The sequence below is a fragment of the Streptomyces sp. NC-S4 genome, assembly GCF_054353315.1.
On the sequence record NZ_CM135937.1, the window covers coordinates 7,705,534 to 7,933,312 of the forward strand.

Sequence of the window (227,779 nt, forward strand, 5' to 3'; positions counted from 1 at the left end):
CGGGAGGAGGTCGGCCTCGGAGACGACGCCGACGACGTGGCCTTCGCCTTCGACCACAGGGGCGGCGCTCACCTTCCACCGTTCCATGGCGGTGGCGATCTCCTTGAATCCGGCGTCGGGGCTGAAGGCGATGACCTTCTTGGTCATGACGTCGTTGACGGTGTACGGAGTTGAGGTCATGGCAGCGTCCTCGTCGCGGGCGGGTGGGGAAGTCGAGAAAGTGGAGGCGCGGCTCTCGGCGCCTCCTTCCCCAGCGGACTCCACACCGTGTTCATGCCGTGCCTCCAGCCCTTTCCCCCTCAGGTTGACTGCTGCGGTACGGGCTTCGGGAGGGCCTGGCGGCACACATCCCGAGGGCCGACCGGTCCCGGTCACCGCACGAGGACGCCCTCTCCCGAGCGGGGTACGACAGCCGTCCAGCCCAGTTCGCGGTCGATGCGGTCGCGCAGGGTTTGCGCCGCCGACTCCTCCCCGTGGACGAGGTAGGTGGTGTGCGGGGCGGGGGCGCCGCGCAGCCAGTCGATGATCTGGCCGGCGTCGGCGTGGGCGGAGAAGTGGGGTACGTCGGCGACCTCGGCGCGGACGGGCACGTACTCGCCGAACATCTTGAGGGTCCGGGCGCCGTCGACGAGGTCGCGGGCGCGGGTGCCGGCGGCGGCGAAGCCGACGATGACGACCGCGTTGCGGGGGTCGGGCAGGATGCGGTGGAGGTGGTGCAGGACCCGTCCGCCGGTTGCCATGCCGGCCGAGGAGACGATGATCGCGGGGCCGGTGCTGTTGTTGATGTCGATGGATTCCTGGACGCTGCGGGCGGCCAGGAAGGGGTCCGGGCTGATGGCGGCCTCGCCCTGGGCGAGGGCCTCGGGCCGCAGCTCGGGGGAGTGGCTGCGCAGGGCTTCGCGGTAGACGTCGAGGGCGGCGAGTGCCATGGGGCTGTCGACGTAGACGGGGACGTGTCGGGGGAGCGTGCCGTCGCGCCGCAGGCCGGCGAGCTCGTGCAGGACGACCTCGGTGCGGTCGATGGCGAAGGCCGGGATGACGACGGTGCCACCGCGCGAGAGCGCTCGGGAGATGACGGCGGCGAACTCCCGCTGAGCCGCTGCGCTGTCGTGGCTGCGGTCGCCGTAGGTGGATTCCATGAGGAGGACGTCGGCGCCGGAGAACGGGTCCGGCGGCAGCAGGAGGGGGTGGCCGGGGCGGCCGAGGTCTCCGCTGACCGCGAGGGTGTGGCCGTCCTCCAGGGTGAGGCGGGCCCATGCGGAGCCGAGGATGTGGCCGCCGTGGTGGAGCCTCAGCAGGGTGCCGCCCATGATCTCGACCTCGGCTCCCGTCTCCACAGGGTCGAAGAACTTCACGGTCTGGTCGACGTCGTTGTCGTCGTAGAGGGGCTTGGCGGGCTGGTGCTTGGACCAGCCGTGGTCGTTGGCGTGCTGGGCCGCTTCCATCTGGAGCCGGGCGCTGTCGCGGAGGACGATCTCGGCGAGACGGGCCGTGTGGGCGCTGGTCAGGATCGGGCCGCGGAAGCCGTGCCGGACCAGGCGGGGAAGGTAGCCGCAGTGGTCGAGGTGCGCGTGGGTGACGACGACCGCGTGGATGTCCTTGGCGTCGCAGGCGAGCTTTTGCCAATTGCGCCGTCGCAGGTCCGCGAAACCCTGGAAGAGCCCGCAGTCGACGAGGACCCGGACGTGGTCGCTCTCGACCAGGAACTTGCTGCCGGTGACCGTTCGCACACCGCCCAGGAACCGCAGCAGCGCAGGGCGTGAGGTCGGGGCGGCAGGGGTGCTCGGGGCTGTCTCGGTCATGACCAGCCCTCCTTCGGGTCAGGGTCCGGCCGTGGCCTTCACCATCCACTCTGGACCCCGCGGCCGGGAGGGGCCCGGCAGGCCTCCGGCTGGGGGCCGTCCGGCCCATACGTGCGGCCTGCCGGTGACGTTCCGCCGTGTCGCGTGGCGGTGTGCGTGGGGTTCGGAGACTGTGGATGTACCGGCGTCGGAAGGTGAACGCGATGGACAGGCAGGATGGGGCTCCAAAGATCGTGGTGGGAGTCGACGGTTCGCCGTCCTCCCGGGCCGCGCTTCGTTGGGCGGTCCGGTACGCAGGCCTCGTGGGCGGGAAGGTGGAGGCCGTCGCGGCGTGGGACGTGCCCGGTGCCGCTTCGTGGTCGGCCCCCGCGGTGGACACGGTGTTCGACGAGGAGGAGGCCGAGCGAGGCCTGGTCGAGGAGGTCCGTACGGTCCTCGGCGAGGAGGGCGGGTCCCTGGTGCACCAGCGCTTGGTGCGAGGCAATGCGACCGAAGTCCTGGTGGATGCAGCCGAGGGCGCCGACATGCTGGTCGTGGGCAGCCGGGGCCGGGGCGGCTTCCGCAGGGCCCTGCTCGGTTCCGTGAGTGTTCAGGTGGCGCTCCATGCTTCCTGCCCGGTGACGATCATCCGGCCTGACGTACCCGTCGAATGATCTCCGGGCGGACGTGCCGAGCGCGGGTTGTTTCGCGCACGCCTGTCGGGACCTCGGCCAGGTCGCGGGCGCCCTTCACCGGAAGACCGGGCCGGCGAGGCGAACCGTCTCGGTGACGCCGGCGCAACACCGGTCGGCGCAAGCCGCTGCGGCTACGCCTGTCCGGCACGGCCCTCGGCATGGGCCCGGACGGCCCCGCTGCGGGGCCGTTCGGCCCGTGCACGCCGCCGTCCAAGAAGTCAGGCTGGAGGTACCGACACCTGACGAGACGGAAAGGGAAGGGCGGCATCATGAAGGCACTCGTCTTCCACGGGCCCGGACAGACCTCCTGGCAGGACGTTCCGGACCCGAGCATCAAGGACGCCGCCGATGCGGTGGTCCGCGTCGACGCGGTCACCATCTGCGGTACCGACCTGCACATCATCAAGGGCGACGTTCCCGAGGTGACCCCGGGCCGGATCCTGGGCCACGAAGCCGTCGGCACCGTCGTCGAGACCGGTGGCGATGTCCGCAGCGTCCGCCCCGGCGACCGGGTGCTGATCTCCTGCATCTCCTCCTGCGGCCGCTGTCGGTTCTGCCGGGAAGGCCACTACGGCCAGTGCCGCGGAGGCGGCGGCTGGGTCCTGGGCCACACCATCGACGGCACGCAGGCCGAATACGTCCGCGTCCCCTTCGCCGACCTCTCCGTCCACCCGCTGCCCAGCGCCGTCGACAGCTATGACGCCGTGCTGCTCGCCGACATCTTCCCCACCTCCTACGAGGTGGGCGTCCTGAACGGCAAGGTGCAGCCCGGCGACACGGTGGTCGTGGTCGGTGTCGGCCCCATCGGCCTGGCCGCCATCGCCACCGCCCGGCTCTACAGCCCCGGCCGGATCATCGCCGTCGACCTCGCCGACTCCCGGCTGGCCGCCGCCCGTGAACTGGGCGCGGACGCGACGGCACGTGCGGACGAGCAGCCCGAGCGGCTGGTCGAGGACCTGACCGACGGGCTCGGCGCCGACGTCGTCATGGAGGCGGTCGGCGTGCCGGAAGCCTTCGAGATGTGCACGCGGATGGTCCGCCCCGGCGGCCACGTCGCCAACATCGGCGTCCACGGCAAGCCGGCCACCCTCCACCTCGAAGACCTCTGGATCAAGGACGTCACCCTCACCACCGGCCTCGTCGACACCTACTCGACACCGATGCTGCTGAAGATGATGGCCGCCGGCCGCCTCCCCGCGACCTCGCTGATCACCCATCGCTTCGAGCTCGGGCAGATGGAGGAGGCGTACGACGTCTTCTCCCGGGCAGCCGAGACCGGAGCCCTGAAGGTGGCGTTGGGCGGCCCCCAGCACAACACCCTGACCGTGCAGACCCCGGGGAAGTGACCGTCATGCCCAGCACGGCACCGAAGCCCGCACAGGAAGTCGGACACACCGACCTGGGCCGGCGCATCGCCGCCCGGCGCGCACAGCTCGGTCTCACCCGCGAGCAGGTGGGCGATCGCTGCGGGGCGGACGCCTCGTACATCGCCTACCTGGAGGAGCGGGCCGCCAACCCCGGCAGGGGTTCTCTGGCACGGCTCGCCGACGCGCTGGGGACCACCGTCGCGGAACTGACCGGCGCCACCACCGATCAACCGCCGGGCCGGGGGACCGCCTGGCTGGACACCGAACTCGTGGAGCTCAGTGAGGCCGAGTGCCGCCGACTGCTCTCGACACACGGCATCGGCCGCGTCGCGGTTTTCACCGCCGAGGGACCCGCGATCTTCCCGGTCAACTACGTCGTCGCCGGGGACGACATCGCCTTCCGGACCTCCGGCGAGGCGTTGCTCGCCCGCGCCGCCGGCTCCGAGGTAGCCTTCGAAGTCGACCACATCGACGACGCGATGAAGCAGGGCTGGAGCGTGATGGCCGTCGGCGAAGTCGCCGGGGTCACCGACGGCGACGCCCTGCAGCGCCTGGACGCCCTCGCACGCTCGCTGCCCTGGGCGGGCGGCCACCGTACGCACTGGATGTCGATCACCCCTGTCCGGGTCACCGGCCGGCGCGTGGCCCGTCAGTGAAACGGGTCCGGGCCGTCGTCTTCGACACCGACGGCGTCCTGCTCGATTCCGCGGTGCTCCACGCGGCCGCTTGGAAGACCGCCTTCGACGGCTGCCTGGAGGTATGGGCCGCGGATGGGATGGATGGCACGACGCGGCAGCCCTTCGACGCCGATCGTGAATACCGGGATCTGGTCGACGGAAAATCCCGTGACGACGGGGCCCGCGCCTTCCTGGGCGCCCGGGGGATCGATCTGCCGCCGGGCGAGCGCGGGGACACGCCTGGCTGCGGCACGGTCCGGGCGGTCGCCGCGCTGAAGGAGCAGATCTTCACTCAGAACCTCCGCTCCCGTGCCATCGACGCGTTCTCCGACGTCCACCCGGCCCTCAACGAACTGAAGGCCCAAGGCGTGCGGTACGCGGCGGTCTCAGCGTCCCGGCACGCCCGTGTGCTGCTGAAGTCCGCGGCCCTCGCGAGTCTCTTCGACGCCCTCGTGGACGGCGAGGACGCGGCACGACTCGGCCTGGCCGGCAAGCCCGATCCCGCGCTCTTCCTCGAAGCGGCCGCGCGTCTGGGCAGCGTCCCCGAGGACACGGCGGTCGTGGAGGACGCGATCGCCGGGGTCGAGGCCGGCATCAGGGGACGCTTCGGCCTGGTCGTCGGCATCGACAGGTCGCCCGATGCGCACAGGGCCGACGCCCTGCGCGCAGGAGGCGCGAACCTCGTGCTGGCCGACCTGGCTGCTCTGCCCGCCGTACTTCGCGGGCAGGTGCCATGACGAACTCCTGGGCCCGGGAGTTCGGCAGGTACGACCAGGGCCCGCCCGGGGTGGGTACCGGGTGGGCCCGCTGAGTGCCGACGAGGGCCGAACGGTCCCCGCACGGCCCCATGAGACCCATGTGAACGGCTCCCTTCCGCGGGAGCGTGAAGGCAGACACCCGAAGGGTGCCCGCAGGAGGCCGGAAGGCCGGCGCACGATGCCGGGTGCCCGGATCGAGCAGAGATGCAGCGCCTTCCGCGCGGAGCAGACTGAGAGTACGGAAGAAGGACCACTCGGAGCTCCGCGGCGGATCCGTCCGGCCGGAGCGGTCGGTGACGAGTGGGAACGGAGAGTCGTCATGGCGCAGAAAAGAGTGCTCGTGGCCTACGGCAGCAAGCACGGAGCGACGGCCGGTATCGCCTCACAGATCGGCCGGACCCTCCGGGAGGACGGTCTCGATGCCACCGTGCTTCCCGCCGACGACGTGAAGGACGTGAGGGGATACGACGCCGTGGTGCTGGGCGGTGCCCTCTACGCCGGTCACTGGAGCGGCAAGGCCAAGCGTTGCGCGGAACGCAACGCCGACTACCTCAAGCACCGGCCTGTCTGGCTGTTCAGCAGTGGCCCGGTCGACAGCAGCGCGGAGCAGCACGAGATCCCGCCCGTGCCCGCCGTGGCCCGGGAGATGGAGCGCATCGGGGCGCGTGAGCACCGGACCTTCGGCGGCAGCATCACCTCGGGCACGCCGGGCTTGATCGCCCGGGCCATGGTCCGGGCGGGCAAGGGCGGCGACTTCCGCAATCCGGAGCAGATCCAGAGCTGGGCCCATCACATCAGTGCCGAACTCGCCGCTGCCCACTGAGCGGCTCGGCACCGTTACAGCGCGGAGGTGTGGCATGTTCCACCGAAGCTCGTCCGGTCCAGGGCGCAGGCGTCATGCTCAGGCCAACCCGCTCCGGCGGGCGACGGATCGTACGCGCAGCCGCTGGATCGCCGCTTTCGTGCTCTCGTGCGTTCTCGCCGTGGTCTGTGGGGTCGAGGTGGGACTGACCGCTGTGGACAACGGACTGCGCGCGGCCGCGGAGCAGGCACGGCACCGCCACCTCGTGAAAGCGACCACGATCGGCGAGCCCGCGCCTCACTCCTCGACCCGGGCGGGCGCGGTCACGACGACAGCGCGTGCGCAGTGGGAGTTTCCCTCGGGAACCCGCCACGCCTCCGCCCTTCCCGTCCTGGCAGGGACACCCGTGGGACGCACCGTCACTCTGTGGGTCGACGACAACGGTGCGGTGGCCTCAGCTCCCCGAACCGGGGCCGCAGCGGCGTCGGACGCAGTCGCGGCCGGAGCGGGCAGCGCGGCCCTGATCGCACTCGCGAGCGCCGGGGTCGTCCTCCTGCGGCTTCGCCGCCTCGAGGCACGCAACCTCGCGGAGTGGGAGCACGGATGGGAACGCGTCGAACCGGGCTGGTCCGGCCGACTGCGGCATGGTCGGGAGGCCGGTGATGACTGAGGCGCCCTCACGCCCGAAGGCCGCCGAGCCGGGCCCACAGGCCGGCGGCGCCCTCGACCCTTTGGAGCCCCTGCCGCTGTTGCGTCGCGAACTGGGAACGGGGGAGAGGGGGCTCTCCGATCGTGAGGCGGCGCGTCGCCTGGCCGTGTACGGCCCGAACGAGGTGCGCCGCAAGGCGCGCACGTCGCTGGGACGTGAACTCGTCCGCCAGCTGGTCCATCCCCTCGCCCTGCTGCTGTGGGCGGCGGCTGCCATGGCCTTCGTCGCGGACATCGCCGTACTCGGCTGGGCGATCGTCGCCGTCATCCTCCTCAACGCGGGTTTCGCCCTGCTCCAGGAGCGCCAGGCCGAGCAGGCAGTGGAGACCCTCGCGCACTATCTGCCGACCCATGCCACGGTGATCCGGAACGGTCGGCAGGAGACCGCCGAGGCACGCGACCTCGTGCCCGGCGATCTCATCGTCCTCGACGAAGGCGACAAGATCCCGGCCGACGCCCGGCTGACCGAAGGGGGCATCGAGGCGGATCTGTCGATGCTCACCGGAGAGTCGGCCCCGGCCGACCGCGTGGCCGGCCCGGGCCTCGTCGGTGCCCCGATGATCCAGGAGCCGAACCTGGTATTCAGCGGCACCACCTGCACCGGAGGCCAGGCCCAGGCCATCGTGTTCGCCACCGGCGACCACACCGAGATCGGCCGCATCGCCGCCCTGAGCCAGCGCACCCACCGCGACCCCAGCCCGCTGGAACAGCAGGTCAAGAAGGTCGCCTGGCTCATCGCCGCCGTGGCTGTCGCGATGGGGGCCGTGTTCCTCGTCATCGGCGTCGCAGTGGGCCTGCCGCTGACCGACTCCCTGATGTTCGCCATCGGCCTGCTCGTCGCCAACGTACCCGAGGGCCTGCTGCCCACCATCACGCTCGCCCTGGCCGTCGGCGTACGGGTCCTCGCCCGGCAAGGCGCCGTCATCAAACGGCTCAGCGCCGTCGAGACGCTCGGATCCACCAACGTCATCTGCACGGACAAGACCGGCACCCTGACCCGGAACCGGATGCGGCTCCAGGGAACCTGGACACCGTCGAACGGCACGGACAGCGGTCCGTGGACGGGCGAGCTGTTGCGTGCAAGCTCCCTGTGCACGACGGTCGCCCGGGAGGAGAACGGCCAACTGCACGGGGATCCCACGGAGGTCGCCCTGGTCGAAGGGTCCGCCGCCCATGCGGCGCCGGTCGACCTCGAAGCCAGGGATGCGGGGCGACGGGCCCAGTTCCGGTTCGACCCGCGGCTGCGCCGGATGTCCGTGATCCAGGACGACGGCGCGCGGGGCCTCCGCGTCATCGTGAAGGGTGCGCCCGAGGCGGTGCTGAGTCGCCTCACGGACGGTACGGCATCGGCCGCTGACGCGGCGGAGAGGCTCGCCCGGGACGGGATGCGCGTCCTCGCGGTCGCGGAGCGTGAACTGCCGGCCGGGTCCTTGCCGCCGGGCAGCCGGGAAGACGCGGAGCAGGGTCTGCGGCTCCTCGGCCTCGTCGGGCTGTACGACCCTCCGCGTCCGGAGGTCGCGGCCGCCGTCCGGCGCTGTCACGAAGCCGGGCTGAGGGTGCACATCGTCACCGGCGACAACGGAGCCACCGCTGCCGCCGTCGCCGGCGAGGTCGGCATCGGCGTACCGCACCTGCACGTCGTGGCGCAGTCCGAGTCCATCAACGATCACGAGCTCGACCACCTGCTCACCCTGCCGGACACGGAGGTCGTCTTCGCGCGCTCCTCACCGGAGACCAAGCTGAAGGTGGCGGATGCCCTGCGCGCCCATGGGCAGATCGTCGCCATGACCGGAGACGGGGTCAACGACGCCCCTGCTCTGCACCGGGCCCACATCGGTGTGGCGATGGGTCTCTCCGGCACGGACGTGGCCCGCGAGGCGTCCACCATGGTGCTGACCGACGACAACTTCGCCACCATCGTCACCGCGATCGAATCCGGCCGCCGTGTCTACGACAACGTTCGCAAGTTCATCGTCTACATCTTCGCCCACGCCCCGGCCGAGATCGTCCCGTTCCTGGTGTTCGCCCTGTCGGCGGGTACGGTCCCGCTGCCGCTGACCGTGATGCAGATCCTCGCCATCGACCTCGGAACCGAAACCCTGCCCGCCCTCGCCCTCGGCCGGGAGAGGGCCGAGCCCGGTGTCATGAGCCGCCCGCCGAGGCCGAGCACGCAGGGTGTCATCTCCCGCGACATGCTCGTCCGCAGCTGGGGCTATCTGGGCATGGTCTCCCCGGCGCTGGTCATGACCGCCTTCTTCTACGTCCTGTGGCGCGCGGGCTGGCACCCGGGGGACGCGACCGGCCCGGGCAGCCCGCTTCACCACGCCTACGTCACCGCGACGACCGCCACCTTCGCGGGCATCGTCACCTGTCAGGTCGGCACCGCCATTGCCGCCCGCACCGACCATGCCGCCCTCCGCGACATCGGTTTCTTCACCAACCCCCTGCTCCTGGCCGGCATCGCGTTCGAACTCGTCTTCACCGCGGCGCTCGTCTACGTGCCGCCGCTGCAGGGCATCTTCGGGACGGCCGCACTGCCCCTCGACGCCGTCGCCCTCATAGCGGTCTTCCCCGTGCTCGTCTGGGGCACCGACGAACTGCGGCGCCGGGCGCGTCGAAACCGCCTCCACACCTCTCACCGACACCGGGAGACCCACCATGTCGCACACCGCTGAATGGAAGGTCCGGCTCTTCCTGTTCGAAGAGGACCGCACGACCAAGGCCCGACTGGAACTGGACACCGGCACCACCAGGATCACCGGGCACGGCACCGCTCGCTGCAACCCGCAGGACAGCGACGTTCCCGAGATCGGCGACGAACTCGCCGTCGCCCGGGCCATGGAGGACCTGGCCCTGCAGATGAAGCGCACCGCGTACGGCGACATCGGTGCCGTCGGAGCGGGGACACGCCCGCAGGACTCGCTCAAGCCGTATACCGGGTGGCTGGACGCCGCCGCCTCATAGCCAGCCTGACCATGTCGCCGCCGTCGGACGACGTCGAGGAATTCCGCGACCGCTCTGCGGGGAACCGGATCCGGGCGAGCAGCCACGGGTCGAGACCGTCGGGAAGGAGCTCCGCGACCGCGGCACGGCCCGCTGACGACGCGGGGGACGACGCTTTCGGGGTCCAAGCGCTGTACGGACGCGGGACGGTTCCCGTCTGTCTGTGCTGTCGGCCTCAGTCGTGAGCGACGACGGCGACCGGCGAGGTTGCGTGATGCATCACGGCGTGGGTGATGGGGCCGATGTGGGCGCCGACCGGGGTGCGCCGGATGCGTCGGCCGACCACGACGAGGGCCGCCTCCCGAGCGGCATCGAGGATCTGGTCCGCGGGCCGGCCGACGACGGCGCGCGCGTCGATGCTCACCGTCGGGAACTTCTCACGCCATGGGGCCAGCATGTCGTCCAGCGCCGCGGTGATGCCGTGCTGGATCTCCTCGTTGATCCCGGGCTCGAGTACGGGTGAGTAGCTCATGATCGGCGGTGGCGACCATCCGTTGATGACGACCAGCGGGCATCCGCGGTGCGAAGCCTCCTCGAAGGCGAACGCGAGGAGGCCGTTACACGGGTGCTGAATGTCCACCCCGGCCACGACCGGTCCACGATCCCGGCCTCCGTCGGGCGGGTTCCCCTCACGATCGACGGACCGTACGAGGACGACCGGTCGCTCCGTTGCCGCGATGACGTTCGTCCCGACGGACCCGACGAGGAATCCGGCGACGGAGCCCAAGCCGCGCGTGCCGAGCACCAGCATGTCGGAATCCTTGGCGGCGGACGCGAGAGCGAGGTCGGGCAGTCCACCGACCCGGCGCGTGGTGATCTCCAGCGACGGATGGTCGAGGCGGACCACTTCGGACGTCCTGTGCAGGACCTCCGTGGCCCAGCGTCTGCGTTCCTCCGTGGTGGTGACGGGTAGCGGCGGATTCTCCAGCCATTCCTCGGCATGGACGAGGTCCAGGGAGGCTCCCCGCAGCTCCGCCTCGCGGCCGGCCCAGCGGGCGGCGGCGGTGCTCTCGGGCTTTCCGTCCAGGCCCACGGTGATGCGGTGCGGCATGTGTCCTGCTCCTTCTGATCGAGTACCCGGCTCTCCTTACAGGCTCGACCCGACGGCGCCGGATCGCGACGGGCCGAGCGGCCCCTCGGGCGGCCCCACTCGACGTCCGGCGAGGACGCCACCGGCGAGGTGGCGTGGCGGTCCACGGCGTGTTCCTCGCAGGTCCGGGTGTGCGGTGTCCGAGGGCTCGGTAGCGAGCGAGGCCGGGCGTCAGCGGCCGGGTGCGCTGTCGTCGACCGCGTATCCGAGGTGCTGCGTCACCTGCACCACTCCGTCAACGGTGCGGCACAGCCTTTCGATCACCGGGACCAGGCTCTTGAACTGCACGGAACCGTGCAGTTCGACCCGGCCGTCGGCTACCTGGACGGTGATCGCGTCGAGGTCCTGGCGCAGAGTGCGGTCGAGTACATCGCCGATGATCTCCTGGCGGATGGTGTCGTCGTCGCGTAGGAAGATCTTCAGTAGATCGCGCCGGCTGACGATGCCCACCAGCTTGTCCGCCGCGTCGACGACCAGAAGTCGTTTGACACCTTGTGCCTCCATGAGCCGGGCCGCTTCGGCAACGGTCCAGTCCGGCCCGGCGCACACGGCGGGAGCCGACATGAGTTCCTCGGCCCGCGTGGCCTCCGCCTTCTCGTGCTCCAGAGCGTCAGTCACGGGCAGCGAGCGGAAGAAGTCCCCCTGATCTGCCGACTTCGGCAGGAGGTCTCCTTCAGATACGACGCCCAGGGGATGTCCTGCGTCGTCGACGACGGCGACGGCCGACACCTGGTGTTCGGTGAGGGTGCGGACGATGTCCTTGAACGGCGCGCCGCCCGGCACCGTCACGACCTCGCGGGTCATCAGCTCGCCTACTTCTCGGTGTTTCACGGTCTACTCCTACCGTCCTGCGGCCCTGTGGATGTCGACCGACATGTCGTCGTCTTCGAACATGAGCCGATTGACCACGTCCACACGCCCCCGGAGTGGATCGGCTCCGGTGCCCTTCATCCGGACACGCCGACGTCCAGCGTGGCCGTGACATCGACGACGCCCGGCACGGTGCGTGCGACACGTACCACCATGTCCCGGGTGGCGGAATCGGGAACGGTGCCGCGGAGGTAGACGATCCCGTTCGCCACGTGGACATAGACCTCGGCGGATCCGGTCGGCAGGAGGTACGCAGTGAGCAGCTCGCGCAGTTCGGTTCCGATGTCTTCATCCGGCCGGAGGTAGATCTTGAGCAGATCGCCCCGGCTGACGACGCCGACGAGGTGGTTGTCGCCGTCGACCACGGGCAGTCGCTTGAGGTGGCCGCGGGCCATGAGGCGGGCAGCACCGGCGATGGTGGCGTCCTTGGTCACGGTCACCGCAGGTACGGTCATCAGCTGCCCGGCGGTGACGGCGCGGGACTCGTCCATGCCCTGCGCCTTCAGCAGCAGGTCGGCCTCGGAGACCACGCCCGCGACGCGTCCGTCCGCGGACAGCACGGGCAGGGCGCTGATGCGCCACTCCCGCATGGTCTCCACGATGTCCTTGAACTGGGCTCCGGTGTCGACGGAGATGGCGGCACCGGTCATGACGTCGTCGACGGTGCGCGGAGACTTCATGACTCCTCCGGGAGCAGTGGTCGGTATCGGCCTCTTCGAATCTGCGGGCCGACAGGGAGTAGGGACCAGGTCATCCGTCGTGCAGCCGAGTGTCTGCTCCACGCCGACAGCGCCGTTGCTCCTTGTCCGGGACCGGACATCAGGCGTGGGCGATGACGGCGGCCGGCGCGGGACAGTGATGCAGAACGGCGTGTGCCACCGAGCCCAGATGCGCGCCCAGCGGCGAACGGCGTGTCCGCCGCCCCACCACCACGAGGTCCGCGCCGGCCGCCTCCCGGACGAGTTCGCGACCGGCTGACCCCATGTACGCGCGCGTGGTGACGTCCACCGAGGGGAACTTGTGCCGCCACGGCAGCAGCATGTCATCGAGCATCCGCGTGACACTCGCACCGATCTCCCGCTCGTTCTCCGGGTCGAAGAAGGGGGCGTACTCGTAGGCGGCCGGGAGCTTCCACCCGTGGACGGCGCGCAGGGGGCAGCCTCGGATCGAGGCCTCTTCGAAGGCGAAGGACAGGACGTGGTCCGCGGCCTCGTGGATGTCGACACCCACGACGATCCCGCCCCGCGCGTCGGGGACCGGCCGGTCCGGCCCGTCCGCCCGCACCAGAACCACGGGTGTCTCCGTGGCGATCACGGTCGACAGGCCGACCGAGCCGATGAGGAATCCGGCCAGGCCGCCGATCCCCCTGGAGCCGAGGACGAGCAACCCGGCATCCAGGGCGTCGGCCGCGAGAACAGCGGCCGGCCGGCCGGAAAGGCATCGAGTGGTGATCTCCGTACGCGGATGGCGGCTCCGCTGCTCCTGTGCTGCTTCGGCGAGTGCCTCGTCTGCCCACCGGTCGGCCTTCTCGCGGCCCGTCCGGGGGATCGCAGGGGCCACAGGCCAGTCGACGGCGTGGACCAAGCGAAGCGGAACGTTCCGTAGAGCGGCCTCCTGGCCGCCCCAGCGCGCTGCTGCCCGGCCTTCGGGCGAACCGTCGACGCCGACGATCACGTGGTGTCCCATGGCATGCCCTCTCCGTGTCACACGGTTGCGTGTGCTGTACCTCCAGAGTCACCCGGATCCGGGGACGGGACAGACCGTGTGTCCCCGCCCAGGCCTCGCCCGTCACCACGGCATGGTCTGGGTCGTTCGGGTCGGCGGGGCGAGCAACGAATCGTCGATGCGGCCGGTGACGCTGGACGCGACCGCCACCACTCCGTCCAGGCGTTCGACCAGACGGACCAGGACCGGAACCTGGCTCTGCCTGTCCACCGCGCCGGACAGCGTGACGACCCCGTCCAGGACGTGCACCTCGACCGAGTCGGCGCGCACGTCGAAGACGTCGCGGAGGACCTCATCGATCACCCGGCGCCGGATTTCGGCGTCGGGACGCAGGAAGAGCCGAAGCAGGTCACGCCGAGTGACTATCCCGACGAGCCGGTCCTCCTCGTCCACGACGGGAAGGCGTTCCACGTTCCGGCGTGTCATGAGGCGTGCGGCGTCGGCCGCGGTCTCTTCCGCGTGGACGGTCACCGCCGGGGTGGACATCACCTCGCCCGCCGTGACTTCGGCGATGGAGGAGGCCTCGGAGTGCGGGGCGACAGGGGTTCCCTGTCTGATCAGGAGATCACTTTCGGAGACGACGCCGACCACCCGGTCCTCGTCGTCGACCACGGGCAGTCCGCTGACGTCGTGCTGTGCGAGCAGTTTCGCGACATCCTTGAAGGAGGTGGCCGACACCACGGCGACAACCTCGTCCGTCATCAGGTCTCCCACCTTGATGTGCTTCATGGAGGTACCTCCCGCCCTCTCGCGCCGCCCGGGGCAGTGCCGCCGCCCGGGGATTCAGGGTCAAGCTTCCGCTGCATCCGGCGACGGCGAGGAGGGCCGAACGGACCTCCGCGGGGACCGTTCGGGTCGGCTTCGGGCGACCATCGGCGTCGGGAGGGCCCGATGGGGACTTTCGGCCCCGAACGTGGCCCTGACCGGCCCTCCATGTGAGGGCAGCCGGGGTGACAGCGTGGTATCTGCCCTTACCGGCTCGGCGAGGAGAAACCATGGAAGGGACCATCCGGAACCCGGACAACAGCTCGGTCGTCGTGGGGGTCGACGGCTCCGACTCCGCGCGCACGGCAGCGATGTGGGCCGCTGCCGAGGCCGTACGCCGTGACCGTCCGCTGCACATCGTGTACGGGGCCGACACCGACGCGCGAATCATCTACATGTCGGCCGAGTCCGTCGAACAGGTCCGGCACGCCGGTCGCGTGTTGCTCGACGAAACGGCGGAGGCGGTCAGAGCCGAGTTTCCGAGCGCGCACGTCACCACGGAATTCAGCCGGAGCGATCCGGTGACGGCTTTGCACAGAGCCGCCGCCCTGCACGGCACCATCGTGGTGGGCAACCGGGGCCGGGGCGGCTTCGGCTCCCTCATGCTCGGCTCGGTAGGCCTCAAGACCGCGGCGGGTGCCCGAACTCCGATGATCGTGGTCCGGGGAGCCGGGCAAGCCGGCGAGGCAGGGGTCGTCGTTGTCGGCGTGAGGGACGAGCACGACCTCGGATGCGCGCAGTACGCCGCACGTGAGGCGGAGCTGCGCAAGGCGTCGCTGCGGCTGCTGCACGTCTGGAACATGCTGCAGTCCGTCGGGGGCGTCGTGACGATGCTCGACAGCATCGAGGACATCGCCGACAAGCACGTCGAGAAACTGAAAGCCGTCACGGAGCAGATCCGCGACGACCACCCCGACCTCACCGTCCAGGCGGACGCGGAGAAGAGCGTGTCCGTGGCAGGCGTCCTCGTCGAGGCGTCACACCATGCGGACCTGCTCGTCATGGGCGGCCGCCGCTCGCCCGGATACATCGGCCCCACGCTCGGGCGGGTCACCCACACCCTGGTCCACCACGCACACTGCCCCGTGCTTCTGGTTCCCCGGCACGGTCAAGAGCTCCGGAGCGAGTCGTGAACGGGAGGACCGGCACAGGACGGGACGTGGTTGTCGGCATCGACCCGGCCAGGGACTGGCGTCTGGCCCTCGCCTGGGCCGCCGACGAGGCCCAGCGGCGCAGGCTGACCCTGCACCTGGTCGTCGCAGTGCCCCCGCAGCACGACACCCAGCACGTCGATGACACACCCCACCGGATCGCCCTGAGCCAGGCCGGCGCAGAGACATTGGAAGAAGCCCTGAACTGGGCGCGGGAGCGCCATCCCGAGCTCGGAGCTTCCGGCGACCTGCTGGGAGGAACGCCGGCAGCTGTGATCGGCATGCTGTCGCGAGAAGCACGCATGGTCGTGCTCGGTTCACGCCACCTGAGCCGGACGGCCGAGTTCTTCAGCGCCGGCTCCCTGGTCGTCCCCGTGGCGGCCCAGGCCGACTGTCCGGTGGTGGTGGTCGGCGACGCCGAGCACGTCAGCCAACAGCCGCCCTACGTGGTCGTGGGGGTCGATGGCAGCGAATCGTCGAAGGCGGCGCTCGCCTTCGCCTACGAGGAAGCAGACCTCCGGGGCGCCGAGCTGCGCGCCATCTCGGTCTTCCAGCCGCCGGTATTCCTGCTGCACGACGAGGAGGTCGCCCTCCAGGCGCAGCGACGGCTGCTGGCCGAAACCACCGCCGGCTGGCAGTCGAAGTACCCGGATGTCGCCATCCGGCACGAGATTCCCATCGGGCATCCCGTGGAAGAACTGGCGAAGGCCGCCGAGCACGCCCTTGCCGTGGTCGTGGGCCGCCGTGGCCGCGGCGGTTACAGCGGCATGCACCTCGGCTCCGTCGTCCACGGGCTCCTGCACCGGGCCCATTGCCCGGTCATCACCGTCCCCACCCTGTGACGGCGGTCGTGTCCGGTCCTCCGGTTCAAGCGGAGCGAACAGCGATCTCGGCCCCGCCAGGGCTGACCGCGGCCGAGGCCGACCGTCGGCTCGCCCAGCAGGGCCGCAACGAGGTGGCTCCGGCCGAGCCCGTGCCCGTGTACGCCCGGGTGCTGGCCCAGCTCCGGGATCCCCTGATCATGGTGCTCCTGGGCGCGGGCCTGCTGACCGTAGCCATCGGGGACTACCCGGACGCCGTGGTCATCGGCCTCGTGATCGTGTTCAACACGACCGTCGGCGTCGCCCAGGAGGTCCGGGCCGACCACGCGGTGGCCGCCCTCTCGGCGATGTCGGCACCCGGCGCCCGGGTGCTGCGCGACGGTGCGGCGCGGGATCTGCCTTCGACGCTCGTCGTTCGGGGGGACGTTCTGCTCCTCGCCGAGGGCGACATCGTGGCGGCGGACGCACAGCTCACGCAGGCGGCCGCCCTGCTGGTCGACGAATCGATGCTGACCGGCGAGTCCGTTCCGGTGGACAAGGCGCCCGATTCGCGCCTGAGCGCGGGAACGGTCGTGGTGCGGGGGAGGGGCGTGGCGACCGTCACGGCCACCGGCACAGCCAGCGCGCTGGGCCGGATCGCCGCCCTGCTGGAAGGGGACCGGCAGGCGACACCGCTGCAACGCCGCCTCGCCTCGCTCGGCCGTATCCTCGCCGCGGTCATCCTGGCGCTCTGCGTGCTGTTCTTCGCCCTCGGCCTCCTCCGCGGGCTGCCGCTGTCCACCATGGCCGTGACGGCCATCAGCCTCGCCGTGGCCGCTGTCCCCGAGTCCCTGCCCGCTGTCGTGACCCTCGCTCTGGCCCTGGGCGCCCGCCGCATGGCGGCCCGGCACGCCCTCGTCCGCCGGCTGCCGGCGGTGGAGACGCTCGGTTCGGTCAGTGTGCTGGCCACCGACAAGACCGGCACCCTCACCGAGGGCCGCATGGTCGTCCAGCACGTCTGGACACCCAGCACCGAAGCGGACTTCTTCGGAGTGGGCTACGAGCCGCACGGCGACGTACGGATCGACGGCCATCCCCCTACAGCGGACGAACTCGTGCCGATACGGGAGCTGCTCACCGCAGCGGCCCTGTGCAATGACGCGAGCCTGAGTCCGCCTTCCTCGCCGGGCACGGATGCCGACCGGTGGAGGGCCGTCGGCGATCCCATGGAAGCAGCCCTTCTGGCCGCGGCCGCCAAAGCGGGGTGCGCGGACCCGGCGGACCTGCGTCGGACTCATCCCCGGACGCAGGAAGCCCCGTTCGACAGCCTGCGCAAACGCATGGCCACCGTCCACCGGACGCCGGCCGGAACCGCCCTGACATGTCTCAAGGGCGCGCCGGAAGCCGTTCTCGACTCCGCGGTCCTCGCCGACCGTACCGATCTGCTCCTCGGCGCCCGTCAACAGGCGGCCCTGCTGGCGGGCCGTGGCTACCGGGTGCTCGCCGTGGCGGCGACCGAGCGCAGCCAGGAGCCGGAGAGCACGGCCGTGGCGGAGACCGGCCTGCGGCTGCTGGGCCTCGTCGCCATGAGTGACCCTCCGAAGGCGAGAGCCGCCTCCACCCTGGCAGCCTGCCGCGAAGCGGGAATCACCCCGGTCCTCATCACCGGGGACCATCCCGCGACGGCGCACGCGATCGCCGCCCGGGTCGGCCTCGTGGGGAAGGACGACACGACCGAGGTGGTCAGCGGCCCGGACCTGTCAGCGGGCCGGGTGGAGGACCTCACGGCCGTCCGGGTCTTCGCCCGCACCGACCCCGAGCAGAAACTGGACATCGTCGCCGCCTGGCGAGCCCGGGGCGCCGTCACCGCGATGACCGGTGACGGCGTCAACGACGGGCCCGCACTCCGGCAGGCCGACATCGGGGTCGCCATGGGCGCGCGGGGCACGGAGGTGGCACGGCAGGCGGCGGACCTGGTCCTCACCGACGACGAGCTGTCGACGGTGGTCTCCGCGGTCGAGGAGGGCCGGCGGGTCTACGACAACATCCGGCGGTTCCTCGTCTACGGGCTGGCCGGAGGCACGGCGGAGATCCTCGTCATGCTGATCGGCCCGCTGGTCGGCCTGCCCCTGCCCCTGCGGGCGGGACAGATCCTCTGGATCAACCTGCTGACCCACGGCCTCACCGGCGTGGCGATGGGCGCCGAGCCGGCCGCCCCCGAAGCCATGCACCGCCCGCCCCGCCCGCCGGGACAGCACATCCTGGGCGCCGGGGCCTGGCAGCGGCTCCTCCTCCTCGCGGTGATCGTGACCGCGACGTCCCTGGGCGCCGGAGCCGCCGCGCGGATCTGGGGGCTCCCGTGGCAGAGCGTGCTCTTCCTCGCCCTGCTCGGTGCGCAGCTCGGCATCGCCCTGGGGCTGCGGGCCAGGGTGTTCACCAGGCAGAACCTCTTCCTGCCCGCGTCCGTCATCGCCGCCGCCCTGCTGGCGGCGGCAGCCCTGTACACCCCGCTCCTCCAGTCGATCCTGGAGACCGAGCCACTCGGATGGTCCGGAATCGCCCTCGCGATGGCGTCTGCCGTCATCGGATTCGTGGCGGCACGATGCCTGCGGAGTGCCTTCAGGAGGAAGGCGTGATCACCGGGAAGCGCACGGCGGAGAGCGAGTGACCAGAGGGGGCGGCACCGATCAGGCGTCGGCGCCGACCGCACCCTCGAGTGCCATCCGGACGTCGTCCCGCCGGAACTCCTCCTCGGGAAGGAGACCGGCTTCGGACCCCGTTGCCGACGGCAGACCCGAGGGCCGGGTCGGCGTCCATCTCTCTTCTCAGCATGTCGGGCGATCTGCGGGGCGGAGGGCCGACCGGACCAGAACGCCGCCCCGTCCGGCCCCTGCCCGGACGTGCCGCGGGAACGGACGCTGGTTCCAGCGGGATCCCACGGCTTGACTTCCGTGACGGGTGCCCGCACGGGAAGCGGGTGAAGCCATGTACTGGAACGGACACGGAATGGGTGGATGGGGCTGGTTCGCCATGTCCTTCGGCTCGGTACTCCTGATACTGCTGATCATCGCGATCGTGTTCCTCGTCCTGCAGGGCGCCGGGCGCGGCGCCGTGGGCCGCCCGGATCCCCCGGCGCCCTCTGCCGAGCAGCTCCTCGCCGAACGGTTCGCTCTCGGAGAGATCGATGACGAGGAGTACGAACGGCGGCTGACAGCACTGCGCAGACACCGCCCGGGCTGGGCCGGCCGGTAGAGCGGCCGGCCCGGGGCCCGCGACGCGGTCAGTAGGGCCAGGACCAGTTCACGATCTCCGGGAGGTCGCTGCCATGGGCGCGGATCCAGTCGTGGTGGCGGATCCGCTGGTCGGCCATGGTCTGCCGCAGGGCCGCGGCGCTTCCGGCCAGGCCGGGGACGCGGTCGATCACGTCCATGACCAGGCGGTAGCGGTCGAGGTCGTTGCGCACCACCATGTCGAAGGGCGTGGTGGTGGTGCCCGACTCCTTGTAGCCGCGGACGTGCAGGTGCGGGTGGCCGTTCCGGCGGTAGGCGAGCCGGTGGATCAGCCACGGGTAGCCGTGGTAGGCGAAGATCACGGGTGTGTCGGCGGTGAACAAGGAGTCGTACTCGATGTCCGTCATCCCGTGCGGGTGCTCCTCCCGGGGCATCAGCCGTGCGATGTCGACGACGTTGACGACCCGGACCGCCAGCGACGGCAGGTGCTCGCGCAGCAGGGCCGCCGCGGCGAGGATCTCCTGGGTCGGAACGTCGCCCGCGCAGGCCAGCACCACGTCGGGCTCGCGCGTGCCGTCGTCCGTCCCCGCCCAGTCCCAGATGCCGGCGCCGCGGGCACAGTGGGTCCGGGCTTCGTCCATCGGCAGCCAGTCGAAGCAGGGCTGTTTGCCCGCGACGATCACGTTCACCTGGTCCCGGCTGCGCAGGACGTGGTCGGCCACCGCGAGGAGGGTGTTCGCGTCGGGCGGGAAATAGGCCCGGACGACCTCCGGACTCTTGTTCAGCACGTGGTCGACGAAACCGGGGTCCTGGTGGGAGAAGCCGTTGTGGTCCTGGCGCCAGACGTGAGAGGTCAGCAGGTAGTTGAGGGAGGCGATCGGCGCCCGCCACGGAAGCTCGCGCGCCGTCCGCAGCCACTTCACGTGCTGGGCGACCATCGAGTCGACGATGTGCGCGAAGGCCTCGTACGTGGAGAAGAGCCCGTGCCGGCCGGTCAGCAGGTACCCCTCCAGCCAGCCCTGGCAGGTGTGCTCGGAGAGGATCTCCATCACCCGCCCGCCGCGCGCCAGATGCACGTCGGTGGGCTCGGTCTCCTCCTGCCACGCCTTGCCCGTGACGTCGAAGAGGTCGTCGAGCCGGTTGGAAGCGGTCTCGTCCGGGCCGACGACGCGGAAGTCCCGCCTCTCCTCGGTCTCCCTCATCACGTCCGTCAGCAGGGCACCCAGTACCCGGGTGGGTTCGTGGAGCGAGCCGCCGGGCTTGTCCACCGCGACCGCGTGGGCATCGAGGTCCGGCAGCGGGAGCGGACGCAGCAGCCGCCCGCCGTTGGCGTGCGCGGTCGCGCCGAGGCGCAGGTCACCGGGCGGTACGCAGGCCAGGAGCTGCTCCTTGGGGCGCCCCTCGGCGTCGAAGAGCTCCTGTGGCCGGTACGAACGCAGCCACCGCTCCAGCATCTGCAGGTGCTCGGGGTTCTCCCGTACGCCGGCGAGCGGCACCTGGTGCGCCCGCCAGGTGCCCTCGACGGGGTTGCCGTCCACGGTGGCCGGGCCGGTCCAGCCCTTGGGGGTCCGCAGGACGATCGCGGGCCACGGCCGGCGGGTGAAGCCACCCTTGCCGATCCGAGCCTCGCGCCGGATCTCGGAGATCAGGTCCATGGCCCGGTCCATCGCCCTGGCCATGGCCTGGTGCACGCTGAGGGGATCGCTGCCCGTGACGTAGAGCGGCTCGTGGCCGTAGCCGCGCAGCAGGGAATCCAGCTCCGCCTCGGGGATGCGGGACAGGACGGTGGGGTTGGCGATCTTGTAGCCGTTGAGATGCAGGATCGGCAGGACCGAGCCGTCGCGCACCGGGTCGAGGAACTTGTTCGAGTGCCAGGAGGCCGCGAGGGGTCCCGTCTCGGCTTCGCCGTCGCCGATGACGCACGTGACGAGCAGGTCGGGGTTGTCGAAGGCGGCGCCGTAGGCGTGCGCGAGGGAGTAGCCGAGTTCGCCGCCCTCGTGGATCGACCCCGGGGTCTCGGGCGCCACATGGCTGGGGACCCCACCCGGGAAGGAGAACTGCCGGAACAGCTTCCGCATGCCCTCGCCGTCCAGGCCGATGTCCGGGTACGTCTCGGTGTACGTGCCCTCCAGCCAGGAGTTGGCCAGTACGGCGGGACCTCCGTGCCCCGGTCCCCAGACGCACAGGGCCTCCTGGCCCCGTTCCCTGATCACCCGGTTGAGGTGGGTGTACACGAGGTTGAGGCCGGGCGAGGTGCCCCAGTGACCGAGAAGGCGTGGCTTGATGTGTTCGGGCCGCAGCGGTTCGGTCAGCAGCGGGTTGTCCATCAGGTAGATCTGCCCGGCGGACAGGTAGTTGGCGGCGCGCCAGTGGGCGTCGAGCTCGGCGATCGGGTACTGCGTCATCTCCGCTCCTTCGTGCGACAGACCGAGAGGTACGTCGACTGAGCCGACACCCTCACGGTGCTCTTCGCGGAAGTCGACCGGCAGGGGAGGGTGGGCCCTCGCGGAGGGACCACCGGCCCCTTCTGGCAGTGCCGCGGCGAGGACGAGACTGAAGTCCGACGGGCGCCAGTGTCCCGATCCGCCGCCGGATCCGCGCACTGACCACGCCCGTCGAGCCGGGGCAGTACGGAGAACAGACCAGTGACCGAGACCCTGGTGGTGGGGACCGGCGGATCCCCGGAGCGGCCTCCCGGCAGTCGACCGGGCGTGGCTCTCCCACCCGGGTGGCGCCCGCGTGGCGGGCGGCATTGCTCAGCATCGGCATGGGCCGCGAGCCGCGAGCCGCGAGCCGCGTTCCGGGGCGAGGCCGCGGTCCTCGTCCGTTCCCCCACCGGCACGCGACCCGGGTACGCCGGGGCGCCGGGGGTGCCGTCGAGAGGCCGACACGGGTGGACCCGGCCGGCATCGTCTTCACGTCCGTCCGCACTCGTGGTTCGCGCCATCGCCCCCGGAGCGGGTCGGTGGACGCGCCCGCGCCGTGGCCCTGCGGCACGGGCTCCGGTGTGAGCGGTCAGGAGCGGTTGGCGTTCGACGGGCCGAAGAACTCGATCTCCGCGATGGCGACCTGCTTGTCGGCGGAGGTCGTGTGCGACGACTCGATGGTGAAGCGGACCTTCGTGACTTCACCGGCCGGGAACGGAATCCGCTGGCCGCCCGCCCCCTGGTCCAGGGTCAGCCGGCGCGTGGTGACCTTGCCGTCCTTCCCGGTGGTCGTCGCCGTGACGCGATGCGGAAGGGCCGACTCGCCCGTCTTGTCGGCCCGCGCGGAGACGCCCGGGGTGACGATCAGGTCCAGCAACCGGGTCGGCTCGCTGAAGGTGGCCTCGATCCACTCGCCTTGGCCGGACTGCGAGACACCGGGCCCCCACCAGGTGTTGCTGCGCTTGTCGAAGACGAGCTCCGGCTGGTGGCCGGGATACGAGCGGGAGGCCGCGATCCGGTCCGGGGCGACCGGAGCCCGCTTGGCGAAGTGGTCCCGGGTGGCCTGGATACCGGCGGGCAGGTACACGAAGCCGAGGATCGCCAGGGTGACGGCGACGGCGAGGGCGATCCAGGTGCCGATGCGGTCGAAGACACGGCGCAGTCGGGGGCGGTCGCCCGCCCAGGGGGTCTCGCGGTGCCGCCCGTCGAAAAGACGGCGCCACCACGGCGCCCGTCCGGGTGCGGTGGCCTCGCCGGTTTCGGCCAGAGGCATCGCGCACCGCACGCAGTAGTGGCGGTCGGCACGGTTGGGCGTCGAGCACCACGGGCACGGCGGGCCGCCGTCCACGCCGGGCTGCTGTCCGGGGGCTCGTACGGCGGGCCGCTCGGTGTCCGGTCGGCCGGGCAGGACCGGCGCGGCGGCGGCCGGAGCGGGGCTCGGCGCGTCCGTGTCCGCCACGGGCACCAGGAGGGAGCGGGCCCGGTCGGACATGGTGTCGCTCAGCGGGTGCGCGGCCGGTGCGGCGGGCGCGTGTCCGGCGGGCGCGGACGCGGTCGGCGCGGCCCCGCTCGGCGCGGCCCCGCTCCGTGCGTCGTCCTGCGGCGACGGGACGTCCCGGCGCGCCGGACCCGCCGACTCCGCGCCCGCCGACTCCGCGCCCGGCGACTCGGCGCGTCCCGGCGCGCCGGCCGTTCCCGGGCCTTCCGGACTCGTGGCAGTCCCCGGGCCGACCGTCCCCCGCGAACCTCCGGATCCCGGCGCCGCCCCGCCCGAACGGGCGGCGTCGGCCGGGCCCGCAGGCGTGCCGGCGGGCGCGGTTCCGGCCGGCCGTGCAGCCTCGTGCGGCGGCCCCGCGCCGTCGGCGGCGGGTCCGTGCAGGTGCGACGACGAGTCGGCGGGCCGCGCGGCGCGGGTGGCGCTCCGGTCCCAGCCGAGCACGGCGCCGCACGCGTCGCAGAAGGACTGGCCCGGTTCCGCGCGTGTTCCGCACTCGGGGCAGTTCTGCGTGGTCATGTCTTCGGAATCCTTTCGGTGGCGGTCACCTCGACCGTGTACGGCATGTGGGCGGGGCGGGCGGCGGCGACGAGGGAGTCCAGGCGGTGGGTGTCGGCCGGAGTCGGTTCGGGCAGCCGGAGGGTGACGTGCAGTCGGGGGCGCGGGGCGCCGGGGAAGGGGCCGAGCGGGCGGGCGTTCCAGTCGGCGCCGCCGCTCTCGGTGATCTCGGGTGCGACGCCGAAGGCGAGCCGTACCGCCTCCGCGAGGCCACGTCGGGTGCCGCGGACCCGGTGCAGCGCGACGGCGGCCGCGACGGCGGCCCGCAACCTGGGATCGGGCTCGCCGCCGTCGGTCTCGGCGCCCACCCAGGTGCCGAGCCACCGTGCGAAGTCGCCCGGGGCCAGCGCCGGGTCGAAATAGCTGTCCAGGCAGTCCAGGACGTTGAGGATGGGCGCGAGGACCTCGTCCAGGCCGCCGACGAACCGCTGTGCCAGGTCGTCGTCGGCGAAGACGGCGGGGAGCATCGCGCCCAGCGGGAGCGAGGAGCCCAGTCCGTCGACGGAGCCCCGGTAGGAAGCGGCCGTCATCCGTCGTCCCCGATCACCCGGACGCGATGGTCGAAGGAGAAGACCAGCGAGGGCCGCTCCAGGTCGATGCGGTCGGTCGCGTCGCCGCGCCTGCCGGTGAGGGGGTCGGCGGGGTGCAGGACGACCTGGTCGACGAGTTCCACTCCGGGCACCCGCTGCAGGACCGCGAACAGTTCGCCGGTCTGGACGGGCCGGCCGAAGGGCCAGCCCCGGCCGTCCGCGCCGCCGGTCAGCGGGTCGAGGTGGCGGTAGAGCGCGTCGTGGGCCCGGCGGCGCACCCGGTCGGTGTCTACGCCGCGGAACGCGTGCACCGTGGCGACGACGGTGACGCCCTGGTAGTACGGCGGGCCGACGGCCAGCCGGGTGCCGATGAGCCGGCGCTCGTCCAGGTGCCGGGTGATCCGGCGGAGCAGGTCGTCGCCGGGCACGAGCTGCTCGAAGCGCAGCCGCCCGCCCGGATCGGGGACGGCCTGGGGCACGACGAGGACGCGGACCGCGTAGGCGCCGTGCTCGCCCTCCTCGCCCTCCAGGCAGGTGATGCGCGCGGTTTCCGGCGCGGCGCGCCGGGCGAGTTCCTCGTAGTCGCGCAGGGTGACGGCGCGGTCCTGGGCGCGGAGCGTGATCGGCGCCCGCAGCTTGGCCTCCGCCACCGTCTCGCCGTCGACACCACCTTGTGCCGCCTCGCGGTTGACGACCTCGGCCACGTACGGGATGGAGGTGCGCAGCACCTGGACGGCGCCGCGCGCCACGTTGCCGCCGCGTCCGCCGCCGCTGCGGTAGCGGTGTGCGCGGATCACGGAGCCCTTGGGGGCGACCGCCCCGTACTGGCGCAGCGTCCCGTCCGGTTCGCGGACGGCCGGGCCGAAAGCGATCTCACCGGTGGCGCCGTCCAGGGTGACGTGGCGGTCGCCGGGCCGGGACGCGGCGAAGTGCGGGACCACCCGCCAGTCCTGCCAGCCGTCGTCGTCGGCGGTCTGCAGGAGCAGCGGCGGTTCGTCGGCGACGACCGGGGCGTGGGTGAGACGCAGCCGCTGGCCGGGCAGCCCGGTGGCTTCGCCGAGGGCCTCGTCGTGGACGGTCTCGGCGTGCACCGCACGGGTGGTGCCGCCGATGGTGTACGCATCGACGGAGCGGATGCTCGGCGAGGCGGTGTAGAACGGCTGGCCCGGCAGCGGGTCGGTGACACGGCAGCGGACCCAGCCGGCCTCCCGCCCGCCGTTGCGTGAGAGCACGTGGCCGCCGGGCAGGTGCAGGACGACGTCGCCGGGGCGGTTGAGACCGCCGGTGCCGTCCCGGTCCACCTCGCACGGCTGCCAGCCGTCCTCGGTCCACGCCTCCCACAGCAGGGGCGGCTGGCGCGGATCGACACCGACGCCGTCGACGCGGCTGTCGAGCTCCAGGGCGAGCGCGCAGTGCGGAGCGGCCGCGGTCAGGCCGATGAGCATGCAGTCGCCGGGGTTCGGGGCCTCGGCGAAGCACAGTACGTCCTTGCCCTCGGCGAGTTCCGTGGTGCGGTCAGCGACGGGCTGCCCGCGGTGCTGCACCACCACGTGGGACATTGCGCACGGGACGACGGCCAGGTCGCGCTCGGTGGCGAAGACGACGGCCTCCTCCCGTTCGGTGCGCAGCGTGGCGACCTCGGTACCGGCCGGGACCAGGACCACGTCCTCCTGGGGCGCGGACAGCCAGAAGGTGACGTCCGTGCGCGCCGCGGAGGGCGGGAAGAGGGTGATGCCGACCAGGTCGAGGAAGGCGAGGTGGTTCTTCTCCGGGACGCGGTTGAGCCGGTACACGATCTGGTCCGCCATGTGAGCGACCGTCTCGACGAGCGTGACGCCGGGGTCGGAGACGTTGTGGTCGGTCCACTCCGGGGCGCGCTGGCGGATGTAGCGCTTGGCGTCGTCGACGAACTGCTGGAAGCGCCGGTCGTCGAGGTTGGGGGAGGGCAGGGACATCAGCGGTCGCTTTCCGAGGAGCCCGGCGAGCCCGGCTCGTCGTGGGAGGGGATGACGTAGAAGGGGAAGACGAGGCTGCGCGGGTTGTTCGTCCCGCGGATGGAGTACCGGACGTCGATGAACAGGACGCTCTGGTCGGCTCCGGTGGAGACCTCGACGTCGTGGACCTCGATCCGGGGTTCCCAGCGGTCCAGGCTCACGTACACCTCGTGCTGGATCCGTCCCGCGGTCTGCTCGTTGACCGGGGCGAAGACGAGGTCGTGGATCGCGCAGCCGAACTCCGGGCGCATCGGCCGCTCGCCCGGGGCGGTGGCCAGCACGAGCCGGATGGCCTCCTCGACCTCGCGCTCACCACTGACCAGGGCGATGCCCCCGGTGGGTCCGATGCGCAGGGGGAACGCCCAGCCGGAGCCGACGAACTGTTGGGCCATCAGGGGCCACCTGTCTTCTGGTCATCCGAAGGGGTACTTGATGTTGTTGACGTAGAGGAGACCCATGAGGTCGACCTTGATGGCGCGGATGCCGACGTTGGCGATGGAGTTGACCTGGACCGTGCCGCCGGAGGTGATCATGGTGGCGCCCACGGCCTTGAGGCTGAGCGCGCCCATCGCGTCGATGCTGACGGCGCCCGCGAGCGACTTCAGGTTGACGATGCCGCGGCCCTGGATGTCGAGGAGGCCCCCGCTCTTGATGGTGAGCCGGCGCCGGGCACTGAGCGTCAGGTCGGTCCCGGCTTCGATCGACACCGAGCGGCCGCCCTTGATGGTCACCGACCCCTTGCTGTCGACGGTGATCTCCGTCTCGGTGCGGTCGAGGTCGATGGTCAGCCGGTCGTCACCGCTGGCGATGCGCACGCCCTGCTTGCGCCTGCCGGTCCGCTGGCTGAGCAGGTCGACGCGGTTGCCCTGCCGGTCGGACAGCGTGTGCCGGGCGGCCTTCCGCTTCAGTCCGTCGTGCAGGGGCACATCGTCGATCCGGGTCGGCAGGTCCCGGCCGTTGTAGAGTCCGCCGATCACGAACGGGTGGTCCAGCGCGCCCCGGTCGAAGGCGACCAGCACCTCGTCCCCCACGTCCATCGGGAACACGCCGCCGCCGCCCACCCCGCCGGACTGCACGCTGCGGGCCCAGTCGCTCACGTATGTGTCGTCCAGCCACGGGAACTGGAGCTTGACCCGTCCCTGCTTCAGCGGGTCCTGCACGTCGGTGACGATGGCGTTCGCGACGCCGGGCAGCCGGGTGGCGCCGGCGGCGTCCGCCCCGCCGCCCCCGCCCGCCGCCAGCCCGTAGAGGGAGCGCCACTGCCGTCCGCTGACCGTGATCCACGACTCGTAGTGCTTGCCGTCGCCGAAGACGTGCCGCACGGAAGTGACGGTGTACTTGCCCTCGAAGGGCTTGCCCACGTCGCCGAGGGCCACGGGCACGCCCGGCCTGAGCTCGGGATTGCCGTACACCGCGACTTCCAGCTCGGCGAACGACGAGGTGACGTCGGCGGCCAGGGCCCTGGCGGCCTGCTGGACCTCGTCCTGCCGGTCGTACGGGACGGCGGTCTCGACGAGCTGCGCGGGCGCGAACTTCCCGGCCGCCTGGCCAGGGGTGAGGCCGATGGAGATGCCCGGGTCGGTCGTGGCCGGGGCCGTCTCGACGATCTTCTTCTTGGTGGTCACGTTCCAGCCGCGCGATTGGACCGTTGCGACCTGGTCCGCGGCGGTGACCGCCGCCCGCAACCGGAGGATGTCGTGGCCGGCCTTGAGCACGAACGGGCTCTTGTCGCCGTCGGTCCGCGGGGACGGCGCGCCGGCCGACGGCGTCGGCGTGACGAAGCGGAACTTCCCCTTGGCATCCAGGGACATCACCATGCCGTTCTCGTCGGCGAGCCGGGAGAGGAAGTCCCAGTCGGTGACGTTGGGCTGGCTGATGAACCCGTACGCGCCCTTCGTCGACTGGATCCGGCCGATCGGCACGCCGTCCAGGGCGGCGAGCTTGCGGGCGATGTCCGAGGCCTTCTGGTTGCGGTAGGCGGCGACGCGGCGCCGGCGCATCATCCGGTGCCCGAGGTCGTAGCCGCGGATCACGGTGAAGCTCCCGGTGCCGTCGTAGTCGGCCTCCAGCGCGGTGACCTCGCCGGTCAGCAGCGGCTTGCCGCCGCCCTGGCCGTCGGAGATCGGCGTCAGGACCACCCTCGTGCCGAAGGTGACGCCGAGCCTGCCGAGGACCAGGCGGTACGGGTCGCGGAAGGTCAGCCGGAACGCGGCGGGAACGCCGACGCCCTGGTCTACCCAGCCCTCGACGAGCAGCGGGGCGATGTCGTCGGGGAGCTTCGCGGAACCGATCCGCACCTGCATGATGCTGGAGAAGGCGGGCTGCACCATCAGCGCGACACCTCCTCGGGTGCGGGAAGCACCAGTTCGGTGCCCGACGGCAGCCGGGACGGGTCGTCGATGCCGTTGATCTCGGCGATCGCCCGCCAGACGGTGGCCGTGCCGTACTCTCGCCACGCCAGGGACTGCAGCGAGTCGCCGGCCACGACACGGTGCACGCGCTGCGCGGTGAGCGCGCCGGACGTCGGGTTCTGGCCCTTGGTCTTCCCCGGGATCTCCACCAGGTGCACCTGACAGGTGGCACGGATCGGCACGCCCGTGGTGCCGAAGAGGCTGTACGACGCCTCGACGGAGCTCACGTACGCGACGAAGCGGGCCGTGGAGAACGACCCCCACTCGAACACCACCCACGGTGGCGACGGCTGGTCGGCGGCGATGCTCTTCGCCGTCACCTCGCAGCAGTCCAGCAGCGATTCGACCTTCTTCAGCACCGTGTTGGCGGTCGGCGCGGTCGACGAGTCCAGGAAGATCTCCAAGGTCATCTCGCGCGGCTCGGCTCCCATGAACTCCGGCTTGGAGCCGTCGCGCACGGCCATCGTCGGCGTTGCCTTCCACTGCGCGCGCTGGCTCAGGGACAACTGCGCCGGATTGAACTCGAAGCCGAACGTCCGCATCAGCGCCCCGGGCGTCGTGCTCGTCCCGACCGGCGGCTCGTGGATCGCCAGCGTCGCGCGCACCAGGCTCTTGCCGGCGCCCCTGCTGCTCGTGGCCATGGGTGTGCCTCCCTTCCGCTCCGTCGCGCCGTCAGTCCGTGAACCCGTGGTGGGCGATCTCCAGGACCTCGGTGGCCACGGCGGGGCTCGCGGGATCGAGGACGGGGCCCTGCCAGCTCACGGGCAGGACGTCGATGAGCCCCCAGCGGGCCACCAGCGACCCGTCGGCCCGCAGCGCCGCGATCTGGGCGGTGGGCCGCTTGATCCCCGTCTGGACCGACGAGATCCACTTGGCGACCTTCGAGGTGTCCGGGGTGAGCGGCCGGGTGAGCCGGATGGTGGGGAAGGTGACCCGGGTGGGCAGCTGCCACACGAAGCCGTTGTTACCGCCTTCCTGGCGGTGCTCGACCTCCACCCGCGACGACAGGCCTTCGCATCCGTTGAAGAAACCGAGGCTCTCGCCGTCGATGGTGAGGGTGAACCAGATGGTGGACCCGGGGTCCTGGCGAGGCATTGGAGGGGGCCTTTCTGTCGTTCTGCGGTGGTGGCGCGCGGTGACCGGGGTTCCGTCAGGCGCGCGGATCGCGGAGTCTGCCGATCCGTTCGCGGTCCATGCGCAGTTCGGTACGGACGAGGCGGGTGACCCGGCCGATGATCCGGTGCACCAGCTCGTCCAGCTGGAAGTCGGTCAGATCGCGAGGATCGAACGCGCCGGGGGGAATCGCGGTGTATTCGGGCGGCGGGTCCTCGGCGGAGACCGCCGTGCCGGAGACCGCCGTGCCGGAGGCCGCCGTGCCGGAGGCCGCCGTGCCGGAGACCGCCGTGCCGGAGGCCGGGCTGCCGCCGGGCGGCTCGTACGGTGGCGGCGGTTCGGCCGACGGGGCCGGCGGGGAGGGCTGCGACGACGGCCGGAGGTGCCCCAGCGTCTGGGCCACTCCGGCAGACGCGGAGGCGGCGAGCGCACCGATGGCCCGACCGGAGCCGGAGCCGGAGCCGAAGGAGGGGAAGCGCTGGACCGTGGGCCCGGCGGGAGCGGAACCCCCGGACGGTGCCCCGGCCGCCGGGCCCGCGGGCAACGCCGGAGCCGCGGCCGCGGGCGGCGGGCGCAGCGGAGCCACGGGCAGCGCAACGCGCGCCGTGGCGTCGGCGCCGGGCACGGGGCGCCGGCGGAGTGGAACACCCCGTGCCGGGAAGGCCCGTTGGATGGGAGGAACATCGGCCGTACGCGCAGGTGCGGGCTCAGGCGCGGAAGCGCCGGTACGGGGACCGGGGTGCTCCGGCCCGGCGCCCGGTGCCGTCGGGGCGGCCGCGCCGCCGAGCGGCGCTCCCAGCGGGGAGCGTGGTGAAGCGGAGGGTGCCGGGGACGACATGGAACCGGGTGCCGGGCGCGACGGGGCCGGCGATGACGCGGCTCCGGGAACGGGGGTGCCCGGGGCCGCCAGAGGCGCTCCGAGCCCCGCACGGGGAGCCGCGACACTGCGCTGCACCGGGACCGCGAGTGTCGAGCCGGTGGAGACACGGGGTCGGGGTGCAGGTCCGGGGCCCGTGGCGGCAGATCCGCGCCGTACCTCCGTACGGCCGGGGGCCGACGGAGGCACGGCCGCGGGCGGGCGGGGCGCTCCGGGGCCGGTGGCGAGGGGTCCGCCCTGTGATTCCGGACGGCCGGGAACCGACGGGGGCATGGCTGCGGATTCCCGGCGCACGACGGGCGCGGGCGGGCGGAGCGGTGCGGAGTCGGTGGCGAGGGGTCCGTGCTGTGGCTCCGCAGGGCCCGGGGTCGACGGAGTTACGGTCCCGGGGACGAGGTCGACGACGGGCGCGGGCGGGGTCGTGGAGCGTTGCACCGGGGGCGTCGCAGTACTGCGCCGGGCAACGGGGAGACCGGCGACCGGCGAGGCTGCGGCCGTGGGAGTCCGAACGGAGGCGTCCGGAGACGGTGGAACGGGCTGGGTGGTCGCAATCTCCGGAACGGGCGTCGGAGTTGGTGCGTCCGGCCGCGGCGCGGCCTGCGGAGTCGGTCGGGGTGCCCCCGAGGAGCCCGTCCTCGGCGCGTCGCCCGACGGGCCGTGGTCGGCCGCCGGGGCACCGCGCCGGGTGTGCGTGTGGGGCTGGACGGCAGGCCGGGCAGCCGTGCCGTCGGGTACGGCAGAGGCGCGGGGACCGTCGTCAGGAGCGGACGATGCCATTCCGGGCGCCGTCACCGCTCGCTGAACGGAGGTACCGAACCCGGAGGCGGCTGTTGTCAGCGCCCGCGCGGAGCCGGGGGTGCTGGTCGCGGGTGACCCGGCGTCGGACGGGTTCGTGTCGGCTCCCCCGGACTTCGCCGGTTCGCGCCGCGGGGAGCTGTCGGGTGTGTCCGTACGCGGCACGCTCGCGGTGGGTACGGCTCGCTGGACGGGTGCGCCGGTCGAGGGTGGTGGAGTGGCCGCCGCTGGTGTGGGGGCGGGGCTGTCGGTCGAGGGTGACCCGGACGGGGACGGGTGTGCGTCCGTTGCCCTGGGCTTCGCCACGTCGCGCTGTGGGGCGCTGCCGGGCGCGTGCGTGGGCGGCGTCTTCGCGGCGGGTACCGCTTGCTGGACGGGCGTACCGATTCCGGACCTGGCCGTGGTGACCGCCCGCGCGGGGCCGGGGGTGTTGGTCGTGGGCGACCCGGCGTTGGACGGGTTTCGAACCGCCTCGTTGGGCTTCGCCACGTCGGGCTGCGGGGCGCTGCCGGGCGCGCCCGTGCGCGGCGCCTGCGCGGGCGGCAGCGGACGCCTCACCGCGGGCGCCGGCTCGAACGGCGGTGCGCCCGATTCGCCCGGCACGTGGGTACGCGGCGCGGAATCCTCGGGACGGTGCACCGCGGCTCGCCGTATCGGTGCGCCAAGCCCCGTACGCCTGGCGGCCGGAGGCCGGGGAGGGGTGTCCCCGCCCCGACCGTCCTGCGAGGACGTGGGAACCGCAGCCCGCTGCTCAGCAGCCGGTGCGGAGTTCGGGGCAGCGGAGGCGGACGGGCCGGGGCCGTCCCGGTCGCCATCCGCATCCGCATGCGCATCCGCAGGCAGGGACGCCGGGACGGCAGGAGCGGTCCGGTGCGCCGCCGGCAGGACCCGCGGGCCGGTCGTGGGCGCAGCCGGAGCCTTTGTCAGGGGCTGCCGCGCCCGAACCGAAGAAGCAGGTGGCACGGGCTTCACCTGGACACCGCGACGCGCCGTGCCCGCCGGTGCCGACGTCGAGTCCGGTGCCGACAGGGGTGGCTGAGTACCCGTCCGCGAGGGCCGGTCGGCACGCGCGCGCTGCACGGGAGGCACCGCAGGCGCCCGGGTCACGGGTACCGCAGGTACGGACGCGGCAGGCCGGGCTCCCGCGCGTATCGAGGGCATCCCGGTCGCCGCGGGGGACTGCATGCCGGTCCGGATCGCCCGGAGCGGTGCCACCGGCATGCCGGACGAACGGCCCGACGGCAGGTCCGGAGCGGGCCGTTCGAGCCCCGAGACCCGACGGGCGGACCCGGTAGGCGTGCCCGACAACAGGCCGAGCCCCGCTGCCGGGTTCAGGACCGCGGGGGAGGACGCCCGCGTGAACGACGGGTCCTGCCAGGTCGTCAGTCGCCCGCCGAACCCGTTGTCCGCGACGCCTGCCGGGCCGGTGCCCGCCGTACGCCGCAGCGGCGGAAGGCCGGCCCATGCGGCGACGGCCACCGGGGGCGCGGGTGCCACGGGTGCCGGGGAGCCGTGGGACGCGGCAGCGACGGCGTCACCGCGCCGCCCCCGCAGCCGGTCCAGGAATGCCACCTGCTCAGCCCTCCGTCGCGCCGCGCGTCACGAGGGACGCGATCTGCTCGGTGTACCGACGCCGGTCCTGGTGCTCCAGGTCCAGGATCGTGTCCGGGCCCCAGTGGAAGTGGTAGGCGACGTACGCGATCTCCTCGTGCAGCCGGTCGGTCGCGTACGTCACGATTCCCCCAGGCGGCTCCCGCCGAGTTCCACCTCGAAGGGCTCGGAGCAGTGCGGGCACTGCACGGCCGCGCGGGTGTGGCCCTCTGCGTTGATCTGGCGGTAGAAGTCCTGGAGGAACGCCAGGTCGGACGCGAACATGTTCTCCACGATCCCGTCGTGCACCATCGGGAGCGCGCCCAGCCGGGTGATGACCCGGCCGAGCAGCACCACCGAGAGGTACGCCGGGTTCTCCTGCACGCGCACGTCCCGCAGCGGGACCAGCTCGTCGCGCGCCGTGGACAGCCGCATGACACCGTCACGGTGCACGGTGCCCGCGTCGTCGACGTATCCGCGCGGCAGCTCGAAGGGGAACTCGGTGCGCAGCGACTGGCGCGGCGCCGGGTCGGCCGGAAGGCCGGCGGGTGCGTGGTCCGCCCCGGCGGCGGGGGCCGGGAGGGGGAGGTCCGCCCCCGCCGCCGCGGTCCGGGGAACCGCGGAACCCGGAGCCCTGGCAGCCGAACGACGCATTATTCGATGACCAGTTCTTCGAACACGATGGTGACGGACTCGGTCAGCGCCGCCGCCTCGCCGGCCTTCACCGTGCTCGTCTCGATCTTGCTGCACCAGGCGTTGCGCAGGTTGTAGCGCTTCACCGGGTTGTCCTGGTAGTCCATCATGATGATGGAGGCGTTCTTGCGGGCGGTGCTCATCTGGCCGCGGATCGAGTCGTTGATCCACTGGGTGAACGACGTCGACTGGGTCATGCCCCGCACGACCGTGCACTGTCCGTTCTTCTTCACGCCCGGCAGCAGCGCCACCTCTGCCCGGCCCTGCGAGCTGTTCTGCTGGTAGGTGATCACGTCCTGTTCGAGGGTGAGACCGCTGACCTCGGCGAGGTACTCGACCATCACCCCGTCGATCTGGAGGCCGAAGTTGTGTGACGTGAGGGCGTCACCCGGCTGGAGACTCATGTGTTCGCTGTCCTTCTGAAAGGGAGGAGGGGGCAGGGGGAGGCCGGGGGCGGAGGCGGGCCCCGGGCCCGATTACTCCTCCAGCTCGCCGTTGCCGCTGGAGAACTGGGCCAGCCGGAAGATCACGAACTCGGCGGGCTTGACCGGCGCGATGCCGATCTCGCAGATGACCCGGCCGAGATCGACCGACTCCGGCGGGTTCGTCTCCTCGTCACACTTGACGTAGTACGCCTGCTCGGGGCTCTGCCCGAACAGGGCGCCGCCCCGCCACTCGTTGACCAGGAACGCGGAGACGTTGCGGCGGATGCGCGCCCAGAGGTTGTGGTCGTTCGGCTCGAACACCACCCACTGGGTGCCGATCAGGATCGACTCCTCCAGGTAGTTGAAGTACCGGCGGATGTTCAGGTAGCGCCAGGCGGGGTCGGAGGAGAGGGTGCGGGCGCCCCAGATGCGGATGCCGCGGCCGGGGAAGGCCCGGATGCAGTTCACGCCGATCGGGTTGAGCAGGTCCTGCTCGCCGCGGGTGATCTGGAGTTCGAGGTCGACGGCGCCGCGGACGACCTCGTTGGCCGGGGCCTTGTGCACACCGCGCTCGGAGTCGTTGCGGGCCCAGACGCCGGCGACGTGCCCGCTCGGCGGAACCAGGCGCGACTGCCCGGTCGCCGGGTCGAAGGACTTGATCCAGGGGTAGTACAACGCGGCGTACTTGGAGTCGTAGTTCGCCGTCTCCTGGCGCCAGACCCGGATGTCGCGGGCGTTCAGGCCGGGCGGTGGGTCGATGATCGCGACCCGGTCGCCCATCAGCTCGCAGTGGGCGATCAGCCCGAGCTGGACCGCCTTCACGGCGTCCAGGTCGATCGCGCCACGCTGGTACGCGGCCATCAGGTCGGGCACGGCGACCATGGAGATCTCGTCGACGGCCTCCAGGCCGCCGAAGCCCGTGCGGTCGGCGGAATCGCCCAGGTACTGCGCCGGGCCGGGGTGAGACTCCTCGGTACGGGCGGCCGGGTCGCCGGGCGTCGAGGACGCGGGCGGCGGCACCGGCAGTACCACGGTCTGGTTCTCCGGGCGGGCCGGCTGCGCGCCCGGCGCGGCCTCGGTCACGGCGATGAGCTTGGAACGCTCCTTGACCTGCGTGACCACGTAGGCGCGGCTGCCCTTCTTCGCGGTCACGTCGAAGGTCTCCACCGGCTCGTCGCCGTCCTTGACGATCAGCTTGAAGCGTTCGGCGGGCCCGTCGCCCTCGGCGTCGGCGACCTCGACGGACAACGCGCCGCCGCGGCCCTCCGCGGTGACGGCCACGGTGAAGGCACCGAGCCGGCGGGGCTCGGGGGCGGGCAGCGCGGACGGGGCGGCAGCACCGGTGACCGCAGTGGGCGCGGAGGTTCGCCCCCGGCCGGAGGCGTCCTCGGCGGAGCCGCCGACGCGCACGACATACGCCGCCGAACCGCCGTTGTTGAAGAACCCGTAGACGGAGTGGGCGAGGTAGTGGCCGTCGGTGAAGTCGCCGAAGGCCGCGACGTACTGGGTCCAGTTGGTCACCAGCGTCGGCTCGTTCAGAGGGCCGGTCGACGCCAGGCCGACGAAGGCGGCCACGGACGTGCCGACTCCTTCGATGGGGCGCGAACCGCTGGCCACCTCCTCGACGTAGACGCCGGGCGACAGATAGGACGGCATGCTCTGCTCTCCTCCGGTACGAGACAGGACATCCCCACTGTGGCGCCCGCGTCGCGCCCGCCGGAACGTCCCCCGGTACCCGACCGGGGGCACCGCCGCTGCCCCCGCAGCTGCCCGCAGGGGCAGGCCCCGGCTCACCCGGCGACGGGCCGGGCCGCGCGGGCCGGCCCGATTGCCCCCAGGTCTGCCCCCGCGACTCCTGACCACCGGCGGCGGCGCGGTTAGCGTGCCGGAGGTGAGCCTCTGGACTTCCCTGGAACCCGCCTCCGTCACCGTCGACCCCGGCAGCATTGCGCGCGTGCGCCTGCGCCTGCGCAACACCGGCGACGTGGTGGACGAATACCATTTCGAGCCTGTCGGCGACGTGGCGCCCTGGACGACGGTGGAACCGGCGACCTTGCGGTTGTACCCGGGCACCACCGGGACGGTCGAGCTGACGTTCGCGCCCCCACGGACCCCCGATGCCGCGGCGGGGCCCAACCCGTACGCCGTCCGGATCACGCCGACCGAGCACCCCGACGCCGTGACCGTGCCGGAGGGGAACCTGACGATCACCCCGTTCACCGAGGTGCGCGCGGAACTCGTACCACCGACCGTCAAGGGCCGCTTCCGCGGGCGTCCGAAACTCGCGGTCGACAACCTCGGCAACACCAAGGTGACGGCATCGGTCACGGGCAGCGACAACGGAGACCAGCTCACGTACGAGATCCGCCCCGGGAACGTCCAGATCGAGCCGGGGCGAGCGGCGTTCGTCGACACGACCCTGCGGTCCCGGCAGATCATCTGGTTCGGCTCGAAGGAGGAGCGGCCCTACACGCTCGCCGTGCGCCGCTCCGGCATCGAGCCGTTGGAGGTCGAGGGGACGTACGTCCAGCGCGGCTTCCTCCCCCGCTGGCTGGCCACGTTCTTCGGGCTCTTCCTGGCCATGGCCATCGCCTCCGTGATGATCTGGATCGCATACAAGCCGCAGGTCCGCAGCCAGGCCACCGAGGCGACCGAACAGGCGGGCGCCGTCCTCCCGGCCACCCCGTCCCTCTCCCCACCGCCCCCGCCGTCGCCGTCGCCCAGCGCCGACAGCGCCGAACCCGCACCGGCGAAGTCCGAGAAGCCCAAGGAGGAGGGCGGCGGGGGAGGGCAGTCCCAGAAGCCCGCCGGGCCGCCGCCCGTGGTGCCGGCCGAGAAGGTGCTGCTGCGCAATGCCGCCACCCGGCGGTGCGCCGAACTGCCGGGCCGCGACAAGGGCCAGATCAACATGGCGGTCCAGCAGAGCGACTGCGACGGCACCGACGCGGACAACCAGCTCTGGAACCTGGAGGTGAAGTACCCCAAGCTCGGCCCCGGCGGCAAGCCGCTCTTCCAGATCCGCAACGTCAAGGACCAGTTCTGCATGGACCTCGGCGAGTACGGCGCCCGGCCCGTGGGCACGGGCATCGGCGAGTTCCACTGCGACGGAACCACCGCGGACAACCAGCTGTGGTGGATCGACAAGCAGGACAGCGGCGACTACTGGATCCGCAACTACGCCAGCAACAGCAGGTGCCTCAACGTGAACGGCGGGGCCAACGTCGGGGACCGGCTGAACATCTCCGACTGCACCAACACCGGCAACCAGGAGTGGAAGATCGTCCACCCCAAGACCGACTGACGCCCGCGGCGCCCGGCCCGCTCACCGGGCCGGGTGACCGGGTCACCAGCCGCCCTCGCCCGGTACCAGCCGCCCCGCCTTGCGGTACTCCCGTCGGGCGCCCTCCAGGAGGTCGTCCGACGTCACCTCGCCGCCGCGCCCGGCGGCGCGATAGGCGGCGGTGACCACCGCACTGCGGATGGACCCGCCCGCCAGCTCGAAGTCCCGGGCCAGTGGGGCCGCGTCGATGCCGTCGGCGGACGGCACGTGCGCCAGCCCGTGCCGCCACAGCGCGAGGCGCTGCCCGGCGTCCGGGAACGGGAAGTCGACCACCAGGTCCAGCCGCCGTGTGAACGCCTCGTCGATGTTCGCGCGCAGGTTCGTGGTCAGCAGCGCGATGCCGCTGAACGACTCCAGCCGCTGGAGCAGGTAGGCGCTCTCCAGATTGGCGTAGCGGTCGTGCGCGCCCCTGACTTCGGAGCGTTTGCCGAAGACGGCGTCGGCCTCGTCGAAGAGCAGCACCGCGTCGGTGCGGTCCGCCTCCGTGAAGATCCCCTCCAGGTTCTTCTCCGTCTCACCCACGTACTTGTCCACGACCGAGGACAGCTGGACCACGTACAGGTCGAGCCCGAGGTCGGCCGCGACGACCTCCGCCGACAGCGTCTTGCCGGTGCCCGACTCCCCGGCGAACAGGCCGAGGACGCCCCGGCCGCGCCCGCCGCCCGCGCTGAGCCGCCAGTCGCCCAGCACGCGGTCGCGGTGGCGGGCCCGCAGGGCAAGCTCGCGCAGCTGCCCGAGGGGCCCTTCGGGCAGCACCAGGTCCCCCCAGTCCACGGCAGGCCGGATGCGGCGGGTACGGCTCTCCAGCCCCGAGACGGACTGGCGGCGCGCGGCGCGCCGCACGTGGGCGGCGGTGACCGGACCCCCGTCGAAAGCGGCCAGTTCGCGTGCGGCCTGCGCGGCCCGCCGCACGCGGTCCCCGCCGAGGCGGTACGGGGCCACCGTCGCGGCCAGGTCGAAGCCGGCGCCGTCCGCGCCCAGCGCGGCCAGCCAGGCGGCCGTCCCACCGTCCCGGCGGGCCGGCGCCTCCAGGACCAGGGGGTCCTCGGGGCACCAGTGGGGGTCGTAGGGACGGGGATCGGCCAGCAGCACGGTCACGTCCGGCGCCGCGGCAAGCGCCCGCACCAGCGGGCCGGGCCGCTCGGGCAGCGCGGGGACGACGACTGCCCGGCCGCTGAGGCGCGCCTCGCGCAGCAACTCGGCCACGCGCTCACCCGGCACGGCGCAGCACAGCGCGTCCAGGCCCGCGGCGCGCAGGGCGGTGGCGTACGCGGCCAGGCCGTCGCCCTCACGGTGTTCCCGCAGGTAGACGGTGGCGGTACCGGACTCCAGAAGGGTCGCGAGCCTGTGGGCGAACGGCTCGGCGGCCGGGTCGGGGGGCAGCGGCTCCGGCATCGGGCGCAGGAGGCCGAGCAGTGCGGTGTCCGGCGTGTCGTCGCCGAGGAGATGCCCGATGAGTCGGTCGGGCACGCGCAGTGAACGCGTCAGAAAGGGGCGTTCGGGATCCTCGACCTCCAGCAGACCGAGAGCCGCGAGGGGTGCGCCGGCGTGCAGCCGGGCCCGGGCCGGGGCGGAGTGCGCGGGCACCCCGCACAGGTCGAGGGCGAGGCCGACGGTGGCCCGGCGCCTGCTCACGTCGTCGTTGAGGTAGCCGTACAGCGGTTCGAAAGTTCGGTCGACGTCGGGTGCGAGCGCGGTGAGCACGACGGCGACGTCGAGTTCGGTGAGGCCCGCCCGCGCGGCCAGCCGGGCCAGCCGGTCGGCACGGCCGGTCGCGCCGTCGGTTCCGGTGCCGGCCCCGGTGGTTCCGATGGCGGCGGCGGTATCGGAACCCGCTGCGTCGTCCGTCACCGCCGGCCAGGCGCGCAGGAGGTGGCGCACCGCGCCGTCGGACAGGTACAGGCCACGCAGGGGATCGTCGGCCGTGGGATCTCCGGCGGCCCGCCGTTCGACGAGTTCGGACACCCGCGCGCGCAGCCCGCCGAGACGGACGAGCAGGGCTCGGGCGGGGTCGTCGACGGCATCCTGCGGCGCCCCGGTGCCCGCGGTCTCCGGATCCGGCGCCGAGACGACGTACCGGGCGCTCACGGCGCGTCCGGGCGGCGGGCGACCCCCTGGCGGGAAGCCGCGTTCTCGTCGGAAGCCGCCTTCTCGTCGGAGGCCGCGTCCTTGCGGGCGGCCCGAGCCGCTCGGGCGGCCGCCACCTGGTGCGGACGGTGCGAACGGCCCTCGGACACCGCCGGGTCGCCGTCCACACCACTCACCCGGACCATCGCGCCCTCGGTGACGGGAGGCCCCGCGTCGTACTCCGGGAAGGCCGGGAAGGGCGCGGTCACCACCAGGTCGAGGGACGGCTTCAGCTCACCGCCGAGCGCGGACCAGATCTCGGCGAGCGACCGCGATTCCGTCTGGATGCCCGCCACCGTCAGCGGTACGGACAGATTCAGCGCCCGCAGGGAACCGGGCAGTTCGTCCGGCGGCAGCACCTCGCGGGGCAGTAGCGTCGCGAGCACGGCGGACAGCAGCCGGTGCTCGTCCTGCGGTGTCTTCGTCCACGCGGTCACCAGGTACGACAGCCGGAACCAGCGCGGTGGCTGACTCCGCCGCACGACCACGTCGCGCTCGTCCCGTACCGCCACGTGGCCGCGCTGGCGCCGGGCCACGTCCTCGCGGATGTCGTACAGATAGGTGTTGACCACGGGGGCGTTGCGCCGGGCCGCCCAGTCGCGGGTCGGTGCCTCGAAGGACACCTCGATGCCCGACCCCGTCAACGCCCCACCGCCGAGCAGGCCCTTGAGTACCTCGTCCACCTCGTGGATCACACCTGCGCTCCCGCCCTGCCCGCACGGCCGTTCCCGCCCGGCCCGCCGTCCACCGCCGATCGTCACCCGGGAGGCCCTGCGGGCCGCAGAGCCACCGGGGCCGACCGCCGGGCAGTCCTCCCTGCCCCCGCGGACACGCCCCGCCGCCTTCGGTTGCCCGGACGGTCAGATGTAGCCTTCCCGAAGGGCAAAAGCCACGGCGTGCGCCCGATTGCGCAGCTGAAGCCGCGTGGTGAGGCCGTGCATGACGTTCTTGACGGTCCGTTCGGAGTAGGCGAGCTTGCCCGCGATCTCACCGGTGTCGAAGCCCTCGGAGACCAGGCGCAGTACGTCCACCTCACGCGACGTCAACCCGAAGGCCGGCATGTCGGTCCGGCCCGCCGTGCCCCGGTGCAGCGTGGCCACCTGCTGGATGAGCCGGCCGAGCAGATCGGCGGGCAGGTCGCCTTCACCGCGGGACGCGGCCAGTACCGCTTGCACCAGCCGCTCGGCAGTGGCCTCGTGACGCCAGACGATCGCGCCGACACCGCACTCCACCACGTCCAGCAGCTCGCTCTCCCGGATCGCGCCCACCACGAGCACGGCACGAGCCCCCTCGCTGCGCACGATCCGGCGCAGCCGGACCAGAGCCGCCTCGTCGAGCGCGTCCACGACGAGCACGGCCACCGTGCCCGGGCCGGACTCCTCGCGCAGCTCGACCTCCGGGTGTCTGCGCAACTGGCCGGCCGCGCCCTCACGGCTGATGGGGTCGGTGGCGGACACCGTCACGGGGACGCGCCGGTCCACGGGGCCGGCGGTCCGGACCGTGATGTTCCGGCCCGTGGTGGGAGAGGACGTGCCGGGAGAGGACGTGGTCGTGGTGCGGGGTGAGCTGAGCAACCGATTCCCCTGTTCAACGGCCCGCCGCGGAGTGCGGGGCGGTGGCGGATGAGCTTCAACCCTTCTGCGGCCGCCGCAGGGACCGCAATCGTGGAGGACCACGAGCCGTACCACGAGGCCGTGCCGGAGACCACCACGAGATCGGCCGCCCCCACGCACGCCACCGCAGTTCACAGCGGATCCCGACAGCACCGGGGCAGCTCCGGGGGGACCGCAGTGAGGTACGCCACTTCAGACCACGCCGACGCGGATTCCGCCATCTCACCCGGCGTGAAAGCACACCTTCCACCAGAGGAGCCACTGATGACCGGACCGCTGCTCGAACGCGAAGCGACCCGGGCGCTGCTCGCGGCAGAGGCGGAGCGGTCCCGCTCCGGTTCAGGCCGCCTGGTACTGCTCCAGGGAGCCTCCGGCACCGGCCGCACCTCCATGCTGGAGACCGCCGTCCGGGACGCCGAGGATCTGGGCCTGCGGGTACTGTGGGCCCGCTGCTCGCCGGAGGACACCGGGGCGCCGTTCTCCGCGGTGCTGCAACTCTGCGACTCGGTACGGGACTTCGCCGACGACGCACCCGACGGCGACGACCGGGGGAGCGCGGCCCGGCAGTGGCAGCTGCTGCGTGCCTGCGCGGCCGAGGGCCCGCTCCTGCTCGCGGTCGACGACGTCCATCTCGCCGATGCCGCGTCACGCCGCTGGCTGCGGGAAGTGGCTCGCCGCATCGACCGATTACCGGTCCTGATCGTGGTGAGCGAACGCAGCCAGTACGACATCGAGGCCCGGCCCGCCGGCCTCGCGCAGTCCCTGCCCGCGTCCCTCGTCCGAACCCACACGATCGAGCCGCTCGGCGACGAGGCCGCCACGGAGCTCGTCCGGGCCGCCTTCCCGGCGGCCGGACCCCACTGGACGGCCGAGTGCGTACGGGCGGGCGCCGGCAGCCCGATGCTGCTCCACGCGCTGCTCGACGACCTCGGGGGCGCGCGGGCGCCCGGGCCCGCAGCGACGGCGGCGGTCCCGCCCGTGCCGGACACCTGCGCCGCGCTGTATCCCGGGAGCTATCCGGCAGCGGTTTCGTGGTGGCTGAACAGCGCGGGCGCGGCGACGGCCGAGGTGGCCCGCTGCCTGGCAGCACTGGAGGAGGCCTGGCCCCGGCAGACACCCGAGGCGGGCGGGACGCGGGAAGCGCCAGGAAGCCGCACCGGACGCGGCGCTGGCGTCCGGGTGGGCACGGACGTGGCCGGCGTACTCGCCGAAGCGGCCGGGGCGGATCCCGCACGGGCCGCCGGCTGGCTCACCGCGATGACCCGCATCGGACTCCTGCGCCCGGACCCGGCCGGCCTGCCCCGCTTCGCCCACCGGCTGCTGCGGGACGCCGTACTGACCGGCTGGCCGGCGTCACGACGCGAGGCGGCGCACCGGGTGGCGGCAGAGACGATGCTGCGACGCGGCGAACGGGCAGAGGCGGTTGCCGCCCATCTGCTGCGCACGCGGGGCGTCGGACTGCCCTGGGCACTGCGCGTGCTGCGCGACGCGGCGACGGCCGCGGTGCACGACGCCCGCCCCGGCGACGCCGCAGGCTATCTGCGCCGTGCCCTGGACGAACCGCTCTCCGACGACCGGCGCCAGCAACTGCTGACCGAGCTGGGTTCGCTGGAGTACGCCTCGGCCGACGGCGCGGTGGCCATCGCACGTCTTGCGGAGGCACAGCACCTGCCGGCCGCTCCCCGTGACCGGGTGCGCGCGGCCGTTGCCCTGGGCACGGCCCTGGTCGGCCGCGGCGAGGTCACCACGGCTCTGGAGGTACTGCGGCGGACGGAGAACAGCCTGGACGGACATCCGGGACTCACCCGGACCGTGCAGACCGCCACCGCGCTCCTGGCCGACTCCGACCTCGCGACTCGTCAGGAGACCTACCGCAGGCTCTGTGAGAGCGGCGTACACGCGCCGGAACTCGTCGGCACCGCCAGCCGTGCCCTGCTGGTCCGCTACGAGGCGACGGCCGGACTGATCTCGGCCGGCGAAGCCATGACCCGCGTACGGGCCCTGCTCGCACAGCCCTCCGACCCGCTGGCCGAGCCGTTCCTGCTGGGCACCGCGGCGGCGGTCGCCGAGTGGGCCGACGAACTCGACGAGGCCGAGCGGCTCGTGGACCGCGGTCTGGTCGGCCAGCACCCGGCCCTGCTCCACCCCATGGAGCACGCGCTGCTCAACACCCGCGCCGACATCGCCGCGGCACGCGGTGACGTCGCCCGGCTGATCGCCGTGCGCGACGACGGCGCGGCCGTCGGCGCACGCGCCCACGGCGGTCCCTCCAACCGGGACGCCCACGTGCTGATGGCACTCGTCCACACGGGGCGCTTCGTGGAGGCCGCACGGCTCGCCGACGCCTTCGACCTGAGCCGGGCCCCGGAATCATGGGAGCTGAACCGGTTCCTCTACGCGAGGGGAGTGCAACGCCTGGCCGCCGGCGATCCGGCGGGCGCGCTCCACGACTTCCTGGAGTGCGGCCGCCGCCAGACCGCCCGCGAGGTACTCAGCCCGGTCGTCACGCCGTGGCGGACGGCGGTCGCCCAGTGCCGCCTTGCGCTCGGTGGTGGTCAGGAGGCCTTGGCCCTGGCCACCGAGGAGCTGCGGCTGGCCCGGGTGTGGAACACTCCGCGCACCGTGGGGCGCGCTCTGCGCGTCCTCGGTACGGTGACCGGCGGCCGCCGCGGACTGCACCTCGCCGAGGAGGCGGTCGAGGTCCTCAGGGACGCTCCCGCCGACGCCGGCATGGAACTGGTGGAGGCCCTGATCGCCCAGGGCCGCCAGTTCCTCGCCGCCGGCGAACGCGGACAGGCCCGGGACCGGCTGCGCGAGGCGGCAGACCTGGCCGAACGCAAGGGCGGCCTGCGGCTGCTCACCCTGGCCGAACAGGCCCTCCGGGAGGGCGGCGTGCGGGTCCCTGCCGCGGCGCGGACCGGCTCGGGGGCCCTGACCGGCAGCGAGCGCCGCATCGCCGAACTGGCCGCGGCGGGGCGGACGAACACCGAGATCGCGGACCTCCTGCACCTGGCCCGCCGCACCGTGGAGACTCATCTGACGAGCACCTACCGGAAACTGGGCATACGCCGAAGGTCGGAACTGCCCGCCACCTTGTCCCGTACCCGCCCCCCGGCCGCCGGTGGCCGGGAACCGTCCTGAGGGCGACCGGGTGTCGCAGGACGGCCTGCCGGGACGCGCCCGCTCACCCCCGCCCGTGGGGCTCCTTCTCGCGGGGACGGCGACGGCGTCTCACTTCTTGCCTCGCAAGGCTCGCAGGAGCGACTGCGTCCTGCTCATGCCGGGACCGCCGTCGAGTTGGTTCTCACTCTCGGGGGTGACCCAGCCCAGCGCCTTCCAGAACTCGAGGGCCTCCGGCGGGAACAGGTGCTGGAACTCCTCCGCTTGGAGGGCCGTGTCGGGTGCCTCGGGGGTGCTGTGCTCCTGTTCCATGACACCCTGATGCCGGCCGGTGTACTGCCTCAGGAACTTCTCCATGTAGGCGGGACCCGAGATGTCGGAGGCCAGGCCCGCGAGATCCCCTTCGACGGTCTTGGAGCCGTACTTCTCCTTCAGATTGGTGAAATGCTGCGGCAGGTTCCTGAGGATTTCCTCCATGAACTCCGACTCGGGCGCCAGGATGAAGTTGTTGCCCAGAACTCCCGCGCCGTAGCGCGCGGTGGCCGCCTCGCTGAGGTCCTCGGCGGTCGGATCCTGATCCGTGTCCGCACGGCCCAACGCGGTGTTCACGCTCTTCTTGTTCCTCAGCCGCGGGGCGAGCAGGGGAACTTCCTCGCTGTGCATCAGCACCTCGGGCGCCGACCTGAGCTGTACGGTGCCCGGTGCGACGTCGACGTCCATGTACACCCCGCCATATTTCTTCATCACGGTGTAGCGCAAGATGTCGGAGGCAAGATTGTGGGCGCCCTTCTTCTTGGCCTCCTTGTAGATCTGGTAATTTTCCTCGCCCGCGTTCTCCTTCACCAGCTTGTCGCTGTCGGCGCGGATCTTCAGACGGTTGCCGAAGATCTTCTCGAGAGCCTTTGCCCTCGAACTGCTCGCATCGGTCCACAGGGTCAGCGTCCAATCGCTGTCCTCGGCGTTTTCCTTCCACGCGTTCAGGTTGGCCACGACGGCATCGCCGGGCTTGCCGCCCAGCCAGATGAAGTGCAGGTTCCGCGGCACGGGGACGCGGCGCGCCGATCGCGGCCTGTCGGCCCCGCCCCACACCTGCTGAACGAGGTCGGCCTCAGCGGCGAAGCCCCGGCCGCTCAGGCGGTTGAGCAGCAGTCGGTAGATGTCCGACCGGTCCGTGGCCGCCAAGTGGCGCACGTATCCCACGAGCCGATCGTGGTCACCCGAGTAGAGCTCGGTGTTTTCGTGGTCGCGCAGTTGGAGGCTCTCGCCCCGTGCCGACTCGACGGTCTCCTGTTCCCCGGGACGCTCTTCCGTCGCCGTCGCCTCCCCGGAGGCCCGCTGCACCACCGTAGCGACGTGCGGCTCTCGCGCCGGGATCCGCCCGGTCGCGACCCGTTGCACGGACGCCGGCCCGCTCATGTGCTGCTCGTGGCCGCTGCCCCCCGGGCCGTGTCGATGCAGGTCGCCGGGCAGCGGCCGGTTCCCGCGCTGGGCGGGCGAAGGCTCGGCCATGGCCCGGTCGGACGCGGTCTCCGCGAAACGTTCGCCCCGGTCACGGGGGTGCGAGATGGCAAGTCCGGCACCGTTGTCCGTACCCAAAGCCGGTTGCGGGTCGATCGTGTGGGCCAGCTCGTGCGCCCAGTCCTTCTTGCTCATCGAACCGCCGTCGACGATGTGCCCGCCGGCGGCGAACGCCTTGGCATCGATCAGAGCAGCCGCTTTGCGCGCGAGGGTCCCGTCGTGGACCTGCACGGCACTGAAGTCCGCCCCGTCGTAGCGTGTTTCCATCTCCTGCCGCAGAGACGGCTCCAGGGGATGCGACGGCGATCGCAGGGCTTCGTCCACGGCCGCCCGCTGCACTTGCGCATGGTCGACGGTCTCGTCCGGAGCGGGCCCGGCCGAAGCTCCTCCTCCCCCTGCGGAAGCGACTCGCTGCAGATGCTTCAGCCAGTGAGAGTTCAGGCCGACAGGCTGGCCGGCGCGGGACGGCCCTGGCGCCCTCCGGCCGACCTGCCCGGCATCCTTCTCGTGCGCACGCACGCGGCACACTCCTTCGCGCGAGGGGATTCTGCCAGCCTGATTGTCCTCGCTGCAGTGCAGTGACACGAAGGCCTCACGGGTGCAGACCTGTTGCCCTCGGGAACCGTTCGTTCGGGCAACAGGACCGCCTCCACACGTCGCGAACGCCCGGTCACCGGCCGCGCGACCGCATCAGGGCCCGGCGGCACCGGCCTCTTCGGCACGCAGCCATTTCTGCACGGCTGCGTTTCCCGCAGTGTGCTGGAGGAGTCTCAGGCGCGCCAAGGTGCCGCTCTCGGGGGCAGACCGCGCGAGCTTCCTGACCGTGCGCCTTGGCGCCTCCGCGGTTCCCTCCTGCTGGTTGCCCTCCATCCGTCCTCTCCGTCGATGACCCGACCGCGTCCCACCATCCACGCTTTGCTATCACGAGATGGCGCCGAGCAGGACCGGACCGGTTCCGTCGTGGCATGAACGGCAGGAGCAAGGATGGGTGACCGGGCCGCGGAAGCGGACCGCCCTTGGACGCGCCGGCCCACGTTCGGCACGGCGTGACCCACGACGCGCCCCTGCCGCACCGCCTCCGGCGCCGCTGGCAGACGGTCCTTCTCGAGCGGAAAGTCGGCACGTCCTCGACTGACGGACCCGTTTGCTGTCCCGGTCAGGTGCGTCGTGCTGGTCCACCGGGCACGAGGGCAGGGCGGGTGAGCGGACCGAGGCCCACCGGCTTCCAGGCCGACGCCACGGTCGTCCCGACCTCGGTGGGCAGGGGCGACCGGGTCTTCTGCGACAAGCTCAACCACGCCGGCATCATCGACGGCTGCCGACTGGTCGAAGCGCGCGGCGCGCACGTGCGCCACTTCGGGCACAACGACACCGAGGACCTGCGCTCGGGCGAGGTCCTCGCGGCGTTCGTCGACGAACCACCCGGCGGAAGCAGCGGTTCCAGCAGAGCGGACCGGACCTCGACGCCGCACACCTCGCCGGGCACCGCGTACTTCAAGGAGCCCGCAGCCTCGTACGTGCCGGCTGATCGAGCCGCATGGCGGTCTGCTTCTCGACAGGACCCCGTGTGATCCGGGGTTCGGACCGACCGGTGCGGCGAGTCCGGTTCATGCGAGATCGATCGGCCCGATGCCTGCCCGGGGGGTGGGTGGGGGAGGACACGCCGGTCAGAGCCATCCCGTGGCCGCACCAGCGGCCACGGGCAGGCACAGGAGCACGGTCGGACCGCCGCCGGGGGCGTCCTCCGCCCTGAGCGTGCCGTGCATGGCCTCGGTGAGCACCCGGGCCGGAGCGAGGCCGGGGCCGAGACCGGCGGTGTTGTCGCGGTCTCCGAGGCGCCACCACCCGCTCCCGGGCCTCCCGGACGTCCCCGATGCCGTGCTCGGCGCGCTACTTGTGGAGGGTCGTCCACCTGCCCGGCCTTGGGCCTTCCGGGCGGGAGGTCCGGCCGCGCCCCGGCCGCCGGACCGGCCTCGTGCGTGGTCGTCACGCTCAGAACTTCTCGGGGAAGAACAACGCCAGGACCAGGTACCCGACGAGGCTGACCGCGACGACGATGCCTACGACGTTCTCCGTGCTCACCCGTACACCGACTCCCCTGTGCGTCCTCGACCTCACCAGCGAACATCAACGGAACGCTGAACGAAGCGGTCCATACGGCTTCCTGACGCCGGTCGGCCGGGACTTTGACGGTGCGTTGACGCCGCTCCATCGACGGGGTGCCGTGGGCGGTGGTGGCGCGCGTATGACGAGGGTGCTGGTGGTGGACGACGAACCGCAGCTCGCGCGTTTGCTGGTCATCAATCCGAACGCGCGGAAGTACGACGTGGACTGCGCGCAGGACGGGGCCGCGGCCCTGGACGCCGTGGCCGCCCGCAGCCCGGACGTGGTCCTGCTCGACCTCGGGCTGCCCGACATGGACGGGATCGATGTGATCAGGCACCTGCGTGGATGGTCGCAGCTGCCCGTGGTGGTGGTCTCCGCCCGCCACGGCTCCGAGGCGAAGATCCGGGCGCTGGACGCCGGCGCGGACGACTACGTCACCAAGCCCTTCAGCATGGACGAACTCCTGGCCCGGCTGAAAGCGGTCGCCCGCCGCACGCTGCCGCACGGCTCGACAGCCTCGGAGGACGCGGTCGTCGAGACCGCCGAGTTCACCGTGGATCTGCTCGCGAGGAAGGCCGGGCGCGGAGGGGAGGACATCAGGCTCACGCCGACGGAATGGCATCTGCTCGAGGTTCTGATCCGCAACCGGGGCCGACTCGTCGGCCAGCGGCGTCTGCTCCAGGAGGTGTGGGGCCTCGCCTAGGGAACGCAGACCAACTACCAACTACCTGCCGGTGTACATGGCCCACCTCCGCCACCAGGCGCAGCCGACGGGGGGTGCCCTCAAGACCCCGCCGATTCCGAGCCTTTCGCGCACGTCGCGTCATACGCCCAGGTGTGCGCGAACGAGTGCGTCGAGTCGCCGCCAGGCCGGGGACGACGCATTGACCGATCCCTGGATGAGGGAGGCGATATCGGAGGGAGCGTCCAGCCCGGGCAGCGCGTCGGATCCGTAGCGCTCCCGGGTCGCCTCGGCGATGCGGCGGGCGAGTTCGTCGATGCGGGGGTCGGCGGCGTCGAGGTCGTACGCGTGGTCGTAGCCGAGGTAGAGCTGCCGTAGCGTCGGGTCGGCGGTGGTCTCGGCCTGGTCGTGGAAGAGGGTGAACGCGCGGTCCGGTCGGGTGGCGAACACGAGGATCCACAGGTCGCGCTGCAGGTCCACCCATCGAGGAGTGAATCCCCAGCGAGCCAGACGCTCTAGATGCGCTCCGACCTCGGCGGGCAGCGGTGCCGGCTGCCCGGTGGCGAGCCGGCGCAGGCGTCCTTGTGTTGCCCGCAGACCACGGATGCGGGCGGTGAGCTCGTCGTCGATCTCGCCCAGGGCCTGCTGGAACTCCGCGTCGGTCGCCGATCTCAGGTCCCGGATGCGGGCCAGGGGGACACCGGCTTCGGCAAGCGTCCGGATCTTGATCAGATCGATGGCGTCGTTTGCCCCGTACCGGCGGTAGCCGGACGCGTCGCGCTCCGGTTCGGGGAGCAGGCCCTTGTCGTGGTAGACGCGGATGGTCTTGGTCGACACCCCGACGTACTTGGCCAGCTGTCCGATGGTGATCACCTGGTCATCGTCCCACTTGACCTTTCCCCTGGGGCAGGGTTGCAGCATGGCGTCATGGCGGACATCAACATGAAATTCGATCGGGAGACCCTGCGCGAGCTGGCCGATGAGGGCAACGAGAGCGCGCTGGACCGGCTGGCCGACATGGCCGACGCGGCCGGGGACCTCGGGGAGCTCAGCGAGCTGTTGGACGAGGGATGCATGCATGCCGGGTTCCTGCTCACCCGGCGCGCGGCCGCGGCGGGCGATCTCCGGGAGCTGCAACGGATCTCCGACGCCGGGTACGACGAGGCCGGGAACGAGCTGGATCGGCTGCTGAAGGGGCCTGGAGGAGGCGGATCCGCCATGCCGCTGCCGTAGGCACTGCAGACCGTGGCCACCGGCGTCGCTTCACCCAGGCGGTGTGGCCGACGAGGAGGCCGGCGAGCTTGTTGAGGCGCTTGACGGTGCGGTCCTCGGTGGCGGCGGGGGAGGCCGGTCTCGCGCACTCCGGGGTTCACGGAGACGGCGGTGACGCGCGGGTCGGCGGCGAAGACTCGTACGACGGCGTGGGCGAGGTCCTCGACCTCCTGCTGTTGATGCCGGCGGTGGCGATCACCTCTTCGGGCGTGCGGCCGTGGAGGAGGACAAATGGCGCCGAGCTCGGCGAGCCGACGGGCGGTCTCGTAACCGATGCCGGAGGTGGCTCCGGTGACGTTCGAAGAGGGCATGCCTGACGTGCCCGGCGCCCCGGCGCGAGGCGGGGGCGTGGGCGTGGGCTCAGGGTCATGCGGTGAAGGTGAGGCTCCGTACGCGCAGGACGCGCGGCCGACGTCAGTGGGCCGGGCGGACGGTGGGCGCCGTCGGCCGCACCGGATTCGGTGGCCGATCGTCGTTGCGCGGACCGCTGTTCACGGCGCAATCCCAGCGCATCGGGGGCGGAGGCAAGCCCCGGAGGCTTCTCGACGGGCTTCTGACGACTGTTCGTCAGAGCCCCGTTAAAGATCGACTTCCGCGCGGAAGGAACCCGTCAAGGAGTGCTGGCAGGGCCGCCGGCCGTGCGCAGACTGGTGTGGCGACGGAGCCGGGCAACGGACCGGCGGCACGCGGCTGGTGGGCGATGACCTGAACATCGCCCGCAGCGGCGCAGGGTCCGCGTGCCGGTCACCCGTCGCACAACACAGGAGCCGTCCGGCTCTCCGGTGTGGGGATACCGGGGCCGGGCGGCTCTCGAATGCCGGTGGGTGCGGCAGGGGAGGACAGCCGGCGCGCTTCGCTGTCAGCGGGCTGTCCGGGGCCTGTCAGGGGGCCCGGGCATCGTCGTGGTCGTCGAGAGCGACCACACACCCGATCAGGAGCACCCCATGAACGCCCACAGCAGCGAGAAGTCCCAGGCCGTGCTGGCAGAGTTCGTCGAGCGGGCCGCCACGGAGTTCGGCATACCCGGAGTCACCGTTGGTGTCTGGGCGGACGGCCGCGAGACCTTCGCAGGTCATGGCGTGACCAGCCTCGACAACCCGCTGCCCGTCGACGAGCACACGCTCTTCCAGGTGGGATCCGCGACGAAGACCTTCACCGCGGTGGCGCTGATGCGGCTGGTCGCCGACGGCCGCATCGACCTGGACGCACCGGTGCGCCGGTACGTTCCCGAGCTCGTCCTCGCGGACGAGGGGGCGGCCGACACGATCACGGTCATGAACCTGCTCAACCACACCTCGGGCCTGGGATGGAACGTCGTCGTCGACACCGGCGACGGTGACGACGCCCTGGCCGCCTTCGTGGGGAAGATGGCCGAGCTGGAGGTCGTCGGCGAGCCCGGGGCCCGGGCCTCGTACAGCCAGGCCGCCTACAACCTGCTCGGGCGCGTCCTGGAGAACGTCACGGGTCTGACGTACGAGAGGGCCGTCTCCTCGCTCCTGTTCGAGCCGCTCGGACTGTCGAACAGCTTCTTCGGCACCGCCGACGTCATGACCCGCCGGTTCGCCGTGGGGCACAACGCCGACGCGGACGGCAACCTCGCCGTCGCGAAGGAGTGGCGGCTCACCCGGGGCAACAACCCCGGAGGGGGACTCGCGTCCTCGGCGGCCGACATCCTGCGCTGGGCGCGCTTCCAGCTCGGCGAGGGGCGCACGGAGAACGGCGAGCAGCTCCTGCCGGCCGGTCTGCTGCACGGGATGCGGGAGCAGACGGTCGAGCTGCGCGGCAGCAACCTCGGCGACGGCTTCGGCATCTGCTGGTTCCTGCGCGAGCTGGAGGGCGGCGTACGGACGATCGAGCACGGCGGATCGGCCAACGGCCAGTTCGTCGAGCTGCTGATCGTGCCCGAGCGGGACTTCGCCGTCGTCGCCATGTCCAACGCCGGCCCGGACGGCATCCCCTTCAACCGGACCGCCGTCCGCTGGGCCCTGGAGCACCACCTCGGAGTCGTCGACAAGGATCCGGAGCCGCTGCCGTACGACGAGGCGCGGGCCCGGGAAGTCGCCGGGGCCTACGAGAACGACGCCATGACGCTCACCGTCACCGCCGACGGGCGGGAGCTGACCATCGGAGTCGTGATCAAGCCGGAGATCCGCGGGGCGGCCGACTTCGAGATGCCCGCGGACTACGAGCCGGCCGCCCTGGGGCTGCTGCCGGGCGACGGCGACGAGTTCATCGTCACCGCCGGCGGACTCCGGGGACAGCGCGGCTTCTTCTCCCGGAACGCGAGCGGTGCCGTCGTCGGCATGGACCTCGGAGGCCGGATCTTCCACCGCGTCCGCGCCACTTCCGTGTGACGGACGCGAGCGACGATCGGTACCCGCGTCCGATCCACCGCAGTCGGCCGGCGCTGCAGCCCGCGGGAGGCGCGCCGTATGACGCCGGTAGCCCGTCCGGCCACAGGGCGACCGGCGATGGCCCGGCCCGAGTGGCCGGTCGGCCGCCTTGCGTCAGGTGACCGCAGACGTCGGGAGCTCCGGTGACAGCGCAGGGCCGTCCCCTGCTGTGGGGAGGGTGAGGACCATGGTGAGGCCGCCGCCGGGGGTGTCCTCGGCCGTGAGGGTGCCGCCGATGGCCTCGGTGAAGCCGCGGGCGACGGCGAGGCCGAGGCCCACTCCCGCTCCGCGTGGGGCGTCGCCGTGGCGCTGGAAGGGTTCGAAGATCCTTTCCTTGGCCTCTTCGGGGACTCCGGGGCCGCGGTCGACGACGCGCAGTTCGACGCGGCTTGCCAGGGCACTGGCGGAGACGTTGACGGGTTGGCCGTCCGGGCTGTACTTGACGGCGTTCTCGACGATGTTGGCGACGGCCCGTTCCAGGAGGCCGCGGTCGACGGCGACCATGGGCAGGGTCTCGGGGATGTCCAGCTCCACGCTGTCCTCCGGTACGCCGCCCAGGGCCATCGGGACCACCTCGTCGAGGTCGGTCTCCCGGATCAGCGGGACGACCGTGCCGGTGTTGAGCCGGGACATGTCGAGGAGGTTCCCGATGAGGGCCGCGAGACGGTCGGCGCCGTCCTCGATGCCTTCGAGGAGTTCGGCCTTGTCGTCCTCGGACCATTCGACGTCGTCGGAGCGCAGGGAGGTGACGGAGGCCTTGATGCCGGCGAGCGGGGTGCGCAGGTCGTGGCTGACGGCGGCGAGCAGGGCGGTACGGATGCGGTTGGCCTCGGCGAGCTCGCGGGACTTCTCGGCCTCGTCGACCAGGCGCTGGCGGTCGAGTACGACTGCAGCCTGAGCCGCGAAGGCGCCGAGGACGCGGCGGTCCTCGGCCGGCAGGACCCGGCCGGTCAGGGCGAGGGCCATGTTGTCGCCCATGGGGAGGTCGACGTCCGCGTCCTCGGGCCGACTGACAGGACCGGTGCCGACGGATGCGGCCGTGGTCCACGCGTCGACCTCGCTCGTGCGTTCCACGAGGGCGACCGACTGCATGGCGAAGGTTTCGCGGAGACGTTCCAGGAGGGCGTCGAGGGAATCCTCGCCGCGCAGGACGCTGCCCGCGAGGAAGGAGAGGATCTCGGACTCGGCGCGCAGCCTGGCGGCCTGGTGGGTGCGCCGGGCGGCCAGGTCGACCACGGACGCCACGGACACGGCGACCCCGATGAAGATCGCGATGGCGACGATGTTCTTCGGATCGGAGACCGTGAACTGGTGCAGCGGCGGTGTGAAGTAGTAGTTGAGCAGGAGGGAGCCGAAGGCCGCCGAGGCCAGGGCGGGCAGGAGTCCGCCGAGGAGTGCTGCCGCCACCGTGCACGTGAGGAAGAGCAGCATGTCGTTGGCGAGGCCGAGGTCGGGGACGAGCTGGTTCAGCAGGACGGTGAGCAGTGCCGGGCCAGCGATGCCGGCCAGCCAGCCCCAGATGCGGCGGGAGCGTCCGAGGCGTGCGCCGCGGGCGACGGGCAGGCTGCGGCGGCCTCTGGCGGCCTCGTCGTGGGTGACGATGTGGACGTCGAGGTCGGGTCCGGATTCGCGGGCGACCGTGGCGCTGACGCCGGGGCTGAGGACGGACTGCCAGGAACGGCGGCGGCTGACCCCGAGCACGATCTGGGTGGCGTTGCAGCCGCGGGCGAACTCCAGCAGCGAGTCCGGGATGTCGTCGCCTATGACGTGGTGGAAGGTGCCGCCGAGGCCTTCGACCAGGGTGCGCTGGACGGCCAGTTCCTTGGGTGAGGCGGACGTGAGTCCGTCGCTGCGGGCGATGTAGACGGCCAGGACCTCGCCGCCCGCTCCCTTCTCGGCGAGGCGGGCGGCCCGGCGGATGAGGGTACGTCCTTCGGGGCCGCCGGTGAGGCCGACGACGATGCGTTCGCGGGCCTGCCAGGTGGAGCGGATGTTGTGCTCGCCCCGGTACTCCTGCAGGTACTCGTCGACCCGGTCGGCCACCCACAGCAGCGCCAGCTCGCGCAGGGCGGTCAGGTTGCCGGGGCGGAAGTAGTTCGAGAGGGCCGCGTCGACCTTGTCCGGCTGGTAGACGTTGCCGTGGGCCATGCGGCGGCGCAGCGCCTGCGGGGACATGTCGACCAGCTCGATCTGGTCGGCCCGGCGGGCCACCTCGTCGGGGACGGTCTCGCGCTGCCGGACCCCGGTGATCGTCTCCACCACGTCGCCCAGCGATTCGAGATGCTGGATGTTCACGGTCGAGATGACGTCGATGCCGGCCTGGAGGAGTTCCTCGACGTCCTGCCAGCGCTTGGTGTTGCGCGAGCCCGGCACGTTGGTGTGCGCGAGCTCGTCCACGAGCGCCACGGCCGGGCGGCGGGCGAGGATCGCGTCGACGTCCATCTCGGTGAAGGTGGAGCCGCGGTAGTCCAGTTCGCGGCGGGCGACGAGCTCCAGACCGTGCAGCATCACCTCGGTGCGCGGCCTGCTGTGGTGCTCGACGAAGCCGACGACGCAGTCGGTGCCCCGCTCGACCCGACGGTGCGCCTCGGAGAGCATCGCGTACGTCTTGCCGACGCCCGGTGCCGCACCGAGGTAGATGCGGAGCTTGCCGCGTCCCATGTTCAGACTCTTCTTCTCTGTCGACGATCGGCCGGTGATCAGGGTTCGAAGCGGTATCCCATGCCCGGTTCGGTGATCAGGTACCGGGGGTGGGAGGGGTCCGCTTCGAGTTTGCGCCGTAGCTGGGCCATGTAGACGCGCAGGTAGTTGGTGTTGTCCCCGTACGTCGGCCCCCAGACTTCCAGCAGCAGCCGAGCCTGGGTGATCAGGCGGCCCGGGTGGGTGATGAGGATTTCCAGCAGGTGCCATTCCGTCGGAGTCAGACGTACGGTGCGGTCGCCCCGCCGTACCTTCCGGGCGACGAGGTCGACGGTGAACCCGTCGGTCGTCACCACGGCGACGTCCGGCCGGGAGGCCGCCGGGGCCTCGTTCCTCCGGGCGGCTGCCCGCAGGCGGGCCAGGAGTTCGTCCATGCTGAACGGTTTCGTCACGTAGTCGTCCGCGCCGGCGTCCAGGGCCCGGATCTTGTCCTCCGAGGTGTGCCGGGCGGACAGGACCAGGATGGGCACGCGGGACCAGCCGCGGACGTTCTTGATCACGTCGACGCCGTCCATGTCGGGCAGCCCGAGGTCCAGCACTATGACGTCCGGCTTGCGGGCGGCCGCGAGCCGCAGGGCCGAGCTGCCGTCCGGGGCCTCCTCGACCTCGAACTTGCGCGCCTGCAGGTTGATCTTCAGTGCGCGGACGAGCTGGGGATCGTCCTCCACCACCAGCACCCGGGTCGTCGGTGTGCAGCCCTTCCTTCGTTACGGGCACGGTCAGGGAGCCGACGGGGCGCTCGGGCACCCCCCAGCGTCTGCTGGGGGAGTTCCGCGTCCCGCCGGCTCCCGGTCCGTGCGATGTCGAGCATCAGCTCTCGGTCAGTGCCTTGAGGGCGGTGTTGAGCTCGAGGACGTTGACGCGGGGCTCGCCCATGAAGCCGAGGGTCCGGCCGGCGGTGTGGTCGGCGACGAGCTTCTCGACCTGCTCGACGTCGAGCTCGTTCTGTTCGGCGACCCGGTGGACCTGGAGCTTGGCGTACTCCGGGGAAATGTTCGGGTCCAGGCCCGAGCCGGAGGAGGTGACGGCGTCGGCCGGGACGTCCTCGGGCCTGACTGTGTATCCGGCCGTGGAGTTGTCGGCGATGACCGCTTCCTTGGCGGCGACGACCTGTGCGCAGAGGGTGCCTTCCTCGGCGTCCTTGGTGCACCGGCCGTCCACGGCCCCGTTGTCGGCGGCGCGGTTGGTGGCGCCGGAAAGGATCAGCGAGTACTGGGTGTTGACCGAGTTGCTGCCGAGACCGCCCGAGGGGCGCGGCTGGAACCACTTCAGGTCCGGCTTCGCGGCCTCTTCGGCGTCGTCGGGGTTCTGCTTCGGGAGGTTGTAGGTCTGCCCGATGAGCGAGGAGCCCACGACCTGCCCGCTCTTGTCCTTGATCTCGGAGCCGTTGGCCTTGTCGTTGAACAGGGCCTGGGCGATGCCGGTGACGGCGAGCGGGTAGATGATCCCGCAGATCACGGTCAGGACGAGCAGGGCGCGCAGGCCCGCCCCGATCAACCGCGCCGTGTTGCCTACAGAGTTGTTCATGTCGTCTCAGCCGATTCCGGGGATGAGGGTGATGATCAGGTCGATGAGCTTGATGCCGATGAACGGGGCGATCAGACCGCCCACGCCGTACAGCCCCAGATTGCGGCGGAGCATCTTGTCCGCGCTGGTCGGCTTGTACTGGACGCCCTTGAGGGCGAGCGGGACGAGCGCGATGATGATCAGCGCGTTGAAGATGACGGCCGAGAGGATCGCCGACTCGGGGGAGTGCAGGCCCATGATGTTGAGCTTGTCGAGGCCGGGGTAGACGACCGCGAACATGGCCGGGATGATCGCGAAGTACTTCGCGACGTCGTTGGCGATCGAGAAGGTGGTCAGGGCGCCGCGCGTGATCAGGAGCTGCTTGCCGATCTCGACGATCTCGATGAGCTTGGTGGGGTTGGAGTCCAGGTCCACCATGTTCCCGGCCTCCTTGGCGGCCGAGGTGCCGGTGTTCATCGCCACGCCGACGTCGGCCTGGGCGAGCGCGGGGGCGTCGTTCGTACCGTCACCGGTCATGGCGACGAGTTTGCCGCCGGCCTGCTCCCGCTTGATGAGGGCCATCTTGTCCTCGGGGGTGGCCTCGGCGAGGAAGTCGTCGACGCCCGCCTCCTCGGCGATGGCCTTCGCGGTGAGCGGGTTGTCGCCCGTGATCATGACGGTCTTGATGCCCATGCGGCGCAGCTCGTCGAACCGTTCGCGCATGCCCTCCTTGACCACGTCCTTGAGGTGGATGACTCCCAGGACGCGGGCGCCCTCGTCATCCTTCACGGCGACGAGGAGCGGCGTACCGCCCGCTTCCGAGATCTTGTTCGCGAGGAGGTCGGCGTCGTCGGCGACCTCGCCGCCCTGCTCCTCGACCCAGGTGATGACCGAACCGGCCGCGCCCTTGCGGGTCTGCTTGCCGTCGACGTCGACGCCGGACATGCGGGTCTGGGCGGTGAAGGCGATCCACTCGGCCTGGGCCAGTTCACCCTGGTGGCGCTCGCGCAGCCCGTACTTCTCCTTCGCCAGGACGACGATGGACCGGCCCTCGGGGGTCTCGTCGGCCAGAGAGGACAGCTGGGCGGCGTCCGCCAGTTCGGCTTGGGTGGTGCCCTTGACGGGTACGAACTCGGAGGCCTGGCGGTTGCCGAGGGTGATGGTGCCGGTCTTGTCGAGCAGGAGCGTGGAGACGTCACCGGCGGCTTCGACGGCCCGGCCCGACATGGCCAGGACGTTGCGCTGGACCAGGCGGTCCATGCCCGCGATGCCGATCGCGGAGAGCAGGGCACCGATGGTGGTCGGGATCAGGCAGACCAGCAGGGCCGTCAGCACGATCATGGACTGCTCGGCGCCCGCGTAGATCGCGAAGGGCTGGAGAGTGACGACAGCCAGCAGGAAGACGATCGTGAGGGACGCGAGGAGGATGTTCAGCGCGATCTCGTTGGGCGTCTTCTGCCGGGCCGCACCCTCTACGAGCGCGATCATGCGGTCGATGAAGGTCTCGCCGGGCTTCGTCGTGATCTTGATGACGATCCGGTCGGAGAGGACCTTCGTGCCACCGGTGACGGCCGAGCGGTCGCCGCCGGACTCCCGGATGACGGGAGCGGACTCGCCGGTGATGGCCGACTCGTCGACCGAGGCGACGCCCTCGAGGACGTCACCGTCGCCGGGGATGATGTCGCCGGCCTCGCAGACGACGAGGTCGCCGATCTTCAGCTCGGTGCCCGCAACGGACTCCTCACCGCCGCCCCGGGTCAGGCGGCGGGCGACGGAGTCGGTCTTGGCCTTGCGCAGGGTGTCGGCCTGGGCCTTGCCGCGGCCCTCGGCCACCGCCTCCGCCAGGTTGGCGAAGACCGTCGTCAGCCACAGCCAGACGGTGATGGCCCAGCCGAACCAGTTCGTCGGGTCCTTGAGGGCGAGGACGGTGGTGACCACCGACCCTATGAGGACGACGAACATGACCGGGGACTTGATCATGACGCGGGGGTCCAGCTTGCGTACCGCGTCGGGGAAGGACCTGATGAGCTGCTTGGGGTCGAACAGGCCCCCGCCGACGCGGCCGGCCGGCGGCTTGTGGCCCGTGGGCAGGTCCTCGTGCGGAGCACGGGTCTCAGTGGCGGTGCTCATGATGCGAGCCCTTCGGCGAGCGGTCCCAGCGCGAGGGCGGGGAAGTAGGCCAGACCGGTGACGATGAGGATCGTGCCGACGAGCAGGCCGGTGTAGAGCGGCTTGTCGGTACGGAGGGTGCCCGCGGTCTCGGGGACGGGCTTCTGTTCGGCGAGCGAGCCGGCCAGCGCGAGGACGAAGACCATGGGCAGGAAGCGGCCCAGCAGCATCGCGATGCCGATCGTGCTGTTGAACCACTGGGTGTCGGCGTTCAGGCCCGCGAAGGCGGAGCCGTTGTTGTTGGCGCCCGAGGTGTAGGCGTACAGCACCTCGGAGAAGCCGTGCGCGCCCGAGTTCAGCATCGAGTTCGGCGGGGTCGGCAGGGCCATCGCCGCTGCGGTGAAGCACAGCACCAGGGCCGGGGTGATGAGGATGTAGCACGCGGCGAACTTGATCTCGCGGGTGCCGATCTTCTTGCCCAGGTACTCGGGGGTGCGGCCGACCATCAGACCGGCGATGAACACCGCGATGATCGCCATGATCAGCATGCCGTAGAGGCCGGAGCCGACGCCGCCGGGAGCGATCTCGCCGAGCTGCATGCCCAGCAGCTGGATGCCGCCGCCCAGGCCGGTGTAGGAGGAGTGGAAGGAGTTGACCGCACCGGTCGAGGTGAGCGTGGTGGCGACGGAGAAGATCGCGGAGGCTCCGATGCCGAAGCGGGTCTCCTTGCCCTCCATGGCGCCGCCCGAGACCTCGAAGGCCGGGCCGTGGTGGGCGAACTCGGTCCACATCATCAGAGCGGTGAAGCCGACCCAGATGATGCCCATGGTGGCGAGGATCGCGTAGCCCTGGCGCAGGTTGCCGACCATCCGGCCGAAGGTACGGGTCATCGCGAAGGGGATGACCAGGATCAGGAAGACCTCGAAGAGGTTCGAGAACGGGGTGGGGTTCTCGAAGGGGTGGGCCGAGTTGGCGTTGAAGTAGCCGCCGCCGTTCGTGCCCAGCTCCTTGATGACCTCCTGCGAGGCCACGGCCCCGCCGTTCCACTGCTGGGTGCCGCCCGTGAACTGGCCGACCTCGTGGATCCCGGCGAAGTTCTGGATCGCGCCGCACGCGACGAGGACCAGGGCGCCGATCACGGCGATGGGCAGCAGGATGCGGACGGTGCCGCGGACCAGGTCGGCCCAGAAGTTGCCGAGCTCGCCGGTGCGGGAGCGCGCGAAGCCCCGTACGAGGGCCACGGCGACGGCCATGCCGACCGCGGCGGAGACGAAGTTCTGGACCGCGAGGCCGCCGGTCTGGACGACGTGGCCCATGGCCTGCTCGCCGTAGTACGACTGCCAGTTGGTGTTGGCGACGAACGACGCGGCCGTGTTGAAGGCCTGGTCCGGGTCGATCGAAGAGAAGCCGAGCGAGCCGGGCAGGACGCCCTGCAGGCGCTGCAGCCCGTACAGGAAGAGGACGCTGACCGCGGAGAAGGCGAGGACGGCGCGCAGGTAGGCGGGCCAGCGCATCTCGGCGGACGGGTTGGCGCCGATTGCCTTGTAGATCCACTTCTCCGGCTTGTAGTGCTTCTCGGAGGAGTAGACGCGGGCCATGTGGTCGCCCAGGGGGCGGTAGGCCAGCGCGAGCGCGGCGATCAGTGCGAGGAGCTGGAGCACACCAGCGAGAACGGGACTCATCGGTGGCTAGAACCTCTCCGGCTTGACGAGGGCGAGGACGAGGTAGCCCAGCAGGGAGACGGCCACGACGAGGCCGACGATGTTCTCGGCGTTCACAGCTTGGTCACCCCCTTGGCGATGAGAGCCACCAGCGCGAACACCGCGACCGTGGTGACGACGAAGGCCAGATCGGCCATCGCGAGCTCCTGAGTGAAGTGAAGTGGGAGGAAATGAATCGGCCAGGTGGCCGATGACGAGACAACCGTGTCTTCATCCCGGCGTTAAGACGCCTTGACGGTGTCCATACGGGCGCACGGGGACTCTTAACGCCGCCCTGACGGAAAGGGCCGGAAAGGGCCGGAAAGGCCCGGTCACCCCAGGTGGGCCAGGCCTGCTGTGTCCAGGGCGGTCCCGTTCGACTCTCCCGCTCCGGCATCAAGGAGGCGTGAGGACCGCGGCGGCGGCCGTATGAACAACGTCAAGGACCCTGTTGATCCGGCCGTGGAATCCAGACGCTGTCCTCACTTTGCACAATGGAGGAACAGCGAGAGATGTCCATCGACATGGGAAAGACGGGCACGGCAGGACGGGCCCCGGGCACGGAGGAACCTCCTGATGCCGGTGTCCGCAAACCGCCGCCAGGGGACCGCCACCGGCTGACCGCCCTCCAGGGCCTGGCCGCGCTGTCGCTCGACGCGATGGCGTCCGTGGCGTACGGGCCGGAGTCGATCGTGCTCGTCCTGGCCGCGGCAGGCGCCTACGGCATGGGCTTCACCCTGCCCGTCACCCTGGCGATCGCCGCACTCCTCGCGGTGCTGGTGGCCTCGTACCGGCAGGTCATCGCCGCGTTCCCGGACGGTGGCGGCTCGTACGCCGTCGCCAGGAAGCACCTGGGCCGGCGTACGAGTCTGGTCGCCGCGGCCTCGCTGATCCTGGACTACGTGCTGAACGTGGCGGTGTCCGTCACGGCCGGCGTTGCCGCCCTGACCTCGGCCTTCCCCGAGCTGTACGCGGAACGGGTGTGGATCTGCCTCGGCATCCTGGTTCTGGTCACCGCGGTGAACCTGCGCGGGGTCGTGGAATCCGCCAAGGCGTTCCTCGTGCCCACCGCCGTCTTCGTCGGCTCGATCCTCGCGATGGTCGTCGTCGGGCTCTTCCGCGACGGTCCCGTCAGTACCGCGTCCGCTGCCGGACACGCCTCGGCCCTCGGCGAGGGCGCGACCACGGTGGGCGCGCTCCTGCTGCTGAAGGCCTTCGCGGCCGGCTGTTCGGCGCTCACCGGTGTCGAGGCCGTCGCCAACGCCGTGCCTTCCTTCCGGGCCCCGGCCGCCCGTCGTGCTCAGCGCACCGAGGTCGCCCTCGGCGCGCTGCTGGGCGTGATGCTGGTCGGCCTGTCGATCCTCATCGGGCGCTTCCACCTCCAGCCGGTCGAGGGCGTGACCGTCCTCGCGCAGCTCGCGGACGCCTCCTTCGGGCACAACGCCGCTTTCTACGTGGTCCAGTTCGCCACGATGGTGCTGCTCGCGCTGGCCGCGAACACCTCCTTCGGGGGGCTGCCCGTCCTGATGAGCCTGCTGGCCCGTGACAACCACCTGCCGCACGTCTTCGCCCTCAAGGCCGACCGCCAGGTCCACCGCCACGGCGTGGTGTGGCTGGCGCTCGTCTCCGGCCTCCTGCTCGTCTTCTCCGGCGGCGACACCAACACCCTCGTCCCGCTCTTCGCCATCGGAGTGTTCATCGGCTTCACCATCTGCCAGGTGGGCATGGTCCGGCACTGGTACGGGGAGCGCCCGCGCGGCTGGCGGGCGAAGGCGGCGCTGAACGGCTTCGGCGCGCTGCTGACCGGGGTCTCGGCGATCGTCGTCACCGCCACGAAGTTCACCGAGGGCGCCTGGCTGATCGTCGCCGCGCTGCCGTTGCTCGTGCTCGGCTTCCAGCAGGTCCACCGCGCGTACACCGAGATCGGTGAACGTCTGGAGCTCGGCCGGATCCCGCAGGCCCCGAGGCGCTCCCACTCCGTGGTCGTCGTCCCCGTCTCCGGTCTGTCCCGGCTGACCAGCCAGGCCCTGACCGCCGCCCGTTCACTCGGCGATGAAGTGCTCGCCGTGACCGTCACCCACCCGGCTCCCGAGGACCGTCGGGTGGCCGAAGCCCTCAGGCGGGACTGGGAGTTGTGGAAGCCCGGCGTCGAGCTGGTCGAGCTCTCCTCGGAGACCCGATCGCTCGGTCGCCCGCTGTCGGCGTACGTGAGGAAGCTGGCGCGGGCCCATCCGGACGCCCAGGTGACCGTGCTGATCCCGGAGACCGAACCCGCCCGGCTGTGGCAGCGGATGCTCCAGAACCAGCGCGGCTCCGTCGTCGCCCACGCGGTCCGGCGCGACACGGACGCCGTGATCTGCCGGCTGCGTTTCCGTATTACGGCCGGCGGACGCTGACGGGTGTTGACGCACCTCTGACGGCGGCTCGACGTCCCTCGTGCACCGCCCGTCAAGAGGGTGCCGATTCAGGCGCCCACATGCGCCCCCCGAGCTTCTGGCCGCCTGCGCGCGGGAGGCGGTCGGAAAGCTCCATCCGCGCGAACCGGTCAAGAGGCCGGTGCTGTTCGTCGAAGCCGTCGGATCCGTGCCGACCATGCTCTCGGCGCTCATTCAAAGGGAAGAAGCCATGTGCAGAGTCGTGGTCGGCGTGACCGGAACTCCAGGGAATATGGCGGTGCTGCACCGGGCCGCCGCGGAAGCCCGCGTGCGCGGTGCGGAGTTGCTGGCCGTCCTGGCCTGGCAGCCGCCCGGCGGCGAACTCGGAAGCCGCCACGGCCTCGGACCCTCTGCCCTTGCGCAATGCCGCGCCGCGGCTGTCGAGAGACTCCGCGAGGCCCTCGACACGGCCTTCGGCGCCGTGCGGCCCGGAGTCACCCTCGCGGGCCTCACGGTACGGGGGACTCCGGGCGCAGCGCTCGTCGACGTCGCCCGCGACACGGAGGATCTCCTCGTGGTCGGCACGGGTTCCCGCACCTTGCTGCGCCGCCTCATCCGCCCCTCGGTGGCCCGGCACTGCCTCGCCCACGCCGCCTGCCCCGTCCTCGCGGTTCCTCCCTCTCCGCTCCAGGCCGAGCTGGAGTCCGTACACCGTCGCAACATCTGGAGGGTTCCGCTCGACCTGCGGGAGCTGACCCCATGAGGGCGGCACCTCATGTGACGCGGTGGTCGACCGGGGGCGGCGGCGGAGGGGCGGCGGCCATGAGTGTTGTCCTCTGTGTGCGGGGCTACGGGGCTACGGAGTGCCGGTGAGTGGGGCGGGAGGGTCAGGAAACGGAGTCGAGCAACGGGCCGAATGCGGGCGGGAGCCGCTTCCACGCCTCCCGCCCGCCCGTGTACTCGGCTTCGGTCAGGAGGCACGAGTCCAGGAGCTGTTCGATCCCGTCGCGGTCGAGGCCCGGCGAGGTGAAGACCAGGTGCTGACAGCAGTCGCCGTGCTCGGGGTCCCAATCGAGGGCGGCCGCGGCCTGACGCATGGCGGGGACCAGATCCCAGGCGGCGTCGGGGAGCGAGGCCAGCCAGGGGCCAGCGTTCTCCACGCACAGCGCGCCGCCGGCCGCGTCCCAGGAGAGGAGGGTGTCGGGACGGTCGGCGAGCCAGAACCGGCCGCGGCTGCGGGCCGCAGCGCACGTCAGGTCCTCCAGGGCCTGGTAGAGCCGCTCGGGATGGAACGGCCGGCGGCGCTGCCATACGAGGGTGGCGACTCCGGCCTCGTCGGTCTCCTGGGGGAGGAGCGCACAGGCGGGGTGCTGGGCGGCGGCCGCTGCCTCCACGTCGAAGCCGGCGAACGCCGAGCGGGTGAGTTCGCTGGAGCCGGTGGGCACGCGGCGGGCCGTCGGGTGCAGTTGGGCCAGCAGGGCGCGGTCCTCGTCGTCGGCCTCCTCGCTGTCGGCGATCGCGAGGACCGGCGCGTACTCGAGCTGCCGGGCCCATGTGTCTGCGACGGTCCGCCGGTCGGTGGCCGCGGCGGCGAGTCCGGCCTCGGCGAGGTCGTCCCCGTTGCCGAGGCAGGGCAGGACGAGTGCGGGGTCCACGGCGGTGATCACGTTGGTGAGTTCGAGTACGTCACCGGCATGGGCGGCCACGACCTCGGCCATCGCCCGGGGCTCGACCGAGTCCCAGAGCTCCACAATGGCCAGGCGGGTCAGGCCACCGGAGGCCAGCCGCTCCAGCTCGGGGACGAGGTCTTCGCGCAGCGCGCAGCAGGCGCAGTCGTTGACCAGAGGAGTCTCGTCGGTGGACATCACGCCTCCCGAATCGCGCAGCGTGCGGAGCACGTTGCCGTCGGCCGCCGAGGACAGGTCGTGGTGCAGGGCGACACTGCCCGGCACGCTGCGCAGCAGGTGCTCGACGGTTTCCTTGCGCGCGTCGGCGTGCATACCTCCGACGATCACTACGGGGAGGGTCACTTGCGCCCTCCGTAGCGGCGCTCGAAGCGTTCGACCCGTCCCGCGGTGTCCAGGACACGGGCGGTACCGGTGTAGAAGGGGTGGATTCCAGGCTTCATGGGGTGGTTCTCTCCGGAGGTGGAGGGTCAGCGGCGTTCCGCCGGCTCTTGCGGGTGACGCAGGTGTGGGATTGGGACAAGGCCGGGCCGGACGGTGCCGTGGCTGCGACCACCGGCCGGCCCGGAGTCTTCAGGCGGCGCCCAGGGGCGCCTCGTGTTCGTGCTCGCAGGCGTCGTCGATTCCGTACGTCTCCCAGTCCGGGAAGTCGTCCACTGCGGGCACGGCTTCGCCCGGGCCGAGGAGGCACGCGGTGAGGGCCGCTCGCAGCGCTTCGACGCGCAGACCCGTGCCGATGAAGACGAGTTCCTGGCCCTGCGTGGTGTCCGGCCCGCTCACGCCCGAAGGTTCGAAGCGTGCGACCACGCCTGCCTGGGACCAGAGACCGGTTACCCGGGGGCGGCTGGCGAGCCGGAAGAAGCCCCTGGCACGCAAGATCTGCCCGAAGGCACCGCTGTCGAGTCCCTTGGTGACGAAGCTCCACAGCCGGCCGGGGTGGAAGGGGAGGTCGGCACGGAACACGAGCGAGGAGATTCCGTACTCCTCCGTTTCCGGGACGTGGTCACCGTTGAGCTCCTTGACCCAGCGGGGGGCCTGCTGAGCGCGCTCGACGTCGAACAGTCCGGTACCCAGGACCTGTTCCGGGGCACCTGGCCGCGGACGGCGGGAACGATCCTTGCGTCGGGGTTCAGCCGCGAGAGCGCGGCGCGCAGTCCGGCGACCTCGGGCGGCCCGACCAGATCGAGCTTGTTGAGCACGATGACGTCCGCGAATTCGATCTGGTCCATGAGGAGGCAGGGTCAGCCCTCGGGACGAAGCAGGCCGCGCTCGTACGCCTTCACCAGGCGCTGCGGCACCTGGTACACCGACCCGTCGACCGTGACCGGGACGAGCTGCGGCGTGCTGGCCTTCCATTGGGCGCGGCGGTGGCGGGTGTTGCTGCGGGACATCTTCCGCTTGGGGACGGCCATCGGGATCTCCTGTGAGGTGGGGCGGGCGATCGATGCGAGCCTATATGAAAACGACGACCATTTTCAATATGGGGGTGGGTGGCGGGGCTGCTCCGGTGAACGTGATCTCGTTGCGTCGCTCGCCGTGGGCCCGGCCCCGGAGCCGGCGGGCGCGGCGTCCCGCGCGGGGGAGGCGGGAGCTTCGACCCGGCAGGCGGCCTCGCGGACTTCCGGGTGAGCGCCGGCCGGGCGCCCGGTGGTGGCCGTCTGCGGCCGGCTCCTGTCGATGCACCCCACCGAGGGCGTGCGGTGGGGTGCGAGTCGCGGCTGCGGCGTCACTCGGCTCGGATCACCAGGAGGACTTGGTCACTCCTGGAAGGAATCCGGCGTGTGCCTGCCGACGGGTGCGGACCCGGGAGAGGCCGAACTTGCGGAGGTATCCGCGGGCGCGGCCGTCGACGCTGTCGCGGTTGCGCACGCGGGTGGCGCTGGCGTTGCGGGGCTGCCGCCGCAGCTCCGCGACGGCGGCCCGCCTTTCGGAGTCGACGGACGAAGGGCTGCTGATGGTGGCCTTCAGCTCGGCTCGCCTCGCGGCGTACCGCTCGACGATCGCCTTTCGCCGCTCGTTCTGCGCGACCTTGCTCTTCTTCGCCATCAGACCTTCCCTCCGCGTGCCCGGATCCGCGCCACGGCCGCTTCGACGCCGATCGAGGCCACCGTCTTGATCGCCTTGGCGCTCAGGGTCAGGCGGACGTGGCGGCCCTCGCTGGACAGCCAGTAGCGCTTGCTCTGGATGTTCGGGTCGAAGCGGCGTGACGTACGCCGGTGGGAGTGGGAGATGTTGTTGCCGAACCCTGGCTTTGCGCCGGTCAGTTGGCAGTGCGCGGACATGGGTGTTACCTGCCGTTCTCCGAGGTCACTACTTATTGGTAATGGAAACCATTCCCATATAGTAGCCCCATGGTGTCGCGCTCGCTCCGGTTGGCTCAGATGCAGATCACGATCTTTCCTCGGGTGCGTCCGCGTTCGGCGTGCGCGTGGGCGTCGGCGATCCGCTCCAGGGGGTAGGTCCGCTCGATCCGGGGTGTGTAGCGGCCTTGCCCGCCCAGTTCCGCCGCCGCGGACAGGAGAGCGGAGTCGTTCACCGCGTTGGCCACATGCGTGCCCAGGCGCTGCCCACCCGCGTGGTCGGCGACCGTCGCGACGCGCTTCGGGTCGCCCGCGATCGCGACGAGGTCCTCCAGGGAGCCGGAGGCCGCGGTGTCGAGCACGATGTCGACGCCCTGCGGAGCGAGAGTGGTGAGGCGCTGGGCAAGGCCGGGGCCGTAGGTGGTGGGTACGGCGCCGAGAGAGGTGAGGAACTCGTGGTTGCGTTCGGCGGCTGTCCCGATCACGGTGCGGACACCTTGGGCCACGGCGATCTCGACCGCCGCGCTGCCCACGCCTCCGGCGGCCCCCTCGATGAGGAGGGTGCGCCCCGCGAGGGGGCCGAGCGCGTCGAGCCCGCGCATCGCGGTCACGGACGCGAGACCGGCGCCCGCGGCCTGCTCGTCGTTCCAGGTGGCGGGGGTGTGCGCCCAGGCCGAAAGGATGAGCAGTTCCGCGGTCGCGCCGGTGACGCCTCCCAGCCCGAAGACCCGGTCGCCGATGCTCACCCCCTGCACCCCGTCGCCGATCTCGTCGACCACGCCGGCGCCGTCGCGCCCGGGAATGCCGGGCAGATCCAGGGGGAAGATCTGGTGCAGGGCGCCGGAGCGCAGCTTCCAGTCGATGGGATTGACGCCGGCCGCAGCGACGCGGACACGAATCTCACCGGGTCCGGGGTGGGGGTCGGGTACTTGCTCGATCACCAGGTTCTCCGCTCCGCCGTATTCGTGGAACCGGGCTGCGCGCATGATGGTCTGCCTTCCTTCGACGGGCCGGAACGACGTGTTCTTCCGACGCCCGGCACTCTAGAACCTGACGTTGACGTGAGGTGCAAGCCCCAACTTCGGCCCGGCCGGGGGCGGGTGGGCGTTTCGATCGGCTCCCAGGGCTGCACTCGGAGCGGGTATTGCTAGCCTGAACCTGACGTCAACGTGAGGTGTGAGCGGGAAGGGACTGACCTGCGTCATGCGCATCGGACAACTTGCCAGGCGGTCAGGGGTCAGCGTGCGGGCCCTGCGCTACTACGAGGAACAGCGGCTCCTGGAATCGGCGCGGACGTCCGGTGGCCAGCGTGACTACCCCGACGAAGCCTTGGAGCGGGTCCAGCTCATCCAGGACCTCTTCGCGGCCGGCCTGTCCAGCCGTACCGTCGTCGAACTCCTGCCGTGCGTGAGTACTGGCGTCGCGACCCCCGCCATGCTCGACCAGCTCATCATCGAACGCGACCGCATCGCCGCACGCATCGAGGACCTGACCCGGGCCAAGACCAAACTCGGCCGCGTGATCGAGAACGTGACCGCGGCGAACGTGGCGCAAGACTGATCAACCCGTCGCGAGGGGTGGGCCCCGAACTACCCGGCTACGCCCCGAGCTCGTCGTCAGCGCCGACGGGCACGGGGCGGTCAGCCGTGCCGACTCGCGTCTACTCGCGGATCTGGCCGAGGCTGCCGCACTGACCAGCGTCTTCTTCGACACTCTGCGCCGGCTGCGGCCTCGTGGGACGAGTGCTCAGGACCAGCGGAGGCGCTTCAGCTTTTCCGTGTAGGAACGGAACGGTGCCCCTTCGCGGCCGACCAGATCTTTGGCCTGCAGCCTTTTCAGTGAGGCGTGCTTCTCGGTCACGACGGGATGTCCGCTCTCCTTGGATCCCCAGGAGTACGAGTAGAGTTCGGTGTCCGTGCCGAGGATGATCTCGTCATTGTTTCCCCAGACTTCCTTCCAGGACCCGGGGGCGCTGGAGTATTGGGTTTCCGAGTGATAGGAGTTTCCGGGGTCCACGACCCAGCCCTCGATGGTGAGCCCTTCGTGGGAGACGGTCTTCTTCGCGTTCCCCTTTGCCTGCAGGTGTCCCACCAAGGTGCGGGCCAGGTTCCTGAATTCCTCGTACTCGTCCATCTTGGTTCCTCCCGGTCGTTCGTTCCACTGCGTCACCTGACGGCGCCGATGCAGTGGAAGAGGTGCCATTCGTCCCGCAGGCGGGGAGCCACGGGGCTGTCTCGGGCCCGGCGCTGAAGATCACGCAGCGCAGCGGCGGGGTCCCGTCCGTCCAGAACGTGTTCTGCCAGGTCGGGCAGGAGGGCTGCGCACGTGCTGCCGTGCACCTTCTTGATCGGGGCGACCACCTGGCGGGCACCGGCGAGCATGAAGCTGAGCGCCAGTCCGGACGGCTCACTGCCTTGCTGGTGCCAGATCCGGCCGCTCCCGCAGCAGCCGAGGACAACCGTCGCGGGCACCGCCAGTTCGAGTACGGACCAGTCGTTGAGGGACCCGGCCTCGGTGAGGATGTCCTGCCCGGGACGATGCCCCGCCTCGCCGTGCGCGGCGCAGTAGAAGAGATCGGTGGCCCCCTCCGCCAGCGCGCCCGCCAACTGGTCGTAGGAGGAGACGCGTCGTACCTTCGTGCACGTGCTGAGCCGCTCCAGTTCGAGCTCGCCCATGGGGGCGTCCGTGGGGAAGAGCCCGACGACCGTGTGCTCACGCCCGCGTCCGTGCTGTCGACTTCGCTGTTCGTGTCGGGCCGAGAGGATGCGCAGGGACGGCGTCAAGGTGATCACGGCCTTGTCGACGACCTGTTCCGTGGTCCCGCTCAGCGGCAGGGCCGAGTAGGGGACGTTCCACAGCTCGTTGGCGGGAAGGATGAACAGCCGAATCGGGTCCGTCTCGGGGGTCGCGCCCAGTACGGAGTGCAGTCCGGACGGTAGTAGACGGTCGGCCAGCTGAGTCCAGGCGCTGTTGGCGCGCAAGGACAACTCGCCGTCCTGACCGACGTCTTGCCCGTCGCGGAACCGGGTGAGCAGCGCGACGGCCTCGGCCGACAGCAGGCCGTGAGTGGCTTCCAGTGATTCGTTCGGATGCCGGCACACCGAGATGACCTCTACGGTCCGGTCCGCTCTGGTGAACAGCTCTACGTAGAGGGCGTACTCACGGGCGCCGAGCCGATGGTGGTCGATGTGGGCCTGCTCGTTTCCCCGTTCGGGATCGGCCGTGGCGGATCCGGTGCGCTGTTCGGCCGTGGGCAGGGAATGAGTGAAGGCGAAGAACAGCTTCTCGTGCAGGGCCCGGTGGGCTGACTGCCATGCCGTCCGCTGTGCGGCCGGGGCTCCCTCGGGAGGCCGTTCGTCCTCGTGGCGCTTCAGGTCGGCGTGCAGCCGGCGGAAGTCGGGGGAGAGGTCGGCCACGCCCGTACGGAGAGCTCCGGTGATGGCCCAGTCGCGTGCGGACTCCAGCCATCGCTCGGCGAATGCGGGGTCCCCGGACACGGCCAGCATGAGCAGCGGGAGCGCTGCGGATCGGGTGCTGTGCAGGAAGCCCGCCCGGGTGACGGCGTCGGGTGATGTCGCTCGGACGTCCTCGATCGCCAGCAGAGCGCTTCGCCCGTGGATCAGGGCCCGCCGCTCGTCGCCGGCCTCCAACCAGGCTTGCGACAGGGCCCATTGGCCTTCGATCTCGCCCAGCCGGTCGTTGGCTCCGGCATAGCGCCGGATCGCCTCCTCGCCGGCCTCCATGGGCGAGTACCCGCCCACACCGATACTGCCGCGCACAGCGATGAGGAGGACCAATGCCTCGTTCCGTAACTGGCCCAGTTGCTCGAACCCGCTGAGTGCGGCGGTCAGCACCCGCCCGGCACGACGGCGGTGACGGCGGGGATGCGTGGTGTCCGGGGCCTCCAGGGACAGCAGCCTGCCGAGGGAGGCGAGCGTGCGCAGCCGGTTCATCGGGTCCGCCGTCTGCTGGCCCAGCGGTGCGACTGCGCGCGTCAGCAGGTCGCGGGCGGTGCTCAGATCGCCTTCGTCCATGGCCAGCTCCGCGAGCTCGCGCGAGCTGTTGTGGAGTCCTCGGGGTTCGTCGGCCTCCCGGTACCAGCGGTACGCCTCTTCGAAGTGGCGGCGGGAGTTCTCGGGGCCCGACAGCACGCCGAGGAGCTCGCCCAGTTCGAACTCGATGTTGGCGAGTGTCAACGGGTTCACGCCACCGATCCGGCGCAGCGCCGAACGAGCCCGTCGATAGCCGTCCATGGCTTCTCGCAGGTTCCCCGCGAGCTTGTCGGCCATGGCCAGCTCCCGCCGGCTCTCGGCCTCGGCCACCAGATCGCCACCGCCCGAGGTCGCCGCCCGGACGGCGGCCTCCAGGAGCTCCCGGGCCCGTTCGGCGTCGCCTTGGACGCGTTCGGTACGCCCCCACCACAACAGCACGGTGGCGGTCGCGGGCGCCGGGGCATCGGCGTCCTGGTAGAGACGCACCGCCCGGCCGTAACTGTCCCGTGCCGCCTGTACGTCGCGCTGTTGTTCCCTGACCTCCCCGAGGTTGCGTGCCGCGTGCCCCGCGGCCAGGAGCGAGGGCCGCAAGCAACGTTCGGCCTCCTCTATCCTCGCCGCGTAGGTGGCCGTGTCCCCGGATTTCTGGGCCACCAGTGCGAGGTCCAGCCAGAGTGTGGCTTCGGTGACACTGTCCTGGGCATGCCGGGCGAGCAGCAGGGCCTCGGTCAGCGCGGCCTGCGCGTCCCGGTCGGAGGTGATCCGCAGGACGTTGGCCCTGGACTGGGCAGCTCGGGCGACACCCACCCGATCACCGGCCCGCTCGTAGGCGGCGCGGGCCAGGTCGGCGTTTTCCAGCGTCGACGGATAGTCGTCCTGCTGCCAGGCGTATTGGGCAAGCATGAAGAGCGCGCGACCGAGCAGATGGTCGTCCCCGTCCGCACGTGCCTTCACGGCCGTCCGGCGCACCTCTTCCACACTGTCGGGCGACCGGCCGACCAGTACCGTCAGGCGCAGGCGGTGCAGGTCGGCCACACCGGGTGGTTCCGTGACGCCGAGAGCGGCGAGCGCCCGCTCCGTCGACGTTGCGGTGGTGTCATCCGGTCGGGCGCTGTCCTGTGGGTTCATGGCATGGCCTCGGGTGGGACGGCGGAACGGGGCGGAGGAAGGGCGGCCGGTGCGAGCGGAGCCCGGGGAGCCGGCGGGCCGGGGTGGGCCGGGGGGTCGGATTGGGCCGGCGCGTCGGGTTGGGCCGGGAGGTCGGCCGGTGACGGTACTCGGGCCTCGGGGCGCAGGTAGGACCCGTACACGAGGACGATCTGCGCTCCGGGCAGTACGACGAACTGGGCGGGGTGTCGGACCCGGCCCCGCGTGGGGACGGTGACCGCGAGGGGCCCCTGCAGAACGAGATCGCCCTCACCGAGAGGGCCGCGCTCGTCGTCCATGCCCTTCAGGAAGCCCTCCCACACCCGGCCGTCGGCCAGGTGTACCGCGAGGAACGGGTGAAGTCCCGAAGGCGTCATCTCGGCGACCCGGTGGAGGGCGGAGGCCGAGGTGCTGCGAGTGGCCGAGCGGCGGCGCCAGGTCTCCCCGAGACCGGCCGCCGCGGACAGGCAGACGCTGACGACGAGTGCGAGCACGACCGACCAGATGGCCTGCCAGATGTGCGGCCGTACGTAGGAAGTTCCGAGGAGCAGTCCCTCCAGGGGGAGGAGGGCCGTCCAGCGACGGGCCAGGACGAGGACCGCCAGTACGGCGATGACACTGCCGGCGGCTCCGACACAGACCAGATCCACGAGTTCCATCACGGAACTCCGGCGCCGCCGGGGAACTTTGACTTCGACGATACGGACGAACGCATATCCGGGAGCCGCGGCTGCCAGGAGTACGGCCAGGGCGGTGAACGTCGTTGGCATCGGCGGTGGTCGCGTCGGCCGCTCCGGGTCGGGTCAGGACTGGTCGTCGGTCGGTTCGGGATCCACGGACTGCGCCGGCTGTCTGAGCAGTTCGGCGTCCGCTTCGGCGAAGGGGTCCGGCAGTGCGATACGAGCGGGATCGCCGAGCGAGGGCATGTCGGTGGCCCGGTGGCCGTCCGAGGTCAGGCCCTCGGCGGGATCCGTTTCGGTGTCGTCGGGCATCCGGGGACTGGACATGGCGGGCTCCCGCGAGCTGGGGTCGGACGGGGTCGGCGCGCCGTCACGCTCGGCGTCGGACGCTTCGTGAACCATGTTAGGTCGCATGGTCCCGGCCCACCAGAATATGAGTGAATTCTCCGTCGGCCATCGGCCGGGCAGTTCGCCCGGCGTATCGAACATTCCGCGCGACAGCGGGCTGCGGTACCCGAGTTCGGTCAGCGCCCCCAATTCTCGCTCGCGCATTCGAATAAGAGAATCCCTGTGATCTCATTTCGGTTGGGGGAAGGCGATCGCGACGAGTTCGATCAGGTGCCAGCCGCGCGCCGCCGGCCGGGCGATCCGCCATCTGCCGGACCAGGTATGCCATCCGGCCTGAAGGCGAGTGGGCCACGCCGAGTCGGTCGGCGCGTACGAACAGCCTGACCCAGTGGCGCTGAGGTTCCGAACGAACGTCGCGGAAGTTCAAGTGCATGCCGTGTCGGCATTCCTAGGATTCGACGGCAGAAGGGAAACCGGGGCTCCGGGGCTGTTCCTGGACGGGTACCCACCAAGGACAAGGACTCGCGCAGTCTGCCTCCGGACAGTCCTGTTCCGATGGAGCCCGCTCCCTGCTGAGCAGTCGGCTCCGTGCCTTCTGCGCGCCGAGCTCGGAGGTGGCCGAGCGAGGCGCAGGGCCGACCTGAAGAGAGTCATCCCGGCTTTTCGGCCCTTTGAGTACATGCAAGCAATCAGCTCTTTGATCGTCGAGGAGCTCTTTTCTGAAACCCGGCGGTCGGACGGTGCTGCCGTGGGAAGCGGAGACGTGATGGGCCAGAGTCCTTATGACTATGTCGTTGTGGGAGCGGGGACAGCGGGGTGCGTGATTGCCTCCCGGCTTTCGGAACGCCGGGGCGTGCGGGTGCTGTTGCTGGAGGCGGGCGCCCTGGACGCGACCGAGGCGATGGCATCTCCTTGGGGGTTCCTGGGGTTCGACCCGTCATCCCTCTGGCCGGGCGCCTCGACCGTGCAGGCCGGTACAGGCAGGGCCGCCGAGGTGTTGCGCGGTAAGGCGCTCGGCGGATCGTCGAGCATCAACGGTCTGTACCACCTGCGGGGGCACCGCTCCGGTTACGACGAATGGCCCGGACTCGGCGCTCCGGGCTGGGGTTTCGACGATCTGCTGCCCTACTTCCGCCGCAGCGAGAGCACTCGCAGTCGTGATGCCTCCGTGCGGGGAACGGACGGGCCGGTGGTGGTCGCTCCGGTTCCGGAACCCCATCCCCTGGCCGCCGCGGGCGTCGACGCCGCGGTGCAGGCCGGGTTCATACACGCCGATGACATCGGCGGCGGGCTGGAGACCGGGTTCGGGTGGAGCGACATGAATCTGCCCGGCGGCGCCCGCCAGAGCGCGGCCGACGCCTACGTCCGCCCGTTCCTCGACCGGCCGAACCTGGACGTCGTCACCGACGCGACCGTGCGACGGCTGCGCATCACCGGGGGCCGCTGCACCGGCGTCGAGTACACCGTGGGCGGAGAGCACCTGTCCGTCGAGAGCGCCGAGGTCGTGGTGAGCGCAGGGGCCATCGGTTCCGCGCACCTGCTGATGCTGTCGGGGATCGGCCCGGCACGACACCTCGGCGAACACGGCATCGGCGTCGTCGCCGACCTGCCGGGAGTGGGATCCCATCTGCAGGACCATCCGATGGCGGCAGTGGTGTACGAGGCCGGCCGGCCCGTACCGTTCGTTCCTGCCAACCCGCCGGCCGAAATGATGGGCCTGTTGTACAGCGACCCCGCCGCGGCCCGGCCGGACCTCCAGGTCTACGTCGTTGCCGCACCGCTCCCGTCGGCATGGGGGCGGCCGCCGGCCAACGGCTACTCCATCGCCTTCTCCGCGATGGCCCCGCACAGCAGCGGCACCGTACGCCTGGCGGCCGCCGATCCCGCCGGCGCGCCCGTCGTCGACCCCGGCTACCTGAGCGACGACCGTGATCTGGCGGTCATGCGCAAGGGCCTGGCGGTGGCACGCCGCATCGGGGAGGCCGACGCTTTCGCCGACTGGCGCAAGCAGGAAGCGGTGCCGGGTCCCGGGACGAGCGGCGCATCCGTCGAGGAGTTCATCCGCAAGGCCACCGGTCCCTACTTCCACTACACCGGCACCTGCCGCATGGGAACCGATGCCGATGCCGTCGTCGACCCTGGGAACCTTCGCGTACACGGGATCGCCGGACTGCGGGTCGCCGATGCCTCGGTGATGCCGTCCATCCCCTCGGCCAACACCAACGCGACCGTCTACGCCATCGCCGAACGGGCTGCCGAACTGCTCGACTGAGCCTTCCCCCCGTCGTGTGGGGGCCACGCCGCCCTCCGCGAACAGACTCCCATTCAATTGCATGCGAGTAATCCTTGCCGTTCTTCACATGCATTTGAAGTTAATGATGGGGCTCTATACCTTCGAGACGAAAGCGCGGGAAGCCAAGCGCAGTTCGGCCCCGACCGGCCTCATCACCCCTCCTCAGACAGGAGCACCACCATGTCCGAAACCCTTCAGATCACTGACATCGCCACCTCCGACACCGACCTGCTCGACCGCACCGCGGCCGCCGTGCGCGCCGCCGGTGCTGCGCTGCGCGAGCGCTTCGGCGACGTGGTCCGCTACGAGACCCGCGAAGAACTGATGCGCGCGCTCGCCGTCAACGACAACACGGCCCTCGACATCCTGCGCCCCCGTCTCACGAGCCTTCGCCCGGGGGCCGGTTGGGTGGAGGACGAGCTGGACGGCGGGGCGCTGCCGCCCGGCGAGTGGTGGGTCGTCGACCCGGCCGAAGGCAACGTCAACCACCTGCACGCGCTGCCGGAGTGGGCGGTGACCGCCACCCTCGTACGGGAGAACCAGCCGGTGCTCACCGTGGTCCACCTGCCGCTGACCGGCGAGACCTACACCGCGCTCAGCGGCGCGGGCGCCCACCTCGACGGCCGGCCGCTGAGCGTCTCCCGGACCGCCGACCTCGGCCTGGGCATCGTGGCCACCAGCCAGGCCCGGCCGGACGAGGACGAGGAGGTCGTACGGCGCGTCGGCTCCTCGATCACCGCGATGCTCTTCGACGCGCTCGTCGTCCGCACCGCCGTGCCCGCGACCCTGCACCTGACGAACGTGGCCGCCGGCCGGATTGACGCCTTCTGGCAGTTCGCCGGCGCCCGCGCGGACCTGCTGCCCGGCGCGCTGCTCGTCACCGAGGCCGGCGGACGGATCTCCGACGCCGAGGGCCGCCCCTGGACCCCGCAGAGCGACAGCTTCCTGGCTGCCGCGCCCGGCGTCCATGCCGCGGCCGTCGCCACGCTCTCCCGCTGACCCCGTACACCACAACCGCACCCACGTAAGGACCACATCGCCATGACCACGATCGCAGTTCTCGGAAACGGCCGCGTCGGCGGCAATCTGGCCGCAGCCCTCACCCGGGCCGGGCACGAGGTGACCGTCGCGGACCGTGCGCCGGGGGCCGCCGCCGAGGCCGCCCGGACGGCCCGGATCGTCATCAACGCCACCCCGGGCGCCGGCTCCCTGGAACGTCTCGCCGCCCTGCGCGAAGAGCTGCACGACAAGATTCTCGTGGACGTCTCCAACGCCACCACCGACGGACCGGACGGACTGCCCGCCGACCTCATCCACCCCGGCTCGAGCCTCGCCGAACAGCTCCAGGAAGCACTGCCCGGAACGCACGTCGTCAAGACGCTCAACACCATGCTCTTCCCGGTGATGACCGCGCCGGACATGCTCACCCAGGCCCCGACCGCCTTCCTCTCCGGCGAGGACCCGCTGGCCAAGCAGACCGTCCGTGAACTGCTCACCGACCTCGGCTGGCACAAGGAATGGATCACCGATCTCGGCGGGATCCGGACCGCCCGCGCCACGGAGGCCGCGATACTGTTCGTCCCGCACGTCATCCGGTCCACCGGATTCGCTCCCTTCGCGATCTCGATCGCCCGCTGACCGTTACCTCCGGCAGAAGGGAAACGAAGCCCCTGGCCGACAGCCGCGAGCGCGACCCTTGACGATCAGGCTGTGAGAAGCCTGATCGTCAAGGGTCGCGTTCTCGTTGCCGAACCGGGCGAACCCCACCGTGGCGCGTGCTCGGGCGATCAGCTCGTCTCGTCGAACCAGAATCACCAGCACGGCCTCCCGACTGCTGCAATGCGATCCGCCCATAGGAAGATTGGCGCGGTATTCGCATGAGTCATGGTGGCGTCCTGCGGAACGCGAACACCGCAGGACGGCGTTGAAGCAGTGAAGTACGAGAGGAACGCAGAGGGATGCACGGTACTGGAGCGGAGGTCGACGGCGCGCGCGGGGTGTTCGCAGTGGACTCGACCGCCCCGGGCGCCGCACCGCAGGGGCTCGACGTCTTTCGGCGTGGGTGGGAGACACAGGTCGGCGACGATGTCTTCCAGCTGCCGGCTTTCAGCCCGGACACGATCGGTGACTTCCGGGTCAAGGGCAACGTGGCCAAGGTGCACGGCGCGGCGATCGCCGATCTCCACGCCGCGTCGCCGACCCGGACCGCGGACGTCCCGGGCGGCGATCAGGACCTGGTTGCCATGTACGTCGTGCGGCGCGGCGCATGGACTCTGGGCGGCCCGCCCGGTTACGGCGACCGGACCGTGTCGGCCGGGCAGTTCCTCGTCCGGCACCTCGGGGGCCTGACGGCCTTCGAGACGACGGCGCATCTCACGGCGAAGTTCCTCGTCCTGCCACCCGGCGAGCTCAAACCCCTGCTCGGGACCCGGGCCATCACCGGGCCGGCGGACTCGGCCGAGATGCGCTTGCTGACGGCCCTCACCGACATGATTCACGCCACCGTGGCCGACCTGGGCCCGGCCGGTGTGGCAGCTGCCCAAGGCACCCTGGTCGAGCTGACCAAGGCGGTGGCGAAGGGCCGGTTCGACGACGTGGAACCCCGGTTGGCTCCCGCGCTCGCCCAAGCAGCCAAGGACCTCGCGAACCGCCGGCTCGCCGACCCCGAACTTTCTCCTGCGATGCTCGCCCGCGAACTCAACGTCTCCGTCCGTACGCTGCACCGGGCATTCGCCGCGTCGGGTGAGCAGGTGACCACTTACATCCGCCACCGGCGACTGCATGAGGCCCGGCTCGCCCTTGCCGCACCGTCAGGGCGCCTGAGCATTGCGGAACTTGCCGCACACTGGCAGTTCGCGGACGGCAGTCACTTCACCCGAGCCTTCAAGAAGCACTACGGTCAGACTCCCACCGAGTACGCCCGCTCGACCGGAGCGGCCTCGCGCTCGCCGAACCGGCGCGGGCCGGCCGACTCACGTCCCGGGCAAGGCGGTGCGGCGCTGTAGGCGGCGGGCGGGCCGGTTGAAACGGGGCGGTCAGCTCCGGGCGTTCAGGGCGTGGGAGAGCGCACTCATGCTGATGTCGATGACCGTGCGGAGCTGCTTCTCGCTCGCCCCGGTCCTGCTCAGCACGGCCAGCGACTGGTTGACCGCCGTCAGGTGAACCGCGAAGTCGTCGGCATCGCCTTCGGCCAACTGCGCGGCGTTCAAGGCGGTCCGCAGCCGCGCACGCTGAGAGTCCAGAGCTTCGATCGCGCGCGCGGCAATGGTGGGGCTGAGCGCCGGAGCCGCCATCGCGGTCTGGGCGACCAGGCACCCGTCAGGTACGTCGGGGTCGGCGATGCGCTGCAGGGTGACCTCGAAGAACGCCCGTACCGCCCGGAGCGGTTCCCCGGACGCACATGAAAGTGCCTGGTCGTACATGTTTCCGTACCGCGCGGCGTAGCGGTCCAGGCACTGCAGGTAGAGCGATTCCTTGTCGCCGAACGAGGAGTAGAGGGAACTGCGGTTCAATCCGGTCGTCCTGGAGAGGTCGTCGAGAGACGTGTCGGCGTATCCGGCGCGCCAGAACTGGACCATCGCCGCGTCGAGCGCGATGCCCACGTCGAACTGCTTCTTCCCGGCCATCACGCATGCACCTCGTTCTCGTACCAGCCGCCCCGGCCCCACCCATCCTATCTTGAACTGATCGGTTCAAGATGCAGTAGGCTCCCGGACATGACCGACGACGCCACGGCCCCGAACCGCTCCTGCGCCCAGAACCCGGTCCCCGGGTTTCCTCTGCACGACCTCGCGGGTTTCACCCACCGCTGGGTCGATGCGGAAGGAGTCCGGCTCCACGCCGTGGAAGGCGGCCGGCCTGCCGGTCCCACCGTCGTCCTGCTCGCCGGATTCCCGCAGACCTGGTGGGCTTGGCGAAGGGTGATGCCGGGTCTTGCCGAGCGATTCCGCGTGATCGCGGTCGACCTGCCGGGGCAGGGCCACTCCGAGCGCCCTCAAGGGGGCTACGACACGCACACCGTCGCCTCGCGTGTCCAGGCCGCGCTGGCCGCGCTCAACGTGCCGAAGTACTGGCTCGCCGCCCACGACATCGGGGCCTGGGTCGCCTTCTCGCTGGCCCTGAAGTACGAAGACCGCCTGCACGGTGTCGCTCTGCTCGACGCCGGCATTCCCGGAATCACCCTCCCGGACTCCATCCCGACTGACCCCGACCGGGCCTGGAAGACCTGGCACTTCGCCTTCCACCTGGTGCCCGAACTGCCCGAGGCCCTGCTCACCGGCCGTGAGCGTGACTACGTCGGCTGGTTCTTGAAGGTCAAGGCACTGTCCCCGAACACCTTCGACGGCGCCGAGATCGACCACTACGCGGCCGCCATCGCGGCCGAGGGAGGGCTTTCGGCGTCTCTCGCCTACTACCGCGACGCGGCGGAATCAGCGCGTAGGAATCACGACGCTCTCGAACGGGGGCGCCTGGCCGTCCCGGTCCTGGGAATCTCCGGCTCCCATGGCTCGATCCCCGACATGGCAGCCTCCGTCAGTCCGTGGGCCGAGAACGTGACCGGCGTCGTCATCCCGCGAGCCGGACACTTCATTCCCGAAGAGCAGCCCGACGCAACGGTGGATGTGCTGACCGCGTTCATCGGTCACAAGCGTGTCGAGCAGTTCGCGACGCGCGGGTCGGTCCGGTGACGTCGGCGAGCTCGGCCGGCAGTCGTGCCGAGCCGGGGTCCCGCGCGATGGACCTCCTGGTCGACGCGATGACGACGCGGATCGCGCCGCCCGAGCAGAAGCCGGAGCCATGCCCGGCCGGCAATGGGGCCGACCGCCCGGAGTCGTGTCGCCGTCGGGGCCGGGCGGTGACACGATGAACGGGGGCGCGGATCGAGGTGGGCGATGAAGGCTCCTTCCGACAACCGGGCCGGGCGTGGTGGCGGCGGGAGCCTGTTCAGCGGGCGTGACCGTGCGGTCATCACGGCGGCGGCGCTGGCCATGCTCCTCGTACAGATGGACTGGTTCGCACTCAACCTCACGCTTCCCGTGATCGCCCGGGACTTCGGCGTACCGACCACCGACCTCCAGTGGCTGGTCAGCGGCTACATGCTCACCCTGGGTGCCTTCATGATCACCGGAGGTCGGGTCGCCGATGTCCACGGCAGACGGCGCACGCTCGTCTGCGGACTGATCGGGTTCGGCGCCGTATCGGTCGTCTGCGGCCTGGCACCGTCCACGGCCTGGCTCGTCGCGGGGCGCGTGGTGCAGGGCGTGACCGCCGCGTTCATCTTCCCCGTAGCCGTGGCCGTCGTCACGGGCTACTTCCGGGACGACCGGCAGGGCCGGGCCGTCGGCACGGTGCTGGCCTTCAGCGCGGTGGGCACCGCCCTGGGGCCGTTCGTGGGCGGAACGCTCGCCGAACACGTCAGCTGGCGGGCCGTCTTCTTCCTCAACGTGCCGATCTGCGCCGCCGCCGTCGTCCTGATGCTCCGCCACGTCCCCGAAACCCGCGACACCCACGCTTCCGGGCGGCTCGACCTGCCCGGCGCTGCCGCCATCGCGGGCGGCCTCACGCTGATCATGCTCGGCGTGGACCAGGGGGCCGGCTGGGGCTGGACCTCCCCTGCGACATGGGGCTGTCTCATCGCGGGAGCCGCTCTGCTGGCCCTCTTCGTCAGGATCGAACGACGCAGCGCCGAGCCCCTGCTCGATCTGGGGCTGCTGCGGAACGGCCCCTTCCTCACCATCACCCTCGCCGGGTCCCTGTCCAACGTCGTCTACTGTCTGGTCGCCGTGTTCTCGGCGCTCTACCTCCAGCAGGCGCGGGGCCTGTCTCCCTTCACCGCCGGGCTGATCTTCCTCGCGCTCTCGGTGGGCGCGGGTACCGCCAGCTACTTCTCGGGACACCTCGCCCGCCGCTGGCGGCCCGAGCTGCTCATGGCCGTCGCCATGCTCCTCAGCGGCACCTCGGTGCTCATCCTGACCTGGTCGACGCCGCTCGCCCTGTACGTGGTGGTCTTCGCGGTGGTCGGCACCGGGCTGGGCCTCGGCTGGGCCCTGACCAACGTCGCCACGCAGTCCTATGTCGCCCCGAACCGTCTCGCCGCCGCATCCGGCTTCGTCCTGACGTCCCTGGTCCTGCTCGGTGCGCTGGCGGTCGCCGTCGCCTCGACGGTGCTGGAAGTACTCAGCGGTTCGGCGTCGAGCGCGGCCTCCGACGGCGCGGCCATCGAGACGGTGCTGCGCGCCGCGGCCGTACTCGCCCTGCTCGGGGGAGCGCTGCTGCTCCACCTGGTCCGCACACCGGCCGACCGACGCCGGGGGACCTCCCCCTAGACCGCTTCCGCGAAACAGTGGGAGTCCCTCCCAGCGCCCCGGGGCGTGTACCGGTACTTGCGGATGCCGTGGCGGTCGGCCAGGTCGTCGACCGCGCTCACGGGCACCCGCCACAGGGCAGCCAGGGCCGATGGCGTCCACCAGTCGTCCGGGCAGCGGAAGTTCTGGTCGGACTCCTTCCGGTACTCGACGGCTGTTCGAGCCGGGTCGAGCCGGCCGGTCAGCCAGGCGAGCAGGCACGGTGTGCCCACCAGGGACACCGGGGCACGGAAGGCCGGCTCGCAATCGATCTTCCATCCGCAACCTTCGAACGCATGAATCGTGCGATCACCGCCTGCGTCGGACTCTCGTGGGGGCGGAACTCGATCCACCGGACCGTCGTGACCCGGACGAGGACCCAGAGCACCCCGGAGTCCGTGAGCACTGCGACGACCAGGAACGCCAGCAGGAGGGGGGCCGCGATCCACAGGGGGACGAGGAGGCTCGACCCGAGTGCGAAACCGACCGCCCGGACCCGACTCGGCACGAACACCAGCCGCGCACCCGCTGCGGTCTCCGACACGACTCCCGCCAGCGGTTCCGGGTCACCAGTGGCCATGGGACGAACACAGGCACCGGCGGCGGAACCGGTAAGGGGGCGGACAGCGCGTCAGCGCCAGGCGGGATGTCCCTCGGTGGTGGCGCCGGTGGTGAGCTGGCGCTCGCCGGTCTTGTCCGCGCGCACGGCCCAGATCGCGGGCTTCTCGTACGGACCGCGGACGAAGGCCACCCAGGTGCCGTCGGCGGACCAGGCGGGGTCCATTTCATGGGCGCTGCTGGCGACCAGTTCACGATCGTCACTGCCGTCGGCACCCACGAGGCGGATATCGCCCTGCGTGCCCGTGCCGTAAGTCCCCGCTGTGTAGGCGAAGGTGGTGCCGTCGGGTGACCACACCGGGTCGAGTGCCGGATGGGGCAGCCGGGTCACCTGCTGGGGGGCCCGGTTCGGGTCGGCGGGGTCTACCACGTGGATCTGCCAGTTCCCGGGCTCCGTCTGCAGACAGACCGCGATGCTCTTGCCGTCCGGAGACCATGCCGGATCCTCGACCTGGCCGGTGCCCGACGTGAGCTGCCGGGCTTCGCCGTCGGCGACGCCGACCACGAACAGCTGCTGTACGCCGTCCTTCATGCGCAGCACGGCCAGCCGGCTGCCGTCCGGAGACCAGGACACCCTGCCGTTGGCGACGGAGGTGATCCGCCGCGCGTTCGAACCGTCGGCCCGGGCGGTCCAGACGGCCGTGCCCTCGGAAGTGCTGCGGGTGAACGCGAACGACCCGCGGTCGGGGGACCACTGGGGCAGGGTGTCGCACGCGCCGGCGCCCCCGGCGATGAGCTGCACGGGCTTCTCCGCGGCGGCGTCCCGGCGGGCGATGACGCCGTTGCACGTCCCGGGCCAGCCCGGGGCGGTGTCCTGCCGGATCAGCAGGGGATCGGTCGGGAACGGGGCGGGGGCGGATCCGGTGGGGGTGGTGGCGCCGGGCTTGGAACTGTCCTTGCCGGAGTCCTTCCAGGGCTGCCACACGAACAGGCCGACGGCTGCGAGTGCCGTCACGAGTGTCGCCGCCACCACCATGCGGCGACGCCGGGGCTTCCCCGAAACCGCCTGCGGAACTTGCGGAGGGACGGGGGAGAGCCGCGCCGCGGGCCCCGTCACGGTGCGCGACTGATCGGTACGGGGCTCCGCGACGGCGGGCGGGGCGGTCTCCGGGACCGGGAGTTCCCGCGCGGTGTCCGGCGGGCTGTCCGGCGGGCTGTCCGGCGTGGTGGGAGGCACCGCCGCCGGTTCCGGGGGCGGGAGCAGCTGCGTCGCCGCCTCCGGCAGCCAGGAGCCGTCGTCCGGGTGGTGGACGGTGAGGGTACCGAGGAAGGCGGCCGGTGTGGGCCGTGCCGCCGGGTCCTTGGACAGGCAGGCGCCGATGGCTGCGCGGAGTTCACCGGGCACCGCGGTCAGGTCCGGCTCCTCGTAGACCACCTTGTAGTGCCTGGCCGCGGAGGGGCCGTCGCCGAAGGGGGCGCCGCCCGCCGCCTGGGTGAGCACCACCCCCAGAGCGAACATGTCGACCGCGGGGGTGAGCACGCCACCGCCGGTGAGCTGCTCGGGTGCCAGGAATCCCGGCGTGCCGACCTGCAGCCCGGTCTGGGTCAGGGACGTACCGTCCAGGGCGCGCGCGATGCCGAAGTCGATGACGCGCGGTCCGTCCTCCGCGACGATGATGTTCGCGGGCTTGAGATCGCGGTGGATGACCCCCGCTCGGTGGATCGCCTCGAGCGCCTCGGCCAGGCCGGCGGCCAGCACCGTGAGCGTGTCCAGGGGCAGCGATCCGACGCGCGCCAGGACCGCTTGCAGGGTGGGACCGGGGACGAAGGCCGTCACCAGCCAGGCCGGCTCGCCTTCCGGGTCGGCGTCGACCACCGGCGCGGTGTGGAAGCCCCCGACCCGCCGCGCGGCCGCGACCTCGTCGGCGAACCTGCGCCGGAACCCGGGCTCGGTGCTGAGCTCGGGACGCACCACCTTGACGGCGACCGCACGGCCGGACCGGGAGCGGCCCAGGTAGACCACGCCCATGCCCCCCTGGCCGAGCCGTCCCACCAGCCGGTAGCGGCCGTCGCCGAGCGAGGTGGGATCGCCCGTTTCGAGCGGCTTCATATGTCCCCCGTTTCACACCTTGCGCAATGAACAGCCTCTCCCTACCTGTCGTGCCGACCAGCAGTCAAGCGAGGCCGACGCGGAGACCCGACCGGGGTGCCCCTCACAGCCGGTCCCCCTGCTCGGCGTGCCGCCCGGTCGGGCGCAAACAGGAGCGGTCCGCCCCGGCAGGGCGGACCGCTCCTCACACCTCAGCGTGCGTTCTCCGGTGCCTTCTCCAGGGGCTCACCGGGTGCCCCGGAGGGCGTCACGTCCAGGTCGAGCGCCCCCATCGGGCAGGACCTGACCAGCCTCTCCACGTGACGGACGTCCTCGGCCCCCTCGCGGACCACGAGCTGCTGCCCGGAGGCGGCGAAGAGCGTGTCCGACAGGCCTTCGCACTGCTGGTGCAGTTCGCACCGCCGGGCGTCGATCCGCACCACCGCCAGCACGTCGCCGGGTTCAGGACGATCGTCCATGGAGCGTCACGTCCATCTTCTCGATGCCGCGGATCGTGTTGTGCAGCCTCCACGCCGGTTCTCCGACCTCGATCCTGTCGACGTGGCGGATCAGCGCCTCCAGGAGGCTCTGCCCCTCCAGGCGCGACAGGGCCTGGCCGACGCACGCGTGGATGCCGTGCCCGAAACCGACCTGCTGGGCCACACCCGGCCGGGCGATGTCGAACGTCTCCGGGTCCTTCCAGAACCTCTCGTCGCGGTTGGCCGAGCCGAACAGCAGCAGCACCCGCGACCCGCGGGGCAGGGGCGCGCCACCCAGCTCGGTGTCCTCCGCCACGTAACGGGTGAACCCGCGGAGCGGCGATTCGAACCTGATGATCTCGTTGAAGGCCGACGAGACCAGCGAGGGGTCCTCCTTCAGCCGCTGCCACTGGTCCTGGTGCGTGCCGAGCAGCCACATCATGCTGGACAGCGCGCTGACGGACGTGTCCATGGACGGGGCCAGGAAGTCACCGAGCAGGCCCGGCAGGAGCTTGTCCTCGATCTTGCCCTCGCGGGCCTCGGAGACCAGTTCGGCCCCCCAGCTCCCCGGGCGCAGATTGCCCGGCTGCGACATCCGGTGGAGGAACTGGCTCATCTCGCCCAGCAGGGGGAGCCCGGCCCGGGTGCGCTCGTTCATCGGCCCGAAGGCGTTGAATCCGGCGCTGGCCCACTCCAGGAGCCGTTCCTTGCCCTCGTCCTCGGGCCATCCCAGCAGATCCGGGACCACGGCCAGGGGGAACGCCACGGCGAAGTCCTGGACGGCGTCGAACGACTGCCGTTCCACGAGTTCGCGTACCAGCCGGTCCGCCCAGGAGGTGACGTACCCCGTGATGTCGGCCATCGCCCGGGGCTTGAGGTGCCGCGCCACCAGTCCGCGCACGTAGGCGTGGTAGGGCGGGTCGCTGGTGAAGCTGCTGCCCTTCTGCGCCTTGTTGAGGGTGTCGGTCAGGCCCACGCCTTCGCCGGAGACGAAGGTGCGGTGCTGGTGCAGGGCCGTGTACACCTCGTCGTACCGGGCGGCGCAGTGCACCTGGTGGGCGGTGAGGTACACCACGGGTGCGGCGTCGCGGAGCGCGCCGTACAGCGGGTACGGGTCGGTGATCGAGGCGTCGGTGTACGGATCGAGATCGGTCTGAGGAATCGTGGTCGTCGGACTCACCGGTTCGCCCTTTCCCGCGCGACGAGGTCTTCGATCAGCGGCACCATGCCCACGGCGGTGGGCGCCGTCGCGGCCCGCTCGGCCAGTTGCCGGGCCCTGAAGCTGTACGAGGAGTCGCCGAGCATCTCCTTGACGACCTGCGCGATCGCCTCCGGACTGCCTTCCTCGCGGTACAGCGTCCGGGCGCAGCCGAAGTCCGTGAGCCGCTTCAGGGTCGGGGTGAAGGCCTCGAAGGGGTTGAGGATCAGTTGCGGGGTCGCGGTGTTGATGGCGTTGACGGCCGTCAGGCCGCCCGCCGGATGGATGATCACCTCGCAGGTGGGGAGTATGGCCTCCAGCGGGATCCAGCCCGCCCGGACCTGCGGGTACTTCTCCTGGAGCTGCTTCCCCTCCGCCTCGCCGATGGCGACGACGACTTCGACACCGAGCTCCAGCAGCCGCTCAACGATGGCCGAGATCCGGTCCATCGCGCCCGGGAAGGCGTACCGGAAGCTCCCCATCGTCAGGCACACCCGGCCGCTGTCCGGGGTCTGCAGCATCCACGGATCGATCTGCCGCTGCTTGTTGTGCGGCGTCCAGCGCATGAAGGTGCCGGTGGTCTCGGTCAGGCCCGGCGGGCAGATGTCGATGCGCAGCGACGGGTCGGGCAGCGTGTCGGCGCCGATCCCGGCGAGCTGCTCGGCCAGCTCCTCGTGGAGGTATTCCTCGTATCCGTGGATGTCGAACAGGTCCCAGGACTGGCGGACGAAGGGGATACCGGCCGCGCGGGCGGCTATCTCCGCCCCGTGCCCCTGGCTGCCCGCGATCAGCACGTCGGCGCCCCACAGCCGGCAGATGTCCACCAGGTCGTCGCACACGTAGCTGCCCTGGCGGCCGAACCAGTGGCCCAGGTAGGGCATCTCCTGTTCGGGCCGGTGGGGGTACTCGATCGCCGGCCTGCCGTGGGCGGCTTCCTTGATGCTCTCGGTCGAATGCCCGCGGGCCACGGGGATGGACGGCAGGCCGATTCCGGTGACCGCGCCGGACATCTCCTCGAAGGAGGCAACCAGGATCTCGTGCCCTGACGCGCGGAGCGCCGAGGCGAGGGGACCGATCGCGAACGCGCTGGCCGGGCTCGTGCCCGCGGCGTAGAACAGGGCCTTCACGCGGCGACCGCCGGCGACCGGTCCTTGTCGCGCTCCGCGAAGTAGGCCTCCTCCAGACCCACGGTCTCGAAGTCGATGACGGCGAGACCCGCGGTCAGCAGGTGACTCGAACGCAGCTCCCGGACCAGGTCCAGGTAGTCCTCCATCTCGTCGAAGCCCAGGATGAAGAAGCTCTCCGCCTCACGCCCGTACTTGATGGCGCGCACCGGGGTGAGCTTCCCGCCCCTCTTCACGAAGGCTCCGACGCTGGGGAAGACGTGCTCGTGCTCGATTGCTACGCGCTCTTCGAGCGACAACTCGTACCAGGGGTTCAGGTAGTTGACGACGAGGACGGCGGCGAACTTCATGCGCGGTGCTCCGATCGGTTTTCCTGCGGGCGCAGTACGGCGTGCATGTGCCAGATCCGGGAGACGACGTTTCCGGCTTCGTCGATCAGCTGGTCGGCGAGGTTGTCGGTGGGGGCGTCGACCTCGAAGGTGCGCGGGTCGACCATCTTGGCCACGGCTTCGGCGGGCAGCGAGCTGTGGTAGCGCGTCGCCTCGATCACCTTGATGTCCCAGTCCGGGGAGAACGCCTCCCGCAGCTCCGGCTCCGAGACGCGGCGCGGGCCCGGGTAGTCGGGGGTGAGCTCCCTGGAGAAGGTGAACAGGTGGAGTTCGGCGCCGTCGTTGCACACGGCCCTCAGGAGTTCCGTGTACTGCGGCGTCTCCTCGGCCGGCAGCGTGTGGAAGAAGGCGCTGTCCAGGACGGCGTCGTACCGGGGGCCGTCCGCCGCGAGGGAGAATGCGTCGGCCACCCGGAAATCGACGGCCGTGTCGTTCCTGCGGGCCTTCTCGCGGCCGCACTCGACGGCGACCTCCGACACGTCGACGGCGGTGACCCGAAGGCCCTGGGACGCCAGGTACAACGCGTTGTCCCCGAGGCCGCACCCCAGGTCGAGCACGTGTCCGTGGAAGCCGCCGTCGTCACAGATCCGGCGTACGGCCGGCTGTGGGCCGCCGATGTTCCACGGCATGAGGGGGCCCGACTTCTCCCCCTCCTGGTAGAGCTTCTCGAAGGGGATCTTCTCCGTGCTGCCGGTGGGCATCGTTCGCGGTTCCTCTCAGAGTTCTACGGACATGGCGTGGTGGAAGACGTTCAGGGGGTCCCACGTGCGTTTCGCCGACCGCAGACGCGCGTAGTTGTCCTTGTAGTACAGGTGGTGCCAGGGCTGCTCCGACCGGTTGTGCGCGGCGTCCAGCAGGTCGGTGTCGGGGTAGTTGATGTAGCAGCCGTCCGTGCGGTCCCCGGTGACGGGCACGCCTCCCGTGCCGGCGAAGAACTCCTCGTACAGACCGCGCAGCCAGCCGAGGTGGAGCTCGTCCATCGAGGCGTCCTGCCAGGCGGTGAACCACGACGACTTCGCGACGGAGTCCCGCTGGGGAGCGGCGGTGTCCGACGGCGCACGGCGGTTGATCTCGCCCCCGTAGCTGTTGAACATGACGTACGAGGCCTGGCCGGGATGGTCGGAGTTCAGGTGCCGGTGGAGCACCGAGAACTGGTCGTCGGTGGGTGTGGCGCGGTGATAGGCGGACTTGGAGGCCGACCGGGCCCCCATGACGTCACCGCAGTCGGCCTGGCTCATGTACCGGGTGCCGGTCAGCCAGCTCATCACGCCCCCGCGGGGGATGCCCACCGCGCGGGTGCCCTCCGTCAGCGACGCGACGAAGTCGCGCAGGATCTTCCCCTCGGGGTCCACGTCGGCGTCCTGCTGGACCATGAGCTGGAGGAACCCGGAGTTGCGGTGGTTGACGAAGAAGCTGGCGAACAGCGAGTTCTCCGGTGTTCCCGGCGCGCCGTGGCGTTCGTGCCATGCGAAGAAGCGCCGCATCACGGTGACGAAGGACTCCTCGTCCATCGCGGCCCAGGGGTAGACGATCTTCTGCACGTGCAGGCGGCTGCTCGCGCGGGCCAGTCCGATCGGTCCGGCGGCGAGGTGCTCCGGGCTGCGGAACTCGTAGGCCGTGACCACGCCGAAGTTGCCGCCGCCACCGCCGGTGTGCGCCCAGAAGAGGTCTCCGAGCTCGCCGGTGTCGTCGGCGCGCGCGGTCACCAGGCGGACGTCGCGCGACTCGTCCACGACGGCGACCTCCACGGCGTGCAGGTGGTCGACCGCCAGGCCGAGCTGGCGCGACAGCGGACCGTAGCCGCCGCCGGCGACCAGCCCGCCCATGCCCACCGCGGAGCAGGCGCCGAGCGGCAGGGACGCGTTCCAGCGGCGGAAGAGGGCCTTCTGCGCCTGGTCGACCGTCGCACCCGCACCGATCCGCACCCCCGGCCCTTCGGCGGACCGGCCCACGGTGTTGAGGTTGTGGAGGTCCAGGACGAGGTCCCGTCGCGGCGAGCCGACGAAGTCCTGACCGCAGTGCCCGCCGGAGCGGCAGGCGACGGCCCGTCCGTCGGCGACGGCCTTGCGGAGGGAGGCGACGACGTCGTCCGGCGTGCGCGGAAGGTGGAACTCGGCGGGCTCGACGGCGAACCGGTGGTTGTCCGAGTGCGAGAGCTCGAGGTACCGGGGGTCCTCGGGACCCACGGTGAAGGGGGACATCGGCAGGGTCACGACGCGTAGCCTTCGCACGACTGGGAGAAGACGGTCCGGTAGGTGTTGGCGTCCCTCGAGGTCAGCAGGGACTTGCCGCGTGCGCGCATCTGCCGGTCGTGCGCGGGGCGCTGTTCCTCCGGCATGGTGTGGAAGGCCTCGTACGAGGCGGCGTCCTCCCACTGGGCGTAGTTGACGACCATGGTGCCGTCGAGCGCGCGCAGGATGCTGTGGGAGCGGTACCCGGGCACCTGACGCATCCACGCGTCCGGCTTGTCGAGCAGGGACACGAGCTCGCTCTGGTCCTTGCTCTCGCACCCCATCAGGACGATCACGGTGAAGTCGTCCCGGTCCGGTCCTATTTCGGTCCGGGCATAGCCGTCCTTCGTCTGGACGGACACCACCTCGGTCTTCAGCAGGTGTACCGACGTGGTGAGGTCGGTGAAGTAGGGAACGGTGTTGTGCTTGAAGTTCTCGCCGTCGTACCGCTCCTTGAGGTCGTCGATCGACCTCCACTGGATGTAGTTGGCCGCGCAGGGCTTCGCCACCCCCGCGTGCAGCGTGGACGACCGCCACCCCGGGTAGTTCGCCTTGGCGATGATGCCCCGCATGGCGTCCAGGAGGGTCGCCTGCTTCTCCGAGTCGGTGGTGTTGAACAGATTGAACACGGTCAGGGAGCCTTTCTCGGGCTCGATGATCGGCATACGTCCTCCTAGGAGACTTTCTTGCCGGACACTTTTCTGCCTTCGATGACGGACTGCAGTCCCGCGCGGCTGACCTGGACCAGCTCGATGCCGACCTCGGACATCAGGGTCCGGAACTCCTGCACGGTGCGCTGCTTGCCCTCGCAGAGGACGAGCATGTCCATGTCCATGAGCGCGATGGACTGGTCCGCCTTCTCGTCCACGCCGGCCACGGCCTCCACGACGGCGAGGTGCGCTCCCTCGTGCATGGCTGCCGCGATGTTCTTGAGGATGAGCCGCGAGCGCGCGTCGTCCCAGTCGTGGAACACGTTGGAGGCCATGTACAGGTCGCTCCCCGCGGGAACGCTGTCGAAGAAGGAGCCGGCCTTCACCGTCACGCGGTCCGCGACGCCCGCGTCCGCCAGCTCCGGCCAGGCCCGCGACACCACGTCCGGCTGGTCGAAGAGGACGCCGGACGCTGCGGGGTGCTTCTGCAGTACGGCGGAGAGGAGCGCGCCCCGCCCTCCACCGACATCGGTGATGCTGCCGAACCGGGAGAAGTCGAATGCCTCGACCACGGGTCGGATGATCCTCTTGGAGAGTTCGGTCATCGCGGAATTGAAGACCGCGGCGGTGTCGGGATTCGATTCCATGAATTCCCATACGCCGGAACCGTGCATTGCGGCGAAGGGGGATCGGCCCGTCCGTACCGCTGTGGGCAGGTGCGCCCAGGTCGCTCTTTCTGCAGTGGATCCCGTCCAGCGCGCGAAGTTGCGCATGGAGGAGTCGTCGTCGGTGGCCAGGGCGTGGCCCAGAGCGGTCAGCTCCATGGTGTGCTGCTCGGTCTGCTGCAGCAGGCCCACGGAGGCGCTGGCACGGAAGAAACGTTCCGCTATGTCGCGCTTCAGGCCGAGCCGAACGGCGAGTTGCGCCGGCGTCAGGCCACCGGGACCCAATGCGTCGGCCACACCGAGTTCTGCGAATGTGCTGACGACACCGGCGCGCCAGCTCCCCATGAGGAGATCGAGGAGCTGAATGCTGACGGGGGGCGACGGCGGGCGCAGCGATCCCGCGCTTGTAATGGTCATGATTTCCCTTCGACTGGTTGCCATGCGTCGAAATGAGGCACCGCTGCAAGGGCAGTTCGCTCTCGAACACACTCTGTTGCCGGTGCCGGAGCGGCGCTAGGTATTCCCATGGGATGGCCCGGGGAATCGGCGCCGGAACAGTGCAGAGTGCTGCGGGACGGAGCGGACTCGCCCGTCCCGCAGCACTCTGCGGCTGGTGGAGCTTTGGGGCCGTCCCCCTCCAGGGGGGCAGGCGTCAGGAGGCAGACGTCTGCTGGACGTCGGCGCCGGCGGCCGGCGCCCCGCCGGAAGCGTCCTGTCCGCCCCACTGCTGGGCGTCCGGCTCGCGCTGGGGGATGAGGAAGGTCGCGAGCATGCCGAGCACCAGCAGCGCGGCGCAGGTGTAGCCGTTGATCTGGACCCCGTAGGACATGGCGTCCCGGGCGGCGTCGGCGGCCGAGGCCGTCGCGGGGTTCTGGCTGAGCCCGGAGATCATCGCGCCCGCGCTGTCGGAGACCGCCGAGGACAGCTTGTCCGCGTCGGGCGTCCCCTGCTGGGCGAGCCGCTCGGACAGGTCGGAGTCCAGCGCCGTGAAGAACGTCGACGTCAGGATCGCGATGCCGAGCGCGGAGCCGAGCTGACGCGCGGCGCTCTGGATTCCGGATCCCTGGCCGGCCTGCTGCGGCGGTACGTCCGCCAGGACGACGTTGGTGACCTGCGCGGTGGCGAAGCCGACCCCCATGCCGTACAGGAACAGGGCGATGCCGATGACCCACCACTGGGAGTCGCTGCTCGCCAGCAGGCCGAACATCAGCAGACCGAGCGCTTCGAGCACCAGGCCGATGCGGACCAGGCCGACGGGTCCGGTCTTCTCGGCCATGCCGAAGCTGGCACCGCTCGCGAAGAAGCTGCCGACCGCGACGACGAAGACCATCAGGCCGGTCTGGAGTACGGAGTACCCCAGGGTGTACTGGAGCCACAGGGGCAGCACGGCGAGGATGCCGAACTCCGCCAGCGCGATGATCAGCGTCGCGATGTTGCCCGTGCTGAAGGACTTGATGGCGAACAGCGAGGTGTCCATCAGCGGTGCCGTACCGTTCCCGCGCGTCAGCCGGACCTGCAGCCGGAGGAAGAGCACGAGGCTGATCACGGAGACGGCCAGGGCGACCGGGACGACCGACAGGTCCATCCCGTCACCGAAGGGGCCGAAGCTCTTGCGGGCGTCCCACCAGCCGTAGTTACGGCCCTCGATCAGACCGAAGGCGAGCAGTCCGAGGCCCAGTACCGACAGCACTCCGCCGACGACGTCGACCTTGCCCGGCTGCCGGGGGGACGGCTGGAGGAACCGCATGATGCCCGCGAGGATCAGGACCACGACGAAGATGTTGATGCCGAACGCCCACCGCCAGGAGTACTCGGCGAGCCAGCCGCCCAGCAGCGGTCCGACGGCCGCGGCCGCACCGATCGTGGACCCCCAGATGGCGAAGGCCTTGCCGCGGTCGCGCCCCCGGAAGGTCATGTTGAGCAGCGCCAGTGACGTCGGCATGACGATCGCGCCGCCGACGCCCTGGGCGAACCGGCTGACGATCAGGAACTCCCCGGAGGGCGCCACCGCCGCGGCGATGCTCGCCAGCCCGAAGACCACGGTTCCGACGACGAACAGACGGCGTGCTCCCACGATGTCCGACAGACGCCCCATCAGCAGAAGCAGGGCTGCCAGGATGATCGCGTAGGACTCCTGGATCCACTGGGCGCCGAACGCGGAGATCTTCAGGTCGTCGATGATGGGGGGCATCACCACGTTGACGATGGTGAAGTCCACGACCACCAGCGACACACCGAGGGAAATCGCGACCAAACCCAGCCAGGCGTCCCGATTGGCCGATGGGGATCGAGTTGGATTCTCAGGCACTGCGTTCTTCCGATCTTCTCGATGCAACGCACCCGGTCGAACGCCGGGGCGAATACTGGAGGGGGAGGGGGAGGGGGACGTGCGCCGCCCCCGGAGCAATGCACCATCGCAGGAGAAGAGGACGCGTGCTGACCTCTACCGACCGCAATCGGAGGGCAATTCTTGATCGCCAACCGCACACTGGAGCTCCTCAGCCTGCTTCAGGCACAGAAGGAGTGGACCGGCGACGGGCTGGCCGAGCGGCTGGGGGTGTCCCCGCGAACCGTCCGCCGCGACATCAATCGGCTCCGTGAACTGGGCTACCCCGTCACGGCGACGAAAGGCCCCTCCGGCTACTACCGGCTGTCCCGCGGGGCGCGCCTTCCGCCGCTGATAGTCGATGACGAGCAGGCCATCGCCATCGCCCTGTCCCTCCAGACGGCGCCCGCCTCGGTGGCCGGCATGGGCGACGCCACCAAGCGCGCGCTGAACTCCATAAGGGAACTCCTGCCGCCCCACCTCTCCCGCCGCCTCGCGACCTTCTCCATCGAACAGATCGAGAACGCATGGGAGCTGGCCCCGCCCCAGGTCGACCCGGGACTGGTGGCACGGCTGAGCGCCGCCGCCCAGGAGCGGGAACTCGTGCGGTTCACCTACCGGTCCATCGAGGTCGACGAGGTGGACGGCAGCGAGGTCCTCGCCGAACCCCACCGGCTCGTCGTCTGGTCGGGGCGCTGGTACATGGTGGCCTACGACCAGCGCGAGGGCGCCTGGCGCGCCTACCGGCTCGACCGGATCGAACAGCCGGCTCCCACCGGGTGGCGCTTCACCCCGCGCGACGTCCCCGAGAGGGACGTCACCCGCTTCGTCCAGAGCCAGCCCGACCGCGGCGACACCCCGGACACCTGGCCCTGCTGGGGCACCGTCCTGATGGAGTGCCCCGCGGCGCTGGTGGCCAAGTGGGCCCCGGGCGCGGCGAGTTTCGAAGCGGTCGACGAGCGGATCACCCGGATGCGGATGGGGGCCTGGTCGTGGTCGGCGCTCATCGGCTTCCTGGTCACCTTCGGCTGCCGGTTCACCGTCGAGAGCCCGCCCGAACTCGCCGAGGCGGCCCGCCGTGTGATGGGCCGTATCGACGTCGACATCCCCCGGTCCGACGCGCGCGCGGCGGCCCCGGCCGACGCGTCCACCCCAGGGGGCGAACCGGCCATGTGACCGCGCTCACGTGAGGAAGTAGAGGTCAGAAGCTGACCTCTACTGCTCCTAGCCTGGCTCGTCCAGCCCGGCAATCACAGGAGACTCCTTGAATCCCGCCCGCTCACTGACCGAGGCAGCGACAGTGGTCGCCGCGGAGCAGCCCGTCGACGGCGCACACCGTCACGAAGCGGCCGCGGCGACGAACAGGCTGTCCCACGACAGCGGCCACATCGAGGTGCGCGGGGCACGCACCAACAACCTCCGAGACGTCTCGATCGACGTACGCAAGGGCGCGCTCACCGTCTTCACCGGCGTCTCGGGCTCGGGCAAGAGCTCCCTGGTGCTCGGCACCATCGCGGCCGAGTCGCAGCGCCTGCTCAACGAGACCCAGCCGACGTTCGTCCAGGGGCTGTTGCCCCAGACGGTGCGTCCCGACGTCGACAGCCTGCGCAACCTCTCCGCCGTCGTGACCGTGGACCAGAAGCGGCTGGGCGCGGACCCGCGGTCCACCATCGGGACCGCCACCGACACGTACGGCCTCCTGCGCCAGCTCTTCTCGCGGCACGGCTCCCCGCACATCGGGTCCCCCAGCCGGTTCTCGTTCAACGACCCCGCCGGCATGTGCCCGACCTGCTCGGGCACCGGAGTGGTCACGGAGGTCGACATCGACCAGCTGGTGGACCGGGACCTCTCCCTCAACGACGGCGCGCTGCTGTTCCCCACCTTCGCCGTCGGCACCGGATTCTGGTCGATCTTCGTCAACTCCGGCTTCTTCGACCCCGACCTCCCCCTGGCCAAGTACGGCGACCTGGAGTGGGAGAGGCTGCTGCACCTGGAGCACGCCAAGACCGACAGCCGCTCGCTGAAGGTGACGTACGAGGGCCTCCTGCCCAAGCTGCGGCGCCTGTACCTGAACAAGGAGCGCGAATCGCTCCAGCCGCACGTGCGGGCCGCGGTCGAACAGATCGCCAGCACCGCGCAGTGCGCGGCGTGCGAGGGCAGCCGCCTGTCGGAGGAGGCCCGCTCCGTACGGGTCAACGGCCTGGGCATCGCCGAGTGCACCGGTATGGAGATCGCCCGGCTCCTCGAAGTCGTGCAGCAGTGGAACGACCCCGCCATGGCGGGCGTCGTCCACGGCATCCGCGGCGCGCTCACCGCCATGGTCGAGCTCGGCCTCGGCTACCTCAACCTCCAGCGCCGTGCGGGCACGCTGTCCGGCGGCGAGTCCCAGCGGGTCAAGATGGTGCGCCACCTAGGCTCGGCGCTGACCGATCTGACGTACGTCTTCGACGAACCGACGACAGGCCTGCACGCCGACGACGTCGACCGGGTGCTGCAAGTGATGGCGAGCCTGCGCGACAAGGGCAACACCGTGCTCGTCGTCGAGCACGACCCGCAGGTCCTCGACGTCGCCGACGCCGTCGTCGACCTCGGACCCGGCGCGGGCACCCACGGCGGGACGATCGTCTACGCCGGTCCGCCGAGCGGGCTCCCCGCCTCCGACGGACCCACCGCCGCGTCGCTGCGTAGCGTGCCGCAGCTGCGCACCGCCCGCGAACCCCGGGGCCGGCTGCGGGTGGAGAACGCGGACCTGCACAACCTGCGTGACATCACCGTGGAGATCCCCCTCGGCGTCTTCGTCGCCGTGAGCGGTGTCGCGGGAGCGGGCAAGAGCTCGCTGGCCCGGGGAGTGCTGCCCTCCCGCCTGGACTCCTGCGTGATCATCGACCAGAGCCTGCCCCGTGGCAGCAGGCGCAGCACCCCGGCGAGCTGGACGGGCATCCTCGACCCGATCCGCAAGGCCTTCGCCCGTGCCACCGGGGTGAGTGCCGCCCAGTTCTCCTCGAACTCGGCCGGCGCCTGCCCGGCCTGCAACGGCCTCGGCGTCGTCGTGACGGAGCTCGGCCGCGGCGACACCGTGGAATCGCCCTGCGAGGAGTGCGAAGGCACCCGGTTCCGCAGCGAGGTGCTCGCCCACCGGCTGCGCGACCGCAGCATCGCCGACGTCCTCGCCATGTCCATCAGTGAGGCGTGCGCGTTCTTCACGGAACCGGCGATCCGGGACGTGCTGGCGAGCCTGGAAGGGGCCGGACTCGGCTACCTGGGGCTCGGACAGCCGCTGTCGACGCTCTCCGGGGGTGAGCGCCAGCGGCTCAAGCTCGCCGTCGAACTCGCCTCGCCCTCCGACTTCTACGTGGTCGACGAGCCGACGGCCGGGCTGCACCGCCAGGACGTGGGACGTCTGCTCGGTCTGCTGGACCAACTGGTCATGAAGGGCAGCACCGTCGTCGTGGTGGAACACGACCTGGACGTCATCGCGCAGGCGGACTGGGTGATCGACATGGGGCCGGGTGCCGGTGCGGCCGGCGGCGACGTCGTGTTCGCGGGGCTGCCCGAGGACCTGATGGAGAGCCGGGCCTCGGTCACCGGACGCCACCTCGCGAGCCGGGTCCGGGGCGAAGGCGCCGGTCACCCCGGGGCGTGGACGTGACGTCGCCGTACCTCCCAGGACACGGAGCCGCCGGGCGTTCCGGGGCTCGGAACAGACAGAAGGAGCAGATCAGATGATCAGGATCGCCGTCGTGCTCGGAAGCACCCGCCCCGGCCGTCGCGGTGAGGCGGTGGCCCGGTGGGTCACCGAGGTCGCCGCCCGGCACCCCGCGGCCGTAGTGGGCGAGGCTACCTTCGAACTGGTCGACCTGGCGGACTACGCGCTGCCGTTGCTGGACGAGCCCGTACCCGCCCTGTTCGGCCAGTACCGGAACGAGACCACCCGGCGGTGGGCCGACGCCATCGGCTCGTTCGACGGGTTCGTGTTCGTGACCCCCGAGTACAACCACTCCGTGCCCGCGGCGCTGAAGAACGCCGTAGACCACCTGTTCGCCGAGTGGAACGACAAGGCGGCCGGATTCGTCGGCTACGGCGTGCACGGCGGGACCCGCGCCGTCGAACACCTGCGGCTGGCGCTGGCCGAGGTGAAGGTCGCGGATGTGCGGAGCCAGGTCGCCCTGTCGGTGTTCGCCGACTTCGACTACACGGGATGCGACATGACGGACCCGACGTCGGCCGGCCGGTTCGCGCCGGGGGAGCGGCAGGAGCCGGCGGTCAACACGATGCTGGACGAGGTCCTCGCCTGGTCGGCCGCGCTGAAGCCGCTGCGCGCGGACGTCGTCGCCGTCCGCTCCTGACCGCTGACGGAACCCAGGGCCTTCGGCTGCGCACGTGCCCCGGCCGCAACCGGTACGGGCGCAGCCCGAAGGCCGCCCCCACTCTTCTCCGAATCCCGTGCCCATCAAGGGAGTTCCCCTGCGATAGCACGGATATACCCCCGTCCTCACCACAGGTGACCTACTCCGGCCGCGCAATTGCGAGCACCGTAAGCGACATGACGTTGCACGCCGCAGAAGCCATTCGGTCGCACGTACCGGTTCTCGTCGTGGGAGCCGGTCCCACAGGTCTCATGCTCAGCGCCGAGCTGGCGCTCCACGGAGTCCAGCCGCTGCTGATCGACGCACTGCCGAGCCCGAGCGGACAGTCCCGGGCCCTGGGCTTCACGGTCCGGACGTTGGAGATCTTCAAGCAGCGCGGCATCCTGGGCCGCTTCGAGGGGCTCGTCCAGGTACCGGGAGTGCACTTCGCCGGCCTGAACATCGACGGCGACTTCCTGTCCAGCACGCTGAGACCGGCCAACCAGTACCCGCAGTCCAGGACCGAACAGGTCCTCGCCGACTGGTGCGAGGAGCGGGGGGTCACGGCCCTGAGGCCATGGAGGCTGGAGTCGATGGAGCGCACCGACTCCGGATACCGCTGCGTGCTCAGCGGTCCGGCCGGGCGGCACACCGTCGAGGCCGGCTACGTGGCCGGTTGCGACGGGGCGGCCAGTGCCGTTCGCGAAGCGATCGGCATGCCCGTCCGCCGCACCCCTCCTTCCGTCCAGATGCTCCTCGGTGACCTGCGCGGTTGCGGGCTGCCCAACGAGCCCTTCGGGGTCAAGCACGAGAAGGGCATGGTCATGTCCGCGCCGCTGGGCGACGGGACGGAACGGGTCATCGTCTGCGACTTCTCCCGGCCGACGCGGCCGCAGGGCGCACCGGTGACCCACGCCGAGATCAAGCACGCGTACGAGAACGTCGTCGGCAAGCCCCTGGCGGACGGCGAATGCCTGTGGGCGAGCTCCTTCTCCGACGCCTCGTCCCTCGTGGAGTCGTACCGGGACGGCCGTGTGCTGCTCGTCGGGGACAGCGCGCACACGCACCTTCCGGCGGGCGGCCAGGGCATGAACGTTTCGCTCCAGGACGCGGTGAACCTCGGCTGGAAGCTCGCACTGGTGAGCCGGGGCCGTGCACCGGATTCCCTCCTGGACAGCTACCACGCCGAGCGGCACCCGGTCGGCCGGGAGCTGCTGCTCAACACGGCCGCCCAGGGGCAGCTGTTCCTGCGCGGACCGGAGGCGGACCCGCTGCGCGAGATCGTGCGGCGGCTGCTGGAGGTGCCGCAGGTGTCGGTCCGGCTGGCCGACGGAGTCAGCGGACTGGACATCCGGTACGACATGGGCGACCCGCAGGCGCGGCCCCCGGTGGGCGAGCGGCTGGCACCGGACGCCTTCACCGTGGCCGGGGCCGGCGGCGACGTCGTCGAAGAACTGCGGCACGGCTCCGCCCTGCTGGTCCTCCTCGCCGACGACGGCGCGGCGTCCCCGCTCGCCGCGCGGTGGGGGGACCGGGTGCGCGTGGTGCACGCGCGGCCGAAGGAACCGCGACGGAAACCCGGCGCCGCCGAGCCCCCGAACCTGCTCGTCCGGCCGGACGGCCACATCGCCTGGGCGGGCCCGCGCAGCGACGGGCTGAGCGCCTCGCTCACCCGTTGGCTCGGCGAGCCCGCCGCACAACCAGAGGAGGAAGACCCTTGTACAGCTCTCTGATCGTCGCCCGGATGGACCCCCGCCACGCGGACGCTGTGGCGGACGTCTTCAGCGCGTTCGACGCCACCGACATGCCTGCGCGGATGGGTACCCTGCGCCGCGAGCTCTTCCAGTACCACGGCCTCTACTTCCACCTCCAGGACTTCGAGACCCCCGACGGGACCGCCGCGGTGGAGGCGGCGAAGACCGACCCGCGGTTCATCGGCATCAGCAACGACCTCAGGCCGTACATCGAGGCCTACTCCCCGACCTGGCGCTCGCCGAAGGACGCGATGGCCCAGCGCTTCTACCACTGGAGGGCCGAGCGTTGAGCCGCCGCGTGTTCATCACCGGGGTCGGGGTCGTCGCGCCCGGCGGAGTCGGCCGCGACGCCTTCTGGGACCTCCTGGTCCAGGGGCGCACCGCCACCCGGCGGCTCAGTCTCTGCGACCCGGAGCCGTTCAGGTCCCAGGTGGCCGCCGAGGTCGACTTCCGGGCCGAGGCCGCGGGGCTGACCGAGCAGCAGTCCGTGGAGCTGGACCGGGCGGCCCAGTTCGCCCTGGTCGCCGCCCGTGAGGCGGTGGAGGACGCGGGCTGGCGGGACACGTGCCCGCCCGACCGCGCCGGGGTCGTCGTGGGCTCCGCGGTCGGCGCCACGACCAAGCTGGAGGAGGTCTACCGCCGGCTCAGCGCGGACGGGTCCCTCTGGGACGTGATCCCCGATTCCCCGGCCCAGCTCTACTCGTACTTCGTACCCAGCTCGTTCGCCGCCGGCATCGCCCGGGAGTTCGGCGTCACCGGGCAGAGCGGCGTCGTGTCGACCGGCTGCACCTCCGGGATCGACGCCGTGGGCAACGCCTGGGAACTGATCCAGGACGGCATCCTGGACTCCGTCGTCTGCGGGGCCACCGACGCGCCCATCTCGCCCATCACCGTCGCCTGCTTCGACACGATCAAGGCGACCTCGACCTACAACGACACCCCGGAGACGGCCTCCCGGCCGTTCGACGCGACACGGGGCGGATTCGTCCTCGGCGAGGGCAGCGCGATGTTCGTCCTGGAGTCCGAGGAGTCCGCCCTGCGCCGCGGCGCGCGCGTCTACGGCGAGATCAAGGGGTACGCCAGCCGCTGCAACGCCTACCACATGACCGGCCTGAAGGCCGACGGGCGCGAGCTGGCGCAGGCCGTCACCGCCGCCCTGACCCAGGCCCGGATGCACCCCGACGAGCTCGACTACGTCAACGCCCACGGCAGCGGGACCAAGCAGAACGACCGGCACGAGACCGCTGCGCTCAAGGCCGCCCTGGGCACCGCAGCCCGCCACGTGCCCATCAGCTCCATCAAGTCCATGGTGGGCCACTCGCTGGGTGCCATCGGCTCGCTGGAGATCGCCGCGTGCGCCCTGGCGCTGCGGTACGACGTGATCCCGCCGACGGCCAACCTCACCCGGCCGGACCCGGAGCTCGACCTGGACTACGTACCCGTACATGCGAGGGAACAGCAGACCGACGGAATCCTGACGACCGGCAGCGGTTTCGGAGGGTTCCAGAGCGCCATGGTCCTCGCGGATCCGGAGAAGCGCTCATGACCGCACACATCACCGGCATCGGTGTCGTCTCCCCGCTGGGCCTGTCCCGGGAAGAGCACTGGAAGGCCCTCCTCGACGGGTGCAGCGGCCTGGGGCCGACCCGGTCGTTCGACTCCACCCGCTACGACAACCCCATCAGCGGCGAGGTCCCCCACTTCAGCCAGGAGGAACTGCCCAGCAGGCTGCTGCCCGCCACCGACCGCATGACACAGATGTCGCTGGTCGCCGCGGCAGGGGCGTTCGACGACAGCGGCATCGACGCGGACCGGGTCGACCCCCTCGACATCGGCGTCATGACCGCCTCCACCGCGGGCGGCTACGCGTTCGGGCAGAAGGAACTGCAGAACCTGTGGTCCAAGGGCCCCAAGTACGTCAGCACCCACCAGTCCTACGCCTGGTTCTACGCGGTCAACACCGGCCAGATCTCCATCCGCCACGGCTGCCAGGGCCACAGCGGAGTGATCGTCGCCGACGACGCCGGCGGCCTCGACGCCATCGCGACCGCCGCCCGCCGCCTGGCACGCGGGAACCGGGTCATGCTCACCGGCTCGGTGGACAGCACCATGTGCCCCTGGGGGCGGGTCGCGCACACCTCGACCGGCCACCTGTCGAAGTCCGCCGACCCGCGCACCGCGTACCTGCCGTTCGACGAACGGGCGGGCGGGTGGGTCAACGGCGAGGGCGGGGCCCACCTCGTCCTCCGCTCCGAGAGCGACGGGCGGTACGCGTCGGTGCTCGGCCACGGGGCGACCGTGGACGACCCGCTGGCCGACCCGGGGACGGGTCTGGTCCGGGCGATCCGCCTCGCACTCGACGCGGCCCGGCTGCGCGCCCGCGACATCGGCGTGGTCTTCGCCGACGCGGCCGGCACCCGGCAGGCGGACCGGGCCGAGGCCGCCGCCATCGCGGAGGTCTTCGGGCGGAACTCCGTCCCCGTCACCGCGCCCAAGGCGGCCACGGGCCGCATGGGGTGCGGAACCGCCTCGCTCGACGTCGCCACGGCGGTGCTCGCCCTGCGCGACCAGACGATCCCCCCGACCGTCAACGTCGAAACGGACGCGTCCCTCGGGATCGACCTGTGCACCACCGCCCGCCCGCACCGCTTCACCCACGCCCTGGTGCTCGCCAGGGGCATCGGTGGGTTCAACTCCGCCCTGATCGTCGGGGCATGACCGAAGGAGAGAACGACATGACCGCACGCGTCACCATGGACGACCTCAAGCGCGCCCTCCAGGAGGGCTCGGGGGTCGACGAGGGCGTCGACCTCGACCGGGACCTCCCGACCAAGGCGTTCGCCGACCTCGGCTACGACTCCCTGGCCGTCCTGGAGACCGGCCTGCGCCTCGGCCGCGAGAACGACATCGAGATCGACGACTCGGTGTTCAACGACCTCGACACGCCCCAGCAGCTGCTGGACGCGATCAACCAGGCCCTCGAGAGCCGGGCGGCGACGTCATGACCGCTCCGCGTCACGCCCTCGTCACCGGCGGGTCGAGCGGTATCGGCAAGGCCGTCGCGCAACGCCTCGGGAAGGCCGGGCACACCGTGTCCATCTGCGGCCGGGACCCCGAGAAGCTCCGGTCGGCCGCCGAGGAACTCGCCGAACTCGGCGTTTCCGTCACCACGTTGGTCGCCGACGTCAGTGACCCCGGGCAGGTGCGCGAGCTGGTCGGCCGCGCCGTGGAAGCGAACGGACCCATCGGGATCCTGGTCAACAACGCCGGCCGCAACGGCGGCGGCAAGACGGCGGAACTGACCGACGAGCTGTGGCGGGAGGTGCTCGGCACCAACCTCGACAGCGTCTTCTACGTCACCCGGGAGGTGCTGGCCCGCGGCGGCATCCACGACGTCGAGCACGGCCGCATCGTCAACATCGCCTCCACCGCGGGCAAGCAGGGCGTCCTGCTGGCCGCCCCCTACTCCGCCTCCAAGCACGGCGTGGTCGGCTTCACCAAGGCCGTGGGCAAGGAGCTCGCGCCCCGGGGCATCGCGATGAACGCGGTCTGCCCGGGATATGTGGAGACGCCGATGGCCACCCGGGTGCGGCGCGCGTACGCCGACGCCTGGGAGACCACGGAGGCGGAGGTCCTGACCGCCTTCGAGGCGAAGATCCCGCTCGGCAGGTACAGCACGCCCGACGAGGTCGCCTCCCTCGTCGAGTACCTCACCACCGAAGGCGCCGCCTCGATCACGGCCCAGGCACTCAACGTGTGCGGCGGCCTCGGAAACTTCTAGGAGATGATCCGCATGGCCGAACGGCCTCGCGTCGACGTGCACACCACCACGATCAGCAGCGGCGCCGACGAGGTGTACCGCCGCCTGGAGAGCGTCGGGCAGTGGTCCCAGATGTTCGAACCGACCATCCACAGCTCGGAACTGGCCCGGGAGGGGAACAAGCAGACGATCCAGCTGTGGGCCGTCGCCAACGGGGAACCCAAGTCCTGGGTCTCCGAGCGTCACCTCGACCCCGTCGCACGCACCATCCGCTTCGCGCAGACGGTCACCGCGCCGCCCGTCGCGGAGATGTCGGGCGAGTGGGAGGTCCTGCCCCTGACCGAGGACAGCTGCTCCGTCCGGCTGACGCACACCTACCGCGCGGAGGACGACTCCGAAGAGGCGCTCGCCTGGATAGCCAGGGCCGTGGACACCAACAGCACCAAGGAACTCGCGGCGCTGAAGGCCGCCCTCGAACGGGAGGCGGACAGCGAGCTGAGCGCCTTCACCTTCGCGGACTCGGTGGAGACGACGGCCGACCCCGTCCTGCTGTTCTCCTTCCTGGACCGCGGCGAACTGTGGTCCGGACGGCTGGACCACGTCGCCGAGGCCGAGATGAAGGAGTTCTCCGACGGGCTGCAACTGCTCCGGATGCGGACGACGACACCGGACGGCGACAGCCACGTCACGGAGTCCTACCGGGTGTCCCAGAGCCCGGCGAGGCTGCTGTACAAGCAGGTGACGCTGCCGGCGCTGTTGGAGCTGCACACCGGCGAGTGGACCATCTCCCCGTCCGGCGAGAGCTGGAAGGTCACCTCGAAGCACACGGTGGCGATCAACCCCGAGGCGGTGGAGAAGGTCCTCGGCCCGGACGCGACCGTCGCCGACGCCAGGGAAATCGCCCGGCGGAACCTGGGGAACAACAGCCTGCGGACCCTCGAAGCGGCGGTTCGCTGGGCCGATGCCGCCGCGCCGCAGCGGTGAGCGGGAACGTGCCCGTGCCCGAGTCCTCCGACGTCGTCGTCGTCGGTGCCGGGCCCAGCGGTCTGCTCCTGGCGGGGATCCTCGCCGGGGCAGGCGCGCGGGTCACCGTACTGGAATCGCGCGGCGCGGCGGACCAGCAGATCCGCGCCTCGACCCTGCACGCCCGCGCCATGGAGATCTTCGACTCCCACGGAGTGGAGTTCGCACCCGAGCTGCCCCACAGCACCCACGGGCACTACGGCGGCCTGCCCGTGGACCTCTCGCGCGTCGATTCCCACCGGGCCGGCGTCCGGCGGTGCCCGCAGCCCGAACTCGTACGGACCCTGAGCGGCTGGGCCGGCCGCCGCGGCGCGCGGCTGCTGTACGGGGAACACGTGGAGTCCGTCCGCGGGCAGGGCGGGCACCGTGTGGTCCGCACCCGGACCGGCCGGACCTTCCGCGCGGCGCTGCTGGTCGCGACCGACGGACAGCAGAGCACGGTCCGTGCGCTGCTCGGCATCGCCTGCGAGGGCGCGCCGGCCACGCGCGTCCTGGTGCAGGCCGACCTGCGCCGGTCCCGCGTGCCGGTCCGGCGCTTCGAGCGGCGGGGGCGTTACACCGTCACCGCCGCCCCGCTCAGCGACGAGGTCACGCGGCTGATGATCCACGATCCGCAGTGGCCCGTGGGCCGGCCGCGCACGGCGGACGACCTCCGCACCGCCTGGCACGCCGCCACCGGCGAGGTGCTGCCGGCCGAGCCTTCGTGGCTGCGGACGTTCAGCGACGACACGAGCGTCGCGCACCGACTGGTCGAAGGACGCGTCGTGCTGTGCGGAGACGCGGCCCATCCCTTCATCCCCATCGGAGGGCAGGCGCTGAACACGGCCCTGATGGACGCCGAGGCGCTCGGCTGGCGGATCCTGACGCACCTGGAGGACGGGGATCCGCAGGGGCTCCTGGAGTACGGGGAGGAACGCGCCGCCTGGCTGGACGTGCTCGCGCGCAGACTGCGCGCGCAGGCGCGCCTGCTGTTCGACACCGACGGGGCGGCCACCGCGCGCAAGGCGCGCGTGGCCGAACGCCTGAACAGCGACGAGGCCTACCGGCAGAAGATCGCCGACTCCCTGGCCGGTGTCGACGTGTGCTACCCGGCGGCCACCGGCGGGATCCGCCGCCGCCTCGGCCCGGCCCAGCTGCGCGAGGCCGGGGCCACCGGCCGCACGACCCGCGTCCGACGGGGGTCCGTGACCGACGGCGGCACCCGGGTGGACGCCTGGATCAGGCCCGATCACCACTGGTACCCGACGGCCCCCGACCGGGCCCGGCAGGATTGGAACGACGCGGTGCGCCCCCTCGACGATCACGAAGCCGAGGTGGCGCGGTGAAGGCGTTCCTGTTTCCCGGCCAGGGGACCCAGAAGGTCGGTATGGGCTCCTACCTGCGCGAGGAGTACCCGGGCCTGGTCGAGCCGCTGTGGCAGGAGGCGGACGAGATCCTGGGGTACCCCCTGACCCGCCTCTGCGAGGAAGGGCCGGTCGAGAAGCTGCGGCACATGCCGGTCACGCAGCCGGCCGTCTTCCTGTGCAGCTACACGGCCCTGGTCGCCGCGCGGGCCCGGGGCGCGGAGCCGGACGTCGTCGCGGGCCACAGCCTGGGCGAGTATTCGGCCCTCGCGGCGGCCGGTGTGCTGACCTGGAGGGAGGTGCTCCAGCTCGTCCATCGCCGGGGTGAGCTCATGGCGCAGGTGCAGGAGCGGGTGGACGGGAAGATGGCTGCCCTCCTCGGACTGTCGATCGAGCAGGTCGAGCGGGCCTGCGCGCAGGTGCGCTCCGACACCGGGGAGGTGGTCGAGGTGGCCAACCACAACGAGCCCCTCCAGGCCGTGGTCTCCGGCCAGACCGCCGCCATCGACCTGCTGGTCGAGCGGGTCACGACGATGACGGACGCCCGCGCGACCGTGCTGAGGATCGGCGGCCCGGCCCACTCCAGTCTGATGGGGAGCGCGACGGCGGACTTCGTGGAGTACCTGCAGCGCTTCGACTTCCGGCCGCCCCGGGTGCCCCTGATCTCCGGTTCGACCGCCGCACCGTACGCGTCCGGTGAGGAGATCAAGCGCCAGCTCGGCGATCAGCTGGTGCACCGGGTGCGCTGGGTCGACGTGATGGCCGAGCTCAAGCGGCTGTCGGTGTCGCGGACCTGGGAGCTGGGGCCGGGCAAGGTCCTCTCGGGGTTCGTCCAGAGGTCGTTGCCCGGAGTGGCGACCTATCGTGCCAACGACCTGCCGTCCTTCCGGGCCGGCGTGACGGGCTGGTGAACCGGTGAATCACGTGGTGCGACGAGTGCCGACCGCTGCCCGGGGGGAGCGGTCGGCCGCCGCAGCGGGCACCTCGCCCGGCCCCCTCGTCCTGATGCTGCCCGGGCAGGGTTCGCAGTTCGGCGCGATGGGGGCCCCGCTCTATGACGCCGACCCGCGTTTCCGCCGGGCGCTCGACGACTTCTTCGACGCGTTCGGCGCCGGCGCGCAGCGGCTCAGGCAGGTGTGGCGGCACGGCTCTCCCCGGGAACTCGAGCAGGGGGCCGTCGCCCAGCCGCTGCTCTTCGGGATCGGCTACGCCGCCGGAAGGGTCTGGACGGAAGACCTGAAGGGCGCGGACGTGACCCTGATCGGTCACAGCGTGGGCGAATTGGCGGCGGCCACGCTCGCGGGCGTCTTCGACCTCGAACTGGCCGGTGCGCTCCTGAACGAGCGGGCGCGGCTGCTCGAAGAGGCTCCCCGCGGTGGCATGATCGCCTGCCGCGGCTCGGAGGCGGAGGTGCAGGAGCACCTCGACGCCCTGGGCGGACGGGCTGTCGTCGCGGCGGAGAACGCGGACAACCAGTGCGTCGTGAGCTGTGCCGAGGAGGACCTCCCGGACACGGTGCGAGGCCTGGGCGCCCGGGGGGTGCCGTGCATGCGCGCCGCGGCGGCCGAGCCGTTCCACTCTCCGCTCCTGGCCCCGGCCGCCCTCGAGTTCGAGGAGTTCCTGGCGCGGCGCGAGCGGGAGCTGTCGCCGGCGAAGTCACCGATGGTCTCGGCCTACTCGGCACGAAGGGTCAGCGACCGGAATACCGAGCGCGCTCGGTTCTGGACGCGCCAGATGGCCGAAAAGGTGTTCTTCTGGAAGGCGATCGTCGGCAACTGTGGTTTCAGTCCGCACACGTTTGTGGAGATCGGCCCCGGATCGGCCCTTTCCATGGCCGTCCGCCGGTTGCCATCGGTTCGCGACGGAGGTTCCGAAGTGGTCACCACGATGCCGCGTCATCGACGTGAGGTCGAACAGTGGAATTTCCTCCGGCGCCGGGTCGTTGAGAGCTTCTGAAGGCACATTGTGTGCAGAGTGTGTCAGAAGTTTGCATGTTACAAGAAATAAGTACATAGAACGGAAGGTGCTGGTATTCTTGCTGGGTGTTGAACAGTTACTGATTCCGCGGATGTCTTCCCGTCCTCTCCTCCCGGGCGTCCCTCTCGAATCCCGCTCCCCCTTCTTTCTTCGGCTTTCTCCGCTGCACGTCAGGGGGTTGATGGTCAGGATCACACGGACGGCTCTTCGGTAAGTATTGTTAGCACGGGGGAAATGTAATGGGTGGTTTAATCCGTTTCGATGTGCTGGGGTCACTCCGGGTGCGGTGCGACGACGCGCTCCTGCGACTGACCGGACAGAAATATCGGACCGTGGTTTCGTGTCTTGCTCTCCATCCCGAGAGCTCGGTGAGCATGGAGGAACTCCTCCACGCCGCATGGAAGGGAAAGCGTCCGTCCAGCGCGCACCATCAGGTACGGAAGATGATTTCCGCGCTCAGGCTCAGCCTCGACCGCGGATGGGACCTGGTGGGGACGTCCCACGAGGGCTACATGCTGAAGTTGACGCCCGAGCAATCCGACGTCTCCGAATTCTGCAGGCTGTACGACCGGGCGATGTCGAGCGCCTTCGCGAGTGACGAGGACCTGTCGCTGGCGTATTCGGCGCTGGCACTCTGGCGGGGGAACCCCTGCGAGGGATCCGAGCCGCGCGGGCAGGAGCGCTGGATCTCCGAACTGGTGGAACAGCACCGGGTGCTTCTGAACAAGACGGTGCAGGCCTTCCAGGAGCGGGGCCGCTCCGACGAGTTGACCTCGATCCTGCGCGTGGCGTCGAAGATCCACAGGCAGCCGGTGCACCTGCACGCCGATACCGCCGTACCCGCACCGGCCGGCCGGCCACCGGGCGGGACGCACACCCGCGAGAGTCCGCTACCGCCGCCCCTCCCGGCATGGCCCGCCGTCCCGGTCGGGCCCAACTGCCTGCCGCGGGACCTCCAGGACTTCGGCGGACGCGAACGCGAGATCGACGAACTGCACACCCTCCTCTCGGGGGAGGGGCACCACTCGCCGTCGGTGGCGACCCTTCACGGAATGGGCGGAGTCGGGAAGACGGCCGTGGCCGTCCGGCTGGCGCACCTGCTGGCCCGCCACTATCCGGACGGCCAGCTCTTCGTCTCCCTGGACGGCTTCTCGCCGTCCTGCACGGCCAGCGTGTCCAGCGCCCTCGGGGTGCTGCTGCGGCAGAAGGGCCTCCCCGACGACGAGATCTCCTCGTCGGAGGAAGGGCGGCTGGCGCAGTGGCGGACCATCACCGCCGGCCAGCGGCTGCTCGTCGTGCTGGACGACGCCCGCGACATCGAGCAGGTGGAACCGCTCATACCGCCCTCGCGCGACAGCGCCTGCATCATCACCTCCCGCATCATCCTCAACGGCATCGACGGGGCTCATCACACCTCCCTCGAAGTGCCGGACGAGGACGAGTGCCTGGAAATGCTCAGCTGCATGCTCGACCAGCGCTTCGAGAGCCTCAACACCCAGGACGCGCGGGCGCTGATCCAGCAGTGCGCCAACCTGCCGCTGGCCCTGCGCCTGGCGGCGGCGCGCATCTCCACCCGCGACTTCCTCGACCTCCGGGAGCTCAGCGACCGGCTCGCCGCCACCTCCGTCTTCAACGAGCTGGAGGTGCCCGGACGCAGCCTGATCGGCCGGCTCATCACCTCGTTCACCTCCCTGGAGGACTTCGACCACGACCGCTATCTGCGGCTGTCGCTCCTGCCCTGCCCCGATCTCGACGAGACCTCGGTCGCGGCCGCGCTCGGCCTGTCGACCGATCTGGTGCGGTGCGCCTGCCGGCGCTTCGCCGACCGGGCACTGTTGCAGCGGACACGGGCCGGCGCCTACCGGGTGCATCCACTGCTGCTGCACGCGGCGCACCTGGAAGCACAGAAGAAGATCACGTTCGACGAGCAGCGCCGCGTCATCCGCGCCGCCTTCCTCCACTACAAGGCCTCGAACGGCCTCGTGGGATCCAGTCGTGTCAGCCCCTCGCCGAGTCCTGACGGGCACGTGGTGCTGAGGACCCTCACCCGGTCCGCCGAGCTCGCGGCCCGACTCGACCTCCAGCAGGAGTTCATCGAACTCTGCGTGGCCTGGGAGGGGATGGTCACCCTGGTGCTGGACACGCGCCAGCAGAAGGTGGTGTGGAACCTGGTGCGCGACGCGAGGCAGCAGTCCTCGGAAGCCGCGTCGCAGCACCACCCCGGACCGCCCGCACGAGAGCACGTCATGAACGGCGCCAGGGGCCGGAAGACGGCGCTCGTCCACCGCTCCTAGACCGCCCCTTCCGGATCGTGCCGGGCGGGCCGGGCCCGGCCCGCCCGGCACGATCCGCAACAGACGGCCCGGTCCCCGGTCCAACGGCGGCTGTGATCGGCACAGGACGCCGCCACCCGTGATCCCCATAGGAAAGGAGGTCGGACGATGGGCCGTGTCCTTCCGTATCCGCCCGACAGCGAGGTCCTTCTGCTGCCGGGACAGTACGGCCCGGCAGCGGGCGAGCAGGCCGTCCCGACGAAGGAAGTCGTGGTGGGCGGGGGAGGGCTGCTGGGGAGGCACGTCCGCGCCGCGCTGGGCGGCCGCCCGGGCGAACGGGTGCGCGTCCCCTGGGACGACCACGCCCTCGCCTGTGCCCGACTCTACGAACTGGGAAGGGAGCTGGCCGCCCGGACCGGCCGCTGGAACCTCTACTGGTGCGCCGGTCTGGCCGTGTTCCACACCCCTGCCGAGCAGGTGGAGCGAGAACGCGTCCAGGTCGGCCGGCTGCTCGCGGGAATCCACGACGGGCTGGAACGGTCCGGCCTCCCTTCCGACGGCGCACTGTTCTTCGCGTCCTCGGCGGGCGGTGCGTACGCGGGCTCGGCACATCCGCCCTTCACCGAGTTCTCCACCCCCGCTCCCCGGAACGCCTACGGCGAGGCCAAACTCGCCGTGGAGGAGGAGGCCAGGGCCCTCGCGCGCCGATGGCGGCTGCCCGTGGTGGCGGGCCGGATCACCAACCTCTACGGTCCCGGACAGAACCTCGGCAAGAACCAGGGTCTGGTCAGCGTCCTCGTGAAAGCACAGCTGACCGGGGAACCCCTGCGCCTGCGGGCCGCACCGACGACGACGCGCGACTACATCTACGCGCGGGACTGCGCACGCATGGCGGTCGCGACGATGGATGCCGTGCGTTCCCGCACCCTGGGCAGGGACCCGTACGTCTGCAAGATCTTCGCCAGCGGGCGGTCCTTCCGGATCGACGGGCTCCTGGAGGTGGCCGAGCGCCTCTTCGACCAGCCGGTGCCCGTCCTCCACGAATACCCGGCGGGCGGCGAGAGCACGGACTTCTCCGTCACGTCCCGGGTGTGGCCGGACCTCGTTTCGTCCCCCTTCCTCAACATCGAGGAAGGGATGCGGGCCGTCCGCGCGGACCTCAGATACCGGCTCGACCTCGACTAGGCCGTCTCTTTCGAACCGCGGAGAGTCATGTTCCTCATCCCGCCCCCACCCTCGTGACCGGCGCCGTCGCGGAGCGCGTCGTCGGCGGTCCTGCCCCGATGGCGCTGATCGGCGGGATCCTGCCCGCCGCCGTGGCGGTCTCCGAGGCCTTCGCCGACGATCCCGCCGCCTTCCTGTTCCCCGAGGAGGAGGCGGCGATCGCGCGGGCCGTGCCCGGACGCCGCCGTGAGTTCGCCACGGCCCGCCTCTGCGCCCGCCGGGCGCTGGCCGAGCTGGGGCGTCCGCCGGCCCCCCTGCTGCCGGGCCCGCGCGGAGCCCCCTCATGGCCCGCGGGGGTGGTGGGCAGCCTGACGCACTGCGAGGGGTACCGGGCCGCCGCGGTGGCGCGCCGCGGCGACCTCGCCGGCCTCGGGATCGATGCCGAACCCCACCGGCCCCTTCCCGCGCATGTGCTGGAGGCCGTCGCGGTGCCCGCCGAACACGCCCGCCACCGCGTGCTGAGCGCCACCGTCCCGCAGGTCTGCTGGGACCGTGTGCTGTTCTGCGCCAAGGAGGCGGTGTACAAGGCGTGGTTCCCCCGGACCGGCCTGCCGCTGGAGTTCGGCGAGGCCGACATAGCCCTGCGTACGGACGGTTCGTTCACCGTCCGCGTCCGACGCCGTCACCCCTCCCCGGAGCACTTCACCCCCCTTGCCTACGAGGGCCGCTGGGTCGCCACGTCCGCCCTGGTGGCCGCCGCCGTGGCCGAACCTGCCACCGCCCCGTCCACCGCCGCGGGGCCCGTTCGTGCCGCGGACCGCTGAGACGGTCGCGCATCTCGCGGCGGGGTGCGTCAGCTCTGCGCGGTGTCGCCGCCCGACTGCCCGGCGTCCTCGGCCGCGCGCGCCTTCTCGCGCATCTTGCGCACCAGCTCCGCCTTCCGGTCGGCCGCACCCTGGCGGTCGAGGTTGCGGTGCGGACCGTTGTTCTGCCGTTCGGCGCGGGACTGCCTCTTGCGCTGGCCGCCGCCCTGGCCCACGGGGTTGTTGATGTTCTTGCTGTCGGTCACGGGTTCTCCCGGTGGTGATGCGAAGTGATCTACGGATTCGTCGGTGGGGGACGGGTACGAGCGACGTCGGAGAACGTCGGCAGGGGCCCATCACGCCCTCACTCGTAGATCGGCCTCTGGAAGAACATGACAAAGACGGTACCCGGTTCCGTCGGCCCCGCAGACCAGCCCTTTCCCACCCCGGCACCGGCCGGTACCGCAGCGGGCCCCGCCGCGGCTGCCCGGGCCGGGACGTCCACGTGTTCACGCCGGATTCACCTGCTCCCGGGATCCTGGGCTCCATGGCCCTCAGTAGACGAGCACTACTGGCACAGGCAGCCGCTTCGGCCACCGCCGTCGCCGCCCCCTCGCCCGCCGTCGGCACGGGCGGGGAAGCCGCACCGACCACGACCACGACCCTGCGCGGCACGATCCCGCCCGGCGCACCGGACTTCGTGTACGTGCCGCTGGACGTCCCCTCCGGCGTGCGCGAGCTGCGCGTCTCCTACCGTTACGACAAGCCGCCCACCCCGCCGGGCACGCCGGGAAACGCCCTCGACATCGGCCTGTTCGACCAGCGGGGCACCGCGCTCGGCGGGCGCGGCTTCCGCGGCTGGTCCGGGGGCGCCCGAAGCGAGTTCTTCCTCCGTGCGGACGAGGCCACCCCCGGCTACCTGCCGGGACCGCTGGAGCGCGGCCGCTGGCAGATAGCCCTCGGCCCCTACACCGTGGCACCGCAGGGCCTGCCCTACGAGATCGCCGTCACGTTCGTCCACGGCGCACCGGCGCCCGCCGTCCCCGTGACCTACCCGCCCGAGCGCATCCCGGGCCGCGGCCGCGCGTGGTACCGCGGTGACTGCCACATACACTCCGTGCACTCCGACGGCCGCCGCACCCCGACCGAGATCATCGGCCTCGCGCGCGCCGCCGGCCTGGACTTCGTGAACACCTCCGAGCACAACACCCACAGCTCCCACACCGCATGGTCGGGCGCCGCCGACAGCGGGCTCCTCGTCCTCACCGGCGAGGAGATCACCACACGGACCGGCCACGTCCTGGCCGTGGGCACGGACCCCGGCACCTTCATCGACTGGCGCTACCGGGCCCGTGACGGCCGCTTCGCGCGATTCGCCCGCGCCGTCCGGCAGGCCGGCGGCCTGGTCGTGCCCGCCCATCCGCACGCCACCTGCCTCGGCTGCGCCTGGAAGTTCGGCCTCGGCGAGGCCGACGCCGTGGAAGTGTGGAACGGCCCCTGGACGGCCGACGACGAGGTGTCCCTGGCCTCCTGGGACGCCACCTTGTGCGGGGCGGACGGGGACCGCTGGCTGCCCGCTCTGGCGCACAGCGACTACCACCGTGACCCGGACCGCATCGGCGGACCCCACACCGTCGTCCTGGCCGACGACCTGTCCCGCGAGGCGATACTGGCGGGGCTGCGCGGCGGACGTGCCTACGCGGCCGAGTCCTCCGCCGTCTCCGTGGACTTCACCGCGGTCACCCCGCGGGGTGCCCACGCGGGCATCGGGGAGGGGCTGGCAGTGACCGGCCCGGACACGGAGGTCCTCGTACGGCTGTCGGTGACCGGTGCGCAGGGCTGCGAGCTGCGGTTGGTCACGGACCAGGGTCCGGCCCTCACCGTGCCCGCGGCGACGGCCCTGGAATGGCGCACGACACCCGCCCGCACCACCTACGTCCGCGCGGAAGTCCGCCACCCGCCCCAGGCGCCGCCCCTCCCCGGACCGCCGGCAGCCCTCACCAACCCGATCTGGCTGCGCCCCTGACGATCGGCAGCAGTACGAAGTCACGCCCCCAGCAGGCGGACCGTCCTGGGCAGGCTCTGCACGCAGGGGCCAGATCCGTGCACGCAAAGGCCACCCGCCCCGCTCGATCTCGCCTAGCTTTCGGATCGGCTCCCGCGGTTCCGGCGCGGAAGCCGTGTCCGCAGGCCGCACTGCCGCCGTGGCGCGCCCGTCCCGAGCCGGCGGCCGGCCACCGCCCGGCGTGCCGCCCGTACTCGTCACACCCGACAAGGAACCCCGCATGTCCAGCTCCTTCATCCTCGGCCTCTTCCGGCGAGGATCCCGCCGGATCACCGGCCTCCTCCTGGTACTCGCCCTGTCGGTCGGGATGCTCAGCGCGGCCGCACCCGCCGCCCACGCCGACCCCGACCGCTCGCTCACCGTGGTCGACTGGGACATCACCGGGCTCGACGGCGGCGGCCAGGGCCAGCACGACCGGTACTGGAACATGATCGACCGGATGCACCGGATCAGCGGCCACGACCTCTACCAGGTCCTGGACGAGACCACGACCACCAACAACCGGCTGATCCAGGTCCGGGTGAACCACGCCGGACAGCACGTGGTCTCCCTGTACTTCTGGGCCGACACCCTCTACCTGGCCGGGTTCTACCAGCCCGGGCAGCCCAACGGCACGGGAAACCGCCACTACGTCTTCCCCGACGGTTCCCCCGAGGCCTTCGACCGGGTCCTGGGCGTCCGGGCCGAACGGCTCCCCTGGAACGGCAGTTACGCCAACCTGCCGAACGGCGGACTGCGCGACCAGCGGCGGCTCACCCCGCAGAACCTCCGGAACGCCCTCCTGACGCTCGGCAACGCGCAGCAGCTCCTCGCCACGGGTCACGGTCAGCACACCGTCGGGTCCTACCTCGTCGACATCATCGGCGCGACGGCCGAAGCGGCCCGGTTCGGGCATCTCTTCGACATCATCCGCGGGAACATCAGGAACAACTCGTCGAACCCGATCAACCGTTTCGGCGCGGCGCTCCAGACCAGCTGGGGGCAGCTCTCCGAGTGGGTCTACCGGCAGCTCAGCGACCCCACGGGGGCGGGCTTCACGATCGGCGGCCCCGGCTACAGCAGGTACTACCCGACGGTCGCGGCACTCATCGCGGACCTGGGGTACATCGAACTGAACGGCCACAAGCGCCGCCGCTGACGAACCCCAACGGCCGGCGCGCGGATACCGGCGGTGAGAGGGGGCCGGCGGCGCTACCGGCGCGGTCAGCAGCCGGAGCGTCAGTGCGAGCGGGGGGCGTACATGATCACGGCCATGCCGGCGAGGCAGACCAGCGCACCGATGACGTCGTAGCGGTCGGGGCGGTAGCCGTCGGCGACCATGCCCCACGCGATCGATCCGGCGACGAAGATCCCGCCGTAGGCGGCGAGGATGCGGCCGAAGTCGTCGTCGGACTGGAAGGTGGCCACCACCCCGTAGAGGCCGAGCGCGATGACGCCGGCCCCGATCCAGATCCAGCCCTTGTGCTCGCGGATGCCCTGCCAGACCAGCCATGCGCCGCCGATCTCGAACACGGCGGCGACGGCGAAGAGGGCGACGGAACGGGCGACGGTCATATCGGCCGACCCTACCGGGCACCCGGGCCCGCGACCGGCAGCGGGTCGCCGGACCGCCAGGTGCCGGCGGCGGGCACGGCCGGGCCGCCGGGCACCTGGTGGTGGGGGCAGCAGCGGCCGGCTGCCGCCCCCCGGAGGCCTCCGTCAGGTCACGGTGCCGACAGGCGCGGCGTGCGCGGCGGTACCGTGCGCCGGCTGCCGGTCCGCTCGAAGGCCGCGGCGAGGGACAGCAGGGCGTTGTCGTCGTAGGCACGGCCCGCGAAGGTGAGCCCGACGGGCATGCCCGTGTCCGCCATGGCGCCCATCGGGACGGTCACGGTCGGGATGCCGAGGTGGCGGGGGACCAGGTTGCCGTTGGCGACCCAGACGCCGTTGCGCCAGCCGAGGTCGGCGGACGCCTCGCAGACGTCCATGTCGGCGGGCCCGACGTCGGCGACCGCGGGGAAGACCACCGCGTCCAGGCCCAGCCCGTCCATCCACAGCTCCAGGTCCACCCGGCGCGTCTCCTCGAGCCCGCGCAGCCCCTGCTCCAGGTGCGGCATCTCGGTGAGGGACGCGTACGGGCGCTCGCGCACGAAGCGCGGGTAGTCGCCGATCGTGTCGTCGAACCCGTCGTAGCGGTCGGGCAGTTCGCCGTCCTGCTTGGGCCAGATGCGGGTGCCGTCGACCTCGGCCAGGGTGGAGAGCGCCGGGTCGCCGTTGGCCTTCAGGAAGTCGTCCCAGGCCCAGGCGGACAGGTCCTCGATCTCGAAGGCGAGGTACTCGCGGCCGACCAGTCCGCGGGTGAGCAGCGAGGGCGTGCCGGGGCGGTCGGACTCGTAGTTCGACACGACGGGGAAGTCGACCTCGACGACCTCGGCGCCCGCGGCCTCCAGGTCGTGGCGGGCGGCTTCCCACAGGGTGATCACCGAGGGACGCGTGTCGATGCGCTGCCCGGTCTGGCCGCCGATGCCCCCGTCGGGGTTCGTTCCGGCGCCGGGGTCGGCGTTGATGTACATCCTGGGCACCCCGACGCGCTTGCCGGCGAGCGTGCCGGCCGCGGCCCGGGCATCGGCGGGTGCGAGGGCCGGGTAGGAGGCGGGGCGTACCTGCGAGGGGGAGGGCAGCGCCACCCACGGCTGGGCGCGCCACAGGTCCCCGCGCGTGTTCGGGTCGTCGGCCACGATGACGTCGAGCAGTTCGAGCAGGTCGGCCATGGTGCGGGTGTGCGGGACCACGACGTCCATGGTCGGCACGAGGGGCCAGTTGCCGCGGACCGAGATCACGCCGCGGCTGGGCGTGTAGGCGCACAGGGCGTTGTTCGAGGCGGGGGCGCGACCCGAGGACCAGGTCTCCTCGCCGAGGCCGAACGCGCCGAAGGACGCCGCCGTCGCCGTGCCGGAGCCGTTGGAGGAGCCGGAGCCGTAGGCGCTGGTGAGCCAGTCGGCGCTGTACGGGCTCTCCGCGCGGCCGTACACGCCGCGCTGCATGCCGCCGTTCGCCATCGGCGGCATGTTGGTCAGACCGATGAGGACGGCCCCGCCCGCGCGCAGCCGCTCGATGGCGAAGGCGTCGCGCTGGGCGACGAGGTGCTCGAACGCGGGGGAGCCGGACGCGGCCGTCAGCCCCTTCGCGAGATAGCTGTCCTTCGCGGTGTACGGGATGCCGTCCAGCGGGCCCAGCGTCTCGCCCCGCGCGCGGCGTGCGTCGGAGGCCTCCGCTTCCGCCCGGGCGTCCGGGTTCATCACGACCATCGCGTTCAGAGCGGTGGCCGTACCGGGCCGGTCGTACGCGTCGATCCGGGCGAGGTAGGCGTCGAGCAGCCCGACGGAGGTGGTCTCGCCCTTCTCCAGCGCCGCGCGCAGGTCGGCGATACAGGTCTCCACAACATCGAATCCACGCGTCATGCGGGTGTCTCCAGGGTGGTCGGGTCGCACAGGGGAGCTGCCGGACGCCGGGTCGACCGGCGGCTGTCGCACTCTCCATCGCACTAACTAGATTTTCAGTCTAGACTAAGAATCTAAACTTTTGGGACCGAGGTGAGCGAAACCCATGGCGACGTCAGAGACCGGGCCCGCGCGGCCGCAGCGCCCTGCCCTGTCGGAAGGTGTGATCGAAGCGGCCGGCGCCGCTCTGCGGCCTGCGGCTCGGGCCACGGCCGACCGGAAGCGCCAGCCCAGCGGGGACGAGGCGCGGGGGCGGGCGATGCGGGCCGCCATCAGCGTCATCGCGGAGAAGGGCACGGCGGGCCTGCGGATGTCGGACATCGCGGCGCGGGCCGGGATGAGCACCGGGCACATCCTCTACCACTTCGGCAAGAAGGACCGGCTCCTGCTCGAAGTCCTCGCGTGGAGCCAGGCGGACCTCTGGAACCGGTTCCAGCAGGCTGCCGACGAGGCCGCGTCGCCGGCCGAGAAGCTGGCGCTGTTCGTCAGCTACTACCTGCCCCGCCACCAGGGCGACGAACGCTACGCGCTGTGGACGCAGGTCCTGGCACAGCGCCACGACGAGGCGGGCCGAGAACTCCTCACCACGCTGCTGGACGGCTGGGACGAGCGCCTGGAAGCCATCGTGCGTGAGGGCCGGGACCTGGGACTCTTCGCCGACGTGGATCTTCCCGAGTTCACCATCCGGGCCGTGGCCATGCTGAGCGGGCTCTCCGAGGACGTGATGTTCGGACGGTCCCGCTGGCAGCACACCTCCGCGCACGCGTTCGCCCTGGCCGCCCTCGAACGCGAGCTCGGCCCGACCGGCCGGACAGGCGACGGTCGGGGAGCGCCGGCGACGCCCTAGCCCGCCCCGGCGATCGCCTCGGGGATCATTCGGCGATGTCGACGCCGTAGCCGCGTGCGACCGCGGCGAGGTCGCGGTCGTATCCCTGGCCGACGGCACGGAAGCGCCACAGCGGTCCCCGTCGGTAGAGCTCGGCGAGGATCAGGGTGCGCTCGGTGGTGGCGGCGTCCAGGGTGGCCTGGGCCAGGCGGGTGGTGTCGGTGCCCGCCCCCAGGGTGATGTGGACGGGGCCGATGTCGCCGAATGCCGTGCCGCCGTCGATGGCAGCGACCACGACCACCTTGCGTGCCGCGGGCGGCAGGGCCACGAGATCCATGACGATCGTCTGCTCGGTGGGTCCGTCGCTCAGCAGCCGCACCGCACCGTCGGGGCTCTCCGGGGCTCCGTAGAACACGAAGTCCTCGTCGCGCGAGACCTGTTCGTCGCAGTCGACGGTGAAGGCGACGACGTCGATCTCGCAGCCGGTCTGCTGCGCCCAGGTGGCCGACACGCTCCAGCCCTCCGCGGTGCTGCCCGCGCCGGGGAGGTCGATGACACCGCCCCGGGGCAGGACCCGGGGCGACGGCGCCACTTCACGTGCCCGTGCGGGCGGTGCTGCGGCCGTCGGCGCGGTCAGCCACTCGGCCGGATGGACCGGCAGCTGGAGGGATGTGATCCGGGGCATCCGCCGATCGCGCTCGCCACCGGTGAGGAGGACCGCATCGGTGACACTGGCGGAGAGATTGACGGCCGCGGCTCCGCCGAGGGCCACGACGCGGGCCCTCGCGTCCGCCGCGTCCTGGTGCAGACCGCCCAGCACCAGAACCCGCCGCCCGGACAGCCGCCCGTGCGAGGCGGACCCGCCATGACGGGGAGTCCGGATCTCCGGCATCGCTCCGGCCGGTCGGGGAGCGGGGCTGCCGGCCGGCACGGCGACCGGGGCCTCGGCGTCGAGCGGAATTCCCGGGCGTACGTCGCGCAGCAGCCCGAGGAAGGCCTGCTCGTCGAGCAGTGGTGTCCCCTCGGTGCGTGCTCGTCGTGCCTTCGCGGACGTGGACGCCGGATCGTTGGTTACGAGGACGCTCGTGTACCGGCTGACCGAGCCCATCACGTTCAGCCCGGCGGCGACCGCCCGTGCGACCAGTTCGGCCCGCGCGGTGCCGGTGTCCCCGGTGACGGAGATCTTCATGCCCTGTCTGAGCGGACCACCCGGAGCGAGCCGGCCCGGATTGCGGAACGCGCACGGTGTCTTGGGCGGCTTCGGGGTGAACCGCGGGTCCTGCCGTGGCGGACAGGACACCAGCGGAAGAGGCAGATCGAGCCGGGCGGCCTCCCGCAGGGAGGCTCGTAGGATCCCGGCCAGCACATGGGTGTCGTCCAGTGCGTCATGTGCCTTCTTCTGGGCCACGCCGTAGTAGGCCGCGAGGGTGCCCAGCCGGAGGTCGGCCGTGGGCGGGTCCACCCGCCTGTTCAGCGCCAGCGTTCACAGGCGCCGCGACACGGGCAGATGAGACCGGGCCCGGGCGAACTCGTGCGCCAGGAAGTCGTAGTCGAACTGGGCGTTGTGGGCCACCATGACGTGGCCCCGGAGCATCGCGCCGATGCGGTCGGCGACCTGGTCGAAGGCGGGCGCGTCCCGCAGCAGTTCGGCGGTCAGGCCGTGGACGTGTACGGGGCCCGGGTCGCAGCCGGGGTTCAGCAGCGTCGTGAACTCGCCGGTCTGCCGACCGTCCGGCCCGAGGGTCACCACGGCGATCGACAGCACCCGGTCCCGCCTCGCCATCAGGCCCGACGTCTCCACGTCCACGAGCGCCCACGGAAAGGCGTAGCCGTTCGGATCAGCAGCGTTCAGGACGGTGGAGGTGAGAGTCATGGAAGGAACAACTATCCGGCCCGTGAGTCACTTTCAACCCGAATGCCGAGATTCCCGACCTCCGGGTGCCGACGGCCGACGCGCTCACGCCCGCTCCGTGCGCGAGGGTCCGGGACGTCCGTCGACCGAGTCGATGCCGGCATCCTGCGCCCGGCCCGGGTACGGCCGGCAGGGGAGGACCGGCCCTCGGTACGGGACGGTCGGCCCTTATCCGCGCCTGCCGGGCCCGGGGAGGGTGGATCCCGGTGGCGCCCGGTCCTCCCCGGCCGGCGCCGCCCATCCCCGCCGACGACCCCGATGCCCCGCGCATCAGTACGGAGGACAGACCTGTGAAGCGCACCCTCGTCGTCGGAGTGGACGGTTCCGCCGAGAGCCTGGCCGCTGCCGACTGGGCCGCGCGCGAAGCCGTGCGCCGCGACATGCACGTGCACGTGGTCCACGCCTGGCTGTGGCAGCCGCTCGCGGTCCCGGTCGTCCAGGACCGCGGCACCGAGGCCCGCCGGGCCAAGGAGATCCTGGAGGAGACGGAGGCCCGGCTCACGCGCCGGCACCCGCGCCTCTCGCTCTCCGCGGAAGTGGTGCAGGACGTCCCCGTGCCGGCTCTCCTGAGCGCCGCCAAGGACGCCGAGATGCTGGTGCTCGGCACCCGCGGGCACGGCGCGCTGGCCGGTTTCCTGCTGGGCTCCTACGGTCAGCAGCTGATCGCCGCCGCCGAGTGCCCCGTGGTCTGCGTCCGGGCCCGGGACGGCGAGCCGGTGCCCGGGACTGACGGGGGCGAGGTCGTCGTCGGCCAGCAGGGCGGCGCCGCGGAGTCCGCCGAGGTACTGCGCTTCGCCTTCGAGGCGGCCGCGGCGCGCAAGGTCCCGCTCCGCGCGGTCCGGGCCTGGAGCCTGCCCCCGGTCTACGGCTACAGCCCCGGCTCGATGTGGATCGCCCAGCAGTTCGCCGGGCTGGAGCCGTTCGAGAGGGACGCGCTGGACCAGGCACTGGAGCCGTGGCGCCCGAGGTTCCCCGAGGTGGAGGTCGTCGCCCAGGTGGAACAGGGCAGCGCCGGCCACGTGCTGTTGTCCGCGGCGTCGCACGCCCGGCTGGTCGTCGTGGGCCGCCGGGTCCGCGAGTCGGCGGTGGGCGCGCGGATCGGGTCGGTGGCCCATGCCGTGCTCCACCACTCGGCCTGCCCCGTCGCCGTCGTCCCGCACCGCTGACCACTGCCGCTGACCGGCGCCCGGCTCCTCCCGCTGACGGTTCCTACTCGGCGGTCGGGACCGGGTGCCGGCCGGGCGGGGTCAACGCGTGACTGGCGATCACCGCGGCCTGGACGCGCCGCTCCACGCCGAGCTTGACGAAGAGCCGCGAGATGATGTTCTTGACGGTCTTCTCCGCCAGGTACAGCCGCTGTCCTATCTCCCGGTTGGTGAGGCCCTCGCTGACCATGAGGAGGATCTCCTTCTCCCGGTCCGTGAAGCCGGGAAGCCCGGGAGCCTGCTCCTCCTTGGGCACGTCGCCGCGCATTCGGGCCATCAGCCGGGTGGTCGCCCCGGGGTCGAGCATCGACTGGCCTGCGGCCACCGTCCGGACGGCGGTCACGAGGTCGGTACCGGCGATCTGCTTGAGCACATAGCCGGAGGCCCCCGCCATCACGGCGTCCAGCAGCGCCTCCTCGTCGTCGAACGACGTGAGCATCAGGCAGGCCAGCTCGGGCATCCGCGAGCGCAACTCCCGGCACACGCTGACCCCGTCGCCGTCCTGGAGCCGTACGTCCAGGATCGCGACCCGGGGGCGCAGCGCGGGGATGCGGACCAGCGCCTGCTGCGCCGTGCCCGCCTCACCGACCACGGTCAGGTCGGGTTCGGCGTCCAACAGGTCGTGCACTCCCCGGCGTACGACCTCGTGGTCGTCGAGCAGGAAGACACTGATGGGCTCCGCCGCGGGGGAGGGGACAGGGGGGACACCGCTGCCGGTCATGACGCAACTCCTTCGCCTGGGTCCGTCCTTGACGCACCAACACCGGCATCCTGCCTCCCGTACGGCCGGACGGACAGGGCCGATCGGCCCCCATCGGCCACGTGCCGTGTGCGGCAGGGGCGTCGGAGCTTGTGGAAGAAGGGACCTTCGGCCCTGTCCGAAGGGCCTGCCGGGCCGTTCCGGGTGCACGCGGCCTCCGATGAACTTGAGGACGCACGGGGAACGGCGCGACTCGACCGAGCCGCACGCAGCGCGGAGGAAGCCATGACGACCGCCTTGATCGACCTGAAGACCGTGGGCCGGGACGACCGCGGTCTGAGAATCGCCCTGGCCGGCGAGCTCGACTTCTACACGGTCGGGCAAGTGACGCCACGCCTGCGCGAGCTCGCCGGATCCGGCCACCGGAACATCGTCCTGGACCTGCGCGGCCTCGCCTTCTGCGACAGCGCGGGCATCGACCTCCTCGTCCGGCTGCACCGCCGCTGCCGCGCGGAGGGAACGCGCCTCCTCCTGTGCGACGTGCCGCCCCTGGTGGTGAAGTCGATGCGGGTGCTCGCCGCCGACCGCGACCTGCAGTTCGTCGTCCTGTGAGGTGCACATCGTGGATCAGGAAGCCTTACGGCGGCCCGGCGGTCGGACCGGTGACATGACCGCCGCCGCCCGGCACATGCGGGAGCTGGACAGGGCCGAGGCCCTGCGACTGCTCTCGGCGGTGTCGCTGGGACGCATCGTCTTCACGCAGCACGCCCTGCCCGCCGTCCGGCCGGTCAACCACCTCGTCGAGGGCGAGGACATCATCGTCCGGATCCACGACGGCGGGGCGCTGGCCTCCCTGGCGGCGCCCGCCGATGCCCCAGGCGTGGTGGTGGCCTATGAAGCGGACGACATCGACCCCGTCACGCACCTCGGCTGGAGCGTCGTCGTCACCGGCTACGCGAGGGTGGTGGTCGACACCGACGAGGTGGACCGGTACGCGCACCTGCTGCGCCCCTGGGTGGCACGCCCGATGACCAGCGCCCTGCGGATCCGCCCCGACCTCGTCACCGGGTTCCGGCTGGAGGCGGACCCGACCTGGCTGGTGTCGGCGGCCCGGGGCTGATCCCCCGGGGGTGCCCCGGTGCCGATCCTCCCGCAGGCGCCCCGGTGTTCAGCTCCCGGTGTGGAGGGGCGCCCGCCAGACGAGCCTGGTGCCCCCCTCGTCGGGAACCTCGTGGGTGAAGGACCCGCCCAGGCTCCGCGCCCGCTCGTCGAGGTTGCGCAGGCCGCTTCTGCGCCCCTGGGCCGACAGGCCCTTCCCGTCGTCCGAGACGGTCACCATGATTTCTCCCTGGCCGGCCCTGAGGGTCACGCCGACCCGGGTGGCCTGTGCGTGGCGGGCGGCATTGCTGAGGAGTTCACCCAGTACGGCCATGACGTGGTCGGCCAGCTGCGGCGTCACGTCGGTGTCGAGCAGGCCCTCCATGCTCAGGCGCGGCGGGTGCCGCAGGGTGGTGGCCGCGTCACCGACGGCCCGGGCGGCACGGGCGCGCAGACCGGGTCCGCTCTCGCGGTCCTTGGTGCGGAGTCCGAAGATCGTCGATCGGATGATCTTGATGGTTTCGTCCAGGTCGTCCACCGCCCGGCCGACCCGTTCGGCGGCTCCCTCGTGCTCCACGAGCCGGGCGGCGCTCTGCAGGGTCATACCGGTGGCGAAGAGCCGCTGGATGGCCAGGTCGTGCAGGTCGCGGGCGATCCGGTCGCGTTCCTCCAGCAGGGCTATCTGCTCGGCGTCCCGGCGCCGCTCCGCCAGTTCCAGGGCGAGTGCGGCCTGACCCGCGAAGGCGACGAGGGGCTCCAGTTCGCCCTCGCCGAAGGCCGGTTCTCCCGCGGCGCGCGCGAGCAGCAGGACGCCCCGGCTCGCGCCACCCGCGGTGCCCAGCGGGACGGCCACGGCGGGCCCCGGTACGCCCTGCACCTGGGCCTCTGCCGGGTAGCGTTCGTCGGCCGAGGGCAGCACGGCCGTGACGGGCTGGCCGGCCCGGTGCGCCGTCCCCGAGAGCGTGCCGACGAAGGGCACGACGAGGCCCTGCCGCGCGCCGGCCTCCGTACCGGCCGCGAACTCCACGACCAGGCCGTCGATACCGGCCACGGGCATGGCGATGTCCGCGAGACGTGCCGCGGTGATCTCCTGCGCGCGGCGGGCGATGAGCTCCAGCACCGCCGGGCGCGAACTGCCGGACAGCAGGCTCTCGGTGATCTCCGCATTGGCCTTCAGCCAGCGCTGCTGGCGCTGCGAGCCCTCGTAGAGCCGCGCGTTGTCGATCGCCACGCCCGCCGCCACCGAGAGGGTGGAGATCACGGTCTCGTCCTCGGTGTCGAAGTCGAGCCCGCCCCGCTTGTCGGTCAGGTAGAGGTTGCCGAACACCTCGTCGCGGACCCGGATCGGCACACCGAGGAAGGTGCGCATGGGCGGGTGATGGGCCGGAAAGCCGTAGGACGAGGAGTGCGCGCCGAGATCGGTGAGGCGCAGCGGTTCCGGGTGGTGGATGACCTCCCCGAGCAGGCCGTGGCCGGCCGGGAGGGGGCCGATCCCGGTGATCTCCTCGTGCGTGAGTCCCACGGTCAGGAACTGGGCGAGCGTGCGGCCGTCGGGGCCGATCACGCCGAGCGCGCCGTACTCGGCGTCGACGAGCAGCGCGGCCGCCTCCACGATCCGCCGCAGCACCTGGGCGAGGTCCAGCTCCCGCCCCACCGACACGACGGCCTCCAGGAGGCTGTGCACCCGGTCACGGGTGCCGCGCACGGCGTCGATGCGCACCTGGAGTTCGTCCAGCAGCTCGTCCAGCCGCATCCTCGGTACCCGGGTCAACGGATTCCCCACACCCACGCGCTTTCCCTCCGGTGGCTCGCTCGGTTGCCCGATCCACGGTCAGCGTATCGACACGCCCGGGTCCGATGTGCGTCGTTGCGCGCGGATGTCCGCTGTGACTGACTTGATCGGAACGCCGGACGGCGACGGGGAGGAGATGCCATGGGTCTGAAGAAGGCGGTCTACGAGGAGGAGCTGCTGCGGCTCCAGACAGAACTGATCAAACTCCAGGAGTGGGTGCGTGCGGAAGGTGCCCGCCTCGTCGTCGTCTTCGAAGGCCGGGACGCGGCGGGCAAGGGAGGCACGATCAAGCGCGTCGCGGAACACCTCAACCCGCGCGTGGCCCGCATCGCGGCCCTGCCGAAGCCGACCGAGCGGGAGCGCACCGAGTGGTACTTCCAGCGCTACGTGGAGCACTTGCCCGCCGCCGGCGAGATCGTCCTGTTCGACCGGAGCTGGTACAACCGCGCCGGAGTCGAACACGTCATGGGCTTCTGCACGCCCGCGCAGCACCGGCTCTTCCTGCGCCAGTGCCCGGTCTTCGAGCACATGCTGGTGGAGGACGGGATCCTGCTCCGCAAGTACTGGTTCTCCGTCAGCGACGCGGTGCAGGAGGAACGCTTCCGTCGCCGCACCGAGGACCCGTTGCGGCGGTGGAAGCTCTCCCCGATGGACCTCGAGTCCCTCACGCGCTGGGAGGCGTACTCCCGGGCCAAGGACGAGATGCTCGTCCACACGGACACGGTGGACTCCCCGTGGTACGTGGTCGAGAGCGACGACAAGCGCAGCGCGAGGCTCAACATGATCGCCCACCTGCTGTCCACGCTTCCCTACGCGGACGTGGCACTGCCCTCGCTGACCCTGCCGCCCCGTCCTCCCTCGACGGGATACCAGCGCCCGTCCAAGGAGCTGCAGAACGCCGTTCCCGACCACGCGTCCACCCTCGGGAAGGGCTGAAGCGCGCCGCTGGGCGCGTCGCTCGGGTGAACCCGGGCGGACTGGCCGAAACTGGCATAGAACAGATAGGTGCCTTAGGCATGTAATGGAGTCCGGCGTGAACGGAACCATCGCTTGCGAGGTGTTGCTTTCCATGACCGAGGCCATGTCCCATGCCCTGCCGGATGCCGTCGCCTTCCCCCAGGACCGCACCTGCCCCTACCACCCGCCGACCGCGTACGGGCCGCTGCGGGAGAGCCGGCCCCTCTCGCGCGTCGCCCTCTTCGACGGCCGCTCCGTATGGGTGGTCACCGGCCACGCCGAGGCGCGCGCCCTGCTCTCCGACGCGCGGTTGTCCAGCGATCGCAGCAATGAGGCGTTCCCCGCCCCCACCCCCCGCTTCAAGGGCCTCCGGACCCGGCGTGCCGCGCTGCTCGGGGTGGACGACCCCGAGCACAACCGGCAGCGCCGGATGCTGATCCCGAGCTTCTCGGTCAGGCGGATGGCGGCCATGCGGCCGCAGATCCAGGAGACCGTGGACCGGCTGATCGACGCGATGGTGGCGCGCGGCCCGCGGGCCGAACTCGTCAGCTCCTTCGCCCTGCCGGTCCCGTCCATGGTGATCTGCTCCCTGCTGGGTGTCCCGTACGCGGACCACGAGTTCTTCGAGGGGCAGTCGCGGCGGCTGCTGCGTGGTCCCGAGCCCGCCGACGTCGAGGACGCCCGCCACCGGCTGGACACCTATCTGGAGGCCCTGATCCGGCAGAAGCGCACCGATCCGGGCGACGGGCTGCTGGACGAGCTGATCGCCACCCGGCTGGAGACCGGCGAGACCACCGTGGAGGAACTGGTCGACCTGGCTGTGATCCTGCTGATCGCGGGCCACGAGACCACGGCGAACATGATCTCCCTCGGCACCTTCACGCTGCTGCGCCACCCCGAGCAGCTCTCCGCACTGCGCGACGAACCCTCGCTGATGTCGGAGGCGGTGGAGGAGCTGATGCGGTTCCTCTCGATCGCCGACGGCATGCTGCGGGTGGCCACCGAGGAGATCGAGGTCGGCGGCGTGACGATCCACCCGGACGAGGGGGTGGTCTTCTCCACCTCCGTCATCAACCGCGACGAGACGGTCTTCGAGGAGCCGGACTCGCTCGACTGGAACCGGCCCACCCGCCACCACCTGGCCTTCGGCTTCGGGATCCACCAGTGCCTGGGCCAGAACCTGGCCCGCGCCGAGATGGAGATCGCCCTCGGCACCCTCTTCCGGCGGCTGCCCGGCCTGCGCCTGGCGGCCGACCCGGACGAGATCCCCTTCAAGCCCGGGGACACCATCCAGGGCATGCTCGAACTCCCCGTGGCCTGGTGAGCGGCATGCGCATCTCGGTCGACCAGGACGTCTGCATCGGCGCCGGCCAGTGCGCGCTGACCGCGCCCCAGGTGTTCACCCAGGACGACGACGGGCTCGGCGAGGTGCTACCGGGCCGCGAGGACGGCCACGGCAGCCCGCTCGTACGGGAGGCCGCCCGGGCCTGCCCGGTCTCGGCGATCACCGTCGCGGAGGGCTGAGGCTCCCGGGACCGCCGGGCCGGGAGAGCCGCGCTCCCGGCCGAACCGCCCGTGGCGACCACGAGGGAGAGCGGTGACCGCGGCTGCCTCCCGGCCGTCGATCCCGGCCGGCCCGTGAGCGTCTCAGGGCCGGCGTCCGGCCCAGGCCACCAGGCGGTCGATGGCCGGGGCCTCGGGGGCCACGGCCACCACCTCTCCGAAGGGGATCCGCCCGCCGCGGGTTTCGGCCGGCAGCGCGCGGCGTACGACGCCGATCACACGCTCGATGAGGGCCTGGTCCCAGTCGGGCTCCTGCCCGGTCGCCCTGGCCAGGTCCCAGGTGTGCACGATGAGTTCGTGGGTGTAGACGGCCGCGGCGGCCGCGCCCGGCAGGACGCCCATCGGCAGGCGCAGCTGCCGGCCCAGGATGCCCGGATCCGCCCATACCTCCGCGACCTCACGCGCGTCCGGCGCCCAGGCCGCCGCCCATGCGCCGTCGGCGATCTCGTCGGCGAAGGACGGGACGCTGAACGGGTCCTCGCCGCGCCCGATCACCGAGATCCGGCGGACGACGGCGACGAGGTGGCTCGACAGCCGCCGTACGTCGAACTCCTCGCAGGGGGTCGGGGCGTCGTACTGCTCGGGCCGGACGGCGGCCAGCGTACGGCCCGCCAGCTCGACGGCCGTGGCGAGGTCGGTGCGTGGATCGAAGGAGAGGGGGGCGGCGACGGTGCCGGTGGAGTCGGACGGGGTCCCGGTGAGCTGCTCGGTGGTGTTCATGGGTTCATCCTGTAAGCAAAACTGGCCACCTTCTGGCCAGTTTTCCGAAGAGAATTTGAAGGGCGACGACGCGGCACCCCGAAGAAGGAGACTGGGCACATGAGAGCCGACCGACTGGTGGCGACCCTGCTCTTCCTCCAGGAACGCGGCCGTGTCACCGTTCCCGAAGTGGCCACCGAACTGGAGGTGTCCGAGCGCACCGCGCGCCGGGATCTGGAGGCCTTGGCCTCGGCCGGCATCCCCGTCTACTCGCAGCGCGGCCGCGGCGGCGGCTGGTCCCTCGTCGGCGGGGCCCGCACCGACCTCACCGGGCTGACCGCCGACGAGACCCGGGCGCTCTTCCTCGTCACCGGCCCCCTGTCGGCCACCCCCGAACTGCGCACCGCCCTGCGCAAGCTGGTCCGGGCCCTGCCGCAGACCATGCGGGCGCAGGCCCAGGCCGCCACCCGCGCGGGGGTCGTCGACGCCACGGACTGGTCCCGCAACGCCGTCACCGCCGATGCCGCCCACCGCTCCGCGCTCCAGGACGCCGTCGTGGACGGGATCCGCGTCCGCCTCGGGTACGCGGGCACCGGCAAACCGGCCGGTGAACGCACCGTCGATCCCCTCGGACTCGTGGCCAAGGCGGGCGTGGACTATCTGGTCGCCGGTACCGAAAAGGGCCTGCGCACCTTCCGGCTCAGCCGGGTCACCTCCGTCGAGCCGACCGGCGAACCGGTGACCCGGCCGGCCGACTTCGACCTCGCCACGGCCTGGGAGACGCTGTCCGGAGCCTTCCAGGCCGGCATGCACGCGGTGACCGCCCGGGCCCGTGTCCGTCCCGACGCGCTCGCCCTGCTGCAACGGTTCCTCGGCGGCCGCGTGCGCGTCGGCGGTCCGCTGCCCGACGGCTGGACCGAGGTGTGGGTCGACGGCCCGGCGGCCAAGGCCCTGGCAGGGCACCTGGCCGGACTGGGGGCGCGGGTCGAGGTGCTGGAGCCGCCGGAGGTACGACACTGGCTGGCCCGGATCGCCGCCGAACTCACGCAGATGTACGCGGGGGAGGAACCGCAGGCACCGTACGGCCAGTAGCCGCTCCGCCGGGGGACCCGCGGGGTGGCGGTATCACGGCGAACGCCACGATACCGCCACCCCGTCACTCGGTCATGTCGTCAGGTTCCCGCGGTGGCTTCAGAAGCCGCCTCGACGATTCCCAGTGCCAGCCCGTCGAAGTTCTCCCGGAAGAAGCCCGTGCGACGGTAGAACGCCTCTTCCGAGAAGGGAATGTGCCCGTCGAGGAACATGGTCGCGCAGGCGGTCAGCGCGCCGTGCAGCACATGCAGATCGTGCGCCGCCAGCCGGACGTCCGTCGTCCGGTCCCTCACCACCAGCAGGCGGGTCCGGAGCCGGACGAGTCCTTCCCGGTCGGCGCCCAGTTGAATGAGGCGGGCCTCCTCGGTGAACTCCCGGCCGGCCATGAGCTCCAGAGCCTCGCGCATCGCTTCCGCCTGGGAAGGGGCGATGCGCGCGGTGAACCCGTCGCCGTCGCGAATCAGTCGGATCTGTCTGCGCATTGTTCCGTGCTCCTGGTTCTAAGGCACCAGCTTGGTGTACCGCTGTCCGTCATGGAAGGACGCCCACTCCTTCTTGTAGGCGTGGATGAAACGAGCATTGATCACCACGATCAGACCCGAGTCCTCGTCGTAGGCGCATGGGTTCTTCTCTTGCGTGTCGTAGTGCGTTGCCTTTCCCCGCCACTTCTGGAAGTACTCGGCCATCTTCTCGACGTCGTGACCGATCCCCGGAAGGTCATGGTCGAGCGCCTCCTTCGAGGTACCCCGCATGCGCCGCCACTGGTACTCGACCCCGTCGGCGACGTCGGGACCGTAGCGCTGGTCGAGGTAATCGAGTACGTCGAGCGGAAGCTCGTCGTCGGGATCGAGGTTGCAGAGATTCGGCTTCTTCGGCGCTGCCGCGGCGAAGGGCACCTTCGGTGCCACCACGCGGGCTCCGGCCGAGACGTCGCTCCGCACGGAGCTGACGGTCTTCTTCGGCTTGGGCGCGCACGGGGGGATCTTCTTGCGCGCCTTCTCCAGCGCCTCCTCGTACTTCTTGATCTTCTTCCGTGCCTCGCCGGCCTTGTCCAGGAACGCGTTGATGCCGGCGATGGCCTTCGCGATCCTCGGGATCTTGCTGGCGACCTTGAGCGCCTTGCCCGGGCCGATGTTCTGGACGATGGCCCAGAGGCAGGTCGGGATGTCGGGATCGTCGATGCAGGCCTTGATGTCCTCGAAGAAGAGCTCGATGAGGATCTCGGCGCCGTTCTCCAGCAGGTAGTCGAGGAGACTGTTCTCGGCGAGCGCTCGCGCCGCCTGGTACTGCTCAGGAGTGATGCCGACCGCTTCGAGCGCCGTGCGCTCCACCTCGTCGAAGGAGACGGGTGGGCCGGTGCTCTTGTCCTTGGGTTTCGCGGCCTCCTCTCGCTCCTTGCGCTGCTCTTCGCGCCGGTCCGCCTCCGCCTTCTTGGCCGCGTCGTCGGCTTCGCGGGCGTACTGGCCGGCGTTCTTGGCCGCCGTCTCCGCGGACTTGGCGTGCTGTTCGGCGGATTCCGCGAGCTTGGCGGCGTCGGCGGCGTCCTTCTCGGCCTGGGCGGCGGCGGCCTGCGCAGTGGCAGCCTCCTTCTCGGCGAGAGCGGCGGCGCTCGTTGCCGCGGCGGCCTGGTTCTCCGCTTCGGTGGCGGCGGAGCGGGCCCGGTGCGCCTCGGCTTCGGCCTGGGCTGCCGCGGCGCGTGCGGCGGTCGCGTCCGCGTAGGCGCCGTTCGCGGCTTGGCGGGCCTGCTGCGAGTCGGTCTGGGCCTGGGCGTCGGCCTGGCCGGCCCGGGTCCCGGCGGCCCGGGCCTTCGCGCCGTCCTCCGCGGCCTCCGCGGCCGAGGCCATCGCGGCCGCCCACGAACGGGTGGCTTCCGCCGACGAGCGAGCCGCGGCTGCTGCTGCCTTGAACGCCGGCGCCACCTGGGCGTTCGCACGCTGTGCCGCCGCTTCGGCGGCCTCGGCGGCCCCTACCGCCTCGGCGGCCTTGGCCTCGGCGGAAGCGGCCTGTTCCCTGCCCGTCCGGAGGGCGGCGTCGGCCACCGTCCGGGCGAAGTCGGCGTCCACGTCCGTGCCGGAGAAGGGTGCGGTGATCGCGATGGCGGTGTTGGCGGGTTCGGCGATGCCGGCCGCCGTGGATCGTGCGGCCCAGGAGGCCTGCACCGCCGCCGTGGCCTGGACCTGTGCCATGGCCGCTTCGCGGGTGGCGCCGTCGGCCTCGTCCCGGGTGCGGTTGGCTGCCTGGAGTGCCTGGTTGGCCGTGATCGCGGTGAGTCCGGCCAGCCGGGCGGCCTCATGGGCGGCGATGCCCGCCCGCCCTTCCTGCGCGGTGGCCTCGGACGCCTTCGTGTTGGCCCGCTGCGTCGCCGCGCGGGTGCGGGCGGCTTCGGACTCGGCCTTGTTCGCCGCGGCGCCGGAGGCGAAGGCGGCCGCTTCGGCCGCGGTGGCGGCGTTGTTGGCGCGCGAGGCGTGCGCACCGGCCTCGGTGGCTGCCGCGCGTGCCCGTGCCGCGGCTCCCGACGCCTCGATCGCGGCGGCCCGCGACCTTCTCGCCGCGTCGGAGGCCGTATCGGCGGCACTGCGGGCGGCAGCAGCTGCCCTTCCGGACGCGTTCGCGTCCGACCGGGCGGCGTCCGCGGCCTGGCGTGCCAGCCCCGAGTCCGCCGTGCCGCTGACCGCGGCGGCCAGCGACTCGGTGGCCCGGGCACGGGCCTCGTCGGCGTTGTGCTGCCGCTCCGCGTCGAACGCCTTGTTCCGTGCGTCGCGGGCCTTGACCTCCTCGTCCTGTGCGTTCTTGTCGGCGCGGGACGCGTTGCCCTCCTGCGTCGCCGCCTGCGTACGCATCTCCGCCGCGGTGGCCGCGGACGCCTGCGCCTCGGCCCGCTTCGCCGAAGCCGTGCGCTGCTCGGCGTCGGCGCGTTCCCGGGCCTTCGCCGCCGCCTGCTGCTCCCGTTCGGCACGCTCTCGCGCGGCGGTGGCCAGTTCCCGCTCACGTTGGGCGATCGCCCGCTGGTCAGAGGCGATCTTGGCCTGGCGCTGGGCCTCCACCCTGGCTTCGCGGGTCTTCTGGGCGTGCTCCCAAGCCGCCTTCTCCGCCTGCTCCGCCTCGATCCGTGCCTGCCGGCTCTTGGCGGCCGCGTCCTTGGCGACCCTGGCCTGCTTCTCCGTCGCCTCGGCCAGGCGGGCTGCCGCCCGTGCCTGCTCGTCGGCGTTCTCCCGCCACGCCACGGCCTGCCGCTCGTGCAGCTCGGCCTGGTTCTGGGCGTTCAGTCCCGCAGAGTCCGCGGCAGTGGCGTCCACCGCGTGCTGCGCGGTCTGCGCGGCCTTGACCGCGGCCTGGGCTGCCGCCGCGATACCCGTGGCGACCTCGGACCAGCGGACCCCGTGCGTCAGCCCGGTCTCCACCAGAACGTCGGCCTGCGCCTTGGCCTGGAGGGCGGCCACCTGCGCCTGCTTGGCGGCCTGATCGGCGAGTCCGACCTGCCGCGCCGCCTCCGCCTTGACCGGGCGGTAGTCCGAGACCCGCTTGCCGACGCGATCCGCCGCGAGCATCCGGTCGGCCTCGCGGGCCTGTGCGGCCGCCCCGTTCATCGCGTTGGAGACGTTCTTCAGCGCCTTCACGGCCTCGCCGTGCGCGGCGATGAGCTTCGTACGCGCCTCGGCCGCGCGGGACGCGTTCTCCGCCAGCCTGCGCAGCCGCTCCGCCGCCTCCAGCGCGTCCTTCTGCGCCTTCTCGTGCGCCGTCCGGTCATCGGCGTCCTTCTGCGCCGCGACCAGGTAGCCCTTCTCCAGGTAATCGGCGATCACCTTGGCATCGCCCGTGGCCAACGCCGCCTGTGCCGCCCGCTTCACCTCCGGCCCACCGATCGCAGCGAGTATTTCCACCCGCTTGCGGATCTCCGCCGCCCGCTGCTGTTCGTTCTGCTCGGTGGACCTGTCCCGCTGCCGGGCGATGTCCGCACCGAACGCCAGGAAGTCGGCGCGGTCCCGCGCCGTGCCCTTCAGGACCCGCTCGACCTCCGCGTTGAAATGCGGGCCGCCGGTACCCCGCAGCGTCTCGATCTGCCGGCGGTTGGAGACGTCCGCCGTATCCCTCTTGTCCTTGGCCCGCTGCCGGGCCTCGGCCTCCCCGCGCTCCAGGAAGCTGCGGATCGCGTTCGGATCGGTACTCTCCAGGGCCTTCTTGGCGGCCTCGCGGACTTCCTCCTCCTCGTCGAACTCCGCAAAGTCCTCCACGAGCTGCCGGTCGCGCTCGTCGCTGATCCGGTCCAGCTCCGACCGGGCCGCCGGTGGCTGCGCGGCACGCACCTTGGCGAGTGCGGCGTTCCCCCGCCGCACGGTGTCCAGGTCACGCGCGTCGATGACCTCGCCGACGCGACCCTCGGCGGCGGTGGCCGCGGCCGCCTGCCCGGTCAGACCGGTGAGCAGTGCCACAGCCACGGCTGCGGACACCACACCCCGTACCGCGCGCGGCACAGGCCCACGCGGATTCCTGTGGCCGATACTCGGCCGTAACTTGCCCATGAAGTGAAAACCCCTCAGAAATTGAAAACGGGAAAATGAAACCCCCTGCCCTTGATGTGCGGGCAGGGGGAATCGGTGTGCGGGCAGGGGCCGCGGGCGGCCGGCGCGAGCCGGAGGGCGGCGACGGCTGTCGGCCGGCCCGCTTCGTCAGCCCTTCACCCTGAGCTCGCCGGCCAGGGCCCGGTCGAACACGTCCTTCCAGAAGGCAGCCGTCCCGGCCGCCTCGGTCTGCTCCTTCGTCCAGTCGCCCTGCCGGGCGTCGGCCAGCGCGCCGATGTCCGTCCACAGCGCGTCCGCGCTCTCCCTGGACACCCGGGCGATCTCGCGCCAGCGCTCCGCCTGCGCATGGGCGGCCTCCTGCTCCGCCAGCCACGTGGCGCGCGCGGTTGCGGCGTTGTCGGCCACGGCCCGCCAGGCCCGCTCGGCCTCGGCCCGGGCCCGTGCCGCGTCCGCCGCCGTCGCCAGGTCCCGCTCGGCGGCGACGGCGGCCTCGATCAGACCGCTCAGCGCGTGGTGGCGCCGAACCTCGGAGTCCGCGATCCGCAACCGGTACGCCTCCAGGTCCAGAGCCGCGCCGCTCGCCCAGCCGTAGCCGAGGAACTCCGCGATGTCCGTGTCGGTGGCACCCGGGCGTACGGCCCACTGCGCCGCGACCCGTACGTGCTCGCCGGGTTCCTGTGCGGCCAAGCGCCGTACGAACTGCCGGTCCCCTTCCGCGATCTCCGAACGGTGCTGGGCGTCGGCCTCACGGGCAATCCGGTCCCGCTGTTGGGCCTCGGCGTATCCCGTCTTCACGAAGGCGGCCCGGTCCGCATCCGTACCCTTGAGCGCGCGCTCGGCGGCGACCCGCACCTCAGGCGAGAAACCGGCCGTATGCGTGGCCGACACCCGCTCACAGAAGGCCCGGTTGCGCACCCGGGTGTCCCGAAGCCGCTGCTTGGCCAGGTCGTAGCCACCGCCGGGGGCGAGCCATTCCGCGATCGCCGCGTCCCCGCGCGTACTGCGCAGCGCGTTCCACGCGGAGGCGCGGATCTCGGCGGGCAGCCCCGACTTCGCCAGCCGCAGCACGTGCTCACGGGCGGCCTCGGCCGCGGCCGCCGTGACGGCCGAGGGCTGGTCGGCCGGGTCACCGGCCACCACCATCGCCACCGCCGCCGTCCGCGCGGGCGGCGGGGCCACGGCGAGGGCCGGGGCCGCCGCCGACACGACTCCACTGGTGGTCAGCAAACCGACGGCCAGCGCCTGTGCGACCTGCCTGTGGCGCCTCACTTGGTGGGGTACCACAGCCAGTCGGGACGGCCGCCGCACGTCCCGAAGGCGAGCTGTCCACCCGACCCGCTGTGCGCGCAGGCCAAAACCGCCATGGGACGCAGCCAGAAGCCGTTCCCGCTCGGGGTGAACTCCCAACGCTGGCTCGCATCGTCCGAGCACCACGTCTGCACGACGTCCCACGTGTTGGTGAAGCTGAGACACCTGCCGCTGTGCTTGGCCCGCACCTCCCAGGCCGGAAGGCCGCCATGCAGAACCGGCGCAAGCTCGAAGAACTGGTTGTCCAGTCCTTCATCGCAATTCGACACCTTCGCTCGCGCGTTGTTGCGCAGGCTGCCGTTCTCGATGGTGAGGCACTGGCCGGCGAGGTCCTTGAGCGTGGTCGTCCACACGTCGGCCCCGCGCGGGGCGGGGGCCGCCTGTGCAGTGGCCGTTTGCCCAACCAGTGCCGAGAGGACCAACCCGGCACTTATTGCGCTTCGAACAATCCAGGGCTTCATGGTTCCCGTACTTCTCGCGAATGGCATGGGGCGGCGGGTCACTGGAACGCGTGCGGCATGTCGACCTGCCACCGGCCACTGGAAGTGGCGTAGACCTCGCCGTTCCTGTGACCCAGGTACTTGTTGCGGTCGGCTGCCCATGAGAGCGAAACCGGTCCCGTGCCATCCCAGTCCGGACGGACGCACCAGGAGGCGCTTTCGCGGAATTCCGCGCTTCGGTCGTCCGCGGCCGAGCGGACCCGGAAGGACTGCCTGTCCGCCATCAGGTAGTGGCCCGGCCTGCGCGCCGACTCGAACGAGTAGCAGCCGGCCTCGCCCGCGAGCGAAGGCACCACGAACCAGGTGGCGTCCTCCTTGACGGGCTGCTTGCTGGCGTAGCTGACGGGAGCGACGAACGCCTCTCCCTGGTCCGCGTCGGACTGGCGGAGGTACATCCCCTTGCTCGCCCAGAGCGACTGCCGCTTCAGCCGGTGCTGCGTCTCTTCCTTGAGGAAGTCCGCGATGATCTCGTCGCCACGGCCCAGGGCTTCCTCACCGTTGGCCACCAGCCACGGGTTCACCCCGCCCTTCTTCGCGGCGGCCACGATCTGCAGCGCGAGCCTGCGGTTGTTCTCCGCCACCTTCTTCCGGCGGGCCTCGTCGTCGCGCTTGTACGCCTCCCCGGCCCCGGTGTGGATGAACTGCTTCCAGTCCGCCGGGTTGCTGCTGAGAGCCGCCCGCTGGGCCGCCGCGAGGAGTTCGGTACCCGCGAGGTCGGCGGGAGCCGTGCGCAGCAGTTCGCGGATGAAGTTGTCGTCGCCGAGCTGGAGCATCGCCTCGGACGGGCTGATGCGGAAGAGCGCCGCGGAGCTCTTGCGCGCGGCCAGCTCCTTGCGGCGCTCGGCCTCCCGGCGGTTCTGTTCCTCCAACTCCTTGATCTCGTTGGCCACGTCGATCTTGTGGGCCTCGCGGATGCCGTTGACGATGAACTCCCGCTGGGCCGCGGCGTCGCCGAGCAGCGCGCGGATCGCCGCCGCCTTGACCTCGGGACCTGCGGCAGAGTGCCGGGCAATGGCGCGGACGAAATTGTCGTCGCTGAGCGCCAGCAACTCCGGGGTGCTCGGGATGCCCACGGTCAGCAGTGCCTGGGACTTCGCGAGCCGGGCGGCGCGCTCGGCGTCCGCCTGGTCCTTCTCCCGCTGTTTGTCGAGCTCGTACGCCTTGTGGATCCCGGCGGTGATGAACTGCGCGTGGTCCGCGTCGGCCTTGCTGGCCATGGCGGCCTCGGCCGCCGTACGGACCGCCCCCAGACGCTCGCCGGCGTCCCGTGCCTTCTGCCAGAGCGCGTGGACGAAGTCGTAGTCGCTGAGCAGGAGTACGTCCGGCGTCGGATCGAGGCGGACCACGGCCGCCGCGGCCACCCGCTGCTGGTCGGTGGTGCCGATTCCCCCGGCCTGGGCCGCCTTTCCGGCAGGCGCGGCAACGGCTGCCGTGGGCGCGACAGCACCCGTTACGGCCGCCAGCGCCGTGGCCGTAACGATTCCACGCCTGATCACGCCCCGCATGCGGAGGGACGTGGTATTCCTCTTGTACAACTCTTCAAGCCCCTTGTATCGCAGGGGCGACCCGCCGCAGTAACGGCAGCGCGAAATCGTGTGATCGTCAGGCCTGTGCGGATGCGCACAGCGAAAACGCCGGATGACCGATTCATGCCGCCTGCCAGCACACGCGGACGTGAACTCGCGAATCGCCCTCTTCCCCCACGGCGCCGTGCAGGTGCTCCCCGAGCACGTACGGCGCCCATCGATCCGGTCATGATCGATAACCTGACCTTATGCATCGAATTCAAACAGGGCAACGGTATATTTCCGGCCAATATGGCGGACTTTATGCTGTTTGTCGGTCTCGTGGTGGCTGCCCTGAATCGTCCGGCTGTATTCGGCCGTGGAGACCATCGCTTCCCAGTGCCGGCGAGGCATGACGGACCGGGGCGGGATCGGCTTCGGCGCGCAGGGCTTTGGTCCGCACGGGGGTATCCGGGCGGGCCGTGCGGCACCGCCCCGGGCGGGCGGTGATCTCCTGGGACGGGAGCCGACGGCGGGTACCGCGGGGGGCTCCCGCCGTCACCGCACCCCGAGGGAAAGGTCCCCGACCGGTATGCCCAAGCCCCTGATCGTGATCACCGGTGCCAGTTCCGGTATCGGTGCGGCCGCCGCCCGGCTGCTCTCCTCCCAGGGCCATCCGCTGCTCCTGCTGGCCCGCCGCCTGGACCGGCTGGAGGCGCTGGGACTGCCCGACACGCTGTGCCGGAAGGTCGACGTCACCGACCGGGCCGCCGTGGAAGCCGCAGTGCGGGAGGCCGAGGAGCGGTACGGGCCGGTGGACCTGCTCGTCAACAACGCGGGCGCGATGCTGCTGGGCCGGATCGCCGACCAGCCGGTGGACGAGTGGGAGCGGATGCTCGACATCAATGTGAAGGGCCTGCTGTACGCGACGCGGGCGGTCCTGCCCGGGATGGTGGAGCGGGGCGCGGGCACCATCGTGAACATCGGATCGGTGGCCGGCCGCAAGACGTTCCCGAACCACGCGGCCTACGTGGGGACCAAGTTCGCCGTCCACGCGATGTCGGAGAACCTCCGCGAGGAAGTGGCAGCCACCGGGGTTCGGGTGGTGACGGTGGCTCCGGGGGCCGTGGAGACGGAACTGCTGTCGCACACCAGCGACGAGCGGATCAAGACCGATTACCAGGCGTGGAAGGAGTCGGCCGGCGGCGCGCTGGACCCGGACGAGGTGGCCGAGGCCATCGCGTACGCCTACGGCCGGCCCCGCCACGTCACGGTCCGCGAGATCGTCCTGGCCTCGACCGGCCAGGAATCCTGAACCGGACGCGGACGGCCTCCGGGGGTCCGGACGGACCCCGCGGACGGCTCGTCGGGATCCGCGAACCAGGAAGGATCCTGGTTCGCGGGGTTACTTGGTGCCGAGGCCGGCGTCGGAGACCTCGGGCTTGCCGGCGGCCTTGAGGACCTTGTTGAGGAGTGTGAGGTCGTAGATGCCGGTGAGGTCGGGCTGCTCGATGAGCTTGGCCTTGACCGCCCATTCGGACTGGGTCCTGAGGGTGGAGGCGAGGGGGTCGTCGGTGATGGCGATGCCGGGCCATGCCGGGTCGATGACCTTCGCGTCGAGTGCCTTGCCGCTGTCGGCGGCGAGTTTGGCGTTGGCGGATGCCTTGGCCTCGTCCTGGTTGGCGTGGATCCACTCGTTGGTCCTGACGGTGCCGCGCAGGACGGCCTCGACGACGTCGGGGTGCTCCTTGAGGAACTTCTGGGACACGATGATGTTCGTGATGACGAACTTCTTGTCGGGCCACAGGGCGGTTTCGTCGAGGAGGACGGTGGCGCCGTCGGAGACGAGCTTGGAGGCGGTGGGTTCGGGGACCCAGGCGCCGTCGATGGAGCCCTGCTTGAAGGCGTCGGGGGTGACCTTGTTGTCGGTGCGGACGACGGAGACGTCGCCCTTGCCGGATTCGGGGTCGACCTTCCAGCCCTTCTCGGAGATCCAGTTGAGGAAGGCGACGTCCTGGGTGTTCCCCTTCTGGGGGGTGGCGATCTTCTTGCCCTTGAGGTCGTCGAGGGTCTTGATCCTGTCGGGGTTCACGACGAGTTTGACGCCGCCGGAGGCGGAGCCGGAGATGATCCGGAGGTTGGAGCCCTTGGACTTGACGTAGCCGTTGATGGAGGGGGAGGGGCCGATGAAGCCGATGTCGAGGGAGCCGCCGTTGAGGGCCTCGATCTCGGAGGGGCCGGCGTTGAAGGTCTGCGGCTTGATCTTCGTGCCGTTCAGTTCCTTCTCGATGAGGCCTTCCTGGAGGCCGACCAGTGCGGTGGCGTGCGTCAGGTTGGGGAAGTACCCGATCCGGACCTCGGAGGCGGAGAGCTTCTTGCCGGCATCGGCCGCGGCATCGGCGGCCTTCGGCTCGTCCTTCTGCGCCTCGGAACCGTAGCCGCAGGCGGTGAGCAGCAGGGGAAGCGTCGCGGCGACGGCGATGGCACGCAGGGCGGTGAGCGGTCTTGCGGCAGACACGGGGGTGTCCTTTCACGGGAAGGTGTTCAAGGAGGTACGAGGACGGGGACGGAGCCGGGCCGCGCGAAGCCATCGGCGCACACGGAAGTCACTCCCGGCCGTCGGCGGCGGGGTCGCGGTCGCGGGCAGGGGGACGGGCAGGGGAGTGAAACAGCGGACGCCCGCGCTCGAAGGCACGTGGCCGGCGAGGTCGGCCGGAGGGGCGATCCGGCCCGAGGAAAGCGGGCCGGCGCAACGCCCGGGGGTTGCCCGGGTGCGGGGCCGAGCCCGGCGAAGTGTGTCAGCCGGGCTGACAGATGGCGCTGGAGGTACGGACCAGGTCGATGTGCCGACGGGAGGTCAGGGGCAGCATCCGGCCTGCGTGATGCAGTGTTCGCACGGCGACCTCCCCGGATTCCTAGTTTTCCCACCTGGTTGATAGGCATATTGGCAGAGGCTGAGACTCGCCCCAAGAGGCTGACCGAATATTGGACGTCACAATCTCGACATGTGAGAACGTGCAGGTGGGGCGAGGGGCGCGGGGGCGCGTGGTCAGGGGTTGGTCCACGCCCCGGGCGTGTCGGCCAATGCCGATACGTCGGCGGGCAGATCGGACGACGCGACGTCGGCGAGCGTCACTCCGTCGAGGATCTCGCGCACATTGGCCCGCAGCGCGATCCACAGGGGGAGCAGTGCCTGGGCGGGGCCCGTGTAGGAGAGGTCCGGCGGGCGGACCCCGCGCACGGAGACGAGTGGTCCGTCCACGACGCGGATCACATCAGCGATGCTGATGGACCCGGCGGGCTTGGCCAGCCGGTATCCGCCGTTGCCACCTCGCTGGCTGAGCACGAGGCCGCCCCGGCGCATGTCGTTCAGGATGCCCTCGAGGAACTTGTGCGGGATGTCCTGGGCGTCGGCGATGGCTTCCGCCTTCACCGGTCCGTCGTCCTGTGACGCGGCGAGCTGCAGCCCGGCACGTACCGCATAGTCCGCCCTGGCTGAGATCCGCATACGGGCATTATCCGGCATGGCCGGGGCCGGTGTCCGTCGCGGGGCCGCGACCCGAGCCGTGCCGTGCCGTGCCGTGCGTCAGCGGAAGGCCGGCACCGCGCGGTGGGAGCCGTTGAGGTAGTGCTCGCCGATGGAGCGCAGGCGGTGGGCGACGGGCCGATGGGCCGTCAGGACCCGGGCATTGCGCCAGAAGCGGTCCAGGCCGGGCGCGTCGGCGAGCTCCAGCACCCGGGCGGTGATGCGCAGGGCGGCCTTCGACGTCACGGCCTCGGCCGTGGCGACCAGGGCGGCGACGCCCGAGGCCCCCTCCGCGTCGAGGTGCCGGCCCAGGTCGAGGGCCTGCGCCATCACGTCCGTCGCCCGGTCGACCACGGCGGTGGCGGTATGGGCGGCGGAGGCGAGCTCGCCGTAGGTCAGGAAGAGGTCCGGGTCCTCGCCGGGCAGCCGGTGCGCGCGGCCGCCCCTGCTGAGGTCGCGCGCCTCGGTGAGGGCGCCCTCGGCGATGCCGAGGCCGACGTGGCACAGCGCGAGCCGGAGGGCCGGCTCCGCGAGCGCGGTGAAGGGGGCGGTCGACTCCTCGTCGTGCGGCCGACGGCCCAGCACCTGCTCGGGCGCGATGACGACCCGGTCGAGGACGATCTCGCCCGCGCCGGCGACGCGCTGCCCGAGGCGGTCGTGGGCCGGCTCGACGGTCAGGCCCCGCGCGCCGGGTGGGATCCGTACGACCAGGACGTCACCGTTCGCGGAGCTGACGGCGTCGACCACGATCTGGTCGGCCGTGGCCGCGGCCGTGCGCACGGCCCGGCGCCCGCTCAGCAGATGGCCGGCGCCGTGCCGTCTCAGCGTGAGGTCCGCTGCGTCGGTGTCCTCGTCGGGCCGGGGAGCGCGGACCGCGCCGGTCCACAGCCACCGCTCGCGCACCGACTCCTCTTCGAGGGCGCTCGCGTGCTCCTGACCCGCGTAGAAGCGTCCGCTCCAGGTGTGGACGTAATGGCGGGCGAGTACGTCGCCGACAGAGCCGTCCGCCGCGGCGATCTCCCGGATGACGGCGCACGCGGTACCCCAGTCCGCGCCGCGGTCCGGCCCGGGCGGAGTGAGGGCCGCCGGCAGGCCGGCCTCGCGCAGCCGGGCCGTCTCGTCGGTCGGCGGTTTGCCCGCCTGGTCGCGGACGATGGCGTCCGCCGCGAGGTCGTCCGCGACATCGCGGGCGGTGCGCAGGAGCGCGCGGCGCTGTGTGTCGGCGGATCGGTGGTCGGCGGTGCTCGGTGTCATCGGCGTCGTCGGCACCGGCGTCACCGACAGGCCCGGGCGCGGCCGCGCGGCGCGCTGGCTGGGTGGACGGCGGTGCCATGGGGGACGGCGGTCGTCATGTCGACTGCTCCGGAACATTGTCGGGCGGCATCGGCCGGTGGCTGAACGTGCGGGAGGGGCTCCGGGTGCGCCGTATCCCCACTTTTCCTATCGGAGTGATAGGGATAGTCGCTCCAAGCGGCCTTCCCGGCAAGGAGCGACCGAATGATGGACAATCAGATCTCGAGATGAAAGACGATGCGGGCCGGAACGGCTGCCGGCGAGCTTTCCTATCCAACAAGTAGGAAAGTGTTGACGCGCACACGCCGTGCGCCTCACCATGGGAGCATGCCCCCGTCCCAGCCGTTGCTCGTACGCCGCAGGCACGTCGACCTCCGTCTCGTCGCCAGCGCCGTCTGCCGACCCGTCTAGGGCTTCTCCGACAGGGCGTTTCCTCGACGTGCACCGGTGTGCCGGATGCCGTCCCCCTCCGCGCGCCGCGCATTTCGTGACCCCGGCCTTCTGTCCGTCCGGGTCCGTCCGGTCCGTCCGGGTCGTCCGGCGTACGATGCGCCACCCCTCCCGCTCGAATCCGTCGCGGAGACCCCTGCCCCGTCGTGGCCCGACACCCGGCATCCGTATCCGACTCCGAGCAGCCGAAGGGGTTCATCGTGACCACCGCAGTTCCCGCATCCGCATCCGCATCCGCGCCCGTGCCCGCACTCCGCCGTTCCCCGGTCCCGCGCCTCCAACTGGTGGGCGACCGGCCGCCCTTCGTCTCCGTCGACGGAGCCGGGGACGGCCGCGTCGGATACCTCGTGTTCCTCCCGGCGAACGTCGATCCGGTGGCGGTGATGAGCGCGCACGGCATATACCCGGAGCCCCGTCCCCTCCCGCCGGGGACGCCGCCGGAATCCGCTCACCCCGACGACGCCATCCGGGTCGACCGATCACGTCGGCTGGTCGAGGTCGACGGGCGCGAACTCGACCTCACCTACCTGGAGTTCGACCTCCTGGCCCACCTCGTGGCGCACCCGTACACGGTTCACACGCGCGATGCCCTCATCTCGGGCGTCTGGGGTTACGGGCACATCGGCGACGGCCGGACCGTCGACGTCCACGTGGCCAGGCTGCGCCGCAAGGTCGGCCCCGCGTACCGGAACCGCATATCCACCGTGCGTCGCGTCGGCTACAGGTACGTGCCCGACCACCAGTAGCCGGTTCTCCGGCGCCTCAGTCGCGTGCGCTGCGCCTCGCCGCGTCGGCCTGCCGCCATTGCTCGGCCGCCTCGATCATGGTGCGGCCGACGTGCTCGAAGAAGTGGCCGATGTCCTGCATCCGGGTGCCGGCGGGTGTGGTGGCGCCGAGGACGCGGGCGCTGCGCAGGGTGAAGTCGGCCAGCATGGCGTTCTGGCGGGCGCTGGCCATCCAGCCGCGGAACCAGGCGTCGGCGTCGATGACGTACCGGTCGCGCCGCCGGCCGGCGTCGCGTTCGCGCCGGATGAGCTCCTGCTGTTCGAGTTCGCCGACGGCCTTGGAGACCGACGCGGGGCTGACCCGGAGGCGCTGGGCGAGCTCGGCGGCGGTCAGGCTGCCTTCGTCGGTGACGTACAGGCACGTCAGTACTCGGGCGGTCATCCGCGGGAGCCCCGTACCGACCATCATCGCCGTGAACTGCTCCTCCAGTTCGAGGACGGCTTCCGGGTCGCGTCCGTGCGGGCCGCTCGCGACCGGGGAGGCGGCGGGGGCCGGGGGCTGCTTGCGTCGGCGGGCGCGTCCTGTCGTGGCGCGATGGGCCGCGTCGGCCCGATAGGCGGCGGCGCCGCCGTTGCGGGCCACCTCGCGGGTGACGGTGGAGATCGGCCTGCCCAGGCGCTCCGCGATGTCGGTGTAACTGAGCCCTTCCCCCAACCCCTCGGCGATGGCCTGTCGTTCGTGGTGGGTCAGTCTGCCTCCGGGCATCGCCCTTGCCTCCGTGTCGGGTCCGCATGTGCGGCCAGTATTGCTTTCGCGGTCAGGCCATTGCAAGTCTCCTCTTGGTGCGTTTGCATTCGCCCTCATGGCCATTGCAAGAGTTCTGCTCTTTGACCTGCAATATTGCTGAATCGGTCGGCTTTTTGATTGACGAAATAGTGAAAGCAATTTAGCTTTTAGTCATTCGCGAACGAGCGATGTGAACCGAGCCGGCCCGCACGGAGGGCTGCTCGTCGCCCCGATCGGAGCCCCTCATGACGTCCTTACTCGCCCCCGTGCGCGGCTGGCACCGGCCGCTGGTGGTCTGCGCCGCGCTCATGTTCGTGCTGGTGCTCGTTTCCGGCGCCGGCACCGTCGTCGACGGGCGGACGCTGCTGGACGAGTCGGTGTGGGTGAAGCCGCTCAAGTTCGGCTTCGCCTTCGGCCTCTACGCGGGCACGCTCGCCTGGCTGCTGACCAAACTGACCAGGGGAAGGCGGACGGGACGCCTGCTGGGTACCGTCTTCGCGGTGGCCGCAACCGTGGAGGTGGGCGCCATCACCGTGCAGGCGGCGCGCGGCACCTTCAGTCACTTCAACGCGGACCGGACCGACCCGGTCACCCTGGCCCTGGTCCCTCTCCTCACCTTCGGCGTGATGGTCATCGTCATCGCGCAGTTGGTCCTCGCGGTCGTCGTCCTGATCCAGCGCACCGGCGGAGCGGCGCTCGACCGCGCCATCCGGGCCGGTCTCGCGCTCGCCACCTTCGGCATGGTCGTACCGGTCTTCTGGATGGTCACCGAGATCCACCCCCGTACGGTGACCGACGCCAACGGCCACTCCGTGCAGATGTACCAGGGTCATGGCATCGGCGACCCCGACGGCCACGGCATGCCCCTCACCAACTGGAGCGTGACCGGCGGGGACTTCCGGGTACCGCACTTCTTCGCCCTGCACGGCATCCAAGTACTCCTCCTGATCACCGCGGTACTGGCCGCCCTGGCGGCTCGGCACGTCTGGCTGCGCGACGAGAAGGTACGGGCCCGTCTGGTCGGCAGCGCCGTCCTCGGCTACACGGGACTGGTCGCGGTGGTGACCTGGCAGGCGTGGCGCGGACAGTCCCTGATCCGTCCGGACGCCGCCACGCTCCTCGCCCTCGTCGCGGTGCTGCTGCTCACGGCGGGGACCACAGCACGGGTGATCGTGACCGCCAGGCGCACCATCGCCTGGCGCACGACGGCCGCGCCCACGACGGCCGCGCCCACGACGGCCGAGCGCGCCGCAGCGCGACCGGCCCGGAATTCCGTGCCCGCCCACCCGGCGCGCTGACGCCGCTTCCCCGACCCGACGAACCGAACTCCCGAGAGGAAGAACCGACATGACCAGGCAGCCCTTCTCCACCGAGACCACCACGCAGAGCGCGCCGACGGCCCCCGCGACGGCCGTCGCGGCCACCCCCGACCGCGCCGCACTGCAGGCCGTCCTGGACCGCGCCGCCGCCCCCGGCGGCGCTCCCGGTATCGCCGTCGACGTACGGGACGGCCACGGCGCGTGGTTCGGCTCGGCAGGCGTCTCCGACACCGGGACCGGGGACGGGCGCCGGCCGTCCGAGCGGTTCCGGATCGGGAGTACGACGAAGGCGTTCACGGCCACCCTGGTCCTGCAGCTGGCGGCCGAAGGCCGGCTGGACCTCGACGACACGGTGGAGCGGTGGCTGCCCGGGATGGTGGCGGGCAACGGCTACGAGGGCCGTGCGATCACCATCCGGCAGTTGCTCAACCACACCAGCGGCATCTTCAACTACGGCAACGACACGCAGTTCTTCACGAAGGGCGTCGGTGAGGCGTGGTTCCGGCACCGCTACGACAGCTATTCCCCCGAGCAGTTGATCAGGATCGGCCTGGACACCCCGCCGTCCTTCGCCCCGGGTGACGCCTTCCTGTACTCCAACACCAACTACTACCTGGCCGCCCTGATCGTCGAGAAGGTCACGGGCGATCCGCTGGCCGAAGCGCTCGCCCAGCGGATCGCCCGGCCCCTGGGGCTCACCGGGACCTACCTGCCGGGTACGGAACCGGCCATCCGGGGGCCGCACCCCCGGCACTACTCCACCCTCTTCGCCTCCGACGCCCGGCCCCGGATCCACGACGCGACGGAGATGAACCAGTCCTTCGCCTGGGCGGCCGGCGGCATCGTCTCGACCCTGGGCGACCTGCAGCGCTTCTTCGGCGCGCTGCTCCAGGGCCACTTGCTGCCGGTCGAACAGCAGCGGGAGATGTTCACCACCGTCGACACCGCGGGACCCGTCCCGTGGATCCCGGGCACCCGATACGGTCTGGGCGTGTTCTCCTGGGCACTGCCGTCCGGCGTCACGGTCTGGGGCAACGCGGGTGCGACGTACGGGTCGTGGACCTGCGCCATGGGTTCCCGAGACGGCAGGCACCTGCTCACCGGCCAGCTCAACGGCGACTGGAGCGGCCTGGGCGTCCTCGGTGACCTCCTCACCGCCGAGTTCGGCTCGACGGCCGGAAGCTGACGGCCGGCAGTCCGGCTCCCCGCCCGGCCGCAGCCGGGGGCCGGCGGTAGGTCAGGCCTGGCGGGGCAGGCTGGTCGAGTCCAGGGCGACGCCGGCCTGCGCGGCCAGCGCGACGGCCACCAGGCGGGCCTCTTCGGGCGGCAGTGGCCGGCCGGGGTACGGGTCGAGCAGGAAGCGGCCGTAGTAGTGCCCGCCACCGACGGCGCGCAGCTCCGTCTCACCCTCCGGCCACTCGGCGTACTCGGTGATCCGGCTGCCGCGGCGCAGCCAGAGGCTGCCGTCGTGCTCCAGCCTGGGCAGGTGCCCCATCAGGGTTCCGTACTCGAAGCGGCAGCCGCGCAGCCCCAGCAGGCCGACGAGCTCCTGCCGGACGTACTCGACCACCGCCGCCGACGAGCCGCCGTCCTCGGCGAGGCGGGCGGTGCCCTCGAGGCTCGACAGGTGTGCCGCGTCCGTGACGGCGACCGCCTGGAGCCGACGGGTGCGGGCCGCCAGCTGGGAGACGATCAGTCCGACGGCGAGGAGGAGGACCGCGGTCTGGATCTCGTCACCGCTGTCGATGGTGAACTGCTGGTAGGGCCTGGTCAGGAAGAAGTCGAACCAGGCCGCCGCCGAAAGGGCGGCCAGCGCTCCGGCCGCCCGCGTACCCAGGGCGGCGACCGCGACCACCACGACGACCATGATCAGTGCCTCGTTCGTCGCGGAGAGATCCGAACGGAAGGGCACGAGCGCGAGCGCGACGAGGAAAGGGGCCACCAGGGCCGCGACCAGCGCGAGCGGATCGTGGAGCCGGGACCAGTAGCCGGACATGTGAGGCCTCCCGTCCGGACGGGCCGATGGTGACGGAGCGCGTCGCTCGGAACCCCTCAAGTTCAAGCCTGCCCCTCCGCGGGGACGGCGCAACGCGAGACATCGCATTTTTAGGTCATCTGACCTAGAATTCTGGGCATGATCACCGAATGGCACGACGAACTGCGCCCGGATCCCTCCGGCCCCGTACTGATCACCGGCGGATACGGCACCGTGGGCGCCGAGATCGCCCGCATCCTGGCCGAGGACACCCCGACCCTGCTCACCGGCCGCAACCCCGCCCGGGGCGAGGCGCTCGCCGCCGAGGTCGGGGGCGAGGTCCGTGCCTGGGACCTGGCGGACCCGTCCCCCTTCCGGGCGGGCGTCCGGGCCGTCATCAGCTCGGTCAACGATCCCGCGGACCGGGTGCTGGCCGCCGCCACGGCCGCCGGTGTGCCCTACGTCGACATCACCCGGTGGACGGGCCGCCTGCAGCGGGCCGTCACCGTCGCCGCCCTGCTCCGGCCGGCCGGCCCGGTGCTGCTGTCCTCCGCCTGGATGGGCGGGGTCAGCAGTCTGGTGGCGGCCGCGCTGGCCGCGGAGCTGGGCGGCGCCGAGCGGGTCGAGATCGCCGTCCGATGGGACATGGCCGACCGGGCCGGGGCGGATTCCGTCGAGTTCATGGACCGGCTGGGCGTGGCGTTCGAGGTGGTGGACGGCGGGCGGCGCCGACTCGCCGTCCCGATGACGGAGTCCCGTACGGTGGCCATCGGCGGAACGCCGGTCCGCGTCGCGCGCATCGACACCCCGGAACAGTTCACCCTGCCGCTGACCCTCGGCACCACCACCGCAGCCACCCGCATCGGGTTCAGTTCCCCGGCCGCGACCCGGGCGCTCCTCGCCCTGCGGGGCACGGGATTCTTCCGCTGGGCCGGCGGGGAGCGCTGGGCCCCCGCGCGCCGGGCCCTGCTCCACTCGCCGGGCGACGGGGGAACGGCCCGGCTGCGCGTGGACGTCACCCATCGCGGGCGCACGCGCACCGCGACCGTCACCGACCCGCTCGGCCAGCACCATCTGACGGCGGTCGGGGCCGTCGTGGGTCTGCGCCGCGTCCTCGGCACCGACGGCTCCCCGGCTCCCCGGGGCGTGGTCTTCCCCGAGCAGCATCCGGATCCCGCCCGCGCGGTCGAGCTGCTCGCCGCACACGGGGTCGCCCTCTCCTTCGACGGGCCGGGCGCCGTCGGCACGGGTCACGGCCGGGCCGGAACGCAGGCCGCCGCATGAGCGCCGCGGCCGGACCGACCTCCAAGGGCCGCCAGCGGCGTGCGGCGCTCCTCGACGCGGCCGAGCGCGTCCTCACCGGTTCCGGAGGGTCCGAACTGACCCTGCGGGCGGTCGCCGAGGAGGCCGGCGTCCGGCTGGGCCACCTCCAGTACTACTTCCCGACCCGCGCCGGCCTCCTGTCGGCGCTCCTCGACCGCATCCTCGCCTCGTCCCTGGAACGGGTCACCGCCCTGACCGTCGCGCACACGCACGGGGCGGACCGCGACGCCCTGCTCGACGCGATCCTCTCCGACCACGACGACCCCCGCCTGGTACGGCTGTTCACGGAGGTGTGGGCACTGGCCGCGCACGACGAGGAGGCGGCCGCGGCGGTCCGCGCCTTCTACGACCAGTACGTCACGCACGTGGCCGCATTCGTCCGGGACCATGCGCCGGAGCTGAGCGCCGCCGAAGCGCAGCACAGGGCGGAGGTGTTCGTCATGCTGATGGAGGGGGCCGCCCTGTTCCGCTCCGGCGTCACCGGCCGCCGCACGGCCGGCACCGACGTCCGCCTGCGCGCGGCCGCGCTCACCCTGCTCGGGGGCACCGAAAAGCCCTGATCGCGTTAAGGACACGTCAGGGTTTGCTCACTCGCGTGCACAAAGGATCAGTTTGCGTACGCTTGCTCAGCTGTCGATGTCGACGGCTGATTCTTTGCGTACGACAGGAGCCCCACGATGGCCACCCCTGCCCGCACGTCACGCCTGCGCGCGTGGATGCTGGAAGGCTTGACCGCCGAGAACAGTTCGCCCGCCGCCAAGGAGGCGGCGGCCCAGCCGCACGGCCGGCCGTGGTGGCGGGTCATGTGCCTGACGGGTCTGGACTACTTCTCCACCCTCGGCTACCAGCCCGGCATCGCGTTCCTCGCGGCCGGGCTGCTGTCGCCGCTGGCGACCATCGTGCTCGTCCTGCTCACCCTCTTCGGCGCGCTGCCCGTGTACCGGCGGGTGGCGGAGGAGAGCCCGCACGGCGAGGGCTCCATCGCGATGCTGGAGCGGCTGCTGACGTTCTGGAAGGGGAAGCTGTTCGTGCTGACCCTGCTCGGGTTCGCGGCGACCGACTTCCTCATCACCATCACCCTCTCCGCGGCGGACGCGACCGCGCACATGGTCGAGAACCCGCACCTCACCAGCACCCTGCACGGCCACGAGGTGCTGATCACCCTGATCCTGATCGCCCTGCTCGGTGCCGTCTTCCTCAAGGGCTTCAGTGAGGCGATCGGCGTGGCCATGGTCCTGGTCCTCACCTATCTCGGCCTGAACGTGGTCGTGGTGGTGGTCGGGCTGTGGCACGTGTTCACCGCACCGCAGGTCATCACCGACTGGACGACCGCGCTGACCGCCGAGCACGGCAACGTCTTCATGATGATCGCCATCGCGCTGGTGGTGTTCCCGAAGCTCGCGCTGGGTCTGTCGGGGTTCGAGACGGGCGTGGCCGTCATGCCGCACGTGAAGGGCGATCCCGACGACACCCCCGAGAAGCCGGCGGGCCGGATCCGTGGCGCGAAGAAGCTGCTGACCACGGCTGCCGTCATCATGAGCGTCTTCCTGATCTGCTCCAGCCTCATCACGACCCTGCTGATCCCGGCGGCCCAGTTCGAGCCGGGCGGCGAGGCCAACGGCCGTGCCCTCGCCTACCTCGCCCACGAGTACCTGGGCTCCGCCTTCGGCACGGTCTACGACATCTCCACGATCCTCATCCTGTGGTTCGCCGGCTCCTCCGCCATGGCGGGCCTGCTGAACCTCATGCCGCGCTACCTGCCCCGGTACGGCATGGCCCCGCACTGGGCCCGCGCCCTGCGGCCGATGGTCATCGTCTTCACACTGGTGGCGTTCCTGGTCACCTGGATCTTCGACGCCGACGTGGACGCGCAGGGCGGCGCGTACGCCACCGGTGTCCTCGTCCTGATCACGTCGGCCGCGGTCGCCGTCACGATCGCCGCCCGCCGGGCGGGGGAGCGCGGCTGGACCATCGGCTTCGGCATCATCTCCGCCGTCTTCATCTACACGACCGCCGTCAACATCGCGGAGCGGCCGGACGGCGTGAAGATCGGCGCCTGCTTCATCGCGGGCATCATGGCCCTCTCCCTCCTCTCGCGCCTGGCTCGCGTCTTCGAGCTGCGCGTCACCCACATCGAGTTCGACGACATGGCCCAGCGGTTCATCCGCGACACCGCCAACCGCACGATCCGCTTCATCGCGAACGAGCCCGACAACCGGGACCTGGAGGAGTACCGGCAGAAGAAGGAGCAGATCCGCGCGGACAACGACATCCCGGCCGGGGACGACGTCATGTTCGTCGAGGTCACCGTCCTGGACGCGTCCGAGTTCGAATCCGGCATGCGCGTACGCGGAGAGGTGCTGCACGACCGCTACCGCGTCCTGACCCTGGAGAGCTCCAGCATCCCCAACGCCCTGGCCGCGCTCCTGCTCCACGTGCGCGACGAGACCGGCCAGCGGCCCCACATCTACTTCGAGTGGACCGAGGGCAACCCCATGGCCAACTTCCTGCGCTTCTTCCTCTTCGGCCAGGGCGAGGTCGCCCCCGTCACCCGCGAGGTCATCCGGGAGGCCGAACCGGACCGCTCCCGCCGCCCCCACGTCCACGCCGGCTGACCCCCGCGGGTGCGCGTTCCCGTCAGGCGGTCCGGGCCACGGACCCGGGAGCCCGCAGGACGGACGTCGTGCCCGCCCCGGGAGCCGTCCCGGTCACCGCAGGTGCGGTGAGGGTCGGGTCGACGGTCAGCAGCGATGCTCCGACGGGTCCGGCCATCGCGCGGAGCGCGGACTCGGAGAGCCGGATCCAGGGCCGGCCGGGGCCGAGCGTCGCGGCCAGCCGTTCGGCACTGGTGAAGCCCACAGCGGTACGTGCTCCCAGCGGGGTGCGGAACAGGCGGACCACCACCTCGGCCCTTCCCGGCAGGACCGGCACGTACAGCGGCCCGGCCGGGACACGTTCCTCGGGCTCAGGGTCGTCGTCGTACTGGAACAAACACATGAGGCCCTCCCGGAGGAACCACGAGTGACGGTTGAGGCCCCGGATGCGGGGAGGCAGTCCAGGGCGTGACACCGAAGCTATCCCCGTCCGTGCGCACCTGCGACCACCCCATGACGTGACCTTGACGGCGGCGGGCCGAGTCCATACGGATCGCTGACGGACCCGACCGGGAAGGGCAGTCACCGGGGCCCGCGGTGAGGACATCTCCGCCGAGTCGGAGGAGCATCTATTGCTGTGGGGGCCGTACGGCGTGCTGTGCCCCCTGGCCGGCACGAGGCGGCGCACATCGGCCGGCCGTGAGGAGGAAGGCCATGATCGTCGACTGCGCACACTACCGCGACGGGCTCCGGCAGCAGGAGGGCGCGATGCCCCTGGAGCAGGCGGCCGCGCGCTGCCGGCAAGGCGGATTCGTCTGGCTGGGCATGTTCGAACCGGGTCCGGAGGAGCTGGACCGGGTCCGCGAGATCTTCGGACTGCACGAGCTCGCCGTCGAGGACGCCGCCGCCTTCCACCTGCGGCCGAAGGCCGAGCAGTACGAGGACGGTACCGAACTGATCATCCTGCGCACGGCACGCTACGACGACGAGCGCGAGGAGGTCGACACCGGCGAGATCAGCGTCTTCCTCGCCGACCACTTCGTGATCACCGTCCGCCAGGGCATCGCGAGCGAGCTGCACGAAGCGCGGAGCCGGCTCGAAGGCCGCCCCGAACTTCTCAGGACCGGCAGCGCCTCCACCCTGTGGGCGATCCTCGACCAGGTCGTCGACAGCTACGCCCCGGTCGTCGGCGAACTGGAGCGCGACATCGAACAGATCGAGGCCACGGTGTTCTCCGGGGCGGTCGCCCCGACCGAACGGATCTACTCCCTGCGCCGTGAGGCCACCGACTTCTACCGGGCCGTGCACCCGCTGCTCGCCGTGCTCACCAGGCGGCTGCAGCCCGGCAGGACACCGCCCCCGCTCCAGCCGTACATGCGTGACGTGCACGACCACCTGCTGCTGGTCAACGAGGAGGTCGCCGCCCAGCGCGATCTCCTGACCACCGTGCTGGAAGCGAACATCGCGGTGATCTCCGTGGAGCAGAACAGGATCAACCTGCGGCAGAGCGCCACGATGGAACGGCTCACGATCCTCGCGAGCGTCTTCCTCCCGCTGTCGTTCGTGGTCGGGTTCTTCGGGCAGAACTTCGAGTGGCTGATCACCCACATCAGCAGCTTCGCGGCGTTCCTCGTCCTCACCGTCCTCGGGGTGCTGCTGCCGTGCCTGATGCTGTACGTCTGGCTGCGCCGACGGCGAAGCCGGCCGGAACCGCCGATCCCCGGGACGAGCCGCACCACCGGCCGGCAGGCCCCGTAATCCTCCAGGGGGTGACGCGCCCCTCCGGGCCCGTGGTCGGGGGTCGCCCGGGGTGAGCGGCCTGCGCCAGCGGATGCGCGCATCGGCGTCCGCGAATGCCGAGCGGCACGCGGGCGGCCTCGGGGCGGGTGTACCCAGGGAGATCGGCGCGGCGGACCGGCCGGCCGCCATCGTCGTGCCCACGCCGGTTCTCGACGGAGTGCTCGACAGCGGCGACATCTCCGCCCATGCCCGGGCAATCGCCGACGCCGTTCCCGGTGCCGACCGCCGACGCTTCGCCCCGGCAGCCCACATGATCAACCTTGAGAGCAGCACGCCGCAAGCGCACCGGCAGACGGCGTCGACGGAGTCAGCAGGCGTGTGAATGCGGAGCGTGTCGGCCGCGAGCCCGATTCGCCCCGGTCTACGGTGGAGCGCGGGCGTCCCGGGCGCGGTCGTCGATCTCGTGGGGCAGCCGCCCCGTACGCCTTCACCTGCGAGGAACGGCACATGAATCCCTGGGCGGGCGCCATCCGCGACCGACAGCGCACGCGATCCGAACCGCCACCGGGCCCGGGAGGTGAGCGGCCGTGACCGGAGCGAACCCGTCCGACACGGACCGCAGGAGCCGGCGCGAGCCGCGTCCGAGATCCGCCGTCCGCACGGAGAGCCGCTGGCCGATGGCCGCAGCGGTCATCGCTTCGGCGGTGCTCACCCTGCTCCTCCCCGACGACCTTCGACTCGGACCCCGATGGGCGCTTCCCCTCGCCGAAGCCCTCCTGCTGGTGGCGCTGATCTCGGGGGACCCCGGTCGGATCAGCCGCCGCTCCACCGTCCTGCGCTCGGTGGCGATCGCCCTGGTCGTCGTGCTCGTGGGCAGCGCCATCTGGTCGACCGTCCAGCTGATCGACGACCTCATCCACGGCGGGCACGAGACCAGCTCCGCCAATGCCCTCCTGCTGGCCGGCGGCAGCGTCTGGTCCTCCACCGTTCTCGCCTTCTCCCTGCTGTACTTCGAGCTGGACAGCGGCGGTCCGGCCGCCCGGGCCCACCACATGCCGCCCACTCCGGCGCTCGCCTTTCCCCAACAGCTCAGCCCCGAACTGAACGCCTCGCACTGGCGCCCCCACTACATCGACTACCTCTACCTCGGGTTCACCAACTCCACCGCGCTGAGCCCCACCGACGTCATGCCACTCGCCCCCTGGGCCAAGGGCGTCATGACCCTCCAGTCCGTCCTTTCCCTCATGATCCTGGGACTCGTCGTCGCCAGGGCCGTGAACGTCCTGGCCTGAGCGGGCCCGGACGGGCCCGGACGGGGCGGTCGGCCGGCGCGGCTACAGGCCCGCGAAGGCGAGGGCGGTCGCGGTGACGGAACACGCGATCGCGGCCGCGTACTGCGTGTCGTGGTCCTGGTCGAGGAGGGTGTCGCCGGGCGTGTGGTACTGCCGGGTGCCGGTCGCCGGTCCGCCGTCGGGACCGAAGAGGTTCTCGGAAACGGCGATGGCCGCCCATCCCCGCTCGTGGAAGCTGGCGTGGTCGCTCCGCCCCAGGGCCGGGTCCCCGGGCCCGGTGAGCTGCTGGATCCCGAAGCCGGAGGCGATGGCGGGGACGGTCCGTGCGACCAGGTCGCCGAGCGCGTCGGAGGCGGCCACGACCGGCCCGGGTACGGAGGAGCCGGCGTGGATCTCCACCGCGGGCGGGCTGCCGTCCTGCAAACCGGCGATCATGTCCATCTGGAACACGCCCGCGATGCGGTCGCCCGCCGCCGCGGCGGCGCGCGCGTAGCGCTTGCTGCCGACGAGCGCCTGTTCCTCGGCGTTGAAGAGGACGAAGCGAACGTGCCGCGTCGGGGCCCGGCCCTCCGCGACGAGCGCGTGCAGACATTCCGCCGCGGCCATGACCGCCGCGGTGCCGCTCCCGTCGTCGTCCGCACCGGGTGCCGGGTCCACCGAGGGGTCGTAGGGGCGGGGAGCGCCGTGCTCATCGACGAAGTGGCCGCTCTCCGCCGTCGAATCCAGATGTCCCGTGATGAGAACGGCGGAGTCGGCCCCCTCGACGCGGTGTTCGGCCTCGACGTTGAACAACCGGCGTCCCCGCCATCGGAACGCATGCCGTCGGACCACCAGCCCCAGCTCCTGGAAGTGCCGGACCAGCGCGTCCACGACGAGCCCGTTGTCGGCATGCGCCGCGTCACGGCTGCGGATCTTCAGCGGCTCGCCGGGGACCAGCGGTTCGACGCCGGAGATACGTGCCACGTGGGCGCGGAGCACCTCGGGCGTCACGGCCGCGCGGACGGCGGCGAGCGTTTCGGGGGAGGGGAGCCCGTTGCCCGTTCCGTCGAACCCGGCGGGCAGGGCCGCCGCCAGTCCCTCGGCCTGTGTTTCACCAGGGCGTGACAGGAGTGCCGGGTCCGGCAGCAGGCGCTCGGTGTGCCCGGGCTTGGCGCCCTGCGGATGCACCTCCTCGACCGGTACGCCGGCGGGCACGGCGACGTAGACACCGCCGGGGGCCGGCCCGAGCGACGAGATCCGGCGCGGGTACCCGGTCAGCTCGCCGGAGGCGAAGCAGAACGCCGCCGCCGCGCGCATCGCCCCCTCGGTCGCTGTCCGGGAGTCGTGCGAGGCGCCCGCGAAGGCCTCCGGCACCGGGACCGAGCGGTCGTCCCTGATCAGGAATGCCGCCGTGTCCTCCACCTGTCCCCGTACGTCGGTCGTGAACCCCGCCCGCTGGAGCGCCTCGACCCCGAGCGCGGTCGCCATCGCGAGTACGAGACGAGGGGAGGCCACGTGCACGGGAACGGCCTCCGTGTCGCCTGCTACCGATTCCAGCAGGCTCAGGCTCCCGTCCTCCGGCACGTCGATCCTCGTCCAGAAGACCGGGCGGTCCTCGACGGCGGCCCGGGTGAACACGGGGTGGGGGGCGATCCGCATGCCCGCCGTGCGGGCGAACGCGCGCTCGTCGTGGTCCTCGCCGACGAAGACGCATTCGGCGGCCGTGCCGCCCGCGCTCGCGACCGCCTCGTCGAAGATCGTGCGGCTGGTCTTGGGGCCGAAGTGGATGAGACGGTCGTCCGTGAACCGGTCGGGGAACGCCTCGTGGAGGGCTTCCGTGATCCGCGCGACCGCATCCGGTTCGGTGCCCGGGTCGGAGATGATGCCCTTGGGTTCCCCCGCGAAGGCGTCGAGAACCTGCGGGACGCGGGGGCGGGGACGCAACAGCCAGGATCCGTCCGCCTCGAGACGGCCGTCCGCCAGTGTCGCCCCGATGTCGAAGAACAGTGTGGTCATTCCGGTGCCTCCGATCGGTGAACGGCGCCCGGAGTCCACCCCGACTCGGGGCCGATGCGCTGCTATGCGATGCCGACACTCCGGTAGGCGTCGTCGATCGCCGTCAGCACGCCCGTCCGTGCGGCCGTGTCCCCGGCTAGGTACGTCTTGGTGACGTCCCCGAGGGCCTCGCGCATGTCGGCGAAACCCGACTGCCTCAGCAGGCGTACGAAGGCGAGGTAGACCAGCAGGGCCCACTCCTCGACCGCGAGGACCGGCGCCCCCGCCGTGTCCACGGACGTTAGGAGGAGGTGCATCGCCTTGTTGTGGATGTTGCTGTTGGTGTGGACGCCGCCGTTGTCGCGAGTGGTGTGCCGATAGTTGTCCATGTGGGCGGGGTCGCCGGTACGAGTGGGGTCGCTCATGTCGCGCAGCGGCAGCCCGTTGCCGCCCAGTCCGACTCCGAGCTCCCAGGTCCAGGTCCGTACGTCGTCACGCTGGGGCGCCTGGTACCAGTTGGCGATGATGATGCCCATCGTGTCGGCCAGGGACTCGTTCAAGGCGCCTGACTGGTCCTGGTAGACGAGGTTGCTGGAGGTCTCGATGACGCCGTGGGTCAACTCGTGTGCGATGACGTCGAGATGGCGGGCCAGGCTGACCAGGCGGGCGTCCACGGAGACCTGGCCGTACCACATCCGCCCCTTCCACCAGACGGCGTTGACCCACTCGGGACCCGGCCCGTCCTCGCTGTAGATGCAGTTGACCGCCGAGGTCAGGTCCATTTCGGCGTCGTCGATGCCGTTGCGGTACAGCTGGTCCCGGTAGAAGCCCGCCACCCGCTCGGCGTTGACGTGGGCCGAGACCCCGGCCCGGTGGCCGGTCCCGAAGTCGGCCTGCGTGGAGCCGATCGCCGAGGCGGGGAGTTCGGCGGCCAGCGCGAGGTCGGCGAACGCCAGGTCGTAGGTGGCTATCTGCCGCCATCGGTCGTCCAGCAGGAACGAACCGTTCTGCCGGCTGCCGTGGAACCTGTGGTGGATGCTGACCTCGTCCTCCCCCTCCAGGCGAGTGGGCACCGCCACCGTGGGCGTCATCCCGTAGGACCGGAGGATCTCGCCGGAGTACGCGTCGACGAGGTAACCGGTGAGCGGGAAGTCCTCACGCGGGGACCGGCCCAGACCATGGCCGCGGTCGCCCGCCCCACGGCGCATGGCCGGCAGCTGCGCGGGTACCTCACGCAGGTGCCAGGCGAGATGCCAGCCGTCGTCCTGCTCGACGTAGGTCAGCGTCGCCGGCGGCAGGTCCTCGGCGGCAATCCTGCTCCCCGTCTGCTGTCTGACGCGCTCCAGCGCGTCGTTCCCGGACAGCTCCGGCACCGAGCCGACACCGGTCACCTCACCCAGGCGGCAGTCCATCGACACCAGTCGCTGGTCCTCGTCTATCTCGACCAGCGCCTCGGTGCCGAAGACGGGGATCTCCTGCTGCGTCTGCTCGAAGCGGACCAGGGTGGTCCCCATACCGGCCTGACGGCGCGGAGCCTCCAGCAGGGCCAGATCGGGAACCCGCTCGGGCCGGTCCTCCCGGACCGCGTGACGCAGACCCGGTGACTCCTCCCCGGCGAGTTTCTCGGCCAGGTAGAACCGCGCGGCGGACTCGGCCGAGTTGAACTCCTGCCGGATCTCCTCGCCGTCGGGTGCCGTCACACCGCGCACCCGCTCGCGCCCGAGGTGCGTGCCGCGCACCTCGGGGTCGTCGGCAACGTGATAGCGGTACCGCTCCAGAACTGACATCTCCGTCACCCCTAACGATCACCCTCGACTCCTCGGCCCCTCCTCGACCCCTTCCTCAATCGTTACTCACCGTGACGGAAATGGCAAGGGCGAAGATGGGGTGCGTACCGGGTGCGCGATCCGCCGCGCCGCCCATCTGGCCCTGCCACAAGTCATTTACCCGCTTCGCGCGGTCCCCGGAGCGGTCGTCGACGGCCGGGCGATCCACTACAGGGGGTAATTGAAAGGTCATCATTGCTCTGCTGGACCGTTGAAGCGGCCATCGACTGCGGAACCATCGGAATGACGCCCGGCCGCCGGTCGTGTTGATGCCCCGCACGCCTCCGGCTCCCCGGCGGACGGAGGCCCTACCGTGCGAGCAACCCGTCCGCACAGCGGACCACGTCCCGCCGCCCAGGCGTTCCCTTGGAGGTCATGGTGCCCAGTCCAGCGCAGCCGTTCGGCACGGTCGTCAGCAGCAGCGGCGTCAATCTGCGGAGATATCCGAGTACCGACTCGTCCCTCGTGGGCAACCTGAGCCACGGCGCCCAGATCGGTCTGCACAGCAAGGTGCACGCGCAGGCCGTCGACGGCAACAGCATCTGGTACCTGCTGCGCGACCAGGCCGTGTGGGTCGCCGCCCGGCACGTCGACAACACCGGCGAGGTGCCGCTGTCCAAGGACGCCCAGCCCGCCGCCCCCCAGGGCTGAGGGCGGGTCGGCCGGCGGATCGCCCAAGACCCTCCGGGGGCGGCCGGTGGCCGCCCCCGGGGTGCGCGGCGGGCGACCCGCTGCCGACGGGGAGCGGCGCGGCGATACTGAAGGTAGGCCGACTGCTCGACCCCTGGTCTTCGATCACCCTGGGCAGTCGCTGCGGCAATGCCCGCTGTGCGGTCCGTTCGGCAGGTCGAAGGGTGGCAGCGATGGACGCACCGGCGCCGGGATCGAACGAGGTGCCCGAGGACCCGTTCGCGCTGCACAACTCGGCCTCGGCGGTCCTGGACGGCCGGGGCAGGGTCGTCGGCTGGAGCGAGCGCGCACAGGAGCACCTCGGCTACCGGCCCGATGAGGTGCTGGGCCGCATGGCCGTCGAGTTCCTGTCCGAGTCGAATGATCGAGAGGCCGTCCGGGAAGCGGTGGCCGCGTGCGAGCGCGACCGGAGCTGGTCCGGTGTCCTGCCCGTCCTGCACCGCAGCGGGCGACGGGTGGAGATGGGTTTCCGCGTCCGGGCCGTCATCCGCGCGGGCGCGGCCCGCGAATGGTTCCTCGTCGTGGCCCCGGCGGAGGAGGTGCTCCGGTGGGAGACGGACCGGTCCGTCCTGGACGGCCTGTTCCGGCGCTCCCCGATCGGCCTGTCGGTCCACGCGCCCGACCTCAGCATCCTGCGGATCAACCGGGCGCTGGCCCGGTTCACGCAGCTTCCCGCCGCGGAGATCCGGGGCCGGCGCATCGGCGACTTCCTCATCGGTCCGGACGTGAAGACCATCGAGACCCGGCTGCGCCGGGTGCTGGAGACGGGTGCCCCCCTGATCTTCACCGAGCAGCGCTGTCGCGCCAGGACCGACCCCGACCACGAGCGGGTGGTCTCGGTGTCGGCGTTCCGGATGGAGGACCCCGCCGGCGGGATCCTCGGCGTCACCCAGCTGGTGGAGGACGTCACCGACCGCTACCGTGCCCGGCGGCGGCTCGCCCTCCTCAACCGGGCGAGCGCCCGCATAGGCACCACACTGGATCTCGGCCAGACCACCCGGGAGCTGGCCGACGCGGCCGTCCCCGACATCGCGGACGCCGTCTCGGTGGATCTGCTGGAGTCGGTGGCCCGGGGCGAGGAGGCCGCCGAGGGGGCGGGCGGACCGGTCCGGCGCATGGCGGTCCATTCGGTCGTGGCGGACGCGCTGCAGGTGATGTACACCGCCGGCGAGGTCTTCCACTTCGACCCGCGCACCCCACAGGCCAGGTGCCTCGCCGAACAGCAGCCCATCCTCGAACCGGAGCTCCGGAGCAACCCCCTCTGGTACTTCCGGGATCCGGAACGCGCACGGCGCGCCCTCGGCCTGCGCGCGCACTCACTGATCGTCGTACCGCTGACGGCCCGCGGCCTGCTCCTCGGCCTGCTCAGCCTGTGGCGGGCAGAGCGGCCCGAACCGTTCGAGGAGGACGACCTCACGCTCGCGGAGGAATTCGCCGCCCGGGCCGCCCTGTGCATCGACAACGCCCGCCGCTACACCCAGCAGCATCAGGCCGCGCTGACCCTGCAGCGCAGTCTGCTGCCGCAGGAACTACCCGAGTACAGCGCGGTCGAGGTCGCGCACCTCTACCTGCCGGCCGATCCCGCCACCGGCGTCGGCGGCGACTGGTTCGACGTCATCCCCCTTTCCGGAGCACGCGTCGCCCTCGTCGTCGGCGACGTAGTCGGCCACGGCCTGCACGCCGCGGCCACCATGGGCCGCCTGCGCACGGCCGTACACACCCTGGCCAGCCTCGACTACGCCCCGGACGAGGTCCTCTCCCATCTGGACGACCTGGTCGACCGCCTGGCGGACGAGCAGGAACTCGCCGACGGACGCTCGCGGGGCCGGCAGATCATCGGCGCGACGTGCCTCTACGCGGTCTACGACCCCACCTCCCGGCGCTGCACCATGGCCCGGGCGGGCCACCTGCCCCCCGCCGTGGTCACCTCCGACGGCACGGTCAGCCTGCCCGACCTGCCCGAGGGGCCGCCGTTGGGACTGGGCGGACTCCCCTTCGAGTCCGCCGAACTGGAACTCGCCGAGGGAAGCCTGCTCGCGCTGTACACGGACGGCCTGGTGGAGGCCCGCGGCCTCGACCTCGACGAGGGCCTCTCGCGGCTGCGAGAGGCCCTGTCCCGGCCCGGCCGCTCGCTGGAGGAGACGTGCGCCGCGGTGCAGGGCGCCCTGCTGCCGGACCACCCGCCGGATGACGTCGCGCTGCTCCTGGCCCGCACCCGCGTGCTGGCCCCGGAGCAGGTCGCCTCCTGGGAACTGCCCGCGGAGCCGACCGCCGCCGCCCGGGCCCGGCAGCTGACGGAGAGCACACTGACCGGGTGGGGCCTGGAGGAGCTGGCCTTCATCGCCGAACTGGTCGTCAGCGAACTGGTCACCAACGCCTACCGGTACGGCGGCGGCGCACCGGTGACCCTGCGGCTCATCCGCGACCGCAGCCTGATCTGCGAGGTCTCCGACGGCAGCAGTACCGCTCCGCACCTACGGCGGGCCCGCACCACCGACGAGGGCGGACGCGGGCTCTTCCTGGTGGCCCAGCTCACCGAACGGTGGGGCACCCGCTACACCCGGGACGGCAAGACCGTCTGGACGGAGTTCCCCCTCGCCGCGGCGGCGCAGGGGCCCTCCGCGGCCGTGACGGACCTCGCGCCCGACGGGTGAGAGCGGGGAGTCACCACGGGACCTGCTGATAGTCCTTCAGGAGGATGCCGTGGACGGGCGCGCCGGCCTGTCCCTGCACGATGGGGTGGTAGACGCGGGCGGCGCCGTCCACGATGTCCAGCGGAGGGCGCCAGCCGGTGGCGGCACGCCGCTCCCGGGCGGGGAGGGGCTTCTCGTCGGTGACCCAGCCGGTGTCGACGCTGCAGGTGTGGATGCCGCGGGTGGCCAGGTCGGCGGCGCTGGTGCGGGTGAGCATGTTCAGGGCGGCTTTGGCCATGTTGGTGTGCGGATGGTTGCCGGTCTTGTCGAGGACGCTGAACTGGCCTTCGACCGCGGAGACGTTGACGAGGTACCGGTGGGGGTGCGGGGAGGCATCGAGCAGCGGCAGCAGGCGGTCGGCGAGCAGGAACGGCGCGACGGCGTTGACCAGCTGGACCTCCAGCAGCTCGGCGGGGTCGACCTGTCCCAGACGCAGGGTCCAGGAGTTGGTCGCGGCCGTCTCGGGCAGCAGTCCCGCCTCGTCGACGGCCTCCAGCGGCAGCGGCAGCGGGGCTTCAGCCGCCTGCGCGGCAGCGGGCAGGGCGAGCTCCGCCGTCCACGGCAGGGGCGCGGTGCGCGGGCCGGGTACGGAGAACCCCGGAGCGGTCCAGATCCGTGGCGCGGCGAGTGACACGGGAGCCGGCGCGGGCTCGGCGGCGGCCAGCGCCGCGTACGCCGCGGGGGAGCGGCGCAGGGTCTGCGCCGCGTTGTTGATCAGAACGTCCAGGGGCAGCCCCTCGGAGAGCATGTGGTCCGTGAAGGCGAGGACCTGCCGGGGATCGCGCAGGTCCAGGGCGGCGATCCGCAGCCGGTGCCACCAGTCCGCTGCGCCCGGGGCCGCCGCGAACCGGCGCACCGTGTCCTGGGGGAAGCGGCTGGTCACCGTGAGCTCGGCGCCGTCGCGGAGGAGCATCAGCGCGACCTGGTAGCCGATCTTGACGCGCCCGCCGGTCAGCAGCGCGCGCCGTCCGGTGAGGTCGGTACGAGCGGAGCGGCGGGCCAGGTTCTCGTCGGCGCATCCGGGACACAGCAGGTGGTAGAAGTGGTGGACCTGCCGGTAGTGGTTCTTGCAGACGTAGCAGCGCTGGGGGCGGTTCAGCAGGCGTGACGGCCCGGCACCGTCCGGAGTGCGGTCGGGCGCGGCCGGGGCGGGCAGAGCGGCATCCATCACCCGGTCGCGGGCGCCCATCGCGGTGGCGGCGAACAGCTTCGCGTCGGCCGCGGCCCGTTCCGCGCGTGCCTCGGCACGGCGTCGGAGGCGGCTGTCGCGGACGAGCTGGCCGGCGGCGTGTTCCAGCAGGCGGCGCCGGGCATCGTCCACGGATAGCTGCCGCGCCTGGTGGAGCAGGTCCAGGCAGGTCTGTATGCGCTCACTGTCCATGGTGTGCCTTAGGTGTGATGGGTCGTTCGCGGCTCTCTCCACCCACCTGGCGGTGTCCCTCGCGGGCGGACGACCGGGCCACGCGCGCCGAGGGGCGGCCGTGCGCCGGTGAGGATGGAGGAGGCGTGCTCACGGCGGACGCGCAGCACGGGCGCCGCGTCCGGAGGTGGTGATCAGAATAAGCCGTGGCCAGAAAAGCCGGGCATCTTTTCCGCCCGCCCCGCCCCCCGCCCCCGCCCCGCACCCGAGCCCCTCAACTCCGTTCGAGGCCGGTCGGGTCGACAGCCAGTACCTCCACTGCCCGGCAGGACCCGAAGGAGACGGCCCAGGGCCTGTCGTCGAAGTGATCTCGGATTGTGGATCACGGGTGTGGTGATGCGTCGCCATGAACCGTCCGATGCCGAGCGGGATCTCGTGCAGCCGCCTGCAGACACCGCAACGTCGTGGAACGGTGCTTCAACCGCCTCGAGCAACGCCGCGGCATCGCCACCAGATGCGACAGCGCGCCATACTGCCCACGCGGTTCCGACCGGAGTGGAACACAGCCGAAGGACGCTGCCGCGGACGGGAGGGAGTGCGGCGAAAGCGGCGGGGCCTGTCCTGGGACGGGACGTCCACGGCGAGGGGCTGCCCGATGGCCCGTCAGGGTTCGGGGGGTGTGTAGTTGCACATGCCGTAGCGGCATGTGGTGTCGTCGAGGGCACCACAGCACGAAAGGCCCTGCCTGCGATGTATTCCTCCGCCATGCCTCCCCGCGAAGTCAAGATCGGCGATGCCGCCGCCTTCGCCGGAACCACTCCGCGTGCCATCCGTCACTACCACCAGATAGGTCTGCTGCCGGAGCCCGGGCGGGGCGGGGACGGACGCCGCCGATACGGCTACGACGACATGATCCGCCTGCTGTGGATCCGCAAGATGTCCGAGGTCGGCATCAGCCTGGACGACATGCGGGCCGCCTTCGACGAAGACCGGGACGTCGGGGACGTCCTGAGCCGTCTGGAGAAGACCCTGGCCGCCCAGGAAGCCGAGATCAAGCGTCAGCGCGCGGCACTCCGGCGCCTGCGTGTCGCGGGCAGCCCACTGGGCCTGCTCTCCCCGTTGGTCACCGACCGGCTCAGCCACCTGCCTTCCGGCGCACTGCGCCCCTCCGACCTGGACGCCCTGCTGGTCACGGAACGGATCTTCGGGCCTCTGGGAGCCGCAATCCAGGCCGGCGTGTTCATCACCCTGGCGACCCATCCAGGCCTGCGGGCCGAGGCGGACCGACTCGACGCGGCCGACGCCGCCCTCGATGACACCGTCGACCCCCACGACCCGAAGGTCGAGGAACTCGCCGCGCAGCACTTCGCCCATCACGAGGCCCTGCTCCAGGCCATTGAAGAGGCAGGACTGGACGTGGCCGAGGAGAAGCTCTTCGAGATCCACGACGCCGGGGCGAGCGGCGAGGACGACGCCCGGATGAGTGCCTTCGAAGCGGTGACCAAGATGCCCTACGGCTTCTCTCCGGCCCGGACACGGTGCATGGAACTCACGGCACGGCTCCTGGCCGGGGACCTCTCCGCAGACAGCTGATCGCCCGTGTGGCTGCGTGAGAATCCTGGATCGGCCGCCGACACGAAGCCGGCCCCGCCGACCGACAGTTCGGCGGGGCCGGTGATCGTGAACCTCAGCTGGATCGTCCGGGCGCCGTCGAGACCTCACCAGCAACCATGATGCGCTGCTCGGCCCGGCCGAGCCGTATGTGGATGACGTCGAGGCGGCCCTGGTCTTCCGGCATGAGAACCTGACCGGGTTCGTGAGCCGATCCCGGGCGACTGGCTCAACGACTGTCGCTGACCACCTCCAAGGCTTCGGTCGGCCAAGTCGCCCACGTTGGAGTCAGCCCAGGGACTGTTGTCCGGCGCGGGGTGGTGGCCAGGCGGTCCACTATGGCCGCGCAGAGCCGGTGGTCGGTGAAGGCCTTGGTCCAGCCGGAGAACGACTTGTTGACTCGGAAGCCGGCCATCGTGGCCTCCGTGCCGAGCGCGAACAGGAGATGGGACTTGCCGGTTTCGGAGTCGCCGATGTCCGGGTTGGCCTCGAAGTCGAACTTGCGGAGCGACTTGTCGCGGGGACACCCGGCAGCCTTGATGCGGCCCTCGGAGCGGCGGCGGGCTCGGCCGTCGCACTTGCCCAGGAGAAGCTCGGCGAGAAGGCCGAGACAGGACCCGGTTTCCCGATCAGGGCCTCCAGGTCGCTGGGACCGGGGGAGCCCGGAGACGTGGTTCGCGCTCCACGGCACGGCCGGCGACGTGCTCTGCACCGCATCGGGTTCCTGGCCGACTTGGGCCACAGCCTTTCGGGTGTCGGACGGCCACGTGCCAGGAGGCTCGCCCGCCGGGGCCGGCCCATCGGGAGCTTCGATCAGGCAGGCCGGAGCTGGACGCCGCCCCAGCCGCTGCCACAATCCCGCCCCCGACGGCGTACACCTTCTGCTCCCGGATCAGGTCGGACTGCTACTGGCCCGGTACTCCGAACGCTCGCGGCGGCGAGAGCGGAAGGACCAGCCGCGACTCGTCCACAGCGTCCGCTCCATCGAGCGGGACACCTCCCAACGGGGCCGGGACCACAAGGCCGCATGCGGACCGCAGGTTTGCGGCTACGCCCCCGAAGCCGCCGCTAGCACCCCGACGACTGCATGACCGCAGCTCAGTTCGACGGCAGACCTCAGAACGAGTGCGGCAGCCAGGGGGCGGTCTCGTTGCCGAAGGCCAGTGAGGCCGGACCGAGTGCTCCCCTCCTCGGCTCGCCGGCGCGGCCGGCCCGGGCGAGGGCGGTCAGGGAGATACCGCCCAGGTAGACGGAGGCCAGTGACCGTACCGGCACGGTCAGATCGGCGGCCGCGCGGGTCCGGGTGCACGATGCGCCCGCCCCGTCTCCCGCGAGCCGCCAACGGCCCTCGTTCCAGGGGCAGAAGGAGTCCTCCACCTCCAGGACCACGTCGACCGGGGCGCTGTAGGTGCGGGCTTCGAGGGCGGCGCCCACGTCCACCAGCCGGACGAACAGGCCTTCCCGCAGCTGCCTTTCGCACCGGCGGACGTCCGAGACGAGGTGCTGCCACGCATCGTCCACCGGGCGGTTCTGCGCCACGAGGGTCGACGTCAGATCGATCCCGAAGAGGAACCGCCACAGCGCCGCGTACGCGGCGGGGTCCCGGGCTTCGAGGTCGCGCAGCACGATCGTGCCGCGCGCGCCCGAGAGGTCCCACTGCGGAGTGTTGTGGAACCGGGCGTACCCGACCGTCGTCCCGTCCCGCTCCGCGACGACGCACTGGAGCGGTGAGCCGCCGTCGCGGCCGCCGCCCTGGGGCGCGAGCACGGCCAGGCGCTCCCACCCCGGCGCGCGGGCCGGCATGCCGGGGCGGGCGGCCACCTGGTCCGCGTACACCGCTTCGCAGGCCGGCAGCGCGGACAGCGGATCGGCGTACCGCAGTCGCACGCCGTCGGCGCCGTGCCCGGCCGGCACCTCCAGGCGTACGCGCGCCGTGTCGATCGTGGTCGACAGCTGCTGCGTGGCCATGCCGTAGCCGAAGCGGCCGTAGATGCCGGGCTCGGACGCCACCAGTGCCGCCAGCGGTTCGCCCCGTTCGCGGACGTCGTCCAGCTGGCGCCGCATCATCGCGGTCATCAGACCCCGCCTGCGGTGCGTGGCGGCCACGCTCACCATCGTCACTCCGGCCGTGTCGACCGGGGCGGCGCCCGGTACGGACAGGCGCAGCGAGAAGGCTCCGGCCGTACCGACGCACGCGTCGCCGTCCCAGGCGGCGATGGACCGGTCGTGCTCGGTGAGGCCCTCCCACAGCTCGCGCGTCTCCGGAGGCGTGGGCGGGCCGCCGAAGGCCCGCTCCAGGGTCCGGTACCAGGTGTCCCATTCCTGGGCCCGCAACGTCCGCAACTGTGGCGCCATGAGCCACGTCTACCAGGGGTTTCGTGCGGCGGCGGCCTTACGGGGCGGCGGTGCCACCCGACTGGTCCACCGGTTGGATCCGGCCGCGCCGCCGAGGCGGGGGCTTGACGGCCCGCGGCGAAGATATGACACTCGGAGTGCAAGTTGTTTTGTCTGTTTTCGTAGTCAATCCTTGCTCTGTGTAGTGAAAGGCGAGACATGTCCGTCTACAGCGCCCGAGCGTGTTCCCGGCCGAGCCGGACCGGGACGCGTGCACGGTCCGCCCGGTCTTCCCGGTCCATGCGCACCCTCGCCTACGCCGCCGCGGGCGCGGCCGTGGGCGGCATCTGGGCCCTCGGCGGCGACATGCCCGCGTGGGAGCACGCACTGCGCGTCCTCGTGGTGGTGCTCTGCGTCAGCGTGGCCGGGCGTCTTGCCGGCCGCCGTCTCGCCCGCACCGGGAGGACCCCGGTCGACCGCGGCCTGTTCTTCGGTCTGGTGGCGGCGAAGGTGCTCCTCGTGGCCGTGGCCCTGCTCGTCGACCGGCTCGCGGGCCTGTGGTTCTCCGAGCCGGCTCTGATCACCGCCGGGTTCCTGTTCGTCCTGGTGACCGCCGGCGGTCCCGCCCTGCACGGCCGGCTGTCACACGGTGCCGGCCGCCCCCGGTCGTGATCCGTACGGCCGGGCCGCTGCGGACCGACATCGGTACGCAGCGGCCCGGCCGCGCCTCAGAGGAATTCGACGAGGGGGAACGCCCGGTGGCGACGCGGCGGAGTCAGGAAGTTCTGGCGCCGCGTCGCCGTCAGGAACCGCTCCAGCCCGTTCTCCTCCTCGGGCACGCCGTGGGCCGCAGCCAGGTCGAGCGAGGCCTGATGCGTGCGCATCGTGGCGAAGAAGTCCGCGCTCGGGACGAACACCGTGAACTCCAGCTTGGGCTGGGCGGAGCCGTCCGGTACGTCCATGGTGCTGTAGCCGGGGCCGTCCATGCGGACGTGCAGCGGCCTGCCGTCGGCCGTGCGCGAGGACCGCTGCAGGCAGGAGAGGTGGCCGATCCGGTGCTCCCCGTCCGGGGTGCCCCGGCCCTGGGCGCTCAGCAGGGCGTCGTCGGTGCCCTGGAAGGTGTTCGGCAGGAAGGCGGGGCCACCGCCGTCGGTGATCTGGTCGGCGTTCCCCGGTGAGGGCGGCGGCGTGGAGCGGAACATGTACTGGACGCGTTCCGTGAACGAGGCGTCGTCGCCCGGCACGCCGGCGTCGTCGACGTCGTAGAACTGCTGGAGGTCCATGAGGACGTGCGACAGGTGCTGGACGGCGCCGTGGTCGAAGTAGGAGCCCGGCTTCGCCGTGGTCAGGCCGCTCCCCCGGAAGGTGACGCCGTCGGCGGCGGCGGTTGCGGCGGTCTGCTGGTCGGCGAAGCCCATCCACATCGGTGAACGCGGGTTGACCATGAAGGCGTAGGGCAGGGACGCGTCGTCCGCCAGCTTCCTGGGCAGGCCGATCTGGGTGAACATCGCCCGGGCGGAGGTGAAGGACAGGAGGTCGGAGAGGGCCGGTGAGGGCTGGGGCCGGCCGGCGAGGGTCTGACTCCCGCCGAGCCACCGGACCACGTCCTGGACGTGGGCTGCGTGGTCGCTGCGCAGGGTGAGCAGCAGGTCGTTGCCCTCGATCGAGACGGGTACGTGGAACCGGCGTTTGACGATCCCGTGGTTGGCGGGGGACACGTCCGTGGGGCCGGGCACCGCTTCCTCCAGCACGTACCGGTGCGCCGCCGAGCGCAGGCGCGGCATGTGCGCGGACACCAGCGGGCCCTGCAGTCCGCCGGGTAATCGTCCGAAGTACGGAAGGCCGTACGCGAGGAACGTGAACACGCCGGCGGGGCTGAAGGGGTACGCGCGCTCGATGGCGGCCAGTGCCCCGGTCAGCTTGACCTGGTCGATGCGGGTGGGCGGCCGCAGCAGGCGGGCGGTCACGAACAGCGTGTGCACGGGGCCGAACTGCACCTGGACCCCGTCGACGTCGGTGACCGGTGCGATGAAGTCCGCGATGTCGAACTGGATGTCGGGCAGGGGAGGTGCCTGGACGGCCCCGTCCCCGCCCGTCGCCGCGAGCGCGGCGTTCCTCGACGGAATGACCGAGGACTGTCCGAGCAGTTCCAGACCGGCCACGGCCGCGGCCAGTACGCCGCCCCGCAGCACGCCGCGGCGGGTGCGTCCCGTCGCGCCGTGCGGGTCGGGCCGGGGGGCGGCGGTCGGGGGCCGCGGCTCGGACGGGCTCGGGTCTGCTGTCTTCTGGGCGTCGTCCGTCACGTCTTCCACTCCTGGATACGGGGCGGTCCCGGCGGCCGGCCGGGCCGTGGGCTTGAACGCGGCACGCCTCCCGCACGCGGAGGGCAGCCTTGACGCGCATTGATTGCACTCTCAGTGCAATCAACATGCTCAGGATACGCACGGCACCGCGCGCTGTCAGGGGTTCGGGCCCACGCCCGTCGGTTCCACCGGTGGCTCGGCCGCCCAGGGTGCCGTCCACGGGCGTGCGCCGCCGTGGCGCAGGCGCAGGAGGAAGTCGAGGATCCCCGCCGCCCCGTTGCCGTACTCGGCGCCGCTCGTGGCGTCGGCGACGAGGCGCAGCCCGTCGGACTCGCAGTGCTGGGCCTCGATGACCGCGGCGATGCCCTCGGCCTGCGTGCGGTAGCGGGCCTCTCCCGTGAGGTCGGCCATGTCCAGGAGGAAGTGGCCGGTCCCCGCGTTTCCGCAGCACGCGCCCGCGATCGCACGCCACGGATCGCTGACGGCGGCCGCCGCGGCCCGCTCGGCGAGATCCGCGAAGCGCCGCCGGCCCGTGGCCGACCACAGCCGGACGAGGAATGTGCCGATGCCCGTGGGTCCGTTGCACCACTGCGTGGCCGGCCGGAGCTGCGGCACGCCCCCCACCTCGGCAGGCCACGCGGCCCGGCCGTCCTCGACCCGGGCGGCCCGTACGAGGGTGTCGCCCGCTCCGAGGGCCGCGGCCCTGAACCGGCCCGCGTCGCCGGAGCGCCCACTGGCCTCGGCGGCGGCCGCGGCGGCCAGGAGGAACGCTGCGACGCCGGCCGTTCCGTGGGCGAATCCGTACGTGTGCGTTCCCGCGAGTACGGAGTCCGTGTCGTGGGAGGTCGGCCAGGTCCAGTTGCCGTCCGCCCGGTCGGCGGCGCCGAGAACGGCATCGGCGCAGGCGAGGGCCGCGTCGAGGAGCGAGTCGTCGCCGGTCGCCCGCCACAGGTGCAGGCGGGCGGTGCCCGCCCCGGAGAGGCCATGGGTGAAGTCGGGGCTCGGCCAGCGGGTCGGGAGCCGCTCGGCGAACGTGACCGCCCGGTCGGCCATGGCCGTGTCGCCGAGGAGCAGGGCGGCGTCGTGGAGCGCCCAGGCGGTGCCCGAACGGCCGAAGCACAGACCGGGCAGTACCCGGTCCACGCCGAACAGGCGCTCGTCGAGCCAGCGGGCGGCCTCGGCCACGGTGGTGCGCAGGGAGGCGTCACCGCGGGCCTCGGCGGCGCGGGTGAGGGTGGCGAGCACACCGGCCGCGCCGTTCCAGGTGTTGCAGGGATCGCTGCGCGGCACGTTCCATTCCGGGGCCGGCCAGAGGGTGCCGCGCCAGGGGGTCATGGTGCGTTGCAGGTGGGCGAGGCCGTCGTCGAGCAGCCGGTCGATCGCCGTCGGCCGGTACGGGGGAAGCACGGCTCGGGCGGTCGGGGCCGCGGTCGCCGTCGCGGTCGCCGTCGCGGTTTCGGGCGCACCGGCGCGCGGTCCGCCCGGCCCGGTCGGTCCGGCCAGCCAGGCCAGGGCGTGCGGGAGGGTCCACCGGGCGTCCGGCTCGGCCCGGGTCAGCCCGTCGACCAGTTCGCCGAACGGCGCCAGCGCAGGATGCGTGAGGGCGATCAGCGGGAGCACGGGCCGCGGGCCCTGCGGCCGGCCGTCGTCGGTCCAGCCGGCCGCCCACCGTGGATCGAGGTCGGTCAGGACGGAGAAGAGGACCACCCCGAGGCTGAAGCGGTCCGCCTCCGGTCCGGCCACCCGGGCGGCCTCCGCGGGTGACGCGTGCAGGCCCAGGGCTCTGACCTCGGGTGCGGCGTATCCACGGGTGTAGGCGGGGGCGCGCTCCCGTCCCGCTTCGACGACGTACTCCGTGTCGATCAGCCGTAGGTCCCCGGCCGGGGTGACCATGACGTTGTGCGGTTTGAAGTCGCGGATCACGAACCCGGCCTCGTGAACGGTCCGGAGCAGGGTCACCAGCCGCGTGACCGTCGTGACCGCCTCGTCCGCGCCCGGCCCGCCGTCCCGCGCGCGGGCCGACTGCCACAGGTGCAGGGGCTGTCCGGGCACCAGGTCCTCGACGAGGAACAAGTCCCCCTGCTCCTCGAACAGATCCACCTTCCCCGGCGTGACCCCCAGCGGAGCCAGCCGCTCCAGCATCCGGGCCTCGTCGCGCAGCCGGTCGCGCACATCCGTTCCGTCCAGGCGGGCCCCGACGTGGGCCCGCGCGTGCTTGACGATGACTTCGAGGCCCGTCCGCCGGTCCAACGCCCGGTAGACGCCGCCCTTGTTCGCGTGCCGGACGGCCCGCACCACCTCGAACCGTCCGCCCAGCAGCACCGGTGCCGCCGTCGTCGGGGCGCCGGGTCCGCCCGGTGCGTCCGGTGCGGCGGGGAAGGGGTAGGCGGCCCAGGGCGGGAACACGAATCCGGCGGTGCGCTCGTCCTTGATCCGGCTGCCGTCCGGGCCTGTCATCCACGGTTCGAGGACGCCGTCGTCGGTCATGACCATGTCGCCGCCGAACTGCCCGTACCGGAAGGAGACGAGGCTGCCGGGCCGCACCGGCCGGTCGGACAGGATCCGCGGTCCGCTCAGCCCGGCCGTCGCGACGTCCAACTCGCCTGCCAGGGCGCGGAACTGGTCGTCGTCGTCCGGGTACACGGTGATGAACTTCCCGCCCGTGCCACGGTCGTGCCAGATGTCCCCGAGGCGTACGACCCGTTCGAGGTCGACGGCGAACTTGAACGAGGCCGTGCGGTGTACGAGCACCTCCGCCGAGCGGGCGAGCACGAGGGCGGCCGACAGCGGCGTGGCCGACACGTGGAGCTTCCAGCCGTGGGCGCGCCGCACGGCGTGATCCGGTGGCCGTGCGAAGCACCACGCGTCCGTCGGCTGCAGGGTCCACCGCTGACCGCCGGAGCGGCCCAGCACCGCACGTGCGACATCGAGCAGCAGCAGCGAGTCGGGGGATTCGTCGCGCGGCCTGGCGCGATGCGGATGCGTGGTCATGGAGGTCAGCGCTCTCCCGGATCCTCTTCGGATGCTCCTGGGCGCGGCTCACCAGTCTATGCCCGCCCCGTTGCGCCTTCCTGTCGGCCGGGGCGGGGCCGTTCGTAAGTATTTGCACTCGAAGTGCAAAGAAATCTCCAAGTCCAGTGTTTTGTCGATTTGTCGGGGTATCGACCATCTGTCGGGTCGAAGCGACCCGAGAGGCTCGAGGAGAGAGGCGAGACGATGAACGGGACGACGGCCGACCTCAACGCCCTGGAACTGCTGCCGCAGGAGGAGGAACAGGAGCTGTCGGAGCGGGACTGCACCGGCTGGTCCACCTGCACCCTCACGCTGGCGGCCGACGAATGACCCGGTGACCACCACCGGCACCCCGCCCGGCAGCCGACTGCCCGATCCCCGCCCGCGAGGCGGGGATCAGCCGTGTACCGTACGGCGATCGGGCGTCGCCCAAAGTGACCGGCACGGACCGGACCGGCCCGCCTAGGACGTCTCCGGCCGGTCGGTGGTGGCGAGCAGGGCGTGCACGGCCGTTTCCATGGTGCCGGCCGCCGCCTCGGCGCTCAGGCCGCTGCTGCGCCAGTGGTACCAGGCGCCCCAGGTCGTCACCGCGTCCAGCCCGTGGAGCACTTCGGCCCTGCGCTCGGCGGGCAGACGTTCGAGTTCCTCCGCGAAGATCTCGGCCAGGCGCGCCCGGGCCAGGTCCAGGACCTCCCGGGTGACCTCGGCGACGCGGCCCCCAGGGGCTTCCAGGCGCATCAGGGTCAGTTGGGCCGGCGTGATCCACTCCAGGATCCTGGCCCGCTGTTCCGTCAGGGCCGCCACCCGGGTCTCGCGCGGACCGGACGTCGGAAGCGGCCTGATCTGCTCGATCAGCTGCTCCAGCCGACGGGTGATGGCCGTCTCCACCAGTTCGGACATGTCGGCGAAGTGGTGGAACACGAGGCGTCTGGACACGCCCGCACGCTCGGCGACCCGCTCCGCGGGGAAGCTGGATTCCCCGTCGTCGAGCAGGGACAGTACGGCCTCGGCGATCTTCACCCGGGACTGGCGGCCGCGCTCGGCGCGACCGTCCGGGGCGCGACCGTCCGGGGCGCGACCGTCCGTGGCGCGGCCCTCGGACCGCGGTCGCCCGGCCGACTGGTTCACGGCGCCCCTCCCCACTTCGCTGGGTGCCATTGTCGCAAACGAACCGAAGCAACTCCCCCTGGCGGCGCGGTGCCGGCCGCGTGCCGACCGTACGGGTGGCGGAGGGCGACCGTCCCGGGGAGCCGCGCGGCGCGTCCGTTTCGTGCGGCACGTACGCGTCTACGAATCGCGGGCCGGTGTTCGAAGAACAGGCCGGCGCCCCTCCCTTCCGAAGGAGACCTTCCCACCATGCCCAGAAACCCGCGATGGCTCGTCGCGCTGGCAGCCGGAGCCGCAGTGCTGAGCGCGGGCCCGGCCGTGGCGTCGGCAGCGCCGCCGGCCGCGGTCAACCCGGCCCCCTTCTCCACCATCGTCGTCGACCGCAGCACCGTGGCGCACGGCGAGAGCTTCACCGTGTCCGCCGGCCGCTACTGGCCGAACGAGGAGGTGTACGTACGGCTGGTCCCGGAAGGCCGGGCCGACGAGACCCGCGCCGTGGAAGGGTTCGACGGGGAGGGCGACCTGCGCGCCGGCAGGCGCATCGTCACCCTCGCCATCCTCCTCGCGAACGCCGACGGAGAGGTCTCCGGCACGGTCCGGGTCCCCGAGCGGCACGGCCGATACCACCACCTCCGGGGCGAGTACCGCCTGGAGCTCGCCGGGCACGGATCCCAGCTGTGGCAGTCGATCCCCTTCCGGGTGATCCCGGCCGGGTTCGGCGGACACCATGAGCCGGGCCACGGCCAGGCCGAGAAGCCCGGTCACGACACCGGCGACGACCCCGCTCAGGGTTCCGGCCAGGGCCCCCACGAGGAGTCGGACACGAAGCCCCACGAGGCCGCGCCGGAGGCCGCGCCGGAGAAGTCCCCCGAGGACTGACCCGGCACGACGGCGCCCCCGGCCTCATGGCCAGGAAACCTACTGGGCCGGGCGCCGTACGACAGTCACTCAAAAGGGAGCAGAGCGGACGCGGGTGACCCCTCGGAGGGTAACGATGCCGCGACTGCTCTCCTCTCTCCCCCTAGAAAGCAGAAGCTCTTTGATGCGCTCTGATCTCCCTCGGCGCGGCCGTTCGTGGTTGCCCCCCGGTCGGCGGATCCCGCATGTCTGCGGGGCCCTCGTCGTGCTCACCGCGGCCGTGTCCGGGCTGGCGGGCACCGCGGAAGCCGCCCCCGTGCGGACAGCGAGCTCCTCGGCCGTGGCACAGGCGGACCCCGGACCGCCGAACAGGCTCTGTCCGCCCTGGGTGGACTGCGGCCCCCTCCTGCCGGGCCCGCCGTACGGCCCTCCGCCGCACCACGAGGACGGACCGCCGCCCCACGAAGGTCATGACGGGCACGACGGGCACGACGGGCACGACGGGCACGGCCGCCCGGGTCCCTCCGGGCCCGCGTCCACCACCGAGGTCGTCGGTGATCCCGTGACCGTGGCCCCCGGCAACGAGGGCACCGTCTTCGCCACCTGCCCTGCCGGGAGCACCCTCGTCAGTGGCGGATACCTGATGAGCGGCGCGATGCAGGTCCTGCTCACCTCCCGGGCGGCGACCCCCGACACCTGGACCGTCACCGTCCTGAACTCCACGACGGCGAGCGCCACCGTGGCGGCCGTCGCGCAATGCGCCCCGTGACAGCACTCCGGGCCCATCCGCCCGCCCCTGAAGGGAACTTCATGCTCAGATCGGAAAGGGTCGTCAAGGTTCTGGGGGCGGGCGCATGCCTGGTCTCCGTCCTGGCACTCTCCGCACCGACCGCCTCCGCCACGACCACCGCCATCGACTGCGGCGAGATCCAGACCGGTGTGGTGTCCTGCCTGCTGCCGGACGGTGCGTCCTCGTACGACACCACGGCTCTGCTGGCGGCCGCCCAGGCCGCGACCCAGACGTCGCTGTCCACGACCACGCCCATGGTGATCACGGCCTACGGCGGTGCCGGACGGTACGGCAGCAACGGCGGTGGCCTCTACCGCGGCGGTGACGGCGGCTACGGTGGCAGGGCACAGACCGTGACGTCGATCGCGAGCTTCCAGGCCGCCTACGGACAGACCCTGTACTACTACGTCGGCCAACTCGGCGCGACCTCCGCCGGCGGCCGGGGCGGTGCCTCGACCCTGGTCTCCAGCGTGGACCTGACCACGCAGAGCCCGTGCATCGCGGGATACGGCACGTGCACCACGACCAACCTGCTCGCCGATGCCGGCGGGGGCGGTGGCGGCGGCGAGGGCAATGCCAACGGGAACGGCGGTGACGGCGGCAACGGCGGCACCGCGGTCTCCGGGCAGATCATCTCGGCCGGATCCGCGGGCGCCGACGGCAAGGCGGCCACCGGCACCCTGACCCGTACGGGTGCGGGCGGCAAGGGCGGCAGCAACGGCGACGGCGGCGACGGCGGCCGTGGCGGCTCCGGAGTGGACCAGAAGGCCGGGACCAGCGGCATCGACGGCATCGGTGGTCTGGGCGGGCCCGTCCACACCGGCAACGGCCCCAATGCCGGGGCGAGCTGGACCAACAACTCCTCCCTCTCCTTCGCCAACGCCGGGCAGGGCGGCGAGGGCGAGTGGCGGACCAACCGCACCAACTACGGCAGCGGCGGCGGTGGTGGCGGCGGCTGGGGCGGCGGTGGCGGCGGTGGTGGAGGTGGTGAGGCCATCACCGGCGGAGGCGGCGGTGGCGGTGGCAGCTGGGCGGTGGCCAACACCGACACGGCCGCCAGCGTCCCGGCGATCGCCAACGGCAACGCCGGCGGGAACGGCGCCGTCTACGCCACGTTCGTCGGCACCTCCGGCTGACGTCCGCAACGCCCCGCGGCCCCGCCCCCTCTCGGGGCGGGGCCGCGGTGCGTCGGCGGGGGAGCGGGGGTCAGCCGAAGCAGGACGTCACGGGCGCCAGGCTGTAGACGCAGTTCGTCGGCGTGTTGTTGGCGATCGGGGTGTTCGTGACCGAGGTGATCGCGGTGTTCGTCCAGATGCCGCCGGGCGCGGGGGCGTCCGGCGCGACGTTGAACTGCACGGAGGCGTCGGTGAGGTCGTAGGTGCCGGCCGCGTTGTAGATGCCGCCGGCCCGTGAACCGGTGCCGGAGACCTTGTTGCGGTCGATGGCGGAGCCGTTCACGTTCACCGTCGGGGTGTTGACGAGGCCGGCCGTGTAGATCCCGCCGCCCAGCGAGTAGCGGCCGGCGGCCAGGTTCCCCGTGACGTCCGATCCGTTCAGGAGGTTCAGGGTGCCACCGTGGAAGGCGATGCCGGCCCCGTGACCGGCCTCCCCGATGAGTTTGTTCCCCTTCACCTTGGTGTTGTTCAGGGTGAGCGCCGTGCCGAGTGCGAAGATGCCGCCCCCGCCGTCCAGGTCCCCGTGGACGGTCACCGTGTTCCCCTCGATGACGGAGTCGGTGAAGGTCTTCGTACCGCCGACGCCGATGGAAACCCCGCCGCCGACGCCGCTGGCCAGACCGCCGGTGGTGACGCGGTTGTCGGTGATGGCGGTCCCCGTCACGTTCAGGGTGCCGCTCCCGTCGGAGGAGATGCCGCCGCCGATGTCGAAGGCGGTGTTGTGCTTGATGCTGCCGCCGTTGATGGTGAGCGTCCCGGTCGTGTGTCCGATGCCGCCGCCGACACGCGCACGGTTGCTCGTGACGTGGGTGTTGGTGAGGGTGAGCTGTCCATCGGAGTGCAGCCCGCCCCCGCCGCTCGCCCCACCGGTGGTCTGGTTGTCCGAGATGCGGCTGTCGGTCAGGGTCCCGGTACTGGTGGCCCGGAACCTGATGCCGCCGCCGAGGTTCGCCGTTCCTCCCTGGAGGGCGATGCCGGTTCCCGCGAAGGTACCGCCCTCCCTGACCAGCACGGCGCCGCCGCCGAGGTTGCCGGAGGGCTGACCGTTCATGACGGTCAGGTCGTTGAGCGTCAGCTTGCCCTGGGCGACGGGGGCCGGTGAACCCGTACCGACCTCGAACAGGCGGAAGGCCGTGGCGCCGACCCGCTTGATGGTCGCGTGGTGACCGTTGATGGTCACGCCGCCGGTGTTGTTGGTGATGGGCGGGAGCCCGCTGTCGGTCGAGTAGGCGGCCGTGACCTCGTAGAGGCAGTAGGGCTCCAGGTCGATGACCGTGTCGGTGCCGGCGTTCGCGTTCTCGATCGCGGTGATCAGGGCCGCCGTGTCGCACGGCACCGCGACGGCGTGGGCGGGGACCACGGCGGTCGTGACCGCCACGCCGGTCAGGGCAAGGGTGACAAGGGAGCTCAGTCCCCGGTGACGCGTGCTGCGCCGTCTCATCGTCGTACCTTTCGTCAAGGCGTTCGTGGGGCCGTCCGGGGCGCGGTACGCCGACCGGCGCGATGCCCTCGGGCTCCGCCGCGCTCTGCCGCGCACAGCGCCGAGGACGCCGGGACCCGGGGAAGGGGTAACCCCGGGGGGCGCGGTTCATGCCCCGTACCGCGGCGTGGCCGTGGTCTGTCACACGTCCGGTCCCCGCCCGAGACCCGGACGGCGGGTCGGACGGCCCGCCGTCCGGGTCAGGAGTCCGCGATCCTGACGAGACCGCCCACCACGCCGACGTAGGCCGAGCCGTCCCTGCCCAGGGTCACCGGCGCGTAGTGGTTGTTGAACAACGGGCCCGAGCCGACCAGTCGGCTCCACACCCGCTCGCCGGTCCGTACGTCCAGCGCCGTGAGGTACCAGGCGTCGGGCGCTGCGGTGCCCGCCCGGCGGGCGGAGCGCAGTTCGTCGGCGCTGGGGTGCGTGAAGGTGTAGAGGAGGCCCGTGGCGAGGGAGACCTTGCTGACGACGCTGGGAACCCGTTCGGTGCTGTCGGACCAGGCCAGGGAGCAGGTACGGGTGGTGTAGTCGACGTGGACCCGGGCCAGGCCGGGCTCGGTGTCGACCTGGCGGCCGCCGAGCACGCCCCTCAGGAGGGCGTGGTCCTCGACGACGTAGCCGTAGTTGTTCTCCACGACGAGGTCACCGCCCACGGCGACGAGGCTGTTCTCGTCGGCACCCCTTCCCGGGGCGAAGACCGGCTGTTCGCACACCTTCTCCGGCCCGGCCTTCCCGCGCGCCATCACGAGCACCTTCATCCGGGGGTCGGCGTTGTCGGTGATGGCGACGTACCCACCGTCCGGGCCGGATGCCGGGCCGATGAGCGTGGGGGTGGTGCCGCTGCCCCGACCGAGCTGGCCGGGCTTGTGCCTCGCACCCCTGTCGTACGCCGCCCGCCAGGTGACGGCGGGTCGGCCGCCGGCGGACGCGTCGAAGTCGAAGCGGTAGAGGGCGTGGTCGCTGACGACGAAGACGCCGCCGGACTCGTCGACCGCGATGCTGTTGGCGATGGTCTCCCCGAGCAGCACGTGGGTGGAGACCGCGCCGGTGGCCGGATCCAGGACGCCGACCACACCGCCGGCGGTGACGAACCACATCCTCCCCGACCAGTCGGGGAGGACGGACACGATGCCGCTGGTGCCGATCACCGGCCCGAGGTCGTAACGCGCCTGCGGCACGAGCGCGTCGCCCCGGACGGCCACGACCTGAACGGTGCCGTCCTTCGCGGGGACCACGGCCCGGTCGAGCTGGTCGAGGTAGAAGTAGCCGCCTCCGGAGACCTCCGTGGGGCTGGTGCCCGTCCTCCCGGGCAGCGTGAGGGAGGCGACCGCCGCGAGGTCGTGCGGGTCGAGCAGCATCAGCCGGGGCGAGAGCCCGGGGGTCATGCAGACGGTGACGATCCGGCCCCGGGAGTCGAAGGTGACGGAGCCGCAGAGCCCGCCCTGCAGCCTGCTGCGCACGGCGAGGTCGCGGCCGGTGGGGCCGGGGCCCTCGTGGGTGTCGCTCTGGTAGGCGTCGCCGTGCACGTTGCTGGAGCCGTTGGCGGCCATGAACGGGTGCTGCGGGACCGGCGGGACGGTGACCGGTCGCGGTGCGACGGCGTGACCGGTGAAGCGGGGCAGAGCGGCTCCGCGCGGATCCCCGGGGATGGACAGGGCGGGCAGGGCCGCCGCTCCGGCCGGGGCGGCGGTGAGGGGCGGTAACACGGCGGCCGCCACCAGGACGGCCAGGACACGGAGGAACGTGCGCATACGGAGGCCTTTCGTTCGCTGACCCGTGAGGGCGAGGCGGGGAGCTGAGCCGCCCCTAAAATATTTGCACTCTCAGTGCAAGTATGATGATGCGGCAGGGCCCGTCAGGCTGTCGAGAGGGGGGCTACCTGCGTTTTCGTCGCCCGGCAGGCGGTCCCCGGGGCCTCCGTGCATGCTGGGAAAGCCGGGGAACCGGAGTCGGCCGGCGACCGGTGCCGCAACGACGACGGAGGGGTCCCCGATCCGCCGATCCCGCGAGCCGCACAAGGACGCACCATGAGCCAAGCCATGCTCCGGCAGATCCTCGACTACTCCAACCGCGCCGACCCGTACCCGCTGTACGAGGAGCTGCGCAGGACGCCCGTGTTCCACGACGAGGACGGTCCGTACGTCGTCAGCACCTACCACGAGATCCAGGGCCTGCTGCACGATCCGCGCATCAGCTCCGACCCCCGCAATCTGACGCTGCCATCGAGCGATCCGCTGGCGCAGGAGGACGGCGGCGACTCGGCGCTGCCCCCGGTGTTCCTCAAGCTCGACCCGCCGGACCACGACCGGCTGCGCCGCATCACGAACCGGCCGTTCGGGCCGCCGCACTCGCCGCACAAGATCCACGACATGCGCGGCGAGCTCGACGGCATCGTCTCCGGCCTCATCCAGGGCATCGTCGACACGGGCTCCCCGGAACGGATCGACCTGGTCGACCAGTTCTCCTACCCCTTCCCGGTGACCGTGATCTGCCGGCTGCTGGGCGTGCCCCCCGAGGACGAGGCCCGCTTCCACGGCTGGGCCGACACCATCGCCGCCAGCCTGGACCCCGATCCGGACGCCGACCCCGCCGAGAAGCCGAAGGCTGCCGCAGACGCGCAGATGGAGCTCGGCATGTACCTGGCCGGGCTGATCGAGGAGCGGAGCAAGGAGCCGGGAGAGGACATGCTGTCCCAGCTGGCGGCTGCCGGTCAGGATCCCGACGGGGGCATGAGCGCGCTGGAGGCGATCAGCACTGCCGCGCTGCTGCTGATCGCGGGCCACGAGACCACGGTCAACCTGATCACGAACGGCATGCTGACCCTCCTGCGCCACCCGGACGTCCTCCAGCGGCTGCGCCAGGACCCGCAGCTGGCCGTACCGATCGTCGAGGAACTGCTGCGGTACGAACCGCCCGTGCAGCTCCTGCCGCGACGCAGCACGATCGACGACATCGAGGTGGCCGGGGTGAACATCCCCAAGGGGGCCACGGTTTCGCTGATCCTGGCCTCCGGCAACCGCGACCCGAAGCGGTTCGAGAACCCGGACCGCTTCGACCCCGACCGCGGGGACATCCAGCACCTCGGCCTCGGCAGCGGCATCCACAGCTGCTTCGGTGCCCCGCTGGCCCGCATGGAGGCCCAGCTGGCGCTCGGTGAGCTGGCCCGCCGGCTGGAGAACCCGCGGCTGCTGGAGGACCCGCCCCCGTACCGTCAGAACGCGGTCCTGCGCGGACCCCGGCACCTGCCGATCGCCTGCGACGGCATCCGCCCCTGATCGCGGGAAGCCGCGACGGACCGGGGCGAGACGAGCAGCATGCGGGAAGGGCACAGCATCTCCACAGGATTTATCGAAGCGTGATAACTTCCCGCAACACGTCTCAGCACATCCAAGAATCCGGAAGGTCTCCTTCCGACGGGTTCATGACAGGTCGTCGTCGCCCTGCCTGCCACCCCCGGGTCCCCACGACAGCAACGAGGCACGGCTGAGGCGAGACAGCAGCAACCGAAACCCTCATGAGGCGATGCCGAGGCACCACCCCGCCTGCGCGGCAAGGAGACTGACGAAAGAGATGTCCCGCGGTCGGCGCCCCGGCCCTCCCGCGGGACAGGCTTCACCCCGGTATGAACGAGGAAAACGATGTGCGAACTCCTGAACCGCATCTGGTCCCGCCCCCGAGGCGAGTGGACCCGCGTCCTGCGCAGGGAGCTGCCCGTGCTGGCCGACGAGATAGCCAAGGAGCTCCTGCGCGAGAACCCGGCACTCAACGCACTCGTCGACGACCACGAGACCATCGATGACGAACTGCTCAGGGACTCGGTGGAAAGGGCCCTGTGCAATGCTCTCGGTTACCGGCAGCCCGATGACCGGAACCCGGGCGACGGACGCCCCCGCCCCGAGCGGGCGAGCGATGACGGATCTGACGGCGGCAAGGAGGAAAGCCCCCGGCCCGCCCCGGAAGCGATACGGGCCACCGGACTCGTGCCCAGGCAGCGCGACCGCCGCAGCGCGCCCGCGGCGACCCCCGCAGCGGCCGCCGCCGCGAGCACAGCCGCGGACACCGCCCCGGATCGGTACGCGCCCGCCACGCCGCCCGACCGGGCCCGCGAGGAACTGTTCAGGGCGCTCACCGACGCCAGGGCCGGCTCCGGACCGTCCCTCACCGAACTGGCAGAAGCGGCCGACTGGCCGCTGCCACCGGCCGTACGGGGCGTCGTCCTGGCCACCCCGGGCGAGACCCAGCAGCTGGCGACCGTACTGGAGAACTCGCTCCCCGGCGCGTTCGCGGGCCAGCCCTGCCTCCTGGTCCCGAGCGAACCGGACAGCCGTGCCGCGCTGGAACTCCCGTTGCGCGGCCGCTTCGCAGCCGTGGGCCACGCGGTTCCCCTGACGGACACCGCCTCCTCCCTGCGCTGGGCGCTGCGCCTGCTCGCCCTCACCCCGGCCCGCCCGAGTGCCGAGACCCGGCCGGTCTTCGTCGACGACCACCTCTCCACCCTGCTCCTGCTCCAGGACCAGCCACTGGCACACGCGTTGGCCGCCCACTGGCTCAAGCCCCTGGCCGGCCTGACCCCGCGCCAGAGCGAACGGCTGGAGGTGACCCTCCTCGCCTGGTTCGAAGGCGGGGGAGCCCCGGAGGCCGCGAAGGCCCTGAGCGTGCATCCCCAGACCGTGCGGTACCGCATGCGGCAGCTGGAGAAGCTCTTCGGGCCGGGGCTGCGTGACCCCCGTACCCGGTTCGAGCTGGAGATGGCCCTGCGCAGCCGCCGGCTGATGGCGCAGGTCCGGCTCCAGCACTCCCGGATGGGCCGCAGGACGGGCCGCGCCATCACGACGAACTTCCCGCCGCTGGTCGCCGAGAGGATGGCCCGGGTCAACGGCCTGTGACCCGAGGCGACCGGCCCGGCCCGGCCGCCCCACCCCCTCGCGGGGCGGGGCGGCCGGGCCGTTTTCGCGGTCGCGGCCCCGCGTGCCCGTTAGAGCCGTGTTGGTGGCCCGTTACGGCCGTCGGACACGATGCGCAGCGAGCAGCGAATCGATGTGTCCCGACCCTCGACCCAGGAGATGCCCATGCACAAGAAGTCCACTTCCCGGATCGCCGTCGTCATGGCGGCCGCCGCCCTCCTCACCGGTGTGACGACCGCCGGCAGCGCGAGCGCCTCGACCACCGCCCCGTACATCGGGAACGGCTACCCGAACAACCCGCACGCGGTGTGGTGCGTGCAGCGCATGATCAACTACGCGATCGACCGCGGCCGTTACTGGGGCGTCGCGAAGGTCGCCGAGGACGGCGCCTGGGGACCGAAGACCCGTCAGGCCGTCATCGACGTCCAGAAGGGCACGGGCGGCAGCCTGCAGCCCGACGGCATCGTGGGCCCGATGACCGGCGACATGCTGATGTTCGAGGGCGACCCGTACTACAGCGGTGGCGGCGCGGGCAACGGCTACTGCCACACCTACCTGCCGACCACGTACTGACACGCACCGCGCTCTCAGGTGACGGTGACGAAGACGCTGTGCCGGCCGCTCGCGCCGTCGGGGACGGTCCGGGTGCGCGCTTCGGCCTGTACCGCCCCGGTGCCGTCGGTGGCGCGGACGGTGATGGTGTGCCCGCCGGGGGCGGCCTGCCAGCGGTAGGACCACTGGCGCCAGGTGTCGGGGGTGTCCTGCGCGGCGAGGTCCGCGTCCTGCCAGGGCCCGTCGTCGACGCGGAGTTCCACGCGGGTGATGCCGCGGTGCTGGGCCCAGGCCACGCCGGCGACCATGACGGTGCCGGCGGCGGGACGGGCGAACGGTTTGGGGGTGTCGATCCGGGACTGCGTCTTGACCGGCGCCCGGCGGGCCCACTTCCGCTCGACCCAGTACGGGTCGTAGGCGTCGAAGGTGGTGAGCTCGATCTCGGTGATCCACTTGCAGGCGGACACGTAGCCGTACAGGCCCGGTACGAGCATCCGGACGGGGAATCCGTGCTCGAACGGCAGCGGTTCGCCGTTCATGCCGAGCGCGAGCATCGCGTCGCGCCCGTCCATGACGTCCTCGACCGGGGACCCCAGGGTCATGCCGTCCACGGAACGGGCCACCAACTGGTCGGCCGCGCCGCCCTTCGACGGCGGCCGGACACCGCATTCGGCCAGCAGGCCGGCCAGGGGGACACCGAGCCAGCGGGCGCTGCCGACGTACGGCCCGCCGACCTCGTTGGACACGCACGTGAGGGTGATGTCGCGTTCGATCAGCGGGCGGGCCAGCAGCTGTTCGAGGGTGTAGCCGCGGGGCCGGGTGACGCCCTTGCCCCGGATCCGCAGCCGCCAGGTACCGGCGTCGACCCGGGGGACGACGAGAGCGGTGTCGACCCGGTAGAAGTCCCGGTTGGGTGTGGTGAAGGAACTGACCCCCGCAACCTTCACCTGCGCCCCGGCCGGAACCGCGGGCGCAGGTGAAGCGGGGGCGGGCAGGACGAGGCCGTCGCGGGAGGCCACGGCGCCCCGGCCGCGCCGACCGGACAGGGCGCGACCGGCCACCGCGGCTCCGGTGGCGGCCGCGGCGGTCAGGGCCGCCGCGGCGAGGAACCCCCGTCGGCTCCAGCCGCCCCCGGTGCCCTCATCACCCGGAGCGGAGCCGACGGGGGCGGCTTTGCCGGCCAGCACGTACAGGACGGCCGCGCCCGCGAGGGCGCCGAGGAGGGAAGGGAGGGTGTCACCGGCGCCCTCGGAATCGGGCCTGCTCAGGGCCGCGGCCACGCCGACGGCTCCGAACGCCAGTACCCCGGCCGCCCCCGTGCGCCGGTACCGCAGTGACACGACCCCCAGGACGACCGCGAACAGGGCCACCAGGAGCAGGATGCCGAGCTGGAGGACGATCTTGTCGCTCTCCCCGAACGTGCGGATCGCGAAGTCCTTCAGCGCGGCAGGCGTCCGGTCGACGACCGAGCCGCCGACCACCGTCACCGGTCCGGCGGCCGGCCGCACCAGGCCTGCGGCCGCCTCGGCCACGGCGAGCGCCGCGAACCCCGCCACAAGCCCGGCCAGTGCACCACGGGCGGTGCGGAGGAAGGTGGTGCGGTAGCTGCTCACGCCCGGCATTCGGCCCGATCCGCCCGGCGGATGGGTCCCTCACCCGAACGGGTGAGGGACGCCGCCCGGCACCCGCCGCCCGGCACCCGCCGACGGCCTCGATCGGGGGAAGCCCGGTCCGCGACGCCGACACCTGTCACCCCATCCGCATGTCCGTCCGCTACGAAGTACGCATCAAGGACACCTGCACCACACTCCCCACGGACGAAGGACTGCCATGTCACGGACACCCCGCCGACGGGAGGCCGGCCCTCGGCCCCGGTCACAGCCGCAGGCGCAGCCGCAGTCACAGCCCGGATCACGGTCGGAGCCCGCCCGGTGAACCAGCCCCTCCCCTTCGGTTCCGCCAGGCGCCCCGGTGCCCCCGCCGACCTCGCCCAGGTGATGCGGCAGGTCGCGCGCGGGGACAAGGACGCCTTCTCGACCCTGTACGACGCCCTCGCGCCCATGGTCTTCGGGATCGTGGTGCGCGTCGTCCGGGACCGTGCGCAGTCGGAGGAGGTCGCTCAGGAGGTCATGATCGACCTGTGGCGGCAGGCCGCCCGCTACCGGCCCGAATCGGGCGGTGTGAGTGCGTGGGCGGCAACCATCGCCCACCGCAGGGCGGTCGACCGCGTCCGTTCGGCGCAGGCGGCCGCCGACCGTGAGCGAGCGCAGGCCGCCCGGGAGCACCGGACTGCGTACGACGAGGTCGCCGAGCAGGTCGAGGTCCGTCTGGACAGTGAGCAGGTCCGGCGCTGCCTGCGCGGTCTGACCGAGCTCCAGCGCCAGGCGGTGACCCTGGCCTACTACGGGGGCCTGACCTACAGCGAGGTCGCCGAGACGCTCAGCACGCCGCTTCCGACCATCAAGACGCGCATGCGCGACGGACTGATCCGGCTCCGCGACTGCATGGGGGTGACCACGTGACCCGCCACGCATCCGACATCCACGTGCTGGCCGCTCCGTACGCGCTGGACGCCCTGGACCCCGGCGAGCGCGCGGAGTTCGACGCCCACCTGGCCGGGTGCGACGGCTGCCGGCAGGACGTGGCCGACTTCCTGGCCACCGCCGCGCGCCTGGCGGCCGCCGCGGCCCAGGCCCCGCCCGCCGCGATGAAGCAGCGGACCATGTCGGAGGCCGACCGCGTGCGCCAGCTCCCGCCCCGCCTCCCCGCGACGTCCCCCGCCGCCGTGCGCGGCACGCTGCGCCGCAGGGCGCTCCCCGTGGCCCTGGCGGCGAGCCTGGTGGCGGCCGCGTCGTTCGCCGGTCTGGCCGCCTGGCAGAACCAGGAGAGCCGCCACTACGCACAGCAGGCCCGGCAGGTCGAGCAGCACCTGGCAGCCGTCAGCGGCGTCCTGGCCGCGCCGGACGCCCGTACCGCGCACGGCCGGGCCGACAACGGAGCCCTCACCACCGTCGTCGCCTCCGACCGGCAGAACAGGGCCGTGTTCACCGCCACCGGCCTGCCCGCCCCGGCCCCGGGGAAGACCTACCAGCTGTGGCTCGGCCACGACGGCACGATGCGCCCGGCCGGATTCGTCCATCAGGACGGCACCGTCCTGATGGACGGGGACGCCGCCGGGGCCGACGCGGTCGGCCTCACCCTCGAACCCGCCGGCGGATCCGCACAGCCCACCACCGCTCCGGTGCTCCTGATGACCCTGCCCGCCTGAGGACACGAACCCGCTTGCGGGCCCGTCCCACGCCGGAGGGAGGACCGTACGAAGGGCGCGGGCGGGTCCGCCGGTTCCGGTACCCTGCCGGGGTAATCCAGCAGGTGCGGGCACAGAGCCCGGTGGGATGGAGATCGGCCATGGCCCTTCGATACGACTGCTCCACGGCTTCGGGCCGGACCGACGGGCTGAGCGCGGCCGCCCGGGCGGTGGGCCGGGGCGAGCTGGTGGTGCTCCCGACGGACACCGTCTACGGCATCGGGGCGGACGCCTTCGACCCGGACGCGGTGGACCGGCTGCTGGGAGCCAAGGGCCGGGACCGCGCGATGCCCTCGCCGGTGCTGGTCGCCTCCCCGGACGCCCTGCACGATCTCGTCGCCGATCTCCCCAAGCAGGGATGGGCCCTGGTGGAGGCGTTCTGGCCGGGCGGGCTGACCCTGGTCGCCCGCCATCTGCCCACGCTGTCCTGGGACCTCGGCGAGACCAACGGCACGGTCGCGGTCCGGATGCCGTCCCACCCCGTCGCGCTCGACCTGCTCGCCGAGACCGGACCGATGGCGGTGTCCAGCGCCAACCTGACCGGCCGCCCCTCCCCGCAGGACTGCGACGCCGCGCAGGGCATGCTGGGCGACTCCGTCGCCGTCTACCTCGACGGCGGGCCCACCGAGGCCGCCGTCGCCTCCTCGATCGTGGACCTCACCGGCCCCGTACCGGTCCTCAGGCGGGCCGGCGCGATCAGCGCCGACACCTTGCGCGGCGTCGTGCCCGACCTGCTGGAGCCCTGACCCGCGGCGGGCGGGCGGCCGCGGGCCGCCCCTTCGCCGGACCCCGCAGTGTGGAGGTCCGGGCGGGGCCGTAGCCTGCGGTCATGAGTACCTCGCTGTCACCGACCCCGTCCGAGGCCTTCGAGCTGCTGCTGGCCGGCAACCGGCGTTTCGTCGCGGGCGCACCCGAGCACCCGAACCAGGACGCCGCCCGCCGCACCGAGACCGCTCCGGCCCAGAGCCCCTTCGCCGTGTTCTTCGGCTGCTCCGACTCGCGCCTGGCCGCCGAGATCATCTTCGACCGCGGGCTGGGCGACCTGTTCGTCGTCCGCACCGCGGGCCACGTCGCGGGTCCGGAGGTCCTGGGCAGCATCGAGTACGCGGTGAGCGTGCTGGAGAGCCCGCTGGTCGTCGTACTGGGCCACGACAAGTGCGGTGCGGTCGCCGCGACCCGCGCCGCCCTGACCGACGGCGTCAGCGCCACCGGCTACGTGCGCGACGTCATCGAGCGCGTCACCCCCAGCGTGCTGGCCGCCCGCGCCGCCGGACTGACCGACGAGGACGACATCATCGCCGAGCACATACGGCACACCGTCGACCTGCTCCTGGACCGCTCCCGCGTCCTCGCCGACCAGGTCGCGGCGGGGCGTACCGCCGTGGTGGGCCTGTCCTACCGACTGGCCGACGGCAGCGCCCGGATCGTCACCACCCGCGGTCTCCCGAGCGAGGTGTCGGCCTGACGGGCACGCCGACGGTCACGGCCTGTCCGGGGATCCGTAGGCGGCGCCCATCGGGGAGACGCCGGTGGTGACGAAGTCGCGGATCCCGGCGAGGTAGGCATCGCGCTCGACGAGTCCGTCGTGATCGGTGTCGAGGCCGTCGAAGGCCCGGTCGGCGTCCGCGGCCGTGTTCCGCGAGGCGACCCGCAGCCGGGTGAACTCCGCCCGGGAGAGCCGGCCGTCGCCGTCGATGTCGGCGACGTCGAAGAGCGAGCCCAGGGCGGGACGGCAGGAGCGCTCGAACGCGTCGTGCCCGGCCCAGGTGCGGTACTCCTCGAAGGTCACCCGGCCGTCCTGGTCGGCGTCCATGTCCGCCCAGACCTCCTCGTGGGCGGTGCGTGCTGCGCCGACCACGCGGTGGCCGGCCTCGCGGCCCGCCGCCGCGGCCGCGCGATCCACCCGCGCGAGGTACTCCGCCCGCGAGATGACGCCGTCGCCGTCCACGTCCAGCATGGCGAAGATCCGCCGCTTGGCCGCATCGGTGATCGTCACCGTGGTTCCCTCGGACATCGCTCCCGCTCCCGCCTGTTCGGTCGACGATCCCGCCGACACCCGCACCGGCCGTGCCCCGGCGCGGCGCGCCGCACGGCTGCCGGGGAAGCGGCACACACAAGATCACCACAGGCCGTCGGGGTGTCGCCAGCCGCCGTACCGGCCGTCCCCCGGACGGCCGAACGCCGGCGCCCGGACGGCACTGCGTGCGGCGGGCCGGTCAGGCCGGCCCGCCGGCCTGACCGGTGGGCGGGTGGGGCCGTACATGGGCGATGACGAGAGCGACGTCGTCGGCCGCGTCGTGGTGGCGCAGTGCGGCCAGGAGCCGGTCGCAGGTCGGCTCCGGCGGGAGGTCGGGATCGGCGAGCAGCCGCAGGAGCAGGTCGAGCCGGTCGTCCAGGGCGTCGTCGCGGGTTTCGACGAGACCGTCGGTGTACAGGACCAGCCGGTCCCCCGGGAGCAGGTCGAGGACGGTGTTCTCGAAGTCGGTACCGCCGAGGCCTCCCGTGCCGAGCGGCACGCCGGCGGGGAGGGCGAGCAGCCGGGGGGCCTGCCCCGACCGGATGACGACCGGGGGCGGGTGCCCGGCGAGGGCGACGCGGCAGCGGGAGCGGTGCGGGTCCCAAGTGGCGTAGACGCAGGTCGCGATGGTCCCTTCCAGCTCGGCGGTGATGTGGTCGAGGTGGCGCAGCACCCGGGCCGGGTCGAGGCCGAGGTCCGCCAGGGTACGGGTGGCCGTGCGCAGCTGCCCCATGGTGGCGGCGGCGTTGACGCCGTGCCCCATGACGTCGCCGACCACGAGGGCGGTCCTGTCCTGCGGCTGGGGGATCGCGTCGAACCAGTCGCCGCCGATGCCGCTGGCCGCTGCCGCGGGCTGGTAGCGGTAGGCGATCTGCAGGCCGGCGGAGCGGGGCGGGGGCTGGGGGAGGAGGTGGCGCTGGAGCGTCAGGGCGGTGTCGGTGGCGTGCTGGTACCAGCGGGCGTTGTCGATGGCGATGGCGGCGCGGGTGGCCAGCTCACCGGCCAGGGTGACGTCGTCGTCGTCGAACGGAAGCGGATTGCGGGTGCGCAGGAGACCGAGGGCGCCGATGACCTGGCCGCGGGCGGTCAGCGGCACGGCCATGTAGGAGTGCGCGCCCTCGTGGACCAGGAGGTCCGCGGCGGCCGCGTCGCGCGCGATGTGCGCCAGGTCCGGGCCGGTGACGTGCGGCACCAGGACGGGCCGTCCGGTGCTCACGCAGCGGGTGACCAGGCGTTCGGCCGGATACGTGGTGCGCTCGCCCACCGGATCGGCGGCACGGACCGAGGCCGTCTCGTAGGCCGCCGCCACCGCCAGGGCCATGAAGAGGGCCTGCCCCGTCCGGGGACCGGGCGCCGTGGCGACACTGCCTTCCAGGACGGAGTCGAGGACGTCGACCGAGGCGATGTCGGCCAGGTCGGCCACGACGAGGTCGGCGAGCTCGCGGGCGGTGCGCTCCAGGTCCAGGGTGGTCCCGACGGTCACCGACGCCCGGGCGATGAGGTCCAGGCGCCTGCGGGCTCCGGCGGCCTCCTGGGCCGCGCGGTAGCTGTCGGTGACGTCCACCACCATGAGGGCGACACCGATCACCCGCCCGCGCGGGTCCTCCAGCCGGTAGTACGAACCCGACCAGGCGTGCTCCCGGTCCGGGTCGGCGGGGGTGCGCCCGATGCCGTACTGGTCCAGCAGGGGTGCGCCGGTTTCCAGGACCTGGCGCATGGCGGCCTCGATCGAGTCCGTGTCCAGGAACGGCAGCGCCTCACCGGGCGTACGACCCAGATGCCGCTCGGCGGGCAGGCCGTTGATCCGCTCCAGCGTAGGGTTGACCAGGACGTAGCGCAGGTCGGTGTCCAGCACCGCCAGCCCGAGCGGGGACTGCGCCACCAGAGGCACCGACAGCGCCAGGTCCCGTTCCACGCCCCGCAGCACGGCCTCGTCGCAGGCGATCCCCAGGGCGTACACGCCGCCGCGCTCGTCCTGCAGCCGCATGTTGCGGAACTCCACCAGCCGGGTCGAGCCGTCCTTGCGCCGGACGGGGAACACGCCCGCCCAGGCGCCGCCGCCGGCCATGACCTTGGCGAACAGTTCGAGGACCAGGTCGACGTACTCCTCGGCGACCAGCAGTTTCGCCGCGTAGCTGCCGAGCGCCTCCTCGGCCGACCAGCCGAACAGGTCCTGTGCCTGCGGGCTCCACAGGGTGATCCGCCCGTCGGCGTCCAGGACGATCGCGGCCACGCTCAGGACGTCCAGCAGACCGCCCGGCTCGAAGGGAACCACTCGTGCAGGGCCGGGCGCGGCCCGGGACGTCTCGGACATGACCACGACCGGACCTCCTTCACCGCATATCACCCAGAATCGCATCTGTGGCTCATTTAGGCGAAAAGGCAAGCAGGTGCCGCAGTCCATGATCAGGTCGATGTCGTGGCCGATCGTCCCGTCCGCCCCTCGCTCCCCGCGGAATTGCCGCAGACTCGGTACGCCTTCCGCCGTTCACCACCGAGGTCCGAGGAGCTCCATGGCCGACACCGTCAACTCACTGGTCGCCCGCCTTCACGAAGTGCTGGTGGGACTCCTGACCGATGGGCCCACTGCGGCACCACCGGGGCGGGACGGCTCCGAGGGCCTTCGCGACGTCGTCGCGCGCGCCACGGCACTCGGCCCCGACGCCGGGTGGCTCGTCGCCGCGGGCCACTCCAGCCTCTTCGGCCTGGCCCTCGTACGCGGGCAGGCGGAGCAGGCCGTCTTCCACCTCGACGCCGCGGTGACGGCCGGCTTCAACGACTGCGTGGTGCTCCACGCCGACCCCATACGTCCGCTGCACCACGATCCGCGCTTCCGGGCCCTGTACGAGCGGATGCGCATCACCCAGGCCGACCTCGACGAGTTCTTCTGGCTGCACCAGGAGATGCAGACCATGTCGAGGGAAGCCCAGCAGGCGACCGTCGACAACATCGGCCGTCTCGACACCGGGGTGTCGCTGCTCCCGCAGGCCCCCCTGCCGACCCGTGAACCGCACACCCCCGGCGTCCTGATCACCCGTATCGACCTCGCCGCGACGCAGACCGCGCTCCGACAGGCGGCCGTGAAAGCGGATTTCCAGCGGGCCTCCGGCAATACGAGCCTCGGTCTCATCGACGACTCGTGGGACCACCCCCGTGCCGTGCGCGACGCCTGGTACGCCGATGAGCTGGACACCCGTCGTCAGCAGGCCGCCGAAGCCCGGGCGTTCGTCGAACGGCCCGGCGCCGGCACCACGCTCCTCCCCTGCCCGCCGCTGGGCTCGATCACCTATCCGGCCTGAGGGGAACCGCGCGGGGTCGCCCCCGAGGTGCTGCGCCTGTCCGGCCTCACCCCGCCGCAGCCCGGTCCGGGACAGGTCCGGATCCGGGTTCGTCGCGCCGACCGGCGACGGCGCGCGTGTCGTCACCATCGCCGACATGCCGGCGGCGCAGCACGGTGTGCGCTTCGGTGCGGGCAGCACCGACCGCACCGACCGCACCGAGGACTCCCTGCCGGAGCTGGTACGGCCGGCCGCCGGGGGGGGAAGCTCTCGGTACCGGTCTGGCGCACCTACCCGCTGGAGGAAGCCGCCCGGGCCCACGCCGACCTGGAAGCCCACGGCAACCGCGGCAAGGCCGTCCTGCTGCCCTGCCCTGAGCCGTCCGCGGGTCCGGCGCCGGAGGGGCGGGTTCGCGCAGGGGTTCACGCGAGCGCCCGCGTCGGCCGACCCACGGCCGGTAGGGTCCGGCCATGTCCACGCACGAACGTGAGATCGTCGAGCCCGTCGACCTGTGCCGCGGCGACGGAAGGCTCGCCCCGGCCGCGATCGGCTGGTCGCGCCGGCCCCTGCACCGCTGCCGGATCCCCGGCTGGGGGCGGACGAAACGGTGGGAGTACTGGTGCGTGACCACCCCCGCGCACCTGGTGGCCCTGACCGTGAGCGACCTCGACTACCTGGCCCTGAACTCGGTCTACGTCCTGGAATACGGTTCGGCCGTGCGGGAGTTCGAGCGCACCGCGATCGTGCCCGGCGGATTCGGGGTCCGGCTCCCCGACACCATCGCCGGAGCTCCGGATCCGGGGTCCCCCTCCCTCGTGGTCGGACCGCGGCGGCCGGCCGGGGGCCGCGTGCGGATCGAGATCCACGGGGAGGGCTCCGGCACCCGCCTGCGGGCCCGCTGCGTGAGTCCGCAGGGCCTCCCGGTGGAGGTGGACCTCCACGTCGAGATGCCCGCCGGGCACGAGACCCTCTCCGTGGTGGTGCCCTGGGACGAACGCCGCTTCCAGTACACCTCCAAGCACACGGCCCGGCCCGCGTCCGGCACCGTACGCATCGGCGGCGACGTGCTGGCCTTCGGCGACGACGCCTGGGGCACCCTCGACCACGGGCGCGGCCGGTGGCCCCGCTCGGTGGCGTGGAACTGGGGCGCCGCCTCCGGGCGTACGGACGGCCGCACCGTCGGGCTGCAGTTCGGTGGCCGCTGGACGCGCGGCACCGGGGCGACGGAGAACGCGGTGTGCGTGGACGGCCGGATCAGCAAGCTGGGCCAGGAGCTCCAGTGGTGCTGGTCCCGGAGCGACCACCTGGCGCCGTGGTCGGTCCGCAGCCCCGGATCGGACCGGGTGGACCTGGTGTTCACCCCGTTCCACAACCGGTCCACCCGCGCCGACCTCGGTCTCCTCGCCAACCGTACGGACCAGTGCTTCGGCCACTACGCGGGCTCGATCCGCACGGACGACGGCGAGCGGATCGCGGTGGACCGGCTGCTGGGATGGGCCGAGGACGTCCGTATGCGCTGGTAGGCCGGCCCGCCGCAGTCCGTGCCCGGGCGCCGCCCGACTCGCGGCTCCGTCCGCCCCGGCCCGCGCGGATCAGCCGGTCCTGGCGGCGAAGGGGCCGTCGCCCGAGAACGCCAGCCGTGCGAAGTTCTCGGCGATGCGCCGGTGTCCTTCGGGGCCGGGGTGGAGCGCGTCCGGCAGCGGGAATTCGGCGTGGTCGCGCTCGCCGAACAGGGCCCGCCCGTCGAGGTGGTGGAGGTTCGGATCGTCGGCGGCCCGCTGCTGGACGACGGCCGCGAGCGCGTCGCGGACGATGTTGAGGGTGAGCCGCCCGGCGGCGCGTTCGGCGGGATCGCCCGTGGCCCTGAACCGCAGGGTCCCGTCGGTGAAGTCAGGGGCGAGCGGGCCGGGGGTGTCCTCCTGGACCGGGCACAGGATGGGGGAGACCACCAGCAGCGGTGTCGTGGGCCGGCCCTCTCGGATGGTGTCGAGGAAGCCGTGGACGGCGGGGGTGAAGGCGCGCAGGCGCATCGTGTCGCCGTTGACGACATTGATGCCGATCTTGAGGCTGATCAGGTCCGCCGGGGTGTCGCGCATCGCACGCGCGGTGAACGGGTCCAGCAGCGCGCTGCCGCCGAACCCCAGGTTGACCAGCTCCACTCCGCCCCGGGCGGCGGCCAGGGCGGGCCAGGTGGCGCTCGGGTGGGCGGCGTTCGAACCGTGGCTGATGGAACTGCCGTGGTGCAGCCACACCCTGCGCCCGCTGCTGCGTGCCGGTTCGACGGGGGCATCGGTGCGCAGGGCGATCAGCTCGGTGACCTCCGTGTGCGGCAGCCAGATCTCGATGCCCTTGTCACCGGTCGGGAGCCCGGTGAACCGGGCGGTCCCCGGGGGCCCTTCGGTCAGCTCCGAGGTCTGGGCGACCATGTCGGTGACCGTACGGACGTTACCGTCGGCCACGGTGGCCCGGGCGGTGGGACGGCCGTCGACCAGCAGGTCGTACACGCCGTCGGGCGGGGCCGGGAAGCCCCGGTACACGCGCTTGGTGGGCAGCGTGTCGAGCTCGATGACGGTGGCCCGGGTGCGGAAGACCAGCCGTACGCCGGAGGGTTGGGCCTCGGCCACGGCCAGCCGCTCGTCGGGGATCTGCCGCCGCGCCCGGGCCGGCAGCCGGTGCGGCAGCAGACCGTGCGCGGTCCGCTCCACGTCGAGGTGCCCGCGCAGGAGGTCCGCGGTCACGGGTGTGGTGATCCAGCCCTGCTCGCTGCTCATTGCCTCAGCCTCCTGATATCGGGGTGTACGGGGGACGTACGGGGTGGTGCGCCGCAGTTCAGCGGGTGCTCCGCTGCCGCAGCGCGGCGTCGAGGGATTCCAGGGTCCAGGCCCAGGAGTCCTGCGGGTCGACGGCCGTGTGGCTGAAGCCGCCGGCGGCCTCCAGGCTGACGTAGCCGTGGAAGACGCTGCCCAGCATGCGGACCGCGTGCGTCTGGTCCGGCTCCGCCAGGTCGTAGCCGCGCAGGATCGCCCGCGTCATCTGCGCGTGCCGCACGCCCGCGCTGGCCGCCGCCGTCTGCGGGTCGAGCCTGAGCCGGGCGGCGTCGTAGCGCCCGGGATGCGCCCGGGCGTAGTCGCGGTAGGCGTTCGCGAAGGCGGTCAGGGCGTCCTTGCCCGCCCGGCCGGCCACCGCGGCGGCGACCAGGTCGGCGAGTTCCTCCAGCGCGAGCAGGGCGATCCTCGTCTTGAGCTCGTGGGAGTTCTTCAGGTGCGAGTACAGGCTCGCGACCTTGACGTCGAACCGCCGGGCGAGCGCCGAAAGGGTCACCTGGTCGAACCCCGCCTCGTCGGCCAGTTCCGCCCCGGCCAGGGTCAGCCGCTCCGGGGTCAGCCCCACGCGCACCATAACCTTCACCCTCCTTCGATATGACGATAGAGATTATGCATTTACCTAAAGTCTATAGGCAACTCTCGGCGGGACGGTGCCGCGGGCCCGGCATACGCTGGTGCGGGGGGCCGAGATCCGGGCGGCGACGCATGCCGGAAGGGACGCCCAGATGGACGAGTACCCGCTGATCGAGAACCACGGCCTGATAGGCGATCTGCAGACCGCGGCGCTGGTGACCTCCGACGGTGTGGTCGACTGGTTCTGCTGCCCGCGCTTCGATTCACCCAGCGTGTTCGGAGCCCTGCTCGACAAGGACAAGGGCGGCCACTGCACGGTGCGCCCGGCCCACGCGACGTACGCGACCAAGCAGTTGTACCTGCCCGACACCGCGGTCCTGGTGACCCGCTTCATGACCGAGGCCGGCGCCGGCGAGGTGGTCGACTTCATGCCGCTGACCGGCACCACGGTCACGGCCCGCCACCGGCTCGTCCGCATGGTCCGCTGCGTGCGCGGCAGCATGACCTTCGACATCGACATCGCGCCCCGGTTCGACTACGGGCGCAAGTCGCACGACCTGAACCTCACGCAGAACGGGGCGGTGTTCACCGCCGACGGCGCGACCCTGACCGTGCACACCATCCGGGAACCGGACGACGAACGGCTCGGCCGGCTCCTCAGCGCCGGCGAGCGCGACGTCCACCTCACCCTGCGCCTCGCGGCGGGGCAGCAGCGCGGGCTGATCCTGGAGTCGGCGGCCGACGGGCCGCCCCGGCAGATCAGGCTCACCGAGTACGAGGAGCTGTTCCAGTCCACCATCCGCTACTGGCGCAGCTGGCTGAGCACCTCCCGGTACACCGGCCGCTGGCGCGAGGCGGTGGAGCGCTCCGCCGTGACCCTGAAGCTGATGACCTACGCCCCCACCGGCGCCGTCGTCGCCGCCCCCACCGCCGGACTGCCCGAGCAGCTCGGTGGCGAACGCAACTGGGACTACCGCTACACGTGGATCCGGGACGCCTCCTTCTCCGTGTACGCCCTGCTCGGCATGGGCTTCACGGAGGAGGCGAGGGCCTTCATCGGGTGGCTCGACGACCGCATCAAGGAACGGGCGGGCGGCGAGAGCGAATCGGGGCCGCTGAACATCATGTACGCGGTCGACGGCTCCTCCGATCTGAAGGAGGAGACCCTGGACCACTGGGAGGGCTACGAACGCTCGGCCCCCGTCCGCATCGGCAACGGCGCCGCCACCCAGCTCCAGATGGACATCTACGGCGAGGCGCTGGACAGCATCTCCTTCGCCCACGGGCACGACATCCACCTCGGCTACCACGGCTGGACCGGCATGGTCCACGTCCTGGACTGGCTGGCCGACCACTGGGACCAGGCCGACGAGGGCCTGTGGGAGACCCGCGGCGGGGCCCAGCACTTCACCTACGGCCGGGTGATGTCATGGGTGGCCTTCGACCGTGCGCTGCGGCTCGCCGCGGCCGGGGGCCGCCCCGCGCCCATGCAGCGCTGGAACACCACCCGGGACCGGATCTTCCAGCAGGTCATGGAGAAGGGGTGGAACGAGGGGCGCGGCGCCTTCGTCCAGCACTACGGCAGCGAGGTCCTCGACTCCTCGCTCCTGCGCATACCGACCGTCGGCTTCCTCACGCCGCAGGACCCGATGTGGGCCTCCACCCTCGACGCGATGGAGCAGGAACTGGTCAGCGACAGCCTGGTGTACCGCTACAACCCCGAGGCGTCCCCGGACGGCCTGCGCGGCTCCGAGGGCACCTTCTCCCTGTGCACCTTCATGTACGTCGACGCACTCGCCCGGGCCGGACGGATCGACCAGGCCCGGCTGGTCCTGGAGAAGATGCTGGGCTACGCCAACCACCTGGGCCTGTACTCCGAGGAGATCGACCTGACCGGACGACAACTGGGCAACTTCCCGCAGGCGTTCACCCACCTCGCCCTCATCGACGCGGCGATCACCCTGGACGCGGCCCTGAACCGGGGCTCCACCCGGTAGGGGCCCGTCCGCTCAGGCTCGGGGGGCGGCCCTCTCCAGGGCGTCGACGGTGCCCGACATGACCGTTCGGATGTGTTCGGTCAGGTGGGCCGCCGGCCAGTCCCACCAGGCGATCGAGAGCAGGCGGGCGATCTCGTCGTCGGTGTAGCGGGTGCGGATGGTCCTGGCCGGGTTGCCGCCGACGACGGCGTAGTCGGGCACGTCGTCGACCACGACGGCACCGGAGGCGATCACGGCGCCGTGCCCGATGCGCACTCCGGGCATGACCGTCGTGCGGTAGCCGAGCCAGACGTCGTTGCCGACGACCGTGTCCCCCCTGCCGGGCAGGTCGGTGAGCAGGTCGAAGTGCTCGGCCCAGGAGCCGCCCATGATGGGGAAGGGGAACGTGGAGGGGCCGTCCATCCGGTGGTTGGCCCCGTTCATGATGAACCGGACCCCGGCGCCCAGCGCGCAGAACTTCCCGATGAGCAGCCTCTCCGGCCCGTAGTGGTAGAGGACGTTCCTGGTCTCGAACGCGGTCGGGTCCTCCGGGTCGTCGTAGTACGAGTACTCCCCGGCCTCGATCAGCGGTGACGTCAGCAGCGGCTTCAGCAGCACCACGCGCGGCTGGTCCGGGAACGGGTGGAGCACGGTCGGGTCCGGGGGAAGACGGTTCACGGCGGTCGCTTTCGGTACGGAGACGGCTGGCGAGGGCTCCATTCTGCGCGTGCCGTACGGGGTTCGGGTGTGCCGGGACCGTCGACGGCCCCGGCACACCGTGCCGCGTCAGGCCCCCGGCTCCGGGTCGCCGCCGCGGCGCAGGTCGGCGTCGGTGAGGGGTTCCAGGTCGCCGCGGGTGTCGAGCCGGTACAGGAAGGCCACCGCCGGGAAGACCAGGACCGCGGCCACGAGGGTCACGATGAGCAGCCAGTGCAGGGTGCTGGGCGCGCCCGCCGCCTCGGCCACCGTCAGCCGGCCCGGGATGAGGTACGGGCGCTGCGCCGCGCCCCACGCGATCACGGCCGAGGCCATGAGGACGACGGCCGCCGGCCGGGACCACGCCCCGGAGGTGCGCAGCAGCAGCCACGCCGTGACGAGGGTGGCCAGCACGGCCACGATCACCAGGGCGAGCCCGGCGCCGTGTGTGAGGCCGTGCCACAGGTGGGGGGCGTCGGCGTGGGCCACGATCAGGGTGACCGCCCCCAGCACCGCGAAGGCGGCGAGGGTGACCAGCGCCCGCCGCCGGAAGTAGGCGTGCAGGTCGGGGGCTTCGTAGCGGACCGCGTCCGCGGCCAGGAACACCGCCCCGAGCAGGGCCGTGCCGACGACGGCCAGCAGGCCGAAGAAGACGGAGGTCGGGTTGAACCAGGCGTGCGCCGTCGGCTCGGTGCCCGGTCCCACGCGCCCCGAGGCGATCCCGCCCGCGGCGGCACCGAGGAAGAACGGGGTCAGGAGCGAGGAGATGGCGAACACGGCGCCGTAGACGCGCCGTCCGGCGATCCTGCGGGTCGGCTTGCGCAGCGCGAAGCCCGCGCCGCGCAGCACGATGCCGATGGCGGCGAGGGCCAGGGGCAGCCACATCGCGGAGAACACGGTCTGGAAGAACTCCGGGAACCCGGTCCACATGATGACCAGGACGAAGATGAGCCAGACGTTGTTGACCTCCCAGACCGGGGCCATGGCGTGGTCGATGAGCCACCGGGGGCGCTTCCCGCGTTCCGCGCCGCCCGCCGTCAGGTCCCAGAAGCCCGCCCCGTAGTCGGTGCCGCCCGCACAGGTGTAGGCGGCCACGGCGAGGAGCAGGACGGCGGCGACCACGCCGGCGGCCGTCACGGCCTGCCGTCCTCGGCCGGTGCCGCGACGGCGGAGCGCGGGCCGTAGGGGGTGTCGGCCTCGGGTGTCGCCGTCCTGCCCGCCTCACGGCTCCGTTCGTCGTCCTGGCGCCATCGGGTGCGCATCTTCAGGAGCACAGCCAGGAAGGCGCCGAAGACGAGCACGTACACGACGACGACCACCGTGAACATGGTCCACAAGGTGCTGGAGCGGGCCCCGGTCACCGCTTCGGCGACCCGCATGTTCTCGTACACGATCCACGGCTGGCGGCCCACCTCGGTGGTGATCCAGCCGCACTCGACGGCGACGACGCTGGCCACGCCCGCGCAGGCGGCACTGCGGTAGAACCACGGCGAGGCGGGCAGCCGGCGGCGCCGCCACCACACGAACGCGTACCAGAGGACCAGCAGCACGAGCACCGAGCCGATGCCGACCATGATGTCGAAGGTCCAGTGGATGAGGGTGGCCTGGGTGACGGTGGGCCGGTTCTCCGCCGGTACGGACGTCAGCCCGTGCACCTCGGTGTCGGGGCTGAAGCCGGCCAGGATCGAGTCGAGTTGCGGGATCTTGATGCCGCCGGTGACGGTCCCGTCGGGGTGGAGACGGCCGAAGAGGTACTCCGGGACGTGCGTGTCGGTGTTCCAGACGATCTCCATCGCCGCGAACTTGACCGGCTGCTTCTGGAACACCGCCCGGGCGATGGCGTCGCCCAGCATGAACTGGACGGGCGTGAACACGGCCGCGACCGTGAACGGAACGGTGAAGCCGAGCCGGTGGTAGCGGTCGCGGCGCCCGCGCAGCCAGCCGACGGCGTACACACCGGCCACGACGTATCCGGCGGTGAGCAGCATCGCCACGACGAAGTGCCAGTACTGCGGACCGAACATCGGCGTGAAGATCGCCTTCCAGACGTCCACGTCCACCGGATTGCCCTCGGAGTCGAGGGAGAAGCCCCGCGGGGTGTTCATCCAGGAGTTGGCCGCCAGGATGCCGAAGGCGCCCAGCAGGGCCGTTGCCGGCAGCGGCAGCCCCAGGAGGAAGTGGGTACGGGCCGGCAGCCGGCGCCACCCGTAGAGGTAGATCGCGATGAGGACGGCCTCCAGGAAGAAGGCCCAGGCCTCGACGCCGAAGCCGATCCCGAACACATCGCCCCACCGGCCCATCAGCCCCGGCCACAGCAGGCCGAACTCGAAGGACAGGACGGTGCCCGTGACGACGCCGATGGCGAACTGCACCGCCATGACCGCCGACCAGCGGCGCGCCAGGAGCAGGGCGGTCGCGTCGCCGCGCCGCAGCCCGTAGCCGTGCATGATCAGGGTGATCAGCGGCAGCGCCACGCCCATGGGCACCAGGATGATGTGCGAGGCCAGGGTGAAGGCCATGAGCGAGCGGGCCGGCAGCATCTGAGGCGGTGCCTCCGCCAGCAGGTGGAGCGTGGTGTGCATGCGTCCCTCCCCGGGGCCGAGCGGATGGAGGTCAGCCGCCGGTGGCGAAGCCCGGGAAGAGGGTCATTCCGCCGTCCACGTAGAGCGTGGCGCCCACGACGTAGTCCATGAGGTCGGAGGCGAGACCCACGGCCGCGTGGGCGATGTCCTCCGGGTCGCCGACCCGGCCGTACGGGATCAGCTTGAGCAGGTCCTGCTCGGCCTGCTGGGTGTCCCAGGCACTGCGGTTGATGGGCGTCCGGATCGCGCCGGGGGCGATCGCGTTGACGCGGATCTTCTTCGGCGCGAGTTCCTGGGCGAGGGTCTCCATCATCATCTGCACGCCGCCCTTGGAGGAGGCGTAGTTCACGTGTCCGGCCCACGGGATGATCTGGTGCACCGAGCTCATGCAGATGATCTTGCCCGCGGAGCTGGAGACCTCCGGGACGACCCCGCGCCGCAGGAACTCCTTCGTCGCCTCGCGCGCGCACAGGAACTGCCCCGTCAGGTTGACGTCGATGACCTTCTGCCACTGGGCCAGCGTCATCTCGGTGAAGGCGGAGTCCCGCTGGAGGCCGGCGTTGGCGACGAGGATGTCGATGGTTCCGAACTCCTCGACCATGCGTTCCGTCATGGCCACGACCTGGGCCTCGTCGGACACGTCCGCCTCGTACGCCGCCGCGCGCACCCCGAAGGAGGCGATCTCCGCGACGACCTTCTCGGCCTCCTCCCGCCCGGCCACGTAGTTGACGACCACGTCCGCCCCGGCCCGGCCCATGCCGATCGCCGTGGCCTTGCCGATCCCGGAGTTCGCACCCGTCACCAGTGCCTTCTGGCCCCGGAGCAGGTGCGCGGGGATCACGCCCCGGGGTACGCCCTCGGTGGAACTCACGACGGACTGCCTCCTTCGCACCGCCACCCCGTGCCGTCGGGGCGACGGCACCCCGGCGGGTCCGGCGTCACCCAATCACCGCCCCCGGCGCGCGGCGGCCCGCTGCGCCCCGCGTTGCGCCACCCGGCGCAGGATCTTCGCCCGGTCGGCGGTGCCGCCGCCGCGGATCAGCCCATGCGTTCGAGGAGGTGGTCGCCGACCCGCAGGGCGTTCGCGATGGCCGTCAGGGACGGGTTGACCGCGCCGATGCTCGGGAAGAAGCTCGTGTCGACCACGTACAGGTTGTCCAGCTCGTGCGCCTTGCAGTTCAGGTCCAGGGCCGACGACGCCGGGTCGGTGCCGAACCGTACGGTGCCGGCCTGGTGCGCGGTTGCCCCGATCGGCATGCCCTTGTGCAGGTAGAGGCTGTGGTCCAGCAGATGGTGCTCGTGCATGCCCAGGCGGCCCAGCATGCCCTGGAGCTTGTGCCGCAGCCGCTTCAGTCCGGCCGTGTTGTGGGTCTCGTCGAGCGCGAGGTGGATGCGGCCGTCGCCGTCCAGGGTGACGCGGTTGTCGGGCAGCGGCAGGTCCTCCCCGCACAGCCAGAAGTCCACCGCGTGGTGGGCCATGACCTCGAAGGGCATGTTCGGGGTCACCGCTCCGGCCCAGCGCGGGGCCTCGCCGTGGATCTGCTCGGCGTCCGACTTGCCGAGCATCTGGATCCCGCCCAGGGGGTAGTCCCAGTCGTCCGCGCCCAGGTACCAGTCGTGCAGGGCGAGGGTCTTCTGGAACTGCGTGTCGTTCGGCTCCCGGGAGACCGCCATCAGGGCCAGGTTGTTGTGGCGCATGTAGAACCGCCCGACCACGTCCGACCCGTTCGCGAGGCCCCCCGGATGCCGGTCGTTCGCCGAAGCGAGCAGCAGCGCCGCCGAGTTGACCGCGCCGCAGGCCACGACCACGAGGTCGGCGGAGAACCGGGCCTCCTCGCCGCCGGCGAGGCGGGCGACGACCGCGCTGACCGTGCGCCCGGTCGGATCGGTCTCCAGCCGCAGCACGTGGGCGTGGGTGACCAGCTCGACGCCGGGGTGCCGCAGGGCGGGCTCCACGCAGATCACCTGGGCGTCGGACTTGCCGCGCACCAGGCACGGGAAGCCGTCGACCCGATTGCAGCGGATGCAGACGCTGGAGGGCGTCGCCCGGCCGGCCGCGTCCTGGTCCAGATCGACCCCGATGGGCAGGTGGAAGGGGTGCAGGCCCTGCTTCTCCAGGTCGTCGCTCAACTGCTGGATCCGCGGCTCGTGTTCCACCGGCGGGTGGGCGTACTGGGCGCTCGCCGGACCCTCGAAGGGGTCCTCGCCGTGCCGGCCGTGCACCCGGTAGAGGTGCTCCGCCTGGGTGTAGTACGGCTCCAGGTCCTCGTAACGCAGCGGCCAGGCGGGCGAGATCCCGTCGTGGTGGCGCAGCTCCCCGAAGTCCTGCGGGCGCAGCCGGAACAGCGCCGCGCCGTAGAACTTGGTGTTGCCGCCGACGTAGTAGTTGACCTCGGGCGGGAACTCGCGGCCGTGCCGGTCGAACCAGAACTCGGGCGCGCGGTACTTCCCCTTGACGAACACCGCCGTGGAGTCCCAGTTGTCGCGCTCGCGGGGAAGGAAGCCCCCGCGTTCGAGGATCAGCACCCGTTTCCCGGACGGGGCGAGCCGGTGGGCGAGCGTGCCGCCGCCCGCGCCCGTTCCGATGACGATGACGTCGTAGTGCGGAGCGTCGTTCAACCGGATCACCGTCCTCGTCCCTGCGGTGCCGCCGCCCGGGCGGGCCTGTCGCGGCAGGGTCCCCCTTCGAACGTATACGCCCCCCGTGCGCGCGGCACCCGGGGATGTGCGGCACCCGGGGACGCGCGGCTCACAGGACGGCGATCGGGTTCACCGGGGAACCGGTGGCCCCCGGCAGCCGCAGCGGTGCCACCGCGCACAGGAACCGCCAGCGCCCGAGCTCCGCGCACGCGTGGGCCAGTTCGTCCAGGTCCAGGTAGTCCATCAGGTGCATGCCCAGGGCGTGCAGGGCCAGGACGTGCACGGGGAAGGACACCCCCGGCACCGGGCTGGGGGCCGTGTCGTTGTTGCCGTCCGAGCCGAGGACGGCCACCTGCCGCTCGGCCAGCAGCCGCATGCACGCGGGATGCAGGCCCGCCCGGGCGTGCGCCGCGTCCCAGGCACCGCTCTCCCGGCGCCGGCGCCGGTGCCCGACCCGTACGAGCAGCAGGTCGCCCGGACCGATCCGGACGCCCTGGGCCTCCTCGGCCGCCGTCAGCTCCTCGGCGCCGACGAAGTCCCCGGGCTCCAGCCACGGGACCCCGCGCAGCCGCGGGACGTCCAGCAGGACCCCGGGGCCGACGATGCCGTCGCGCACCAGGTCGAGGGTGATCCCGAGGGCGGCGCCCGCCGCCAGACGGCTCTCCGGGACGCCGCCGTGGAGCTCACCGTCGAAGACGACGTGACACAGCGCGTCGAGATGGCTGTGGGCGTCCCCGTGCACGTTCATGGCGAACCGGTCCAGGGCGAAGTGCACCCCCGGGGTTCCGGTCTCCGGCGCGGTCGGCGCCGTCAGCCGGTACACGGCGGGCTGCGGATCGTCCGGCCCCGGCTGCGTCTCGATGGGGGCCGCCAGCGACACGGTGCGCCCGTGCCGCACGTCGGCCGCGGCCGCGGCCACGCGCGCGGGCGTCAGGTGGGCGAGGGTGCCGCGCCGGTGCTCGGGACCGGCGGGTGCCAGCCGGCCCAGCTCGGCGTGCAGCGAGCGGAAGGCCGCCTCCGACATGAAAGGCGAAACCGTCCGGTCGGGCGTCGGGTCGTCGTCCGTCACGCGGGTCCTCCCGGTCTGCCGAAGGCCCCGCCTCCACTGTCCGCCGCCGCGGCGTCCCGTGCATCCCGGCGGGCCGGGCTGCCCCCGCGGCCCGCCGGAACACGGTCCACGGCAGCCTCAGGAGCGGTGTCCGGCGACCGACCGGTGCGCGACGGGGAAGTCGAAGTAGGTGTCGGGGAACAGCTCCGGCTTGTGCGTGAAGTGCCACCACTCCTCGGGCAGGTTGACGAATCCCTCCGCCGTCAGCGCCGACCTCAGCAGGTCCCGGTTGGCGCGCTGCGCCCCCTGGACGCGCGGGTCGTCGGTGTGCGACAGCGTGTCGAAACAGTCGAAACCCGTACCCATGTCCACCGAGTTGTCGGGGTAGCGCTCCGCCCGGGGCGCGTAGCAGGGCACCGACTCCTGACCCGGCCGCGGGCGGGGCGCCGGCCGCGCCGGGAGCCGCACCAGCGTCACGTCCATGGTGCTGCCCCGGCTGTGTCCCGACTTCTTCGCGATGTAGCCGTCCTCGAACAGCCGGGACTTGTCGACGCGCGGATAGAACTCCGCCTTCCGCCGCTCGTCGCCGAGGTCCTCGGCCCACCGTACGAAGTGGTCGACGGCCCGCTGCGGCCGGTAGCAGTCGTACACCTTGAGCGAGTAGCCCTGGCGCAGCAGGCGCACCTGGGCCCGGTGCAGGGCCTCGGCGGCCGGACGGGTCAGGATGCAGACGGACTGCCGGTAGCCGTCGACCGGCTCGCCGACGAAGTTGTGCGCACGCACGTACCGCATGTCCTGCATGATCGTCGGGTCGACCGAGCTCAGCGCCACGAACGCGCGCGGCGCCTCGGCGCCGGACGGCGGTGCGCCCGCCCCGGCGGGGGCGGCGGCCCCGGCCGTCGTCAGAGCGGTGGCGATGGCCGCCACGGTCACGGCGAGGCGTGCCCTCATCGGCGGTAAGGACGTGGAACCGGTCATCAGACCCTCCATCGGCGGCGCAGCGGGGACGTGATCGTGCACCATGCTGCCCGACGCCGGGCCCGTCCCGGCCGGATCCGGCCGGACCCGCCCGAACTGCGCCCGCCGCCGGGCGGACCTACGCTGATCGGGTGACCGGTCGCGCCGGAGGAGCGGCGATGCCTGCCGCCGGACAGGACGCGGCCCGAGGGAGGTGAGGCCCGATGTCCGTACCCCGGGCGGCAGCGGCCCGCTGCGCGACCGCCGGAGCGGCCTGCCTGCTGGTGTTCACGGGCGGGGGCACGGCCCGAGCCGATGACAACGGCATCGCCGACGACAGCGCCCAGGCCATCGCACAGGCCTCGCGCAAGGCCATGGCCGAAGTCACCTCCATGCGCATGGTGGGCAAGGTGACCGAGGCCTCGGGCACCACCACGCTCGACCTGCGCTTCGACGAGCAGGGCGACTGCGTCGGCACCGTCACACCCCCGGGCGGCGCGGGCACGGCCGAGATCGTCAAACGCGGCGACGACGTCTGGATGAAGCTCGACGACGCCCTGCTCAAGGCCCAGGTACCGGGCCCCGCGGCCGACGACGCGATCGCGCTCATCAACGGCCGCTACCTGCACGGCACCACGGCCAGCCCCCTGCTGCGCGATTTCGCCCAGGTCTGCGACCTGGACTTCTTCAAGAAGGAGTTCTCCTCGAAGCCGCCGAGCGAACAGCTGGTCAAGGGCCCCCGGACCACCGTGGACGGCCAACCCGCCATCACGGTCACCAGCCGGCGCGCCGACGGCGCGACGGGCACCTACCAGGTCTCCACCGAGGGCGAGCCCTACCTCCTGCAGGTGCGGGGCGTCGAGTCCGGCCGGAAGGTGGACGCCTCCTTCTCCGGCTTCGACGAGCCCGTGTCGGCCAAGCCCCCGGCACCGGCCGACTCGGTCGACCTGTCCGAGCTCCAGTAACGGACCGGCGGGCCGCGGCACCCGCGGCACCCGGGGAACCGTCAGCGCAGCTGGCGGCGGACCAGACCGTGGAAGAGACCGGCCGTGTCGGCGAGCAGTTCGGCGGGCGGGCCCTGCTGGACGATCCGGCCGTCCGACATGACGATCACCCGGTCGGCGTCCAGGACCGTGGAGAGCCGGTGGGCGATCACGAGGCGCGTGGTCCGCAGGGCGCGGGTGGATTCGGTGACCACACGCTGAGCCCCGTTGTCCAGCGCGCTGGTGGCCTCGTCGAGGAACAGGATGCGCGGCTTGCGCACCAGGGCCTGGGCGATCATCAGCCGTTGGCGCTGACCGCCCGAGACGGTCCCGCCGCCGTCGGACAGGATGGTGTGCATGCCCATCGGCATGGCCTCGATGTCCGCCGCCAGGCCCGCCATCGCGGCCGCCTCCCACGCCTCCTCCACCGAGAACGTCCCGTTGCCGCGGATGCAGTCGAGGATCGAGCCGGAGAGCGGCTGGGCGTTCTGCAGCACGACGCCGCACTGGCGGCGTACGGCCGCCCGGTCCAGCGCCGCCAGGTCCTGGCCGTCGTAGAGCACACTGCCCGAGAGGGGCTTGTCGAAGCCGATCAGCAGCCGCAGCAGGGTCGACTTGCCGCAGCCACTGGCCCCGACGACCGCGACGAACTCGCCCGGTCCGATCCGGAGGCTGACGTCGTCGAGGACGAGGGGGCCGTCGTCGGCGTAGCGGTAGGAGAGGTTCTTGGCCTCGATGGCACCGGTCAGCCGCCCCGGGCGGGTACTGGAGCGGTCCACCTCGGGGACCTCCCGCAGGAGCGGCCGGATCTGCTCGAACATCGGCAGGACCGCGGCGGCCGAGACGAGCGCCCCGGTCACCTGCGTGACCGACGACAGCAGCATCGTCAGCGCGGTGCTGAAGGTCAGGAATTCACTGGCGGACATGGCGCCGCGGGCCGGACCGGCCAGCAGCACGAACATCACCAGCGTGCACAGCGGCAGGTGGACGGCGCCGAGGACCGTGCTGACGTTCTGCGTACGGCCGATGCGCTGCTGCAGCTCGCGGGTACGGGCGAACTCCTTCGCCCAGGCCGCGTACGCGAAGGTCTCGGCCGCCGCGACGCGGAGCTTGGGCAGGCCCCGCAGGATCTGGAAGGCCTGGTTGCCCAGCCGGTGGCCGAGGGTGTTCAGCCGGCGCTCGTACCGCAGCTGCCACAGCCCCAGGCACAGGAAGACCACCGCGACGACGACGAGCATGCCCAGCGCGGCCATCGCCAGCGGCACGCTGTGGACGAGCAGCAGCACGAAGCTCACCGCACCGACCGAGCCCGCCTGCACGCAGACCGGGCCGATGCCGGACAGGACACGCCGGATCGCGCTGATGCCCATGGCCGCGCCGGCCAGTTCGCCGGTGGAGCGACCCGTGAAGAACGTCGCCGGCAGGCGCAGCAGCCGGTCCCACACGGCCGGTTGCAAGGTGGCCTCCATACGGCCCTCCATCCGCAGCAGCGAGGTGTTCTGCAGCAGCATGAAGACCGCCGCGACCACGGCGGTCGCGACCAGCGCCAGCCCGGTCCGCACGATGGGGCCGGTCTCGCCCTGCGGGACGTACCGGCCGAGGACCTGGCCGGTGGCGACCGGCACCAGCGCCCCCAGCACCACCGCCACCAGCCCGCCCAGCAGCAGGCTGCGCAGGTCGGGGTAGGTGCCGCGCACGGTGAAGCGGAGCAGTGCGGGCAGGCCCACCCGTCCCTCGGGCAGGGGGCGGTACAGCATGACGGCGCGCGGTTCGAAGGCGGCCCGGTTGGCCCGCCCGACGCGCTCGCGCCCGCCGGTGGCGGGGTCGAGCGCCTCGTAGCCGCCGCGCCGCCACAGCAGGGCGACCGGCGCGCCGTCCTTCTCGCGCCGGCCCACCAGCGGCCCGCTGTTCTCCCGCCACCAGCGCTCGCCGAGAGCGACCGCGCGGGTGCGGATCCGCGAGGCGAGCGCGATGTGTTCGACGGGATCCAGTTGTTCGGGCGTGGTGCCCGCCGCGCCCGGCGGGGACAGGGCGATGCCGGCCGCGTCGGCGACCGCGCGGCACGCCGCGAAGGTCGCGTCGACGTCCGCGCTCCGGTGCCGGTCCCGGCCGCCGGTGCGGACGATGGAGGCCAGCAGCGTCCGGTCCGCCTGGGTACGGGCCGCCCGGCCCGCCTCGATCCCGGCGGCCGTGCGGTCCTCGTGGGCGCGCTCCAGCTGTTCGATCCAGGCGTCCAGGGCGTACAGCAGCCGGTACTGCTGGTCGACCATGCCCTGCCACAGCGACGCGTCGACGAGGAGGGTGCCGACCGGCTCGGACTCGTACACGGCGCCGTACTGCACGCTGCCCGGGGGGATCCGCATCCACAGGATGTCGTCGTCGGCCCCGCCGTGCCCGGCGGTGGCGGTGCCGCCCGGCGGTGCCTCGTAGAGCACGCGCAGACCACGTCCGATGCCGCGTGCGAAGGCGTCCTCCAGCGGACTCGGCCCGCCTGCGGCAGTAGTGCCGTACTGGGGGGAGTGCGGATCCTGCGGGTACGGCGCGTACTCCGAGGGGTACAGCTCCCGCAGCTCTGTGCGGCGCAGCCGGCACCCGGGCAGGGGCCGGCCGACCAGGGTGTGGTCGGGGCCCTCGGCCGGACCGAGCAGCAGCGTGCCCGGCTCCAGCCGGCCCAGGAAGTGCCAGTGCCCGCCCTGCGCCGCGTCCACCGCGAACAGGTCCAGCCCGCCCTCCACGACCAGCCACAGGACGAGCGGCCCTTCCAGGGACAGGCTGCGCAGGCCCGTGCAGTCCACCGGCGCGCCCAGCGCGCCCAGGGCCGCGACGACCGGATCCGCGATCCCGGCCGGCGTACCGGCAGCGGCGGCGGCAGCGGCGCCGGCATGGTCCGTGTACGTCACCTCAGTGCTCCTCGACCAGGGCGGCGTACGGACCCCGCGCGGCGACCAGCTGTTCGTGCCGCCCGCGCTCCACGACCGTGCCCCGGTCGAGCACGACGATCTCGTCGCTGTCGCGCACCGTGCTCAGCCGGTGGGCGATGACCACACAGGCACAGCCGCGCCGGCGCAGGTTGTCGATGATGGTCTGCTCGGTCACCGCGTCCAGGGCGCTGGTCACCTCGTCGAGCACCATGACACTGGGACGGCGCACCAGCGCCCGTGCGATCTCCAGGCGCTGGCGCTGACCGCCGGAGAAGTTGCGGCCGTCCTGCTCGACGCGGCTGTGGATGCCACCGGGACGGCGGGCCACCACGTCGTGCACGGCGGCGTCCTCCAGTGCGGCGATCACGGCCTCGTCCGCGATGGAGGGGTCCCACAGCGTGACGTTGTCGCGGACGGTGCCCTCGAAGAGGAAGACGTCCTGGTCGACGAAGGAGACGGAAGCGGCCAGCGCGCCGCGCGGGATGTCCTCCAGCCGCATCCCGTCGATGCGGATGGCCCCGGCCCAGGGGACGTGCAGGCCCGAGACCAGCCGGGAGACGGTGGACTTGCCGCTGCCGGAGCCCCCGACGAGCGCGACCTGCTGCCCGGGCCCGACCGCGAGCGAGAAGTCCTCGAGCAGCGGGGCGTCCAGGGGGTTGTAGCCGAAGGTGATGCCGTCCAGCTCCACGTGGCCCTTGAGGCGCCGGGTGGAGGCAGCGGGTTCGCGCCGCGAGTAGACCCGGTCGACGGGGAAGTTCTCGACGTCCTTCAGCCGGGCCACGTCGGCCGCGAAGTCCTGGATCCGGCCGGCGACGCCGCCCAGCCGCGAGATCGGGGCGGTGAAGCTGGTCACCAGGGCCTGGAAGGCGACGAGCAGCCCCACGGTGAGGTGGCCCTCCACCGCCCGTACGCCGCCGATCGTCAGGATCAGCGCGCTGTTGAACGCCGCGAGGGTGGGTGCGACGATCGCCAGCCACGCGCTGGGCACGCCGAGCCGCTGCTGCACGTCGAGGGTGACCGCGTGCTGTCCGGCCCAGCGGCGGAAGAAGCCGTTCTCGCCGCCCGTCGCCTTCATCGTCTCGATGAGCTGGAGGCCGCTGTACGCGGTGTTGGTCAGCCGGGCGCTCTCGGCGCGCAGCTTGCGGGCACCGGTGGCCCGCAGCCGGACCGCGATCCGCAGGGCGACCACGTTGAGCAGCGCCACGGCCACGCCGACGAGGGTGAGCTGCGGATCGTAGGCCCACAGCAGCACCGCGTAGAGCAGGACCACCACGGCGTCCACGGCGGCGGCTGACAGGTCCCGGGCGAGGGTCTCGGCGACGGTGTCGTTGGACTGCAGGCGCTGGACCAGGTCGGCCGGGTTGCGCTGGGAGTAGAAGGTGACCGGAAGCCTGAGCAGGTGCCGGAAGAAGCGGGCACTGCTCAGGGTCGAGGCGATGATGCGCCCGCGCAGCAGGTTGGCCTGCAGCAGTGCGGTGAGGGCCGCGGTGAGGACGAGGGCGACGGCCATGGAGGCGAACACCACACCGAGCAGGGAGCTCTGCTCGCCGATGAGGAACATGTCGATGTACGTACGGCTCAGGGCCGGTACCGCCGCGCCCACGGCGACCAGGAGGAGGCTGGCGGCCACGGCTGCGGCCATGGTCCCCGAGGTGCCCCGCAGGCGGTCGGGTACGGCCCCGAGGACGCCCGGTCCGCGGCCACCGCGGCGGAACCCGTCGCCGGGCTCGAAGGTGAGGACGACCCCGGTGAAGCTGGTGTCGAACTCGTCCATGGGGACGAAACGGCGGCCCTTGGCGGGGTCGTTGACGTACACGCCCCGGCGGCCGAGCCGGCGGGCCGTGCCCTCGTAGACGACGTAGTGGTTGAACTCCCAGAAGAGGACGGCCGGGGCCCTCACTCCGGTGAGCGCGGCGAGGTCCATCTGCATGCCCTTGGCGGTCAGTCCGTACCCGCGGGCGGCCTTGAGGAGACTGCTGGCGCGGGAGCCGTCGCGGGAGACACCGCACGCGATGCGCAGCTCTTCGAGCGGGACGAAGCGGCCGTGGTGGCCGAGGACCATGGCCAGGGCGGCGGCGCCGCACTCGACCGCCTCCATCTGCAGCACGGTGGGGGTGCGTACGGGGCGGGGCGTCCTGCCCCTCGGTACGGGCGAGGGTGCGGGCGCGGATACGGGCGCGGACGCGGGCGCGGTCCTGCGGCGGGAGCCGCCCCTCGGCTCGGGGCGCCGCCGCCGGCGCCCGGCGGGAGGCAGGTGCGGCGCGGTCACGGCAGCAGCCAGTCGACGGGGCGCTGCGCGGCGAGGTGGACGGCCCCGGTGACCGGCGTCCTCGAATCGACGGCGTACGGGGGGCCGTCCGCGGAGGACCACCGGTAGCCGGAGGGGGTGGCGGAGGAGGGTTCGAGCCGTACGAACACGGCCACCGGGCTGCCGTGGCGGGAGAACTGTTCGGCGAGCCCGCCGTCGCCGAGGAAACCGCCGATCTGCGCCCGGGTCAGGGGCGTGCGGCCGACCGCCGTGACGCGCCCGCGCAGCATGCCGAACCGCTGCTGCGGGACGGACTGGACGCTCAGGTCGACCGGGGCGCCCACGGCGATGGCCGAGCCGCTGCCGCCCGGCACGTACAGCACGGCCACCAGCGGGTCCTGCGGACCGCTCGCGCGTTCCACGGTGGCCACGTCGGCACCCGTGGCGACGACCGAACCCACCTTGGCCACCAGGGTCGTCAACCGGCCGCCGGCCACCACGCGCACGGGCCGTTCCCCCTGCTCCGTACGGACGTTGAGCAGGGGCGCACCGGGGGGCAGCAACTGGCCCTCCTCGGCGAGGACCCCGGTCACCTGTCCCGCGAGCGGTGTCTGCAGCACGTAACTGCCCTCGGCGCGGGTGAGGATGCCGGACGCACTCAGCCTGGACGTCACGGTGCCGGTGAAGGCCCAGTAGGCCGCGGCCGCCATGACGGCGACCGTGACGGCGAGGACGAGTCGCCCCTGCGGTCGGGCCAGGCGAACGGGGAGGTCCAATTCCTCGGGCGATTGCAGCTTGGAAAGAGCCTTTTGGCGAAACTGCACGGACTGTACCTTCGGCTGTATTCGTGTCGTCGGGCGAATATACGGGCGGACCGTGCGGGCGGGCGTGAACCCCGGAGCCGTGGGGGATGCTCCGGGGTTCACGGGTAATTCCCGATCAGAGACCGGCGCGACCGGAGTTCACCGAAACACCGGTGATGCCCGTGACGAGACCGGGGACGTGGGAAACGATGCCCGTCGCGGCCTGGACGGTGCCGAGGGAGCCCACGACGCCGACGATGTTGTTGACATCGCTGGTCACGGCGCCGGCCAGGCCGCCGGACACGCTGATGATGCCGCCGGACACGGCGTCCAGCTCGGTGTCGTCGATCTCACGGGTCTCAAGGTCGTTACGCATGGCGCGCACCTTTCATTGGGGGGAGGAATTCATCGCGGCACGGTGGGCGGCACGAAACTCGGGCCGTCGTTCCTGACTGCTGCGATGGGCAAGATGAAAGCATGCGAACCCGCCGCCCGCCCAATCCCGTTGACCGCCCGTCACATACGGACGGCCGCCTCCGCGGAAGGACGTGCAGCTTGATTCACCGAATGGTGGCGACTTCTTCACAGGATCGAGTAACAGAAAGGGGCGGTGTGCTCCTTACAAGGAACGGAACGGGTGAATCGCCGCATATCGGATCGGCCATAGCGGGACAAAACGCCGCGCGGGGGAGGTTGGCTGTCGAGATCGCGGACGCGATGTGCAGGTTTCCCGGGGACGCGCGAAGTGTCGAGCCGATCACGCGCGGTGCGCCCGTGCCCGACGGCTACGGGCGCACGGAGTCCACGAGTTCCGCCAGTGCCGCCGCCAGCGCGACGAGGCCGGAGCCGGCGGGACCGCCGGGCTCGGACATGTACACGTCGCGGCGGATCTCGACCATCAGCGCGCCGACCCGCCGGTCCACGGCGTAGTGGTCGAGCGGCACGTACGTACCGGCGAAGGGGCTGTCGAGCCCTGTTCCGCCGAAGCCCGCGAACGCCTTCTCGGCCGCCGCGAGGAGGCCGGGCGGGGTGTGGAAGGGGTCCGTGCCCAGACAGATCGGGGGCCGGGGGCCGGCGCCGTGCAGTTCGTAGGGGAGCGGCTCCGTCGGGTACGAATGCACGTCGATGATCACGGCGCGCCCGACGGCCGCGAGCCGGTCCGTCACGGCCCGCGCCATCGCGTCCGCGTACGGGTGGAAGTAGCGGTCGAGCAGTGGCCGGCCGTCGAAGCCGTCGGCGCGCAGGCGCTCGCGGTGGGTGGTGCGCGTGTACACCGCCCCCATCCCCACGGCCAGCATCTCCTCGCGCTCGTCGGGGAAGCGCTCGGGGTCGACGACGAGGCGGGACAACCCGTTGACGAACCGCCACGGCGCGACGGCGGCCGCGGCGGAGGCCGCCTCGGCGATGGCCGCCGTGTGGGAGTCGGTGATGTGGTCGAGCTCCCGCTCCAGCTCCCGGTCGTCCAGGAGGATGCCGCCGCGGACGGACTCCGGTATGACCCGCGAGGAGTGCGGCACGTGCAGGATCACCGGCGACGTATCGGCGCCGGGCAGGATCCGGAAGGGCTCGGGCGCAGGGTTCATGTGTATTCCTCGGTGAGGCGAGCACCCGTGAGGGCATGACAGCCCCATCCTCGCGGCACGGGGCCGGAAGCCACCGCTTCTTCGAGGTTCTGCCCCCTCGTCCGCGATGGCTGAGCCTGGAGTGGAGGCCTGCGACCAGGGCGACGTCGGTGAAGCCCGCGAGGCGGCGGCCCTCCTCCTCACCAACCTTGACGAGTTGCCGGCCCGCTACACGGAAGCCCTGAAGGCACACGACATACCCATCCCCTTCTACCAGGCCCCCTGATCACCCGCTCCTCGGCGCGTCCCACCTGGGGCGGCACGCGCTGAGGAGCGGCGATTGCACACGGGCGCTGGCGGTGGCCCGGGGTTCTAGGCGCCCGAACAGCCGGCTCCCTGGGCCCAGGGCCGGCCAGAGCAGACCGCGGGCCGACGCGATCACACTGCCGGGTCGGCGTCAGCCCCAGTTCTGCAGCTGCTGGAGCAGGTCGGCGTCGCCCTCGATCCGCAGCGAGCCGGCCGGGATCCGCATGTACATGAGCAGGGCCATCTCGCTCGCCGTGCCGTGGATGGCGGCGGTGGGCTTGCTCTCGGCGGCCTCCGCCGCGGTGAGGCGGGTGAAACGGGAACCGGCGGCGTCCACCGTCTGGCGCCAGGAGCCGGCCTCGGCTGCGTGGTAGTCCATGGTGGCGGGCTCGCCCGGCCACGGGACCGTGCCGGTGCAGACGGTGGCGAGGAACTCCTCGATGGCGTCGGCCGCCTCGGTCGTCGGCAGCTCCTGCGGGTTACCGGAGGCCAGCTGGGCGTCGTAGGTGTGGATCAGCGACTCCGGGACGCGGCGGCGGGCCACGGCGGCCACCGTGTGCGGCGAGGCCAGCGGCTCCCACCAGGCCCAGCAGCCCCGGTCCGGGCCGGCCTCGCGCAGAGCAGTGAGCAGCTGCTCCGTCGAGTCGGCCAGCCAGGTTATGAGGGCCTCGCGCTCCCTGGGGGCCGCCAGCCCGTCCTTGCTCGGCCGTTCGTCGCCCGGCGCGGTGTTCAGCACGATGTGGGCCCAGAAGCGGTCCCCCTCGCTGAGGTGGTTCGCCAGGTCGTACAGCGTCCAGCCCGGGCAGGACGGGACGTCGGCGTCGAGGCCGGGGGCCGCGGCGACGGCGGCGCGGAACGCGGCGGAACGCTCGTCAATCATCCGCAGCAGGGTGGGGAAGTAGAGATGATCAGTCACGCGGACCTTGTATCACCCGGACCGGGACTCCCGCACTCGATTAAGACCGACCGTCAGATGGATCACTTGAGGCGTCGGGTCTCCGTGCCGCTCGACATGGGCGAAGAGTGGACAGCCGAGTCCAGGAAGCGTCTCGCCGGTGCTCCCCGCCGGACGGCCGACCGCGGGGAGCACGGCCGAAGCGGCTACTGCCAGTCGTCCCACGGCGGCGGCGCCATCTCGTCCAGGTCGAAGGGCGGCTCGTCGGCGTCCGGCGCCGAAGCCACGGGCCGCGGCACCGGGTGGGCCGGCGCGGTGGGCCCGGACTCCGCCGGGGGAGAGGCCGCCGCCCCGCACCCGGCCAGGGTGTCGAGGACGCCCTCCGCGTACTTGGTGAGCTTGGCCTCGCCGATGCCGCCGATCGTGCCCAGCTCCTCCGCCGTCGCGGGCAGCCGCGTCGCGATCTCCCGCAGCGTCGCGTCGTGGAAGACGACGTACGCCGGTACGCCCTGCTCCTTGGCCGTCTCGGCCCGCCAGGCACGCAGGGCCAGGAACACCGGCTCGGCCGCGGCCGGCAGGTCGACCGGTACGCGGGCGCCCTTGCCCGAACGCGAACCGGACTCCTTGCGGGCGGGGCCGGCGGGCGCCTTCTCCTTCCGCATCGGGACGCTGCGGCGTCCGCCCAGCACCTCGCCGCTGTCCTGCGTCAGCACCAGCGTCCCGTACTCGCCCTCCACCGCCAGCAGCCGCTGCGCCAGCAGCTGCCGCACGACGCCCCGCCACTCCGCGGTGCCCAGGTCCGCCCCGACACCGAACACCGAGAGCGCGTCGTGGTCGAACTGGATGACCTTGGCCGTCTTCTTGCCCTGCAGGATGTCGATGATCTGCCCGGCGCCGAACTTCTGGCGCCGCTCGTTCGCCAGCCGCCACACGGTCGACAGGAGCTTCTGGGAGGCGACCGTCGCGTCCCAGGACTCGGCCGGCGTCAGGCACGTGTCGCAGTTGCCGCACGGCGTGCCCGTCTGACCGAAGTACGCCAGCAGCCGCACCCTGCGGCAGTCGACCGTCTCGCACAGCGCGAGCATGGCGTCCAGGTGCATGCCCAGGGAGCGGCGGTGCGTCTCGTCGCCCTCGGAACCGTCGATGAGCTTGCGCTGCTGCACCACGTCCTGCAGGCCGTACGCCAGCCACGCCGTGGCCGGCTCGCCGTCGCGGCCCGCCCTGCCGGTCTCCTGGTAGTAGCCCTCGACCGACTTCGGCAGGTCGAGGTGCGCCACGAAGCGGACGTCCGGCTTGTCGATGCCCATGCCGAAGGCGATCGTGGCCACCACCACGACCCCGTCCTCCCGCAGGAAGCGGGCCTGGTTCGCCGCGCGCGCCCGGGCGTCCATGCCGGCGTGGTACGCCACGGCGTCGACGCCCTGCTCCACCAGGAAGGCCGCGGTCTTCTCCACGGAGGCCCGCGAGAGGCAGTACACGACTCCCGCGTCCCCGGCGTGCTCGTTGCGGATCAGCTCCAGCACCTGCCGGAGCGGGTTGTTCTTCGGGGCGATCCGGTACTGGATGTTCGGCCGGTCGAAGCTGGCGACGAAGTGCCGGGCCTCCTCCAGGCCGAGCCGCGCCACGATCTCGGCGTGGGTGGCCTCGGTGGCCGTCGCGGTCAGCGCGATCCGCGGCACCTTCGGCCAGCGCTCGTGCAGCATCGACAGCGCGAGGTAGTCGGGCCGGAAGTCGTGACCCCACTGGGCGACGCAGTGCGCCTCGTCGATCGCGAAGACCGATACCGTCCCCCGGTCGAGCAGCCGCTGGGTGCTCTCGGTACGCAGCCGCTCGGGGGCCAGGTAGAGCAGGTCCAGTTCGCCCGCGAGGAAGGACTGCTCGACGGCCTGCCGCTCGTACGGGTCCTGCGTCGAATTGAGGAATCCGGCCCGCACCCCGAGGGCGGTCAGCGCGTTCACCTGGTCCTGCATCAGCGCGATGAGCGGCGAGATCACCACGCCCGTGCCGTCTCTGACGAGCGCCGGAATCTGGTAGCAGAGCGACTTGCCGCCGCCGGTCGGCATCAGCACGAGGGCGTCACCGCCGCCGACGACCTGCTCGATGATCTCCTCCTGCTCACCGCGGAAGGAGCTGTATCCGAACACACGGTGCAGCACCTGCAGGGCGTCGGAGGTCTCGGAGGTCTCGGAGGTGCCGGGGGAAGCGTCGGGGAGTGCCATCCGCAAAGCCTATCGACACCCACCGACACCGGATCCCGTCCGCCCGGACCCGGAAAACGGGAGGGCCCGCCCCGGCGACGCCGACTAGCATCCCCGGATGGTGAAGACGATCAAGAAGCTGACCCCGGAAGCCGGGCGGACCGACGTCCTGGGCCTGCGCGCGTACGACGCGGACGCCCTCGCGGGGTGCGCGGCCGACGCGCGGCAGCCGTGGTGGCGCCGCCAGGCCTGCGCGGAGGCACTGGCCGGACGGGTGCCGGAGCGCCGCGTGCCCCGGCTGATCGCCTGCGTCCAGGACACCGGTGACGTGAGCCACGTACGCATCGCACTGCTGGGCCTGCTCGCGGACCGCCCCGAGCTGCTGCCCTGGCTGCAGCACGAGGACCGGCAGCAGGACGGCGCGTACGGCATGGCCGAAGCGGTTCTGGGGGCCCGCGGCGCGCTCGGCGACCTCACGGCGGCGGGCGCCCTGGCGACGCTCGCCTTCAGTCCGTGGCGTGGATACCGGGAGACCGGCGAGGCGGGGCTGGACGCACTGGCCGCCCGGTACGGGTTCGAGGCGGTGCTGACCGAACTCGGCCGGGCCCGGCCCGAGGACCGCTCCACCGGCGTCCGCCTGCGCCACCACGCCGGCGAGGACGTCACCGATGCGCTCGCCGACCCCGACCGGGCGGTCGCGTACCGCGCCCAGGAGTTCCTGACCGACCCCGAACGGATGCGCGGCTACCTCGCCGGGGCGCCGACCGAGGAGGCGAAGCTATGGGCCCTGTACGCGCTGCACCGGCTGACCGACGACGCCGCCGAGACCCGGCGGCTGTACGGGGAGCTGGGGCGGCCCCGCGTCGAGGTGGCCGGCCTGGACGAGGAACTGCGCGCGGCGATCGTCCACGAGTACGGGCAGTGGGCCGAGGAGCGGACCGATCCGCGGTGGCGGATCGAGGCCGTGTGCACGCAGCCGCCACCGGCTTCCGACCCGGCCGAGCGGCTGCAGCGGGCCGTGGCCGCCCTCACCGCCGCGGGCCTCGCACCGAAGCCGCCGGTCTCGTGCGGAGAGGACAACGGCTCGGGGGACGGCACGTACCACGTGATCGGCTACGGCGAGAGCGACGTCACGGTGTTCATCAGCACCCTCGGCCCGTTCGCCACCGGTGACCACGACGATCCGGACGTGCGCCGTGCCCTCGAATCCGCCGGCTTCCGCTGGATCGACGACGCCGTCGCCTCGGTCGAGGTCACCGGCCTCGGCGTGTACTACTTCGGCAGCCGCGACCCGTTGACGGTCGGCACCCTGCTCTTCTACTGGCAGGACTAGGTGTATTGATCACGAGCGTTGTTAACGGGCCCGGTGGGCCCGGAGGCGCCCTGCCGGGGTGGTCGCCTTCCGTCCTATGATCGTCACTCCGCGTACGAGGGGGGCTTGGTATGGGGGCAGGCGGGGCGGCGTCGCAGCGGGCGCAGGACGCGCGGCGGCAGGAGCGGTTGCTCCGGGAGCAGTGGGAGGCCGCCCGCCGGCAGTCCCTGCGGTGGGGCGCGGTCGGCGAGGGCGAACAGCGCGTCCTCGCCCAGCTGTTGGTGCTGACCGCGCGCGGGTGGCGGCTGCTCGTCGACCGGCAGTGGTCCGGGACGCGGACCGCCGACGCGGACATGCTGCTCGTCGGGCCCGGCGGTGTCTTCGTCCTCCAGGTCACGACCGGCGGCGAGCCGAGCGACGGCCGGGCGGCCGGGCTGCTCGCCGCCACGAAGGCCGCCGAGAGCGCGGTGGCGTCCCTCGGCATGTCACCGGTGGCGGTCCAGCCGCTCATGGTGTTCGCCGGACGGCGTCTCGACGCGGGCCACGGCCGGATACGGCTCCTGGGCGAACACGAGATCGGCCCCGTGCTGATCTCCCAGCGGCACCGGCTGCGCGCGGAGTCGGTCCGGGCCATCGCCGACCATCTCGAGCGGGTGTTCCCGGGCTACGCCGGTTCGGCGGTCGACCAGCAGCCGCCGCCGGCGCCCGAGCACCCCCGGCCGAGCTCCCCGGAGGGGCTGTTCGACCTGGAAGGACTGCGCGACGCGGCGTTGAAGGGGGCGATGCAGGCGCCGATCGAGCAGTGGATGACCTTCCTGCACCCCGATCAGGTGGCGCTGGTGCGCCGCAACTGGGCGGGCCCGGCCCGCATCAGCGGACCGGCGGGCACCGGCAAGACGGTCGTCGCCCTGCACCGGGCGGCCCACCTGGCCCGGCGGACGACCGGCCGCATCCTGTACGTCACCTTCGCCAACAACCTGCCCCGGGTGCAGAGCACCTTCCTGAAGGCCATGGCCCCGGCCGTCGCCGACCGGGTGGACTTCCGCAGCCTGCACTCCTGGGCGCAGGAGTTCCTGCAGGAGCGGGGCGTACCGGTACGGCTGCACGGGGACAAGGCCGAGACCGCCTTCAGCCTCGCCTGGAAGAACGTCGGCCGCAGCGGCCGCCTGGCCGAGCTCGACCCGGCCCCCGCCTACTGGCGCGAAGAGATCGACTACGTCATCAAGGGGCGGGGGCTCACCCGCTTCGAGGAGTACGTCACCGTCCCCAGGCGGCGGCGGAGGGCGCGCCTGCACCGCGCGCACCGGCAGTCGATGTGGGAGCTGTACGAGGCGTACGAAGAGCTGCGCGGCGAGCGCGGCGTCCACGACTTCAACGACGTCCTCTCCCTGGCCCTGGCCGAAGCGGCACGCCCCCGCGAGCGGCCCCCGTACGCGGCCGTCGTCGTGGACGAGGTCCAGGACCTCACGCTTGTGGGCCTGCGCCTGCTGCACGCGCTCGTCGGTGACGCGCCGAACGGTCTGCTGCTCGTCGGCGACGGCCAACAGACCGTGTACCCGGGCGGCTTCCGCCTCACCGACGCGGGCATCGACATCCGCGGCGACCGCGGACAGGTGCTGCGCACCAACTACCGCAACAGCAAGCAGATCCTGGACGCGGCCCTCACCGTCGTGGCCGACGACGCCTTCGAGGACCTCGACGGCGAGCGCACCCCGGGCCGCCGCGACGTCGACCTCACCTACCACGACGGGGACGTCGTACGCGTCACCGGGCCCACGGTGGAAGCCCACGACAGGGAACTCCTGGACGTCCTGCGTTCCCTGCCCGCCGGCGCGCGGGCCGACACCGCCCTGCTGTGCCCCTCCATGCGGGCCGTCGGGCACTACCAGCGGCTGCTCACCCAGGCGGGCATCCCGGTGTGCCAGTTGGAGCACTACGACGGCCGCGCCGTCGACGCCGTGAAGCTGGGCACCTATCGCCGGGCCAAGGGCCTGGAGTTCAAGAACGTCCTCCTGCCCCAGTACGACGCGGTGTTCACGCACGGGGCGCCGGCCGGCACGGCGGTCGGTACGGAGAGCCCGGAGACGGCCCGGGAGCGGGCGGAACTGCTCCGGGGCCAGCTCTTCGTGGCGATGACCCGGGCCCGCGACCTGCTCTGGCTCGGCAGCGTCAGCGCCTAGGCCGTCTCTTTCGGATCTTGCCGGGCCCGCGACGTCCGGCACCGCACCCGGCCGCGTTGTCGGAGCGCCCGAGTACGTCCAGTACACGGCGCGCACCTCCGCCTTGCCGGCCACGGCACCGAACGCCGCGGGCTCGGCCGACAAGATCCGAAAGAGACGGCCTAGCAGACGGGCGGGTGCGTTGCCTGGGCACACCGCGTCCTGGTGGGCCGGACGCGGTGTGCCCAGACTCGGTCGGGCGGAATCTTCCGCTTCGAACGAGGAGTAGGGCAGGCATGAGGAACCAATCCAAGGTCGTGGCCATCACCGGAGCCAGCAGCGGGATCGGGGAGGCGACGGCCCGGCGGCTCGCTGCCGACGGCCACCGGTTGTTCCTGGGCGCGCGGCGCGGGGATCGGCTCGCCGCGCTCGGCCGGGAGCTCAACGAGGCGGGGGGTACGGCCGCCTTCCAGAGGTTGGACGTCACGGACGCCGTCGACGTGCAGGCCTTCGTGGCCGCAGCCCGGGAGCACTACGGCCGATTGGACGTCATGGTCAACAACGCCGGGGTGATGCCGCTCTCGCCGCTGGCCGGGCTGAAGGTCGACGAGTGGGACCGGACGATCGACGTGAACGTGAAGGGCGTGCTGCACGGGATCGCCGCCGCCCTGCCGGTGATGCGCGCCCAGGGCGGCGGCCACTTCGTGAACGTCGCCTCCGTCGGTGCGTACGAGGTGTCGCCCACCGCGGCCGTCTACTGCGCGACCAAGTTCGCCGTCCGTGCGCTGTCCGAAGGGCTGCGGCAGGAGTCGGACGGCTCCGTCCGGGTCACCCTGGTCTCTCCGGGCGTGACCGAGTCGGAGCTGGCCGACGGGATCTCCGATCCTGCCGCGCGCGAAGCCATGAAGGCCTATCGCGCCGTGGCGCTGCCGGCGTCCGCCATCGCCGGAGCCATCGCCTACGCGGTCGCCCAGCCGGCCGAGGTCGACGTCAACGAGATCGTCGTACGGCCCGCCGCGAGTGCGCAGTGATCACGGGGACCGAAGGTGCGTACGAGGTGAGGAGGTGTCTCGTCCCCTGACGGCCGATGGTCCCGGTCGTGAACGGGCAGCGCAGGTGTGTCGTGGCCGGTGCGGCCGGGGGCTGCGCGCAAGCTGGGAGCCGTCCGCGGCCGCATGTCCGCGTGGTTCGCGGGAACCCGGCAGGGCGGGGGCGATCGAGCAGGAGGGAAGGGGAAGCGATGGCATCCACCGCCTCGTCGCCGGAGGATTCGGTGCCGGCCACCACGGGCACGGTCACCACTGCCGTGCCGGCTCGGCTCGACCGTCTGCCGTGGTCCCGGTGGCACTGGATGATCGTGATCGGCCTCGGCACCGTCTGGATCCTCGACGGTCTGGAGGTCACCATCGTGGGCAATGTCGCCGGCCGTCTCGCGGAGGAGGGCAGCGGCCTCGACATCACCGCCGCCCAAGTCACCGGTGTCGCCGCCGCCCTCTACGTGGCGGGCGCCTGTTCCGGGGCGCTGTTCTTCGGCTGGCTGACCGACCGCTACGGTCGCAAGAAGCTCTTCATGGTCACCCTGACCGTCTATCTGGGCGCGACCGCGATGACCGCGCTGTCGTTCGAGTCCTGGTGGTTCTTCCTCTTCCGCTTCCTCACCGGCTTCGGCATCGGCGGCGAGTACGCGGCCATCAACTCCGCGATCGACGAGCTGATCCCGTCCCTCTACCGGGGCCGGGTCGACCTCGTCATCAACGGTAGCTACTGGCTGGGCGCGATCGGTGGCGCCCTGTTGTCCGTGGTGATGCTGGACACCGACATCTTTCCGCAGAACCTCGGCTGGCGCCTCAGCTTCGCCCTCGGGGTGGTCCTCGGCCTGGTCATCCTGCTCGTACGCCGGCACGTACCGGAGAGCCCGCGCTGGCAGTTCATCCACGGGAAGGACGAGGACGCCGAGGAGCTGGTGGCGTCGGTGGAGCAGCGGATCGAGGAGGAGAAGGGCGAGCGGCTCCCGCCGCCGGCCGGTGAGATCACCGTCCACCAGCGCAAGAGCATCGGCTTCGGCCTGATCGCCAGGACGGTCTTCGGCCGCTACCCGCGCCGCGCGATCCTCGGCCTGTCGCTCTTCATCGGGCAGGCGTTCCTCTACAACGCCGTCACCTTCGGCTTCGGCACCATCCTCACGACGTTCTTCGACGTGCCGACGGGCAACACCGGCTACTACTTCGCCGTGATCGCCGCGGGCAACTTCCTCGGCCCCCTGCTGCTCGGGAAGCTGTTCGACACGGTCGGACGCCGGATCATGATCTCCTCCACGTACCTGCTCTCGGGCCTGCTCCTGTTCGGGACGGCCTGGCTGTTCGACCGGGGTTCGCTCACTGCGACGACGATGACGGTCTGCTGGTGCGTGGTGCTGTTCTTCGCGTCGGCGGGCGCCTCCAGCGCGTACCTGACCGTCTCGGAGGTGTTTCCCATGGAGACCCGCGCCATGGCCATCTCCTTCTTCTACGCCCTCGGCACCGCGGCGGGAGGCATCAGCGGTCCGCTGGTCTTCGCCGACCTCACCGAGTCGGGTGTGGTGGGCGACACGGCGCTCGCCTTCCGGATCGGCGCCGCACTGATGTGCGCCGCCGGTCTCGTGGCGGCGTTCCTGGCGGTCAAGGCCGAGCGGCGCTCGTTGGAGGACATCGCCGAGCCCCTGTCGGTGGCGAAGCAGGCTCCGTCCTCCGGCTCCGGGTGACCGCGGGCTCCGTCCAGCACCGAGGCCGAGGACTCACGGTGGGGCCACCGATGGTGGTACGTCCGGGGGTTGCGCGGTGTGTCTGCGCGGCCGGTGGCGGCACCGTCCCCTTCAATGGCGCCGCATGACCTTCTGCGCACCGCACCAGCCGACGCCGCGCGCCGCGGCTCCGTTCACCCGCCGATCGGTCCTCACGGGGGCCTTCGCCCTGACCGCCGCCGCGGCACTGCCGCTCGCCGCGGCGGGGCGGGCGTACTCCGCCGCGACCCCGGACATCATCGGCTGTGCCGCCTGGGGTGCGCGGGCCGCGTCCGAACCCGTCGTCGTCCTGGACAACGGCCCGGAGCGGATCATCGTCCACCACACGGCGACGGCGAACGTGACGGACTACTCGAAGCAGCGCGCCTTCGCCCTCGCCCGCGCGATCCAGACGTACCACATGGACGCGCAGGGCTGGATCGACACGGGTCAGCACTTCACCGTCAGCCGCGGGGCCTTCGTGCTGGAGGGACGGCACAACAGCCTGGCGGAGCTGCGCGCCGGCACCCGCCAGGTACGGGCGGCGCACTGCGTCGGCCAGAACACCGTGTCGATCGGCATCGAGAACGAGGGCACGTACACCTCGCAGGACCCGCCGGCGGCGCAGTACGCGGCCCTGGCCGACCTGTGCGCCCACATCTGCGACCAGTACGGCCTGCCCGCGTCGGAGATCTACGGCCACCGCGACTTCAACGCCACCTCCTGCCCGGGCGACCGCCTCTACGCCCTGCTCCCGACCCTCCGCAAGGACGTCGCCGCCCGCCTCGGCGCGCCCGCGCCGCAGGAGGTCGTCGACCCCATCGAGGACCTGGTCCGGCAGGCCACCGGCCGGCCGGCCGAGGAGTACGCGGAATACCTCCCGGCAGGTCTCCTGCGCTGACGGTCCGCCGCCGCGGCGGGCTGCGCGGGGCTACAGCCGCCAGTACGTACCGGCACGGGAATCGACGTGCACCACGTGGTGGCCGACGCGCACCACGTGGTGGTCCGGGCCGGACCAGGAGCCGCAGGCGCCGTCGGCGGCGGGCAGCGGGGTCCAGATCTCCAGGAAGGTGCTGCCGTCCGGGTTGGTGCCCCGCTCGACGAGGTTCGCACCGTCCCACCGGAAGCTGCCGGCGTCTTCGCCGGGCTCGCCCGTGAGGTGGTGGAAGTGCACCTGCGAGCCGTCGAAGGACGTCGTACCGGCGAAGCCCCGGCTGTCGGCGTAGTACGCCCCGGCCTGCAGCCACACCACTTCGCGGTCCTCGACGAGGGGTCCGCCGTCGCGGCTGATGCCCCGCCGCAGCCAGGCGCCGTGTTCGGGCACCGGGACGCCGGCGTCGGCGGCGCCGCCGACGCCGGGCTCAGGCGCGGTCATCGGCGGCGGTCTCGGCGGTCCCGTCCACGGCCAGGAGCGTCAGCGGTACGTTGCCGCGCACGGCCTGCGAGTACGGGCAGACCGCGTCCGCCCGGTGCAGCAGGGGCTGGAGGTCCGCCGCCCGCCACCCGGGCAGGCCGACGGTGAGCGTCACCGCGAGGCCGTAGCCGGCGGGCGTGTCCGTGGTGCCGAGCCGGACCTCGCAGGCCACGCGCGCGGTGGAGGCGTCCGCCCCGAACTCGGCGGCCACCTCCGCCAGCGCGGAGGTGAAGCAGGCGGCGAAACCGGCCGCGAACAGCTGCTCGGGGTTGGTGGTGCCGGGCACCTTCTTGCGCGGCGGGGCGAGACGGACGTCCAGGCGTCCGTCGTCCGTGCGGACGGATCCGGTACGTCCTCCCGCGGCGTGCGCGGTCGTCCGGTACAGGCTGCGTGTGAGTGGCACGGTCATGACGTACGGCCCATCTTGCTCGACGAGGACGCTGGCCGGGTGCGGACAGCGGACGGCGCCGCTGGTGCGGCACCTCGCGCGTCGTCGTGCGTAACCGGGTACGGCGCATCTCGTCCGGGGCCGTGGACCGGCCGCCGGACAATGTAGCAACGCGGGCCCCGGTCCGGGGACCTGCTGCGCGGTGAAGTTCCTCACGGACGTCGGCGCACGATCGCGCCGTCGGCGCCGCGGCCCGCTTCCTACACTCGTCCCGTGGACGCGATGAGATGTACGTACTGCGGTGGCGTCGGCCTGGAGCCGGGTTTCGTCGAGGACGCCGGGGAGGGGGCCCGGGGGTACGCGCGCTGGATCGCCGGAGCACTGGAACGCGGCATGTTCGGCGGTGCCAAACGGCTGGGCAAGCCCCGGCGGCGCATCGAGGCGTACCGCTGCCCGCACTGCGCCCACCTGGAGCTCTTCGCCACCGAACCCGTCTGACGGCCGGCCGTCGTGCCCGGGGTCAGGGCGCGTGGTGCTGAATGCCCCGCTGGCCGGGCACCCGGGTCGACCGGGGAGTGTCCGAGCGGCGATGGCCGGCTCGCGGTCGCCGGCCCGGGAAGGGATTGCGCCGCACGGTGGCGCGGGGGGCCGCGATCAGAAGGCCGACAAGTGCGAGGACCGCGACGAGGATGAGCACATTGACGAGATTCATGGTCCTGCCTTTCGTCCAGTATTGACTGCCTGTCACTACATCTTGTTACCGAATTGCGGGACGTTAAACACAGAGGGTTACTGGAGATGTTCTGGAGGCCCTGCCGGTGCCGTTGCGGTGCCGGTCGGCAAAGGCCGCCGGAGGCACGTCACTTGGGTTCACACCGCCAGGTCGACGCGTACGGTCTCCACCCAGGACGGGGGCGCGGGCGGGGCGTTGCCGATCAGCGCGGCGATCAGCCGGCAGGACGGTGTCTCCTGCGGCCACGGCGTGTACCCGTCGGTCAGCACGATCACGACGTTCGGCCGGTCGGGCAACGCCAGGGCCGCGCCGATGCCGACCCGCATGTCCGTGCCCCCGCCGCCGGCCAGGGTCACGTCGCCCGCACTGCGCACCCGGGTCACGGCGTGCACGTCGGCGTCGCACGCGAGGACGGCGACGCGGTTGCCGCCGACGCCCACCTCCCGCAGGACACCGGTGACTTCGGCGAGGGCGGCCCCGAGCTCGTCGGAACCCATCGAGCCCGAGGTGTCGATGACGACGGCCACCCGCGGCAGCGGCCGGCGCAGACTGGGCAGCACCACCCGGCCGCCGAGCGCGGGCGTCCGGCGCGAGGGGCGGCGGTACGTGTAGTCCACCGCGCCGGCCGCCCAGGCGGCCGCCTCGCGGACCGCTCCCGCCAGGGCCTGGCGCCAGTCGACGGTGGGCTCCAGGAGTTCCTCGGCCCACCGGGCCCAGCCCGCGGGGACCCGTCCCCGGGTGCGCCGGTGGGCCCGTACCGCCTCGGCGGTCTGCCGGCGCAGGGCCTCCGCCTCCACCGGGCCGACCCGGGCGGGGCCGCCTTCCTCGCCCAGTTCCCAGGGCGCGGGGGTGCCGTGGGCGCCGGAACCGCAGTCCGGCCCGTGGGGCGTCGGGGGAATCGCCGGCAGGTACGCCTCGAACAGGCCGCCCGTGGGCAGGCCGTAGAGCCTGGGCTCCATCCGGCCCTCGGGCAGCGCCAGTCCGTCGGCCAGCAGGTCGTCGTTGATCTCGCAGTCCTGGGCGATGTTGACCCGGACGTGGTCGCGCTGGTCGGCGGCGGGCAGCCGGCCGGCCCGGCCGTGGTGGTCGCGCAGCAGGTGCGCCACCTCGTGGATCCACACCCCGGCCAGCAGGGCCACAGGGGTCGCCTCGACGAAGGCGGGCGAGACGTAGCAGCGCCAGTGCCGGTCGACGCCCATGGTGCGCACGTCGGCCGAGGGCACCACGGTCAGGGCGTACAACGCGGAAGCGAGGTACGGACGGGACTCGGCCGCCCGGTAACGGGCGGCCAGCAGCTTCGCGCGGTCCAGCTCCGGGAGCACGGCGCAGGACCGGGATCAGCTGCCGCCCGGCAGTGAGCCGGACAGTTGCAGCAGTTCCACGAAGGCGTCGATACCGGCGGGCACCGGCCAGTCGAGGTCGCGCATCGCGGCCAGGTCGGCGGCGGCGCGGGCGGCGACGTCGGGCACGCCCGCGTCCACGGCCTTGGCGAGGACCGCCCAGCCGGCCTCCCACCGGGGGCGCGTGAGCTCGCTCTGCACGGCCGCGACCACGGCGATCAGGAAGGCGAGTTGCCGGTCGCCGCGCTCGGGCAGGGCGAAGGCGTCGGGGTCGGCCAGGACCCGGTCCGGGTCGGGCAGGTCGAGGTGTTCGAGGTACGAGAGCAGTTCGATCCCGGCGGCTTCGCCCACGGCACCGGTGAGCGCGGCTGCCAGCGCCTCCCGGCCCGTGGAGGCCGCGTACCCCGTGGCCAGCAGCCGCAGGGCCATCTCCCAGGTACGCGGGGAGGGCCAGCCGCGGCCCCGTCCGGCGGCCTCGGCCGGCATGTGGTGGACCAGGCCCGGCCGGGCGGTCAGGAAGCCGGAGACGGCGCCGCGGGCCCGGGAGACCGACCCGGAGGCCTTGGCGGGATCGACCGCAGGGATCGCCACCTCGGGCCAGGTGCCGGCCATGCCGCGGGCCACGGTGCGCGGGTTGTGCGTCCAGTCGAGGTGGACGAAGCGGTTCGCGAGCGGCGGGCTGAGGTGCCAGCCGTCCGCGGCGCTGGCGGGCGGATTGGCCGCGGCGACGATCCGTACCGCGGGCGGCAGTTCGAGGCTGCCGACCCGGCGCTCCAGGACCACCCGCAACAGGGCCGCCTGCACGGCCGGCGGGGCGGAGGACAGCTCGTCGAAGAACAGCAGCCCGTGGCCGGTGCGGGCGAGGCGCACCGCCCAGTCCGGCGGGGCCATGGGGACACCCGTGGCGGCCGGGTCCTCACCGACGATGGGCAGCCCCGCGAAGTCGGAGGGCTCGTGGACGCTCGCGATGACCGTTTCCAGCCGCACGCCGAGTGCCGTGGCGAGCTGCTCCATGCCGGCGGACTTGCCGATGCCCGGCTCACCCCACAGGAGCACGGGCTGATTGGCGGTCACGGCCAGCGCCAGTGCCTCCAGTTGGGGGTTGGTGGCGGG

Annotated in this window: 193 protein-coding genes, 4 pseudogenes and 1 riboswitch (2 of these 198 running past the window's edge); of the genes and pseudogenes, 90 read left to right on the forward strand and 107 right to left on the reverse strand. The window is 71.9% G+C overall.

The window, feature by feature from the left end; translation table 11 throughout:
- On the reverse strand, positions 1-180 hold the start of the coding sequence (locus ACXNSR_RS34495) for a CBS domain-containing protein (protein ID WP_458639253.1). Its footprint begins 474 nt before the window's first position; only the first 180 of its 654 coding nucleotides appear in the window; the start codon lies at positions 178-180; the stop codon falls past the left edge of the window.
- 191 nt (positions 181-371) lie between these two features.
- Positions 372-1,802 carry an MBL fold metallo-hydrolase RNA specificity domain-containing protein gene (locus ACXNSR_RS34500; protein WP_458639254.1) on the reverse strand — a complete coding sequence of 477 codons (1,431 nt, stop codon included), beginning with the start codon at positions 1,800-1,802 and terminating at the stop codon, positions 372-374.
- Between the two features lie 203 nt (positions 1,803-2,005).
- On the opposite strand from ACXNSR_RS34500, the gene ACXNSR_RS34505 reads away from it, so the two are divergent.
- From ACXNSR_RS34505 to ACXNSR_RS34540, 8 genes are all read left to right on the forward strand, one after another.
- Entirely contained in the window at positions 2,006-2,455 is a 450-nt protein-coding gene (locus ACXNSR_RS34505) for a universal stress protein (RefSeq protein ID WP_329096232.1), read from the forward strand.
- 290 nt (positions 2,456-2,745) lie between these two features.
- Positions 2,746-3,822: a zinc-dependent alcohol dehydrogenase family protein gene (locus tag ACXNSR_RS34510; protein WP_458639255.1), complete on the forward strand. Its 1,077-nt coding sequence runs from the start codon at positions 2,746-2,748 to the stop codon at positions 3,820-3,822.
- A gap of 5 nt (positions 3,823-3,827) precedes the next feature.
- Complete coding sequence (locus ACXNSR_RS34515; protein WP_458639256.1) at positions 3,828-4,499, forward strand: helix-turn-helix domain-containing protein; 672 nt, start codon at positions 3,828-3,830, stop codon at positions 4,497-4,499.
- Complete coding sequence (locus ACXNSR_RS34520) at positions 4,496-5,257, forward strand: HAD family hydrolase (RefSeq protein ID WP_458639257.1); 762 nt, start codon at positions 4,496-4,498, stop codon at positions 5,255-5,257. The genes ACXNSR_RS34515 and ACXNSR_RS34520 overlap by 4 nt, the downstream gene beginning before the upstream one ends.
- A gap of 340 nt (positions 5,258-5,597) precedes the next feature.
- Positions 5,598-6,101: a flavodoxin domain-containing protein gene (locus ACXNSR_RS34525; RefSeq protein WP_458639258.1), complete on the forward strand. Its 504-nt coding sequence runs from the start codon at positions 5,598-5,600 to the stop codon at positions 6,099-6,101.
- Between the two features lie 34 nt (positions 6,102-6,135).
- Positions 6,136-6,750 (forward strand): Rv1733c family protein, encoded by a 615-nt coding sequence (locus ACXNSR_RS34530; RefSeq protein WP_458639259.1) that lies wholly within the window; start codon positions 6,136-6,138, stop codon positions 6,748-6,750.
- Positions 6,743-9,463: a cation-translocating P-type ATPase gene (locus tag ACXNSR_RS34535; RefSeq protein ID WP_458639260.1), complete on the forward strand. Its 2,721-nt coding sequence runs from the start codon at positions 6,743-6,745 to the stop codon at positions 9,461-9,463. Before ACXNSR_RS34530 ends, ACXNSR_RS34535 begins: the two co-directional genes overlap by 8 nt.
- Entirely contained in the window at positions 9,447-9,752 is a 306-nt protein-coding gene (locus tag ACXNSR_RS34540) for a DUF1876 domain-containing protein (protein WP_329096221.1), read from the forward strand. The genes ACXNSR_RS34535 and ACXNSR_RS34540 overlap by 17 nt, the downstream gene beginning before the upstream one ends.
- 214 nt (positions 9,753-9,966) lie before the next feature.
- Here the strand turns inward: ACXNSR_RS34540 and ACXNSR_RS34545 are convergent, their stop codons facing one another.
- The 5 genes from ACXNSR_RS34545 to ACXNSR_RS34565 all read right to left on the reverse strand — a co-directional run bounded on the left by ACXNSR_RS34545 (position 9,967) and on the right by ACXNSR_RS34565 (position 14,205).
- Positions 9,967-10,842, reverse strand: coding sequence for a universal stress protein (locus tag ACXNSR_RS34545; RefSeq protein WP_458639261.1), 876 nt, complete (start codon positions 10,840-10,842; stop codon positions 9,967-9,969).
- 210 nt (positions 10,843-11,052) lie between these two features.
- Positions 11,053-11,712 carry a CBS domain-containing protein gene (locus ACXNSR_RS34550; RefSeq protein ID WP_458639262.1) on the reverse strand — a complete coding sequence of 220 codons (660 nt, stop codon included), beginning with the start codon at positions 11,710-11,712 and terminating at the stop codon, positions 11,053-11,055.
- A 116-nt stretch (positions 11,713-11,828) separates the two neighbouring features.
- A complete protein-coding gene (locus tag ACXNSR_RS34555) occupies positions 11,829-12,431 on the reverse strand; it encodes a CBS domain-containing protein (protein WP_458639263.1) in 603 nt (200 codons plus the stop codon).
- A 139-nt stretch (positions 12,432-12,570) separates the two neighbouring features.
- The gene (locus ACXNSR_RS34560) at positions 12,571-13,437 is read right to left on the reverse strand and encodes a universal stress protein (protein ID WP_458639264.1); all 867 of its coding nucleotides are present in this window, start codon (positions 13,435-13,437) and stop codon (positions 12,571-12,573) included.
- Positions 13,438-13,539: 102 nt separating this feature from the next.
- Entirely contained in the window at positions 13,540-14,205 is a 666-nt protein-coding gene (locus ACXNSR_RS34565; RefSeq protein WP_458639265.1) for a CBS domain-containing protein, read from the reverse strand.
- 266 nt (positions 14,206-14,471) lie between these two features.
- Between ACXNSR_RS34565 and ACXNSR_RS34570 the strand changes: the two genes are divergently transcribed.
- The 4 genes from ACXNSR_RS34570 (at position 14,472) to ACXNSR_RS34585 (ending at position 19,444) form a co-directional block, all read left to right on the forward strand.
- A complete protein-coding gene (locus ACXNSR_RS34570; protein WP_458639266.1) occupies positions 14,472-15,374 on the forward strand; it encodes a universal stress protein in 903 nt (300 codons plus the stop codon).
- A gap of 26 nt (positions 15,375-15,400) precedes the next feature.
- The gene (locus tag ACXNSR_RS34575; protein ID WP_458639267.1) at positions 15,401-16,234 is read left to right on the forward strand and encodes a universal stress protein; all 834 of its coding nucleotides are present in this window, start codon (positions 15,401-15,403) and stop codon (positions 16,232-16,234) included.
- Positions 16,235-16,242: 8 nt separating this feature from the next.
- Positions 16,243-18,828, forward strand: coding sequence for a cation-translocating P-type ATPase (locus ACXNSR_RS34580; protein ID WP_458639268.1), 2,586 nt, complete (start codon positions 16,243-16,245; stop codon positions 18,826-18,828).
- A gap of 349 nt (positions 18,829-19,177) precedes the next feature.
- Positions 19,178-19,444 carry an SHOCT domain-containing protein gene (locus ACXNSR_RS34585; RefSeq protein ID WP_458639269.1) on the forward strand — a complete coding sequence of 89 codons (267 nt, stop codon included), beginning with the start codon at positions 19,178-19,180 and terminating at the stop codon, positions 19,442-19,444.
- A 28-nt stretch (positions 19,445-19,472) separates the two neighbouring features.
- Here the strand turns inward: ACXNSR_RS34585 and ACXNSR_RS34590 are convergent, their stop codons facing one another.
- The 13 genes from ACXNSR_RS34590 to ACXNSR_RS34650 form a co-directional block, all read right to left on the reverse strand.
- On the reverse strand, positions 19,473-21,827 hold the full coding sequence (locus ACXNSR_RS34590) for a phosphoketolase family protein (protein ID WP_458639270.1): 2,355 nt from the start codon (positions 21,825-21,827) through the stop codon (positions 19,473-19,475).
- Between the two features lie 610 nt (positions 21,828-22,437).
- Positions 22,438-23,862, reverse strand: coding sequence for a zinc ribbon domain-containing protein (locus ACXNSR_RS34595; protein WP_458639271.1), 1,425 nt, complete (start codon positions 23,860-23,862; stop codon positions 22,438-22,440).
- Positions 23,859-24,431 carry a phage tail protein gene (locus ACXNSR_RS34600; RefSeq protein WP_458639272.1) on the reverse strand — a complete coding sequence of 191 codons (573 nt, stop codon included), beginning with the start codon at positions 24,429-24,431 and terminating at the stop codon, positions 23,859-23,861. The genes ACXNSR_RS34595 and ACXNSR_RS34600 overlap by 4 nt, the downstream gene beginning before the upstream one ends.
- Entirely contained in the window at positions 24,428-26,386 is a 1,959-nt protein-coding gene (locus ACXNSR_RS34605) for a putative baseplate assembly protein (protein WP_458639273.1), read from the reverse strand. Before ACXNSR_RS34605 ends, ACXNSR_RS34600 begins: the two co-directional genes overlap by 4 nt.
- A complete protein-coding gene (locus tag ACXNSR_RS34610; RefSeq protein WP_458639274.1) occupies positions 26,386-26,817 on the reverse strand; it encodes a GPW/gp25 family protein in 432 nt (143 codons plus the stop codon). The genes ACXNSR_RS34605 and ACXNSR_RS34610 overlap by 1 nt, the downstream gene beginning before the upstream one ends.
- A 21-nt stretch (positions 26,818-26,838) precedes the next feature.
- Entirely contained in the window at positions 26,839-28,755 is a 1,917-nt protein-coding gene (locus tag ACXNSR_RS34615) for a VgrG-related protein (protein ID WP_458639275.1), read from the reverse strand.
- Entirely contained in the window at positions 28,755-29,477 is a 723-nt protein-coding gene (locus ACXNSR_RS34620; RefSeq protein WP_458639276.1) for a CIS tube protein, read from the reverse strand. The genes ACXNSR_RS34615 and ACXNSR_RS34620 overlap by 1 nt, the downstream gene beginning before the upstream one ends.
- Positions 29,478-29,508: 31 nt before the next feature.
- Complete coding sequence (locus tag ACXNSR_RS34625) at positions 29,509-29,931, reverse strand: phage tail protein (protein WP_458639277.1); 423 nt, start codon at positions 29,929-29,931, stop codon at positions 29,509-29,511.
- A gap of 55 nt (positions 29,932-29,986) precedes the next feature.
- The gene (locus ACXNSR_RS34630) at positions 29,987-30,574 is read right to left on the reverse strand and encodes an extensin (protein ID WP_458639278.1); all 588 of its coding nucleotides are present in this window, start codon (positions 30,572-30,574) and stop codon (positions 29,987-29,989) included.
- Positions 30,575-33,197: 2,623 nt separating this feature from the next.
- Positions 33,198-33,356, reverse strand: coding sequence for a DUF6760 family protein (locus ACXNSR_RS34635; RefSeq protein ID WP_384936679.1), 159 nt, complete (start codon positions 33,354-33,356; stop codon positions 33,198-33,200).
- Positions 33,353-33,865, reverse strand: a complete 513-nt coding sequence (locus tag ACXNSR_RS34640) for a hypothetical protein (protein WP_458639279.1) — start codon at positions 33,863-33,865, stop codon at positions 33,353-33,355. The genes ACXNSR_RS34635 and ACXNSR_RS34640 overlap by 4 nt, the downstream gene beginning before the upstream one ends.
- A complete protein-coding gene (locus ACXNSR_RS34645; protein WP_030862950.1) occupies positions 33,865-34,308 on the reverse strand; it encodes a phage tail protein in 444 nt (147 codons plus the stop codon). The genes ACXNSR_RS34640 and ACXNSR_RS34645 overlap by 1 nt, the downstream gene beginning before the upstream one ends.
- Before the next feature lie 72 nt (positions 34,309-34,380).
- A complete protein-coding gene (locus ACXNSR_RS34650; RefSeq protein WP_458639280.1) occupies positions 34,381-35,985 on the reverse strand; it encodes a phage tail sheath family protein in 1,605 nt (534 codons plus the stop codon).
- 235 nt (positions 35,986-36,220) lie between these two features.
- On the opposite strand from ACXNSR_RS34650, the gene ACXNSR_RS34655 reads away from it, so the two are divergent.
- On the forward strand, positions 36,221-37,630 hold the full coding sequence (locus ACXNSR_RS34655) for an RICIN domain-containing protein (RefSeq protein ID WP_458639281.1): 1,410 nt from the start codon (positions 36,221-36,223) through the stop codon (positions 37,628-37,630).
- A gap of 42 nt (positions 37,631-37,672) precedes the next feature.
- Here the strand turns inward: ACXNSR_RS34655 and ACXNSR_RS34660 are convergent, their stop codons facing one another.
- The 3 genes from ACXNSR_RS34660 to ACXNSR_RS34670 all read right to left on the reverse strand — a co-directional run bounded on the left by ACXNSR_RS34660 (position 37,673) and on the right by ACXNSR_RS34670 (position 41,370).
- Positions 37,673-39,667, reverse strand: coding sequence for an ATP-binding protein (locus tag ACXNSR_RS34660; RefSeq protein WP_458643471.1), 1,995 nt, complete (start codon positions 39,665-39,667; stop codon positions 37,673-37,675).
- A gap of 86 nt (positions 39,668-39,753) precedes the next feature.
- A complete protein-coding gene (locus tag ACXNSR_RS34665) occupies positions 39,754-40,491 on the reverse strand; it encodes a DUF4255 domain-containing protein (protein ID WP_458639282.1) in 738 nt (245 codons plus the stop codon).
- Positions 40,492-40,656: 165 nt separating this feature from the next.
- Positions 40,657-41,370: a helix-turn-helix transcriptional regulator gene (locus tag ACXNSR_RS34670; RefSeq protein WP_458639283.1), complete on the reverse strand. Its 714-nt coding sequence runs from the start codon at positions 41,368-41,370 to the stop codon at positions 40,657-40,659.
- Between the two features lie 303 nt (positions 41,371-41,673).
- Between ACXNSR_RS34670 and ACXNSR_RS34675 the strand changes: the two genes are divergently transcribed.
- Positions 41,674-44,550, forward strand: a complete 2,877-nt coding sequence (locus ACXNSR_RS34675; RefSeq protein WP_458639284.1) for an AAA family ATPase — start codon at positions 41,674-41,676, stop codon at positions 44,548-44,550.
- 90 nt (positions 44,551-44,640) lie between these two features.
- Here ACXNSR_RS34675 and ACXNSR_RS34680 read toward each other — a convergent pair whose 3' ends face one another.
- Entirely contained in the window at positions 44,641-46,566 is a 1,926-nt protein-coding gene (locus ACXNSR_RS34680; RefSeq protein ID WP_458639285.1) for a TcdA/TcdB catalytic glycosyltransferase domain-containing protein, read from the reverse strand.
- 680 nt (positions 46,567-47,246) lie between these two features.
- On the opposite strand from ACXNSR_RS34680, the gene ACXNSR_RS34685 reads away from it, so the two are divergent.
- Positions 47,247-47,618 (forward strand): hypothetical protein, encoded by a 372-nt coding sequence (locus ACXNSR_RS34685; protein WP_458639286.1) that lies wholly within the window; start codon positions 47,247-47,249, stop codon positions 47,616-47,618.
- A gap of 421 nt (positions 47,619-48,039) precedes the next feature.
- On the opposite strand, the gene kdpF (ACXNSR_RS34690) is transcribed toward ACXNSR_RS34685, so the two are convergent.
- Positions 48,040-48,129, reverse strand: coding sequence for a K(+)-transporting ATPase subunit F (kdpF, locus tag ACXNSR_RS34690; RefSeq protein WP_376122898.1), 90 nt, complete (start codon positions 48,127-48,129; stop codon positions 48,040-48,042).
- A 163-nt stretch (positions 48,130-48,292) separates the two neighbouring features.
- Here kdpF (ACXNSR_RS34690) and ACXNSR_RS34695 point away from each other — a divergent pair.
- Positions 48,293-48,920 (forward strand): annotated as a pseudogene (locus ACXNSR_RS34695) (response regulator); the annotation flags it as partial.
- Between the two features lie 56 nt (positions 48,921-48,976).
- On the opposite strand, the gene ACXNSR_RS34700 reads toward ACXNSR_RS34695, so the two are convergent.
- Positions 48,977-49,708 carry a MerR family transcriptional regulator gene (locus ACXNSR_RS34700; protein WP_458639287.1) on the reverse strand — a complete coding sequence of 244 codons (732 nt, stop codon included), beginning with the start codon at positions 49,706-49,708 and terminating at the stop codon, positions 48,977-48,979.
- A 54-nt stretch (positions 49,709-49,762) separates the two neighbouring features.
- On the opposite strand from ACXNSR_RS34700, the gene ACXNSR_RS34705 reads away from it, so the two are divergent.
- Positions 49,763-50,068, forward strand: a complete 306-nt coding sequence (locus ACXNSR_RS34705; RefSeq protein ID WP_458639288.1) for a hypothetical protein — start codon at positions 49,763-49,765, stop codon at positions 50,066-50,068.
- Positions 50,069-51,051: 983 nt separating this feature from the next.
- Positions 51,052-52,461 carry a serine hydrolase domain-containing protein gene (locus ACXNSR_RS34710; RefSeq protein ID WP_458639289.1) on the forward strand — a complete coding sequence of 470 codons (1,410 nt, stop codon included), beginning with the start codon at positions 51,052-51,054 and terminating at the stop codon, positions 52,459-52,461.
- Positions 52,462-52,614: 153 nt separating this feature from the next.
- On the opposite strand, the gene ACXNSR_RS34715 is transcribed toward ACXNSR_RS34710, so the two are convergent.
- The 6 genes from ACXNSR_RS34715 to kdpF (ACXNSR_RS34740) form a co-directional block, all read right to left on the reverse strand.
- Positions 52,615-55,161 (reverse strand): ATP-binding protein, encoded by a 2,547-nt coding sequence (locus ACXNSR_RS34715; protein ID WP_458639290.1) that lies wholly within the window; start codon positions 55,159-55,161, stop codon positions 52,615-52,617.
- 38 nt (positions 55,162-55,199) lie between these two features.
- Positions 55,200-55,868 (reverse strand): response regulator, encoded by a 669-nt coding sequence (locus tag ACXNSR_RS34720; protein ID WP_458639291.1) that lies wholly within the window; start codon positions 55,866-55,868, stop codon positions 55,200-55,202.
- A gap of 142 nt (positions 55,869-56,010) precedes the next feature.
- Positions 56,011-56,727: a potassium-transporting ATPase subunit C gene (locus ACXNSR_RS34725; protein ID WP_458639292.1), complete on the reverse strand. Its 717-nt coding sequence runs from the start codon at positions 56,725-56,727 to the stop codon at positions 56,011-56,013.
- Between the two features lie 6 nt (positions 56,728-56,733).
- Complete coding sequence (gene kdpB / locus ACXNSR_RS34730; protein ID WP_458639293.1) at positions 56,734-58,836, reverse strand: potassium-transporting ATPase subunit KdpB; 2,103 nt, start codon at positions 58,834-58,836, stop codon at positions 56,734-56,736.
- Positions 58,833-60,497: a potassium-transporting ATPase subunit KdpA gene (gene kdpA / locus ACXNSR_RS34735; RefSeq protein ID WP_458639294.1), complete on the reverse strand. Its 1,665-nt coding sequence runs from the start codon at positions 60,495-60,497 to the stop codon at positions 58,833-58,835. Before kdpA ends, kdpB begins: the two co-directional genes overlap by 4 nt.
- 6 nt (positions 60,498-60,503) lie before the next feature.
- Positions 60,504-60,593, reverse strand: a complete 90-nt coding sequence (gene kdpF, locus ACXNSR_RS34740; RefSeq protein WP_458639295.1) for a K(+)-transporting ATPase subunit F — start codon at positions 60,591-60,593, stop codon at positions 60,504-60,506.
- Between the two features lie 434 nt (positions 60,594-61,027).
- Here kdpF (ACXNSR_RS34740) and ACXNSR_RS34745 point away from each other — a divergent pair, with 434 nt between their 5' ends.
- Positions 61,028-62,911, forward strand: a complete 1,884-nt coding sequence (locus ACXNSR_RS34745) for an APC family permease (RefSeq protein WP_458639296.1) — start codon at positions 61,028-61,030, stop codon at positions 62,909-62,911.
- A 229-nt stretch (positions 62,912-63,140) separates the two neighbouring features.
- Positions 63,141-63,653, forward strand: coding sequence for a universal stress protein (locus tag ACXNSR_RS34750; RefSeq protein ID WP_458639297.1), 513 nt, complete (start codon positions 63,141-63,143; stop codon positions 63,651-63,653).
- Positions 63,654-63,777: 124 nt separating this feature from the next.
- On the opposite strand, the gene ACXNSR_RS34755 is transcribed toward ACXNSR_RS34750, so the two are convergent.
- The 7 genes and pseudogenes from ACXNSR_RS34755 to ACXNSR_RS34785 all read right to left on the reverse strand — a co-directional run bounded on the left by ACXNSR_RS34755 (position 63,778) and on the right by ACXNSR_RS34785 (position 67,861).
- A complete protein-coding gene (locus ACXNSR_RS34755) occupies positions 63,778-64,890 on the reverse strand; it encodes a CobW family GTP-binding protein (protein ID WP_458643472.1) in 1,113 nt (370 codons plus the stop codon).
- A gap of 26 nt (positions 64,891-64,916) precedes the next feature.
- A pseudogene (rpmE, locus tag ACXNSR_RS34760) lies at positions 64,917-65,003 on the reverse strand (50S ribosomal protein L31); the annotation flags it as partial.
- A 145-nt stretch (positions 65,004-65,148) separates the two neighbouring features.
- Positions 65,149-65,810, reverse strand: a pseudogene (locus ACXNSR_RS34765) (CobW family GTP-binding protein); the annotation flags it as partial.
- 6 nt (positions 65,811-65,816) lie between these two features.
- The gene (gene rpmF, locus ACXNSR_RS34770; RefSeq protein WP_458639298.1) at positions 65,817-65,987 is read right to left on the reverse strand and encodes a 50S ribosomal protein L32; all 171 of its coding nucleotides are present in this window, start codon (positions 65,985-65,987) and stop codon (positions 65,817-65,819) included.
- Between the two features lie 328 nt (positions 65,988-66,315).
- Positions 66,316-66,621 carry a 30S ribosomal protein S14 gene (rpsN, locus tag ACXNSR_RS34775; RefSeq protein ID WP_458639299.1) on the reverse strand — a complete coding sequence of 102 codons (306 nt, stop codon included), beginning with the start codon at positions 66,619-66,621 and terminating at the stop codon, positions 66,316-66,318.
- A complete protein-coding gene (rpmB, locus tag ACXNSR_RS34780; protein ID WP_458639300.1) occupies positions 66,621-66,857 on the reverse strand; it encodes a 50S ribosomal protein L28 in 237 nt (78 codons plus the stop codon). The genes rpsN and rpmB overlap by 1 nt, the downstream gene beginning before the upstream one ends.
- A 95-nt stretch (positions 66,858-66,952) precedes the next feature.
- Positions 66,953-67,861: an NADP-dependent oxidoreductase gene (locus tag ACXNSR_RS34785; RefSeq protein ID WP_458639301.1), complete on the reverse strand. Its 909-nt coding sequence runs from the start codon at positions 67,859-67,861 to the stop codon at positions 66,953-66,955.
- Positions 67,862-68,078: 217 nt separating this feature from the next.
- Between ACXNSR_RS34785 and ACXNSR_RS34790 the strand changes: the two genes are divergently transcribed.
- Positions 68,079-68,435 carry a MerR family transcriptional regulator gene (locus tag ACXNSR_RS34790; protein ID WP_458639302.1) on the forward strand — a complete coding sequence of 119 codons (357 nt, stop codon included), beginning with the start codon at positions 68,079-68,081 and terminating at the stop codon, positions 68,433-68,435.
- A gap of 186 nt (positions 68,436-68,621) precedes the next feature.
- Here ACXNSR_RS34790 and ACXNSR_RS34795 read toward each other — a convergent pair whose 3' ends face one another.
- The 4 genes from ACXNSR_RS34795 to ACXNSR_RS34810 are packed head-to-tail and all read right to left on the reverse strand — an operon-like array spanning position 68,622 to position 73,095.
- Complete coding sequence (locus ACXNSR_RS34795) at positions 68,622-69,008, reverse strand: hypothetical protein (RefSeq protein ID WP_458639303.1); 387 nt, start codon at positions 69,006-69,008, stop codon at positions 68,622-68,624.
- A 32-nt stretch (positions 69,009-69,040) separates the two neighbouring features.
- A complete protein-coding gene (locus ACXNSR_RS34800; RefSeq protein WP_458639304.1) occupies positions 69,041-71,995 on the reverse strand; it encodes a CHAT domain-containing protein in 2,955 nt (984 codons plus the stop codon).
- Complete coding sequence (locus ACXNSR_RS34805; RefSeq protein ID WP_458639305.1) at positions 71,992-72,783, reverse strand: DUF6338 family protein; 792 nt, start codon at positions 72,781-72,783, stop codon at positions 71,992-71,994. The genes ACXNSR_RS34800 and ACXNSR_RS34805 overlap by 4 nt, the downstream gene beginning before the upstream one ends.
- A gap of 33 nt (positions 72,784-72,816) precedes the next feature.
- Positions 72,817-73,095 carry a hypothetical protein gene (locus ACXNSR_RS34810; protein WP_458639306.1) on the reverse strand — a complete coding sequence of 93 codons (279 nt, stop codon included), beginning with the start codon at positions 73,093-73,095 and terminating at the stop codon, positions 72,817-72,819.
- 712 nt (positions 73,096-73,807) lie between these two features.
- Here ACXNSR_RS34810 and ACXNSR_RS34815 point away from each other — a divergent pair.
- From ACXNSR_RS34815 to ACXNSR_RS34830, 4 genes are all read left to right on the forward strand, one after another.
- Complete coding sequence (locus tag ACXNSR_RS34815; protein WP_458643473.1) at positions 73,808-75,313, forward strand: GMC family oxidoreductase; 1,506 nt, start codon at positions 73,808-73,810, stop codon at positions 75,311-75,313.
- Between the two features lie 201 nt (positions 75,314-75,514).
- Positions 75,515-76,333: a 3'(2'),5'-bisphosphate nucleotidase CysQ gene (locus tag ACXNSR_RS34820; protein ID WP_458639307.1), complete on the forward strand. Its 819-nt coding sequence runs from the start codon at positions 75,515-75,517 to the stop codon at positions 76,331-76,333.
- A 42-nt stretch (positions 76,334-76,375) separates the two neighbouring features.
- A complete protein-coding gene (locus ACXNSR_RS34825) occupies positions 76,376-76,972 on the forward strand; it encodes an NADPH-dependent F420 reductase (protein WP_458639308.1) in 597 nt (198 codons plus the stop codon).
- Between the two features lie 368 nt (positions 76,973-77,340).
- Positions 77,341-78,339 carry a helix-turn-helix domain-containing protein gene (locus ACXNSR_RS34830; protein ID WP_458639309.1) on the forward strand — a complete coding sequence of 333 codons (999 nt, stop codon included), beginning with the start codon at positions 77,341-77,343 and terminating at the stop codon, positions 78,337-78,339.
- A gap of 30 nt (positions 78,340-78,369) precedes the next feature.
- Here the strand turns inward: ACXNSR_RS34830 and ACXNSR_RS34835 are convergent, their stop codons facing one another.
- Positions 78,370-78,960, reverse strand: coding sequence for a TetR/AcrR family transcriptional regulator (locus ACXNSR_RS34835; RefSeq protein WP_458639310.1), 591 nt, complete (start codon positions 78,958-78,960; stop codon positions 78,370-78,372).
- A 90-nt stretch (positions 78,961-79,050) separates the two neighbouring features.
- Here ACXNSR_RS34835 and ACXNSR_RS34840 point away from each other — a divergent pair, with 90 nt between their 5' ends.
- Positions 79,051-80,022 (forward strand): alpha/beta fold hydrolase, encoded by a 972-nt coding sequence (locus ACXNSR_RS34840; RefSeq protein WP_458639311.1) that lies wholly within the window; start codon positions 79,051-79,053, stop codon positions 80,020-80,022.
- A 204-nt stretch (positions 80,023-80,226) separates the two neighbouring features.
- Positions 80,227-81,660 (forward strand): MFS transporter, encoded by a 1,434-nt coding sequence (locus tag ACXNSR_RS34845; protein WP_458639312.1) that lies wholly within the window; start codon positions 80,227-80,229, stop codon positions 81,658-81,660.
- On the opposite strand, the gene ACXNSR_RS34850 is transcribed toward ACXNSR_RS34845, so the two are convergent.
- The 11 genes from ACXNSR_RS34850 to ACXNSR_RS34900 all read right to left on the reverse strand — a co-directional run bounded on the left by ACXNSR_RS34850 (position 81,657) and on the right by ACXNSR_RS34900 (position 93,315).
- Positions 81,657-81,911, reverse strand: coding sequence for a hypothetical protein (locus ACXNSR_RS34850; protein ID WP_458639313.1), 255 nt, complete (start codon positions 81,909-81,911; stop codon positions 81,657-81,659). The two genes, ACXNSR_RS34845 and ACXNSR_RS34850, sit on opposite strands and share 4 nt — an antisense overlap.
- 398 nt (positions 81,912-82,309) lie before the next feature.
- On the reverse strand, positions 82,310-84,346 hold the full coding sequence (locus ACXNSR_RS34855; protein WP_458639314.1) for a protein kinase domain-containing protein: 2,037 nt from the start codon (positions 84,344-84,346) through the stop codon (positions 82,310-82,312).
- Positions 84,347-84,537: 191 nt separating this feature from the next.
- Entirely contained in the window at positions 84,538-84,804 is a 267-nt protein-coding gene (locus ACXNSR_RS34860) for a hypothetical protein (protein WP_458639315.1), read from the reverse strand.
- A complete protein-coding gene (locus tag ACXNSR_RS34865; RefSeq protein ID WP_458639316.1) occupies positions 84,788-85,984 on the reverse strand; it encodes a cytochrome P450 in 1,197 nt (398 codons plus the stop codon). Before ACXNSR_RS34865 ends, ACXNSR_RS34860 begins: the two co-directional genes overlap by 17 nt.
- Positions 85,981-87,129: a glycosyltransferase gene (locus ACXNSR_RS34870; protein ID WP_458639317.1), complete on the reverse strand. Its 1,149-nt coding sequence runs from the start codon at positions 87,127-87,129 to the stop codon at positions 85,981-85,983. The genes ACXNSR_RS34865 and ACXNSR_RS34870 overlap by 4 nt, the downstream gene beginning before the upstream one ends.
- On the reverse strand, positions 87,126-87,476 hold the full coding sequence (locus ACXNSR_RS34875; protein ID WP_458639318.1) for a hypothetical protein: 351 nt from the start codon (positions 87,474-87,476) through the stop codon (positions 87,126-87,128). Before ACXNSR_RS34875 ends, ACXNSR_RS34870 begins: the two co-directional genes overlap by 4 nt.
- Positions 87,473-88,216, reverse strand: coding sequence for a class I SAM-dependent methyltransferase (locus tag ACXNSR_RS34880; RefSeq protein ID WP_458639319.1), 744 nt, complete (start codon positions 88,214-88,216; stop codon positions 87,473-87,475). The genes ACXNSR_RS34875 and ACXNSR_RS34880 overlap by 4 nt, the downstream gene beginning before the upstream one ends.
- 15 nt (positions 88,217-88,231) lie before the next feature.
- Complete coding sequence (locus tag ACXNSR_RS34885; RefSeq protein ID WP_458639320.1) at positions 88,232-89,728, reverse strand: FAD-binding protein; 1,497 nt, start codon at positions 89,726-89,728, stop codon at positions 88,232-88,234.
- Positions 89,725-90,411 carry an antibiotic biosynthesis monooxygenase gene (locus ACXNSR_RS34890; protein ID WP_458639321.1) on the reverse strand — a complete coding sequence of 229 codons (687 nt, stop codon included), beginning with the start codon at positions 90,409-90,411 and terminating at the stop codon, positions 89,725-89,727. The genes ACXNSR_RS34885 and ACXNSR_RS34890 overlap by 4 nt, the downstream gene beginning before the upstream one ends.
- 8 nt (positions 90,412-90,419) lie before the next feature.
- Entirely contained in the window at positions 90,420-91,478 is a 1,059-nt protein-coding gene (locus tag ACXNSR_RS34895; RefSeq protein ID WP_458639322.1) for a methyltransferase, read from the reverse strand.
- Between the two features lie 235 nt (positions 91,479-91,713).
- On the reverse strand, positions 91,714-93,315 hold the full coding sequence (locus ACXNSR_RS34900; RefSeq protein WP_458639323.1) for an MFS transporter: 1,602 nt from the start codon (positions 93,313-93,315) through the stop codon (positions 91,714-91,716).
- 216 nt (positions 93,316-93,531) lie between these two features.
- Between ACXNSR_RS34900 and ACXNSR_RS34905 the strand changes: the two genes are divergently transcribed.
- The 16 genes from ACXNSR_RS34905 (at position 93,532) to ACXNSR_RS34980 (ending at position 111,851) form a co-directional block, all read left to right on the forward strand.
- On the forward strand, positions 93,532-94,563 hold the full coding sequence (locus tag ACXNSR_RS34905) for a helix-turn-helix transcriptional regulator (RefSeq protein WP_458639324.1): 1,032 nt from the start codon (positions 93,532-93,534) through the stop codon (positions 94,561-94,563).
- Positions 94,564-94,753: 190 nt separating this feature from the next.
- Positions 94,754-97,036 carry an ATP-binding cassette domain-containing protein gene (locus ACXNSR_RS34910; protein ID WP_458643474.1) on the forward strand — a complete coding sequence of 761 codons (2,283 nt, stop codon included), beginning with the start codon at positions 94,754-94,756 and terminating at the stop codon, positions 97,034-97,036.
- 73 nt (positions 97,037-97,109) lie between these two features.
- On the forward strand, positions 97,110-97,733 hold the full coding sequence (locus ACXNSR_RS34915) for an NADPH-dependent FMN reductase (RefSeq protein WP_458639325.1): 624 nt from the start codon (positions 97,110-97,112) through the stop codon (positions 97,731-97,733).
- Positions 97,734-97,930: 197 nt separating this feature from the next.
- Positions 97,931-99,466: an FAD-dependent monooxygenase gene (locus ACXNSR_RS34920; protein WP_458639326.1), complete on the forward strand. Its 1,536-nt coding sequence runs from the start codon at positions 97,931-97,933 to the stop codon at positions 99,464-99,466.
- Entirely contained in the window at positions 99,451-99,777 is a 327-nt protein-coding gene (locus tag ACXNSR_RS34925; protein ID WP_458639327.1) for a TcmI family type II polyketide cyclase, read from the forward strand. Before ACXNSR_RS34920 ends, ACXNSR_RS34925 begins: the two co-directional genes overlap by 16 nt.
- Positions 99,774-101,033, forward strand: a complete 1,260-nt coding sequence (locus tag ACXNSR_RS34930) for a beta-ketoacyl-[acyl-carrier-protein] synthase family protein (RefSeq protein WP_458639328.1) — start codon at positions 99,774-99,776, stop codon at positions 101,031-101,033. The genes ACXNSR_RS34925 and ACXNSR_RS34930 overlap by 4 nt, the downstream gene beginning before the upstream one ends.
- Positions 101,030-102,205: a ketosynthase chain-length factor gene (locus ACXNSR_RS34935; protein WP_458639329.1), complete on the forward strand. Its 1,176-nt coding sequence runs from the start codon at positions 101,030-101,032 to the stop codon at positions 102,203-102,205. The genes ACXNSR_RS34930 and ACXNSR_RS34935 overlap by 4 nt, the downstream gene beginning before the upstream one ends.
- On the forward strand, positions 102,202-102,492 hold the full coding sequence (locus ACXNSR_RS34940; protein ID WP_458639330.1) for an acyl carrier protein: 291 nt from the start codon (positions 102,202-102,204) through the stop codon (positions 102,490-102,492). Before ACXNSR_RS34935 ends, ACXNSR_RS34940 begins: the two co-directional genes overlap by 4 nt.
- The gene (locus tag ACXNSR_RS34945) at positions 102,489-103,268 is read left to right on the forward strand and encodes an SDR family NAD(P)-dependent oxidoreductase (protein ID WP_458639331.1); all 780 of its coding nucleotides are present in this window, start codon (positions 102,489-102,491) and stop codon (positions 103,266-103,268) included. The genes ACXNSR_RS34940 and ACXNSR_RS34945 overlap by 4 nt, the downstream gene beginning before the upstream one ends.
- Before the next feature lie 12 nt (positions 103,269-103,280).
- Positions 103,281-104,231 (forward strand): aromatase/cyclase, encoded by a 951-nt coding sequence (locus ACXNSR_RS34950; RefSeq protein WP_458639332.1) that lies wholly within the window; start codon positions 103,281-103,283, stop codon positions 104,229-104,231.
- 14 nt (positions 104,232-104,245) lie between these two features.
- On the forward strand, positions 104,246-105,595 hold the full coding sequence (locus ACXNSR_RS34955; RefSeq protein WP_458639333.1) for an FAD-dependent monooxygenase: 1,350 nt from the start codon (positions 104,246-104,248) through the stop codon (positions 105,593-105,595).
- Positions 105,592-106,524: an ACP S-malonyltransferase gene (gene fabD / locus ACXNSR_RS34960; RefSeq protein WP_458639334.1), complete on the forward strand. Its 933-nt coding sequence runs from the start codon at positions 105,592-105,594 to the stop codon at positions 106,522-106,524. Before ACXNSR_RS34955 ends, fabD begins: the two co-directional genes overlap by 4 nt.
- A gap of 94 nt (positions 106,525-106,618) precedes the next feature.
- Positions 106,619-107,569, forward strand: coding sequence for an acyltransferase domain-containing protein (locus ACXNSR_RS34965; protein ID WP_458639335.1), 951 nt, complete (start codon positions 106,619-106,621; stop codon positions 107,567-107,569).
- 464 nt (positions 107,570-108,033) lie between these two features.
- A complete protein-coding gene (locus tag ACXNSR_RS34970) occupies positions 108,034-109,884 on the forward strand; it encodes an NB-ARC domain-containing protein (RefSeq protein WP_458639336.1) in 1,851 nt (616 codons plus the stop codon).
- Between the two features lie 147 nt (positions 109,885-110,031).
- Positions 110,032-111,048, forward strand: coding sequence for an NAD-dependent epimerase/dehydratase family protein (locus ACXNSR_RS34975; protein ID WP_458639337.1), 1,017 nt, complete (start codon positions 110,032-110,034; stop codon positions 111,046-111,048).
- Between the two features lie 53 nt (positions 111,049-111,101).
- Positions 111,102-111,851, forward strand: coding sequence for a 4'-phosphopantetheinyl transferase family protein (locus tag ACXNSR_RS34980; protein WP_458639338.1), 750 nt, complete (start codon positions 111,102-111,104; stop codon positions 111,849-111,851).
- 29 nt (positions 111,852-111,880) lie between these two features.
- Here ACXNSR_RS34980 and ACXNSR_RS34985 read toward each other — a convergent pair whose 3' ends face one another.
- A complete protein-coding gene (locus ACXNSR_RS34985; protein WP_458639339.1) occupies positions 111,881-112,096 on the reverse strand; it encodes a DUF6243 family protein in 216 nt (71 codons plus the stop codon).
- A 281-nt stretch (positions 112,097-112,377) separates the two neighbouring features.
- Between ACXNSR_RS34985 and ACXNSR_RS34990 the strand changes: the two genes are divergently transcribed.
- Entirely contained in the window at positions 112,378-113,856 is a 1,479-nt protein-coding gene (locus ACXNSR_RS34990; protein WP_458639340.1) for a CehA/McbA family metallohydrolase, read from the forward strand.
- A 259-nt stretch (positions 113,857-114,115) separates the two neighbouring features.
- A complete protein-coding gene (locus ACXNSR_RS34995; RefSeq protein WP_458639341.1) occupies positions 114,116-115,033 on the forward strand; it encodes a ribosome-inactivating family protein in 918 nt (305 codons plus the stop codon).
- An 80-nt stretch (positions 115,034-115,113) separates the two neighbouring features.
- On the opposite strand, the gene ACXNSR_RS35000 is transcribed toward ACXNSR_RS34995, so the two are convergent.
- Together ACXNSR_RS35000 and ACXNSR_RS35005 are read right to left on the reverse strand one after the other, a co-directional pair.
- Positions 115,114-115,449, reverse strand: coding sequence for a YnfA family protein (locus ACXNSR_RS35000; RefSeq protein WP_458639342.1), 336 nt, complete (start codon positions 115,447-115,449; stop codon positions 115,114-115,116).
- Between the two features lie 149 nt (positions 115,450-115,598).
- On the reverse strand, positions 115,599-117,335 hold the full coding sequence (locus tag ACXNSR_RS35005; protein WP_458639343.1) for an amidase: 1,737 nt from the start codon (positions 117,333-117,335) through the stop codon (positions 115,599-115,601).
- A 145-nt stretch (positions 117,336-117,480) separates the two neighbouring features.
- On the opposite strand from ACXNSR_RS35005, the gene ACXNSR_RS35010 reads away from it, so the two are divergent.
- Entirely contained in the window at positions 117,481-118,221 is a 741-nt protein-coding gene (locus tag ACXNSR_RS35010; RefSeq protein ID WP_458639344.1) for a TetR/AcrR family transcriptional regulator, read from the forward strand.
- Between the two features lie 25 nt (positions 118,222-118,246).
- Here the strand turns inward: ACXNSR_RS35010 and ACXNSR_RS35015 are convergent.
- Positions 118,247-120,073, reverse strand: a pseudogene (locus tag ACXNSR_RS35015) (TerD family protein).
- 329 nt (positions 120,074-120,402) lie between these two features.
- Here ACXNSR_RS35015 and ACXNSR_RS35020 point away from each other — a divergent pair.
- A complete protein-coding gene (locus ACXNSR_RS35020) occupies positions 120,403-121,278 on the forward strand; it encodes a universal stress protein (RefSeq protein WP_458639345.1) in 876 nt (291 codons plus the stop codon).
- Positions 121,279-121,321: 43 nt separating this feature from the next.
- Here the strand turns inward: ACXNSR_RS35020 and ACXNSR_RS35025 are convergent, their stop codons facing one another.
- A complete protein-coding gene (locus tag ACXNSR_RS35025; protein WP_458639346.1) occupies positions 121,322-122,038 on the reverse strand; it encodes a response regulator in 717 nt (238 codons plus the stop codon).
- 264 nt (positions 122,039-122,302) lie between these two features.
- Here ACXNSR_RS35025 and ACXNSR_RS35030 point away from each other — a divergent pair, with 264 nt between their 5' ends.
- Both ACXNSR_RS35030 and ACXNSR_RS35035 read left to right on the forward strand, forming a co-directional pair.
- Positions 122,303-122,629 (forward strand): STAS domain-containing protein, encoded by a 327-nt coding sequence (locus ACXNSR_RS35030; protein WP_458639347.1) that lies wholly within the window; start codon positions 122,303-122,305, stop codon positions 122,627-122,629.
- Positions 122,630-122,639: 10 nt separating this feature from the next.
- Positions 122,640-123,137: a pyridoxamine 5'-phosphate oxidase family protein gene (locus ACXNSR_RS35035; protein ID WP_458639348.1), complete on the forward strand. Its 498-nt coding sequence runs from the start codon at positions 122,640-122,642 to the stop codon at positions 123,135-123,137.
- Positions 123,138-123,185: 48 nt separating this feature from the next.
- Here ACXNSR_RS35035 and ACXNSR_RS35040 read toward each other — a convergent pair whose 3' ends face one another.
- Positions 123,186-124,904, reverse strand: coding sequence for a sensor histidine kinase (locus ACXNSR_RS35040; protein WP_458639349.1), 1,719 nt, complete (start codon positions 124,902-124,904; stop codon positions 123,186-123,188).
- A 144-nt stretch (positions 124,905-125,048) separates the two neighbouring features.
- Here ACXNSR_RS35040 and ppk2 point away from each other — a divergent pair, with 144 nt between their 5' ends.
- The 3 genes from ppk2 to ACXNSR_RS35055 all read left to right on the forward strand — a co-directional run bounded on the left by ppk2 (position 125,049) and on the right by ACXNSR_RS35055 (position 127,388).
- Complete coding sequence (gene ppk2 / locus ACXNSR_RS35045) at positions 125,049-125,843, forward strand: polyphosphate kinase 2 (RefSeq protein WP_458639350.1); 795 nt, start codon at positions 125,049-125,051, stop codon at positions 125,841-125,843.
- A gap of 133 nt (positions 125,844-125,976) precedes the next feature.
- A complete protein-coding gene (locus ACXNSR_RS35050; RefSeq protein ID WP_458639351.1) occupies positions 125,977-127,188 on the forward strand; it encodes a cytochrome P450 in 1,212 nt (403 codons plus the stop codon).
- A gap of 5 nt (positions 127,189-127,193) precedes the next feature.
- Entirely contained in the window at positions 127,194-127,388 is a 195-nt protein-coding gene (locus tag ACXNSR_RS35055; protein ID WP_458639352.1) for a ferredoxin, read from the forward strand.
- Positions 127,389-127,511: 123 nt separating this feature from the next.
- On the opposite strand, the gene ACXNSR_RS35060 is transcribed toward ACXNSR_RS35055, so the two are convergent.
- A complete protein-coding gene (locus ACXNSR_RS35060) occupies positions 127,512-128,147 on the reverse strand; it encodes a TIGR03086 family metal-binding protein (protein WP_458639353.1) in 636 nt (211 codons plus the stop codon).
- Between the two features lie 99 nt (positions 128,148-128,246).
- Between ACXNSR_RS35060 and ACXNSR_RS35065 the strand changes: the two genes are divergently transcribed.
- Positions 128,247-129,218, forward strand: coding sequence for a helix-turn-helix transcriptional regulator (locus ACXNSR_RS35065; protein WP_458639354.1), 972 nt, complete (start codon positions 128,247-128,249; stop codon positions 129,216-129,218).
- Between the two features lie 80 nt (positions 129,219-129,298).
- Here ACXNSR_RS35065 and ACXNSR_RS35070 read toward each other — a convergent pair whose 3' ends face one another.
- From ACXNSR_RS35070 to ACXNSR_RS35090, 5 genes are all read right to left on the reverse strand, one after another.
- Positions 129,299-129,700 (reverse strand): hypothetical protein, encoded by a 402-nt coding sequence (locus ACXNSR_RS35070; RefSeq protein ID WP_458639355.1) that lies wholly within the window; start codon positions 129,698-129,700, stop codon positions 129,299-129,301.
- Between the two features lie 18 nt (positions 129,701-129,718).
- Entirely contained in the window at positions 129,719-133,654 is a 3,936-nt protein-coding gene (locus ACXNSR_RS35075) for a coiled-coil domain-containing protein (protein ID WP_458639356.1), read from the reverse strand.
- Between the two features lie 231 nt (positions 133,655-133,885).
- On the reverse strand, positions 133,886-135,007 hold the full coding sequence (locus ACXNSR_RS35080) for a hypothetical protein (protein ID WP_458639357.1): 1,122 nt from the start codon (positions 135,005-135,007) through the stop codon (positions 133,886-133,888).
- Positions 135,004-135,507 (reverse strand): RICIN domain-containing protein, encoded by a 504-nt coding sequence (locus ACXNSR_RS35085; RefSeq protein ID WP_458639358.1) that lies wholly within the window; start codon positions 135,505-135,507, stop codon positions 135,004-135,006. The genes ACXNSR_RS35080 and ACXNSR_RS35085 overlap by 4 nt, the downstream gene beginning before the upstream one ends.
- Before the next feature lie 38 nt (positions 135,508-135,545).
- Positions 135,546-137,051, reverse strand: coding sequence for an AbfB domain-containing protein (locus ACXNSR_RS35090; protein ID WP_458639359.1), 1,506 nt, complete (start codon positions 137,049-137,051; stop codon positions 135,546-135,548).
- A gap of 592 nt (positions 137,052-137,643) precedes the next feature.
- Between ACXNSR_RS35090 and ACXNSR_RS35095 the strand changes: the two genes are divergently transcribed.
- Positions 137,644-138,366: an SDR family oxidoreductase gene (locus tag ACXNSR_RS35095; protein ID WP_458639360.1), complete on the forward strand. Its 723-nt coding sequence runs from the start codon at positions 137,644-137,646 to the stop codon at positions 138,364-138,366.
- A 90-nt stretch (positions 138,367-138,456) separates the two neighbouring features.
- On the opposite strand, the gene ACXNSR_RS35100 is transcribed toward ACXNSR_RS35095, so the two are convergent.
- From ACXNSR_RS35100 to ACXNSR_RS35115, 4 genes are all read right to left on the reverse strand, one after another.
- Positions 138,457-139,569 carry an ABC transporter substrate-binding protein gene (locus ACXNSR_RS35100; RefSeq protein ID WP_458639361.1) on the reverse strand — a complete coding sequence of 371 codons (1,113 nt, stop codon included), beginning with the start codon at positions 139,567-139,569 and terminating at the stop codon, positions 138,457-138,459.
- A gap of 280 nt (positions 139,570-139,849) precedes the next feature.
- Complete coding sequence (locus tag ACXNSR_RS35105; protein ID WP_327739082.1) at positions 139,850-139,948, reverse strand: putative leader peptide; 99 nt, start codon at positions 139,946-139,948, stop codon at positions 139,850-139,852.
- A gap of 152 nt (positions 139,949-140,100) precedes the next feature.
- Positions 140,101-140,559 carry an RrF2 family transcriptional regulator gene (locus tag ACXNSR_RS35110; protein WP_458639362.1) on the reverse strand — a complete coding sequence of 153 codons (459 nt, stop codon included), beginning with the start codon at positions 140,557-140,559 and terminating at the stop codon, positions 140,101-140,103.
- 78 nt (positions 140,560-140,637) lie between these two features.
- Entirely contained in the window at positions 140,638-141,831 is a 1,194-nt protein-coding gene (locus ACXNSR_RS35115) for an acyl-CoA dehydrogenase family protein (RefSeq protein WP_458639363.1), read from the reverse strand.
- A gap of 689 nt (positions 141,832-142,520) precedes the next feature.
- On the opposite strand from ACXNSR_RS35115, the gene ACXNSR_RS35120 reads away from it, so the two are divergent.
- Entirely contained in the window at positions 142,521-143,066 is a 546-nt protein-coding gene (locus ACXNSR_RS35120; RefSeq protein ID WP_458639364.1) for a winged helix-turn-helix domain-containing protein, read from the forward strand.
- Positions 143,067-143,082: 16 nt separating this feature from the next.
- Here the strand turns inward: ACXNSR_RS35120 and ACXNSR_RS35125 are convergent, their stop codons facing one another.
- Positions 143,083-143,811, reverse strand: a complete 729-nt coding sequence (locus ACXNSR_RS35125) for a GbsR/MarR family transcriptional regulator (RefSeq protein ID WP_458639365.1) — start codon at positions 143,809-143,811, stop codon at positions 143,083-143,085.
- Positions 143,812-144,077: 266 nt separating this feature from the next.
- Between ACXNSR_RS35125 and ACXNSR_RS35130 the strand changes: the two genes are divergently transcribed.
- The gene (locus tag ACXNSR_RS35130) at positions 144,078-145,130 is read left to right on the forward strand and encodes a hypothetical protein (protein WP_458639366.1); all 1,053 of its coding nucleotides are present in this window, start codon (positions 144,078-144,080) and stop codon (positions 145,128-145,130) included.
- A 49-nt stretch (positions 145,131-145,179) separates the two neighbouring features.
- Complete coding sequence (locus tag ACXNSR_RS35135) at positions 145,180-146,337, forward strand: serine hydrolase domain-containing protein (RefSeq protein ID WP_458639367.1); 1,158 nt, start codon at positions 145,180-145,182, stop codon at positions 146,335-146,337.
- A gap of 51 nt (positions 146,338-146,388) precedes the next feature.
- Here ACXNSR_RS35135 and ACXNSR_RS35140 read toward each other — a convergent pair whose 3' ends face one another.
- Positions 146,389-147,147: a DUF4118 domain-containing protein gene (locus ACXNSR_RS35140; protein WP_458639368.1), complete on the reverse strand. Its 759-nt coding sequence runs from the start codon at positions 147,145-147,147 to the stop codon at positions 146,389-146,391.
- 138 nt (positions 147,148-147,285) lie between these two features.
- On the opposite strand from ACXNSR_RS35140, the gene ACXNSR_RS35145 reads away from it, so the two are divergent.
- From ACXNSR_RS35145 to ACXNSR_RS35155, 3 genes are all read left to right on the forward strand, one after another.
- Complete coding sequence (locus tag ACXNSR_RS35145; RefSeq protein WP_458639369.1) at positions 147,286-148,410, forward strand: saccharopine dehydrogenase family protein; 1,125 nt, start codon at positions 147,286-147,288, stop codon at positions 148,408-148,410.
- Positions 148,407-149,009: a TetR/AcrR family transcriptional regulator gene (locus ACXNSR_RS35150; protein ID WP_458639370.1), complete on the forward strand. Its 603-nt coding sequence runs from the start codon at positions 148,407-148,409 to the stop codon at positions 149,007-149,009. The genes ACXNSR_RS35145 and ACXNSR_RS35150 overlap by 4 nt, the downstream gene beginning before the upstream one ends.
- Positions 149,010-149,126: 117 nt before the next feature.
- Positions 149,127-151,064, forward strand: coding sequence for an APC family permease (locus ACXNSR_RS35155; RefSeq protein WP_458639371.1), 1,938 nt, complete (start codon positions 149,127-149,129; stop codon positions 151,062-151,064).
- A gap of 22 nt (positions 151,065-151,086) precedes the next feature.
- On the opposite strand, the gene ACXNSR_RS35160 is transcribed toward ACXNSR_RS35155, so the two are convergent.
- Positions 151,087-151,446: an SAV_915 family protein gene (locus tag ACXNSR_RS35160; protein WP_458639372.1), complete on the reverse strand. Its 360-nt coding sequence runs from the start codon at positions 151,444-151,446 to the stop codon at positions 151,087-151,089.
- A 311-nt stretch (positions 151,447-151,757) separates the two neighbouring features.
- Between ACXNSR_RS35160 and ACXNSR_RS35165 the strand changes: the two genes are divergently transcribed.
- The 3 genes from ACXNSR_RS35165 (at position 151,758) to ACXNSR_RS35175 (ending at position 154,075) form a co-directional block, all read left to right on the forward strand.
- Entirely contained in the window at positions 151,758-152,801 is a 1,044-nt protein-coding gene (locus ACXNSR_RS35165; protein ID WP_458639373.1) for a magnesium and cobalt transport protein CorA, read from the forward strand.
- A gap of 52 nt (positions 152,802-152,853) precedes the next feature.
- A complete protein-coding gene (locus tag ACXNSR_RS35170; RefSeq protein WP_458639374.1) occupies positions 152,854-153,165 on the forward strand; it encodes a hypothetical protein in 312 nt (103 codons plus the stop codon).
- Positions 153,166-153,370: 205 nt separating this feature from the next.
- The gene (locus ACXNSR_RS35175) at positions 153,371-154,075 is read left to right on the forward strand and encodes a hypothetical protein (protein ID WP_458639375.1); all 705 of its coding nucleotides are present in this window, start codon (positions 153,371-153,373) and stop codon (positions 154,073-154,075) included.
- A gap of 42 nt (positions 154,076-154,117) precedes the next feature.
- Here the strand turns inward: ACXNSR_RS35175 and ACXNSR_RS35180 are convergent, their stop codons facing one another.
- Complete coding sequence (locus ACXNSR_RS35180; RefSeq protein ID WP_458639376.1) at positions 154,118-156,070, reverse strand: M20/M25/M40 family metallo-hydrolase; 1,953 nt, start codon at positions 156,068-156,070, stop codon at positions 154,118-154,120.
- 62 nt (positions 156,071-156,132) lie between these two features.
- Positions 156,133-157,836: a M4 family metallopeptidase gene (locus ACXNSR_RS35185; RefSeq protein WP_458643475.1), complete on the reverse strand. Its 1,704-nt coding sequence runs from the start codon at positions 157,834-157,836 to the stop codon at positions 156,133-156,135.
- A 414-nt stretch (positions 157,837-158,250) separates the two neighbouring features.
- Here ACXNSR_RS35185 and ACXNSR_RS35190 point away from each other — a divergent pair, with 414 nt between their 5' ends.
- Entirely contained in the window at positions 158,251-158,526 is a 276-nt protein-coding gene (locus tag ACXNSR_RS35190; RefSeq protein ID WP_458639377.1) for an SH3 domain-containing protein, read from the forward strand.
- 212 nt (positions 158,527-158,738) lie between these two features.
- Positions 158,739-161,219: a SpoIIE family protein phosphatase gene (locus tag ACXNSR_RS35195; protein WP_458639378.1), complete on the forward strand. Its 2,481-nt coding sequence runs from the start codon at positions 158,739-158,741 to the stop codon at positions 161,217-161,219.
- Between the two features lie 10 nt (positions 161,220-161,229).
- Here ACXNSR_RS35195 and ACXNSR_RS35200 read toward each other — a convergent pair whose 3' ends face one another.
- Positions 161,230-162,639: an SDR family NAD(P)-dependent oxidoreductase gene (locus ACXNSR_RS35200; protein WP_458639379.1), complete on the reverse strand. Its 1,410-nt coding sequence runs from the start codon at positions 162,637-162,639 to the stop codon at positions 161,230-161,232.
- Positions 162,640-163,368: 729 nt separating this feature from the next.
- On the opposite strand from ACXNSR_RS35200, the gene ACXNSR_RS35205 reads away from it, so the two are divergent.
- On the forward strand, positions 163,369-164,211 hold the full coding sequence (locus tag ACXNSR_RS35205; protein ID WP_458639380.1) for a MerR family transcriptional regulator: 843 nt from the start codon (positions 163,369-163,371) through the stop codon (positions 164,209-164,211).
- Between the two features lie 247 nt (positions 164,212-164,458).
- On the opposite strand, the gene ACXNSR_RS35210 is transcribed toward ACXNSR_RS35205, so the two are convergent.
- Together ACXNSR_RS35210 and ACXNSR_RS35215 are read right to left on the reverse strand one after the other, a co-directional pair.
- Positions 164,459-164,920, reverse strand: a complete 462-nt coding sequence (locus tag ACXNSR_RS35210; RefSeq protein WP_458643476.1) for a hypothetical protein — start codon at positions 164,918-164,920, stop codon at positions 164,459-164,461.
- Positions 164,921-165,345: 425 nt separating this feature from the next.
- Positions 165,346-166,584 carry a GNAT family N-acetyltransferase gene (locus ACXNSR_RS35215; protein WP_458639381.1) on the reverse strand — a complete coding sequence of 413 codons (1,239 nt, stop codon included), beginning with the start codon at positions 166,582-166,584 and terminating at the stop codon, positions 165,346-165,348.
- A 279-nt stretch (positions 166,585-166,863) separates the two neighbouring features.
- On the opposite strand from ACXNSR_RS35215, the gene ACXNSR_RS35220 reads away from it, so the two are divergent.
- The gene (locus tag ACXNSR_RS35220) at positions 166,864-167,235 is read left to right on the forward strand and encodes a hypothetical protein (RefSeq protein WP_458639382.1); all 372 of its coding nucleotides are present in this window, start codon (positions 166,864-166,866) and stop codon (positions 167,233-167,235) included.
- A gap of 56 nt (positions 167,236-167,291) precedes the next feature.
- Here ACXNSR_RS35220 and ACXNSR_RS35225 read toward each other — a convergent pair whose 3' ends face one another.
- Positions 167,292-168,866, reverse strand: coding sequence for a DUF7405 family protein (locus ACXNSR_RS35225; RefSeq protein WP_458639383.1), 1,575 nt, complete (start codon positions 168,864-168,866; stop codon positions 167,292-167,294).
- A gap of 156 nt (positions 168,867-169,022) precedes the next feature.
- Positions 169,023-171,857, reverse strand: a complete 2,835-nt coding sequence (lanL, locus tag ACXNSR_RS35230) for a class IV lanthionine synthetase LanL (RefSeq protein ID WP_458639384.1) — start codon at positions 171,855-171,857, stop codon at positions 169,023-169,025.
- A 225-nt stretch (positions 171,858-172,082) separates the two neighbouring features.
- On the opposite strand from lanL, the gene ACXNSR_RS35235 reads away from it, so the two are divergent.
- Positions 172,083-172,208: an ALQxL family class IV lanthipeptide gene (locus tag ACXNSR_RS35235; RefSeq protein WP_327739118.1), complete on the forward strand. Its 126-nt coding sequence runs from the start codon at positions 172,083-172,085 to the stop codon at positions 172,206-172,208.
- Between the two features lie 132 nt (positions 172,209-172,340).
- On the opposite strand, the gene ACXNSR_RS35240 is transcribed toward ACXNSR_RS35235, so the two are convergent.
- Complete coding sequence (locus ACXNSR_RS35240; protein ID WP_458639385.1) at positions 172,341-173,006, reverse strand: TetR/AcrR family transcriptional regulator; 666 nt, start codon at positions 173,004-173,006, stop codon at positions 172,341-172,343.
- Between the two features lie 228 nt (positions 173,007-173,234).
- On the opposite strand from ACXNSR_RS35240, the gene ACXNSR_RS35245 reads away from it, so the two are divergent.
- The 3 genes from ACXNSR_RS35245 (at position 173,235) to ACXNSR_RS35255 (ending at position 175,769) form a co-directional block, all read left to right on the forward strand.
- Positions 173,235-173,864, forward strand: coding sequence for a hypothetical protein (locus ACXNSR_RS35245; RefSeq protein WP_458639386.1), 630 nt, complete (start codon positions 173,235-173,237; stop codon positions 173,862-173,864).
- Between the two features lie 244 nt (positions 173,865-174,108).
- Complete coding sequence (locus ACXNSR_RS35250) at positions 174,109-174,612, forward strand: hypothetical protein (RefSeq protein WP_458639387.1); 504 nt, start codon at positions 174,109-174,111, stop codon at positions 174,610-174,612.
- A 41-nt stretch (positions 174,613-174,653) separates the two neighbouring features.
- Positions 174,654-175,769, forward strand: coding sequence for a hypothetical protein (locus tag ACXNSR_RS35255; protein ID WP_458639388.1), 1,116 nt, complete (start codon positions 174,654-174,656; stop codon positions 175,767-175,769).
- Positions 175,770-175,839: 70 nt separating this feature from the next.
- Here the strand turns inward: ACXNSR_RS35255 and ACXNSR_RS35260 are convergent, their stop codons facing one another.
- Positions 175,840-177,186, reverse strand: a complete 1,347-nt coding sequence (locus ACXNSR_RS35260) for a hypothetical protein (RefSeq protein WP_458639389.1) — start codon at positions 177,184-177,186, stop codon at positions 175,840-175,842.
- A gap of 302 nt (positions 177,187-177,488) precedes the next feature.
- The gene (locus ACXNSR_RS35265; RefSeq protein WP_458639390.1) at positions 177,489-179,042 is read right to left on the reverse strand and encodes a hypothetical protein; all 1,554 of its coding nucleotides are present in this window, start codon (positions 179,040-179,042) and stop codon (positions 177,489-177,491) included.
- 276 nt (positions 179,043-179,318) lie between these two features.
- On the opposite strand from ACXNSR_RS35265, the gene ACXNSR_RS35270 reads away from it, so the two are divergent.
- The 3 genes from ACXNSR_RS35270 (at position 179,319) to ACXNSR_RS35280 (ending at position 182,768) form a co-directional block, all read left to right on the forward strand.
- Complete coding sequence (locus ACXNSR_RS35270) at positions 179,319-180,566, forward strand: cytochrome P450 (RefSeq protein ID WP_458639391.1); 1,248 nt, start codon at positions 179,319-179,321, stop codon at positions 180,564-180,566.
- 363 nt (positions 180,567-180,929) lie between these two features.
- Positions 180,930-182,177, forward strand: a complete 1,248-nt coding sequence (locus ACXNSR_RS35275; RefSeq protein WP_458639392.1) for a PucR family transcriptional regulator — start codon at positions 180,930-180,932, stop codon at positions 182,175-182,177.
- Positions 182,178-182,360: 183 nt separating this feature from the next.
- Positions 182,361-182,768 (forward strand): peptidoglycan-binding domain-containing protein, encoded by a 408-nt coding sequence (locus ACXNSR_RS35280; RefSeq protein WP_458639393.1) that lies wholly within the window; start codon positions 182,361-182,363, stop codon positions 182,766-182,768.
- 14 nt (positions 182,769-182,782) lie between these two features.
- On the opposite strand, the gene ACXNSR_RS35285 is transcribed toward ACXNSR_RS35280, so the two are convergent.
- A complete protein-coding gene (locus ACXNSR_RS35285) occupies positions 182,783-184,369 on the reverse strand; it encodes a molybdopterin-dependent oxidoreductase (RefSeq protein ID WP_458639394.1) in 1,587 nt (528 codons plus the stop codon).
- Between the two features lie 309 nt (positions 184,370-184,678).
- Here ACXNSR_RS35285 and sigK point away from each other — a divergent pair, with 309 nt between their 5' ends.
- The 4 genes from sigK to ACXNSR_RS35305 all read left to right on the forward strand — a co-directional run bounded on the left by sigK (position 184,679) and on the right by ACXNSR_RS35305 (position 187,519).
- Positions 184,679-185,269, forward strand: coding sequence for an ECF RNA polymerase sigma factor SigK (sigK, locus tag ACXNSR_RS35290; protein ID WP_458639395.1), 591 nt, complete (start codon positions 184,679-184,681; stop codon positions 185,267-185,269).
- Positions 185,266-186,015, forward strand: a complete 750-nt coding sequence (locus ACXNSR_RS35295) for an anti-sigma factor (protein ID WP_458639396.1) — start codon at positions 185,266-185,268, stop codon at positions 186,013-186,015. The genes sigK and ACXNSR_RS35295 overlap by 4 nt, the downstream gene beginning before the upstream one ends.
- 140 nt (positions 186,016-186,155) lie before the next feature.
- Complete coding sequence (locus tag ACXNSR_RS35300; protein ID WP_458639397.1) at positions 186,156-186,800, forward strand: L-threonylcarbamoyladenylate synthase; 645 nt, start codon at positions 186,156-186,158, stop codon at positions 186,798-186,800.
- An 83-nt stretch (positions 186,801-186,883) separates the two neighbouring features.
- The gene (locus ACXNSR_RS35305; protein WP_458639398.1) at positions 186,884-187,519 is read left to right on the forward strand and encodes a carbonic anhydrase; all 636 of its coding nucleotides are present in this window, start codon (positions 186,884-186,886) and stop codon (positions 187,517-187,519) included.
- Between the two features lie 15 nt (positions 187,520-187,534).
- Here the strand turns inward: ACXNSR_RS35305 and ACXNSR_RS35310 are convergent, their stop codons facing one another.
- Both ACXNSR_RS35310 and ACXNSR_RS35315 read right to left on the reverse strand, forming a co-directional pair.
- Entirely contained in the window at positions 187,535-188,068 is a 534-nt protein-coding gene (locus ACXNSR_RS35310) for an EF-hand domain-containing protein (protein ID WP_458639399.1), read from the reverse strand.
- Between the two features lie 202 nt (positions 188,069-188,270).
- Positions 188,271-190,385: a SpoIIE family protein phosphatase gene (locus tag ACXNSR_RS35315; RefSeq protein WP_458639400.1), complete on the reverse strand. Its 2,115-nt coding sequence runs from the start codon at positions 190,383-190,385 to the stop codon at positions 188,271-188,273.
- Between the two features lie 199 nt (positions 190,386-190,584).
- Between ACXNSR_RS35315 and ACXNSR_RS35320 the strand changes: the two genes are divergently transcribed.
- Genes ACXNSR_RS35320 through ACXNSR_RS35330 form a run of 3 tightly spaced genes read left to right on the forward strand, consistent with a single transcriptional unit; the run spans position 190,585 to position 192,872 of the window.
- Positions 190,585-191,370, forward strand: coding sequence for a hypothetical protein (locus ACXNSR_RS35320; RefSeq protein WP_458639401.1), 786 nt, complete (start codon positions 190,585-190,587; stop codon positions 191,368-191,370).
- A 27-nt stretch (positions 191,371-191,397) separates the two neighbouring features.
- Positions 191,398-191,976, forward strand: a complete 579-nt coding sequence (locus ACXNSR_RS35325; protein WP_458639402.1) for a zinc-binding dehydrogenase — start codon at positions 191,398-191,400, stop codon at positions 191,974-191,976.
- Positions 191,859-192,872 carry a DUF2804 domain-containing protein gene (locus ACXNSR_RS35330; RefSeq protein WP_458643477.1) on the forward strand — a complete coding sequence of 338 codons (1,014 nt, stop codon included), beginning with the start codon at positions 191,859-191,861 and terminating at the stop codon, positions 192,870-192,872. The genes ACXNSR_RS35325 and ACXNSR_RS35330 overlap by 118 nt, the downstream gene beginning before the upstream one ends.
- 69 nt (positions 192,873-192,941) lie before the next feature.
- Here ACXNSR_RS35330 and ACXNSR_RS35335 read toward each other — a convergent pair whose 3' ends face one another.
- Positions 192,942-194,120 carry a GDSL-type esterase/lipase family protein gene (locus ACXNSR_RS35335; protein ID WP_458639403.1) on the reverse strand — a complete coding sequence of 393 codons (1,179 nt, stop codon included), beginning with the start codon at positions 194,118-194,120 and terminating at the stop codon, positions 192,942-192,944.
- Between the two features lie 58 nt (positions 194,121-194,178).
- Positions 194,179-194,748, reverse strand: a complete 570-nt coding sequence (locus tag ACXNSR_RS35340) for a TetR/AcrR family transcriptional regulator (protein WP_458639404.1) — start codon at positions 194,746-194,748, stop codon at positions 194,179-194,181.
- Between the two features lie 151 nt (positions 194,749-194,899).
- Between ACXNSR_RS35340 and ACXNSR_RS35345 the strand changes: the two genes are divergently transcribed.
- Positions 194,900-196,744, forward strand: coding sequence for a glycoside hydrolase family 15 protein (locus ACXNSR_RS35345; protein ID WP_458639405.1), 1,845 nt, complete (start codon positions 194,900-194,902; stop codon positions 196,742-196,744).
- 12 nt (positions 196,745-196,756) lie between these two features.
- Here ACXNSR_RS35345 and ACXNSR_RS35350 read toward each other — a convergent pair whose 3' ends face one another.
- The 7 genes from ACXNSR_RS35350 to ACXNSR_RS35380 form a co-directional block, all read right to left on the reverse strand.
- Entirely contained in the window at positions 196,757-197,443 is a 687-nt protein-coding gene (locus ACXNSR_RS35350; RefSeq protein ID WP_458639406.1) for a CatB-related O-acetyltransferase, read from the reverse strand.
- Between the two features lie 66 nt (positions 197,444-197,509).
- The gene (locus ACXNSR_RS35355) at positions 197,510-198,556 is read right to left on the reverse strand and encodes a cytochrome d ubiquinol oxidase subunit II (protein WP_458639407.1); all 1,047 of its coding nucleotides are present in this window, start codon (positions 198,554-198,556) and stop codon (positions 197,510-197,512) included.
- A complete protein-coding gene (locus tag ACXNSR_RS35360; protein WP_458639408.1) occupies positions 198,553-200,001 on the reverse strand; it encodes a cytochrome ubiquinol oxidase subunit I in 1,449 nt (482 codons plus the stop codon). Before ACXNSR_RS35360 ends, ACXNSR_RS35355 begins: the two co-directional genes overlap by 4 nt.
- Before the next feature lie 31 nt (positions 200,002-200,032).
- Positions 200,033-200,827 carry an SDR family oxidoreductase gene (locus tag ACXNSR_RS35365; protein ID WP_458643478.1) on the reverse strand — a complete coding sequence of 265 codons (795 nt, stop codon included), beginning with the start codon at positions 200,825-200,827 and terminating at the stop codon, positions 200,033-200,035.
- A gap of 212 nt (positions 200,828-201,039) precedes the next feature.
- The gene (locus ACXNSR_RS35370) at positions 201,040-202,620 is read right to left on the reverse strand and encodes a GMC oxidoreductase (RefSeq protein WP_458639409.1); all 1,581 of its coding nucleotides are present in this window, start codon (positions 202,618-202,620) and stop codon (positions 201,040-201,042) included.
- Between the two features lie 130 nt (positions 202,621-202,750).
- Positions 202,751-203,665, reverse strand: a complete 915-nt coding sequence (locus ACXNSR_RS35375; protein WP_458643479.1) for a cyclase family protein — start codon at positions 203,663-203,665, stop codon at positions 202,751-202,753.
- Between the two features lie 162 nt (positions 203,666-203,827).
- The gene (locus ACXNSR_RS35380; protein ID WP_458643480.1) at positions 203,828-204,640 is read right to left on the reverse strand and encodes a M15 family metallopeptidase; all 813 of its coding nucleotides are present in this window, start codon (positions 204,638-204,640) and stop codon (positions 203,828-203,830) included.
- 230 nt (positions 204,641-204,870) lie between these two features.
- Here ACXNSR_RS35380 and ACXNSR_RS35385 point away from each other — a divergent pair, with 230 nt between their 5' ends.
- Positions 204,871-205,611, forward strand: coding sequence for a hypothetical protein (locus ACXNSR_RS35385; RefSeq protein ID WP_458639410.1), 741 nt, complete (start codon positions 204,871-204,873; stop codon positions 205,609-205,611).
- A gap of 41 nt (positions 205,612-205,652) precedes the next feature.
- Here the strand turns inward: ACXNSR_RS35385 and ACXNSR_RS35390 are convergent, their stop codons facing one another.
- The 5 genes from ACXNSR_RS35390 to ACXNSR_RS35410 form a co-directional block, all read right to left on the reverse strand.
- Entirely contained in the window at positions 205,653-208,529 is a 2,877-nt protein-coding gene (locus ACXNSR_RS35390) for an NHLP bacteriocin export ABC transporter permease/ATPase subunit (protein WP_458639411.1), read from the reverse strand.
- Position 208,530: 1 nt separating this feature from the next.
- Positions 208,531-210,819 carry an NHLP family bacteriocin export ABC transporter peptidase/permease/ATPase subunit gene (locus tag ACXNSR_RS35395; protein ID WP_458639412.1) on the reverse strand — a complete coding sequence of 763 codons (2,289 nt, stop codon included), beginning with the start codon at positions 210,817-210,819 and terminating at the stop codon, positions 208,531-208,533.
- Complete coding sequence (locus ACXNSR_RS35400) at positions 210,816-211,622, reverse strand: HlyD family efflux transporter periplasmic adaptor subunit (protein ID WP_458639413.1); 807 nt, start codon at positions 211,620-211,622, stop codon at positions 210,816-210,818. Before ACXNSR_RS35400 ends, ACXNSR_RS35395 begins: the two co-directional genes overlap by 4 nt.
- A gap of 115 nt (positions 211,623-211,737) precedes the next feature.
- Complete coding sequence (locus ACXNSR_RS35405; RefSeq protein WP_458639414.1) at positions 211,738-211,977, reverse strand: hypothetical protein; 240 nt, start codon at positions 211,975-211,977, stop codon at positions 211,738-211,740.
- Positions 211,978-212,386: 409 nt separating this feature from the next.
- Positions 212,387-213,184, reverse strand: coding sequence for an N-formylglutamate amidohydrolase (locus ACXNSR_RS35410; protein WP_458639415.1), 798 nt, complete (start codon positions 213,182-213,184; stop codon positions 212,387-212,389).
- 106 nt (positions 213,185-213,290) lie between these two features.
- On the opposite strand from ACXNSR_RS35410, the gene ACXNSR_RS35415 reads away from it, so the two are divergent.
- Positions 213,291-213,449, forward strand: a complete 159-nt coding sequence (locus tag ACXNSR_RS35415) for a DUF6959 family protein (RefSeq protein ID WP_458639416.1) — start codon at positions 213,291-213,293, stop codon at positions 213,447-213,449.
- A gap of 171 nt (positions 213,450-213,620) precedes the next feature.
- On the opposite strand, the gene ACXNSR_RS35420 is transcribed toward ACXNSR_RS35415, so the two are convergent.
- Entirely contained in the window at positions 213,621-214,385 is a 765-nt protein-coding gene (locus ACXNSR_RS35420) for a maleylpyruvate isomerase family mycothiol-dependent enzyme (protein ID WP_458639417.1), read from the reverse strand.
- A 185-nt stretch (positions 214,386-214,570) separates the two neighbouring features.
- Positions 214,571-216,583 (reverse strand): DNA helicase RecQ, encoded by a 2,013-nt coding sequence (gene recQ, locus ACXNSR_RS35425; RefSeq protein ID WP_458639418.1) that lies wholly within the window; start codon positions 216,581-216,583, stop codon positions 214,571-214,573.
- Between the two features lie 97 nt (positions 216,584-216,680).
- Here recQ and ACXNSR_RS35430 point away from each other — a divergent pair, with 97 nt between their 5' ends.
- The 5 genes from ACXNSR_RS35430 to ACXNSR_RS35450 all read left to right on the forward strand — a co-directional run bounded on the left by ACXNSR_RS35430 (position 216,681) and on the right by ACXNSR_RS35450 (position 223,692).
- A complete protein-coding gene (locus ACXNSR_RS35430; protein ID WP_458639419.1) occupies positions 216,681-217,895 on the forward strand; it encodes a hypothetical protein in 1,215 nt (404 codons plus the stop codon).
- Positions 217,896-218,005: 110 nt separating this feature from the next.
- Complete coding sequence (locus ACXNSR_RS35435) at positions 218,006-220,054, forward strand: nuclease-related domain-containing DEAD/DEAH box helicase (protein ID WP_458639420.1); 2,049 nt, start codon at positions 218,006-218,008, stop codon at positions 220,052-220,054.
- A 275-nt stretch (positions 220,055-220,329) separates the two neighbouring features.
- On the forward strand, positions 220,330-221,064 hold the full coding sequence (locus ACXNSR_RS35440; RefSeq protein WP_458639421.1) for an SDR family oxidoreductase: 735 nt from the start codon (positions 220,330-220,332) through the stop codon (positions 221,062-221,064).
- Between the two features lie 209 nt (positions 221,065-221,273).
- Positions 221,274-222,773: an MFS transporter gene (locus ACXNSR_RS35445; RefSeq protein WP_458639422.1), complete on the forward strand. Its 1,500-nt coding sequence runs from the start codon at positions 221,274-221,276 to the stop codon at positions 222,771-222,773.
- A gap of 124 nt (positions 222,774-222,897) precedes the next feature.
- A complete protein-coding gene (locus tag ACXNSR_RS35450) occupies positions 222,898-223,692 on the forward strand; it encodes a peptidoglycan recognition protein family protein (protein WP_458639423.1) in 795 nt (264 codons plus the stop codon).
- A 30-nt stretch (positions 223,693-223,722) separates the two neighbouring features.
- Here the strand turns inward: ACXNSR_RS35450 and ACXNSR_RS35455 are convergent, their stop codons facing one another.
- Positions 223,723-224,166 (reverse strand): hypothetical protein, encoded by a 444-nt coding sequence (locus ACXNSR_RS35455; protein ID WP_458639424.1) that lies wholly within the window; start codon positions 224,164-224,166, stop codon positions 223,723-223,725.
- Positions 224,153-224,614, reverse strand: a complete 462-nt coding sequence (locus ACXNSR_RS35460; RefSeq protein WP_458639425.1) for an Ohr family peroxiredoxin — start codon at positions 224,612-224,614, stop codon at positions 224,153-224,155. Before ACXNSR_RS35460 ends, ACXNSR_RS35455 begins: the two co-directional genes overlap by 14 nt.
- Positions 224,615-224,689: 75 nt before the next feature.
- Positions 224,690-224,752: riboswitch (guanidine-III (ykkC-III) riboswitch) on the reverse strand.
- Positions 224,753-224,875: 123 nt separating this feature from the next.
- On the opposite strand from ACXNSR_RS35460, the gene ACXNSR_RS35465 reads away from it, so the two are divergent.
- Positions 224,876-225,091, forward strand: coding sequence for a hypothetical protein (locus tag ACXNSR_RS35465; RefSeq protein WP_376109005.1), 216 nt, complete (start codon positions 224,876-224,878; stop codon positions 225,089-225,091).
- A 372-nt stretch (positions 225,092-225,463) separates the two neighbouring features.
- Here ACXNSR_RS35465 and ACXNSR_RS35470 read toward each other — a convergent pair whose 3' ends face one another.
- A complete protein-coding gene (locus ACXNSR_RS35470; protein WP_458639426.1) occupies positions 225,464-226,648 on the reverse strand; it encodes a vWA domain-containing protein in 1,185 nt (394 codons plus the stop codon).
- A gap of 15 nt (positions 226,649-226,663) precedes the next feature.
- Positions 226,664-227,779: the 3' portion of an AAA family ATPase gene (locus ACXNSR_RS35475; RefSeq protein ID WP_458639427.1), read on the reverse strand. 84 nt of this gene lie beyond the right edge of the window; only the last 1,116 of its 1,200 coding nucleotides appear in the window; its start codon lies off the right edge, out of view — the gene reads right to left on this strand; its stop codon occupies positions 226,664-226,666.

What these genes read in the sequence shown, in the direction of transcription:
- ACXNSR_RS34500 (WP_458639254.1), bottom strand. Translation starts at nt 1,802, where the DNA reads ATGACCGAGACAGCCCCGAGCACCCCTGCCGCCCCGACCTCACGCCCT.
- ACXNSR_RS34505 (WP_329096232.1), top strand. Translation starts at nt 2,006, where the DNA reads ATGGACAGGCAGGATGGGGCTCCAAAGATCGTGGTGGGAGTCGACGGT.
- ACXNSR_RS34510 (WP_458639255.1), top strand. Translation starts at nt 2,746, where the DNA reads ATGAAGGCACTCGTCTTCCACGGGCCCGGACAGACCTCCTGGCAGGAC.
- ACXNSR_RS34515 (WP_458639256.1), top strand. Translation starts at nt 3,828, where the DNA reads ATGCCCAGCACGGCACCGAAGCCCGCACAGGAAGTCGGACACACCGAC.
- ACXNSR_RS34525 (WP_458639258.1), top strand. Translation starts at nt 5,598, where the DNA reads ATGGCGCAGAAAAGAGTGCTCGTGGCCTACGGCAGCAAGCACGGAGCG.
- ACXNSR_RS34530 (WP_458639259.1), top strand. Translation starts at nt 6,136, where the DNA reads ATGTTCCACCGAAGCTCGTCCGGTCCAGGGCGCAGGCGTCATGCTCAG.
- ACXNSR_RS34535 (WP_458639260.1), top strand. Translation starts at nt 6,743, where the DNA reads ATGACTGAGGCGCCCTCACGCCCGAAGGCCGCCGAGCCGGGCCCACAG.
- ACXNSR_RS34540 (WP_329096221.1), top strand. Translation starts at nt 9,447, where the DNA reads ATGTCGCACACCGCTGAATGGAAGGTCCGGCTCTTCCTGTTCGAAGAG.
- ACXNSR_RS34545 (WP_458639261.1), bottom strand. Translation starts at nt 10,842, where the DNA reads ATGCCGCACCGCATCACCGTGGGCCTGGACGGAAAGCCCGAGAGCACC.
- ACXNSR_RS34555 (WP_458639263.1), bottom strand. Translation starts at nt 12,431, where the DNA reads ATGAAGTCTCCGCGCACCGTCGACGACGTCATGACCGGTGCCGCCATC.
- ACXNSR_RS34560 (WP_458639264.1), bottom strand. Translation starts at nt 13,437, where the DNA reads ATGGGACACCACGTGATCGTCGGCGTCGACGGTTCGCCCGAAGGCCGG.
- ACXNSR_RS34565 (WP_458639265.1), bottom strand. Translation starts at nt 14,205, where the DNA reads ATGAAGCACATCAAGGTGGGAGACCTGATGACGGACGAGGTTGTCGCC.
- ACXNSR_RS34570 (WP_458639266.1), top strand. Translation starts at nt 14,472, where the DNA reads ATGGAAGGGACCATCCGGAACCCGGACAACAGCTCGGTCGTCGTGGGG.
- ACXNSR_RS34585 (WP_458639269.1), top strand. Translation starts at nt 19,178, where the DNA reads ATGTACTGGAACGGACACGGAATGGGTGGATGGGGCTGGTTCGCCATG.
- ACXNSR_RS34590 (WP_458639270.1), bottom strand. Translation starts at nt 21,827, where the DNA reads ATGACGCAGTACCCGATCGCCGAGCTCGACGCCCACTGGCGCGCCGCC.
- ACXNSR_RS34595 (WP_458639271.1), bottom strand. Translation starts at nt 23,862, where the DNA reads ATGACCACGCAGAACTGCCCCGAGTGCGGAACACGCGCGGAACCGGGC.
- ACXNSR_RS34600 (WP_458639272.1), bottom strand. Translation starts at nt 24,431, where the DNA reads ATGACGGCCGCTTCCTACCGGGGCTCCGTCGACGGACTGGGCTCCTCG.
- ACXNSR_RS34605 (WP_458639273.1), bottom strand. Translation starts at nt 26,386, where the DNA reads ATGTCCCTGCCCTCCCCCAACCTCGACGACCGGCGCTTCCAGCAGTTC.
- ACXNSR_RS34610 (WP_458639274.1), bottom strand. Translation starts at nt 26,817, where the DNA reads ATGGCCCAACAGTTCGTCGGCTCCGGCTGGGCGTTCCCCCTGCGCATC.
- ACXNSR_RS34615 (WP_458639275.1), bottom strand. Translation starts at nt 28,755, where the DNA reads ATGGTGCAGCCCGCCTTCTCCAGCATCATGCAGGTGCGGATCGGTTCC.
- ACXNSR_RS34620 (WP_458639276.1), bottom strand. Translation starts at nt 29,477, where the DNA reads ATGGCCACGAGCAGCAGGGGCGCCGGCAAGAGCCTGGTGCGCGCGACG.
- ACXNSR_RS34625 (WP_458639277.1), bottom strand. Translation starts at nt 29,931, where the DNA reads ATGCCTCGCCAGGACCCCGGGTCCACCATCTGGTTCACCCTCACCATC.
- ACXNSR_RS34640 (WP_458639279.1), bottom strand. Translation starts at nt 33,865, where the DNA reads ATGCGTCGTTCGGCTGCCAGGGCTCCGGGTTCCGCGGTTCCCCGGACC.
- ACXNSR_RS34645 (WP_030862950.1), bottom strand. Translation starts at nt 34,308, where the DNA reads ATGAGTCTCCAGCCGGGTGACGCCCTCACGTCACACAACTTCGGCCTC.
- ACXNSR_RS34650 (WP_458639280.1), bottom strand. Translation starts at nt 35,985, where the DNA reads ATGCCGTCCTATCTGTCGCCCGGCGTCTACGTCGAGGAGGTGGCCAGC.
- ACXNSR_RS34675 (WP_458639284.1), top strand. Translation starts at nt 41,674, where the DNA reads ATGACCGGACCGCTGCTCGAACGCGAAGCGACCCGGGCGCTGCTCGCG.
- ACXNSR_RS34705 (WP_458639288.1), top strand. Translation starts at nt 49,763, where the DNA reads ATGGCGGACATCAACATGAAATTCGATCGGGAGACCCTGCGCGAGCTG.
- ACXNSR_RS34710 (WP_458639289.1), top strand. Translation starts at nt 51,052, where the DNA reads ATGAACGCCCACAGCAGCGAGAAGTCCCAGGCCGTGCTGGCAGAGTTC.
- ACXNSR_RS34715 (WP_458639290.1), bottom strand. Translation starts at nt 55,161, where the DNA reads ATGGGACGCGGCAAGCTCCGCATCTACCTCGGTGCGGCACCGGGCGTC.
- ACXNSR_RS34725 (WP_458639292.1), bottom strand. Translation starts at nt 56,727, where the DNA reads ATGAACAACTCTGTAGGCAACACGGCGCGGTTGATCGGGGCGGGCCTG.
- kdpB (WP_458639293.1), bottom strand. Translation starts at nt 58,836, where the DNA reads ATGAGCACCGCCACTGAGACCCGTGCTCCGCACGAGGACCTGCCCACG.
- kdpA (WP_458639294.1), bottom strand. Translation starts at nt 60,497, where the DNA reads ATGAGTCCCGTTCTCGCTGGTGTGCTCCAGCTCCTCGCACTGATCGCC.
- ACXNSR_RS34745 (WP_458639296.1), top strand. Translation starts at nt 61,028, where the DNA reads ATGTCCATCGACATGGGAAAGACGGGCACGGCAGGACGGGCCCCGGGC.
- ACXNSR_RS34750 (WP_458639297.1), top strand. Translation starts at nt 63,141, where the DNA reads ATGTGCAGAGTCGTGGTCGGCGTGACCGGAACTCCAGGGAATATGGCG.
- ACXNSR_RS34755 (WP_458643472.1), bottom strand. Translation starts at nt 64,890, where the DNA reads ATGCACGCCGACGCGCGCAAGGAAACCGTCGAGCACCTGCTGCGCAGC.
- rpmF (WP_458639298.1), bottom strand. Translation starts at nt 65,987, where the DNA reads ATGGCCGTCCCCAAGCGGAAGATGTCCCGCAGCAACACCCGCCACCGC.
- rpsN (WP_458639299.1), bottom strand. Translation starts at nt 66,621, where the DNA reads ATGGCGAAGAAGAGCAAGGTCGCGCAGAACGAGCGGCGAAAGGCGATC.
- rpmB (WP_458639300.1), bottom strand. Translation starts at nt 66,857, where the DNA reads ATGTCCGCGCACTGCCAACTGACCGGCGCAAAGCCAGGGTTCGGCAAC.
- ACXNSR_RS34785 (WP_458639301.1), bottom strand. Translation starts at nt 67,861, where the DNA reads ATGCGCGCAGCCCGGTTCCACGAATACGGCGGAGCGGAGAACCTGGTG.
- ACXNSR_RS34790 (WP_458639302.1), top strand. Translation starts at nt 68,079, where the DNA reads ATGCGCATCGGACAACTTGCCAGGCGGTCAGGGGTCAGCGTGCGGGCC.
- ACXNSR_RS34795 (WP_458639303.1), bottom strand. Translation starts at nt 69,008, where the DNA reads ATGGACGAGTACGAGGAATTCAGGAACCTGGCCCGCACCTTGGTGGGA.
- ACXNSR_RS34800 (WP_458639304.1), bottom strand. Translation starts at nt 71,995, where the DNA reads ATGAACCCACAGGACAGCGCCCGACCGGATGACACCACCGCAACGTCG.
- ACXNSR_RS34805 (WP_458639305.1), bottom strand. Translation starts at nt 72,783, where the DNA reads ATGCCAACGACGTTCACCGCCCTGGCCGTACTCCTGGCAGCCGCGGCT.
- ACXNSR_RS34810 (WP_458639306.1), bottom strand. Translation starts at nt 73,095, where the DNA reads ATGGTTCACGAAGCGTCCGACGCCGAGCGTGACGGCGCGCCGACCCCG.
- ACXNSR_RS34815 (WP_458643473.1), top strand. Translation starts at nt 73,808, where the DNA reads ATGGGCCAGAGTCCTTATGACTATGTCGTTGTGGGAGCGGGGACAGCG.
- ACXNSR_RS34820 (WP_458639307.1), top strand. Translation starts at nt 75,515, where the DNA reads ATGTCCGAAACCCTTCAGATCACTGACATCGCCACCTCCGACACCGAC.
- ACXNSR_RS34825 (WP_458639308.1), top strand. Translation starts at nt 76,376, where the DNA reads ATGACCACGATCGCAGTTCTCGGAAACGGCCGCGTCGGCGGCAATCTG.
- ACXNSR_RS34835 (WP_458639310.1), bottom strand. Translation starts at nt 78,960, where the DNA reads ATGGCCGGGAAGAAGCAGTTCGACGTGGGCATCGCGCTCGACGCGGCG.
- ACXNSR_RS34840 (WP_458639311.1), top strand. Translation starts at nt 79,051, where the DNA reads ATGACCGACGACGCCACGGCCCCGAACCGCTCCTGCGCCCAGAACCCG.
- ACXNSR_RS34845 (WP_458639312.1), top strand. Translation starts at nt 80,227, where the DNA reads ATGAAGGCTCCTTCCGACAACCGGGCCGGGCGTGGTGGCGGCGGGAGC.
- ACXNSR_RS34855 (WP_458639314.1), bottom strand. Translation starts at nt 84,346, where the DNA reads ATGAAGCCGCTCGAAACGGGCGATCCCACCTCGCTCGGCGACGGCCGC.
- ACXNSR_RS34860 (WP_458639315.1), bottom strand. Translation starts at nt 84,804, where the DNA reads ATGGACGATCGTCCTGAACCCGGCGACGTGCTGGCGGTGGTGCGGATC.
- ACXNSR_RS34875 (WP_458639318.1), bottom strand. Translation starts at nt 87,476, where the DNA reads ATGAAGTTCGCCGCCGTCCTCGTCGTCAACTACCTGAACCCCTGGTAC.
- ACXNSR_RS34880 (WP_458639319.1), bottom strand. Translation starts at nt 88,216, where the DNA reads ATGCCCACCGGCAGCACGGAGAAGATCCCCTTCGAGAAGCTCTACCAG.
- ACXNSR_RS34890 (WP_458639321.1), bottom strand. Translation starts at nt 90,411, where the DNA reads ATGCCGATCATCGAGCCCGAGAAAGGCTCCCTGACCGTGTTCAATCTG.
- ACXNSR_RS34895 (WP_458639322.1), bottom strand. Translation starts at nt 91,478, where the DNA reads ATGACCATTACAAGCGCGGGATCGCTGCGCCCGCCGTCGCCCCCCGTC.
- ACXNSR_RS34915 (WP_458639325.1), top strand. Translation starts at nt 97,110, where the DNA reads ATGATCAGGATCGCCGTCGTGCTCGGAAGCACCCGCCCCGGCCGTCGC.
- ACXNSR_RS34920 (WP_458639326.1), top strand. Translation starts at nt 97,931, where the DNA reads ATGACGTTGCACGCCGCAGAAGCCATTCGGTCGCACGTACCGGTTCTC.
- ACXNSR_RS34935 (WP_458639329.1), top strand. Translation starts at nt 101,030, where the DNA reads ATGACCGCACACATCACCGGCATCGGTGTCGTCTCCCCGCTGGGCCTG.
- ACXNSR_RS34940 (WP_458639330.1), top strand. Translation starts at nt 102,202, where the DNA reads ATGACCGAAGGAGAGAACGACATGACCGCACGCGTCACCATGGACGAC.
- ACXNSR_RS34945 (WP_458639331.1), top strand. Translation starts at nt 102,489, where the DNA reads ATGACCGCTCCGCGTCACGCCCTCGTCACCGGCGGGTCGAGCGGTATC.
- ACXNSR_RS34950 (WP_458639332.1), top strand. Translation starts at nt 103,281, where the DNA reads ATGGCCGAACGGCCTCGCGTCGACGTGCACACCACCACGATCAGCAGC.
- ACXNSR_RS34965 (WP_458639335.1), top strand. Translation starts at nt 106,619, where the DNA reads ATGCTGCCCGGGCAGGGTTCGCAGTTCGGCGCGATGGGGGCCCCGCTC.
- ACXNSR_RS34970 (WP_458639336.1), top strand. Translation starts at nt 108,034, where the DNA reads ATGATTTCCGCGCTCAGGCTCAGCCTCGACCGCGGATGGGACCTGGTG.
- ACXNSR_RS34975 (WP_458639337.1), top strand. Translation starts at nt 110,032, where the DNA reads ATGGGCCGTGTCCTTCCGTATCCGCCCGACAGCGAGGTCCTTCTGCTG.
- ACXNSR_RS34990 (WP_458639340.1), top strand. Translation starts at nt 112,378, where the DNA reads ATGGCCCTCAGTAGACGAGCACTACTGGCACAGGCAGCCGCTTCGGCC.
- ACXNSR_RS34995 (WP_458639341.1), top strand. Translation starts at nt 114,116, where the DNA reads ATGTCCAGCTCCTTCATCCTCGGCCTCTTCCGGCGAGGATCCCGCCGG.
- ACXNSR_RS35000 (WP_458639342.1), bottom strand. Translation starts at nt 115,449, where the DNA reads ATGACCGTCGCCCGTTCCGTCGCCCTCTTCGCCGTCGCCGCCGTGTTC.
- ACXNSR_RS35005 (WP_458639343.1), bottom strand. Translation starts at nt 117,335, where the DNA reads ATGACGCGTGGATTCGATGTTGTGGAGACCTGTATCGCCGACCTGCGC.
- ACXNSR_RS35010 (WP_458639344.1), top strand. Translation starts at nt 117,481, where the DNA reads ATGGCGACGTCAGAGACCGGGCCCGCGCGGCCGCAGCGCCCTGCCCTG.
- ACXNSR_RS35025 (WP_458639346.1), bottom strand. Translation starts at nt 122,038, where the DNA reads ATGACCGGCAGCGGTGTCCCCCCTGTCCCCTCCCCCGCGGCGGAGCCC.
- ACXNSR_RS35030 (WP_458639347.1), top strand. Translation starts at nt 122,303, where the DNA reads ATGACGACCGCCTTGATCGACCTGAAGACCGTGGGCCGGGACGACCGC.
- ppk2 (WP_458639350.1), top strand. Translation starts at nt 125,049, where the DNA reads ATGGGTCTGAAGAAGGCGGTCTACGAGGAGGAGCTGCTGCGGCTCCAG.
- ACXNSR_RS35050 (WP_458639351.1), top strand. Translation starts at nt 125,977, where the DNA reads ATGACCGAGGCCATGTCCCATGCCCTGCCGGATGCCGTCGCCTTCCCC.
- ACXNSR_RS35055 (WP_458639352.1), top strand. Translation starts at nt 127,194, where the DNA reads ATGCGCATCTCGGTCGACCAGGACGTCTGCATCGGCGCCGGCCAGTGC.
- ACXNSR_RS35060 (WP_458639353.1), bottom strand. Translation starts at nt 128,147, where the DNA reads ATGAACACCACCGAGCAGCTCACCGGGACCCCGTCCGACTCCACCGGC.
- ACXNSR_RS35065 (WP_458639354.1), top strand. Translation starts at nt 128,247, where the DNA reads ATGAGAGCCGACCGACTGGTGGCGACCCTGCTCTTCCTCCAGGAACGC.
- ACXNSR_RS35070 (WP_458639355.1), bottom strand. Translation starts at nt 129,700, where the DNA reads ATGCGCAGACAGATCCGACTGATTCGCGACGGCGACGGGTTCACCGCG.
- ACXNSR_RS35085 (WP_458639358.1), bottom strand. Translation starts at nt 135,507, where the DNA reads ATGAAGCCCTGGATTGTTCGAAGCGCAATAAGTGCCGGGTTGGTCCTC.
- ACXNSR_RS35090 (WP_458639359.1), bottom strand. Translation starts at nt 137,051, where the DNA reads ATGCGGGGCGTGATCAGGCGTGGAATCGTTACGGCCACGGCGCTGGCG.
- ACXNSR_RS35095 (WP_458639360.1), top strand. Translation starts at nt 137,644, where the DNA reads ATGCCCAAGCCCCTGATCGTGATCACCGGTGCCAGTTCCGGTATCGGT.
- ACXNSR_RS35110 (WP_458639362.1), bottom strand. Translation starts at nt 140,559, where the DNA reads ATGCGGATCTCAGCCAGGGCGGACTATGCGGTACGTGCCGGGCTGCAG.
- ACXNSR_RS35115 (WP_458639363.1), bottom strand. Translation starts at nt 141,831, where the DNA reads ATGACACCGAGCACCGCCGACCACCGATCCGCCGACACACAGCGCCGC.
- ACXNSR_RS35125 (WP_458639365.1), bottom strand. Translation starts at nt 143,811, where the DNA reads ATGCCCGGAGGCAGACTGACCCACCACGAACGACAGGCCATCGCCGAG.
- ACXNSR_RS35130 (WP_458639366.1), top strand. Translation starts at nt 144,078, where the DNA reads ATGACGTCCTTACTCGCCCCCGTGCGCGGCTGGCACCGGCCGCTGGTG.
- ACXNSR_RS35135 (WP_458639367.1), top strand. Translation starts at nt 145,180, where the DNA reads ATGACCAGGCAGCCCTTCTCCACCGAGACCACCACGCAGAGCGCGCCG.
- ACXNSR_RS35140 (WP_458639368.1), bottom strand. Translation starts at nt 147,147, where the DNA reads ATGTCCGGCTACTGGTCCCGGCTCCACGATCCGCTCGCGCTGGTCGCG.
- ACXNSR_RS35145 (WP_458639369.1), top strand. Translation starts at nt 147,286, where the DNA reads ATGATCACCGAATGGCACGACGAACTGCGCCCGGATCCCTCCGGCCCC.
- ACXNSR_RS35150 (WP_458639370.1), top strand. Translation starts at nt 148,407, where the DNA reads ATGAGCGCCGCGGCCGGACCGACCTCCAAGGGCCGCCAGCGGCGTGCG.
- ACXNSR_RS35155 (WP_458639371.1), top strand. Translation starts at nt 149,127, where the DNA reads ATGGCCACCCCTGCCCGCACGTCACGCCTGCGCGCGTGGATGCTGGAA.
- ACXNSR_RS35160 (WP_458639372.1), bottom strand. Translation starts at nt 151,446, where the DNA reads ATGTGTTTGTTCCAGTACGACGACGACCCTGAGCCCGAGGAACGTGTC.
- ACXNSR_RS35165 (WP_458639373.1), top strand. Translation starts at nt 151,758, where the DNA reads ATGATCGTCGACTGCGCACACTACCGCGACGGGCTCCGGCAGCAGGAG.
- ACXNSR_RS35180 (WP_458639376.1), bottom strand. Translation starts at nt 156,070, where the DNA reads ATGACCACACTGTTCTTCGACATCGGGGCGACACTGGCGGACGGCCGT.
- ACXNSR_RS35185 (WP_458643475.1), bottom strand. Translation starts at nt 157,836, where the DNA reads ATGTCAGTTCTGGAGCGGTACCGCTATCACGTTGCCGACGACCCCGAG.
- ACXNSR_RS35190 (WP_458639377.1), top strand. Translation starts at nt 158,251, where the DNA reads ATGGTGCCCAGTCCAGCGCAGCCGTTCGGCACGGTCGTCAGCAGCAGC.
- ACXNSR_RS35195 (WP_458639378.1), top strand. Translation starts at nt 158,739, where the DNA reads ATGGACGCACCGGCGCCGGGATCGAACGAGGTGCCCGAGGACCCGTTC.
- ACXNSR_RS35200 (WP_458639379.1), bottom strand. Translation starts at nt 162,639, where the DNA reads ATGGACAGTGAGCGCATACAGACCTGCCTGGACCTGCTCCACCAGGCG.
- ACXNSR_RS35205 (WP_458639380.1), top strand. Translation starts at nt 163,369, where the DNA reads ATGTATTCCTCCGCCATGCCTCCCCGCGAAGTCAAGATCGGCGATGCC.
- ACXNSR_RS35215 (WP_458639381.1), bottom strand. Translation starts at nt 166,584, where the DNA reads ATGGCGCCACAGTTGCGGACGTTGCGGGCCCAGGAATGGGACACCTGG.
- ACXNSR_RS35220 (WP_458639382.1), top strand. Translation starts at nt 166,864, where the DNA reads ATGCGCACCCTCGCCTACGCCGCCGCGGGCGCGGCCGTGGGCGGCATC.
- lanL (WP_458639384.1), bottom strand. Translation starts at nt 171,857, where the DNA reads ATGACCACGCATCCGCATCGCGCCAGGCCGCGCGACGAATCCCCCGAC.
- ACXNSR_RS35235 (WP_327739118.1), top strand. Translation starts at nt 172,083, where the DNA reads ATGAACGGGACGACGGCCGACCTCAACGCCCTGGAACTGCTGCCGCAG.
- ACXNSR_RS35245 (WP_458639386.1), top strand. Translation starts at nt 173,235, where the DNA reads ATGCCCAGAAACCCGCGATGGCTCGTCGCGCTGGCAGCCGGAGCCGCA.
- ACXNSR_RS35255 (WP_458639388.1), top strand. Translation starts at nt 174,654, where the DNA reads ATGCTCAGATCGGAAAGGGTCGTCAAGGTTCTGGGGGCGGGCGCATGC.
- ACXNSR_RS35265 (WP_458639390.1), bottom strand. Translation starts at nt 179,042, where the DNA reads ATGCGCACGTTCCTCCGTGTCCTGGCCGTCCTGGTGGCGGCCGCCGTG.
- ACXNSR_RS35270 (WP_458639391.1), top strand. Translation starts at nt 179,319, where the DNA reads ATGAGCCAAGCCATGCTCCGGCAGATCCTCGACTACTCCAACCGCGCC.
- ACXNSR_RS35275 (WP_458639392.1), top strand. Translation starts at nt 180,930, where the DNA reads ATGTGCGAACTCCTGAACCGCATCTGGTCCCGCCCCCGAGGCGAGTGG.
- ACXNSR_RS35280 (WP_458639393.1), top strand. Translation starts at nt 182,361, where the DNA reads ATGCACAAGAAGTCCACTTCCCGGATCGCCGTCGTCATGGCGGCCGCC.
- ACXNSR_RS35285 (WP_458639394.1), bottom strand. Translation starts at nt 184,369, where the DNA reads ATGCCGGGCGTGAGCAGCTACCGCACCACCTTCCTCCGCACCGCCCGT.
- ACXNSR_RS35300 (WP_458639397.1), top strand. Translation starts at nt 186,156, where the DNA reads ATGGCCCTTCGATACGACTGCTCCACGGCTTCGGGCCGGACCGACGGG.
- ACXNSR_RS35305 (WP_458639398.1), top strand. Translation starts at nt 186,884, where the DNA reads ATGAGTACCTCGCTGTCACCGACCCCGTCCGAGGCCTTCGAGCTGCTG.
- ACXNSR_RS35310 (WP_458639399.1), bottom strand. Translation starts at nt 188,068, where the DNA reads ATGTCCGAGGGAACCACGGTGACGATCACCGATGCGGCCAAGCGGCGG.
- ACXNSR_RS35315 (WP_458639400.1), bottom strand. Translation starts at nt 190,385, where the DNA reads ATGTCCGAGACGTCCCGGGCCGCGCCCGGCCCTGCACGAGTGGTTCCC.
- ACXNSR_RS35320 (WP_458639401.1), top strand. Translation starts at nt 190,585, where the DNA reads ATGGCCGACACCGTCAACTCACTGGTCGCCCGCCTTCACGAAGTGCTG.
- ACXNSR_RS35335 (WP_458639403.1), bottom strand. Translation starts at nt 194,120, where the DNA reads ATGAGCAGCGAGCAGGGCTGGATCACCACACCCGTGACCGCGGACCTC.
- ACXNSR_RS35340 (WP_458639404.1), bottom strand. Translation starts at nt 194,748, where the DNA reads ATGGTGCGCGTGGGGCTGACCCCGGAGCGGCTGACCCTGGCCGGGGCG.
- ACXNSR_RS35345 (WP_458639405.1), top strand. Translation starts at nt 194,900, where the DNA reads ATGGACGAGTACCCGCTGATCGAGAACCACGGCCTGATAGGCGATCTG.
- ACXNSR_RS35350 (WP_458639406.1), bottom strand. Translation starts at nt 197,443, where the DNA reads ATGGAGCCCTCGCCAGCCGTCTCCGTACCGAAAGCGACCGCCGTGAAC.
- ACXNSR_RS35360 (WP_458639408.1), bottom strand. Translation starts at nt 200,001, where the DNA reads ATGCACACCACGCTCCACCTGCTGGCGGAGGCACCGCCTCAGATGCTG.
- ACXNSR_RS35375 (WP_458643479.1), bottom strand. Translation starts at nt 203,665, where the DNA reads ATGTCGGAGGCGGCCTTCCGCTCGCTGCACGCCGAGCTGGGCCGGCTG.
- ACXNSR_RS35380 (WP_458643480.1), bottom strand. Translation starts at nt 204,640, where the DNA reads ATGAGGGCACGCCTCGCCGTGACCGTGGCGGCCATCGCCACCGCTCTG.
- ACXNSR_RS35385 (WP_458639410.1), top strand. Translation starts at nt 204,871, where the DNA reads ATGTCCGTACCCCGGGCGGCAGCGGCCCGCTGCGCGACCGCCGGAGCG.
- ACXNSR_RS35405 (WP_458639414.1), bottom strand. Translation starts at nt 211,977, where the DNA reads ATGCGTAACGACCTTGAGACCCGTGAGATCGACGACACCGAGCTGGAC.
- ACXNSR_RS35410 (WP_458639415.1), bottom strand. Translation starts at nt 213,184, where the DNA reads ATGAACCCTGCGCCCGAGCCCTTCCGGATCCTGCCCGGCGCCGATACG.
- ACXNSR_RS35415 (WP_458639416.1), top strand. Translation starts at nt 213,291, where the DNA reads ATGGCTGAGCCTGGAGTGGAGGCCTGCGACCAGGGCGACGTCGGTGAA.
- recQ (WP_458639418.1), bottom strand. Translation starts at nt 216,583, where the DNA reads ATGGCACTCCCCGACGCTTCCCCCGGCACCTCCGAGACCTCCGAGACC.
- ACXNSR_RS35430 (WP_458639419.1), top strand. Translation starts at nt 216,681, where the DNA reads ATGGTGAAGACGATCAAGAAGCTGACCCCGGAAGCCGGGCGGACCGAC.
- ACXNSR_RS35435 (WP_458639420.1), top strand. Translation starts at nt 218,006, where the DNA reads ATGGGGGCAGGCGGGGCGGCGTCGCAGCGGGCGCAGGACGCGCGGCGG.
- ACXNSR_RS35440 (WP_458639421.1), top strand. Translation starts at nt 220,330, where the DNA reads ATGAGGAACCAATCCAAGGTCGTGGCCATCACCGGAGCCAGCAGCGGG.
- ACXNSR_RS35445 (WP_458639422.1), top strand. Translation starts at nt 221,274, where the DNA reads ATGGCATCCACCGCCTCGTCGCCGGAGGATTCGGTGCCGGCCACCACG.
- ACXNSR_RS35450 (WP_458639423.1), top strand. Translation starts at nt 222,898, where the DNA reads ATGACCTTCTGCGCACCGCACCAGCCGACGCCGCGCGCCGCGGCTCCG.
- ACXNSR_RS35455 (WP_458639424.1), bottom strand. Translation starts at nt 224,166, where the DNA reads ATGACCGCGCCTGAGCCCGGCGTCGGCGGCGCCGCCGACGCCGGCGTC.
- ACXNSR_RS35460 (WP_458639425.1), bottom strand. Translation starts at nt 224,614, where the DNA reads ATGACCGTGCCACTCACACGCAGCCTGTACCGGACGACCGCGCACGCC.
- ACXNSR_RS35465 (WP_376109005.1), top strand. Translation starts at nt 224,876, where the DNA reads ATGAGATGTACGTACTGCGGTGGCGTCGGCCTGGAGCCGGGTTTCGTC.